Raw genomic sequence first — 230,686 nt, 5'->3', positions numbered from 1 at the left:
TGCTGAGGCGCGCCCTCTATAGGTAAATCCAGACCTTTTTTTATGTTGATCATAGGCACTTGCATTACATTAACGGAAAGAAATTGAAAAATCTTTAGTTACCACGACGCTGGTTGCCTTATATTTATTCAGTATCAAAGAGCCACTTGAACGAATATCGAACAAGCATCGTAGTTGTGTTCTCACATATTTCTGTAATTTTAACATTAATCACCCAGACTATGCGAGTGGAAATACAAAATTTATATGCCTTTCATTGGCTTTATATCGAGCATTGACAGCAGTATAGACTAAAGTAGAGCAATAGAAAGTCCGTCCAGTTCAGCATTGTTGCACTTTCAACGCACAATTTTGATTATTCAAATAACGCCAGTGTTCTTATTAGAAACTGCTCGACCCTATGTTTTATTACTCCCTAATACTGTGAGCGACTTTAACATGCTCTATCTAAAGCTTAAATCACACGTCTCTCTGTTATTTTTCATGTTCTCATTCAATAGGAAATCTACGCCTAAATTAAATGTATAAACAATTCACTTAACTATTTTGGATAAGAGTGTTGAACTAAATAACTCACGTTGCTTATCATCCAATAAAGTTATTTCGTTTAACACCAACTCGCTTTTATGCAGCAATAGTTTTATTAGGCAAACTCTCTTATCCAAAGTTGAGGTTATTTACCACTTTATGAGTGAATTAAACCGTAATAAATTTTTTAGGCTGCCACCCTAACTGCCTCACGGCTTTATTACTACTAAATACTTGTTGCAAACTATAGCCTTCTGTCCATGTTCCATAGTGTTTAATCCACTTCGCCAACGCATACTCTTCAATTTTTTTTGCGCTTCGCTGCGCCAATAATTTATTAATGGGCGCCTTATGCTCTGCAGAGCCTATGTATTCATCACCACTTTGACCCTTCTCAAGCACAAGCCTATATAGTTGCGCTAAGTTTTTTCTTTCTACCAAAGGCCATGTCTGAACCGCACCTCTTGGTAAAGTTGGGTGTCCGCAGCGTTCAATTTCCCATGATAGAATTGGAGGTAAATAATGCGTTTTTTTCACATACTACATTTGCTGGACTAACAACTCGCAAATCTATATTTTTGCACTTTGAAAGGAAGTCGATACTTTCCAGCATCCATTGGTAATCTAACAATGAATTTTTAGGGGTTAGCTCTGTTATAACTTGTTCATGGCTACCGTAAGTCCAGCACCCTGAGGTATAAAGCAAAATAAGTGGTGTTGAACGGTTCGCTGCATGTTTTGCAATCACTTGCATAAATTTATAATCCACGTCTCCCATGTGTTCATCAAAAGTGCAAGCTGTGTGTATCAGCGCATCACATTGGGCTAATTCCTCTAACCAAGTAGATACTTTAATTAACGAGCCCAAAATTGGTTCAGCTCCCATGCTTTTAGACTTGTTGGCGCTATCGGCACTTCTGCAAAGCACTTTTACACAATAACCATGACATAACAGCTCTTCAACAACCGCACTGCCTATGTTGCCGGTTCCACCTGTTATAATAACTGATTTCGTATCTATCATAAGTAACCTCGTTGCTTTTCATTATTGTTACAACAACATAACGGGCTATGATAGCTGTTGCTATAGCCGTTACTAAAGGTCAAAGTTTATGTAGATAAATGAATATAAAACGTCGATTTTAATTGCGATAAGCTATTTTTTATGGATTTTCCGATATTGAATAGGAGTCATATGATGGAACTGGCGGAAATTACGGATTAATACATCATCTGATTGAAAGCCGCATGAAGCAGCGATGAGCTTTAGCGGATCATTAGATGAAATAAGTAAATTTGCTGCAACTAAACACCGCCACTGACGTAAGAAAATTAACGGTGGCAGGCCAGTTGTTCGCTTGAAGCGATTAGTCAACGACGATTTAGAAAGTGCCGCTACTTTTGCAAGCTCTTCAACACTCCAATCTTTGTTTAAATTGCTTTGTATAGCAAGCATCACCGATGCTAAAAACCTATCTTGTAATGCTGTTAACCATCCTAAATCAAATACCTTAGCATCTAGGCCTCGTAGTACTTCTATTAATAACAACTCTAACCACCGAGTTCTTGCCAAATGTCCACCAGGTGTAGAGCACTTATTCTCTTCGTAAAGACAAGATACTATCACTTCTAACTTACTACTTGCGGGCACTTCAATAACCAGAATTTCAGGCAATGCTCCACCGAGTTGCGTGCAGGGCCTATATTGCAAAGGTAAAAATGTAAAACTACCACACATCACAGAGCAAGATTCACCTTGACCACCAATCACCATATTTTCGATATCAGCTCGGGGTTTTCCTAAAAACAACTGCTCAATACTTTGGCACGCCACGGCTGACTCACTCATTATTTTATGTGCACTACCATAGGGCAATAAAAGTAACTGACCTGCGCTCAACTGAACTGCTTCCCCACTAGATAATTCAACCACGCACTGGCCTTTTTTTATAAAGCTAAAACAGCAGCTCGATTGTTGTTGTTCTTCTATACCCCATGGTGCTTTTAGTTTTACATGAGAAAACACCTCACATTTAGGTTTAAGGTGAGAAATAAACAAGCTTAATGGGTCAGCCATTTCCATCTGATAATACTCCGTAACAATAAAGCTTAGGTATTCCTATTTAACTTAAGCTTTGGATAAGGTTATTTACTACGTCAAAACCTTTATCCCAACCTTAATGCAGATCGTTTAATAGATCCTGACCTTCGTCAGGAAGATTATAGACATATGCTGGGTCAATGCCCTCTCATAATTAGTCGCATGGTTGAGCCTATTTCGTCATTGTGAACTTGTTTCAAAACCTCATTACCTTAAACAAATTGCATTTTATTCAAACCTAAGGTGATTTATCATCAAGCATACCGTGTTAGCAACAAAAAACTGAACAGCTAGATAAAATTGATGTAGTTAGGGCGTGTTTATGATACGGCAGAAAAATACTTTTTAAAAGAGGGAGATAAGGTGACCAGCTAGGTTTTTATTGTAAAAAATCGACCACCTTTAGTCTAGCAAAATGAGCACTCTAAGTGCTCATATCACCTTTATAATAAATTATTGATAGCGAGGTTAGGGTTAACCTCTAGATCATAATCTATCTCATCGATGCCAAATCCAAACAAGCGTAAGAATTCGTTGTGATAACCTACGTAATCAGTTAGCTCATCAATGGTTTCAGTTTTAACGCTATCCCAAACTTGCTGCACACGTGCTTGAACATCATCTTCGAGTTCTTTGTAATTTTGAAACAGGTGACCACCGTCATCAAAACGCGGAGTTTCACCATAAAGGTTTTCACGGAACAAACCATTAATTTGTTCAATTGTCCCCTCATAAGTGCCATCAGCTTTCATCACTTTAAACAATGCTGAGATGTATAAAGGCATGATTGGAATCGCCGAACTCGCCTGAGTCACTACAGCATTAAGAGAAGAAACATACGCTTGGCCATTTAAAGCAGCTGTAGACTCTTTAATTGCCACGGTTGCGCGGTCTAAGTCTTCTTTCGCTTTACCTATTGTTGCATGGCCGTAAATGGGCCAAGTAAGCTCTTTACCAATATATGTATAAGCGGTTGTTTTGAAGTCATCAGCAAGCACATCAGCTTGTTTAAGTGCATCAATCCAAAGCTCCCAATCTTCACCACCCATCACTTTGACAGTATTGGCTATTTCATCTTCATTAGCCGCTTCTACCGTCATTTCATCAATTTCGCGTTTTGACGTATTTAAGTTTTTGGTTGTCACATCATTGCCGATTGGCTTTAGCGTCGAAGAAAAAACTTCACCCGTTTTGGGGTCTGTACGACGCGGAGAAGCCAAGCTATAGATCACTAAATCCACTTTGCCCATTTCAGACTTAATAGCCTCAACCGTCTTTGCTTTTATTGCATCAGAGAACGCATCACCATTAATATTCTTTGACCATAAACCAGCGTCATCAGCAGCTTGCTGAAAAGCCGCTGTATTATACCAACCCGCTGACGCAGTTTTACGCTCTGTGCCTTCTTTTTCAAAAAAGATACCTAGCGTTTTCGCCCCAGAACCAAACGCAGCAGTAATGCGAGAAGCCAAGCCATAGCCCGTTGAAGCACCGATAACTAATACATTTTTAGGGCCCTTAGCAATTGGGCCTTGTGCTTTTACGTAGGCTATTTGCTCTTGTACGTGCGCGGCACAACCAGCAGGGTGTGCATTGGTGCAAATAAAACCACGAATTTTTGGTTTAACGACCATAATCAATCCTATAATTTTTCAAAAACTGTCATAGTTTAATGGTTGATCAGACAAATACAGGTCTGATCAGCTAGTTATCTAACTTAGAACCACCCAAGCAATTAGGCGAATCAGGGATTTGCCCTGCCTTTTCGCTATATTCTTCAGGCGTGTAGGCGTGAATTGACAAAGCATGAATGTGATTCGCCAACTCATCTTTTAAGACTTCATTCACATTGCGGTGGCGCTGTAATAAACGCTTACCTGTGAACTCCTCGCTGACGACCACAACTTTAAAGTGAGAGTCTTCGCCGCGAGAATGCATATGGCTTTCATTTACCACATTGAGGTGTTTACAGCGAATTGCTGCAGCTAATTTTTCATGAATTTGCGCTTGCATCGACATGCTAACCCCTTATTTTAAGTTTACTTATGGTCGTCACTATACGCTTTTGTGCGCACTTGACCAACCGTTCTAAAGGTTAAATTAATTCGCCCACCCGTCACCTTTGTTTGTACAGGTAAAGCATGCTGATAATATCGCTGACTATTACCATTCATGACCAAGCAACTACCACTTTCAAGTAATATATCTTGCTGCTCGGCAGTGACTTTATGTTTTATCTTAAATTTACGAACAGCGCCAAGAGAAATGGAAACAATACAAGGTGCAGGCCCAAGCTCCATTTCATCATCACTATGCCAGCCCATTTTATCTTGACCGTCTCGATACCAATTCACCAGTAATGCATTGAATGAATGCCCATAACTTTTTTGCAACCGCTTACGCATCGCCAATAAAGGTGCGGGCCAAGGATTGTTATCTAGCTTTTTATTTGAATAGCTATAAGCAACATCGGTATCAGCAATAAAACATTGTTTACGTGGTATTGGGTGAGACTTTCCATACACCTGTATGCGCGGTTGCTGCCAATCTAATCGCGCACGTAGGTACTCATAAAGCGCAATACTTTTAGATAAACTCATTACCTTAGGATAATAATTAAAACCAGGAGGTAAGAGCGTTTCTGGCTGACGTGATGTCATGATACTATTGACCTATTCTATTCATGTTACACAATACATATGACAACTGATGCGTTATTAGGTGGCCACGAGCTTACATTACACCGTTTTCCTTTAGAGCAAAAAAACCGAAGCCTGCAAGCATGGGATGCGGCCGACGAATACCTCATCGATTATGTCCTTGAACATCATAACCAAGCTGTTCGTATCTTGGTACTCAATGATAACTTTGGTGCTTTGACATGTGCTTTAAAAACCATGGCTCTGAGCGAGCGGCACATAACTAATGTTAATGACTCATACGTTTCTCATCAAGCATGTAAGTATAATTTGGCAAATAACCAAATTGATGATAGCGCAGTGACTTATTTAGATAGCCTCAGCGAATATCCACATGATATTGATTTGGTATTAATTAAAATACCAAAAAATGCAGGTTTTTTAGCACATCAATTGGCGTTACTTAGCAACCTCCCAAGTGAGGTAAAAGTTATTGCAGGCGGCAAAGTAAAAGAGGTACATACCTCTACACTCAAAAGCTTTAACCACTTTTTATGTGAGCCAACAACCAGTTTAGCTGTAAAAAAAGCGCGCCTTATTTTTAGCGAAACAACTTCAAAGCCGGTAGAAAGTAAATTTCCAGTATCTTGGCCACTAGAAAAAACCGAGTTTACTTTAACCAATCATGCCAATGTATTTTCTCGTGATTCATTAGATATTGGCGCACGCTTTTTTATGAATTACCTGCCACAAGGTAAAAAACCGCTCAAAGTAATAGACTTGGGATGTGGTAACGGTGTAATTGGATTAATAAGTTTAGATAAAATGCCCAACGCACACTTCACCTTTGTTGATGAATCAGCAATGGCCGTCGCCAGTGCCAAAGAAAATATCACTCTAAATTTACCTGACGCACTAGAACGATGTCAGTTTGTACAAAACGACTGCCTTAGTGACTTCACCGCTGGTTCAGCTGATTTAGTGTTATGTAACCCTCCATTTCACCAAGCACAAGCAATAACCGATCACATCGCATGGCAAATGTTTGTACAAGCTAAACAAGTGTTGAAAAAAGGAGGAGAGCTTAGAATTATAGGTAACCGCCACCTTGAGTACCAAGATAAGCTCAATCGCTTATTTGGTAACTGTAAAGTCATTGGCAATAATAAAAAATTTACTGTTTTGAGTTCAATGCTAAGAGGTTAAACAATGAAGTTATTGACCACATTATTTATCGTTTTACTTACGGGTTGTGCAAGCGCGCCCAAATCTGTCATTCTCAGCCCTGTTTATTCCTCGGGGAAAATTAGTCAATTCAACGTGCCAATTCAACTGAACGTTGAAGACAATCGAGTGAGCAATTTTACAATTCGGGTATTAGATCAAGAACCTGCGCTTTATTTACCTGACGCTGCACTACCTAAGACGGTTGGAGCGACACTACGCCAAGCATTGCAAACTAATGGCGCGAAAATTAATACTGTGGCACGTAGCCAAGTTATTTTACATATTAACGAGTTTGCAGCCCAAGTCACTGAATCACTCACAAAGCACCAAAGTCATGCTCAGGCAAAATTCAGCGTAGAAGTTATTCAAGGCACACGACGCTTTGAGAAAAGTTATAGTGCTAAAGCGCAACTCAATGGGCCACTCAAACATGAACAAGCTAAAGTTGAAGGGCAACTTAATGACTTGACTGAAATGTTGATCACTCGCATTGTGTCAGATAAAGAATTAATTAAATTTTTGCAGGGATCATAATGAAAAATATCATCGTTTTTTTATCGTGCTTATTGTTTTCTGTATCGGGCTTTACAGCTAACAAAGACGGTCGTTTCACCCAAAAGGATAACCTTTTCCCAAGGGTAAAAATGGTCACTAGCCTTGGTGATATCATCATCGAGCTTGATCGTTCACGTGCGCCCCTAACAGCAAATAACTTCCTGACTTACGTCATAAACGGCGATTACAAAGGCTCTGTATTTCATCGAGTAGAAAGAGACGAAGCCAATGAAACGGATTTTGTGATCCAAGGTGGGGGTTACGACAAAGAGTATGACGGCATGTTTGAACGCGCGCCCATTTTTAATGAAAGTGGTAACGGTTTGAAAAATGATATGTACTCGGTAGCCATGGCCTACCAAGACAACAAACCCCACTCTGGCACCCGTCAATTCTTTTTTAATATGAATGACAATGACCATTTAAACCCTGGTCGAGATTGGGGCTTTGCAGTATTTGGCAGTGTGGTAGAAGGGTATGAAACTTTAGATAAAATAATGCAAGTCGAAACCGGCTATAACGGCAAATTAGGCTATACCTTTATCCCTAAAACACCAGTGATTATTTTTGATGTCAGCATGTTAGAACCACAACCTTTATAATCCCCAAGGAAGTTTATGATCCTCAAGGCAAGTTTACGCGAATATCTGGGATATTATAAAGATAAACGCTTAGTCACTATTTTTATGTTGGGGATCAGTAGTGGCTTCCCCTGGGTACTCATTGGTTCAGTTATGTCGGCTTGGTTAAAAGATGAAGGGCTGAGCCGCAGTATGATTGGCCTATTTGGTATTGTATTTGCGGCCTACACCATTAACTTTTTATGGTCGCCACTACTTGATAGGATCAAGCTCCCAATTATTGGTAAGTTACTTGGACAAAGGCGTAGCTGGATAGCCTTATGTCAAGTAATTACCGCTGGAGCGGCATTATCAATGTCGACCATTATCCTCAAAGAGCAACTATTTTTAGCGGCATTACTGTGTTTTTTAATCGCAATTTCATCAGCAACACATGATATTGCGATAGATGCATTTCGTATTGACTCTTTACCAGAAGAGGAAAGTGAAAAGGCCACGGCAGCAGCGGCGATGGCAACCTCAGGATGGTGGACCGGCTACGCTTTACTAGGCGCAATGCCTTTCTTTTTGGCTGATTTACCTAATTTTGATTGGCCTTACATATATATTATTCTCGCTGGCATTATGTTGGCACTTTTAGTGGTGACACTAATAGCAAAAGAACCTAAGTCCAACAGAGAAGTAGTACAAGCACAGCTTGAACGAGACTATCAAAACAAACTTGCTAACTTAGCGCCTGGTAAAATCAACCAACTGAGTGCATGGTTAGCCGTTACACTAATCGAGCCTTTTAGAAGTTTTTTTAGAAAAAATGGCGTTAAAACCGCGCTAGCATTATTAGCTTTTGTGTTTTTATTCAAAATAGGCGAATCCTTTTTAGCCCGGATGTCTATTGTTTTTTATAAAGAGATTGGTTTCAGTAATAGTCAAATTGCACAGTACTCTAAGTTAGGCACGGGCGTTATTACCATTATCTTTGCCTTTTTAGGCAGCATATTTAACCACCGTTATGGCATCGTCAAAGGTTTATTTGTCAGTGGTGTTGCTATGGCTGCATCTAATTTGATGTTTTCATGGATAGCAATTGCTGGACCAAAAGAATCTCTCTATGCTATCGCTATTATTGTTGATGGCTTTACTCAGGCTTGGTCACTCGTTGCTATGGTTGCTTTCATCTCAATGTTGTGTGATAGAGCGTTTAGTGCCACTCACTACGCATTACTGGCTTCTTTAAGTAGTTTAGGCCGTACGGTACTATCAAGTTACAGTGGCGTGGTGATAGATGATTGGTTTGCCGGCAACTGGGCATTATTTTTTGCTCTAACTGCTGTAATGGTTATTCCATCTTTGGCTTTTTTATTCCTGATCCGCCATAAACTTTATGCGATTGAAGATGCATATCATGGTAGAAATAACTAGGCGATATCTAGATATGTTACTAAAGGGTTATATAAAGTGCTTTGGAGGTAAGATCTAGGTGCAAATCCCTGCACCTTACTGTATCAAAGAGCTTTACTACTCATCTTTTAGCAAGTGAAGTCCCTCATATGGGTCAACCTCAAGTGCTTCACAGTAGCGTAAAAACTCAATCACATCTAAACGACGCTCTTGGTTTTCAATTTTTCCAATAAAAGAATGCGGAGTACCCAAAACCTGTGCAAGGCTGCGCATTGTATGGCCTTTCTCGTGACGCTTAGACTTAAGCCATTTTGTTAGCTTACCGTTTTCTTCAGAGGAAACCGTTTTTCCCATCATATTAAACATCTCCTACTAGATGATTTTAATAAAAAATTTCAAATGAAATGTGCCCGTCTCATTTGAAATACTATATTGTATAGCATAACAACAGAGTTAATAACCCGCTTTGTCCCTATGTACCCAATTAGGTATAGACTATAATTCTTTTAACACCTAATTAAAACTTTATATATTTAAAAATTTTTATTGCAGTGATAAAGCCCCATAACTTTAACAAATATTTTATAAAATGTACCACTTTTAATAATAAATTATTTTCTTTAAAAGTTATGCACTTATGTCTAACATTAACAGATCAACACTAATCTAGGCTGAATATATATGATCAGATTGCTATTTTTATTACCAATTTTACTGTGCTTTGCTTGGTATTGCTTTTTACGCACTAATGGAGTACCCATCAAAAAAGGAAAGAAAGGTTTCTTATATATTTTGGCATTCAGTACTTTTGTACTAGGTTTCTTTGCCCTAATGATTCAAGTCACTCATCAGGCATAAAAAAAGCCACTGTAATAAGTGGCTTTATTCATAAATCGCTGTTACACGCTAAAACTAGCGCCACAGCCACAGGTTGTTGTTGCATTTGGGTTATTCACAAAAAAGCGAGCGCCCTCTAAACCCTCTGTATAATCAACCACACCATCTAGGAGATATTGAATGCTCATTGGGTCAACCACCATGGTCACACCATTTTTTACAATCTCTAAATCGCCTGGATTCGCTTTTTCATCAAAAGTAAAACCATATTGAAAACCAGAGCAGCCACCACCAGTTACATAAACACGCAACTTTAGCTCCGGATTTTCTTCTTCCTCAATCAGTTCTTTTACTCGATTTGCTGCTGCATCACTAAATTGAATAGGTAACTGTTCAGACATTATCACTCGACCCTTGTACATTTTATAGCACGATTATCTAATACCCGAGTATTTTAATCAAGTATAGATATTCACCTATGCACGGCTTATGGTTAAACCAAAAAAACAGAATTAATTATTTACTTAGCAAGGACGCTATGACATTTTTTTGATAAACTTAAGTCCTTATTATGACTTGGAATTCAAACATGTCGCTGGATACTTTAAGGCGTCGACTTGCCAAACCAAAAACGTCAGTTCAATTGTGCCTATTGGGTGTTGTTGCGGGATTATTGGCAGCAATTTTGATTATCCTCTTTCGTCTTACTATCGTACATGTACAAGGGTTGTTTTTACAAACCTCTGAGGACTTTTCTACCCTAGTTGAATATCAACGCGTTATTTTGCCTGTTCTGGGCGCTCTGCTAATTGCTGTATTCGCAGATTTAACCGGCTTTAAACACTATCGTTTAGGGATCCCCTTTGTCATTCACCGAATTAAACACCACTACGGGAAAATGCCAATTTGGAATAGTGCGAATCAGTTTTTTGGCGGCGCAGTCGCATTAATTTGTGGCTTTTCTGTAGGCCGAGAAGGGCCCTCTGTGCATATGGGTGCAACTGGAGCAAGTATTTTAGCTCATCGCCTTCACCTGCCGCTTAATTCAGCCAGAACATTAGCTGGTTGCGGAGTAGCTGCAGGTATTGCTGCTTCATTTAACACACCACTTGCAGCTGTTATTTTTGTTATGGAAGTTGTACTTAGAGAGTATAAAATCCACATTTTTGTGCCAATCATGCTTGCTGCGGTCACCGGAGCCCTTGCCACACAATTTGTTTTTGGCCATGATAGTGAACTTGCCCTAATAAGCATTACACCGTTAAGCTTCTGGCACTACCCGTACCTCATCCTATGCGGTGTAGTTTTAGGCGCTGTCGCTTTTAGCTTTAATCAAAATTTGATGCTCATTATAAAAACCTTTAAGTCAGTAAATATGTTCCCCCGCTTAATGCTAGCTGGACTCATTGCAGGCCTCATAGGCTTCATGGTTCCCGAAGCGATGGGCTCTGGTATGAGTGCTATTCGTCTTGCGGTAGACTCACCTGAAAATATGCAGTTACTTACAACGGTGTTAATTGCAAAATTATTAGCCACCTTGTTTGCAATTGGATTAGGTATTCCTGGTGGGCTCATTGGCCCTGTCATAGGTTTAGGGGTTGTTATGGGCACCCTCATGTCATTCTTTGCACAGTTTATTACTCCGGGATTAGATGTCAGTGGTACCTATGGGGTCCTTGGAATGGCCGGTTTACTAGCAGCAACACTGCATGCACCTCTTGCTGCTTTAACTGCTGTGATGGAGTTAACATCAAACCCTAAAATCATTGTTCCTGCTATGCTGGTTATCTCTGCGGCTTACATCACTGCCCTGCAAGTGTTTGGTAATCGTTCTATTTTCTTACAACAATTAGATTTTCAAGGTCTTCCTTATCAAGTATCTCCTGCTAGTGAAGCGCTACAAAAAGTCGGCATAATGGAAGAAATGGATGAAAACTTTAAATTAATTTATTCAAGCGATAAAGAACAAATAAAAGAAACTCTAGCAGCGGTGAACAGCCAAACGCCTCTGATAGTACATGATAAGGACAATGGTTATCGCCTCGCTGAATATGATTTGAACTTAATGAGCGACCAAAGCATGACGATTTCTTATATCCCTTTGCAAGGACTCAGTAGCCAAGCAACACTTTCAGATGCTTTTGATATTTTAAAGGACAAACGTAGCGGCGCAGTGTATGTTTACAGCCAAAAAGATGATCAGCAAATTATGGGCCTACTTAGGTGGGATCAAATTCGCCATATTTTAACTATTCGTAACAGCTTACTTTAACGAGAACGTCAATGAGCGCACTACTGATTTATAAAGCACTGCATATCTTTTTTATGATTGCCTGGTTTGCTGGGATTTTTTACCTGCCCCGTCTGTTTGTTTATCATGCGATGACCGAAGAAAAACCCTGTAGCGCCATGCTAAAAATTATGGAACGACGTCTACTGTTTTTTGTCACTCCCTTTGCATTGTTCACACTGGTATTTGGCGTACTCACCATTTATGAGTACGGCAGAGAGTGGTTTCGTCATAGTATGTGGCTGCACTATAAATTAACCTTAGTAATTATCCTGTACGCATATCATGGCTACTGCTTTAAGTTACTCAATGACTTTAAGCACGACCGTAATACAAAAAGCCACCGCTTTTACCGATTTTATAATGAGTTCCCGGTCATACTTTTATTAGTCATAGTAATGCTCGCAACACTCAAACCTAATCTATAACTATGTTATAATAGCGCGCCAAATAACCGCGATGTTTTGTGCGCGTTACTAAGGTTGGGTTACCCATTGAGCGTGACCCATTGTTAAGTTGTGATTAGGAACCGCCTCATGTTAAGTTTCCAAGGTGAAAACATTCTTTCTGTCAACCAACTAGACAGAGAAGCAATTGAGCATATTTTTGCCGTTGCCAAAAAAATGGAGCCCTATGCAAAAAAGCACAAACGAACTCGTGTGCTCGAAGGCGCCATCCTAGCAAATTTATTTTTTGAACCCAGCACACGTACCCGAGTTAGCTTTGGAACGGCATTTAACCTACTAGGTGGCATAGTACGAGAGACCACTGGCATGCAAAGTTCTGCGTTGGCAAAAGGTGAGTCTTTGTATGATACTGCTCGGGTAATTTCTGCCTATGCTGATGCAGTTGCTATGCGCCACCCTGATGCGGGGTCTGTTAGTGAATTTGCTACAGGCTCAGATGTACCCGTTATTAATGGCGGTGATGGACCAAATGAGCACCCTACCCAAGCCTTATTAGACCTATTAACCATAGAGCGTGAACTTGCTCGTTTTAAACAAGACATCGATGGCATGCACATTGCCCTTGTTGGTGACTTAAAATATGGCCGAACAGTCCACTCTCTCTCAAAGTTGCTATGTCATTACAAAAACATTCGTTTTAGCATGGTCGCGCCAGATGGCTTACAAATGCCAGATTACATTTTGGACAGCGTTAGTAATGCAGGTCATAAAATTGAACTGGTCTCACAAATGGAAGGTAATCTAGCTGCTGATATTGTTTACCAAACCCGTATTCAAGAAGAGCGCTTTCCATCACAAGAAGAAGCAAACAAATATCGCGGTGGCTTTCGGATAAGTCAAGCCATTTATAACGCCCACTGTAAGCCTAGTTCAGTATTAATGCATCCATTGCCTAGAGACAGCCGTCTTGATGCCAATGAATTAGATAACGATTTAAATAACAACGATAACCTAGCCATATTCCGCCAAGTCCAAAACGGCGTACTTATTCGTATGGCATTGTTTGCATTGACTCTAGGAGTCGAAAACCAAGTTGAAAAGTACGATGCTGATGTGCCTTGGTTTAGCCGCAAACGAAACAGTTAATAGATAGGAATTACCATGACAATTAGCCAAGATTTATTCGCTCGCGCCCAAGCTTCAATCCCTGGTGGTGTGAACTCTCCTGTTCGTGCGTTTAATGGTGTGGGTGGCACGCCGCTATTTATCACTAAAGCACAAGGCCCTTACACCTTTGATGCCGACGGCAATAAATACATTGATTACGTTGGCTCTTGGGGGCCAATGATTTTAGGCCACAATCATCCGCAAATTAAACAAGCCGTATTAGCCGCAGTAGAAAACGGTCTTAGCTATGGCGCGCCAACTGAAACTGAAATTTTAATGGCTGAAAAAGTCAAAGAGCTTATGCCTTCAATTGAAAAAGTACGCATGGTTAGCTCTGGCACTGAAGCAACCATGAGTGCAATTCGCTTAGCGCGAGGTTATACGGGCCGTGATAAAATATTAAAATTTGAAGGCTGCTACCATGGCCATGCCGACTCTTTGTTAGTCAAAGCCGGCTCTGGCGCACTTACAATGGGTGTGCCAAATTCACCAGGCATTCCTGCCGATTTTGCAAAACATACGCTAACAGTATCATTTAATAACTTAGATGAAGTTAAAGCTATATTTGAGCAATATAAAAACGAAATAGCTTGTATTATTGTTGAGCCAGTCGCTGGCAATATGAACTGTATTCCACCAAACGCGGGCTTTTTAGAAGGGTTGCGCAGCGTATGTGACGAACATGATGCAGTGCTAATTTTTGACGAAGTCATGACCGGCTTTAGAGTTGCACTAGGTGGCGCGCAGCAATATTACAATATTACCCCAGACTTAACATGCTTAGGTAAAGTAATTGGTGGTGGTATGCCTGTTGGTGCCTTTGGTGGTAAACAAGAAATCATGGATTACATCGCGCCTGTTGGCCCTGTATATCAAGCGGGTACTTTATCAGGTAATCCAATTGCTATGGCAGCAGGCCTTAAAGCTTTAGAATTACTCAGTGAGCCTGAACTGCATCAACAATTAGAAGCAAAAAGCCAAGCCCTATGTGCCGGGTTGCAACAAGCTGCGGATGAAGCAGGCATTGCACTGACTACAAATTATGCAGGCGGCATGTTCGGGTTTTTCTTTACCAACGCCGACAGTGTAAATAGCTTTCAACAAGCTACCGAGTGTGATTTAGAACGTTTTAAGCAGTTCTTTCACCTAATGCTTGAAGAAGGTGTTTACCTTGCTCCTTCAGCATTTGAAGCTGGCTTTGTGAGTACCATGCATACTCAGCAAGATATTGATCACACTATTTCTGCAGCTAAGCGCGCTTTTGCAAAGTTATAATTGGTAATTCATTGCAGCTGGTACCCTCTGCTGGCTGCACTTTTCAACTTTCCTCACACATCTATTGCTTAGCTTTGAACAAATTTAAAAATATTGAACTAATATTATCTTTTAACAGGTCTATATCACTCTAACTTAAAAAGAATATGAACCCTATGCATGGACTAAAAGCTTTCTGTTCGCCTGCAATACAACTCATGGCAAACCTAAAATACAAAACAAAAATCACTTTAGTGTTTGGTATTCTGCTAGTACCACTTAGCTTAAGTTTATTTTTTCTCACCAATATTTTGTCTCACTCAATCAATATTAGTGCGCAACAACAGCAAGGATTGAATCTTTATCCGCGCTTGCTTGAAAACATGATGCAGATGCAAGAGAGTAATAATCATGCAATTGCTCGAAAATCGAATTATCGGATCAGTGAACAAGACTCAGTTATAGAGCAAGTGTCTATTCAATCGAAGCTGGCCATTGATGATGACCTCACTCGCTCTTATATTAACCGTGCCTTAGTAGAGTCAACACCACGTTTGGTTGAGCAAATAAATATGTTAGCTGAACAAGCCTCTTTAGTTATCAGCCAAGGTCAATTTACACCCGATAGTTTTATTGCCTTATCTAATCTCAATAAAGTACTTCTGACTTTTTATCAGCAGCTTCATACCAAGCTAAATGTCGCAATGAGTAATAATTCACAAACCAAAAGTCAGTTGCAACAACCGATTATGCGCTTACAATCGAGCCTAACTCGTTACCAAAGTAGCATTAAGCAGAATTTGTTAGACCCTGATCAATTACAGCTTTCAAATTCACAATTCAAACAAATTCACCAAACCGTCATAAATGACGTTGCAACACTCATCGCTCAAGCAACTCCTTTGCTGGACCAATTGCTCGCACAGAAGATTTCAAGGCAAACTTGGATAAGAAATGGCGTGGCTATTGCTTCAGCACTGAGTTTACTACTGGCCATTTATCTCATGTTTGGGTTTTATTTTGTTGTTGTAGGCAGTATTTCTAATTTTTCTGATGCAGCATCACTGGCTGCTCAAGGAGATTTACGCGCTAAAGCAACCCCTAATGGCAAAGATGAAATGACCATTATTGTGGCACAATATAACAAAGTGCTCACCGCATTTATTGCACTGCTACAAGAAGTAAGTACCACCAGCGTTGACCTTGACAGCGCAACAGCTAAACTCAGCCAAATTAGCCAAGATACGCGCGGTGATGTCGATCAACAGCAGCATAAAATCAGCACCATTCATGGTGCACTCAGTGAAATGGCTCAGGTTGCTGATTCAGTTGAAAGCTCAGCACAACACGCCACTGAACTAGCAAGCACAGCTGCGATACAAGTAAAGCAAAGTTCAGACAACACCACCGAACTTGCTAATCATATGACCGTATTACAAAAAGAATTTGAAGAGAGTCGTATTGCATTAGACAGACTTGCCCAAGATAGCCAAAACATCAGTAAAGTAAGTGCCGCAATCAGCGAAATTGCCGAACAAACCAACTTATTAGCACTCAATGCCGCTATTGAAGCAGCACGTGCTGGTGAGCAAGGCCGTGGCTTTGCGGTTGTTGCAGATGAAGTACGTACGTTAGCGAAAAGAACACAACAACAAACTGAAGAAATACATACGATAATTAATTCGCTACAAAATGCATCTAACGATACGCAAACAAAAATGCGCAGCAGTGTTGAAAAAATGGAACAAGGGGTGAGTGCTGCAGAGCAAACTAACCAAGTCCTTCAGTTAGCACAACAAAGCATGGTTAACATTGATGAACAAGGTGCTCATATTGCACAACTTGTACAACAGCAAACTCAAGCGACGCAACAAGCTCTTAGTGATGCAGGCGAGATAAATAGCCTTGCAGAGCATACGCTAAGCTCTGCAGTAGCAACTGAAGAAGATGCACACAAACTCGCTACTATGGCTCAACACCTGCAAGCAGCGATGAGTCAATTTAAAACGTAGACTAATCACATGATGGTCGGGGTTTAAACTCACTCGTACGCATAGGTAATTGAATCACTTTTCCGCACCCTGGTGGTGCTTGTTTACCTGTTAATGTATTGACAAATGCCCAACGAATACTCGACGGGCGTTTATCTGCTATCGCTTGTGGGTTAAGAGGCTTTAAGTAACGAATGTAAAGCTCAAGCGCACCACTGGCACCTGTTAACCCCGTAGATTTGTTATCATCTCTACCTAACCATGTGACCGTTACTGTATTGTGGTCAAAGCCTGCAAACCAGCTATCTCTCAAGTCATTACTAGTGCCTGTTTTGCCGGCTAATTGGATTGACGGAAAATGCTGATTTAAGCGTTTTGCAGTGCCTTCTTTAGTCACTTTTTTTAACCCAAACTTGGTCATATAACTGGCCTGTTCACCAAAGCGCTCACGATTTATTACATCTTGCTCATACAATACTTTACCTGTGGCATTGGTCATCGCAGAGATAGTAGTAAGTCGTCTATAAACACCATTTGCAGCTAACGTCGTATACATTTGTGCTACCTCATAACTTGAGAGCTCTAAGGCACCTAGCAGCAATGATGGATATTGATTAATGTGCGACTCAATACCTAATTTCTTCAGTGTCGAAGCGACATTATGTACCCCCACATCAAGCCCTAAGTTTACAGCAGGTATATTAATACTCTTACTAAACGCCTGATAAAGAGGTAATATGCCTCGAAATTTGTGGTCAAAGTTCTCTGGACGCCAAACATCCCCAGATTCATCGGTCACTTGCAGTGGCCCATCTTCAAGTAATGTACCTAAATGATACTGTGGTTTCTCTAATGCGGTTAAATACACTGCTGGTTTAACTAAAGAGCCTATGTTGCGCTTGGTATCTAAAACTCGATTAAAACCACTGTAGCGCACATCTCTGCCTGCGACTAAAGCGGATACCCCACCCTTTTCAACATTCACAGAGATCATCGCGGCTTCTAGGTTATTGGCCTTAAAGCGTCGTTCTAAATAGGGTAGCCCTTTGCTCACCGCTTTTTCCATAGCCGCCTGTTTTTGCAAATCAAAGTAAGTAAATATGCGTACCCCAGCATTAATAATCTCTTGATTGGTCAATAAGCTTTTCAGCTCTCTATCAACCAGCTCTAAGTAACCAGGGTAACTTTGCTGGCGACCTTTATTTAAGGGCTGGATTGTAATTGGTCGCACCAATGATTGACGCAGCTCTTTACTAGAAATATGACCTTGCTCTGCCAGCAGACGTAACACTAAATCTCTGCGCTCTTGCACACGCTCTGGGTAACGCCTTGGATTGTAATAAGAGGGCCCTTTAACCATCGCAACCAACATCGCAATTTGATCAAATTCAAGTTCATCAACGGGCTTGGCAAAATAGAACTCGGCAGCGAGTCCCATTCCATGAACACCTTGGTTATAGGCTTGTCCCATGTACACTTCATTTAGATATGCTTCTAAAATTTCCTCTTTGCTATAACGATAATCTAATATCAAAGCAATAAAGGCTTCATTGATTTTCCTAACCAGTGAACGCTCCCGCGTTAAATAAAAGTTTTTTGCTAATTGTTGGGTTAATGTACTGCCACCTTGCACGGTGCGGCCAGCTTTTAGGTTAGTGTATAAGGCCCGTAAAATAGACCAGCCAGAAACTCCGTGATGATTGTAGAACTCTCTATCTTCAACTACCAGAAGTGCTTGTTTTAGCATATTTGGGAACTTATCTAGCGGTAAAAACTCTCTATCTTGTTTTGACTCGTTGCCAATTCGTGCTATTTGAACAGGCTCCAAACGTGCTTGCTCAATACGTCTGCCACTGTTATCAACAATACTCGCTAAGCGCTTCCCTGCAAAATTTAAGGTAAATATTTGCCCTGACTGCGCGCCATTATAAAACTCAAATGCCCGGCGATGTATTTTAATAGTGCGCCCTTGCAGCACATACTGCCCCGTGCGGCTAATATGATTCACTTGAGAATAGTTAAGACGTTTAAGCTCCCACAGCACCTCTTTTTCTGATAAAAACTGTTCGGGATAAAAATTCATAGCACGCGCGTAAACTTGTACTGGCAGCTGCCACTTACTGCCTTCAAACTGGCGAGTGATTTTTGCGTCAAGGTAAATCACATAAAAACTTACGATAACCAAAAGAGCTAAACACCCTTTATAAAAAAGTCGCCAACAAGCTTGCAGTACACGTTGTTTAAATGCCCCAAAACGAGATTGTGGCACAGCCTTTTTAGCCTTATTATTTTTAGCTGAACTACTTTTTGTACGAGACGTTTTAGGCGAGGTACGAGTGGGCTTTTTCTGTGTTTTGATTGTGTCGTTATTGTTTTTATCTACCATGCCACTGTTTACAAACTTCTAAGTTAAATATGCCAGAGCATAGAGTACCTTAGATTAACTAAGCCTGAAAGAGAGTGCGGGCCAAATCGGCCCGCTCAACAACCACTATTAGAGACAATGTACTCATCAACTATTGGCTACGTACCGAAACAAACTCAGGATAAGCATCTATCCCACAGTCATGCTGGTCCATACCGCTAATTTCTTCTTCTGCACCAACACGAATGCCCACAGTTTTCTTAAGTAACGCCCAAACCAAGTAAGACGCAACAAATACGAACCCAAGGATACATGCAAGACCAATAAACTGATTCACAAAGGTCGCATCAGTATTTGATAACGGCACTAGCATAACACCTAACATTCCACAGGTGCCGTGCACTGAAATAGCCCCAACAGGGTCATCTATTTTAGCTTTGTCTAAAAATACAATACTAAATACCACCAAAGAGCCTCCTAACGCACCCAATAAACAGGCCATTAAAGGCGTTGGTGACGCAGGTTCTGCCGTTATCACAACCAACCCTGCTAATGCGCCATTTAATATCATGGTTAAATCAGCTTTACCCCACAAAGCTTTACATACTAACAATGCCGCTATTGCACCCGTTGCGGCTGCAGCATTGGTATTAAGTAAAATTTGGCTAACTGCTACAGCGTTTGATTTATCGGCTAAAAATAACTGCGAGCCACCATTAAAACCAAACCACCCCATCCAAAGTATAAACGTACCGAGTGTTGCCAATGGCATGTTCGAGCCTGGAATTGGATATATTTCACCATTTTTTACCATACTTTCCTTTTCGAGCGCCTAACAGAATAACCCCAGCTAGTGCTGCTGCTGCACCTGCACCATGCACAATTGCTGAGCCTGCAAAATCCACAAAACCTAATGCAGATAAAAAGCCACCTCCCCATGTCCAATAACCTTCAACAGGATATATAAAGCCAGTTAAAACCACAGTAAAAGCTAAAAATGCCCATAATTTCATACGCTCAGCTACAGCACCAGATACAATTGACATGGCCGTGGCGACAAACACCACTTGGAAAAAAAAGTCTGACTCTAACGCGTGATCCGCATCCGCAGTAGGTGATCCAATTAATGCACCAAAGCTGGGCACTATGCCTCCTTCGGTATTTCCCACATACATGATGTTGTAGCCCACTAACAAGAACATCGTACATGCTATCGCATATAAGGTTATGTTCTTTGTTAAAATTTCGGTGGTGTTTTTGGAACGGACTAAGCCTGCCTCTAGCATGGCAAACCCAGCTGCCATCCACATCACTAGCACGCCAGAAATTAAAAAGTAAAAAGTGTTGAGAGAGAATTTGAGTTCTATTATTGCGTTTTCCATTACATTGGCCCCTTAAATCGCTTCTTCATCTAATTCGCCGGTACGGATCCGCACGATTTGGTCTAAGTCATACACAAAAATTTTGCCATCACCAATTTTACCCGTACTGGCAGCTTTGGTTAGCGTGTCCACAACGCGCTGTGTATTCTCACTGCGTGTTGCGATTTCTAATTTTATTTTTGGAATAAAATCAACTTGATACTCAGCTCCACGGTATAACTCAGTGTGACCTCGTTGACGGCCGAAACCTTTCACATCAACCACAGTCATGCCTTCAACACCCAAATCAGCTAACGCTTCTCGAACTTCATCCAATTTAAATGGTTTTATTATTGCACTTATCATTTTCATTGTTGGCCCCCTTAGGACAGGTTTATCCTGTTAGTTACCCTAATCCAACCTTCGTGCCATAAAATTAAACAAAGTAATTTCATAATGTTACAAAATAAGAACTTAATAAAAAAAACATAAACGCACCACTTGAGTGCATTTATATTCACACTGTTCATAGATGGTGCAACTACTCTAGCACTGCCTTTTTTTACATCAACTACTTGCTTCAAAGTGTTGATATGCGCCAATTATCCCGCTATTTTTGGTATTTGACTCATACCCTTTGAAAGTTGTGCAAAAAACAACTGTAATGTTATAAATTTATTCATTGGGGAAAATCATGAGCCTAAGTAAGTTGCTGACAGTTTGTGTTATTGCAATTAGCCTTAACAGCACAGCAGCGGAACATAGCCGCACCATCGATATTGACAGTAAGGTGGTTAGTAATCATCGTGCGACCATCAACGGCGAACGTATCAACTACAGTGTGACATCTGGCACCCAACCAGTTTGGAATGAAGAGGGTGAATCAACTGCAACGCTATACTACAACTACTATAAAAAAGATAAAGTAGATGATATCAGTAAGCGCCCACTATTAATTTCATTTAACGGTGGACCGGGCTCTGCTTCAGTTTGGATGCATATTGCCTACACAGGACCTCGTATCTTAAAAATAGATGACGAAGGTTACCCTATGCAGCCTTATGGGATGAAAGATAACCCACACTCAGTGCTTGACGTTGCCGATATTGTCTTTGTAAACCCAGTAAAAACGGGCTATTCACGCATTTTACCTAATAAAGACGGGAAAATGCCCAGTGCAGATGAACAAAAGGCGCAGTTTTTTGGTGTGAATGCCGATATAAAATACCTAGCTGATTGGATTAATACCTTCATTACTCGCAATAACCGCTCGTTATCACCTAAGTTTTTAATTGGTGAAAGCTATGGCACAGTACGCGTTTCAGGGCTTGCTAAAGAATTACAACAAGCACATTGGTGGTTTTTAAACGGTGTTGTTTTGGTATCCCCTACTGATATTGGTATCAAACGCGATGGCCCGGTCAAAGCCGCAAACCGTCTACCCTACTTTGCAGCAACTGCGTGGCATCACAAAGCACTACCAACGCAATTACAGCAAAAAGACCTAAACGAAGTACTCGCTGAAGTAGAAGCTTTTACAATTAACCAATACTTACCTGCATTGGCTAAAGGCGCATTCATTTCGCCAAGCGAGCAGCAAGAGATTGCACAGCGAGTTGCACATTATAGTGGCCTGTCTAAAGCATTTGTTATGCGCAGTAATTTAGATGTCAGTAATAATGCATTTTGGAAAGAGCTACTTCGCGATAAAGGCTATATTTTAGGCCGATTAGATTCTCGCTATCTAGGTATCGACAGAAAAGAGACCGGCGATAAACCTGATTATTACCCTGAATTAAGTGCTTGGTTGCATGCATTTACACCTGCTATTAATCATTACCTTCGTGAAGAATTAAATTACAAAACAGATATACAATACAAAATGCTCGCTAATGTATACCCTTGGGATCGCAGTAAAAACAACACTGGTGAACAATTACGTGAAGCGATGGCTGAAAACCCCTATTTAAACGTACTGGTACAAGCCGGCTACTATGATGGTGCAACCAACTACTTTGATGCTAAATATACTATGTGGCAATTGGACCCAAGTGGCAAAATGCGTGACCGTTTAAGCTTCAAAGGGTATCGCTCTGGTCATATGATGTATCTGCGTAAAGAAGACCTAAAGACCTCAAATGATGATTTACGCGAATTTATTAAAGCATCGTTAAAAAGCCAAACACAATCAGCAAAATATTAATCACCTTCAGATTTAGTGCCAATAGCGACGCTATTGGCACTAAAGCATCTATACACATTGTGACTTAGCAAATGCCTTGGTAGTATCGCCCTTTTAACATCTTTAGGGGCGTAAAGATGCAAGGCACTTTAAGCAAGCTAAAAGCACAGCTTACCCAACCAATTCAATATCAATTACCCATTGGCAACGAACTTGTGGATTTGAATAACTACATGGGTAAACAAATCACACTAACTCACACTGGCAATATTTTCTGTTGTAACTGTGGCAAAAAAACCAAAAAAGTTATTCTCAAGGACATTGCTTTGTTTGTATGCGAAAGCTTGCAAGCTGCGATATGTGTATTATGAAGCCAGAGACTTGCCATTTTGACAAAGGCACTTGCCGTGAACCTCAGTGGGGGGAAGAGAATTGTATGATCCCCCACTATGTTTATTTAGCAAACACGTCAGGTTTGAAGGTAGGTATTACACGTCATACACAAATTCCAACTCGATGGATAGATCAAGGTGCTACCCAAGCATTGCCTATTTTTAAAGTACAAACTCGATTGCAATCAGGTTTAGTTGAAGTAGCACTGGCACAATTTATCGCAGATAAAACCAACTGGCGCAATATGCTCAAAGGTGTGGCAAGTGAAGTAGACTTAAAAGCCGCAGCAAAAGAGCTTATTCCACAAATTCAAGAAAAGTTAGACGAATTAGCTGAACTTTTTGGTGCCACGGCCATTGAGTGCCTTGATGAAGAAGTAGTAGACTTGAGCTTTCCAGTTGAACTGTTCCCAAGCAAAATCACTTCTTTTAACTTTGACAAAAACCCTGAAGTAACAGGCGTTTTGCAGGGCATTAAAGGCCAATATCTCATTTTTGATACTGGCGTGATCAACATTCGTAAATTCACTTCCTATGAAGTCACTTTCTCTTGATGATAAAAACGTAGCCAGTCATCACAACATAAAGGTTTACAATACATATAACCTTGAATGGTATTGCAGGCCAGTTTTTGTAAAAACTGGCGCTGCTCTGGCTTTTCAACGCCTTCAGCCACAACCTGCAAGTTCAGCGCCTTTGCCATCGCAATAATCGCCGCTACAATCTCGCTATTACCATATTCGTCTGGAATTTTAGCCACAAAGCTGGCGTCTATCTTTAAGGTATCTATCGGTAATTTAGTCAAGTAACTAAGTGCTGAATAACCTGTACCAAAATCATCTAAGGCAATGGAAACACCTAAGCTTTTTAACTTTTTCAGCTCACTTTTTGCATCGTGCAAATTACTGATGAAGCTACTCTCAGTAAGTTCTAGCTCAACAAAATGCCCACTCAATTGATGCTTTTTCAAGACGCTGGATACTGTCTGTGCCAACTCTCCTTGGCATAAATGCTGCGCCGACACATTAATGGCAATACGCTTAACATCGCTGCCTTGGCGACGCCAAAGCGCCATTTTTTCACACGCTTTATTGATCACCCATTGGTCTAGTTTAATAATTAATCCAAGCTCTTCAGCCAAAGGGATAAACTGGGCTGGTGAAATCATGCCTAAATTTGGATCATTCCAACGTAGTAAACACTCTACACTCGCAACTTTGTTACTCACCAAGCATTGCAGTGGCTGAAAAAACAATTCAAATTCATTATGATCTAAAGCATATTGAAAGCGACTTAACATGGATAAACGCTCAAGTGAGCGTGCATTCATAGATGCTTTATACAGTTGAAATGAGTTACGACCTATTTCTTTAGAGCGATACATAGCCACATCCGCGTGCTTGAGCAATGTTTCACTGTCTTCACCATCTTCTGGATATATAGCAGCGCCGAGTGACGCTGTGGCATTGACGCATATGTCATTCAGTTCAAATGCAACACTCAATTGATTTAGCACTTTATCAGCAAAACCCACAACATCTGAGATATGATTAACTTCTGTGAGCAATACCACAAATTCATCTCCCCCTAGGCGCGCCAACGTATCGCCCTCTTCTAACATTCCTTTTATTCGCTCACTTACCTGCACCAGTAATTCATCGCCCGCACTGTGCCCTAAACTATCATTCACTTCTTTAAAACGGTCTAAATCAATAAATATGACCGCTAGTTTGTGATTGTCACGATGCGCACAGGCCAACGCCATAGATAATCTATCATAAAATAAACGTCGGTTTGGTAAACCCGTCAACTCATCAAAATAGGCCAAACGCACGATTTTCTCTTCAGCATTTTTACGTTCAGTTATATCGCTAAAAATAGCGGCATACAGCATATCATCGCTGTACGGCTCATTGATGGCTATGATAGTTAACCATTCAACATATACTTCACCGCACTTTTTACGGTTAAAGATCTCTCCTTGCCAAACACCTTTAGCTCTTAACTCTGCCCACATCTGATCATAATATTCTTTACCATGAACACCTGAGCTGAGAATACTTGGGCTTTTACCAACCACCTCATAGTCTTGATAACCTGTTAATTCACTAAAAGCGGGGTTAATTTGTAGTATTTCTCCATCTCCACGGGTGATCATAATGCCATCTAACGATGCATCAATAATACGGTTAGCAAGATAGAGGTTTTTCTGCGATTTACGCAGTGCCAAGTCTCGCTGTACAAGTACCTTCTCTAATTCACTACAATAAGCTGTTTCTATTTCGGTTAGCACATTTTTAAGAGGCAATAAACCTATCACCTTCGCTGAGCTAGGGTCTTTAACGACTAAATGGCGAATTGACTTTGCTGTCATTAGTCTATACGCATCAAATAAGCTATCTTTTGGGCTAACTTGTAACAGCGGGTATGTTGCTAATTCCCAACATGGCATACGCCAATCAGGGTTAAGTAGCATGTAGGCAATATCTCGTTGCGTAATTATGCCATATTCCGCCAAGTTACTGTGATACACTAAAACAGCTGTAACACCACGTAAACGCATCACTTCTATTACTTTAGAAACACAATCAGTCGCTTTTAAGATAATAATATTGCGATTGTAATGATCGTCAATAGGGCGAAAATGTAAATAATGATCCAAGCCTTGATTGCGGACAATATCTGATAGCGATACTACACCGACAGGCTGGTTGTGCTGATTCTTTACTAGTAAATGGCGAATACCTAGCTGATGAAACTTTATTGTGGCTTCGCTGAGGGTTTTATCGACTTGTATATCATGCACCGGAGTGGTCATAGAGGACCCTATGATGGTATTTACAAAATCAGGGTTATTAAAATTAAGCTTTACACAGTCTGACTCTGTCCAAATCCCTACTATCTGCTGCTCCTTGGTTACGAAGATTGAACTTACTCTTTGCTTTCGCATTAACCTAACAGCTGCAACTAACGGAGTCTGATGATCACAAGACAATAATTGATTAGAAAAAATATCTTTAATTTGTAATTGGCGGTTATCAGATACCATTACATATAGCCTCGCATTCTTACTAGAATACGCAGTATAATGTTGTACACGTTTTATACTTTGATTAAGAACAAACTATGACAATAAAATATTACCCATTATTGCTGTGCCTAGAAGAAAGTATTGAATATATTCAAAATGAAAATGATCTAAACGATGCAACTTTTTACCTATCGCAATCACAAAAAAGTATAGCGATATGCTTATATAAAACAGGGCAATGCTATGATTTATATGGTAATGAAAAACCGATGTTAAACTTACAGCAGCTCACTGAAAAGGTTCAACAAGCATTGATAGATGATGGCCAATGCTGCGTGCAAAAAGTGCTGCTAGAAACTCCCCAGCAAGCATTTGACTTACTCGCTCATACAGACCATTAAACTTACCCTTCGACCAATGCTTTAATATGGGTAGACACGCTGCGCCCAAGTGCTGACAACGCATAACCGCCTTCTAAAAATGAAATAATCCCCTTTGCTTGTGTGTCTTTTAGCACTTTAATCACTTGTTCAGTTAGCCATTGGTAGTCAGCTTCAACAAATTGTAGACCAGCCATATCGTCTTCAATATGTGCGTCAAACCCAGCGCTGATAAAAATAAGCTCAGCATTAAATTCACGTAATTTAGGTAGCCACTGTTGATTGAATAGTGCGATTAAATCTTCTCCCTTGCTCGCAAGAGGCAATGGAGAGTTAATAATATGCTCGTTATTTTCGATTTCAGTGTTAGGGTAAAACGGATATTGAAACAACGAGCAAAATAAAATATCGCTACGCTGCCTAAAAATATCTTGCGTACCATTACCATGGTGAACATCAATATCTAAAATAGCAATACGCTCAACACCTTGTGTTTTTGCATATTCAACAGCAATCGCTAAGTTATTAAATACACAAAACCCAGATGATGTCTTTTTATTCGCATGATGTCCCGGCGGACGTACACTACAAAATGCGGCGTCAAGGTTGCCTTCTAACACTTCATCTACTGCTAATATGCCAGCCCCTACAGCGCGTTCTATCGCTTTAAATGAATCTGGACATAACCACACATCATCAGCAAATTGTTGAGTACCATGTTGTGGTATCGCTGCGCAAACAGCTTTGATATGTGACGATTCATGAACCAACGCAAAATGCGACATATCAGCTTTTGGTGCCTGCATATGTGAAATAGTAGCATCAACGCCTGAGGATAACAGGCGATCTGTAATAGCATCTAAACGTTCAGGGCATTCTGGGTGATCCATGCCCATCTTGTGCTTTCGACAATGAGGGTGGCTTATCACAGCTGTACGCATAACAATCCCTTATTAAATATTTGTATAAGTGTATCAAGCAAAACATCCGTAAGCAGTGCGACTTTGGTGTTATTTATAATTTAACTTATATAAAAAAGTGGTTACCAGAGACTTTATACCCTTAGATGTTTTTCTTCGCTTGCATACTTTGATATAACAGCCACTCTCGCTGAGCTCGCTCTAAATTATGATCGGCAATATGACTTTGCGCTTGTATTGAAGCAACGTAAGCTGGCGAAAAACGATGCTCTAAAGCACCGTTTAAAACATGTTGCACATACCAATCAAACGGCAAATGATCATCAATAAAAGTGTTAGCAATATAGCTATAAGCTTGTACCATACCGTGTTCTAGGGCTTCAACCTCAAGTGTTGTACGGTCGTAGCGCGCCCCTTCAATAGCATCTAACTTGGTTGTTTCACACTCATCTAAGGCGTACAATACGCCCATAACTACATCGCTATCGCAGCCTGTTTTTTCTATAGTACATTTGGCTGAGCCATCAGTGCTGAGCATATTAAATGTTAACTGATATTGGTATAACTTAGCGACACCTAAGCATTGCGCCTTGGGCAAACGAGCAAGCAGCCTTTGGCTAGACATATTTGAGCCAAACGCAAAATTAGTATAGGGCCTATTACTCATACTCTGTTACACCCTATATTCATAAAACAACACGAACCGCTAACGCTATCAATACAACGCCTATACCTCTATCGAACCAATGCCCTGCACGTTGAAAAAATGCCCGAACACGTGCTTTGCTTAACACGATTGCTAAAAAAGAGAACCAAATCCAAGTAGCCAATGCCATATACAAGCCATAAAATGCTTGCACGCCAGTTGGAGTGGTTGGCGCTATAACCAAAGTAAACAGTGACAAGAAGAACAAGGTTGCTTTAGGGTTGAGCGCATTCACTAAAAAGCCGCGACGCATCGCTTGCAATGCCGTTTCAGCGTGTTGTTTGCATGTTGCCTCTTCACCTTGTGATTGAGACGCAGGTTTAGCACGCAATGCTTGCAACCCCATATAAGCTAAATACGCGCCTGCTGCGTATTTAAGCAAATTAAATAGTGCTGGTGATTGCGATAATACAATCGCAACACCAAGCAAACAGTAGCTAACATGTACTAAAATACCTAATGCTACTCCTCCACTGGTCCACAATGCATTAACACGGCCACGCTGAATGCTTTGTTTTAATACCAGCGCGAAATCAGGTCCGGGACTTGCTACTGCAAAAAAATGAGCCAACGCGATGAGTAAAAATTCATCTAAATATTCAAACACCACTTTGCTCCTTTAACATCAGCAGTGCGGGATTAGGCGCGTCTTTTACATAGCTTTCAATTTGCTTACGTGCTTTCTTATATACACTTTTTAGATGCGGCTTCAGGTGTTTTTTACCATCCACTTGTGGTTTAAAAAAGCAAACTAAGGCATGCATAAAAACAGTTTGCGCTTCAGTTAAGGCTGCCTGACGATTGGCATAAGGGTTATAACATGAGCCACACCCTCCTTTAAACTGATACACCGTGTTGCTCATCATCACGCCAAAACCCATAAAACATGCTAATGCATCGCTAGCAGCTGCGACTTGCGGCTCACCACCTGGTGGCATGATACCTTTTTGATAAATCATCACCGTTGCTAAACTGCCGGCAAAACTGGCAACCAAATCTTGCGGTTGGTTAATTTGATTTGGATTGTACGAAAGCTGTACATCATGCACAGGTTGAACGTTTAACATCGCCTGTTCACCACGCATTGTATCGCTAAAACTAAATACTGGCATACTTTGATGCGCAGGCAAATTAATAGGACTGACCAACTGTAATGGCCATGCTTGCAAACCAGCATACTCACGAACTCGTTTGAATACGGTTTGTGCCATTTGTTCAACACTTGATACTTGATCTGGGAAATACTGCCCTGTAGGTTCAATTATTTTTGTATCAGATAAAAAGTACTGAGCATCAAAGTGCTCACATGCCCAAATAAATGTATCCATTAGCCATGCAACTTCGGAATCATTTAACAAAGGTTTTGATTTAAATAACGCTAGCATAATTACTCAGTTCTCGTTGCCCATTCCCAGGCTTGTGTATTGTATAGTGGTACTGTAGACAACGCATGGTGGTGGCTACCGCTGGTTTCTTTCGTAGAATAAGATAAATACAATAGTGTGCGTGCTTTGGTGTCATAAATACGACGTACTTTTAATGATTTGAATAAAATACTCTTAGAGGTTTTAAATACAATCTCACCATCTTTAGACAAATCTACTTGCTGCATTTGCTGCGCTGTAATTTCGCCAGTTTGACGGCAGGCAATCGACATATCTGAAGGGTCTGAAAAGTCAAAATCTGCTTCAACATGACTAATATGACAAGTAACACCTGTCACGATAGGATCTTGTTGTGCCGATACCACCACATCTTTAGTCGTAAACAAACCTAAGCTCACTTTAGCCGCATCGTCACTACAACCACTCAAAGTCATCACAGCAGCTATCGTTGCCAAAAAAAATCTGTATTTATGCATCTAGTATTTCCATATCAATGGCCTAAAATATACGCCCATTTACGCATATTTGGACCAATAAGTCATCATGCCACATATAATCATTGAACACGCAGAGCACTTACCTATTCCAACTCAGCAATTGATAGAACATATTCATCTCGCAACAGAGCAAACAAAGCTCTTTGATGTCAGCACAATAAAAACTCGTGCTCTTGGTTACACGGCCTTTAAATTACAACCTGGGAAATGTGGTTTTGTACACATTCAAGCACATTTGATTGCAGGGCGCAGTGAAACGCAAAAGCAATTGCTTAGTGATACGCTTTTAAACACATTAAAAGCGATATTTGATAATAACTGGTCACTCAGCGTTCATCCATATGACTTACAGCCTGAGATATACCGAAAAAACTGATCAAAATAACGCAATCACGTATAATGACCATCCACTAAAATTAAAGATAAAACATTATGAAGTTTCCTTGCCGACTAGATAAATTTTTAAGTCACCTAGCCCAATTGCCACGCACCAAAGTCAAAGCGGGTATTAAAAAACGTTATGTGACGGTTAATGGTAAAATAGTAACGAAATTTGATCATTCTATTACTTTGGACGATCTCGTCACTTGGCAAGGTGAACGCCTACAGTACTTGGGTAAGCGCTATTTTATGCTGAACAAACCGGTCGGATATGTCTGTGCTAACAGTGACGAAATGCACACTACCGTATTCGAATTATTGAATGAACCAAACTTAAAAGATTTTCATGTTGCTGGCCGCCTAGATATCGACACCACAGGGCTTGTGCTGATCACCAACGATGGTGATTGGTCTCATCAAATCACCTCTCCTAAAAAGCAAAAATTTAAAACCTATTTAATCGAAACTCAAGCACCGATAACAGAAGAAGCACTTCAACAGCTACGAGATGGTGTGCAGCTACATAACGAAAAGCAACCAACTCAACCCGCTATTGCTGAACAACTTGCCAGCTATAGTTTGCGCTTGTCTATTTGCGAAGGTAAATACCATCAGGTGAAACGTATGCTTGCAGCTGTTGGCAATAAAGTGATTGAATTGCATAGAGAAAAAATTGCTGACATTACACTAGATAACACCTTAAAAAGTGGTGAATATCGCCCTTTAACAGAGCAGGAGATAAGCATAATCAATGCAAGCTAAATATATTTCCTCCTCAGTATGAGGAAATATCATCTCTATTTGTGACCAAATACGCTATATGTTACTTACATGATTTCAATAAACATGATAGATAATAATACTCTATTATCTGAAAGGGGCGTATCGTGCTATCAGGTTTAACATTAAGAATTAAAATAATACTTTTCGCCGCGGCTATTTTCCTCTCACTTTTATTAGTCGCCATTTTAGGATTACAAGCATTACGTCATGCCAGCGAGTCTGACAATATAGCGCGAATTAATCAGCTAATGAAAAGCACTGCAAATATCGTGGCACAGTTTGAAGAATACGTGCAAACAGGCGCTCTAAGCGAAGAAGAGGCAAAAAAGCTGGCAACACAAATGCTCAGAGAAAATAAATACCATGACTCTGAATATGTTTATGTGGTCGACGATAAACTAAACTTTATTGCCACTCCACACGACCCACAGCTTCACGGGACCAGCTTTAACGACTTTAAAGATGCTAATGGTAACAGTATTGGTCGTATGGTTGAGCGGCTGGTAGGGCGTAAAACGAATCAAATTATTACTTACCAATGGGATTCTAGGCGCGAAGGCGAAGTCGTAGACCTCACTTCTGTGGTGCAAAAAACACCTGAGTTTGGCTGGTATGTCGGCACAGGGATCAGCGCCAAAGAAGTAGATGAACGTTACTGGAGTACAGCGCAGTGGTTGCTTAGCCTTTCATTATTTATCGCCGTTGTATTAACTTTTGCACTGGCAAAATTTGGCTTTAGACTCTCAAATAAACTGGGCGGTGAACTTGACGAAGTACTCTCCATAGTTAAGCAAGTTTCTCGTGGCAATTTAAGCTCCCCAATAAATACCAGTAACGCCAAAGACGATAGTATTATCGCGGCCATGAGTTACATGCAAAAAGGTCTACAAGGTGTGGTTGGCGGAATAGCATCAGTCAGTGATGCCCTTAAATCACAAAGCAATGATGGTGAGAAGCGCTCAAATGAACTAGAACAACTCACTCACAGCTTAAGTAGCGAAACGCAAATGGTCGCCTCTGCAATTACCCAGTTAACCGCCTCAGCGCAAACAGTTGTTGAGCATGCTGACCAAACAGCAAACTCAGTTCAAGAAGCTGAAAACCAGGGGCAAAATGCCGACAAACTCACTACGGAAGCTGCCAAAACAATTGTATTATTGGAGCAGCAAATTGACAGTGCAGGTAATAATATTCAGACCTTGGACGAAGAAGTTAGCAATATCGCCAACGTACTGAGTGTGATTCAAAGCATTGCTGAACAAACCAATTTACTCGCCCTTAATGCTGCTATAGAAGCTGCACGTGCAGGTGAACAAGGCAGAGGCTTTGCTGTAGTCGCTGATGAAGTGAGACAGCTTGCACAGCGCACTCAAACTAGCACTGAAGAAATTCATACTATGATTGTTAAACTACAATCTGCTACACAAGAAGCGAAATCGTCGGTTACTGTGTCCATTCACACCAGTGAAAAAACCGTAACCATGTCAAAAGAAGCAGGCGAAGAGCTGCGTAAAGTTGCCAGTTCATTGAGTGAGATATCACAGATGAGTCACCAAATAGCTCATGCAGCAAAAGAGCAGCTTGAGGCTGGGGAAGATACTGCACGGCGTATAGTGACCATTTCTGACACCGCCTCGCAAACTGAGAGTGTATCAGAAAAAGCACATCATGCTACCGATAGCATTAAAGAGTTAACGGTTAAGTTAGAAGCGGAGGTAGCGAAGTTTAGTTGCTAGGGCTTGTTGAACTTTGAGGTATGAGTTTTGTTCAAATCAAAGGCTTTCAGTGCTCGAAACGATCAATACAGCATAATAGCTTATGTCAGTTGCGAGTAAAAAAGTTGTCGAAGCCTTTGCTTGTAGTATTTTCCGAGCAGCGCCCTGCGCTTACACGCCTATAACTACAGATTTAAAAGGGCCTTGTCGCCCTTTATTTTTATTTGCTGTGCAATATTTATCAAGCACAAGCATCACTTGTAGCCAGCTCAGCTTCACAATTTATTGGCAACATCAAGGTTATTTTAGCGCCCCCTAAATCAGAGTCACAAATATTTAATTTACCATTATGGCTATTTAAGATACTGGCAACAATGGATAGGCCTAAACCAATACCCGGTACATTACGACTACTGTCTAAACGCAAAAATGGTTTAAGTACCGCTGCGCGTTTATCCTCAGGGATACCTGCCCCATCATCTTCAACCACAATACATACATAATCGTTATCTAGATAAGTACTTACTCGTATCGTTTGTGAAGCAAACTTACAGGCATTATTCACCAAGTTTTCAACAGCTCTAGACAATAGCTTTTTATCTGCCCCAACGACTATATCGGGTGTTATTTGGCTAACAGCTTTAATATTGGAGTAAATAGGCGCACTTCGGCTAACAATTTTGTGCAGCATTTTATCTAATCTACAAGTTTGTATTTTAGGTTCTCGACGCGCTGCATTGAGCCCTACATATAAAAACCAATCATCTAATAGCTCATCTAAAGCATCTAAGTCTTCATCCATAAATTGAATGGTTTCTTGGTATTCCTCAGTACTTGTGCAACTACGCGTCATATCGAGTGCAAAGCGTAAACGCGCTAGTGGTGTTTTTAAATCATGTGAAATACCGTTTAGCATATGTTGATGCTCTTCGAGTAAATTTTCAATTTTTGTCGCCATGGTATTGAAATGACTAGCAAGTACGCTATAAGGCGCTGGCATTTGCGTTGACACACGTAATGAAAGCTTGCCTTGCCCATAAGTTTCATAGGCGTTAAGTAGCTTTTTGATATATTTTTTATGCATATGAACATAGCAATAAACAAACAAAGCCAGCACCATTAAAATGGTAACAAGTAACGATTGCCAATAAAGTAAATATGCCTGCTTATCAATGTGCATCTTCGACATTTTTAATATTTGCTCATTTCGCAAATAGTAAGCCGTCACTTTGTCTTGCGTCCAACCACTTATTAACTCAATCACGCTGCCATCTCGCGTTAATTGTGCCAAGTCGAGCTCTAAGTCTTGGGTATTTTGTATCGATAATAACTCTAACTCATAACCAAACTGACCAGACCAATAATGCAGTAAATCTTGGTCAATGGGCGCTTGAGCAGCTTGCTTATTAATGACTGAAAAAATACTGTCCACAATGGGTCGCTCTTCTTTTACTCGAATGTCGACATACTTAGTATCGAGTAAAATCACGGCAATAAAAATGCTACAGATAAACGCTGCAGCACAATAGATAAATAAACGTTTAAACATTTGTTCACTCGCGTAATACATACCCCACTCCCCTAACCGTTTTTATGTACTTATAGGGAGGGACATTGTCGTTTATTTTTTTTCGCAATGAAGACAATCGCATATCTATAGAGCGATCATGTCCATCATACTCGATACCTCTGACTGCGGAGATGATACTTGCTCTATCAAGAATCTCCCCAGGATGAGACATTAAATAATACATCAAGCTGAATTCAGCTTCAGTCAGTTCAATAGGGCTATCGTCTAAGTGAAAACTGCGATTACTGGTGTTTAGTGTCAAATCTTGAATTTGAAATACTGACTTTCTACAACTTGGCGCTTGTCCCGCTAAACGGCTCAGTGCTTTCACTTTTGCGACCAAAATATGTGGTCTAACAGGCTTCGTAATGAAATCATGTACGCCTAGCGCAAGCGCATCTGCTTCTAAGTATTCATCATTACTGGCAGTCATCATAATAATCACGCCTGTAAACTCTGGAAGTATTTGTTCTAATACACTAATACCATTAAGCCTTGGCAGCATCATATCTAATAAGATGACATCAAAAAGTTCACCATTTATCTTCTCCAGTGCCACTTGCCCATCAAATGCACAAGTGACTAGATAGCCTTCATGGCGCAGCACATGAGATATCATATGGCTTAACCGCTTATCATCTTCCACCAATAAGATGCGCTTTTTATTTGCCATTGCTTACTCCTTGCAATTATCTAATACTTTAAAGAATTGATTATTTTGTGTTATTTCAGCTGGTTTGGCGTGCGCACGCAAAGTAAGCTGCCCATCTCTCAACTCCATCAAGCGATCTGCTGTATGATAATAGTTATCATCATGAGAAACGATAATGACAACTTTACCTTGTGCTTTTAATGAAGGTACTATTTCTTCGTAAAATACTTTTTTAAATACCGGGTCTTGATCCGCAGCCCACTCGTCAAGCAAGACAATAGGTTTGTGTTCAATGTAAGATTGAATAAGCGCTAAGCGTTTTCTTTGCCCCTGTGAAAGCGAGGTCTTACTCCAGTTACCTTCTATGATTTCTACCGCTTTGTCTAATCTTAATAACGTAACCAACTGCTGCAATAACTGCACATCCTCAGGTGAGTCATTCACTAAAATACGTTTAAAGACCCAAAAGTCCGCTGCAATCAAACTAACGCACTCGCGATAACTTGGCAAATTATCAGCATCAACCGCAATATCACCATAATTCATAACCCCCTGAGTTGGGCTATACAACCCGGCGAGCAACTTAAACAAAGTCGATTTACCACTGCCATTGCCACCAATAATAAATGTAGCCTCACCCGCTTTAAACTCACACTCTACAGGACCAATTTGAAACCCTTTTTCAGCGTTTTCCTGCGATTCATATTGATAAGTAATATTACTCAACTTAAGATTCAAGTTACTACCTAATGCAGCAATTTCAGACTCTTCTTCAACTTCTTCATCGGATAGCTCTAAGCTTTCTATTTTCTTAAATGCGACCTTTGCTTCCATTAAATCAGTAGATGCTTGTGTCACTTGCTCAATCGGCTCAAGAATAAACAATAACGTTAAGATATAGCCCACCACCACGGTTTTCTCTAACCCTAGCGTCATACCTAGGTAATACAAAATCACCCCAAGTATTGCGAACAAAATAAATTGACCCCAATGTTCAAGCATGCCGAATAGAGTTAACGCGCCTCGATTATTTTTTCTAAGTAGCTCTAAGGTACTGCGAATATCTGTTCTCACATAACTTTGGCGTTTTGAATCAAGAGAGAGTTCCTTTTTGCCTTTAACAATGGCTTCATAGTGCTGCATTAGAGTATCGGCACACTCACGAATATTTTGTAAATATTTACGTGATAGTAAAATGATGACCGTAAAGCTCAATCCGGCAAAAGCAATTAAAGCAAACACATACATCAAGGCTGTGAGTGACAAGTAGGCCATATAAGCAATCGCACAAACAATGATGGAAATATTCGCAACCATTTGTGGCAACACCTGAAAAAACTTAATAGCGGTGTCTACATCTTTGCTCAATGTCGCATTCACTTTTGGTAACCCGACCTTTTCCACCCGTTCAAAAGAGGTGCCCAACACTTTATCAACTAAACGGCTATGTATATCACGACTGGCATTAACGACTAAGCGAATTTTAACAAGTTCATTTATAACGCCAAGCCCCAGCAAAACTCCAATAGCAATGAAAAATTCTTGCGCTGAATATTCAATCGTATCAACACCAGAAGTAAGTGAGCTATTAATAATTTGCAGTACATGCATACTAATAACCCCCAGTAAAATCCCCATTGGTAGGGTAAAAGCAAAATACCAAAAGTACTTTTTATAAAGTCGATTTAAGCTTTCCAATTGAATTCTCTCTTATCCTTAAATTAATACATCAGTGCGCACACCTTCAGCATAAACGACTGAGTTGCACGTTAAGATATTTGTACCACAAATTGCAGAAAAACTTAGTAAGGAATAGTAATGGTATGACGTCTATCTACATTTTCTATTTATGGTTTTATACTAAGAAAAACGCCCATAATGGGCGTTTTGGCACTTAAGCAAGAGTAAATCCATCTGCCTCTTGTAAGAATGGAAAACGACTTCTTACCTCTAAGAGCTCTGGTAAATCTAGCTCAATATTCAACACAACTTCCTTATTCGCTGCATACAACAAGGTTTCTCCCAAGGGATCAACCACCATTGAGTCACCGCTGTATGCCACTTCATTTCCATCTACACCAACACGATTAAGTGCAACCACATAACTTTGGTTTTCAATGGCTCTAGCAGGAATAAGGCTCTTCCACTGTAATGAACGCGCTTTTGGCCAATTTGCCACATACAAAGCAACATCATACTGGCAATCCAAATTCCGCGACCACACAGGAAAACGCAAGTCAAAACAAATAAATGGTGCAATACGCCACTGACCTAGCTGAAAAATAGCTCGCTCAGTACCTGCGCTATATTGGGCATCTTCACCAGCAAACTTGAATAAATGGCGTTTATCATAATGAGAGACTTCACCTTTAGGCGTTACCCATAAAAAACGATTAACATATTTATTGTCAACTTGCATCATCATGCTTCCGCATATGACCGCATCATGCTGTTGTGCAATCGACTTCATCCAAGCAACCGTTTCACCATCGGTGCCCTCAGCAATACCTGCGGGCTTCATGTCAAACCCGGTTGAAAACATTTCAGGTAAAACAATTAAATCTCGACCTGAAACAGTTTCTAATTGCTGCTCAATAGCGGCTCTGTTTGCTGCTGCATCTTGCCAAATTAAATCTAATTGCAACATGCTCAACTTTAATTTTTCGCTCATCTTCTCGTTCCACTTAAGCGTCGTACAAATGTTCCATGAATACCTTTGCAGTGATCTCTTCGCTGATTTCTGCTAGCGGATGTTGATCGGCTGGCGATTTAATCAAACCTGATGCAACACAATGATCTAACAAGGTCGTCATTAATTTAATATCCAGTTTAGGGCAACGGATATCAGTCTCTTTTAACAATGCTTGAATACGTGATGTATCATATTTTGCCTGTTCAGACAAATCATCTTCATCACTAACCAATGCCAAAATATCAGTAAAGCTTGAGTGATAAGGTTTGCCATTGAGTAACATGCGATCCTCATGCAATGCTTGAAAATAATCATCGCAAGGCACATTGCGAACTTCATAACCATACTCACGCAGTAGATCAACTATTGCATTGTAAGTAGGTGGATTCGGGTTAACTAAATTGAAAGTTTGCCCCTGAACAGTATGTATATTTTTCACCACTGCTAGAGACGCTTTAGCAACATAATCTACCGGTGTTATATCAAAGTCATCCGTTGAGTGAAAAGTGTAACCCGTTTCAACTAATGCTCTGATCATCTCATAATAGATACCTTTTACCGTCGTTCCAGACAGCGGGTAACGACCATTTTGACTGTCACCCCAAATATTACCAGGGCGAACAATTGCAACTTGTAAGCCCTTTTGTGATAACTCATTCAGCATGACTTCGCTTTCAAATTTAGTTTGCTCATAACCCATATCATCAAAGCACTGGCCATAATCTACTTTATCTTCTTTAAGCACAAACCCTGACTCATATAACTTAGAGCCTACCACCGAAAAGCTTGAGGTATAAAGTAGTGGAATATTTGCTTCCATACATAACTTAGCAACACGCTCTGTACCAGCAACATTCTCTTCACGCAAAGATGGGTATTCAGCAATCAAAGATAATTTAGCGGCGCAGTGAATAACAACTTGAGCTTGAGAAGCCAAAGTAGCGTAATCATCGCTATTGAGGCCTAATAAGTCTTTGCCTATATCACCATAGACAACACTAATACGTGATAATTGATCCCCGACCTTACTGTCAGAGTCATACATATCAACCATCTCCAATATTCTGCTCCGCGCATTATCTAAGTCTTTTTCGCGTGACATGCAATATATTTTTGCACTCGTGGTGGTCAGTAACTCAGTTAAAATACGTCCACCCAATACGCCTGATGCACCAGTCAATAAATAGTTATCTGGTAAAAACGCTGCGTTATTGTTCATGTTAAGTCCTTACTATTGTTCCATTAAATTTCACGTTTTACGCTACATAGCACCAACTCGCATGCCACCATCAATTGTGATCACTGCAGAGTTAAGATAGTTCGTTTTACAAGTTGCTAAAAATTGTACGACTTCTGACACATCATCTGCATTGCCAAAGCGCCCGATTGGCACCGTACGACGAGCAAACTTTGCTTCTTCAGCATCAGGAATACTTTCGTTTTCAAGAAACTGGTCAAACATTTGTGTCTTACAAATACCCGGTGCAACACACGTTACACAGATATTCATAGGCCCAAGTTCCTGTGCCCATGATTCAGATGCTTTAATGAGCCCCGCTTTAGAAGCTGCATAGGCTGCACTACCACCTGACCCCCAAATACCCGCAACCGAGCCAATATTTATGATACGTCCATATTTTTGCCTTACCATGGCTTGGCTAAATATAGTCGTACAATTAAACGCACCGGTTAAGTTCACATCAAACGTCTGCTTTGCCGACACTAAAGAGTCCATTTTTAGACAAAAGGCCTTGTGCAAAATGCCAGCATTGTTAACCAGCACGGTGATAACACTGCTCTGTCTTTGCTGCAATTGGTCATATACCGATTGCACACTTTGGGTGTTGGTCACATCCATGACAAATGTCAATAAACGTTCGTCATCCAAGCTGTGCTTTAATGACGCCAACTTATCTTCATTCAAATCAACTGCTGCTACTGTATAATTTGACGCGAGTAAGGCGCGGCATATCGCCGCTCCAAACCCACCAGCAGCACCTGTAACAACTGCTATTTGCTCTACCATGAGTATCAAAGTCCTTTAGGGAAGGTGATATCAATGATCTGCTTTGCATTAGCCATCGCAGGGTAGATACGCTCTTCAAAGAACGCCACATCATTTTGATTAATCATCAAGTTTGAATACATACGAGATAATGGTGAGAATTGAATACCATAGCGTTTGCATATTTCACGAATGATGATGTCACACATCTTCACCTTTGCGGTGTATCCTTCAGAGCGGTCAACCAATTCATTTTGTGAGTGGAATACCATGCCAGTTGGCATACCTTGCAGTACAAGTGGCATATCTGAAGCATGAGCTGCTTTTACAAAAATGTCCGCCATTTGTGACATAATGCCACCCATACGGTCATAACAACCTGGCTCATTTTCAATCAAATCAAAGGTCGCTTTGATTGCCGCTAAACCCATCGGGTAACCATTGAATGTACCGGCGTGAATGATCTTACCTTTGGTGTAATAATCCATAATATCTTTACGGCCAACAATGGCAGAAATAGGCACCGCGCCACCACCAAGTGCTTTACCAAGCGTAGTAATATGTGGAGTAACACCAAGTAACTTCTGAGCACCACCCAAACCAAAACGCACACCCGTGATTACTTCATCAAAAATCAACAGTACGTTATGCTTCTCACAAGCTGCTTTTGCACGCTCTAAGTACCCATCCTTTGGTAAGATACCGCCACCATTCATACAGATTGGTTCCATCAATACAGCAGCAATTTCATTACCATGCTGCTCTAAAGTGCGCTCTAAGATTTCAGGGTCATTCCAAGGCAACATAAATGTTTGATCTTGTAATGTGTTAGGGAAGCGACCTAACGTGTCCAGCATGTCGCCTTTGAACATTTCTGGTACTGGAAAGTCTTTTGAATCGGCATTAAAACGACCGCCTACGACATTATCCGCATTGCCATTATAGTGGCCATGAAAACGAACAAAGCGAGGTTTACCGGTGTAACCACGTGCTAAACGAATCGCATTTTGTACCGCTTCCGTACCACTTAAACTAAAGCGTACACGCTCAGCAGAAGGAACATTATCAATAAGCTTTTGACACACTTCATACTCAAGGTCAAAGGTATCAACAGACGTCAATTTCTGCATGTTCTCAATCAATATTTGATTGTATTGCTCATTATTGTGGCCAACAAACAAAGCACCGAATTTACAAAATAAATCAAGGTGTTCATTACCATCCATATCCCAAACACGTGACCCCTTTCCTTTAACGAATGGTACTATCAGGGCTCTTTCTGGATCTGCGAAATTATAGTGTGCACCACCTGGTAGTACGTCCCATAACTTTTTAAAGTACTCTTTTGACTCTGTCAGATCTAATTTTTGATTTACTACTGTATTCATTTTCTTTATTTCTCCTTGAATAGAATCTAGCTTGGTTTCTTCCTTCTCAAAGTGCTGCTCAGTGCTTGCACTAAATTGCTGTAATCTGATTGGGAAGGTTCCGTCTTGGCATTGTTCAATACCAGAAACGGATAATGTTTTTGCAATATTGACACGGGTTAAGTATGCAGCGCAGTTAAGTAGATAATTGGCTACGCCCTCAACCGTGCGTTTTGGTGCGTCTTGCAAGTGACTTTCTTGTAGCCAGTCATTGTTTGCCCCCATCGCTGGGCCACACCAAATTTGATAGTCGATACGACGTTGCGCATCTCCGGTAATTGCCCACTTCGATGATTGACCCAAATACCACTGAAATACCAATGCCATTTTTCGTTTTGGATCTTTCTCAGCAGAATCAGCAATACGTTGTAAGTTACGGCTAGCAAAAAAGGCTTTAGTGTCATCCCAAATTTGCATCAGTGGCTTATGAAACATTTGTTTTTCTAGCTGCTGTTGCTCAGCTTCAGGAATTTGTTCCAAAGAATCATAGCGTTTATAAATTTGATACAACTTTTGCGAGCGTACCCCATACATCGTGCCTTTTTTCAAAGTCTGAACTTGAGCACCTAATTCAAACATATCAGCAGAGGGCGATGACACAACATCTGCCGTTGTCGCCCCCGACAGCATCTCACGTACTTGATCTGAAGTACCAGACTCCACACACGCTTGGTTAATAGAGCCAGTCACGACATATGCCGCCCCCATCGCATAGGCAGCAGCAACGGCTTCAGGGCAACCAATACCTCCTGCAGCCCCCACTCGAACAGCTTGCTGGTAGCCATGCTGCTTGTGCATACGAGTTGCTAAACGCAACATTTGCGGGAAGATACATGTTAATGAACCATGATCAGTGTGGCCGCCAGAATCCGCTTCAACCGTAATATCGTCGGCCATCGCTAACTGCTCGCTAAGCTTGGCTTCAGTTTCGGTTAAATGACCACTGGCAACGAGTTTTGCCACTATTTTTCCCGGCGCTGGCGCTAAAAACTTGGTCGCAACTTCAGGGCGAGAAATTTTAGCAATCACTCTTTGCGCTGGCACAACCTGACCATTGATCAGCTGAGCCCCTTTTAAACGGAAGTACACTAAAGCAGCCGTCAAATTAATATATGCTGCTGCTTCAACTACCTTTACACCATTATCTAGGCACAGCTGCACAACTTGCATTTCCCAATCAGGGTCAGCAGGGTTATGTAGCATATTCATGGCAAATGTTTTATCGCCAACCGCTTGTTTAATCTCAGACAAGCTTTGCGCTATGCGCTCTAGGGTTAGTCCACCTGCGCCGAATGAGCCAAGCATACCGGCGTTTGCAAAAGCAGCGACCATCTTCGCCGAGTGAATACCATTGGCCATGGCGCCGCCCATATAGGCATAGTTCAAACCATATGCTCGTCTAAATGATTCACTGCCTAGTTTATTTGGTGTAACAGTAGGAATTACGCCTGCTACTTCACTCAGTGAAATCTGATCTGCCACTAATTGACTTAATGGCATCAGTGTATTTACAGACTGCTTTGACCATACTGCCAAGGGCAAGTCTAGAGTGGCCAAATTGTCTTGGATTTGCGTTAACATCGTCATACAGTTTGTGCTCTCATTGTTAATATCGACTCTAAATCACCTTCGTAACAAACATACATGTCATCACATAAACCTATTACACGGTCTTCATAAAGCACTTCGATAACCGCTGTGATCTCCAAATTAGCGTTATTGGCTGTCAACGGGGTTACGGTGATATCTTTGATTGTCATTCGGTAAAACAAGGTTTCTTGCTGATACTTGACCTCACCACGAAACTTAGCACCTGACGTATGACCTGATTTAGTCACCAACTTAACACCTGCTAATTGCGGTAACTTTAGGTAATACATATAGAAAGAGAACAGTTGCTGACTGCCTTCTACAATAAAGGTTCCCGGCACACATGGGTCATTCTTAAAATGTGCTTTAAAAACCCAGTGATCTGTAGAGATATCCATTTCACCCAGCATCTGCCCTAACTGCCATGCACCACCTTGGGGGTCAAACTGCGATACTCTATCCAACATGCGATGACACGGACCATATAAAGCAATGGCGCTGTTATCACTATATTGTTCACCAAAGCATTGCGATAACTGCCCTGCATTCAATGCCGCAATTTGCGCACTATCAAAACTTTGATACTGACTCAATTTTGCAATGTCGATTGGATTTTGTTGTGGTTTTGCAGTAAAGAACACACCCCTATTGTTCATGCTTTTACCGCTTTGCTTTTGCAAGTCTTCGCGATAGAAAAACCCTGACGCAGCGACTAACGTGAAACAATGGCGCTCATCAGAATCGTAAGGACCCTGCGCGTAACAGTCATATTCGTAATCAATCAGTACGTTGTTACCCATCTTTTTAAATGACGTCATACGTACAACGCCACGTAACACCTCACCGGGTTTAGGAAACGCACCATGGACGGTAGTTTCACTATTTACGGCACGATAAGAATGTTGGCCCTGAAACATTTCATCACAGCCAATTAAGGTAAACGCCACTATCATCGCATGCGATGATTCCAACGATACGAACGAAGGTACTTGGCCTTTAACGACATACCAATCATCTGGTGAAAGGTCGTATTCCCAATGAATTTCACACGGCTTTAACTGACCACGCTGTGCAGTACACGATAAAATACGTGATACAAACATATACGGCCATGATGGCATGCGAGTACGAACCGGATATTGATCCGCCGCAGCGTAATCAGGCCCTAACACGTTTGCAATCAAACCATCCGTCATTTCATGTAACTGTTGCTCGTTAAACAGAGCGCCCGCTGAACGCGTCGACACAGGAATATTTTTCACTTCAGGTGCAAGACGCCCGTAACGAGGGTCAAGTAACACTGATTGAGCCGCTCTTGCACTTGTCACTGGTGACATAACCGGAGCAGGCTCAGAACCTTTATCTGCAACTGTACTTTGTGGCTTCTCAACTGCAAGCAATGATGCTGTTGTTGCAAAGCTGGCACGCATTGCTTGTAAAAATGCACTGTGTGTTTTGGCATTTTGAGCAAGCGCAGATAACACTTTATGCTTGGCTGTTTGACTCGGCACTTGCATATTAGCGAGTTCATTTACTTTCGGCTTTTCAACAACTGATTTTAGTTGCTCATTCGGTGCAGTTCGCGCCGTTTCAGCCTCTACTGATGTCGCTGTACTTACGGGCTCTATCGGTTGCGCCTGCGGTTGAACACTTTGAACCTCTTGAGTCGCATCAGGTGCACTTGTTTGCGCAACTTCAATTGGTGCAAATCGTGCGCGACATGCAGCAAACTCAGCCATAGTGGCATCATTTACTAGCGTTTCAGGTATTGTTTGCTCACCCGCGACCCAAATTGTCTTAAACAAACCTTTGGGTTTCTCACCAGAGAGGTTTGCAAATAGACTCTTAAGCCCTTTATCTTCATACTTATCTGCCGCACCTAAAATCATATGGCTGTATGTTCTATCTAACCCCATGCCACTGATTGCGCCATAGCGTAATTCATCGCTATGTTGAGACTCATGGCGAAGTAACAACCCCGCTTGTTCATTTGATATGAACTGCTGCTGCAACAGTGATGGTACTGCTGGCAAACGTCTACGATAGAGATTTAACGCAGTACTAATTAAGCTGGTGATATAAGAAGCACCGTGTAAGTGACCAACATGTTGTTTAATATTAGACACCGTTACCGGTTGAGTAACATCGCCATAAACAGACAATAGTCCCTGCTTTTCGGCACTATCTTCCGCAGCAATACCACTGGCATGTACCTCTAATAGTCCGACTTGTTGCGCCTCTATGCCTGCACGACTGAGAGCTGATTTTGCAGCCACAGCAATACACTGCTCATCAGGCACAAATTGTGTTCCATTATCAACAGATTGCGCAAAACTTAAGGCGTCAATTGTGGCATAAACACGGTCTTTATCTGTCACATCATTGCTTGATTTGAGCACAACCACACCACCGCCTTCACCGAGCTTCCAACCTTTACTTTCGATTAAAGGTTTACCCGGTTGAGCAATATTGATAGGTGAGCGCTGATTAGCAAACATCACCCCTTCAGCACTACCTCCAAAACTGCCACCACCAACAATCACGGCATCCACTTGCCCTGCTTCTAGCAGTAGCCGTGCAACATCTATGGCTTTGGCAATTGAGTTTTCATGTGACTGCAGCGTAAAAGCAGGACCATTGAGTTTTAACAACGCAGAAATACGACTAGAGACAATATTACCAATGCCCCCTGTCACCCCTTCAACCGTTGGTTCAGGAAACAGCGCATCTTTGGTTAAAGTCTCTAACCGTGCTAACTCTTCGTCTGTCAGCTCAATTTTTGCTTTGGCTAAGCTGTCTTTTAACTGCCATGCCATTTCAGTTCTGGCTTGATAACGTAAGCCATTACAATCATCATCACCTGCAACAATCACCGCAATATTGCGTACTTGTCCATCACGCTCGTAACCTGCATCTAAAAATGCAGCTTCGGCTAATGGCATAAGCGATAAATGTGATAGCAGGTGTAACCCAGCTACATTAGGTGGAATCTTGTAACGTTGGCAATCAAAGATGAAATTATCTAAGAATGCTCCAGTGGGCAGCTCTGTCAAGCCATAACGTGCAAGTAAAGACTCACATTGCTCGATACCAGACCATCGTTTTTGTGGCAGTTTACTAAAGTTATGTTGACCTTGGTCTATCAACTTATCTAAATCTACCAACTCATTAACTTGAGGCAAACATGCACTCAAACCAACTATCGACAAATTTGTTGATGGTGCTGAGGATACCTGCTCAGTTGTAGGCTCTATGGCATCTTCAGAACAGATCACTAAGTGACCATTTACACCGCCAAAACCAAAGGCATTGACACCAGCCACTTTACCCTTGCCTTGTGCAGGCCAATTTATTGCAGAACGCACAACTGAATCGATGGTTAGAATACCTGATTCACTGCCTACAAAGTCTTCAACTCTTTGCGTTGCTGGCACTTGGTCATGCTGCATAGACAGGAGTACTTTGAAGATACTCACCATACTAGATGCAGTTAACGCATGACCAAAGTTTTGCTTGTTAGCGCCAATTTTTGGCAAGTTCTGAGCGCCAAAAAATGTCGCAATGGAGTTGAGTTCAACTTTATCACCTACAGGCGTACCTGTAGCGTGACACTCAACATAGTCGGGGTAGCGACTGGTTTGCGAATAAGCCCGTGATAATGCTAATTGCTGACCTTTACTATCAGGTACCAGCATATGTTTTGCACCGGCATCATTAGATAAACCAATCGCATCAATCACACCATAAATTTTGTCGCCATCTGCTTTGGCATCACTGTAGCGTTTTAAAGCGAGTACACCTACCCCTTCACCCGCTTTTAATCCACCAGAGCGTTTATCAAATGGCAGTGACTCGCCATTTTTATCTGGAAATGCTTTGAGTACATTAAATCCATGATTGATATAAATGTGATCAGCTTGACATGTCGCGCCTGCTAACATGATATCCGCTTCACCTGCCTGCAAATGCTTACATGCAAGGCTTATCGAATAAATGCCCGAAGAACATGCACCATCAATGGTGTATGTTGGCCCTTTTAAGCCCAGTGCTTGCGCTGTAACTACCGCATTATGACTACCGATAAACAAGTTATCCATTGACCAGTCACGACCTTGCCAATACTTACTAAATGCAAAGTCTTCGCGGCCAATCAAAGTTTGCAGATATGGCGTCAAAATCTCATGATACATACCACTTACCAACTGCTTTGCAGCATGCGTTGGCATATTGATATTGCCCAGCACTAAACCGGTGCGAGATACCGCCTTTTCAGCATCAGCAGAGCTCACATCCTTTAGAGCTTGGGCAGCGGCATGTAAAGTCCATTGAAATACCTTATCAAACTGCTTAAGTGTTTGCTCAGCAACTTTGAAACCGTTGAGTTCAATATCAGACTTTCTAACATAGCCATTTTTACTGTAGCCTATCTTATCAATCGTCCCCTTTTCTGGATGCTTGTAGTGCGCAGGAGACACACCAAGCTCTTGCTCAGAGATCTCACTTGTTACATCAGTCCCCTGTTCAAACACTTTCCAGAGTTTTTCAGGAGTGTCGGCTTCAGGGAATATACACCCTAAGCCGACAATGGCTATTTTATCCTTCATGTTCACTCACACCCTTAAGCAGCGCATTTTCTGATTCAGAAATCGACGCTAACTGTGTGTACTTAACCCCAGTGAGTCGATAAGCTAACTCATGACGCGCGTTATAGACTGAAATATCAGAGATCAATGTTTGTTTGTTGCAAGAGACAATGTCAGCAGCCACATAAAAATCGTCATCAAAATTAATATCTCGATGCTTTTCTATATGTTGTACACCCAGTGGTAAACCGACCGTTTGCTTATGATGACGAAGCCATAAATAAGGGACTTGAACAAATACGTCGGCGATAAAACCATTAAACTGTCTAAGTTCATTGAATTGACCTAAACCGACTTGCTCAGTGCTTAAATGACACAATGCCAAGATACTTTTATCATCGTGTTGTACAACTTTATCAATACCTTGCAATGCACGCCCATGGAAAACATAACCTTGTTCGCCATTATGATAAATAGGCAATGGTAAGACTGCCATACCTTGTGTTTTGGCCGCATCAAGCTGCGCCGGACTGGCTTCAGCTTTGGCCACAAGTGCAATACTTGCTTGATAGTGTTTAAGCGCATTGCCGTCTTTAAGTCCTACCACTTCAAGACTAAGTTGCAATTTGCTACCTTGGTGCTTATCAGCAGTAATAACACACTGATAGTCATCACTTTGTTTACCATCAAACACAATGCCTTTTAATACTGCAAAGTCGTTGATTTCGCTTAATGAAAAGCCAGGGTAGAAATTTAAACTCTGCTCAATCATCCAATGTAATGCGAACATCGCAGGTAAAACCGCATGACCACCTACCTGATGGTCAGCCAACCCAGCGGTTGCAGACTCCAACAAAGTACGCGTTACTTTTTGCGGATCATTATATTGCACTGACACTGGCTTTTTATCAGCATGGTATGTTCGACCACCAATGATTACTTGCGTACTACTGCCCGAAGTTACATCTAGCTCAGCAACACATGCAGCAAACCCAGTTGGTTTATCAATCAGTACTAAATTGCGACTTTCATAAGCTTTTTTCAGCACATCATTAACCATGCCGCCATCCCATGGTCCCCAATTTATTGAGCGGACCAAACAACTTGGATATTGACGTTTGATGGTATCTGCAACACGAGACAGTACTTCATTAGACATTGAGTAGTCTGTTTGACCTGCATTGCCAAAGAAGCCAGAGACGGATGAAAACAACAGCACAGTTTCAAGCTTTGCTTTATCCACCAGTGATAAGATGTTTTGCAGACCTAAAATTTTAGTATCAAACACCAAAGCAAAATCATCTAACGACTTGCGCTCAATCTTTTTATCAGCCAAATTACCAGCGCCGTGAATAACACCCGTTATTGTACCAAGCTCTTTTTCTGCGCTGCTAATCACTTGCGCGAGCGCTTCTTTGCTCTGTACATCTGCCGAATAATAACGCGCTGGCGCACCTATTTCAGACAATTTGTCAAGCGTGTGATTAATTTCTTGTGTGCCTTTTACTGAGCGAATTAAAGCATCAACTTTTGCTGGTGTCATCGGCTCAGACTGTGCTTTTAAATGTGCGATAGCTTGTTTTTTCAGCTCAGCATCATCATTCACACCCTGCGCCCACTGTGGCTGCGCTTTCAACTCGCTGCGTCCAAGCAGTACAAACCGACAACGGTAACGTTTTGCAAGCTCTATCACACAGCCTGCGGTTATGCCCTTAGCACCCCCACTGACCAAAATAACAGACTGTTCGTTAAGTACCGGTTGCGCAGCACGTTCTGTTACTGGCGTACGCTCAAGCAATAACTGTAAACGCTGCTCTTTCGTACGCCCTACATGACTTAAAGTGCGGTCAGAGTCAGCAAGCTCTATGGCAAATACATCATTCAACGCTTTTTTAGTCATACCTGCTTGTATGTCTAGGTGACGACAATAAACATTTGACCACTCATAGTTCAAAGATTTAGTTAAGCCACTTAACGCACTATTTAAAGCACCATTTTTAGCGTCTTTACTGGTACCAAATTGACCATCATTTAAAGCCACCGTAAAGAAGTAGGTTGGTACTTTTGTCGCTTCAGTTTGCAGCTTCGGTTGCAGTACCTTTGCCAGCATAAACAAGGCTTTTAAACTAAACACTTGTGCTTGGTCATATAAAGTATCTAACGACTCTTGTTTAAGCGCATCAGCAATATACAACACGCCTGCAATCTTACGCTTCGTTTTTGACTCAACTTCATCTATAAGCGATTGCACCGCTTCTTCTGTACATTGAGTTAAGAAAAAGTCACTCGTCGCATTGGTTTTTTTAGCGCCAACCAACACTTGAACAATATTTTGTTGATGTTGCTTAAAAGTTTCTTCAAACAGCGTCACACTTTTTTTAGTGTTTGCCAGCACTAACCATTGATGGTTTTGCTGCGCCAATATCTCGATTTGGTCAGGCTCTGCAAGCACTTCTACTTTAGCAACGTAACGGCCTACTGAACTTGGGGTCGCTGCAGATTCACTCTGCAGCTGGGACTTTTTTACGGCACCCTCCTGTGTGTCAGTTGACACAAAGAAGCCGATTTGTTGAGTTTTCTTTTTCACATCAGCGTCAGCGACGTAAACTTCTTCAGCGGGGGCTTGCTGTCCAACGGGTTTTGCTTCTTGAGCTGATTCGTTACCTTCACCACCATCAATGGCATTTAGCACTTCTTGTAGTGAATTATGTGCAAATTCAGCGATACGACGGATGGTATTAAGTGCATCAAAGTTAACGTCACCATCAAGGTCATCTTCATCCATACCTGCATCATCTGTTTCTTTGCCCCATAAGCGCTCAAACAAAGCAGCAAAGATTTCAATACGCTTGATAGAGTCAATACCCAAATCAGATTCAAGATCCATATCAGGGTCAATCATATCAGTTGGGTAGCCAGTTTTGTCGCTTACAATCTCAACCAACATATTACAGATGATATCTATATCTAATGATTCAAAATACGAGCGTTGCTCTAGATCAATCTGCCCTGCTTCTGATACAGGTGCTACCTCAGCAGGTGCTGCTGCAACGGGTGCTGAAGCAACGGGTGCTGAAGCAACTGGTGCTGAAGCAACTGGTGCTGAAGCAACCGGCGCTGAAGCAACCGGCGCTGAAGCAACGGGTGCTGCTGCAACTGGCGCTGCTGCAACCGGCGCTGCTGCAACTGGCGCTGCTGCAACCGGCGCTGAAGCAACGGGTGCTGATTGCTCAGGAGCAGGTGTAAAAGCAGCTGCGCTATTTGCATTAACATTTGCAACCTCAGACACAGAAGTTGCAGTGCTTGATGCAACTTCACCCAACAACGCCTGTTGACTGCGGAAATATTGCTCATGATTAACATGATAAAGCGTTTGATTCTTTTCAAGTACCGACAAGGTATGATCAATATGACCCAATACCTGATTAAAGCTGTCGTGGTTTCTAAACTCACTCAACGCATTTTGCTGATGGCTAATAACCGAAGTTAACATATTTAAATATTGCTGTTGATTAGACTGAAACTGGCTGTGAACATCGCTTAATTGCTGTTGAGCTTGTAATTGTCCAGCAACGGCGCTGAACTGTGCGTTTGTGTCGTTTTGAGACATGGTCAATTCCCTTGTGATCTGATTATGATTTAAATTTGAAGAAGTTTGAGTCAAGTTTGTAGCTTGATTAGCCGCCCACTTAACTTCCTGTAATTTTTGCTCTAACTGCTGCTCTAAATCTTGGTTGGCAAGCTGCAATTGTTTAATATCTTGATCTTTTTGCGCAATGCTTTGAGCAAACTTAGCTTCTTTCACAGCTGTTTTTTGCTCAGCATGTTCATCAATGTATGCTTGTAACAATTGGTCATCTGTTTCACGCATTTTTTCAATAGTTGCTCGACGTTTTGGTGTTGCATAATTACCGCCATCTAGCAAAATCGTCATCGCTGACTGCTTACTTGGAAGCGGGGCTCTAACGCGATACTTATCAATGTGCTTAAGTTCCACACCCAAAGACACCATCTGGGCAACCGCTTTATAAAATTGATTCACACTTGCAGACGACGAAGATGGATTTACTGGTACAACATCAAACGGTTTATCACCTAAAATATTTTTAACCAGATTACTGAGTACACCTTTAGGGCCAACTTCTAAGAAAACCCGAATGCCATCGGCATACATTTGCTCGATAAGCTCCACAAACCGCACTGAACTGGTTAATTGTGATGCCAGTGTTTGGCGCATTTCAGTCGATTTTTTGCTATATGGTTTAGCGGTTGTGTTTGCATAAACAGGATGCTTGGGTGATTTGAACGGAATAAACTTAAGCACTTCAGAAAACGAACCTTGTGCTTGTGCTATATACGGCGAATGAAACGCAGCATCAACATTCAGTTGCTGACATTTTAACTGCTTGGCCATCAACGTTTTTGCAGCTTGCTCGGCTTCATCTTGCGCACCAGCAAACACGGTTTGTACTGGCGAATTAAAGTTTGCGACCACTAAGTTCTTATACTCAGCTAACACACTTTTGACTGTCTCTCCGTCAGCTTCAACAGCGTACATCACGCCTTTTTCGTCTTTGCCTTGCAAGGCATTTTTCATCGACAACGCACGTTCAACAGAAGCCAAATATAATTGACTTTCTGACATTGCACCCGACGCCCATAATGCGGTTAGTTCACCATAACTGTGACCTGCAAAACAGGTTACATCCAAGCCCATATTGCATAATGTTTTGTAATATGCAGTAGATACCGCGCCTAAAGCTGGTTGAGTAAACTCTGTTCGACGCAATTTACTATGCAAAGCCTGCTCTTGTTCTTCGCAAAACACTGGAACCGGATAAATTGCAGTCGATAAGTTCTCACCTAGTTTTTTGCGAATTTCAAGATCAGCAACACCCAGAGACTCTCTAAATTCTGGATACTCAATTGCCAAATCGCGCGCCATATTTAAATACTGAGACCCCTGACCTGGAAACAATACGGCAACTTGATTTTTGTTTTCTACAACACCTTTAGGGCGATAAAAAGCGCCCAATGGATGTTCCAATGGCTGTTCAGGCTGCTTTACTATTAACGGTAAAACTTTTTCTAGTAAGGTTGCAGCATGCTGTGCATCACTGGTTACTAAACTCAAGCGAGCGTCACTAGGGGCAACACTAATTGCTTGTTGTTCTAGGTGTTGGCGGAACAAGGCTAAGCCATCTTCAGCACGCCAATCGGTCAACGCTTGTTGCGCAACCTGCTGCAATTGCTCTGGTGTTGACGCGCTTAGCACTACCACTTCTGGTAAAATAGATTGGCGGTAGGCATCTTGATGCTCATCTTGATGCTCTTCTAAAATGATATGGTAGTTAGTACCACCAAAACCAAACCCGCTGGTTGCTGCACAACGTGGCTTTTTCGCATCTCTTTTCACCCAAGGCCTAGCTTCGGCACTAATGTAGAAAGGGTTTTTCTCATCAGCAAAAAACTTATTAGGCGTAGTAACGTTGATCGTAGGTGGTAACACTTTATGGTACAGTGCTTGCGATACTTTAATAAGCGATGCAGCACCGGCAGCACATCGAGCATGGCCAATTTGTGACTTAATACTTCCAACCGCAATTGAGCGAGGGGCAATGTCATAATTACCAAACACCATACCCAAACTACGCAGCTCAGTTTCATCACCGGAAGCCGTTCCTGTACCATGAGCTTCTATCAGCTCAATATCTTCTGGTGAAATTGCAGTTCTGCCGTAACTTCTCTCAAGTGCATAAACTTGACCTTGGTCGCGCGGTGCAAATACACTTTTCGCTTTACCGTCACTTGAAGCTTCAACAGACTTAATGACGGAGTAAATTTTATCGCCATTGGCAATTGCATCACTTAAGCGTTTTAATACAACTAAGCCTACGCCATCACCCAAAAGCATACCATCTGCTTTTTCGTCAAATGGACGACAAATACCCGCTTTAGAAAGCGCTGGGGTTTTTGAAAAGCAAAGAAATGAGAAAATTGAATTTTCTAAATTTACACCACCGGTAAGTACAGCATCGCAACTACCCATGCGAAGTTCGTTTACCGCAGATTTGATTGCAGCATGGCTACTGCCACATGCCGCATCAACCATGTTAGACGTGCCACCAAAGTCAAAGTAGCTCGCAATACGACCACAAGCAACATTGCCCAAAAAGCCAGGAAAACTGTCTTCATTCCAACCAATATAACACTCATTGATTTTTTCAATGACGCTATCAATTACACTTTCAGGAAGACCGCGACTAACCATTGCACTGCGAACCATAGGTGTTTGGTTACGAGCTAACAAAGAAAAAGCCGTATTACCATTACCCGCTCCACCGAGTATCACGCCAACTTTACTTCTATTTAAGTTGCTGTTTTCATTTATCAAGTTAGCGTCTTCAATCGCTTTTTTTGCGACATGCAGTGCAAACAGTTGCGCAGTACTAATTGATTCAATCAATACGGGTGGAATTTTAAACTCAACGGGGTCAAATGCGATAGGTTTAATAAAACCCGCTTTGAACATGTAAGTTTTATCGACTTTACTTGGGTTAGGGTCATAGTAAGCGTCTTTATCCCAGTAGGTCATATTGTCTTTATCATCAACACTGGTCATCGAATCTTTCTTCTGGCAAATATTTGTCCAGAAATCGTAAAGATTGTCAGCATCAGGAAATTGACTTGCCATGCCTACAATGGCGATTGGTTCATCCTCATACGTTTTAGTTTTACTATCCGTACTCGGCTTAGGTTTAGATTTTGTAGGCGACTTCTTGGTGACCATATCACTCGTCCTTTTTAAAAAATTAGTGAAGTCAAATAAATTCCTATTTCGATCACGAAACTGCCTAACCGAGAAAAAACACTCAAGTTATTCGCTAATCAAAATACCACCTAGGAACGACAAATGTTTAACATTTGTTACATATGAAAACACTTTTTGTTTGCGATATGAAGACAGTAAGTATGAATTTTTTTATACAAAAAATAATATCTTTTATTTCTATGAAGTTACATTATGATTATTTTCATTTTTTTTAAAACCCCTCATTACAAATGAATTACACACCTTACACCCACTAAAAACCATGCAAGTTTAAAACAACTAAAACAATCAAAAAATAAAAATAAATAGATTAAAATCAATAAATTAAAAACAAGAAACCATCATTTAAAAACTGAGCAAAATACGTAAATCGGCACACCCACTCAATTTCAGAAAAGTAGCTAATTGCCACAAAAAAACATAAGCCATTGAATAAAATAAATAAATAAACAAAAAACCACCGAAACAGCACTTTCAGGTTACCAAAATAAAAATAAAAGCTTAAAATACATAAAGATATAGAGTTTAAAAATAAAAAAGTAAGTGAAAAATAAGCAAAACCAATATCGAAAATGAGAATTACTCAATAAAAAACATTTATATTTAAAGAAAAAACCTGAAAATAAAATCAAAAAAAATATTCTAACAAGTGAAATTTACAAGCAATAAAAAATCACACTCAAAAACACACCAATAACAAACAAAAAATTAACACCAAGTTAAACAAGTGTAATGTAACGTAAGCGTTCATATAGATAAATGACATTTTAAATTCGGTGTACATGAAAAAAAATATTCATCAATGGCGATACTTTCGGCGACACCTAAGATTTGATTAAAACGACAAAAGGAGTATTAGGCTAGTTGTTCTTTGAGGTATGAATTTGGTTCAAATTAAAGGCTTTGATTACGCAAAATGAGCAATGCAGCATAATAGCTTATGTCAGTTGCGAATGACAAAGTGGTGGAAGCCTTTGGTTGAACTCTTTGAGCGGTGCCATTCGGACATTTTTTCTACGTTATCAGCTGGCTTACGTAGAATAACCATGGGTAAAAGCTCAACCTTGGAAAGTATCCGAACAACTGCTGCAAAAAAAATAGCAACACACAACCTTACAGAACACTTCTTTTTGTGCAGTTCAAGACAAAGCGCACATACACAATGATGGCTATAACGTACTCAACGCATACATACCCAAAGGTGAGCAGTGCGTCACATTTGGCTTACCTAAGTTCAGGTTAGTTATGCTTGGTCAAGCTTCAAAGTCCCTCTATTTTTCAGCCAATTTGACTTTTTACGTTTACCGTTTAGTAAGTTACCCAACGCAGTATAACGAACAAACGCATGGTAACTAAGCAAAGAAAGTATGGATGTAACGAAAATATTTACCATCATTTTACTATAAATAGGCCAATCAACGTCGTATAAAAAATAGCTAACGAGCAGAACTATTGGCAAATGAATTATATATACCCAATATGCGCTGTCTGCTAAATAACGTAGCCAAGGTTGGTAGCCAAAAACCCAACGCTTAAAGAAGCCAAATAACGCAAAACTCCATAGCCACCCCCATAGGCCATAACAATACGCGACAATAAAATTATCAACTTGACTGCCTTGTTGATAAAGAAGGGGCTCTATTAGCACCAAGGTCGTCAGCATCATAAAGCAACCTAATAGCGTATATCGCCCCCAACATCGTTGAAAGTGATTCAGCCATATTCGCCTAAATTTATAAACCATCAGGCCAAAATAAAAATAGGGAACATAGTGTAATAACTGCAAAGTATTTGGCATCAACGCACCTTCAGCAGGGATCATTCCTCTTTCAAAGTGACTATCTATATATGCGATCAGGGCTGCATAAATAAGCAGCATAGCAGGATGACTAACCCAATATCGAAGCTTTTTGAACATCCCGCTGTTTGGCAGAGGTGACCAATAAAATAGGGGGATAAGTATTAGATGACATAGCAATAAATAGTATAAAAACCACAAATGACCTAAATTAAACGGATAATCTTTTGCTTTGGTAATCCAACTTCCATCTATTGCCACACCATGAGATTGCATAAGCTGCAAATACTCAATCTGAATAAAACCAAGTAGATATGAAATAATCGGCCCAAAAATCAGCAACGGAGCACCAATTCTTAACAAGCGCATCCTGATGGTTTCCACAACGCCTTTTCTACCTAATATCGCAGCCATAAAAAACCCCGATAAAATGAAAAACAACGGCATTCTAAAACTATGAATTGAAAAAACCAGCATATCTGCCCACTCACTCAAAGCGGGTTCTCTGAGTTTTTGTGGCGTATCAGAAGCCATTTGCAGCATAGCAACATGAATAACTACACCTAACCACATTATGTAGGCCCGTAAATTATCTAAATAATGAACACGGCTTCGCGCTGTTTTATTAATCATCCTAGATATCTCTTAAGTATTGTCTGCTAAAACATCACGCACAGTTTTACTGGCACATAGTTGTATAACCGCAATACTCGCGCCACTTAATGCAGCCAACAGAATACACAGCATGCTTAAAGCAATTGCGGCTTGATATCGATACTGCTCTATATCTAAAATATTATTAAACACAGCGATAGAAACGACTAAAATTATCGGTACAGCCATCACTAAACTAAACGCTTGTGAGTCAGTTACGTGCCCTACCCCTATTAGGTGTATATGACCAAGAATATGATCTAACCGCGCCATTTGCCCCACCTCTAACCACAACCAAAGAGCAACAAACGCAGCTGAGATATAAGTGCTTCCTATAAGTGAGCTGGTTTCGACATAACCATCTTCATCTGCCAGACCTAAATAGTATTTAACGAAAAATGTAAATAAGGTTGCAACTGCAATCAAACTCCAAGGAAGCAAATGAAAACGAATAATATGATCACTGCTTTGTGCTTCGTTATACGGCTTTTTGCGATGTCGAAATGCTTGTAAGACAGCCTGAGACAGCGGCACCGCCGCATTTATAATGAGCCAACTGGCAAAAATAAACGTGGCGATTATCATCGCCAAAAATAACAGCAATAAGTCAGTAAAGCTCTGCGCACTGGCACTGTAGCAAAGAGCAATAATAAAAGCGGTAACAAGCATAATTAGGAGTTTATACCAAGCCACATACTGCCAAGCAGACGTTGCTAACTTTTTATTTCCTGTATTAGCTATTTCTATATTACGCTTTTGCGCTTGTACCATCACCTGCGATGCTATTTTAGTAAGACCATTTACCGCAACCGTGCAGGCGCATGCAGGTACGAGAATTAAACACAGCAAATACCAAAATACTTGATAAGACTCAAAATATGGCTTAGTCAATATAAAAAGCAACGCTACAGCCGCCACTTCCAAAACACTTAGCATCAACACTCTTAGCAAATAACGCGGGTATTGCGCTTGCACTAATTCAATTAGTTGATTCACTCGTGTGCTCCTATTGACTCTGGCTTTTTCAATGCTAACTGTTGAATCTGACTGTTTAACCACAGCATCACGTCATCAACAAATTGCTCAGAAAAACCATCTTCTTCCCATAGTGACAGTTTGATTAGCCACCATAGCGAGGGAGATAAATGCCCAAATTCACTATTTTTTAATAATGTATGATTGGCATTTTTATATACTTTTAATTTCAATTGCGTCTCGTTGCTTGCAAAAATTTGCTGGTACTGAGTCACATTGTCAGCAACGTTTACATTGCTATCGTGATTACCAAATGCAACGAACAATGGTTGCTTAACGCTCTGTAAATCCTCAAACGCATCGGCACCAATATTTTTCTGCACAAACCCATAACGTTCGGGGCTCATTGCTGACTCAATTCCATCAGGATGCGCCGTGCTTAAAAGCTCAATATAGGCATTGTGATCGTCACCTTGTGAGATCAATTGAGAAACTTGGCGAGCTTGTGCTAATTGCTGGGTCTTTTCTCGCGTTGTAGCACCTTCTTTTTGTAACCGCGCTTGCGTTAAAAACGCACTTTGCTTTAACCAGTTAATCGGCGTTGATACAAATACAGCAAAAGACAACTGCGAAGAGTTTTTAAGCGCTTTGGGCATCACCCATCCAGCTTGAGAAAAACCGATTAAACCAATAGGTACACCTGCCAAGTGGGGAACCTCACGCAACTTAGCAACCGCTTGATGGATTTCATCTGCCCGGTTTTGCATATTTTGCTCAAGCCAGTTTCCGTCTGAGCCACCCACACCCGCTTTATCCCATGAATAGGAAGCGATTCCCTGCTTTGCTAAACGCTGCCAAAGTGGATAATAATACCCAAATGCACTGCGCCCCATTGCACCATCTCCATGAACAAAGATCATCAATGCCCGTGGGGATTGCGTATTCGTTGGTAATATCAAACTGCCTGATCGCACGGTGTTATTAACGTTAAAATCAAGATCTTCATTCTTGTATGGCGCACTATCTAGCATCAATATCAACACCAGAATCAACCCAGCCCCCCCTAAAAAAAGGCTCCACCTGCCATACATTTTTGAAGCAGGCCCATCAACATGTGTGACGTTATTTTCCTGTAACATAGGTGCTCCTTACCTAAAACCCTTTTGAACTTACCTTTTTTCTGGTTGGATATGGTATTAGCTGGTATTTATTACACTTGTGACACTAAAGTGCTCTTTCAAAACAACCATCTAAATATAAATATCACCGCAACGCTTCATCGTACTTAAAATATAAAATAATTCATAAGACAATTTAGATTAGATGGGCGCGCGTTAATTTTCTCTGCCCATCTAAATCTATATTTAGTTACTGCGAACAAACCTCTGCTGAGGCTTGTTTCTGTGATTGACTAAAAGCGAGTAAACAAGCGCCACCAACGCCTAGCAAAACAGCGTATATAATAATGACTGCGGCGATAGTTGTTAGCCAAAAACCACTACTCAGTACTGGTACAAAAAAACCTATTACAAAAAACAATAACCACGGTATAGACCCTGCGCCAAGTATCATTCCAACTAGATCAGAGTATGAAAATTTGCCGACTCCTGATAAAACCATTGGTTGGAGTTTCATGTCTGCTTTTATCGACTCTAAAACTGTGTGGCAACTCCAAAAGCCAACAAATGACACACTAATAAAGCTGTATACAGCGACACTAGACAAGCTCACTTCACCTGCGTCTGCAACATAGCCTATGTAGTACTTACTCATTAACAAACCAAAAACCAATGTTGTAAATACTAACCAAGGTAAAAAATGGTAAGTTATCAAAAAATCAATACTTTTTGGTTCATCCAACTGTTTTGGTGCACGAGCTTGTTGTAAAGTGCCGGCGACTAGTCGTATCGCATACCGCTCAAATAACATCGCACTGCCAATAAAAATGGCAATCCCCATTAAAATTCCAAGCACAACCATCACCACAATGCTCTTAGAACTCAAGTAATATAAAGTCGCACACCCTAATGCAGGCAGCACAGTCAACAAACCCGCAGCAACACTTAAACACTGCCATTGATGAAAGATTGGTTTATCACATAATGTCGATATAGGCACAGCACTCAATTCAGCTTCATGTGTCAATACTGCACGTCTTAGCTTACCCAAAGCGGATGCCGCTTCTGAAAATATGTACATCGGCAGCAAAATTAAGAAAAAGCCATACCAAAAAGTATTTAGTGTCTCAAAGAAGGGCGAGATCAATAGTATCACCGCAAATACAACCAGTACCTCTAATACGCAGGAAAACAACATATCCCACATTGCACTTTCGCGTTGCTTTTTATACCAATCAGTTACGTTATTCTCCATTGGTACTTCCTCCCCCATTAGTTAATTGGGTATGGTTTGTGACCCAGCTCAACACGTCATCAATAAATCCTTCCGTGAAGCCTTCGCTGCCAAGCCAATTCATTTTAACTCCAAACCATATGGAGTCTTTACTTATGCCTGAGAAGTAATTATTTTTAAACAAGGCATGATTGGCATCTTCATAGACTTTGTATTGATATGGCCCCAAAAGGGTATTTTGGTAAGTACTAATACTATTTTGAACATCAACAACAGCATCTGAATCGCCAAATAGTGCCAGTACAGGTTGTTTAACTTGCATCAGCGCGCTACTTGCATCGGCATGCATATTATTAATGACAAATTCATAACGCTCTTTAGTCATAGACTGTGAACCATAGCTTTGTGGTGCGTTTTGAGTAACGAACTGCTTGTATTGTGTATAAGGCACTTTTTGTTTTAAAAGTCCATCTAAAGCAGTGTTATAATCTAGGTTTTGGGTAAGCTCCTCGCCTTCCTGACCAACTGATTTCAAGCGCTGAACAGTTTGGTAATGGCCTTGTTGTTGCCAATTCACCGCGGTTGATACCATGATGGCATATTTAAGTCGCTCATCTTTTGCAAGCACTTGTGGTAACACCCAACCCGCTTGTGAAAAACCAATCACACCAATACGCTGACTATCTAGATTTGGCTGTTGCGCTACCCAATCAATAGCTGCACTTAGCTGCTGCGCGCGCTCAGTCATAGTTTGCCCAAGCCAGTGTCCATCAGACCCCCCCACACCTTGCTTATCCCAAGATAAAGAAGCTACGCCAGCATCAGCAAGCGTTTGCCATAAAGGTGCATAGTAACCATAACTACCACTGGATATTGGCCCATCACCATGAACAAAAATGAGTACGGGCAAAGGAGTGTGACTGTCTCCTTTAGGTAATACGAGCGAGCCATATAAGGCGCTACCTTCGTTATTAATTTCCACGGCTTTTCTGTCATAACCTGAAAGCCAAAATACAACCACAATTAGAGTAATCAATAGCCCTATTGCGCTTTTAATCATCGGATGCATTGATATATTCTCATCAGTTATTTAATTATCATAAACTTCTACGCCCAGCTTCCTTTCACGCTGCTTTAGTATAAATTTCCCCCATTTAAGGTCAATCAGAACATGGGCAATTTAACGCTTTCCTTACAAAGCCTTACTAACACGAGATCACTTACGCACTTTGTACTTCCTGTACTCCCACGTCGCTCACTTGGTCAAGTAAAGCGTAAAATTCATCACGTAGCAGCTGCTCAGCTTGCGGTGTTAAGCATTGATGAGACAAACGTATCCCAAAGCCATTAACCGCATGTTTTTCAATATAAAAATTTATTGCACTTTGTTCCCACTCGCTGTTATCTGGAGGTAGCGGAAAGTCTAATTCTCGGCATAAAGTTATTTGGCATGCATCATTATCAGTTGTTTGAGTTTGTTGAATTTCATTAGTTTGTTCATAAAATGATGGCAACATGTTAACGTTAATTGTTAATGCTTGATGCTGCGCACCATCTCGCATTATTTTCTTATCTTCTTCAATATCGCCAGCCGCTATTGCAGCAAAGTCAAACAGCGCTTGAGGATACAAGCCAGTTTGCTTAGTTAGGGTATGATATAGACCGCTTGCTTGTTTAAATAAGCTCAACCACCATGGTGTCTTATCTAGCTTTTGTTGTGCAACTATCGACAGCGGAATACTCCATGGCACATGCCTATATTGATAAACGGCCAAAGTAGTTTGCTTTACTTGTAAAAATAATTCATTTAAAGACTGCCCTTGTGCTATTTGCATGGGCACTGGCAACGAGGTCAACATAGCGCCATATAAATCACGCGCCCCCTCTATATCTCGGTTTTCCTGCACAGTTGTTAAACAAAGGTGTTGATTGCCCGTCACATGACTCATCACTTTGCCTATTAAAGCCAAAAATACCATCTGCTGGGTTAATTTATACGTTCCACACCAGCGCCCTATCAATCTCAATTGCGATTGGCTTAGAGGAATAAAAACGCCTCGTCGGCTACGGTCTCTGATATCTACAAGTGAGGAAGCAAGATAAGTTGGCTTGATAGATTCTAATTGCTTTGCCCAAAACTCATGCGCTTTAACACTTTGTGCCAATCTAGCTGCTTGCTCCTGCGCAACATAATCAGCTAACGCTAACTTGCTGGCTGTTCGCAATGGCAAACCTTGATTTGCTTTTTGGTATAGTGTTTTTAGCTCAATATCTAATTGATGCAGTGCCGCGCCATCCATTGCAAAATGAGGCGTTACTAACATCAACAAATGCTTTTGGGGAGCCAATTTGACCAAACAAGCTCTCAACAAAGGAGGCTTCACTAAATCAAAATTCGCCGCACAATAGCGTAAATATAATTCCCCCAAAGAGGTTGATTGAGCATCTAAGCACAAGTCACTCAAATCTTCATAAGGGAGATGAAAATATTCATAAGGACATACATATTGTATCGCACACCAATCATTGACCGACGTGCGCAAAATTTCATTATCTTGTAGGAGCGCGTTGATGACCCTCTCAACTAAATCAGGGCGCACTACCCCATCGAACTCATAAGGTAGAAAGTGATTCGCAGTTTCTTTAGTAAGCTGATAGATGTACCAAAAGCTTAGCTGTCCATTCGTTAGCGGTATCGCTTGTCTATTTTTATTAATACGAATATTCATGATACGACTCCTTCACTTGCAAGCGATGAGTGAGCTGCTACCAATTCACTGAGCTTTGCCACTGTTGGCCTTTCCAGCACATCTTTTAAAGATAACTGTGTAGAAAATTGCGCATTAAGCCGGTTAACAATCTTAAGTGCCAATAGTGAGTGCCCATGCAAACTAAAAAAGTCATCATGCAAACCTATCGGAGTGATATAAAAGTAACTTTGCCAAATCTGTGCAATACGCTTTTCAAGGCTCGTTGAGGGCGCTTCAAAAGGCGTATCTAGCTCTGGGCGAGGTATATATTGCGCATTATCGAGCAGTTTCGTTTGTTCAACAAACTGAGCTGATGAGGAACCCTTTAATAACAACTCATCAATGATGACCCGGTGTAATGGTTGCGCTAAAGATTTCAAACTCTGCAACACCTGCTCAGCATTTATCTCGTTACCCGCTAAAACAAAGCTCGAAAAAGTATGTTGCTTACTTTGTTGATGCCAAAACTCTGTGCTGCTCGTCAATGCTGCGGTGCAAGGGCCTTGTAATAGCACCAAAGCGCTCAAGAGTGAATTTTTCGATAACTGAGCAAGCAGCTTTGAGTAACCAGCTCTTTGCGTGACTTGCCCTAGTACATTTTCTGGCTGACTAAATGCGGGCTCTGTGGCTACCAAGTTAATGCATAAATCACTGTTTAATAATTGTCGCTGCTTGTGAAAAGACAGCTTTGACGTGTCCGTATGCCAAGAGCAGTTCACCCCTTCATCTAAGTAGTTTTTAAGCAAAGTGATAATTTGGCTATACACATTACCTTCCACATGCTTTTCAAGCCATTGCTCCCACTCTAACTGTATTGGAAAACCGACTGGCAATACCACATGTATATGTTTACATGTAACAGGTAAGGTTCGGGCTATCGCAACACCGTTGGGCTGTTCAATACCTATATAAACCACTTTGCGATAACTAGGCGCTGTTTTATCTGATGCTATAAAACGAGTATATGATGCTGCAAACAATTGTTTGCGTTTCACTTTAAATTGACTCGCGTCACTATGTATTGCTTGAGCAAACATAGCACTCGATATAACACCATTTTGAAAACGTTTAGCCACGCCTGTCTTGATATCATACTGTAAGGTTTTTGGCGCCATTGTGAGGCTAAGCTCTTGATATCGTTTAGATAAATAGTCAATGATGTAACTTGCTATTTGTATACATCCCTGTCTAGCTTTACTGCTGCTACCCACGTACAGTAGCATCCATTTAGCATTAGATAACGCAACATGGCTATCAAGTGCTTGCCAACTGGTTCGCAGCTCGCGGCTAATAGCAGCGTTTAACCAACCTGACGGCTCAGCACAAAACAAAGATAACCTTGCATCTACCCAAACCAGCATTTTTGGGCTCTGCTTTAACACATACTCTTGAATTTTATTAAAATGTTCAGCCTGTGTTAGATCCGCATAGAGGGTACGCCTGCCTGCTACTTTAAACTGCGGGGCATAATGTACATACCACACATTTTGCTCATTAGCGCTAAAACAGCGTTTTATTTCATTTGCCGCTTTACCTGATGGCATTAACAGCACGGTATGGCTTTGTAGTGCATCATGAGAAGCAACTTTAGACCAGCTTTGCTCTCGCCACTGAATGCTTTTCACTTGATTTAATGGTAGTTTGTAACGCGTTGTTGCGAACGCATAACCGGGTATTGAAGCAGGTGAAAAACGTTGCTCAAAGAAGCGCTCACTATCAATATTACTGCCGTTGCACCAAAGCTGTGCAATTAAGGCGTGTAAATCAGACGCTGGAGTTAGCTGAAAATATTCAGTTGTCGTCAGGTGATGATTATCACAAGCCTCACACAGTGCGTGCCAAAATGCCTCAAACTGCCAATGCTTCGCGGTAACTGGCTCATTTGAGTCATTGCACAGAAGCGTGTAGCGGCTTTGTGTTGATAAGGTTGCTACATCAGGGAGTTGCCGATTAATGAGTAATGCCAATGCTTGATTTGACGTTAACACCCCTGCCCACTGCGCAAGGGTAATGAACAATGGGCCTGAAGCATGTAATTGCTTAAACTCAACCCCCATTTGCGATAGTCGAGATAAAATACTCAACCACGCAGCGTGATTAAATAGTTTTCCTATATCGTTATTTTCTTCTGTTTTTACTCTAAGTTGATGCCATATTGAAGTTGACTTACACAGAAATTCACACTCAAATGATAACTCTGATAAGTGGTGCTTAAACTTGGCGTTTAATACCTCATCATTTTCAAACAAGCGTTCCCAAACAATTAAATCATTTTGCTCGAATGCACGAATACTAAACACCTGCTGTGTATCTACTTTTATGATATTTGCATCACTTAGAGCCTGAAGTGCATGTGTATCTTGTGATGAGCAAATACTTATTGCAAGGCGATAAGGCATCGCTTCTTTAGCGTTTAATAAGGTCCAACTTAGCTGTGGCAAATTGCAGTTGCGCTGCTTATTTAACCACTCTAATAACGTATCTCGATTACGTAAAACCGCTTGAGGGTCCTTCGCACTCATAAACAAGATATGATTATTTTTCTTAACTTGTGGTATTGGAACCGATTCAGCGCGCTGTAATAGCACATGACCATTTGTGCCACCTATACCAAAAATGTTTAAGCCCGCAATTAAAGGCTTTGCTTGTGACCAAGGGGTAACTTCTTTTTGTAAGTAAAACGGACTATTAGCTGAACTTAATTGTTCAAGTGGCTGTTCGCAATTGATAGTGGGTAGTAATTGACGATGATGTAGCATCAAACTCACTTTGACTAAGCTGGCTAGCCCAGAAGCAGCATCTAAATGCCCGATATTGCCCTTTACAGAGCCAAGTGCGCAAAACTGGTTAGCAGTGTTTTGACCATACACCTGCTGTAATGCTCTTAATTCCACTCCATCCCCAAGCTCCGTACCTGTGCCATGGGCTTCAACATAAGACACTTCATGAGCTTGAACATCTGCATTAACCATCGCCTGTATTGCCACTTCAGCTTGACCATTAACAGACGGTGCGGCATAGCCCAGTTTATCCCTACCATCATTATTAAGTGCGCTGCCCCTAATAACCGAATAAATTCTATCGCCATCTGCTAGTGCATCTTCATAGCGTTTGAGCACAATGGCTAAAGCGCCACTGCCTGGCACCATGCCTGTGGCATTATTCGCAAACGGACGGCACAAGCCATCGGGGCTCAGTGGACCACCGGGTGTCGCGGTGTACCCTTCATAATGCGGATAGCCAATGCGACTGGCCACCACCAAAGCGTGTTCACAATCACCACCATTAAGTGCTAAACATGCATAATGCAATAAAACAAATGAGGTCGAACAACCAGTCATTAGAGACAGTGCAGGACCATTTAAGCCAAGCTGATAGGCTAATTTACTGGCAAATAGCTCCTGCGAGTTATGATGGATAAGTTCGTCAACTTCTACTGAACTATCGAGTTTGTCTTTATGACTAATACCATGTGTTAAATAAGCACTGGTTGGCGCACCAGCATAAACACCTATATGAGCTTGGGTACGCTGGTTAATTACTCCTGCATCTTCAAGTGCATGCCAACTTATTTCCATACTTTGTCTAAGTTGAGGGTCCATCATGCATGCTTCGCGCGCCGCCACATCAAAAAAGCCAGCATCAAAGCCATGGACGTTATCTAACACACCACCCAAGTTAGCACTTTGATCAGGGTAACGTTGTTGTTGCATTTTCAGCACATCTTTACCTGCGAGGAGGTTTTCCCAATATTCATCGAGTGAACTTGCTCCTGGCACGCGAGCAGCCATACCAACAATTGCAACCTCTAAACCCGTTACCGTCTCCATGCTTATGCCCTTTTAGATTGTCTGTTTCTGAGCTTGAGCATTCTTGCTCGCGCATCTTGTTTGCTTTTCGACTTGTTGTTATCAGGCTGTGACTGTGTTTGATCGACACCGCTTATGAACTGACAAAAACGCTCAATTGAGGGGTAGTTAATCAAATCTAATGTCGTAATAGAACTCAACGCCAACGTACTCTGTTCACTTAAAGGACGCTGCTCAGGCAGCGCTTTGAGCTTGCTGAGTAAAGGTAAAAACAGTAACGAATGCCCCCCAGCATCAAAAAAGTTGTCTGTATCAGCAACCTGTGTGTTTAGCAGTGTTTGCCAAATTTCTCGTACCCCCTCACGCAATGATGATTCCACCTGCACTTCATTTTTACTTTGTATATCATCGCTTGCTTGCTCTAGAGCGACAGACTCAGCAGATAGCGACGACTCGCCCTGCAAAGCCTCGCCTAAACACTGTGCAATCGCAATCGAGCTATGTGTAAAGTCTTGATGCTGCGCTTGAGTATTCGCGGCCATTTGCGCAAATACCGCCATATATAACTCACCTAATGCAACCACTTGCTCTGAGGTGAGTAAATCATTGTCATAGTCCAGTTGTAATGACACATCATTGGCTTTTAATCCTGACGATAATGTCAAGTGTTGGAAGTGAACGGTTAATGCAAAGTTGGTTCCTTCATGCACTTGATCTGTTTGCAAATTCTTCTCAACGGTTAAGCCAAGTGCCGGACACAACGCTTCATAAACATGAAAGTCCATGTAGTTGAATAGTACATCTTCAAGCAGTGACGTTTCTCGGCCAACCAAACGCTGTACTTCTGATAATGGGAATCGACGATGTGGAATAAGATCACACTCTAGCGCAAAGGTATCTTTGATTAAAGCATGCCAAGAACCATCGATGAGCTGCTGCCTAAACGGTAATGTATTGATAAATAAACCATACTGCTTATCACCACCTTTACCTTCATAACGACCGTTGGTAGGGATCCCGGTTAAAATATCTCGCTGAGCCGTTACTAAACTCATGACTTTAATATGCCCTGCTAGCAGCACACTTTTAAGCGGTACATTGACTTGTTTCATCAAGTTTTTTAAGCCGTTATACACCTTGTCTTCAATACGAAGGTGCACCGCACGCAATTGTTTAGACTCACACATCGCATCGCTTTGTAAAGGCAACGCCAATGGCTCAAAATCGGCCAAATAGTTACGCCAAAACGCAATACTTTGTGGATTGTTAATGGTGGCCTGTTCCGTCGCTACAAAATCGGCATAACGCCAATTCAACTCAGGTAAAGCAGTGGCTGACCTACGCCCCATTTTTTCAGCGTATAGATTGAAAACATCAACAATTAAGGAGTGATAACTCCAACCATCAAAAATTGGATGGCATTCCGTCATGGTAAATTGGAAGCTATTATCGCTTCGGTGCTGGATAAAAAAGCGCAATAGCGTTGGCTGTGTTAAATCAAAAGGTGACGCTTTTTCTTGTTCAATCAGCGCCATAACTTGCGCTTCTTGCTCGGCTTCTGACAATGCTGATATATCGGAAAATACAACAGGTAGCACCGCATGAGCATGCACACATTGAATAGGTTGATAGGCATTATGTAAATCAAACCCCGTGCGTAATATTTCATGATGTGCAACCAGCGCTTGCACAGCCTCATTAAACAACGCTTCATTAAGTGCATGGTCCAAACGAATATGCGAAGTACCTGTACAGTGATAAATGTTAGATTCTGGCGCTAGCATCATGTGATAGAACATACCTGCCTGCATACCGCTTAGCGGATATGCATCAATCATATCATCATTTAGTAACGCCTTTTGTTGGTCACTTATCATGCTAAATGCGGGCACATTTTTCACCACGCCCATCGAATCTGCATCATTGTGATTTAGATAATTAGCCAGCGCTACCAGTGTTTGGGTTTTGAAAATCTGCTCTAAGGGTAAAGCTATCCCTTGTTGCTCTAATAGTTCATTGACTTGTACCGCTCGTAGTGAGTCGCCACCAAGCGCAAAGAAATTATCATTAACACTAATTTTGTCCACATTTAATACTTGCTGCCAAATTTTGGCAATGCCAACCTCTATTGCACTGCTCGGTGCGATAAACTCTTGTGCTAGCGTGCTTCTATCTACTTTAGGCGTTGGTAATGCTCTGCGGTCAATTTTTCCGTTGATGGTCAGTGGAAACGTATCTAAAGGCATAAAAATCGCGGGGATCATATATTCTGGCAATATGCTGGCTAACTGCTCTCTGAGCGCTTGCACTGATAATTGAGTTGCGACCACATAAGCGACTAGTTGCGCACCTTGCTGACCTTCCTCATGGCTGAGCACTAAAGCCTCTTCAATGTCAGTACAGCTTAATAAGGCGTTTTCAATCTCACCTAACTCAATTCTAAAGCCACGAATTTTAACTTGGTGATCCGCACGCCCTTGATAAATAAGATCTCCCTGATTATCCACTTTAACCAAATCACCAGAGCGATAGAGCGTAGTTTGTGTGCTGTTAAATGGATTTTCTAAAAAGCGTTCATTTGTCAGTGCTTCTCGATTATGGTATCCACCAGCCACACCAGCTCCTGATACAAAAAGCTCTCCGGTCATACCAATTGGCACAGGCTGTAGCCATGAGTCTAATACATACATAGACAAGTCAGGGATTGCTTCACCAATTGGGGCGGCTATGCGCCCTGTTAACAACTCAGCCGATAATTCTTGGTACGTCACATGTACTGTGGTTTCGGTAATACCATACATATTGATTAATTTTGGCTGTTGTTCAGAGTATTGCTCAAACCAGCGCGATACCGATGGAATATCTAACGCTTCGCCACCAAAAATAACATACCGTAATTGGTGCGGTTGTCCCACTGCAGCGAACTGCTTAAATGCTGATGGTGTCTGATTAAGCACGGTGATTTTGTATTGCTCAACCCACTTAGCAAACACATCAGGGGCACGGGTGACCTCTTTAGGGATCACTACGAGCTTTGCACCATATAGGAGTGCACCCCACATTTCCCAGACAGAAAAATCAAAGACACTAGAATGAAACAAGCTCCACACATCATGGCTGTTAAACTCAAACCAATGTTCGGTGGCGCTAAACAATCTTAATACATTGCTATGCGTTGTTATCACGCCTTTTGGTTTACCCGTAGAGCCAGACGTGTAAATCATATAGGCTTGATCTGAGGGCAAAATAGTACAGGCTAAATCGCTCATATCAGCCTGCGCGATTTGCTGGGCGTCAGTATCTAAACAAACTTTGGCAATGTCTCTGTGTGTAAATAGCCCAGCACTTTGCTGATTACAAATAACCACATCTACATCTGCATCATCTAAAATATAATCGAGTCGTTGCTGGCCTGCTGATGGGTCAATTGGCACATATGCCGCGCCCGCTTTTAACACAGCTAAAATAGCCACCATGGTATTAACGCTCGGTGATAAACAAATGGCTACTTTAGCGCCTTGTGTCAAGTGCGGTTGCACCATAAGTAAGTGGTGTGCAAGTTGATTAGCGCGCGCGTTTAATTGTTGGTAACTTAATGATTGATTGCCATCTGTGATTGCCTCATTCGTCGCAAACCGTGTCACTATTTGCTCAAACCCAGCACTGATGCTAGTAACTTGTGGCGTGTAATCATTAGCTTTGGCTGCAAACCTTGCCAGCTCAGTCGCTTTATCTTGCTCATTTAACAAAGGAAGCTGATACAAAGGCAATTCAGGCGCTGCAACAATCGCTGTCAATAACTGTGTATATGAGGCTGCAATTCGCTCAATGCTCTGCGTTTCAAATAATTCAGTGCTGTATTCTAGTGCCAAAGATACCGTATCAAGATTATCTTCTATCGACAAAGTCACGTCATATTTACTGGTGTCATTGTGAAGTTGATAACCACTGACGCCTAATTCAGATAGGCCATCATCACTGTGGCTATCATGTCGATAATACGCAAACATTAGCTGGAAAAAAGGAGAAGTATCTAAACTTCTTTCACCGTATATTTCACTCACCAACTTGGCAAACGGCAACTGTTGATGCTCCCAAGCATCTAATACCGTATTTTTAACCTGTGCTAAGTACTCGCTGAAGCTGTGCGTTAAATCACACTGTGTGCGATAAACCACAGTATTAACAAAGTAGCCAATAATTGGCTCAACTTCTGCCATATCACGCCCTGCTACTGGAGAGCCAACAATAATATCTTCTTGGCGCGTATAACGACTAATAAGCACTTTAAAAGCACTGAGATAAATATTAAATGCGCTGGTTTGTTGTTGCTGAGCCAATTCGTTTACTGCAACCGCCAGCTGCGCTGGTAACGAGAGCTCTAATTGCTTGCCTTGGAAGCTAGGCTGAGCTGGGCGTACTTTATCAGCAGGGAATGTACAAGGTGCAACATTAGCCAATTGTTCACGCCAAAATGCAAACTGTTGCTGGAAGTGTTCGTCATCTATTTGCTCGGCTTGCCACTCTGCAAAATCCCCGTATTGTAGTTCGAGTGTATCTAACTGGACAGCTTGCCCCTTGGCTAACTGCTGATAACTTTGCCATAACTGACGCTTGAAAATATCCGCCGACCAGCCATCCGTTATAATATGATGGAATACGAACAGCAACTTATCTTGTTGCGGCCCAACTAAGCGAATAATACGAAATAACGGTGCATTTGATAAACTAAACTTTTCTCTTGTTAAGCGACGCATCACATTTGCTTGTTCATCTACAGCACACTCAACTTCTTCGATCTGCCACTGCAATTGAGGTAAAATGATTTGCCTAACTTCACCTTGTTGAAACTTAAACACCGTACGCAAAGATTCTTGCTGCTCCACAATCAGTGATACTGCTTGGGTTACTAAATCATTACGAATTGATTTTTCTATACAAAACGCCTGACACACGTGGTTATGGCCGGTGCCTGAAAATAGTGTTTCACTGAGCCACATACCTTGCTGGGCCATTGAAACTGGAAAAGAAAGTTGTTCAGTCATTATGTTATCCTCATCAGAGCTGCTCTGAGCGCAAACTTGTTATTATCCTTGTTTCGTCGTTATTGACGCTTTCTTCGTGAACTTACCTGAATACCTGATGTGCTCACTTTTGGTGCTTTATCAATTGCACCTGCCAAAGCTGAAAGTGTTGGCATTCTCATAAATGCCGACAAAGGTACTTTGACTTTAAATTCTCTTTGTACACGAGCCAGTATTTGACTGGCTTTGAGCGAGTGACCACCAAGTTCAAAAAAGCTACAATGCTGCCCAACTTGCTGTACATGTAATTGTTCACGCCATATTGCCGCTAATTTTTTCTCGGTTTGAGTATTGGGGGGTAAAAACTCAGTGTTCGCTGGTGCTAAACAATCGAGTAAGGCTTTACGATTAACCTTGCCGTTGGCAGTGAGCGGCAATTGTTCAATGTGCTGCCATACATCTGGACGCATAAAATCAGGTAATGTTTTTGCCAGCTCAGTTTGTAAGTTGATTTGCAACGACGGCCAGTCAGTTATCGCCGGTTCTGGCACCACAAAAGCAATGATACGAGCCCGTGTATTGGCACTGCCCTCACTTTGATGTAATACCACCGCCACATGCGCGACACCTGCTAGGTTTAGAATATTATGTTCTATATCACTGAGTTCAACGCGGTGCCCTCTAACTTTAACTTGTTCATCAGTGCGACCTAGGTAGTGCAATCGTCCAAGGTAGTCAAAGCTTGCTCTATCGCCAGTTTTATAAAGTATTTCGTTTGCTTTAAAAGGGTGCGCTACAAATCGTTCACTCGTCAATTGTGGTTGGTTAATATAGCCTGCCGCTAACCCTTTCCCACCAATATACAACTCGCCTTGCGCACCAATTGGCAGCAAAGCTAAGTCTTCACCTAATACATAAAGTTGAGTATTTTGAATTGCTCGGCCAATAGCTACATCCGCCGATTGCTCTCCCTCTGGCACCACATAAGTACAGCACCCAACGGTGGCTTCCGTTGGCCCATATTCATTTACAATACGGACCTTGTTAGCTAACCAAGGTTGGCACGTTGCTTGGTGCAACGCTTCGCCGCCAACGACCAAAGTATGAATATTGGCTTTAAAGTCATTACCAAACTCTTGATAAATCAAATCTAAATGGGCTGGCGTTAATTTTGCCAAACAGAATTCACCTGTTTGAATGCCTTGAGCAAGTGCCATTAGCTGGGTTTGTTCATCAAATAGCACTACTTGCGCACCACTTGCTAAAGGCGCTAGCAAACTCGTTATTGTCGCATCAAAACTGATTGAGGTAGTCACGGGCACCTTGCCACCCGCAGGGTAATTATATTCACGTTGACAATGGCTAATATAATTGACCAATGCCTCATGGCTAACAGCCACACCTTTTGGTTGGCCCGTCGACCCCGAAGTATAGATCGCATAACAAGGGGATTGATGCGATAAATGTGGCCATACTTCGGGGCGCGGGAGCGGCTGTTGCACCAGCTCATCAACTTGATAAGCTGAAACATCAATACTGTGTGCCCAAGCAACGTTTGCTTCATTACTGAGTAACATCATTGCTTGGGCTTGTTTGAGCATATATTGCTTACGCTGGATGGGGTAATTTGGCTCTATCGGAATATAAGCCGCGCCAGCGCGCATAATCGCAATAATTGCTACCAATAAATCACTATGAGCGTAATAACAAACCCCCACATAATCACCACAACTTAACCCTTGCGCAAGCAAGGCACTGGCCAGTTGCTCACTGCGTTGTGCTAACTGCTGATACGTAAGCGCTTGGTTTGGTGCATAGACCGCGCATTGTTCTGGGTACTGTGCCACGGCACTGTCAAATAGCGCTAAGAAGTTTGCCATGGGTAATGATTGACTCTGCCCTTGCCACTCATTGAGCAACAATGTTTGCTGATATGCGGGTACGGTGTTAATACTTGCTAATGACTGACTTAATTGCGCACATGATAGCTGGTTTAATACGGTATCTAATTGCGCTACCAACCCTAACAGTTGCTCGCCCCCTTGCTCACTTGGGCTATGGTAGTTGAACTTAACTTTCAACCCTTGATGCTCACTTATCACCAAAGTAAGTGGCATTTCTGTTTTTTCAATCGCAAAATCGAATACAAAGTGGCTAGGGTGCGTTTCATGCGGATAATTTTCAAATACCACTAAAGAATCAAAAAGACGACTGTCAGAGGCAAGCCCAGCGACCACTTTAAGCTCCCCAAGATTAACTGCATGACTTTGCACCTGTCCCATTTGCAGCTGGATACCACTGAGCCAATCCCCCAGCGATGCTTGACCATCATAAGCAATCGGCAATGGTAGCGTTTCGATAAACAAACCAATCGATTGCTGTAACTGCCCCCGCTCAGGTTGGCGCCCGGCATGAGTTACACCATAACACACTCGTGATAACCCTTGCTGGCGCTGTAAAACAAGCGCCCAAGCACCTTGTAATACGGTATTGATAGACACATTCGCTGTGCGTGCTAACCTCTTTAAGGCATTTGTTGCAGGCTCATCAAGCTGTAAAAACTCGCTCATATAATGGCCTACTTCACCATCAGCTTGTTGCATCACCGATAGCGTATCTAATGGCAACTTGGTATGGGCAAAATCAGCTAACTGAGCTTGCCAAAAGGGCTCTACCACTCTCAACTCACGCTTTTGCGCTAATAAGTCATAGTTATTTTGTGGCAAGGGCTTATTATTTAATAAAGCGGTAAATTGTGCTAACAGTAAGCTCACGGACCAGCCATCCAAAATGCCATGATGGTGAACCAGCAGCATTTTTATTTGCTGTGCTTGCTCTATCCAATACACTCGGTGCAGCGGCGCTTGGCTAATCGTAAACCCTTGCGCTTTATCTGCTTCAAGCAACGCATTTAGCTGCTGCTCAGTGTGTATATCAACCGCCTGCCAAACAGCCTCAACCTGTGACTCTATCGCAACAATTGGCTCATCAGCATAACCTGAAATAAAACGCGCCCTGAGCATAGGGTGAGTATTAACTAACTGCTGCCAACACTGCTTGTAGAATGCTTGATCACTTACGGTGGCTTGTGGCAAATCAAAACACAGTTGCTCATGATAAAAATGCGCACTGTCGTGATGTAGACTATGAAACACCATCGCCTGTTGCATGCTGTTGGCTGGGAGCAAATGCTGCACGTTGGTATCATTTTGTAGCTGTTCAAATTGTGCAGCAGTTATTGCCACTTGCGGGTCACAAGCCGTTAAAAATGTATGACTTTGAGTATGTTGTAACAGCACCACCATCGCATTTAAATTTGACTCAAAACAATTAGCCAGCTCTTGGAGGCGCATCGCGCTGTCACCATGCACAGCATGCGACCAGTAGAGCTTAAGGCCATTTTCTGTCGCTTCAACATCTAGTGTTAATGCAAACCCTCGTTGATTTTTTGCACCCACCTGATGCGCAAGTAATAGTGCAGGGTCCAATCCAATAGCAAGCTCATCTGTATTTTGTGATGATTGTCCTAAAAAGTTAAGACATACATGCGCCTTTTCCAAACTGTTAATGTCTATGGCTCGGTCAACACTAGCAAGTTGCTGAGCAGACAATACTTGTTGCCTACTGGCATGGAGCGTGTCTAATAATCGACCGGAGGTTTGTACAAAGAGTGGATTAAAGTGTGTAAACCAACCAACCGTGCGGCTTACATTCACAGCGTCAACGGTGCGTCCATGGCTTTCTCCTGCAATCAATACTTGATCTATCGCAGCCCATTCACGAATAGCTTGCGCAAGTGCCGCGACCAACACAACTTGTTGGGTATTTTGTGCCAATGCACACTCATTTAACTGGGTATATAAGTCAACCTGCAAGGTCTGTGTTAATACCTTTGTGTTGCCAACCAGTAAAGCGCCTTTAAAATCATCGCTGTATAACGGCAAGCGAGACACTTTATTAAGTAAAAGTGACGATGGTTTAGCAATTTGATGAGTATCACACCATGCAGCCCAGTTTACATAACTACTTGTTGCGCTAGCTAACTCAGCAGGCTGTCCAGCTAAGTGCTGTTGATACGCTTGGTTTAAATCTTCAACAAGAATCTGCCAAGAAACATGGTCAACCGCACCATGGTGTATTACCCACAGTAAACGCGGTTGGTTATCAGCTAAGGTAAATAAGCGAGCTGCCCAAGGTCTTTGTGTAGCCAAATCTAAGCTCGATTGTAATGCACCTAACCAATCGTCAAACTCATTATCTGTCAGGTGAATGCTTTCACCTAAGGTAACGTCTGAGATCGGTGCGCCAATTGAGGCATGCCACATCTGCTGTGCCTGTTGTAATTTAAAACGCAACATTCCGTGGTGATTCACCACACTAAGCAGTGCGCTTTGTAATGCCTGTACATTGTAATTTTTTGGTAACGTCAAAATACGCGACTGATTAAGGTGATTTATTTGCGCAGCGTTATATTTAACGGCCCATTTCAAGATAGGTGTTAAGGCAAACTCTCCCTCATGTTGCGTATATTGTTGCTGCGTTTCGTTTACTACAACCGTTGCTAGTTGGGCGATAGTCTGATGGGTGAGCATCATTCTTGGGGTGATTTTAAGCCCTTGCTCTCGCGCCTTAAAAATGATTTGTAAACTAATGATTGAATCGCCACCTAAAGCAAAAAAGTTATCCTCAACAGCAATATCATCTTGCTTTAGCACCGCTTGCCAAATTGAGCGCAGAGTATCAATGACGGGGGAATTACTTTGTGCAACGTCATATGTTTGCACTTTTGGTTCAATGGCACACAGCGCATTTCGATCCACTTTACCATTATGCGTCAAAGGCATTGCTGATAACTCACACAATTGCGCAGGGATCATGTATTGAGGCATTGTTTTGCTCAAATGCTGACGCAATTGTTGTTGGCTTATAGGCTTAGCGCAAACATAATAAAGCGCCAATACCTTATTACCTTTGACATTGGTTTTTATCAATGCAATGGCATCGGTTACAGCCTCAATATCGAGCGTACAGGCTTCTATTTCTGACAATTCAATACGATAGCCGGCAAGTTTCACTTGATTGTCTTTACGCCCTAAGTAAACCAACTGCCCGCCATTGTTATACTTAACTAAATCACCACTTTGGTATATTTTTCGTTTCGCATCATAAGGATGCTGGATAAATTTCTCAGCGCTCATGTCAGGCAAATTCACATAACCATGAGCCAAACCAAAGCCCGCTATAAATAGCTCACCGACCACACCTTGAGGTACTTGATTGCCATCTTTATCAAGTACTAACAGCTCAGTTCCAGAAATTGCAGTACCAATTGGAACCGCTCCACTTTCTTTGCTATGTTGGGGTTCAAATCGATAAATACCACACCCTACCGTTGCTTCTGTTGGGCCATACTCGTTAAACACCTCCATTTTTGTATGCTGCCATGGCTCCAAAGCACCGTAGTGCAGTGCATCCCCACCGATGATCAGAGTTTCAACATTGCCTAAGGCATGTTTAGGTACATGTTGGCGTAATACATCTAAATGCGCGGGTGCTATTTTTACCGCACTGTAGCAACGTTCAGACCAAAGAGTACACAATGACTCCAATGGCGTTGATGGGTCGACAATGTACAATGGGCGTCCTGTTAACCATGGCAAAAATAAGCTTGTTACTGTCGCGTCAAAGCCAACTGAACTATGTAAGATCATACCCCCTTCAGTTTGCTCTGACAGGTATGTTGTTTGTGCAAATTGTAGATACTGGGCCAAGCCTGATAACCCAACTTGCACCCCTTTTGGTTTACCAGTAGAGCCTGAGGTGTAAATAATATATGCAGCCTGTGCATTAGTAGGGGCAGACTGCCAATCCATGCCATAGTGCTGCCAAGGTAGCAAGCTATTATCAACCACCGCCCGAGGTGTATGTTCATCGAACTGACACATTGACTCACATGACTTGTCGGTCAATATCATATCTGGCGACGCATCAGCGATAATATGCGCGATACGCTGCGTAGGATAGCTAGGGTCTACGGGGATATAGCACCACCGAGCTTTAATAGCCGCTATGATGCTTACTACCAACATCGGCGAATGCTGCTGCAATATTAAACAGCGCGGCTGTTTACCATGTATGGTTTCTTGTTCACGCAACCAATTGGCTATTTGATTACTATGTTGCTCTGCTTGTTCATAAGAAAGCTGTATATCACCTTGTGATAACGCTAATTTAGCCCCATGGCGCTTCGCTGCATGGCCTAAGGTTTCAGCTAGCCAAGTAGCAGGCATGGGGTGCTGGTCAATAAAGTCTGGGCGTTGATAAGCTTGCGCCGTAATAGGCACATCGGCCAACGCCACGTTTTGTGTATCAATTTGAGCTAAAGAAGTTAAAAATAGCTGCCATGCGGTTTGCAGTTGTTGCATCTGGTCGTCACTCACACGAGTGCTATCATATTCCCATTTACAATTGGCTGTACTTTCAAGACCTTGTGCCTCAACGAACAAAGTAAGTGGAAACTTTGCCTGTTGACTATCAAAAGCCAACTGTTGTAACTGCACATTAGGTAGCGATTGTTCATTTGACGTTTCTTTATATACAAACATCACCTCAGGGGTTTTACCTGCGCTCCAACCAACTGCATCAACCACGTCATCAAATGGCACTTGACCATGGCGAGTGGCATCTAAAAACCGTTTTCGAGTTTGATTGATTAAATGGTGAATGGTTTTTGTGCCATCACAATGCTGCCTTAATGCCAGCGTATTAAGCCTCAACCCTACATAGTCTTCTTGTGTCGATAGCCCTAAAACAGGCAATAACAAAGTAATATCTTGCTGTGCACCGCAATAGCGATATAAGAACGCATAAAACAAGCCAAACCAGCAGTTAAACTCTGAGCACTGAAGCGCTTTTGTTAAGCTGCGTAACCAACGCTGAGTCGACGCATCAATATGCTGTTGCACAATCGACACATCGGCCATGTTATCAACTTTATTGTTTATAGGCAGATTGAGCTGCGTTTGCGCATCGCGCAGTTGGTTTTGCCAAAAATCAATACTATTTTGCCATGCTGACGATGATCGGTTTTGCTGCTGCCATAATGCGTGTTTAATAATTTGATAATCGACCTCAATTTGTGTGCAGCTTGTTATTACATCGCTGTTTACATCACAAAGCTGCAAATACCTTTTGTGCCAATCATCACGAAAACGCGCCAGTGCTTCTTGGTCTAACATAATGTGATGACAGCCCAATATGACCGCATGATGCAACAGGTGATCGGTCACAAGTACCAGCGTAAGTGGTACGCCCGCCTCTAAATCCCAAACCTGTTGTTGCACTTTTTCAGTGTACTGCTGACAAAAATCATAAAATAAATCGGGCTGTGCTGCATAATCAACTTGCTGAAGCTGCAGCGGGCTATCAACGATGCGTTGCTGCAACCCTGAACTTGAATGCGTAAATTCACAACGTAATCCTGCATGTTCAAATAATGTTAATTCAAGCGCCTTATATAGCTTATCGGTTTGCAGCTCACCAGTAAGAAAATCACAAAACGCCAAGTTATAACTGGTGCTATCAATATCAAGTTGTTGTAAGTAATAAAGCCGCTGCTGCGCGGCACTCATTGGATACCATGTTTGCGCGACGATTTGATGCTCAACAACCTCAGCCTGCGCAGTGGTATTTTGTTGTACTTGAGTAATATACGCAGCTAACTCGCTAACAGTTGGGTATCTAAATAGCTCACTGACTCCTAAGTCCAAAGCAAACGCTTTACTTAACACTCGCATCATAGACACAGCCAATAACGAGTTACCGCCTAAGCTAAAAAAGTTATCTCGAAGTGCAATCCGTTCAACAGCTAAGAAGTCTTGCCACACCGTCGCTATTTGGCTGGCAATTTCATTATCCCCATCAAAGTCGACAGCCTGCTTATTAGTTGTTTGTGGCTCAGGTAACGCTTTAACATTAATCTTGTTATTTGGTAATCGAGGAAAATCAGCCATCGCAACAAAGCGGTCTATTTGCATGAAACTTGGCAAATGCTCCGCTAAATAAGCCCGTAACTGCACTTCATCTAAATCATGTTTTCCGACACTGACATAAGCGACAAGTAACGGCGTAGACTGCACCGTTTTAACGATGACTTTAGCATCAATTATTTGTGCATCTTGGCGTAAAACGGTTTCAATTTCGCTGGGTTCAATACGATAGCCTCGTACTTTGACTTGTTCGTCAATACGCCCTAAAAACTCTAATTGCCCATGTCGATTCAAACGCACCAAATCGCCTGTGCGATACATTTTTGCACCCTGATGAGCACTAAATGGGTCAGGCACAAACTTTTCTGCGGTTAATTCTGGTCGGTTTAAATATCCTTTAGCGACACCGATACCACCTACATAGAGCTCGCCTGGTAACCCCATAGGGCGCAATTGCTGCGCGCTGTCTAAAATCCATGTTTGTACATTAGGTAGTGGATGACCAATATGAACAAGCTCATCATCCCAGTGTAATTCAGCATTACTGGCGCTGACCGATGCTTCCGTTGGACCATAAGAGTTAACAAAACGTCGCCCTTTACCCCATAACCTCAACAAATCAATCGCACACGCTTCACCTGCAGTGATGATCACACTTAAATCTGGATAATCTTGATAGGGCAATGCAGCTAAAGAAGAAGCTGGTAATGTAACATGCGTGATCCGTTGCTCAATCAGCGTGTTTGCTAAATCTGGACCGGGCAAAATCGCCAGTTTATCAGCCATGACCAATACGCCACCCGAGCACAGCGTCATAACTATTTCCCATATCGAAGTATCAAAACTAAACGACGCAAATTGCAGCACTTTACTTCCCGGTTTCATATCCAGAAAGTCCACTTCCCCATATGCTAAGTTGCACACGCCAATGTGCGGCACCTCAACGCCCTTTGGTTTACCTGTAGAGCCTGAGGTATAAATAATGTAAGCAACATCTTGCCCAGTATGTTGTACATCTAACGCGACTTGATTAGTTCGTTTTTCCGATACACTGCGCTCAGTTTGAGTGCCGTACTGATAGATCTCGCCGTCTTCATTAAACACCAAGCAACGTACATTCATCGCCTGATATTGATCGACAACTTGCGCTTCACATAACAAAAACCGCATTTGCGTGTCTTCGATAATAAACTCGCGGCGCTGAGCTGGGTAATCTGGGTCTAATGGCACATACACTGCACCCAATTTTAAGATGGCATAAAACCCAACAACTAACTCAATAGAGCGTGAAATGCTCAAGCCAACTCGTGTGTCAGGGCGAACGCCCAACTGATATAACGCTTGTGCCCACTGCTGTGCACGCGCTTCAAGCTGCTGATAGTTGATTGTTTGTGATTGGTAGGTTACTGCGGTTAAATTAGGGGTTAATAGTACTTGTGCTGAGATCATGCCATCAATGGTATGAGTTTTAGGCATCTCTCCTGCCACACTTGCCATTGTTTTTAGCTTTTGGCACTGGGTATCACTTAACACACTCAGTTGTGATAAGGCCGCTGATGGCTGGGCCACAATATGCTCAAGCAGTTGACAAAAGTGACTGACTAACTGATTAGCTTGAAACTCATCAAATGCCACCGCGCCGTACTCAAAAATACCGCGCAATTGACTCTCATGCAGCCACATATCGGCACTTAAGCTATAACGCGCAATTTGACTGTCTATCCGCTCTAACCCATTACGGGTATACAACACTGGCAAGGTATTTTCGTGATAAGCAAATAAGCTTTGAAAAACTGGGTGAAAACCCAGTGTGCCCTGCAAATTTAAATCACTCACCATATTCGCAAATGGGTACCGGCCATGATGAATAGCTTGTTGAATATTGGCTGCAACTTGGCTTAGCAACTCGCTAAATGATTGCTGCATATCAAAATCAGTGACTATCGGCAGCGGGTTAATATTAAATTGTGCTTGCTGAGCCATCGCTAATTTAAATGGTAAACCGGTGATTACCTGTGACTGACCAGAATACTTGAACAAGAAAACCGTAAAGGCGCTAAACAACACACTATTTAGCGAAACTTGCTGTTGCTGAGCAAGTTGCTGTAATGCTGTTGTTAACTGCTCAGAGAGCTCAAAGCTGCGTAACCCACCACTAAATGGTGCGGTTTTATACTGCATACCAGTGAGATCAAGTTCTGTATTAACATCGCTTAATTGCTGTTGCCAATAAGTCTTGGCAACAGTTTCACTGGCTAACAATTGATGATTATCTTGTTGTTCTGGAGCTTCAATTAGCGGCGTCTGGTGATAAAACGCCAGTAAGTTCTCAAATAACAGAGTAAACCGGTCCGCATCAGCAAGTAAATGGTGTACGCATAATGCTAACTTCCAATGCGTTGGCCCTTGCAGCAACAAAACTTTTACCAACGGTCCCTGCGCTAAGTCAAATGGCACACGCGCCCACTCTTGCAATATATTATCAACCGACTCTTGTTGCTCAATCAGCCTATGGGTCAATACCGGTGAATTTCCTTGCTGCCAGCGCTGTGTATCTAAATCAACAGCTTGTGCCAGCTTATAGTGCGCCTCTAATTGGCAAAGCGCATTGTTCAGCTGTTCAACCTCTGCTTTACCCTCAAAAGTCATCACATAGGGCATATTATAAAGTGGTTGCTGGGCATAAAGTTGCTGTGTAAATACCAATCCTTTTTGCGCAAGTGTTAAAACATCAGGGTCGTACTGCTCATCATTTGGTATCTCTTGTGATACGTGTTCATATTGTTGATATAACGCTAATAAACGTGCAGCCGTTGGCTGACTTGCAAAATCAAAATAAGGTATTGAGACACCTGTTTTCTTTTTCACTTGAGCAAGTACACTGACCAACTGCAAGGATGAACCACCTAGCGCATACGCTGATGTAGAAGCACAAAACTGTACAGGGGCAAAGATAGCTAACCAAAGAGCCTTAATTGGTCCAGCAGCTAAGTGCTCTGGCTGCCACAATGTTGTCGAATCATTTAGCGACGCTTGCTCTAACACCTTAGCATCTGCAAGTGGTAGCTCCCCTTTTGACAACTTAAGCAGCTGCAAACGGTCTGCTTTGCCATTGGGCAACAGGGCAAAGTGAGCATGCTGATAAACCGTTGTTGGGATCATGTAAGCTGGTAACCGCTCACTCAACAAGTCATGTAAAGTATCTAGCTTAAGCTGTTGTGAACTAAGTAAATGGGCACATATCAAATGCGCACCTTGAGCGCTTTGATGGTAAGTCACAATGGCTTTTTCAACCGCGGGCAACTGCTCATAAGCCAGCTCTATTTCAGCAAGTTCAACTCGCTGTCCATTAATTTTAATTTGTTTATCTAAGCGACCCAAAATCACCAAGTCGCCTTGGCTGTTAAGCTCACCTTGATCGCCTGTTTCATATTGTGTGTACTGCTGATTATTCTTGGAAAATGCAATGGCCTGTAAACGCTTTGCACACCAATAACCTGAGGCGCTATATTGCGTCACAATAACCACTTCACCCCGGTTTTTAGGCGCAACAGAATGCGCATCATCAGATTGCTTTAAACTAAAACTACTGTCAGCTATGGGTAAACCTACAGGAATGGTGGCACCTAGTTTTTTTAGCTCTGATAATGGCAACTTAGGCACTTGATAACAAAAACGTGCCAAGGTGGTTTCAGTTGGGCCATATAAATTGTAAAGCTGCAATAACGGTGGTGCTACCTTATAAATATGCGCTGCCAACTCTGGACGCAGCTTTTCTCCTGCCAGCATTAACGCACGTACATGATTAAAACCATTAGCAATATTACGCTCTGGCTGTTGTAACCAAAGCTCAACAATAGCGGGGACTTGGTGTATCAGGCTCACCTGTGAGTGCGCTAAAAATTGCAGTGCTTCCTCTGGGTTGAGTAAAATATGTTGATTGGTAGGGATCACCAAGGTTGCACCACAGCATAGAGGTAGCAATACTTCGCGTAATACGGGGTCAAACCCAACCGACGTTAACATACTGCTTTTATCACTGGGTTTTACTTGCACAAAATCAGCTTGCCAACGAATAAAGTGTGCCAACGACTCGGTGCGACCTAAAATACCTTTAGGCTCTCCTGTTGAGCCAGAGGTGAAGTACAAATAACCTGACTTATGTGCATTACTGTCACTGCTATCACCAAAGGTAGACGTCTGAAGTATATTCTCATTGATAAATAGAGTATTCGCTGTATTAGGTAAAACAGCGGCAGTACTGTGTTCACACAAAATTACATCGGGTTGAGCTTGGCGTAAAATTAACTGTATTCTTTTGGAGGGCCATTTGGGGTCAATCGGAATAAAAATATGCCCAGCTCTTTGTGTCATTAACAAACAAACAACCCATAAAGGCGATTTATCTAGATATACGGCAACGCGCGCGGGCTGCTTAGCAACGGCCATCACACTTAAATGCTCACAAACCGACGTTTGTAAACTCTGTACGCTTTGAGACAATTGCTGGTATGAATAGCTCATCAAGCCATATTCAATAGCAATATTTGAGTTGTACTGCTTGGCAGCCAATGCGAAGTCATGCCATACATTCATTGTTCTAATTCCCTAAACTTTTCAAAGCGCTCAGCGCGGTTGCATCTATTTTTATTGGCATACAATGAACTAAAACAAAGCTATGTTTATTGCTCATTCAACCATTGTGATTCGAACCAGCTACTCAACTGCTTTTAATCACAGAGATATCAATTGTATAAAGCCCAAGATGCTCAAAATAAAAAATAAGCTAACAAACACCCCATTTAATGCCTTGTAAATGTTTAAAATTGTTAAAATCTTTAAAACAACAATTTACATAATAAAAAGCAATAAAAATCAAAGGTGTAGTTAAGTTTTGTTGCATTAAAAAAAACAAAACTAACCAATAAATGTATCCGAAAATAATATGACCAAAATCATAAACCACCAACAAACCTTTGATAAATAAAGAGTTTACCTTTATTGGGTATATATATCATATACTCAGCTGTTTAAAGAAACTACAGCTCCTTACAATCACTTACTGAATTGTATTTTCGCACTCAGTATCTTAGGCCCGGTAAATACAACAGGCACTCATTAACTAAGCTCAGGTTGTTACAGTACCTATATCGTTATTTGAGGCATATGCCTGTGTATTGCATTGAAACAGCACACAGATTTTTCGTTTAATAAGGAAGTCAGTGATGTGAATGAACAGCACTGAGCTGTTCAGCAATTACCTCTGTGAACACAGCTAAGATTTAACAAGGAAAATACGATGAAAATGCATTTATATACACTCACATTAACATCTGCATTGCTGCTAGGTGCGACTAATGCGGCACATGCTGAAGGTAACTTTGGCTTGGGTCTGGGCGCATTTAATGGCTCTACCGTATATAAAAATATTGATACTGAAGTTTATATACTGCCAGTTTTAATGTATGAAGGTGAAAACTTCAGCCTGTCTCCAACTAGAGCAGAGTATCATTTACAGTTTAATAGCAATATGTGGGTAAGTGCGATTGGCGCGCTTAGATTACAAGGGTATGAAGCTGAAGACAACGCCACATTCAAGGGTATGGACGACAGAGATATTGGTATTGATTTAGGTGCAAGTGTAAACTACTACTCAGAAGAAATTGGCTTTTTGTCAGTTGAATGGCTAACTGACGTAAGTGACGCATCTGAAGGAGATGAGGTTTCTGCAATTTGGGCATATCCTATCGAAGGTCAAGCGCTTACAATTACTCCTAGTGTGTTCTGGCGCTGGCAAAGTGAAGATTTAGTTGATTACTACTATGGCGTAACGAGTAAAGAAGCAACAGCAAGCCGTGCAGCTTATAAAGCTGACTCGGCATCCACTTTTGGTGCAGCACTTTCCCTTGACTACAAGCTAACTAAGAGCATTACACTATTTAGTGAAGTTAGCGCATTCTCACTTGATGACGAAATCAAAAATAGTCCACTCGTTGACGACGATAAAGACTACGGTTACGGCGCATCTATCGGTTTTGTGTATAGCTTTTAATATTGCAAATTCCGTGTTTGGAGAAAGCCTTTATCTTTAGGCTTTCCCCATCTCTGTACTCGCCATGAGCATTTAACTATATGCACTAAATCTCGATGTAATTGCATTTTCATCACGTTAATAAACGCTTCTTTTTACCTGTATTTAAAGCATACCTTAACCAAATTCTAACCCAAACTTTCTACCTCAACAGTTGCAAAAGCTATTTACAAAGGCTTACTGACCCGTATTTTTTAAATCCGTATTATGCTCACTTATAACACACATTTTACTCTTGAGTTTATCACATACAAGGAGCGACCATGTTGATTCGAGCAACCGCGTTTACACTCATGCTATCACCAGTAATGGCAGTGGCTAACCCAATCACAACATCTGAAGGCGTACTTGAAGTTGTTGTTAATTCCGCAAAAAATAACGATGGTGAGATACAAGTCGCACTGATGAATAAAGCCGCACAGTTTGACTCGAAAGAGCCGCCTGTGGCCGTCTGCAGACAAATCGTAGATAAGCAAAAAGCACTGTGCAAATTTGAAAAACTGCAACATGGTGAGTACGCTATTTTTGCCTACCATGATGAGAACAAAAACAAAGAATTAGATGAGAACTTCTTAGGTGCTCCCACAGAAAAGCTGGCTATCAGTGGTGTTGATTTAGCGCAAAATCAATCACCGACCTTTGTACAAAGTAAATTCAAGTTTAATAGCCAATTGGCACAAGTATTTATCAACTTACAGTAGTATTGTTTGGAGCTTGCTATGAAGCGTGTATTTTCAAGTTTACGAGTAAGGCAAGCGATTGCCACGACAGTCGCGTTGTTTTTTTTATTAGTGGTGTTAGATGAGCTAGAAAAAGCAGAGCAAGCTAACATCAAAAGACCGACTACAAATAATGCAGGGCCGAGCCTACATGTCGCTTCGGTGGTTAACATTGAGCCAGTAACACAACTTCCCAGTTTAATGCGCTTAGGTTATGTTGAACCACTTAAAATGACTGAAATAACCAGCGATGTATCAGGGCGTATCATCTCTGTAACAGATGCTTTTCGTAAGGGTCAATTGTTAGACAAAAGTAGTGCGCTATTACATGTTGACCCACTACCTTATCGAGTCGCACTTGCCAACGCCCAATCACAGTGGGCGCAAGCAAAAACAGAGCTTAAAAATGCGCAAACTCAATACGACGCCAAAAGCTTGGTTGTTAAATCAGCGCAAAGTCAACTTAAGCTAGCAGAGCTACAAGTTGAACAAGCAAAAGTGGATTTAAACCGTACCGTCATAGCACTACCTTTTGATGGCGAGCTGGTACAAATAAAAGCGAACTTGGGCGAGTATGTAGGACCTGGCAGTTCAGTCGCATCAGCGTTACCCAAAGCAAAACGTGAAATTCGGGTGCCGATAAATATTGAAGAATTTGACGAACTAGATACGCCACTCCTTAATAAGCAACTCACCGTTTACAGTTTAAATAAGCTAAAAACTTGGCAAGGTAAAGTCACGGGTGTAAGTCACTTTAGCGAAAACCAGCAACGCACCTTATATGTGAGTATTGATAGCGAACATAGCAGTCTGCCGATGTTTGGCGAAAATGTGTACGTTCAGCTTCCTCATAAAAACTGGCAAAATACTTATTCAGTTCCAGAGTCAGCACTGACAGAAAAATATGAAATTTGGCTACTTGATGAACATAACAAAACATATCGCCACAAATTAAACGAATTTACTATGAATAACGGTATGGTGTACTTTCCAATGCCAAACCCCCAGTTTAAACGTGTGGTTGAGTTTCCAAGAGGCTACTTAAGTCAAGGGATGGAACTGGCGGTAAAGTCACCAATGACCACTAAGGAGGCGTTATGATCCAGTGGTTTATACGCCATCCCATTGCCTCAAATTTATTAATGATGTTTTTGTTGTTGGGGGGATTGCTAAGCGCCAATAATATGCGTAAAGAAATTGTGCCTAAGTTACCGTCCAATCAGCTTGTTATATCAACTTATTACGAAGGTAAAACTGCAGAGCAAGTTGACCGAGAAATCGGCCAAAAAATTGACCGAGCCCTTGAAGGGATCAGTGGCATAAAGTCGATTAACAGTATTGCCGGGCAAAATAGCCTCACTGTTACCATAGTTAAGCTACTTGACTACGACATGAACCGATTAATGGCAGATGTTAAATCGAGTATAGACAGCATTTATGATTGGCCATTACTTGCCGAGCGACCGCAAATAATACAAGAAACCTTAGTATTTGATGCATTACTGGTACAACTGCATGGCGATACTGACCCAGATAGCTTGATTAAAGTCGGTGAGACCGTTAAGCAAAAATTATTAAGCTACCCTGCTATTCAAAAAATTGAAGAATACGGTGCCCATTCTTATGCCGTGTATATCCAAGTTGACCCCTACAAAATGCGTCAATATGGGCTCAGCTTTGATGATATTTCTACTGCCATAAACCGCCAATCGGTACGTGCCAAAAGTGGTGTACTTAAAACCCCCAATGGTAAATACCTACTGTACTCTGACCATGTTGCAGAAACAGAAAAAATGCTTTCAAGCTTAGTGGTGACAGTTACAGAGCAAGGCCATATTATTTATTTGTCAGACATTGCTGACATTAAAGACGACATCACTGAACATGACTCAAATGTGACATTTAATAACCAAGCGACCATGGGCTTTGCGGTTAAAATGTCAGCCACCAGCGATGTGTTAGAAATTTCAGAACAAACTGAGCTTGCAGTTAAGGAGATTAAAGCCACCTTGCCTAATAACTTAGATATTACAGTGTGGTTTAACGCTGCACACTATGTGCAAGAACGCTTGGATCTACTGCAAACAAATGCAATACAAGGTTTTTTACTCGTTTTTATTATCTTAACGCTGTTTTTAAATATGCGTTTAGCGTTTTGGGTTGCCATGGGCTTGCCAGTGGCGATTGCTGGCACATTTATTGTTTTAGGTGAGCTGGGTTTTCAGTACACCATTAACGAAGTAACCACTTTTGGCTTTATCCTTGTATTGGGGATTTTGGTCGATGATGCAGTTGTGGTTGGCGAGAGTATTTACAGCTATAAAGAAAAACATGGTACTTCTATAGAGTCCACAATTAAAGGCACAGAGCGCGTTGCGATACCGACGATTTTTGGGGTATTAACTACCGTTGCTGCCCTGCTGCCAATGACTCGATTTCCATCAGAAACGGGCCGTTTGTTCGCAGGCTTTGCGTGGGTTGTGATCGTTGCTTTGCTCTTTTCGTTAATTGAATCGAAGCTTATTCTGCCTGCACATTTACGGTCACTAAAATTTGATAATGAAGCAAACTCATTCACCAGAAAACTAACGGTTTACCCGCGTAAATTACTAGACTTATTAGCACATAAAATTTACCGCCCCGTGTTAGACGCCTGCTTAAGGTATCGCTATGTATGTTTATTTGGCTTTCTTAGCATGGTTTTCGGTATTTTAGGTAGCTTGCAAAATGGCACCATTCGCAGCGTGATGTTTCCAGATGTACCCAGTGATTTGATCATACTTGAACTTAATCTTGAACAAAACGTGCCAGTGTCGTTACTGCAAAAAGCAGAAGCACAAGTTAAGGCGGTAAGAGCCAATATCAATGAGCAATATAAACAAACGCATGCACTTGATGGGGATATTATTGAAAAAGCCATGACAGTAACCTTCGAGCAAGGCAACATTGTGGTGTTTGCAGAGCCAATAAGACGTGACCTACGTACCGAGATCAACCTTAGAAAGGTCGCTAATCAATGGCGCAAAGCGCTACTTGATATAGAAGCGCTACAAAGTGTTGAAGTCACCGTATCTTTAGAAGGCACAAGCGCAGGGACTTATATTCGACTCAACCACCCAGATATCAATAAACTGAACGAAATTAGTGAGTTCACAAAGCAGTGGTTAACCCGCCAAGAGGGCGTTAATAACGTACTAGAAGAAAACCTCTCAGCGATGCCGCAACTGGCCTTTACTTTAAAACCTGAGGCACAATTGTTTGGTATTACTCATCGTATGCTTTCAGAGCAATTGGCAACTGCTTATGGTGGCTTAGAGCTTGACCGTTTTTATCGCGACGAACATCGAGTAAAGTTGTATTTGACCTTCCACCAACAAATGCGAGACTCGCGCTCAGACCTTAACTCGCTATACATTTATAATGATAAAGGGCAACCGATTCCCCTCTCGGCAGTAGCTGATGTAGAAACAACCACGGTCAATAATACCCTCACCCGCTTTAATGGTGAGCTAACTCGCTCGTTAAAAATTGATGTTGATAAAAGCGTTATATCACCCGAGCAGCTCTATACGCAGCTGGAAAGAATATATAATAGAAGCGTAAAGTCGCAATACCCAAATGCTGGGCTTAAACGCGCAGGCGAGCTTGAGCAAACCGTTGAGTCAACCAAGGGCTTAGGTGTGGCATTTACCGTAGCTATTGCACTTATTTATGTGCTTTTAGCCATCCCGTTAAAACGCTATGGTCAACCTTTACTGATTGTGTTCTCTGTGCCATTTGGTTTAGTAGGGGCAGTACTTGGGCATGTTTGGTTAGGCCTGAGTGTAAGCCTTTATTCATGGCTGGGTATGTTAACGCTCTCAGGTGTTGTGGTGAACGACAGCCTATTGATTGTGAATCGCTATAACCAGCTTTGTCATGAATTAGAGAGTAAAGTAGACGCCGTACGACAAGCCTGTTTAGACCGCTTTAGAGCGATTTTTTTAACCACAATCACCACCTTTGCAGGGCTTTTACCACTTTTGAATGAAACCTCTGAGCAAGCACAGTACTTGATCCCCGCGGCGGTGTCGTTGGCTTATGGCTTATTATTTGCAACCTTAATTTGTTTAATACTAATGCCCACGTTATTAATTATTTCATCAGATATTAAAGCGTTTGTTACCATGAGAGAGTTCACAATGGCAAAAGCGCATCAAACTCAAAAAGCTAAGGCGTTATAAGTATTAATGCAGGGTTACATAGTGTAACCCTGCATTTGAATATTTAGGCAATACTGCCTAGCTTGCTATCAGCAGACCTTTCAGTACAGGCAGAGACATATTTTCGGTTAACTTAGCTTTTGTGCATATCATCAACGCTTTTGCTCATCATTTTTAAAATAAACTGAGGGAAAAAGCGGCTCATAAACTTCAGTTGATTTGACTGGCCTGGTCTAATTTCATCTTTATTTTTGTTCAAGCCACTGATTAAATCTGCAACCAGTTCAGTAACTGACATGGCGGTACTGCCTTGCATATCTTCGGCACTAAAACCATCTAGCAGCTCTGTTTTTGTGCCCGGAGGTGCTAATTCAAATACTTTAATATCGGTATTTCTCAGTTGCTCACGAAGCGATAAAGTATAAAAGTGCAGCGCTGACTTTGTGGCACTATAAATAGGAGAAACCGGCATAGGCACAAAAGCAAGGGCTGACGAAACATTAACAATGGCTGCATTTGAATTTTGCTTTAATAATGGTAAAAATTTATCGACCATCCAAATTGGCCCTTTCACGTTTATATCAATTTCTTTCACTAAATTTTGCGCACTGTGCGAGTGACTTTGTAAATTCACTTTAAGCATCATGCCAGCATTATTGATTAACATGTTAAGCTTTGGGTGATTTTTCGACACTTCGTCATATAAGATTTGAATATCATCGGGGTTACTCACATCACTTTTTATCGTATGTACCCCGTCTAATTGCGCTTGTGCCTGTTGTAGTTTTTGTTCATTTCGCCCAGTTATAATAACGGTATTACCTAGCTCTAAAAAAGCCCTCGCCATTTCAAGACCAATGCCGCTTGTGCCACCTGTTATTAAAATCGTATTTTCGCTTAACTTCATTGGTAGTTATCTCTAAATGGTTAAATTTATCACCAAAGCATATACCACATTGGTATTTATGCGACATGCATGTTGATGTAGCAAGTCACAATATAATATCAATCGTATTTAACAAAGATGTGTCGGTATTTAGGCGCTACTTCTGCGCTCAGGGCTCTGAGTGTTTTGCAAAATACCCCACCGTTTGTCTTATGGGATAGATTGAAAGCGCAGCAATAGCGATAATGTTACAAGCCCAACCGCCAATACGATAAACTATGCCCAATTCATGGTAATTAAAATAACCTCTGGCAATTAATTCCATAAATAACAGCAATGAATATATAAACTTCGCATACATACAAATACGCGCTGTTCTTGAGAATAAACACCCAAGCAGGCGATGTACCGTATATAAGGCAGCTAAAAAAGCAAATTTTTGCGCAATCATTCCCATATAAAATATTTGGATCAGTTCAACACGTGCCAATTCAAGTGAAAGCAGGTATTGTTCGACTTCACTGCTGACTATATGGAATAATAAAAAAAGTACCGCAGCCATAAAGCAAGAGTGCATTTCGTGTAGTTGCAGTGAGTTAAGAGTGTGGTGGCGAGCAAAAAATAAAGACCAACGATGCTTGGGAAATTGCGTTACTAAAAACCACAATACAATCAGCAATTCATAACCTTTAAAAATCCATCCTAGCTGATATAAAAAATCATTTAGGCTCATTTATACAATACCCTTAGCATCAACACACCCTAACTTTAAAATTGCTCTTTTTGGGTATTAAAATAACCCAAAGTTTGCCTGATGGGGTAAATAGAAAGCGCGGAAATAGCGATAATGTTACATGCCCAGCCGCCGATCACATACACTATGCTTAATTCGTGGTAATCAAAATAGCCACGGGCGATTAATTGCATGAATAACAAAGCCATATGAACAATAGATGTATATAAACAAATACGTGTCGCTTTTGAAAATAAGCAACCTTTTATACGATGCACACAAACAAGCATAAGTTGAAATAAAAAGAAACTCATCATAGATACCAAATAAAACAACCTTATTTTATCACCTAGTTTCGGTATCATATTAAGAATAAATTGATCTAGCTCACTTGCAAAAACATGTACAGTAAAAAAACAGACCGCGGCCATAAAGCAAGAGTGCATTTCGTGTAGTTGCAGTGAATTAAGAGATTGGTGGCGGGCAAAAAATAAAGACCAGCGATGCTTGGGAAATTGCGTTACTACAAACCACAATATAATCAACAATTCATACCCTTTAAAAAATCCATCCTAGCTGATATAAAAAATCATTGAAGCTCATTAATAAACATCCACTTTCTTAGTTCACTCAACTCGAGTAAGTAAAATTAACATAGATTAAGCCTCTCTTTGCGTTTGAAAATAAGCCAATGTTTGCCTGATTGGGTAAATTGAAAGCGCTGCAATAGCGATAATGTTACAAGCCCAACCGCCAATACGATATACCATCCCTAGTTCATGGTAATTAAAATAACCTCGTGCGATTAATTGCATGAATGAAAGTGCTGAAGATAAGAAAATCATATACATACAAATACGTGCAGTTTTTGAAAAAAGGCACCCTCTTAGTCGGTGAAAAACATACATTGTCAGTAGACATATAAAAAAATGTGCTATCACGCCTGTATAAAATACCTTTATTCGATTAATCTGTTTAAACTCTAATGAAAGCAAGTATTGCTCAACCTCCCCACCAAAAGTATGAAACAGCATAAATACCACTGCACTCATAAAGCAAGAGTGCATTTCATGTAATTGCAGTGAATTAAGAGATTGGTGTCGGGAAAAAAATAAAGACCAACGATGCTTGGGAAATTGCGTTACTAAAAACCATAATACAATCAGCAATTCATACCCTTTAAAAACCCACCCTAGCTGATATAAAAAGTCGTTTAGGCTCATTTATACAAAGTCCATATTATTAATCCATCTACACATAAACCATTATTTAAAGACCAAAAGTGAACAAACCTGTTTATGCACAACTTTGATGGCCCATAAGATCGAATCGTGCAACGTGATAGCCACTACGCTTAATCGAACTACAAAAAAATGACAATCTAGAGATTGCCATTTTAGCATGAATGAAATTTTATATGTTTTAACTTGTTACTTAAGAAGCCGCAGCCCGTTTTTGTTTAAAGTAACCTTTAATTGAGCGAACAGGGTAAGTTGCTAGTGCTGCAATAGCAATAAGAGAGCACAACCATGCTCCAACCCTATATATAGGAGTAAGTTCATGATAATCATAATAACCACGCGATATTAACTCCATACCAAGCAACATTATAAAAACTATTTTTGTGTAGGTACAAATACGCGCTGTTGAAGAAAAAGTACAACCTCTAATCAAATGTAAGCAAAACAACATCAACACAAATGAAAAATGAACCACAGCAATGCTGGTATAAAAAAGCTTAATGTGCTCTACCCTCTCCATCTCCAGCGATAGTAAGAACTGCTCAAGTTCAGAGCTTATAAGGTGGAAAACAAGAAAACAAAATGCAGTTAAAAAACACGAATAGAGTTCGTGATGCTGAGTTGAAGCTAGATCTTTTTTAATTCCAAAAAAAAGCTTCCATTTCATTTTTGAAAACTTTTTTAACCAAAATAAAACTATTAAAAACTCAACAGCCTTTAATCCCCAACCTAGATTATATAAAAGTTCATTCATGCTGATCCTTAATTTTGCTTTTGTTTAGCTATTGCAGGTTATATAAGGCATAGACCAATAAGCTCTCTGTACTTGTGGAGGAGATCCACCATCTTGTCCACCAGCAACCAATTTAGCGCGCTCTGTCGACAACTTTTTTAACTTCTTTGATTTAATTTTTAGCTTCATTGAGGTTTTCATTATCCAAGTCCTTACTTTCAGGCATACATCCCTCACCTCATTGCGACAATGTTAACCGAGTGTACACAACTTAGCAACATCAATTTAGGTGCAATTTTAACGCAAAGGTTTGGTTTGTATGAAATTATTAATATTCTCATTCCTGATACAGCATAAAAGCCGCATATCAGTACTCTTATGTTACTGATTAAGCGTGAATTCAACAAATAATTTAGTTACAGTGCGTTATTGATATAATGAATTTATGAGCTTTTATTGTGTTCATCTGACCAATAAGATAGGCTGGCTTGAGTTGTGAGTATTTTATTATTCACCTCTAAACACTTCACGCCATGGTGCAATAACAACAATACGCTACACTACAGTAGAAGTAGTTAACGCGCTGTATGATTAGCTTGTTGTCTTAGGTCATTGTCATGAAATTAAAACACGTACTTACGCTGTCTTTTATCTTTTTGTCTGTACTGCCTTTATTTTTAGCCCTGCAATACCTTAATGAATACACTGCAAAACAACATCGAACCCAAGTTGAAGAAAAGCTTGAAGCTTTATCCTTCATTGCCGAAAAGCGAATTGAAGCAGTTATTGCACGTGTTATTGATAGCAATGCACTCATTGCCAGTCGCACCCAAATGCGACTTAGTTTGGTTAAATGGTTAGAGCTGCGCGATAAACTTGCTTTGCAAAAGGTAACTCAAATAATCAAAGATGCTAAAGGGGGCATGACCCGCCTGCACAACATTAGCATCTATGATACGCAGGGTAATTTAGTGACCTCTACACTTAACCAAAGCTTGTCTACTACATTAGCGCTCCCTATAAAAAAAGCCCTCCCCTTAGTGAAACTCAATCATGCTGATGAACAGTTATTTGTTGCCAGTTTAAACAGGCTAATGCTAGATAATCATGTTATTGGTTATATTGAAACGCAGTTTTATGCAGATTTTGTGATAGAACTTATCCAAGAACGTACGGGATTGGGAAAAAGTGGTGAATGGCTATTCGCTGTACGCAACCAAGATGGCGATGCATTATTTGCAGTGCCACTAAAATACGACTCACAAGCCGCATTTAAACGTACTGTGAGTAAAAGTAACGTGCAAACCCCTATCACACAAGCATTAATGGGTAACGAAGTTATTATGGCCCATGCACCTGATTACACAGGCCAAGCAGTTTTAGCATCAACACGCTATTTACCATCCCTTGATTGGGGGATTGTTGTTAAAATGAATGAAGCTGAAATCAGTGAATCGATTAAAAAAACAAGTATTGTTATATACTTGTTAGAAGGTATTATTTTAGTTTTAGCGATTGCCATTGGCGTGAGTATCTCGGTCTATATTTCTAATCCAATAGAAAAACTCATCTCCCACACTAACAAAGTCGCCAAAGGTAACTTTGACCCCTACACCAACGTGAGTGGGTTGCAAGAGGTCAAAGAGCTCAGCAAGCACTTTAATTATATGATTAGCGCATTAAAAGACTTAAACGACAATCTTAATCAAAAAGTTCTAGCGCGCACGCAAGCGCTTAATAACGCCAACCAAAAACTCAAAGAGCTCAGTATTAAAGACCCTTTAACGGGCTTATTTAACCGACGCCACCTACACGATGTACTTAGTCATGAGTTAAACCGCTCCACGCGATATAAAAGCCCATTAACACTATGTATTATGGATATTGATCATTTTAAAACCGTCAATGATACTTGGGGTCATGATAAAGGTGATGAGGTATTAATCAAAATGGCTAAGTACTTACAAACTACCCTTCGAGACTGCGACACCGTAGCCCGTATCGGAGGAGAAGAGTTTTGTATCATACTGCCATCTACGCGTGTGAGCGCATCAGTGGGGTTATTAGAGCGTATTAGGCAAGATATTTCAGATATTAATTTTGATACGTGCCTCGAGCAATTTACAGTTACCGCCAGCTTTGGCGTAACCCTTTGCGCTGGAAGTAAAAATAATATAGATAACATCCTCAAACAAGCTGATTTAGCCTTGTACAAGGCTAAGTCAAAAGGCAGAAATCGGGTTGAAGTGTACTCACAAAGCGACGATAACAATAGTGTAAACAGTTAACTTTGCAGCTTTGGGTAAACGAGTTACCCAATTAAAGCTATTTTATTCACTCTAGCGAGCTAAATGACTCATGTAGAATTATTACTCAGTCATTTATCTAATGCTATTGGTATTATTGCAAGAGAAAACCACCTTGATACAGAAAAATACCCTTATTAGCATATAAGCGATGTTAGCTTAAAAAGTACTGCCTATATCAACACCCTCATCTATATAGTTAAATTACTTAACCTCAACACGCTGTGAGCGCATTACTACTTCGTCATTTAATTCAATACCAATACCCGGCGCTTCAGATACTTTAAACACACCGTTTTTAGGTTGTGGGTCTTGGATACACAATTCGCGGTTCCACTTTTTAATGGCATAGGTGTGGTGCTCATGAATTAAAAAGTTAGGAATGGCGGTTTCTAAGTGAAGCGATGCTGCTGTAGCAACGGGACCGCCACAAACGTGGGCTTGAATACGCACATCAAAAATATCAGCATAGTCACACACTTTTTTAGCTTCGGTAAAACCACCACACAGGCCAATGTCTGGTTGTAGCACATCAATACTTTGATCTTCTAAATAAGGGCGAACCCCCCAGCGGTTATACAAACGCTCGCCACCGGCAATGGGCACGGCAACTTTATCAGCCACCTTGGCATGTAACGAGTGATTTAGATAATTCACTGGCTCTTCATAATACATGCAATCAAATTCTTCGGCTATTTCGCCAATTTGAATGGCTGAAGTGGCACCGGGTAAGCTGTGGCATTCAAAAATAATATCCACTTCATCACCCACCGCTTCACGAATGGCTTGCATACGCGCGCGATATAGTTTCATCTCAGCACGAGAGATAATTTTAGTGCGGTCATAATAGGTATTGCCGTCTTTATCATACTGAATCGGGTCTACTTTTACCGCGTCATAACCTTCGGCAATCGCCTTAAGTGCAGCCTCTGCGTATTCCTGCGGTTGTACTAAGGCTTTAAACTCGCTGTCCCAATCAAATTGTAATTGCGATGCATAAGTACGTAGTTCAGGGTTAACCTTACCGCCAAGCAATTGATAAACCGGTAAGTTAAGCGCTTTGCCTTTAATATCCCAAAGCGCAGTATCTATGGCACTCATGGCTGCATACACCACAGGCCCCCCGCCTAAGCCCCAAAAGCTCTCACGTAACATACGTGACCATAACAACTCAGTTTGAAACGGGTCGTGGCCAATTAAAAACGCTTCTGCCATTTCTTTTATCATACTGGCTGCCGCGCTATGGCCTAAGTCGTAGGCAAGCCCTGCCTCACCTACACCACTAATACCTTCATCAGTATGAATACGTATAAATACTGGAGTCCAAGCGGGTCTTTCAGGACAGTGAATATCAAATACTTCGACGCGATTAACTTTCATGGTAGATTCCTATTGAGCAAAAGTGGGGTCTAAACGGTATGCTTTTCTAAGCATAGCTGGCCAAGCAAGCTGCCCACCAGTACTGCCGCTATGAACCACGTTAGCTTGATTATAAATGTTATCTATTATGGGCTGAGGTACTTGCACTGCCGGCTGAGCAGACGATTGAATTGCCAATTGAATTTCACAGGCGCGTTGTAAGTCATAAAAGCGCATAAAGGCGTCGCCTACTGTTGGACCTACGGTTAAGCCACCGTGATTAACCAATAGCATATGATTGGTTGTACCTAAGTCATCTTGTAGGCGTTTGCGCTCATCATCATTCACTGCAAGCCCTTCATAGCCATGATAAGACAACGACGGCAACGAGAACATAGAATGCTGGCTCAGTGGCAGAAGGCCGCACTCAAGGCTTGCAACCGCTACCGTTTCTTTGGTATGCAAATGTATAACGCAATGGGCATCTTCTCTTACTTCATGAATGGCACTATGAATGGTAAAGCCCGCTGGGTTTATTTTAAACGGCGTATCATCAAGAATATTACCCGCAAGATCTACCTTTACTAAGTTTGAAGCAGTTACCTCATCAAAACTCAAACCAAACGCGTTAACTAAATAGTGATCCGTGCCGGGTAAACGTGCCGACATATGGGTATAAATTAAATCTCCCCAACGCATATGATCAACTAAGCGATAGCAAGCGGCTAAATCAACACGGAGTTGCCATTCTTGCTCAGACACTTGGCCTTTTAAGTTGAGTGTAGGTAGTTCAAACATAGTGGGTCCTTAAATAAGCCCAATTAGATGTTTAGAAGTCTAAATGACTCTGGGCATTTGTTCAACCAAATAAAAACCACCGACAGGCGGTGGTTTTTTTAATAACTCACGAAGTGATTATTTTACTTTTGATAAATACTCTGCAATGGCATCTATTTCTGCATCAGATACATTAGCAACCATGGCTTTCATTGCCATTGACATGCCGTTGCTACGCGCACCTGATTTAATATCTTTCATTTGCGCTGCTAAATACTCTTTATTTTGACCATTTAACTTAGGGTACATTGCCATAATTGGTGCTTTACCTTCTGCGCCATGACATGTTTGACACATTTTAGCAGTATACAGTGCTTCGCCATCTGCAGCGTTTGCCACATTTGCACTAAGTGCCACCATTGAAAGGCCAACCCCACAAATTATATTTTTTATCTTACTCATAACATTACTCTTTTTATTAATTAACGGATAAGTCTCTTACAGTGTAGACCATTTGTACTCGCTCCACCTATGTAACTAATTAGCAAACGATATCAGTACGTGTAATGAATAAAACTACCAAACTAAATCATCTGGTACTTCGTAATCTGCATACGGGTCATCATCACTCGGTCCGTTGTTATCATCTTCTACATGAAAGACGATATATTTTTCGTCAACTTCGGCAACTTTGCGAGCAGGTTCATCCTGTAGTACATAAAACTGCCCTTCCAGCACACAAATAGCCAACCGCCCTTTTGACAGCGCTTGCTTGGTTTGCTCATTCACATCAAGCTCTTTAACTTTGTTCTGGTAGGTAAAGTTAAAGGTTAGCTCACCGCGTATCTCATCTTGATTGTGGTGCTCAAGAATTTGTTTTACTCGCGCAACTTGCTCTCGCTCTTTTAACTCGGCTTGTTTTGCTTTATTAAGCTCCTCAGCCTTTTGCTGTTGTTCAAGCTTTGTTTGTTCAATATGTTTTTGTAGATCACTGGGATCACTGGTTGCGCCTTTTTTCTTTTTCTTCTTTTGCGCTTTACGCTTTTCTGACTTTGCAACTTTTGATTTATGCTCAGTCGTTAACCCTGCTTTAAGTAGCTGCTCTTGTAATGAACCCATTATGCTGCTCCATGAAATACGAATTGCCATATTCTAACGCAGTGGATTTTTTTAACCATATACAAACCCATCATCTACGGATTTTTTTTGCTCTGCTAGTCACAATAGCAAAGGTTGCTAGGTTGCAATATGATATATCGCAAATAATGACTAACCAATTGATATAAAACTATTCAACATATCTAAATCAGCGCATAATAGCACCGTTCAGTGCGATTATTGTCCAGGAAGGTTCATGCCGTTATTGCAGCTATTAGTGTCATCTGTTTTTATTTTTTTTGTCTTATATGCACCACAGCCTTTACTGACTATTTTTTCTCACAATTATAATGTGTCAGCTGCCACCAGTGGGGCACTGATGTCGATCACCATGTTGCCTTTGGCTGTTGCACCTATTTTTTATGGCTTACTGTTTGCCCGAAAGAACCCACTGACCCTACTCAAAGTTGCCATGCTAATATTAAGTGTCACCAGCTTATTATTTGCATTAGCACCTACCTTTGAATTGTTACTGGTACTACGCTTTATTCAAGGCCTGACCCTACCAGCTGCACTCACTGCAATGACAGGCTTTATTGGGCAACAATATTCAGCCGCGCAATTACAACAAAATATGACTCGCTATATCGGCAGTTCTATTCTAGGTGGATATTTAGGTCGGGTGCTAGCAGCTAACTTTGCAAGTTGGTTTACGTGGCAGAGTTTTTATTTTGTACTGGCCTTGGCCTTACTTATCTTGGCGCTACTGGTTAAACCAAAAAAATGCCAACCACCCATGCGCCAAGCTGAATCTCCAAAAGCCTACTTAAAACCACTGCGAGAGCCGTTGATTGTACGCTTATTCTTAGGCGTATTTTGTATGTTTTTTTGCTTTGCTGCCCTGATGAATTACTTACCGTTTATTTTACAAGATGTATTTGGCATCACTGACAGCAAAACCATTGGCTGGGTTTATACTGGTTACCTTATTGGCGCGATAATATCGATGACAACCCCATACCTTACCCGCTATTTCAACAATTCTTGGCTATGGTTAAGCACCCTTTTTTTGGTGTACTGCACAGCCTTGGTCGTAATGCAGTTACCTATATTAAGCGTATTTTTAATTGCATTTACTTTGTTTTGCGCCTGCATGTTTATGATCCACTCAAGCGCGTCACCACTAGCAAATAAACTCAGTGATGCCCCCCCTACAGTGACTAATGGTGCATATGTCTCGTTTTATTACAGTGGTGGGGCGCTGGGGTCATTTTTACCTGGGCTAATACTACAGCGTTTTGGCTACCACGCCTTTTTTACTAGGGTTATTGTTAGTATGTATAACGGGGCTAATACTGAGTTACAGTGCTTACAAGCAAGAAGCATCTAGATGTTAAAGGTAAGTGGCCTGTGTAGTGCAAAAATTTTAGTTAAGTGATGTTCAGCCTCATTACTCACACGTCCCCCTTAGTTGTACACTACGCTGACGCCAGAATACTTGATTAATCTTATGCCCATCTGCACAATAATTTTTTTCTGCTAATGCATTGTTTAGTAAAATAACTGCACGCTCTTCAAGCATCAATTTAAGCTCTGGAGAATCTTCTATTCGTTGGTGCTTTGCGTATGCTTTAAGATCTGAACGTGATAATGGCTTGCGAGTATCTAACACCATAATTGGAGTAGGTTTAACTGTAACAATATAAACAAATAACTGCTGCCCTGACTCTGATATTTTGGTATGTAATGTTTGCTTTTCGATTTCTAATTTAGGCGGCTCGGGTTTAGATGAGCAAGAGGCCAACATAACAAAACATATACTTGCACATAAAAAATCTTTTCTATTTTTGAACATCTATAACTCTATCAGCGCATAAATTTTAACTAGTCTATCAAAGCCACTGATAAAAATGTGAAAATTTTTTCCCGATAAAGACTTGACGCCATAATTAAAAAGCTTTAAATTTCGACTCGTCCAGATGGAATGTGGGGCTATAGCTCAGCTGGGAGAGCGCCTGCCTTGCACGCAGGAGGTCAGCAGTTCGATCCTGCTTAGCTCCACCACTTTCCGCCTACCTTAAACTAGAGTAACTCCAAAAACACCGCCACTGTGAACTTGTTTCAAAGCCTTGCTAACACCTGTAATAACTTAATGAGATCATGACCTTTGTCATGATGACTATGTAGAGTAAGCCCAAAAAAACCGTCAAGATGACAATATCTCTAGCATAAAAAACGGGCTATTCAGCCCGCTTCAAGTCAAATTAACTACCTAAATAATAGATTAGTCCCGTATTTGACCTTCACCATTAACCAAAAACTTTTCAGTGGTCAGTGATTCAAGACCCATTGGTCCGTACGCATGTAACTTGGTTGTCGCGATGCCTATTTCAGCACCTAACCCTAGTTGCGAGCCATCAGAGAAACGCGATGAAGCATTAACCATAACCACTGAAGCGTCGACACTACGCTGGAACAGCTCTGCACTTTGCATGTCTTGTGTGCAAATAACTTCTGTATGGTGGCTTCCAAATCGGTCAATATGTGCAAGTGCACCGGCAAAATCATCCACAACACGAATTGCGACCTCTAAGCTTAAATACTCTTCACCAAATTGCGTTTCATCAATCACATTAGCGCCTTCAAAATACTGCGCTGCTTGAGTGTCGGCATTAATAACCACTTGTTTGTGTGCGAATGCTTTTTGTAGACGGGGTAAGAAAGTTGATGCCACAGATTTGTGTACCACAATACCTTCTAATGCATTACATACACCTGTGCGTTGAGTTTTACCATTGAGTGCAAGTTTAAGTCCTACATCTAAGTCTGCCGCTTCATCAATATATAAATGGCATACCCCTTTAAAATGCTGAATAACAGGAATGGTGCTATTTTCTGTTACAAAGTTTATTAAACCTTCGCCACCGCGTGGAATGATCAAATCGATATATTGCTTTTGTTGCATCAACTCCATAAGCAATGCACGATCTGGGTCTGGCACAACGCTAATTAGCGCAGTTGGTAAGTTATGCTGTTCAAGCACTTGATGCATCACTTTCGCAATCGCTTGTGAGCTTTGTAATGCTTCTTTACCCCCACGTAAAATTACACCGTTACCCGATTTAAAGCATAATGCGCCTGCATCAGCGGTAACATTTGGGCGAGCTTCGTAGATCATACATACAACACCTAACGGTACGCGCATTTTACTTATTTTTATGCCATTTGGCCTCGCCCCCATGTCACGTGTTAAGCCAACGGGGTCATCAAGCTCAACAATGGTTTTTATGCCATCGGCCATATCAGCAATGCGTTCAGGTGTTAACGTGAGGCGGTCGATCATTGATTCAGATAGCTGGTTATCTCTTGCTTGAGCTAAATCGTGTTCATTTGCGGCTAAAATATCATCATTGTGTGCCACTAATGCTATTGCCATATCGGTTAATACTGCATTTTTTTGCTGTGTATTAAGTAAGGCTAACTGTTTAGCCGCACTTGCGGCTTGTTGTGATAGTTCGGTAATTAAACTCATGAGTTACGATTTCTCCAACATTGCAATATCTTGTCCCGAAATAACCGGCCCTATACTCTCTTGTAAATGGCCATTATCGGATGTTTGTTCTTGTTCGGCGAGAAAATTAAGCAAGCAACTGCTGTAATTTGTTGTTGCTTTAGCTAAGCGCTCACCTTTTTCAGTTCGTACCAGTACGGTATCTCCAACAGAGAACTCGCCCTGAACATGTGATATATTTTCAGCAGCTAAAGGCTCTGCATGGTCTTTAAGATCTTCAGCATAGCCATGCTCTACAATAATCTCACCTTGCTCTGATGCGGTATGTGTCATCCAATGTTGCTGAGCATGCATTGGCTCATCATAAGGTAAGAAGACCGTACCTGGATTTTCACCCGCCAATAGCTTTTCAAAGGTACTTTCTTTAAAGCCATTAACAATGTATGTACTAATACCATGTGACGTAGCTTTTTCGGCGGCTTCAATTTTAGTCTTCATCCCACCTGTACCCACTTGACTGGTCGCACACCCTGCCATAGCATAAATATCTTCTGATATCTCTGATACCTGAGGGATCAAACTCGCATCTTCATGCAAATTAGGGTTTTTGTCATACAACCCATCGACGTCTGAGCACATCAATAACACATCTGCATCTGCAGCTGCGGCAACCATTGCAGAGAGGTTATCGTTGTCGCCTACTTTTAATTCGTCGGTCGTTACTGCATCATTTTCATTAATAATGGGTAAAATACCATGCTCAAGTAAAGTGAATACCGTTTCACGAATACTGTTGTAACGCTCTAAATCTCTTAAGTCACCATGCGTTAAAAGAATTTGTGCCGATGGGAAGTCAAAAAAGCGGTCCCATGTTGCCATCATCTCTGTTTGACCTGCTGCTGCCATCGCTTTTTTAAGTACTACGGACGAGTTTTTTGCATCTTCTGGAAATAGGTGTGATCCCGCGGCAACTGAACCTGAAGAGACAAGGACCACTTCTTTGCCCATCGCACGACAACGTACAATAAACTGAGCAATGGTCAATAAGTAACGCGCACGACAGCCATCTTGGTCTGGTGCAATCAGTGCACTACCTATCTTAATCACTATACGCCGAGAGTTTGAAATGTTCATATTGTTTCCTGCAGTTGCCCTTGCTTAAATTAATTCCACGCAACGCCAAGCAAAGTGCAGACGTGCGAGAGTAAAAACAACCAGAGTTGAACAATACAAATAACAATACAGCTTTCGCGTTAACACATAGGTGCTCAACACTGGCTGTCGCTTTACTAAAAAATTGGATTGTGACATCGTAATTTATCTACAACGTCGAGCCGTTTTCAGCTGGTACATCATGGTTTGATGAAGCTGAAAAGACCTAAGCCGCAATGAATAATTGCGCAAAGAATAGTTAAATTGTTGAAAAGTAATTATGCTTAGCTAAAAATCGAAGCAAACATATTACTAAAAGCTAGTTTGTTATAGTTGCTATAACAAAACCAAAAGAATAATGGCGCCTTGCACCAAACGGTATATAGCATAACGCATGTTTCGCACTTATTTCAACTTAACACAAAAATAAGTGCTTATACTGACCATAAATATAAAAAATACCACTTTATAGGTACATTATAAATGAAATGATCCATTTTTGCGTATAAAGGCTATGGTTTAATTAGAGATTAAGCTTAGTGAAAATTCTAATTCGTAGCCGTCATATAACTGTGGTATAAACCCGCTTAATACACTTTAACTATGTTAACCAACTGGTTAACTGGAGACACTATGTCAGCAATTTACATCGCTGGAATTGCCGTTTTTTCTGTGTTCGCACAATGGCTAGCGTGGGTATTCAAAGTACCTGCTATTTTATTTTTACTACTAATTGGCTTGTTACTTGGCCCTATAACTGGGCAACTAAGCCCTGATGATTTACTCGGTGATTTACTATTTCCAGTGGTGTCGTTATCGGTAGCGGTTATTCTCTTTGAAGGTGCGTTAACGTTACACTTTAGAGAGCTTAAGGGTATTGGCAAGATCGTTCGTAATCTATGCTCTGTTGGGATGTTTGCCACTTTCGTCATTATCGCTTTAAGCAGCTATTTTATTTTAGATCTCGATTGGCGTGTTGCAGCAGTATTAGGAGCCGTGTTAGTTGTTACAGGGCCCACCGTAATTGCCCCTATGCTCAACGCCATGCGCCCTACCAAAGACATAGACCGAGTGTTGCGCTGGGAAGGTATTGTTATTGACCCCATTGGCGCATTGTTTGCTGTTTTGGTTTTTGAGGCTGTCAGCTTTGTAGGTCAAGGCGAAGTGCTAAGCCATACATTAATCGCACTCTTCTCAACATTAGGTGTCGGGATAAGCGTTGGCGTGGTTGCCGGTTGGCTAACCAGTGCATTAATTCGTAAAGAATGGCTCCCCTATGAACTTCATAAATTTGGCATACTTGCACTGGTGCTATTTAGCTTTACGGTCTCCAATCACCTTGCCCATGAGTCGGGCTTACTGGCAGTCACCATTTTTGGCATTTGGCTGGCAAATCAAGATGACTTAGAAATTGACTCTGTGCTTGAGTTTAAAGAAGACCTCTCTATGATCTTAATCTCTAGCTTATTTATTTTGCTTGCAGCGAGATTAAAACTGGAAGACCTGATGCTTTTAGGCGTTGAAACCTTCATCTTTTTAGCTATCGTCTTATTTATTGCACGTCCAATCTGTATCGCATTATCTACCTACAATACAGATCTTCCCTTCAAGTCGCGCGTGTTATTGTCTTGGATTGCACCAAGAGGAATAGTAGCAGCGGCCGTTGGTTCAGTATTTGCGCTAAGTATGGTTGAGTCACAAATCCCTGATGCCAATAAATTAGTACCGCTAATCTTTACGGTGATCATCGTCACCGTCGTTTTGCAAAGTTTAACGGCATCACCGTTGGCAAAACTATTGGGGGTAAAGCAGCCAAGCCCAAGTACTTTACTGATCATTGGTGCTAATCATGTCGCACGTGCCATAGCCAAAGGCTTAAAAGAACAAAATATTGACGTTTATTTATCAGACCCCGCATGGGAAAACTGCAAAATGGCAAGAATGGATGGCCTCCCATGTTATTATGGTAACCCGCAATCAGAACATGCTGAACGATACCTACCGTTAACATCGTTAAAGTCCGTATTAGCACTGTCTCCTAATCGTCATCACAATGCGCTTGGTGTACAGTATTTTTCACACTTACTGAGCGAGCAAAGTGTGTACTCACTTCGCTCCTCTACAAACCATGCTAAAGCAAATAAAGACAGTGCAACATTTTTATCTCGTCAAGTACTTTTTGGTGACGAAGGAAATTATGCAAAATTAAGTAGCTTAATAGCCAAAGGTGGTAAAGTAAGCGCCACACGTTTATCTGAAGAGTTTGACTGGCAACAATATTTAGAAATCAACAAAGAAGCTATTCCACTATTTATCATTACTGATGATAATGATGATGCCCCCCAAATCAGACCATTTGTCACAAACATGAAAAAACCGCCAGAGCAAGGCGAGCGAATAGTTGCCTTACAACCGCCAAAAATGTCGATATTAAAAGAACCAACACAAACTAAAGAACAATCAGGTTCTTTAGGAGAAAAGCTTAATAGTTAAGTTTTAAGTCATCATTAACTGCATCGGTTGATGATGACTTATATAACCTGAGTCCAGGTTATATTGGCAAGCGTGCACGGCGAATAGCACTTTGTGGCATTTTTTCTGCTAAATGGGCAAGTGCTTTCTTTATTTTGTTGTGTAGTTTTTTATCTGCAACAGCAGAGTGAAATAACCAACGATACGCATCTTCATAATCTCTTGGGCTACCGTGCCCGGCATTAAATAAATTCACAAGTCGAATCTGCGCGCTTAAATTGCCTTGAGAAGCAGCCTCACGCAAGTACACCACCGCCATCGCCTTGTCTGCTTGTACCAACTGACCAACATCATAATATCGGCCTAATTGCTCTAAAGCGCTTGATAGACCCTGCTCTGCTGATTGACGCATGTAATAAAGACCTAATTCAACATTAGACTCAACACATACTCCATACGCCAACATATCACCATACAAAAACTGGTATGAAGGCAATGCCATTGTTTCAGCACGTGCTTCTATATCTTGTAAGAGCTGGCAATCATCATCTTTAACACGTTTTAAGTGTAGGTTTTTTTTGATCAATGCTATTAATTCAGCTTCGGTGTATAGTGGCACCGCTTTTAGTTGTCCATTGGCAGACACTGCTGAGCTTGCAATTAATAAGCTAATACAACACACCCTTTTGAACATATCTTATCCAACTTAAATCACATGAAAAATAAAAAGCAAAAAGTACACCAACTATCTACTACTACCCATTTTATTAAAGCATTGCTCATTCTAGCGAGCTAAATATAACACATTAACTGCGTTAAAAATGGCTCATGTAGAATAACGACATACCAAAATTTTGTCTGGTTACTAAGCCATTTTTCCGTCGCTATATTTGATTATTTACTTAATGCAATTGGTATAATAAAAAGTCACCTTGCATTTATCCAAGAAAACCAGCTGATACCATATTATAGGCACAAAAAAAGCTGCAATATGCAGCTTTTTTAGAGAATGGTTGTTTATGCACCAAATGGGTGACGAACAATCATTGTTTCAACACGATCTGGACCAGTCGAAATAATATCAACAGGTACACCGGTGATCTCCTCAATTCGCTTGATATAGTCAATTGCGGCTTGAGGTAACTGCTCAACAGTTGTAGCGCCGAATGTATTCTCGCTCCAACCTGGCATCTCTTCGTACACTGGTGTTACTTTTTCGTAGCCTTCAGCTGCAAGAGGAGTAACGTTGGTCACAGTGCCATCTTCTAACTGGTAGCCCGTACAGATTTTGATAGTTTCAACGCCATCGAGTACATCTAGCTTCGTTAAACAAAACCCTGAAATACTATTGATTTGTACAGCACGACGCATTGCAACTGCATCAAACCAACCTGTGCGACGTAAACGTCCTGTCGTTGCGCCAAACTCATGGCCTTTCTCGCCTAAGTGTTTACCAACAGGGTCTTGCTTATCAATGCCATCATACAACTCAGTAGGAAATGGACCTGAGCCTACGCGTGTTGTGTATGCTTTAACGATACCCAATACATAGTCAAGGTTTAAAGGCCCAAAACCTGCGCCTGTTGCCACGCCACCAGCGGTTGTGTTTGACGAAGTAACATATGGGTATGTACCGTGATCAATATCAAGTAATGTCCCCTGCGCACCTTCAAACAAAATATCGTCGCCCGCTAAGCGAGTTTGATCTAGCAGCTCAGTAACATCTACAACCATAGATTTAAGGATGTCAGCTACAGCCATGGCATCATCAAATGTTTTTTGGAAATCAACCGCATCTACTTTGTAGTAGTTAACCAAAGTAAAGTTATGGTACTCAAGCACTTCTTTGAGCTTAGTAGCAAACTGCTCAGGGTTGAATAAGTCGCCAACACGAAGACCACGACGCGCCACTTTATCTTCGTAAGCTGGGCCAATACCACGACCAGTTGTACCAATTGCCTTTTCACCACGTGCCAATTCACGCGCTTTATCAAGTGCAACATGATAAGGCAGGATTAATGGACATGCTTCACTGATCAATAAACGTTCACGTACTGGCACGCCACGCGCTTCAAGCATACCAATTTCTTTCATCAACGCATCTGGTGCTAACACCACACCATTACCAATGACGCATTTTACGTTGTCACGTAAAACACCTGATGGAATTAGGTGTAATACCGTTTTCTCACCATTGATCACCAAAGTATGGCCTGCATTATGACCACCTTGATAACGCACAACTAAAGAAGCTTTATCTGTTAGTAAGTCAACAACCTTACCCTTACCTTCGTCACCCCATTGGGTGCCTAATACAACGACGTTTTTACCCATTGCAAAATCACTTAGAAAAAATTAGGCGCAGATTTTACCAGAAAACAGGGTGTGAGATCACCCCGTTTTGGCTGTTTTTTCCACATTCACAAAAATAGTATCAAAAATACATGATATAAAACAAAAAAGCTCTGAGATATTTCAGAGCTTTTCAATTTAGTAAAGGTAAATAGTTACTATTTACCTTTAGCACCTTTCATATAATCAAAGAACTCGCTGTCCGGTGATAACACCATCACATCGCCTTTGTTTTGGAAAGTACGCTTATAAGCTTCTAAAGAACGAACAAAACTAAAGAATTCAGGATCCTTATTGTATGCATCAGCATATATTTTTGCTGCAGTTGCATCACCTTGACCACGCACACCACGAGCATTTCGTTCAGCATCTGCAAGCATTACTGTTACGCGTCTATCAACTTCAGCTCGAATCGTTTCAGCTTTCTCTTGACCTTCAGAACGGTGTTCTTTTGCTACTGCGGTACGCTCTGCACGCATACGTTGGTAAATTGAGTTACTGACTTCATTAGGTAAGTTAATTTGCTTTACCCGTACGTCTAATACTTCAATACCCAACTCTTGCGCACTTTCAGATGCTTGTACTAATGCTTCTGCCATCAGTTCACTACGTTCACCTGAAACAATTTCACGAATAGTACGCGAACCAAAATTGGTTCTTAAACCATTGTTTACTTTTTGCTGCAATAGCGTTTCAGCATATTGCTTATCGCCACGAGAACGAAGGTAAAACGCACTAAAATCATTCACTTTCCACTTTACAAACGAGTCAACAATTAAGTCCTTTTTCTCGCTTGTAACAAAACGATCTGGCGCACCGTCTAACGTTTGAATACGCGCATCAAGTTTACGCACTTGGCTAATAAATGGCACCTTGAAGTGCAATCCAGGTGCATAAACAACCGCTTTGTCTTCTTTGTCCTTTTGTACTTTACTAAACATCAATACAATCGCACGCTGTCCTTCGGTCACCACAAACACTGATGAAAAAGACAACAAAACGGCAGCAATTAATATCACAATACTAAAGTTTTTCATTGTGCTTATCTCCCGTTATTAAATCTGTCTTGTGTAAAACGGTCATTACCGCTATTCACTGTGCTATTTTGCGATTGACCTAATGTTTTACGTAACTCATTAATGTCGTTCTTACTTGGTAACTTAATTTGGCTGCCGGAACCGCCTTGCCCCATAATTTTATCTAACGGCAAGTACATCATGTTGTTACCGCCTTTCACATCAACCAATACTTTGGTGCTATTAGTGAGCACTTCTTCCATTGCATCGATGTATAAACGTTGTCGAGTAACTTCTTTAGCAGACTGATATTCAGGAAGTAACTTTTTAAAACGCTCCACTTCACCGCTGGCTTCTAATGCTACACGCTCTCGATAGGCTTCAGCTTCTTGAGTCATACGTGTCACTTGACCACGGGCACGAGGCTCTATCTCACGGGCATAGGCTTCTGCTTCACGTATAAAGCGCTCTTCATCTTCTTGCGCAGCAATTGCATCATCAAACGCATCTTTTACCTCTGATGGCGGACGCGAGTCTTTAAAGTTCACATCGGTAACTAAAATACCTAAATTGTATGGTTCGATGATTTTATTTAATTCATCCCATGTTCTTTGACGAACAAGCTCACGGCCCGTTGTTAAAACTTGGTCCATACGTGAATGACCCACTACATAACGTAACGCACTGTCTAGAGATTGTTGTAAGCTATGATCGGCATCAGTGACACTAAACTTATACAAACGAGGGTCCATAACGCGGTATTGAACTTCAAATTCAACACTCACTACGTTTTCATCCTCAGTTAACATGAAGCCTGATGCTGAAAGTGAGCGAACTGCTTCGATATTTATCGGGATCACTTGCTCAACAAACGTCATTTTCCAACGTAGACCTGGGTCTGCGATTCGCTCAAACTGTCCAAATTGTAAAACGATACCACGTTCAGCCTCTTTGACTGTGTATATACCACTTAAAGCCCAAACAATTATCGCAATCAGTAAGATGAAAGTCATGCCAGCGCCACCTAAGCCACCGCTCCCTCCACCGCCAGATTTACCGCCGAATAAACCACCAAACTTGTTGCTGAATTTACGGAATACTTCGTCTAGATCAGGTGGGCCTTGATCCCGACCACCGCGGTTTTTCCACGGATCGTTATCATTGCCATTATTACCCGGTTCATTCCAGGCCATAGCTATACTCCATTGTTATTAAAGTCAATTAGTGTAAATCTACCAAATATAAGACGTTTCTCATACCCAAATGCGAGCAAAACTGCATTTTTCTATGTAAAAACTATGTATCAATAAACTTTTCTATATCTATACCTTGGTCTTTTTTCAATCGCTCCCAGTCTATTTCTGGTAAACGTACCTGAATAAGCCAATTTCCCTGTTCGTCATAATCTTCTTGTTGCACTGCATTTAAATTAAACAATGCACCTCTTAAACGACCAAATGCAGGGGGAATACATAAAGTATGATGAAAAATTTTCTTCGCTAATAGCTCAGAGATTGCTTGTGACAGCAATGGTATACCAATTCCACTGTGGGCCGATAGCCATACACGAATTGGTTGTCCTTCATCATTTCGATCAATCCTAGGCCTAACATCTTCTAGCAAATCTATTTTGTTATAAACCAACAATTGAGGAATGTCATCTGCATCAATCTCTTTTAAAACAGACTGTACTTCTTCTATATTCTCTTTTCGTCGGTTATCTGCCACATCTACAACATGTATTTGCAAATCGGCTTCGCGTGTTTCTGTTAATGTCGCTTTAAAAGCGGCCACTAAGTCATGTGGTAAATGGCGAATAAACCCGACCGTATCAGCCAAAATTACTGGGCCAATATCATCAATATGGAGCTTTCGCAAAGTTGGATCAAGCGTTGCGAATAATTGATCTGCCGCATAGACATCAGAATTAGTAATTAAATTGAATAATGTTGACTTACCGGCATTGGTATAGCCTACTAATGATACAGTTGGCACATCATTACGAGTACGTGCACGTCGCCCTTGCTCTCGAACAGTCGCCACTTTATCTAAACGTTTGCGAATACTTTTAATACGCTCACGTAACAAACGCCTATCCGTTTCTAACTGAGTTTCACCCGGTCCACGTAAGCCAATACCACCTTTTTGACGCTCTAAGTGAGTCCAGCCTCGAATCAACCGAGTAGAAATATGCCTTAGCTGCGCAAGTTCAACTTGTAGTTTACCTTCATGTGTTCGCGCGCGCTGAGCAAAGATATCAAGAATAAGCGTCGTTCTATCTAACACGCGGCACTGACAAACACGCTCTAAGTTTCTTTCTTGAGAAGGACTGAGTTGATGATTGAATATAACGACATCTGCATTGTGGATTTTGACAGTCTCAGCTATTTCTTCTGCTTTACCCGTGCCGACGAATAGTTTGGCATGTGGCGCTTGGCGGCTGCCTTGCACAACCACCAAACTACTAACACCTGCAGAAGATACTAACATTTCCAGCTCTCGTAAATTTTCACGATCGCCCTCATTTGGAAAGTCAATATGAACTAAGACTGCCTGTTCGCCGGCTTCATAACGGTCAAACAAGCATTACGCTCCTAATATAAATTAAAAATTACCATCATCGGTTTGTTCTGTACCTTCAGCCCCTTGTGCACTTTGGAAGTTTACTGCACGAGCGGGTACCACTGTTGAGATGGCATGCTTGTAAACCATTTGGTTTACCGTGTTCTCTAGCAAAATAACGAACTGGTCAAATGATTGAATTTTACCTTGTAATTTGATGCCGTTAACTAAAAAAATTGAAACAGGAATGCGCTCACGACGTAAGACATTCAAAAAAGGGTCTTGTAACGATTGGCCTTTTGCCATTTTCTTTTCCTTCGTTCTAGGTGTTATTATTAGTTTCGCCTTCAATTAAATCTAAGTAGCTTGATTTAACAGCTACTATTAGCTTAGCGAAGTTAATACACGTTGCAAGTTTTGTTGATCATTGGTCTCTAACCAAGTCACTTGCGGCCACCCTCTTAACCAAGTAAGTTGCCGCTTTGCAAGCTGTCTGGTTGCTGCAATACCTTTGAAAACCATTTGCTCGTAGTCGCAGTCACCAGCTAAATGTTCCCACATTTGTCGATACCCAACACAACGTATTGAGGGAAGGTCAAGGTGTAAGTCTTCTCGCTTATATAGGGTCAAAACTTCATTTTTAAACCCCTGTTCGAGCATAATTTGAAATCTTTTTTCAATACGTTGATGCAACTCCTTTCGATCGCTCGGTGCAATAGCAAACTGATGAAATTGATAAGGTAATGGGGCCTGCTTTTGCTGCTGCAGCTGGGTCATTGTCTTACCACTGATCCGATATACTTCCAACGCTCGATTGATACGTTGCGAGTCATTTTCACTAATTTTTGCAGCAGCTTCTGGGTCAACGTCTGTGAGCTGCTTATGTAACTGAGGCCAACCAAACTCATTTGCCTCAACTTCCAGTTGCGCACGCACCAATGGGTCAGCTTCAGGCAAAGGCGATAGGCCTTCAATCAAACCTTTAAAATACATCATGGTACCACCGACCAAAATAGGCACCTTCCCTTGTTGATGTAACGCATCAATATGACGACGTGCGTCTTTGCGAAAATCAGCAACAGAGTAGCTCTCTAGTGGGTCAATTATATCAATGAGATGATGTGGTGCTAAGGCAAGCTCATCAGCATTGGGCTTTGCCGTGCCTATATCCATTCCTTTATAGACTAGCGCTGAATCAACACTCACAACCTCTGTGTCTAAATGCTGACATAACTCTATCGCTAGGGCTGTTTTTCCTGCAGCCGTTGGCCCCATTAGTGTTATTACAGGTAATTTATTCACTCTAAAACTCTTGTGGTAGTAATTGTAAAAACGTCTTGCTCTGTATTTTAACTGCTTTTTCCTGAATACGCGCCAAACATTTTTGACTTTTTTCTATATATTGTTGAGCCTTAGCAAAATGCTCACTCAAATAATAACGCTTAGGGGTTTGAGCGACTAACCATTCAAGCCACTGTTCCATGTGCTGTAAATCGTTTTTACAAGCATTCAGAACTTCAGAAATAAAAACCCCTACATCAATACTATACAAACTAATTGGTAGTTTTTTTACCATAATATATCGCTCAAACAATTGTATATCAAAGCCAAGCAAGGTTAACCAGGACTCTTGCACCAATAGGTGTGCAAGTTCATCTTTTTCTAAATTCACTCGAACAGGTAATAGCAAAGCTTTACTGGGTAAACTTGCATCCTGCTCTAGCTGACTTGTCCAATAAATTTGCAAGGCATATTTACAATGAGAAACCAAAAGCTGTTGCTGTTTCGATAAAAGTGCAACACCACCTTCAATAACCAGTAGCTTAGTTTGTTGAATAGGTTGCTGATGTTCGATTTGTTGCGTTAATGGGGTATCAAACTCACTCGCTTGCGTATGACTGAGCCCTTGATAAAGCTGATTTACATTATATTGTCGCTGTGTAGGTTCATTTTTGCTTCTTGATGATGCACCTGTCCCAACTCGCCCCTTTAGTTCTTGATCCGCTGAGGGACTCAAAACTTGTGCTGAAGATGCAACGTTAACAAACTCAGAAGGTTGCGACGTCCTGACAGACTGCAATTCACTTCGATATGTTTGATGCTCAACGTCTGATATTTGTGACTCATTTTGTTGCGTTACCAAGTCACCTGTTTGGGGTGTCACTGTTTGTTTAATTGCTTGTACAATAAAATCATGCACCAAGCGCGCTTGGTGAAAACGAACTTCATGCTTTGCTGGGTGAACGTTTACATCGACTTGTCTTGGGTCTATTTCTAAATACACCACAAAACCTGGTACATCTTGCTCGCCTATTACCTCTTCAAAAGCTTGACGGATAGCATGCAAAATTAACTTATCGCGCATCATTCGGCCATTTACATAGGTATATTGAGCGCTACTTGAGCACCCAACAGGTAATACCCAAGCATACAACATCAATCCTTCAGCACCAGACTCTATATATGCAGCTTGCTGTTCAAATACTTTGCCAGCTACTTGCGCCACACGTTTTACGGCCAGCTCTTTACTACTAGCACGATACTGGCGTATCACTTTTTGATTATGTGTTAATGTAATTGCCACATCAAAACGACTCAACGCAATTCGTTTGACCAGCTCATCTATATGACTAAATTCAGTTTTCTCGGTACGTAAGAACTTACGCCGAGCTGGGGTATTAAAAAATAGATCCTTAACTTCGATGGTTGTGCCATCTGGATGCGCGGTAGGTTGTACTTGAACAGCCATATCACGCCCTTCAGCAAACGCTTGCCAAGCCGTTTCCTGCTCAGCAGGTTTTGAGCTAAGCGTTAACCGAGACACAGAACTAATCGACGCGAGTGCCTCACCACGAAAACCCAATGACGCGATACACTCTAAATCATCTAAACTTTTTAATTTACTCGTAGCATGACGAGATAGTGCTAAAGTCAACTCGTCTTTGATTATACCTTTACCATCATCACGAATACGAATAAGTTTATGACCACCACGTTCAATATCAATGTGAATTCGAGTTGCGCCTGCATCAATACTATTTTCTACCAACTCTTTAACAACCGAAGCGGGACGTTCAACTACTTCACCAGCGGCAATTTGGTTAGCGAGCCGTGCGGGTAAAATCTCAATACTCATAACCAATTATGCCTTTGGAATTGTCAGAACTTGACCTATAAACAGCGTATCTTTGGTAAGTTTGTTGGCTCTTTTAAGCGCGGCGATTGATATGCCATATCTATTTGCCAATACACTTAACGACTCACCACTTTTAACAACGTGTTCTGCGGGCTCTTTTAGCCTTGCAAACAAAGAATCATCAGGGGGGTTGCGCTTATAGTAGTTTTTAATCGATTTAAAAATTGCACGAGCAAGCTTTTCTTGGTGATTGCCCGATTTCAATAAACGTTCTTCTTTAGGGTTCGAGATAAACCCTGTTTCAACCAAAATTGATGGTATATCTGGTGATTTAAGAACACCAAAGTTTGCAGATTGTGGGCGCTTCTTATGGAGTTTAGTTACTTTTTTTAGTTCACTGACGACTTCATCAGCAACTTGTAATGCCGTTTTCATCGAGTGATCCATCGACATATCTAATAAAGCTTTTGCCAAATACTTTTCGTTTGCAGTATCTTTAATTAACTCTGCAGCGCCACCTAAAAGTTGTGAGTGTTTTTCTTTATCTTCTAGCCACTTACCTATTTCTGAGTTAGCTCTTCGCAAAGACAACACCCACACTGATGACCCACTAGGGCCTGGGCTGGAAAATGCATCAGCATGAATAGAGACAAAAAAATCAGCTCTTTTCTCTCGTGCTTTATTAGAGCGAGTATGAAGCTTTAAATAGTAATCACCGGTACGAGTTAAGCGCGCTTTCATGCCTTGCTGTTTATCTATTAAACGTGCTAAGCGTTTGGCAATTGGCAAAGTAACATTTTTTTCATATGTGCCAGAGGGGCCAATAGAGCCTGGGTCTTCCCCGCCATGCCCTGCGTCAATAGCAATAATAATATCTCTATCAACCAATCTATCGCGTTTTTTACTGGTACTTTTCTCATTACTGTATAAGCTTGTTTTTTTCGCATATAAATCAATAACAAGCCGGTCTTTTTTAGGTGCAGTGGGTGCTAATGCAAAAATGACAGGTTTAACACTACTGGTAAGCTCAAATACCATACGCGTGGCGTTTCGATTTTTAGCCTTAGAGTAACGCAGCTTTTTAATTAAACGATGTTCAACAGGAATAGCAGGAAGGCTTTTGGCTTTATTTGTATTGTTAAAATCAACAACAAGGCGAAGCGGGTTTTTCAACATAAAATAACTAAAATCTGGCTTTTCAGATAAATCAAACACCACCCGTGTGCTATCAGGTGAAGGCCAAACTCGCACGCTTTGAATATCATTTTTTGCTTGCACAGCAAAGCTAAGCATTATTAAAATAATGCTTAATAATAAAGTTAACACATATCCTGTACTACGCATCTTGTCCTAATTGATTTATGATTATTTGTCCGCGCTCACTGTTTGCAGACAAAGTAATTATTCGTTGTTGACCATCATATGCCATATCAACATCTAAATCTGAGTTCGGAATAAACCCATGCCCTTTTTCTGGCCATTCAATAATACAAATAGCATTGGTGCTGAAATAGTCTCTAATACCCATATACTCAAGTTCTTCAGGATCTCCCAATCGATATAAATCAAAATGATATATTGAGACATCATCAAGATCATAGGGTTCAACTAAAGTGTATGTTGGGCTTTTTACTTTACCAGTGTGCCCCATACCTTGAACTATACCGCGCGATAACGTTGTTTTACCAGCACCTAAGTCGCCATGTAAAAACAACACTGCACCTTCTTTAATATATTTACACAGGCGTGTGCCCATAGCCACCGTTTGTGCCTCATCGGCCAAATGCTGACTAAAAGTATTACTCATGGTTACCCCAATAAATGTCGAATATGCACAAACAAATCGCTAGCAAGCAATCCTCTTTCCCCCTCCTTTGCTGCAATTTGCGCAGCTAAGCCATGAATATACACAGCTAAGCTAGTTGCAGCAAACGGCTTCATGCCTTGAGCAAGTAAAGAGCCAATTATACCAGATAAAACATCCCCCATCCCAGCGCTTGCCATCGCAGCACACCCTGAACGGTTGATATTTATACATTCTTCACTCACAGTCAGTGTTCCCGGCCCTTTAAGTACCAATATAGCTTTATAGGTTTTAGCTAAATGTGAAGCTAATTCAAAACGATTAAACGCATCAATAGCCTCAAGATCACAGAGCAGCCGTTTTGCCTCTGCAAAATGAGGGGTTAATATTGCATTGTCAAAGCGCAACTTAGTTTTAGCCAATAAATTTAAACCATCAGCATCACACACCACGGGTTTTGCAAACCCTAGACTACTTGTAAATATCGCTTGAGCCCACTCATCCTGCCCAAGGCCAGGACCAATTACCATAATATCTGCTTTTGACATCAGTATGGATAACTCAGAAGCATTTTGAATGCCATGCACCATCAACTCATATCGCCCTTGCAAAACGCTTGCAACATTGTCAGGGTGTGTCGCCACCGTCACTAATCCTGCCCCGCTTCGAAGTGCAGCTTCTGATGCCAAACGTATGGCACCTGCCATTCCTTTGTTCCCCCCTACTAAAAGTACATGCCCACACGTATTTTTATAACTATCTAAAGGACGCTTTTCTAACTCTACAAACAGGGCTGTATGATCCATATAAGCGGCGCTTGGAGGAGTAAGTTGATAAAATGCATCTTCGACAGCCAAAGATGCATAAAGTAATTGCCCACAGAACCCTTTAGCTGTGCCAGTTAGTAATCCTTGCTTTAATGCAATGAAAGTGATCGTCACATCGGCACAAAAGGCCCCCTTTGCAACTATACCAGTCGTCCCATTAATACCACTTGGCACATCTATACTCAGGCATTTAGCACGGGTGTTTGCACACTCTTTAAATAAGGCTTGTATGTCATTTGATAAACTCCCTCTAAAACCAGTGCCGAAAACACCATCAACAATGACACAAAAATCACTTATCTTTGGACGTTCCATTACAACCGTAATACTATGCTTACATGCTTCATGGTATGCATCTTTAGCATCCCCGCTTAGTAATGCAGGGTCATATAGACTAAATACACATACGTTACGTCCTGACTGATGTAATAATTTAGCTAACACATATGCATCTCCAGCATTGTTTCCTTTGCCTACTAGCAAGAGTACATGTTGAGCACTGACTTGGTCATATTCAAACCATGAAAATAATGCCTCTCCTGCACGCTGCATAAGATGAGAGAGTTGAGTACCGCTGTTTTGTGCCGCTTGTGCTTCATATTGCTGTACTTGTTGGGCACTATAAGCAACCTGTGGTAAATTAGTGGTGTATTTAGCTTCCAAGATAAACATTCCGTGACAACAAATAGTATTAATTATATTGAACTGACAACAAAAATTAAGCAATGGGGTAAAGAGCTCGGATTTGCCAGTATAGGTATCACCGACATCGACTTATCTAAACATGAAGCTCAATTACAACGTTGGTTAGATAACGACTATCACGGTGACATGTCTTACATGGCTTCGCATGGCATGAAAAGGGCACGACCAGCGGAATTAGTCCCTGGTACACAACGTGTAATTAGCGTTAGAATGGATTATTTACCCACCGATGCCAGCTTTGCACACGCTTTAAAAAATAAAGAAATAGCCTATATTAGCCGCTATGCGCTAGGGCGTGATTACCATAAAGTAATGAGAAGTCGTCTCAAGCAACTAGGGCAGAAAATCGCCGAGCATAGTAAAGAACTTGGCTTTCGTCCGTTTGTAGACTCAGCACCCGTACTAGAGAGGCAACTTGCAGAAAAAGCAGGTCTTGGCTGGCGAGGTAAAAACTCTTTACTGATCCAAAAACAAGCTGGGTCTTGGTTTTTCTTAGGAGAGCTGTTTGTTGATATTCCATTACCTATTGATCAGCCTGACAAGTTTGAAGGATGTGGTAAATGTAATGCCTGCATAACACTTTGTCCTACAGGGGCAATTGTTGAGCCTTACGTAGTTGATGCGCGCAAGTGCATCTCGTATTTAACAATTGAATTGCAAGGTGCGATACCAGAGCAATATCGTTCACTTATTGGCAATCGCATATATGGGTGCGATGATTGTCAACTTGTATGCCCTTGGAATCGCTTTGGACAGCTCACTAAAGAGGCGGATTTTTCTCCACGCACTCAGCTTAAAGATAAAACGCTCATCGAGCTTTTTAACTGGGATGAGAAAACATTCTTAACCGCAACAGAAGGCAATCCAATACGCCGAATTGGTCACCAAAGATGGCTTCGAAATCTCGCTGTTGGCTTAGGAAATGCACCATATAGTGAGCAAATAGTGAACGCATTGAACGCAAGTCTACCAAATTCATCTGAACTTGTTAAAGAGCATATTTTATGGGCTCTGCAACAACAGCATTCTAAACAACCACAAGCATATAGAAAGGCAGCCCGCCTCATTCGAATCATCGAAAAAGGCCTCCCAAGAGATGCTTAGTAAAAAAGCTTAAGGGCTGTTGTTCTTTGAGGTATGAATTTTTTTCAAATCAAAGGCTTTCAATGCTAGGAATGGGCTATGTTGCATAATGGTCTATGTTAATAGCCTATGACAACGCAGTTTCTGTCTTGGGAAAACCCTCGAATGACTGCTGTAAAAACACACAGCAAAAAACAACAACCCCTAGTTTCAAGTATTGCTAAGACAGCTGCCTCAAATACCCTTTACTACACCTTATTACTTCTCATCAACCTTGTTACTTAATGCGGTTAAATCAGACTCAATTTCTGAAAACGCAGCCCTTACTTGAATGAGCGCTTCTTCTCTGGCAACCGACTTTTGAATCGCATTATCTACCTTATTATAGATAAACAACTCCTGATCTTCGTCCAGCCCCATGGTCGGAATACGATGCTCAAACTGTTCTTGCAACCCTTTAAATACGGCCTCATTTTGTTTGCGATTATTATCCAGTAGTAACATAAGCCCTTTAAATTTACTGCTAATCATCGCAATGGCACCGTTAAGGTTTTGTTGCTGTTGACATAGCTCATTGCGAGTTAAAATTGCGAGTAGTTGTTGCTCAGTAACACTGACAATAAAGCAAATATGATCTCGAATTCGGCCATGCTTTTCGCTATCACCTTCAGGCATATTAAGCACCAATACACTAATATAGTCGAAATTCACTAAAATGCGGCTGGTAAACTCATGTAAACGCCCTTTTGATTTTAAAATCTCGAATAACTCAAGCACAATGGGGGAGCACATTCCTGATGTGGCGTGATGAAACTGCTCATCGTTTATTCTAAACTCGATGTTACAACTTAAGCCAAAATTAGACATGCAATTTATCAACGCCTTTGCAAGCGTAGTAACATCATCAATATTAGCAATATTTTCGATGTAATTAACAATTTGTCCCATTTCACTGCTCGTTGCCATCGCGCTAAATGCAGTGGTTGTCGCATCTTCAACTTGTTGCTCTAAAATATCTTTCTCTAATAACATATGCCCAAGTTTAAGCAATTTTGCGGTTAATTCTCCTTGGCCAAAAGGCTTAACGATATAGTCTTCAGCCCCCACAGAATAGCCCTCCATCCGTTCCTCAACCGACCCTCTTGCGGAAACAAACATAACCACAATGTGACTTGTATCAGGATTAGATTTTATCGCGCGACATACCTCGTAGCCGTTCATTTTCGGCATACTTACATCTAATAAAATAACTTGAGGGTTAAACTCCTCAAGCATATCTAAACACTCAGGTCCACTGGCTGCGGTTCTAAGTTCAAAATCTAAATCCTCAAGAATTTCTTCTATAATTTCAAGATTAAATGGTTCATCATCCACAGCTAAAACACGTTGCAATGCCATATATAAACTCCTTGTATCGTTTATTGCCTCTAGTATTTATAGCTCTGGTTTTAGCTTTATGCGAATGCAAACGTTTTACTTTTTGTTCATTGGCAATTCAATATGCATCGTGACACCAGGCCCCTCATTATTCGTGGCATAGATACATCCTTTGTGTAACAGCACGAACTCTTTACAAATAGCCAACCCTAAACCTGTGCCACCGGCACCGCTATTAGTGGTACTGCTTTGCACAAATTTAGAAAAAATTTGGCTAAGTTCATTATCAGGAATACCAACACCTTGATCGCAAATTTCAATAATGACTTTGTCTTGTTGCATGGTTAATTCAATCAATACATCCCCCCCTTTGGGGCTAAACTTAATGGCATTACCCAATAAGTTACGGATCACTTGATTAATTTGCTCCTGATCACAATAAACAAAAAATCGCTCATTATTAGCCATAAACTTAAATTTTATATGCTTTGCAAGGGCTGAACCTGAGACATCATCTATTGATGTTTTTACAATGTGACACAAATCATGGTTATTAGGTTTAAATGGAAATCGTCCGGCATCAAGCTTAGATAAATCTAGCAGATTATTTAGCAATAATAATAAGCGTTCACCGCTAGTTTCAATGCGTGATAAGTACTTTTGCAGCTTATCTACTGGTATCGCATCGGCATTTAATTTATCTAAACCAAACCGTGCAAAACTTAATATTGAATGCATTGGGGTGCGTAATTCATGAGACATATTGGCAAGAAACTCTGACTTACTTATATTAGCAGCCTCAGCAGCCTCTTTCGCTTTTTGTAGTTGCGCGGTTCGCGCTTGAACCTCAGCCTCTAATACTTCTTTAGCTTCTTCTAGTACTTGCTGCTTTTTCTTCAGATGTGCAACGTTTTTTAATATTACTGAAAAAGCCAGCTCGCCATGGTGATCGATTTCATTGAAAGTGCCCATTAATGGAATTTCTATTTCATTGCGGGTAAGTAATAATTCACAGTCAAAGTTACGTCGACCTTTAAGCCCTTTCATTTTCTGTTTTAAATTATCAACCGACTCTTCATCAAAAAGTTTAAATATTGAACTCAATTGCATTTGCTCTTGCGTACAACCAAATAGCTCTTTACAAGCGTCATTGCCCTCTATAATACTGCCATCTCGATTAAATAAGACAATAGAGTCTGGCGTGTGTTTATAAATAACACGTAACAAACTATCTCTTTCAATCAACGCATCAACTGTATCTTGCAACCGCTCCACAAGCTCTTGATTGTGTCGTTGTAACAACTCTGTTTGCCAAAGCTTATGTAGTGCCTTAAGTAAGTCACCATCTTCAAAGGGGCTTATCAAGATATCATCAACACCAACACGAATTGCTTCTAGCATATCAATTTGGTCAGCTTTTTCAGTGTAAAGTAAACACCGAGTACTGTGATTCAATACTTTTAATTGTTCAAATAGCTCAAGCGCACTTTTATCATCTGGTTCGTAGGCTGCAATGAGTAAGTCAATCGTTTGATGCTCCGCCTGTGCAATACCCTCATAACTTGTTGCTGCGGTATACACGTTTAGCTGCGCACCAGAGAGGCTATTCGCTAATTCAGCCAAACGTACCAATGAGTGATCAATCAGTAAAACCGTTGGTAAAACTAATCGACTTTCAGAACCGATTTCAAACACCCGCTCTAATAAGTTAGTAATTTCTTTATTTGAAAAAAAAGGGTAAACCACAATGCCGTTCGGCAAAGCCTTATTAAACTGGCTAAATAAGGCAAGTTGCTGTGCATGATCAGGTTTCGGGGCGAGTAAAATAAGCTTTTCATGATTTCGTAACTTTAATAGTAAGTCTAGAAAAGTAGTAGGGATTCCATTGGCAATCGCAATTGCATCATAATGCTCTAAATCCTCCACTTGAGAGAGCATACGATAGTGAATGTGTTCAACTTCCCCCCCCAGTAATTCGAATAACACTTTTAAGCGCATAGCTAGTACACTATTGCTATCGACAATCAAAACCTTGTTCTTCATTTGCCTACACCGCTTCTTCCTTAACTTGTCTCAAGTGTAGACGATTTTTTCTTCTTAATTGTCAGGTATCATTCATCTAGGTGCTTGCCCATTATGGTCAAGCTATAACGACTGTTATCCATCTTTGCAATGTCGGGTAACTCACCCCATGACTTAAAACCATGGCGTTTAAACAAATTTAAGCTAGGCGTGTTATGGCTAAAAATAAATCCAAGTAAAACCGAAACATCAATAAGCTTGGCATGGAGTTGAGCAAAATCCATCAGTACATTACCCAACCCTTTTCCTCTGGCTTGCTTTGCAATATATATACTTATCTCACAGGTTTGAGAGTAAGCAGGACGACCATAAAAAGATTTAAAACTCAGCCACGCAAGAACCGCTCCTGCTTGCTCATAAACAAATAGTGGCCGATTATCATAGTGGCTATTAAACCACTCTAAGCGCTGCTTTGCGCTTACCATTTCAGTATCTGCAGTCACCATTCTGCTAGCAATCGTTTCATTATATATGTCTGTGATACTTTGCAGGTCTTCAATTTTAGCTATTCTTATTGTCATCGTGTATAAATATCTGATCGCACTAAAGTGTAATGCCGTATCATAAAAGATTATTATCTTAGAGGGAAAGCAGATGCTAAAAAAATTAATACTACAAGTTACGCTGCTCAGTAGCGTTTTAATGACAAGTGCCACATATGCTAAGCAGTGTGATGACTTCACCAACGTTGAACTGCGCAAGTTACGCTCAGAACAAACAATAAATATATGTGAGTTTAAAGATAAACCCTTATTAATTGTAAATACTGCAAGCAATTGTGGTTTTACCGGTCAATTTGAAGGCTTAGAAAAACTGCACCAGACCTATAAAGATAAAGGCTTAGTGATATTGGGATTTCCTTCAGATGATTTTTTCCAAGAAGAGAATGATGAAAAGGATACGGCAAAAGTATGCTTTATAAATTATGGAGTAACTTTTAACATGCTCGCAACCTCTGCTGTACGTGGTGACGATGCAAACCCTATTTTTAAGCATTTAAATGCTCAAACAAGCTCTCCCAAATGGAACTTTTATAAATACTTAGTTTCAGCAGATCGAAAAAGCATCACACGCTTCAACAGTCGAACTAAACCGCTCTCAAAAGAATTAACCAGTGCTATTGAAAAAGCCCTCTAGGCAAATAGTGAGTTTTTAGAATTTTTGTATTAGAATAAAGTCTGAGCAAAAAACAAACATAAGCGAATTAATAATTATGGAGAGCATATGACAGTTGCAAGTGCAAGGCACATTTTAGTTGAAAGCGAAGCAGAGTGCTCAGATTTAAAGTCGCGCATTGCTGAAGGTGAAGATTTCGCAGAGCTCGCAAAACAATACTCAAGCTGCCCTTCTGGTCAAGATGGTGGTGCATTAGGTGAATTTGGACCAGGTATGATGGTGCCAGAATTCGATAAAGTTGTTTTTTCAGCGCCAATTAATGAAGTGCAAGGGCCGGTTCAGACACAGTTTGGGTTTCATTTACTTGAAGTAACAAGTCGCTCAGAGTAAATTAGCTTTAAAGTTCTTAAGGCCGCTTTTTGCGGCCTTTTTTATAGTAAAAAGGAATCATTATGCAGCTATATGGCTCGAATACTTCGCCTTTCGCACGGCGCATCAGAATGTTTGCGGCACTTCATAACTTACCGATTAATTATCAACACATAGACATTTTCAATAAACAAGACAGAGCCACTTTAATCACTCATAATCCAGCTCGAAAAATTCCATTTTTAATTGATAACACGAATACCATCTGTGACTCTGGTGCCATATATCGCTACTTAATAAATCAGTTTCAGTTAACCCATATGAGTTGTTGGCAAGAAAACCAACTTACCAATATAAACGCCTGTAATGATTCTTTGGTTGAGCTACTAATATGCGAGCGTTCTGGCTTTGATACACAAACAGATCAGCTATTTTTTAATCTACAAAGAGAAAGAATAGAGGCTGTATTATCTGATTTAAATGAACAATGCGTGAAAAGTGACTTTTTAAACTGCGACTACTTAAAGATCAGTTTATACTGCCTGCTAGATTGGATTGTATTTAGATCATTGACCGACTTAAGTTCGTTTGCGGCGCTAGTGCAGTTTTATGAAGCACACGCTAACTTACCGGGCAGTACAAGTTCAGATCCTAGAATATAATTGTCATATTAAAAAAGGTACAGACAATGAGCGACATTGAAATAGAATCGGAATTAATAACCTTTGTAGAGCAAGTACGTTCAAATCAACAAGTTTGGGCGCTCGGCGCACAAGATGGTGGCATCGTAGTATGTGAGTCAAATCAATTTGAAGAAACTGACGTGCTATTAATATGGGATAGCGAACAAAAAGCACAAGCACAATGTAAAGATGAGTGGCAAGATTACACACCTGTCGAAATTTCACTTGATGAATTTTTAGATGAGTGGGTTGAAGACTTGAATGAAGATCAAGCGCTTTTTGGCCTAAATTGGAATGATGAAAATGTTTGTGTGGAGATTGAACCTGTCGGCTTAGCTCGCGCGCTCGTAGACTAAGGCTATTAAGGTTCCCTCAATTGCGCGCACATATGCTTGCGCGCTCTCCCCTTTACCACTGGGTGGCATTAAGGGTTCCGCTCCTGCGATTACTGCCCTATCATAACTTTCACTCACATTATGACAACACAATGTAAGCTCAAATCCTAGTGCTGGTTGCTTTGGTTGTGCTCTTATATAGCTTTGCTTAAATTGCGCTTGTGCCAGTGGATGACTTGCAAAACCTAACACAGCTTCACCAGTATCTAACTCACCATAGTCCCCCGCCTCAGTCAAAGCTTGCGTACTAAGACCAAATGCTTGGTAATAGAAATCTAATACTTCTTCTACGTTATCAACGTAAATCACAGTTTTTGCATAGCGCATCATGAACCACTTAAAAATAATTAACCCAAAGTAATACTTAAGATGATGCTATTTAGCTACCTAGAATAAAATCTAGTTCATCTCAGAGCCTCTTTTACTAAGCATAAATTCAAAAGTGGGTAAAACACAATCAATGTAGATTATATTAAAGCGAAAAATTCGCAAAATTGAGTCATAAGCGCAAAAAATCCGTAGACTCTGAGAATCTACGGATTAATTAAAGCGTTGCTAAAACATTTGCTCACTATAGCCGAACAAATACTTAAGCTTTTGTTATTAAGACTTATTGCGGTTTTCTTTGGTGAATGCTCTAAGTTTACGCTTTTGTGATAACGTCATCTTATTCGTACGCCCAGAATAAGGGTTATCGCCTTCACGAAATTCAATTTTAATCGGTGTACCCATGATGTTAAGAGCTTTTCGATAGTAATTCATTAAGTAACGTTTATAGCTATCGGGTAAATCGTGTACCTGATTACCGTGGATCACAATTCTTGGCGGGTTATAGCCACCTGCGTGAGCATACTTTAGTTTTACACGGCGTCCACGCACGAGCGGCGGCTGATGATCAGCTTGCGCCATATCCATAATACGGCGTAGCATCGCAGTACTAATACGCTTAGTCGCTGATTCATAAGCTTCATTTACTGACTCAAACAAATGACCAACACCAGTACCATGTAACGCAGAGATAAAATGTAAACGGGCAAAGTCAATAAAGCCAAGGCGGCGATCTAGTTCCGTTTTGATTCGCTCTTTTACGTAATCATCCAGCCCATCCCACTTGTTTACAGCTATAACTAATGAGCGACCAGAGTTTAATGCAAAACCCAATAAGCTTAAGTCTTGGTCTGATATTCCATCTCTTGCATCAACCACTAACAATACAACGTTTGCATCTTCAATAGCTTTCAAAGTTTTGATCACCGAAAACTTTTCAACCACATCACTGACTTTTTTACGTTTACGTACCCCAGCTGTATCGATAAGTACATATTCACGGTCATTGCGTGTCATTGGGATATAAATAGAATCTCGCGTGGTACCTGGCATATCATAAACAATAACTCTGTCTTCACCAAGAATACGGTTTGTCAGCGTAGACTTACCTACATTTGGCCGGCCAATGATAGCGAGTTTTATCGGCTTATCTTCAAAAGGCGATTTACCATCTTCGTCAACTCCTTCGTCGCCTTCAAGATACAATTCAGCTAACTGCGCGTCATCTTGCTGTAACTCTTCATCTTGCGCTGCAAGTTCAGCAATAACAGGCTGTAATGTAACATCCAATAACTGAGTTACACCTCTCCCATGAGCCGCTGCAATATGATAAACCTGACCAAGTGCTAACTGGTAAAATTCAGCACAACTTGAGTCCGCATCAATACCGTCTGTTTTATTCGCAACTAGGAAACACTTCTTTTGTTGTTTACGTAAGTGTTGCGCGATAGCTTGATCTGCTGCATTCATGCCAGCTCGTGCATCGACCAAAAAAAGCACAATATCAGCTTCTTCAATCGCTAATAGCGATTGCTCGGCCATTTCTGTTTCAATGCCCTCTTCTGAGCCATCAATACCGCCAGTATCGACCACGATAAACTCGTAGCCATCATAATTAGCTTGGCCGTATTTACGATCACGCGTAAGCCCTGGAAAATCAGCTACTAAAGCATCTCTTGTACGCGTTAAGCGGTTAAACAGTGTGGATTTACCCACATTAGGTCGCCCAACAAGAGCGATCACCGGAAGCATAGACTACCTCTTTAATAAACAACAAAAGGCTTCGCAAAGCGAAGCCTTAACATACTTAACTAACATTAAGTGTTACGGAATTTTAATTGCGCTAACTTCACCATCACGGGTGTATACAATTAGCTTGTCATCAGCAACAACAGGTTCAACAAAAAAACCAGAGCTATCAAATGACTCTCGAGCAACCAACTGGCCTGTTTGCTTATCTAACCAATGCAAGTTGCCTTCTTGATCGCCTACAGCAAGATAATTGCCTGCTACAGTCGGTGCGGTTAAATACCAACCACGTAGAGCTGGTTGACTCCAACGCTCAATACCTGAATCTTTATCTAACGCATAGATAACACCGTTACTATCTACTAAATAAAGAACATTTAAATCTAAGCTCAAGTCTCGATAACTACTGTATTCTCGCTTCCACAGCACATTACCACTGCGCACATCTACAGCCGCTAAATTTCCATTATAGCCTATTGCATAAGCTGTTGCGCCACTAACAACCGGCTTGGTATCAACATCTACCAAACGCTCAAACTCAGATGAGCCTTTTGCGATTGCTACATCAGCGCTCCAGGCGCTATAACCGTTTTCAGCAATCAATACAGATAACTTACCGCTTTCTTCACCAAATAATACACCACCATTTGCCGCAGTCGGTGAGCTCAGCCCTCGCAATGTTAAAGCAGGCACTTCTTGATCATGACGCCAACGCTCTTCACCTGTATCGGGGTGTAATGCTAGCAGTTTACCAGAGCCTAAGTTGACATAAACAAGGCCATCTCCCGCTGCCGGTGATGAAAGTGCTTCACCAGGAACTGCTTTACGCCAAAGGATTTCGCCAGACTCTCGATTAATAGCAATGACTTCACCATGCTCTGAACCTATATAAATGTTACCGTAGGCTTGTAAAATACCACCAGAGAGCTTAGCACTGTCGTTATCTTCCCATGGCCAAAATGCAGGGGCTTCACGTACATCTGTTTGCCATAGTGTTGCGCCTGATTCTAGGTTAAGTGCTTTTACCAAACCATAACGCTCTGCAGCAAAAACCGTATTTTTATACACAGTCGGTGTTAAACGTGAGAAATAATGCTCTACACCGCTACCTACATTTTCTTGCCAAACGATTTGTGTTTCAAATTGGTTATTGACCTCTGGCAGCACTAACTCTTCTTCATCATCACTAGATGAACATCCTAACAGCGACGCCATACACAGCGCCAAGGTTGCCATACTGAGCTTATTCATGTTGGCTCCTATGCTGCAGGCTGTGCGGTTGCTAAATCGTCTAACTTAATTTTAAGTAACGTATTGGCACCTTCTGTAGAAGCATCTAAAGCGCCTTGGTACTGACTTTTAGCCTGTGCTTTATCACCCTGAGCTAAAAATATATCACCTTTTATTTCAGAAACTTGTGCTTCAAAGCTCTGTGGCATTGACTGATTTAACGTTGCGAGTGCCTGATCAAATTGCTGTTGTGCCAATTGTACGCGTGCTAAACGGGTTAACGCAGTCGCCTTCAATTCCATGCTCGCGACGTTATCTGCAGCCCATTGTAGCTTTTGTGCCGCTACATCAAGCTGTTGCTTTTCAGTCGCTTCTTTGGCTGCCACAAATGCCGCTAATATAGCGTAGTTTGAATCACTATTTTCTTTAACAAAGCTTTCGCTTGAAGCCAACACATCATCACTTTCAACAAATTGATTGTATGCATTTGACGCAGCTTCTGCACTATCGATTTGACTTTGGTTATAGGCTTTCCAACCATATAAGCCACCCAAACCAATTACAATGCCCAACGCTAAAGACACGCCATTTTCACGGAAAAATCGCTTTATGGCTTCAGCCTGTTGTTCTTCTGTTGAGTAAATTTCCATTATAACCTCTTATACTGTCAGTGCTTGTAAAAGGATTTTCACCTCATCAAGCGTCACTGTTACTTGTTCTTTTTGTTCTCGCAGATATTTAACGGTGACTGTGCCTTGCGCTAATTCTTCTTCACCGAAGATCAACGCAACGACAGCATCACTTTTATCTGCGCGTTTTAATTGCTTTTTAAAATTACCACCACCGGCATGCACCATAACACGCAAGCCCGATACTTCATTGCGTAACTGTTCAGCGATAACAGGAGCTTGAATACTCGCCTCATCACCCATTGCGGCAACATAAACGTCAGCATTGCGACGTATATCTCCAACACATTCAAGTTCTTGTAACATTAATACCAATCGCTCAAGACCCATGGCAAAACCAACTGCTGGAGTTGCTTTACCACCAAGTTGTTCTACCAAACCGTCATAACGACCACCAGCACACACCGTGCCTTGCGCGCCCAAACTATCCGTAACCCATTCAAAAACCGTACGATTATAATAATCTAAGCCACGAACCAACTTTTCATTAACCCGGTATTCGACGCCAGCTGCATCTAAACGTTCACATAAATTTTTAAAATGAGCTTGAGATTCATCATCCAAGTGCTCAGAAAGTTTTGGCGCTTGCTCTAAAACAGCTTGCACATCAGGGTTTTTACTATCTAGAACACGCAGTGGGTTAGAGTGCATGCGACGCTTACTATCTTCATCTAACTGCTCGATATGCGACTCTAAGAATGCGACTAAGGCATCTCGATATTGTGCTCGAGCTTCATTCGAGCCCAAAGAATTTAGCTCTAAACGCACATACTGGCTAATACCAAACGTTTTCCATAAACGCGCCGTTAGTAAAATGACTTCAGCATCGATATCAGCACTGGCTATACCAAATGTTTCTACACCAAACTGATGAAACTGACGGTAACGACCTTTTTGTGGACGCTCATGCCGAAACATTGGCCCCATATACCAAAAGCGTTGCTCTTGGTTATACAATAAACCGCTTTGATTACCAGCCCGTACGCATACAGCGGTACCTTCAGGGCGTAAAGTGAGACTATCACCACTGCGGTCTTCAAAAGTGTACATTTCTTTTTCAACGATGTCGGTTACTTCACCGATCGAGCGTTTAAATAAATCAGTAGACTCAACAATAGGAAAACGGATCTCTTGATAACCATAAGACGCCACCGTTTTGCGCAATGTATCTTCTACTTTCTGCCACACTTGCGTTGTACCAGGTAGGCAGTCGTTCATACCACGAACTGCTTGAATTTGTTTTGCCACTGAAATTCCTAAATAAATCTGTTTTTTATCAATGCGATCGCCGCAAAGTATCTGACTTGCGTAAAAAATGAATCGCTCATTATACCCAAACCGACTGAAAATGCGACCTACGACGAAGACTGACCCATTGCTAACATAAGAATGCTATTTGAGTAATACCTTTGAACTTACTCAACAATCTTAATATCTATTTCTGGTTGCTGTTCTTTTTTGGCAACGAAATCTCGCACTTGCGACTCTAGTTGCTCAACAATATTATCGTTATCAATGCGCAACTTTTGACGTTCACCGTTGATATATAAACCCGAACGGCGATTTGCACCTGCAAGGCCTATATCACTGATAAGTGCCTCTCCAGGGCCATTAACAACGCAGCCAATGACAGATACTGAGATAGGTGTGATGATGTCTTCAAGTCGCTCTTCAAGCTGGTTCATCGTATTAACTACATCAAACTCTTGACGTGAGCAACTCGGGCAGGCGATAAAGTTTATACCGCGAGAACGAATACGTAGCGACTTTAAGATATCAAAACCTACCTTGATTTCTTGTACAGGGTCTGCAGCCAATGAAACTCGTAATGTATCACCAATTCCTTCAGCTAGCAGCATACCTAATCCGACAGCAGACTTTACTGAACCCGATCTAAAACCACCCGCTTCAGTGATCCCTAAGTGCAGAGGTTGATCAATTTCTTTTGCCAATAAACGATAAGCCCCCACTGCTAAAAACACGTCAGAAGCCTTCACTGACACTTTAAACTGGTCAAAGTTAAGGCGCTGCAATATTTCAACATGACGCATTGCTGACTCAAGCAATGCCTCTGGTGTTGGTTCTCCATACTTTTCTTGTAAGTCACGTTCCAAAGAACCACCGTTTACCCCAATTCGAATTGGAATGTTACGCTCAGATGCTGCATCAACCACCGCCCTAATTCGATCTTCAGAACCAATATTACCAGGATTGATACGCAAGCAGTCTGCACCATATTGTGCTACTTTTAACGCAATACGATAATCAAAATGAATATCTGTAACCAGTGGGACATCTACTTGCTCTTTAATGCTTTTGAATGCTTCAGCCGCATCCATTGTTGGTACAGATACTCGCACAATGTCCGCTCCTGCCTCTTCAATTGCACGAATTTGCGCAACTGTAGCATCAATATCAAGCGTATTTGTATTTGTCATTGATTGCACTGCAATCGGTGCCCCGTCTCCGATAGGAACATGCCCTACATTAATGCGGGTAGATTTTCTGCGCTTTATTGGAGATTCTGAAAACATAGAAGGTTACTCTGCTAACGGTAATTTAAATTTTGCTAAACGATTGCGAGGAAGAGCGGATAAGTCAACCAATTGACCATCCAGTTCTACATCAACGACTTGATGTTTACCCAACACCACTGAAAAAGGCGCTTTTCCCTGTACTGTCATGGTATAACCGGCTTTTTTAACCCCAAATGCAATTCGCTGCTCGGTCGCATCAAAAATCTCAACCCAGCTATCATCACTAAAACGCATAATGATAGTACTTAAAGATGCATCTTTTTTATTTGCCATAGGTTGGGAGGGTAATTTCTCTGCTTGTGGCTGTTCAGCCACTTGCACAATAGCAGAATGGTCATCCAAAAGTGTTGTTTGAGGGCTTACTTGTGTGTTGTCTTTATCTAATATGTTTGCGGTGTTAACAGCAGAACTTTGCGCAGCTGTATCAGGGATTTCTTTAACAGTTTCAACATTTTGTTCAATTACAGTTTGCTGCTCAACTGATTTAGATACTGTTCTTTGAGGAGCTGTTTGTCCATTGCTGTCTGTTAGGTTACCGCTAGTTTGCCAATACCAAATGCCTGAAGAGCCCAGTACTATCGCTAAAATTAAGTAGCTAAAAATCATTAAACGATTGTCACTGGCTTCTTTTTCCGTACGACGAGAAAAGCTTTGCATTTTCTTAGTTGGTTCTGGAGCTTTAGGCGCATCCATAAGCTCAAGTAAGTGATATGCATCTAAACCAAGTAAACCGCTATAACTTTTGATATAACCACGAACAAAAGTCACAGGCCCTAAGTCTTGATATTCATCTTGTTCTAACTTCGTTATTTGCAACGTTGTTAACTTCAAACGCTGCGCCACATCTTCAATACTTAATTCAGCAGCTACTCTAGCTGTATGAAGCGATTGCCCTATGGTAGGCGTTTGTTCTTCCATTTCGATGTTTTCTTGTTTCATAAAACGTAACTATCAGGGTCCACTATCAGTAATCCATGACCTTCTTTTAAGGCCACATCCGGTGTTAAATCATTCCATCGCATTAAATTATCGATCAGCAATCCATGTTGAGTCGCTATTTTGAACAAAGTATCACCCGCTTTTATGGCATGTATGATGGTAGGGTTATTGAGATAAATAGTTTGACCAGCCACCACTTTATCTGATTCGCTTAAATTATTCCAACGCAGTAAATCTACCAGCTTAATATCATATTTCACTGATAAACTAAATATATTCTCGCCCACTCCCATTATATGGAACGGCACATCAGGGGCGCGTATTTTTTCATTTATCAACTGCATGCTGTGCGTATTTAATTTAGAAAAATTACGTGTTTTCACAACAGTTCCAGAGTTAGGTTCAAATCGCACATCATTTGGATTAGGCTCATAAAAACGAACAACACCCGTTGTTGTATTATTGCTTGTAAGAGCGCTTGTCGTCGATACCTCATGAACCTGCTCTGTTGCCTCCAAAGCAGCCTCTTCAACCTGTTCGCTCGCTATAGTAGTTTCATTGCCTGAATGCGCAGTGAACTTAGCCTTATTACTACGTAAAGACTGGCTACTACTGGGCACACTCTGCGCACCTAAATCATTTACTATTTTACGCTTAATTTTTATCTTTGGTTGATGTGACACACGCGATGGTGATTTCTGCGTTATTTTTTTTAGTTGAGCAATACGATACTGCTCTTTTAACCGAACAAACTCGCTGTTTTTTGTGTTTTCATTCAACAAAGCTCTTGCTTGAGACGACTCAGGGTAAGTTTGAATTAATAGGTCTGCAATTTCTTGCGCCTTTTGTAAATGCCCCATACTAACATGTACTAAATATTGTAACTGCATACTGCGCGGCGAAATAAACCCTTTCTCCGAATAGTTCTCTAATACACCTTTAGCTTGGTGCAAGTCACTTTTGGCATAAAACAAGGCTGCTAAGCCAATCAAAGCTGACTGGCTACGACCATCATGTGCGATGGCGCTATTTAAATAATCTTCAGCTGTAGAGAAGTTATCTTGTTTAATTTCGCATAACGCTAAGTTTTCGTAACTGCGAGATACACCTAAGTAACTCGGTACGTCTATGGCCTTAAAGAACTGCTCACTCGCAACTTTATATTTGCCAATTCGGCACAAAAATGTGCCGTAATTATTTAACGTATTTGGATCATCGGGGTCAAGGTGCAATGCTTTTTGATAAGCTTTTTCTGCTCGCTCCTCTTCACCGACCAACTCATAATAATAGGCTAAGGAGTAATGACCTTGAGGTAACTCAGGTGCTAATCTTAATGCTTTTTCTAAATTATACTTGGCTTGGCTGTTATTGCCTGCTCTTAAATATTGCAGTGCCAATGTAATACGAGTTTTTGCCGCTTCTTGATTATTAACTTCATTTCTGACATTTGGTTTATTGCGGGTAACAGAGCTTGTCTCAGTCACACACCCAGCTAAAAAACTCACAGCGACAAAAGAAATAAAACAAGCACGCATGCACAACCCTTTATGTAATAACATTGAGTCCTTATACTACCTAAAAGTCCTTATGATTCATCTATTTTTTACCATAAGAACGTATTTAAAGTGCAATCTGCTATGTTATTACAGCACTAACCCAGCATTAGCTTGGGTTGACCTGCACTGCAATGGCATTATCGTCACGTTGCTGCTTTTTAGCCAGACGCTTTGTTCTATCCACAACATCGCCTACTAACTGGCCACATGCCGCATCAATATCGTCTCCACGTGTGCGGCGCACAATACAGGTTAAACCTGCCGCTTGCAGCACTTTTGAGAACCTGTCTATGCGACTGTTACTAGAACGGCCATACTCGTTACCAGGAAACGGGTTAAATGGAATAAGGTTAATCTTAGATGGTGTGCCTTTTAACACTTTTACCAATTCATGCGCATGATCAGTGCTGTCGTTCACACCTTGCAACATGACATACTCTATGGTGACATCTTTGTTCGCTTTTGAGCCATCGATATAACGACGACATGCTGCCAAGAATTCTTCAATTGGGTATTTTTTGTTAATTGGTACAAGTACATCACGCAAGTCATTATTTGGCGCATGCAAAGAGATAGCCAAGGCCACATCAATTTTTTCTTTCAGAATATCAAGCGCAGGTACTACGCCCGAGGTACTCAACGTGACGCGACGTTTTGACAAGCCAAATGCCCAATCATCCATCATCAATTCCATCGCAGGAACAACGTTGTTGAGGTTTAAAAGCGGCTCACCCATGCCCATCATAACAACATTAGTTACTGGACGCTTAGTGCTATCACCATCGTGTAGACCAATGTCTTTGGCAACACGCCAGACCTGACCAATGATCTCAGACACTTTTAAGTTACGGTTAAAGCCTTGCTGTGCTGTTGAGCAAAAAGTACATTCCAGCGCACAGCCTACTTGTGACGACACACATAATGTTGCACGGTCTTTTTCTGGGATCCAAACAGTCTCGACTTCTTGACCGCCATCAAGTAATAATGCGTACTTTATGGTGCCATCACTGGCAACCTGCTTCACTGAAATCTCAGGCGCTACAATTTCACATTCCGCCGCTAACTTAGCTTTGAGCTTTTTATTAACGTTACTCATTTGCTCAAAGTCGTCGATACCAAAATGATAGATCCATTTCATCACTTGATCAGCACGAAACGGCTTTTCACCGTAAGAAGCAAATAACTCACGCATTCCTTCTCGGTTTAAATCAAGTAAATTAATCTTTTTTTCAGTACTGGCCATGAAACAACCTCAATTCAGGTGACGGTATAACAATAGTAAGCTAGCCGCGGATTGTACAAAAAATACACAGCAATAACAATCTTAACTCTCGTGTTTTGCTAAATGCTCAAAGTGCTATTCACTAAACCTTTAGCAAAACAAAACAGGGAAGAAAAAGGGCCCAAAAGCCCTTATTTCATGCACACTCTCGAAATTAACGAGTACGTGGGCAAAGCTCTTCTTCAGCGAAGAAGTAAGCAATTTCGCGCGCAGCTGATTCAGGTGCATCTGAACCGTGTACCGCGTTTTCATCAATGCTGTCTGCATAGTCAGCACGTAAAGTACCAGCTAGTGCTTCTGCAGGGTTAGTTGCACCCATGATTTCACGGTTTTTAAGTACTGCGTTCTCACCTTCAAGTACCTGAACCATTACAGGGCCAGATGTCATGAAAGAAACTAAAGCACCAAAGAAAGGACGCTCTTTGTGCTCAGCGTAGAAGCCTTCAGCTTTCTCTTGAGAAAGGTGAACCATCTTAGAAGCAACGATCTTAAGACCAGCTGATTCGAAACGGTTATAGATTGCACCAATGTGGTTTTTAGCTACCGCATCAGGCTTGATAATTGAAAAAGTACGCTCTAAAGCCATCTTCTTTGCTCCAAAATAGTTTGTGATTATTGACGGGCGCGAATTATACGCGTTTTAGCTGCAAAAACCTACTACATTTGCTTGTTAAGTTGCAAGGTTTATACGCCAGCGAAGATGATCTCTAGCAAAACAATTTATGATCTACATCAAAACCGCTATTTAGCATTTTACTTATACTGCGCCGTTTTTAGATTTTGAGTCAATTTTGACCCCAACAGCTGGCTTGCACCCAGTTCAATGATGAGGTTTTACCATGTTTATACCTGAGCTCCTTTCGCCTGCGGGTAGTTTAAAGAATATGCGTTACGCTTTTGCGTACGGTGCTGATGCTGTTTATGCTGGACAACCTCGCTATAGTTTACGCGTACGTAACAATGAATTTGATTTAGACAATCTCGCGCTAGGTATCAATGAAGCCCACCAACAAAATAAAAGGCTCTATGTAGTATCGAATATTGCGCCACACAATAAAAAAGTAAATACATATTTGCGAGATATTGAGCCTGTGATTGCCATGCGACCGGATGCATTGATCATGTCAGATCCTGGCTTAATTATGTTGGTGCGAGATAAATGGCCTGATATGCCCATACACTTATCTGTACAAGCCAATGCAGTAAATTTTGCAAGCGTACAGTTTTGGGCTAAACAAGGGATTGAACGAGTGATCTTATCTCGTGAGTTGTCATTGGAAGAAATTGCTGAAATTCGTGCACTGTGCCCAGAAACTGAATTAGAAGTATTTGTGCATGGTGCGCTGTGTATGGCCTATTCTGGTCGCTGTTTGCTGTCGGGTTATATCAATAAACGCGATCCAAACCAAGGTACTTGTACCAATGCCTGTCGTTGGGAATATGACGTTAAGTTAGGCAAAGAAACGCAAACGGGCGACATAGTTCATAAAATCGACCCAAAATCAGTGATCCCTACTTTGGGTGAAGGCCAACCTTCTTCAGAAGTATTTATGCTTGAAGAACCTGGCCGCCCCGGCGAATATATGCCGACTTTTGAAGATGAACACGGCACTTATATCATGAACTCCAAAGATTTGCGTGCCGTACAATATGTAGAGCAGCTCACAAAAATGGGTGTGCATAGTTTAAAAATAGAAGGCCGTACCAAATCATTTTATTATGTCGCGCGCACAGCTCAAGTGTATCGTAAAGCCATTGATGACGCAGTCGCTGGCAAACCATTTGATCCTAGCCTGATGCGTACGCTAGAAAACCTAGCACACCGTGGTTACACCGAAGGCTTTTTAAAACGCCATGCACACCAAGATTATCAAAACTATGAATACGGCCACTCAGTCTCTGACAAGCAACAGTTTGTAGGAGAAATACTCGGGCGTCATGATAATGGCTTGGTAGAAATTGATGTTAAAAATAAATTCTGTACCGGTCACAGTTTAGAACTCATGACACCACAAGGTAATATTGCGTTTAACCTTGAGCACATGGAGAACAAAAAAGGTGAACGTATTGACGATGCAAAAGGCTCTGGTCATATCGTAAAAATTCCTTTGCCTGAAGATATCAACCTTGATCATGCAATACTTTTGCGCAACCTAGATCATAATCAAAATACGCGCAATCCATTTAAAAAGGCCTAACCATGGCCCTGATGATTAACAACAAATGCATCAACTGCGACATGTGCGATCCAGAATGCCCCAATCAAGCAATTTATTTTGGTAAGAAAATCTACGAGATAGACCCAGATAAATGTACTGAATGTGTAGGTCATTATGATAAGCCGACATGTATTAGTGTCTGCCCAATTGACTGTATTAAGCCAGACCCAAACCACAAGGAAGACTTAGACACATTGGCTGAAAAGTATTTACGTTTGACCAGACAAATCTAACCCATAAAGCTGAACTAACTTTGTTACAAGCTAGCTCAGCTTTTCCGGTAGTGTTTAAGCAAAAGCACTTACACCTACAGGTTTGAGTTAGAACTTATACTCAATACCTAAACCTAGGTAATCACGCTCAACTTGATTGTCACCGTCAAACGTTGAGTAGAAGCCATATAATTTTGTGACTTTGTTAAGCTTATGGTCGATGCCAATTGATACACCATCTAGCTTGTCACCTTGATCAAAATCGATGACTTGGTACTGTGCTTTGAGTGTATTTGCACCAAAGCTGTATGCAGCGTTTAGCATATAACCATCCGCTTCTTCTGAACCATCCACTTTTTCTTGGGTTTGGAACATGGCACCGAGTTTAAAGTCAGCAACTTTACCTTGCACGGCAAAACGAACGGCGTCACGTCCATTCACTTCACTATCGATTGCAACGGCTGCATAAATAGCACTTTTATTTAACTTACTATCACCGTAAGTCAATGCAGTTGAGTAGCCGTTTTCACCGTCTTTGTTATCTTCAGCAATAAAAGTCCCCAGAAACTTAAAGCCATTAAAGCTGGTAGATTTGTACGAAATTGAGTTACCTAGACGGTTTTCGCCTTTAAATAGGTTTTTAATATCACCTTCTAAATCATTAAATAGGTCAAGTTTGCCTTGAGATTGTTTATAAGCCGTATCATTTCTACCAATCACAACCTCACCAAAATTGCCTTTAATACCAACATATTGGTTACGCGCGGTGATATTATCTTTACCATTTTTTGAGTCGGCGTCAGACACATCCACCTGAAACTCTAGTTTATAGATAACCTCTAAACCACCTTCTAACTTTTCTGCGCCTTTAAAGCCAAGACGCGACGCATTACTTTTTATTTCAGTGGCAGAGCCTTCACCATCATCACTAGATTGCAGTGAAACGTTCGCCTTACCATACACTGACACATCCGCGTAGGCATTTAATGAAAGTGCACTCAATACAGAGAACAAAAGTGCAGAATTAGTTAGTTTCATGTGTATTTCCTCAATATCGCAACACGTAAGTTTTTTAAACATGCGCAGTGTGCCAGCGCTTAATGACAAAAATATTACACTCAAGTAATTTAAGTAATAAAAAAGACTTAAAAGTGAAATCTTTTAGAAGCATTTAAAAATAAGCCTTTAAATATAATACCTTAAAAACATTACCCAAAATAAAAACATGTCACAAATAAAACATTAAAATGACATCATGCAAGTGATTCGAGTAATTTTGTAATGGTTTCTATCTGCTCTTTTTGCTCGTTATCTTTGTGGTATGCAATAAATATTTCTCTTGATACCTGTTCAACACAGTTTATATGAAACAACTTACCCTGCTCTATCATGTCATGTGCTAATGCGTGTGGAATAAAAGCGCTGCCGCCACATTGCATGATTAAATCAAGTGCAATTCGTCCTGTACTGGTTCTAAAATAAGGAGGGGTGCTACCAGAGAACTGTTTGGCATGCCAAAGTGAAAAAGCCGTTCCCCAATCCACATATACATACTGGTTATTAAAAAATGCCAAGGCATCTTCACATTCAAACGTACTGACTGGAATAATAGCCAGATCACGAATCGACTTTACAACCAATTCATCGACTTTGGGGGGATCAAACAACACAGCTAAGTCCAAAGTACGTTCAAGCAACAACCTAGTACTTTCTTGCTGCGCTTTCACTTCTGCCACCAACGAAACCCCGGGCATAGCGGCAACTATATTATTAATACCAAATTGCAAAAATGCATCCCAAATATTAGGGGTACCAGATAACGCTAATTGCTTATGCATATTGCTTGCTAAAGCCACATCTACTTTGGCTCGCTGCATTCCTGTTAATATCATGGTTGCATGGGGTAATAAGCGCTCTCCTGGGGCCGTTAACTGGATATTATTGCGCTGTCGAATAAATAAATTAACCCCTAAACTCTGCTCTAGTTGGCGAATTCTAAAACTGACAGCGGACTGAGTAATATATAAATTTTCAGCCGCACGACCAAAATGGCGGGTTTTAACCACTTCTACAAAAGTCTTTAAAAGATCTATGTCCACTTTTGCTCCTTACGATAAAAAAAATTGTTTAAAAAAAGCACAATCTTGTTCCATACTCCATCCAATATCAATGTGAGGATTGAGTTATGGATCAGAATCTAATCAACTTACGTAACGCTTTTGTAAGCTCCCGCGCCTTTTACGATGACGCAAACTTTCCCAGAGGCTTTAGCCGAAGCGGACACTTTACACTCTTAGAAGCACAGGTCCTAGAGCAACATGGCGTGCTTCTTAAAAGCTTATACAATAAACAAAGCGAACCACAAAATAGTTTTCAACTTCAGTTTGTTAATGTGATGGAGCAAGGAATACCTTCGAGCAATATTATTGAGCGTACTTGGACCAAGTATCTCAAACTCACAACCTGTAAGAATAAGTTTCATACCTTGTTTGGCCGCTCAAGATCAGTACCTGATTCATATGCTCCTCAATATAGTAGCGCTGATGACGATCTTTAATACCTAAGGGTGTCAATTCTAGGCACCCATATTTCTTCATTTCACTTATCCCATAGCGTATCGTATATGTTCAGAATGGTCTAAACTTAACAAGCTAACTACTTTGTAGGATTGCATTTGTTAGCAGATCAGTTTAAAACTTACATGTGCGAAGAATTATAACAAGGCGGGAATAGTGACCCATCGAATACTTATTATTGAAGATACTCCTGCAATTGCGCGCGTGCAAAAACACATTGCCATTTCATGTGGCTATGAAGCTCACGTAGCACAATCACTTGAACAAGCAGAAGCACTAATCAATAAACATCAGTACTTTTGCGCAGTTGTAGACTTTATTTTACCTGATGCACCAAATGGTGAAGCAATACCCGTCACCATCGAAGCCGAAATTCCCACCATTGTTATGACTGGAAATATTGACAATCAGACAAGGGAAACGGTAGATAAGTACCCTATTATTGACTATATAACAAAAGAGAATAAACAAGCTTACCACTATCTAAAAAAGCAACTAGCTCGCTTACCTCGTAATGAAGATGTCAAAGTGCTTGTAGTTGAAGACTCTCGCCACGCCAGAATGTACATCAGTAGCCTACTCTACAGACATAAATACCAAGTGTTAGAAGCTGTTGATGGTGTTGATGCCCTAGAAGTATTACAGCAAAACCCAGATGTTTCGGTCATTATCGCTGACAATGAGATGCCAAGAATGAATGGCGACGAACTATGCGCTGAAATTCGTCGTTTATACAGCAATGAGGATAAAGTGATCATTGGCGTGTCAGGTTCAAACTCTCCTCATTTGTCAGCCCGATTTTTAAAAAGCGGTGCTAATGATTATTTACGAAAACCATTTAATGCGGAAGAGTTTTATTGTCGGTTGAGTTTAAACGTCGATATGCTTGATCACATTGCAACCATTAGACTTCAAGCAAATACCGACTACTTGACCAAACTGCCAAATCGTAGGTACTTTTTTGGACAAGCAAATCAAGCACAAAAAATACGCACGGTAAAACAACAAATTAGCCAAGTGGCAATGATAGATATCGATCATTTTAAGCGTATAAATGATGACCATGGCCATGATGCAGGCGATGATGTACTGGTAGCCATCGCAAAAACTTTTGATAAATTTTTTGCCAATGAGCTAGTCGCACGCTTAGGAGGCGAAGAGTTTGTTATTTATTTTCTACATAACAGTTCTGAAGAAAACCTTGAGTCTCTGAAGAAGTTTAGACAATATATAGAGCTCAATAGCTCGTCTTTTACTCCCCATAAGATACCCTTTACCATTTCCATTGGACTTGTATCTAAGCATGAAGCAAAAATTGATGAGTTATTAAAAGAAGCCGACAAAAAACTATATGAGGCAAAAGAACTAGGCAGGAACAAAGTCGTTTCCTAGCTACTTTTACCTATCAGCACTTTGCATATTAGCTTTGCTGCGGTGCTTTTTTCTGCTTACGCGCTTTGCGTGCCCATTGGTAAGAGTCCCAACTAAACAATGCCAGTGCCCCCCAAATAAATGCAAAAGTAACAATACGCTGTGCAGAGAACTCTTCACCATAAAACACGACCGCTAGCACAAACATCAAGCTAGGACCAATATATTGAAAAAAGCCTAAGGTTGAGTATGGTATGCGCTTAGCTGCGGCGGTAAAACATAATAATGGTAACGTCGTAACAATACCGGCACTAATTAGCAGGATATTAACTGCATTACTATTTACTGTTAAATCTGAGGTAGCTGTCGGTGAAGCAAAAAACCAATAAGCGGCTGCAAATGGTAATAAAATAGCGGCCTCTAGCAGCAAACCAGGCAAAGATTCAACGGGTACTTTTTTACGAATTAAGCCATATATCGCAAAAGAGCACGCCAATGCAAAAGCAACAACAGGGAAAGAGCCAAAACTCACCACTTGAATCACTACCCCAACAACCGCTAAACCGACAGCAACTAATTGCCACTTTCTCAGTCGTTCAGCTAAAAAGAGCATACCCAACAAAACATTCAATAACGGATTAATATAATAACCAAGGCTCGCATCCAGCATATGCCCATTATTCACAGCCCAAATGAATAGTCCCCAATTAAAGCCCAGAAGACAAGCACTGATACACAACATAATCATTAGTTTTGGTTTCTTAACAATATGTTGTACTTTATGCCACTGCTTTAGCAACACAATGATGATAGCAATAAACAACGCAGACCATATTACGCGATGAACCAAAATCTCCACTGCACCAATAAAGTCAATTTGCTTAAAATAAATAGGTGCTAAGCCCCACATTAAGAACGCTAAAATCGCAAAATAATAGCCTTTTTGCGTTGCACTTTGTTGGCTCATATCATCCCCTCAATAATTAAGGGCGCATTATACCTGTTTTACATATCCTTATTAGTCAATTTAAGGTAAGAGTTTTGTTAATACGATAAAGTGCATTAGAGAAAGAGACTGAATAACTTTAAAGTAAAAAGCACTAAAGCCCCTTAAGTTATTAAGTCGTGTTTATCGTTGAGGTATTAGCTTTGTTTAACATTAAACTAAGTTCAATTACCCCACTAAATATGTCCCTGTCCCAAAAGCAATTTGTAAATTTTGCTCATTATGTAACTCCATTCGACAGACACATACTTTGTTACCAGATCGGATCAATGTTGCGCTGGCAATAAAACTCTCACCTCGCCCTGGGCGTAAAAAATCAGTACGAATATCGATTGTGCCCAATGTGGCTAACTTATGAGGTACATTGCATAGTTCCTCGTCTGGTAGCTTGTTGATAATAGAGGCAGCAGCGAGCATACCTCCCACATTATCTAGTACAGCTGAAATAACTCCACCATGTAAAATCTTTTGTGTTGGGTTACCTATAAATTCATCTTTCCATGGCAGCTCAATCATTGCACACTTCGCATTTAACGTGTGTATTGAAATTCCTAATAATCGATTAAACGGCATTTGTTCAACAAAAATGTTGCCCACTTGATTAATTAATAATGATCTATCCATACTTTGCTCACAAAACTCATCAGACCAGTAAAAGTTATGCTTTAATCGCATATTTTGCAAGCGCTAAAAGTTACAGACAAGTGAAGTAAAAACCTCTAAAATGCTCGGCGATGGAAAACCTAGCGCTTAGTTCAAAACAAACCAATACACACACTGTGCTCAAAGAAATCTTTGGCTACAGTGAGTTCCGTGATGGCCAAAATGCCGTGATCAACGCGGTGCTTGAAGCAAAAGACGCCTTAGTATTGCTCCCTACAGGCGGCGGGAAATCACTTTGTTATCAAATTCCCGCATTAACCTTACCTGGACTCACCGTGGTGATATCACCACTCATTTCGTTAATGCAAGATCAAGTTGCACAGCTACAGGCACTAGATATAAAGGCTGAATTTGTCAATAACAGCCTTACTTTTGAGCAACAGCAAAATATTTATCAGCGTCTGCACCAAGGTGATATAAAGTTACTTTACGTGGCCCCTGAAAAAGTGCTTCAGTACGAATTTAAAGAGCGTTTGAGGCATTTGAACATTAGCTTATTTGCGATTGATGAAGCCCATTGTGTGTCTCATTGGGGTCATGACTTTAGGCCACATTACTGTCGTTTAAGCGAACTAAAACAACACTTTCCTGTTGTTCCAATGATGGCACTAACTGCCACCGCAGATACAGCTACTCGCAGAGACATTGTTCTACAGCTTGGTCTAAACCAGCCGTACATTCATACAGGCAGCTTTGACAGGCCAAATATTCGCTACACCATCGAAGAAAAATTTAAACCTCTTTCACAACTAATGCGCTACCTTAAAACTCAAAAAGGACAAAGTGGCATTATTTATTGTACTAGCCGCAAGCGCGTAGATGATATATCGCAAAAGCTTGCCGATGCGGGTTTTAATGCAGCAGCCTATCATGCAGGAATGAGTAACGAGCAACGCCAGTTTGTACAAACTGCGTTTTCCAGAGATGATATTCATATTGTTGTCGCAACCGTTGCTTTTGGCATGGGTATAAACAAATCAAATGTGCGTTTTGTATTGCATTACGATATCCCAAAAAGTATTGAGGCCTACTACCAAGAAACTGGACGTGCTGGCAGAGATGGACTGGCAGCAGAAGCCATTATGTACTTTGACCCTGCTGATATTGGTCGTGTTAAACGCTTTTTTGAAGATATTGAAGATGAGCACCGACGCCGTGTAGAAGAACAACGCTTTAATGCCATGGCCAGTTTTGCCGAAGCGCAAACTTGTCGTCGGCAAATTTTACTCAATTATTTTAGTGAATATCAAAGAGAACCATGTGGTAACTGTGATATTTGCCTTAACCCACCAAAGCGTTTTGATGGCACATTAGTAGCGCAACAAGCGCTATCTTGCGTCTATCGTGCAGAGCAACGTTTTGGGTTGGGATATATTGTTGATGTGCTACGTGGTGCCAATACGAGTCGTATCCGCGATAACCAGCACCACGCGTTAAGTACTTATGGTATCGGAAAACAACATAGTAATGAGTACTGGCTCAGTGTTCTTCGCCAGCTCATTCACCACGGTTTGCTAAATCAAGACATTACTCAAGGTGCAAGCTTACACCTCACTGAAGCTGCAAGAGCCGTATTAAAAGGTGAATATTCATTACAGTTAGCTGAGCCAAGACTGCAAGCCAAGCACATTTATCAAGATAAACTGGCGCAATTTAATTATGATAAAAAGCTGTTTGCTAAACTACGTAGTTTGCGAAAACAGCTAGCAGATGAAGATGATGTGCCACCATATGTGGTATTTAACGACAAAACACTCGCAGAAATGGCACAGATTATGCCGACCAACGATAGCGAGTTTTTAAAAGTTTCAGGCGTAGGATTTACCAAACTAAGTAAATATGGTGCACCATTTATGCAACTAATCCGCAACTACCTTGCTGCAAGCTAATCATTAGAGAGTATATATGAGCAACATTGAACTTGATTCAGAACACCAAGTTTTAATTATCACGCCAAGTTGCCTGCCTGCTGCTGATGAATTTGAGCTTTGGGGAGAAATATTTTTACATAATCCAAAGCATATCCAAATGCTCGAATTCTCTCAAGGCGTTGACCGTCACCAATGGCGCTTTAGCTATACACAACACAATTTTAATTTAAACTTTGAACACTACAGCGATAGTATTTGGATTGCGCCTGAAGGTGCTGACTCACTCTCCAGCTTAATTAATTTAGCACAATTATTTCTATCAAATTCTTAATTATCAAATAGACTTACAGATAAAGGTTTAGCTATAGTAACAAATTCATAAGACTAAATAACTCTTTGGGAGCTGCAAATGAAAGCACTGACATGCAATCTATTTATTGTCATTATCAGCACCCTTACAAGCACCTATACCTGTGCGAATAATATCCGTGAAATAACACAGAGCTGCTCTAATCAGCGACCTGCCGAGGCACTTAATAACAACTTGAATAGGCAATTAGATAAAGCGCCTAAGTTACCCGATGAAGGTGATGCTAAACGTATAACACGCATTAGCTTTCACCAACTTAATGTATTTGATACCAGTTTACCCGAAGAGAATAACGCTTTATTTCGCTTCGCCAATCGTGCGCATATCACCACCAAACCAGAAGTGTTACGTAGCATTTTACTATTTAAAGAAGGCGAATCGTACTCCCAAAAAAGACTGGTTGAGTCTGAGCGTTTACTAAGAAATCAGAGCTTTTTGTATGATGCTCGTGTATTTGCCGAAGAAAACTGCCATGGCGACATAGAAGTAAGCGTGGTAACCCGTGACCTGTGGACTTTGTTACCTGAATTAAGCTTTAGCCGCAGTGGTGGCGAAAACTCATCTCGAATAGGTTTTAGAGAAACAAATTTATTAGGCTGGGGTAAGCGCTTATCTCTTACACAAACAAAAGACAAAGACCGCTCTGGTTACTTGTTTGTATACGACGACCCGCACATTTTATCAACACGCTATCGCGGTCGAATTGAGTATGCCGACAACAGTGATGGTAAACGTCACTATATCGGTGTGCATTACCCTTTCTTTTCCACAGAGACGCCATATAGTTACGGCATTTCAGATTTCAACAATCGCCGAATTGAGTCTTTATACCAAGCAGGCGAAGAAGTCTCTGAATATGAGCATTATAGTAAAATATCAGACGTATATCTTGGTGCGGCTAAGCAGTTTGCAAATGACTGGACACAACGCTTAAGTATTGGCTTTCGAAATCATGAGGATACCTTTAAGGCAACTAATGCTTCGCGCCTGCCAATAGCCCAAAATAGAAGGCTCACTTATCCATATATTCAAGCGCACTGGTTTGAAGATAACTATATAAAGGTTAGAAATTTTGACTCTATCTATCGTACCGAGGATCTGAATTTAGGGTGGAATATCAACGCCTCTATTGGCTATTCTGACAATCAACTTAGTGATGATCAAAACCATTTTATTTATAATTTTACCGTAGAAAAAGCCCACTATACTTCAAAACGTAGCCTCTGGCGCAGCGCTTTAGCACTCAATGGGCAATGGAATAGCGAACAAAACCGTGCCCGCAACATGATTTCTCAAGCGAGTTTTGAATACTACTTTAATAGCAGTTTATACCAATCTTGGTATGCCAAAGTACAGCTGAGATTTGCAAAAAACCTCACTGAAGATCTGCAATTAACACTTGGAGGTGAAACAGGCCTGCGAGGTTATCCAATAAAATACCAACATGGTAGTAAAAGTGTGTTAGTTAATTTAGAAAAACGCTATTACTGGGAGTATGACCTATTACAACTGTTTAAAGTTGGTGGCGCGGTATTTTTTGATATCGGCCGCGTACGCGGCAATACCTTAGTCGATAGCGACCCTAATTATCTCAAAAATGTGGGGATGGGTCTTCGTCTAGCTCCAAGTAGAGCCAATGCTGGGTTAGTGCTTCACCTCGATGTTGCAGCACCACTAAATGGACCCAATAACATTGATGGCGTACAATGGTTGTTTACTGTTAAGAATCGCTTTTAAGAACCTCAACGCTATGATATAAACATGCCAACCCATGCTATGAGATAAACTACCTTGCTTTACCTTACAGATATACTGAGCGAACAATATCGTGTTGTCATCACTATTTTTGTCGTGCTACTTTTTCCTATTCTATTTAAATTAAGCAGACGCCTGTTAGATAAAGTCACACAAGGGAAAATCGACACCCATCGCCAACTTAGAGCTGAATTATTACTAAAGATGATCACCGCAATGCTGCTATTGTGTTTATTGCTGGTGTTTTGGGGAATAGAACTCAAAGGCTTACTCGTGCTTGGTTCCTCCCTGTTTGCCATGCTTGGTGTTGCATTATTTGCAGGTTGGTCTTTGTTAAGTAATCTCACCTCATTTTTATTAATGTTTATACAAAACTATTGTCGCGTTGGTAACTGGGTACGCATTATTGATGGCGCAAACCATGTTGAAGGCTGTATCGTTGAGATGGGGCTGATGAATGTCGTGCTAAGAAATTTAGAGGGGCATCGCGTTATTTATCCTAATAACTTGTTTGTCACTCGCCCAGTATTAGTATTGTGTGATGAGCCAAAAAAACCTAAAACTCCCACAACAAAGCGAGTTTTAGGTCCAAAATAATAAATAGTGATGAGTAAAACAGTTAATTATTTAACTCAACACTATTGTCATTAGAATAGTTATTTTCACTTAACTCATCAATAAACGACTCTACTTGCTGCCCAACAATGCTATTTGCATGAGCAAAGTACGCTAAATGAAATACCGCATCACCTTCATTAACTAATGGCATTGTTTGTTGACCAATGACAATGCCACTTCTCGGGGCAAGCAACGCAAGTTCATTATTACCTAGTGGGTTATCAATGTAAGCAAGCACTTGGCCTTTACTTACTCGCTCTCCTAAATTAACTTGCGCACGCACAATACCATCAACTTCAGCCCTAACCCAACTAGTAGAGGCAGCAATCACTGCCTCAGGACCTTTTTTACGTCGCCGCCCTTTTAGCATTCTCAATTTTTTGAGTACATTTTCCACACCTTGCAAGCCCGCAGCTATCGCCAGCGGATCAAAACGCAGCGCTTCACCCGCCTCATACGTAATAACAGGAATATTGCGACTGCTTGCTTCGCTGCGCAATGAACCATTACGCAAAGAAGCATCGATGACTACAGGCGTACCAAACGCATGCGCAATTTCAGCAGTTGCGGGGCATGACAAGTTAGCTCGAATTTGTGGTAAGTTTGACCTGTGAATTGCTCCGGTGTGCAAATCTATAATATGCGTACATAAACTTGCCACTTGAGAGAAAAACATATGTGCCATTCTCGCCCCTAATGAACCACGAACAGAACCTGGAAAGCAGCGATTCAAGTCACGTCTATCGGGCAAATAACGTGACTTTTGCACAAAACCAAACACGTTTACTACAGGCACTGCGATTAAAGTGCCTTTGAGTTCTTGTACATCAACTTTAGCCAGCAATTGACGAACCACTTCAACGCCATTAAGCTCATCACCATGAATAGCGGCACAAACCAATACCACGGGACCCGCCTCTAAACCATTAACCACTTCAATCGGAATAGTCAACGGCGTGTGGGTATATAGCTTTGCTATCTCTAATGACAACGTTTTTCGCTCACCCACCCCAATAGTTGTATCTAATAGAGTAAAAGGTCTGTTTATTTTAGCCTTTGCCACGAGTTGCGGTCCTTTTTGAAGCTGCGTTCTTTTCAATAAACTCAATGATCATACCAGCAATATCTTTGCCGGTGGCTTTCTCAATACCTTCAAGTCCTGGAGAAGAGTTTACTTCCATCACCAATGGACCACGACTTGAACGCAGTAAATCAACCCCGGCCACATTAAGGCCCATTGCTTTAGCGGCCGCCACGGCTGTTTTGCGCTCTTCTGGTGTGATGCGTACTAAACTCGCACTGCCTCCTCGGTGCAAGTTAGAGCGAAACTCTCCTTCTTGCGCTTGACGCTTCATTGCAGCGATAACCTTATCACCGATAACAAAGCAACGAATATCCGCACCGCCCGCTTCTTTAATATACTCTTGCACCATAATATTGGCTTTGAGTCCCATAAACGCTTCGATAACACTTTCTGCGGCTTTACGTGTTTCAGCCAATACCACGCCAATACCTTGTGTGCCCTCAAGCAACTTAATTACCACAGGGGCTCCGCCAACCATCTCAAGTAAGTCTTTAACATCATCAGGTTTATTTGCAAACCCAGTTGTTGGCATGCCGACCCCTTTGCGAGATAATAATTGTAATGATCTTAATTTATCTCTAGAGCGTGAAATAGCAACAGATTCGTTCAGTGGATATACGCCCATCATTTCGAACTGGCGTAAGACCGAGCAACCATAAAAAGTAACTGATGCACCAATACGCGGGATCACCGCTTCAACATTAACTACTTTATCACCTTTAAAATGTACTTCTGGCTCTTGAGAGTTAATATTCATGTAACAGCGCAGCGCGTCTAATACTAAAATTTCGTGCCCGCGCTGTGTTGCCGCTTCAATTAAGCGACGCGTTGAGTAAAGTTGTTTGTTGCGTGATAAAATCGCTATCTTCATTGTTATTCCATTTCTTTAGTTAAGTACGAAGCGCTTGGGTCAACAACAATCCGTCCTGCCATCGCTGTGCGTCCTAATAACATTCTAAATTTCATGTTATCGCGGTTTGTCAGTGTTAATTCAATCGGCCAACTTTGCCCGCCAATTGTTACATTACTCTCTATAACATAGCGCATTTCTTTATGACCACCAGAGTCTGTAACTTGCCTTTCATCTTTTATTGGTGCTTCACAACAAATTTCTATATCTGCACGCTCTTGCTCTGGATGCAACCAAAACCTCACCCATGCTTGACCATGATTATCATACGTTTCAACTTTAAAAGCATGTAAACAAGAGGTACGTGCCCCTGTATCAACTTTGGCTTTAATACGCATAATCCCCAGCTCAGGCAAGGATAACCACTCACGCCAACCAACATGTATCATGTTCGACATATTCGCTCCTTAAAAAGCTGTGTTATACAGCAATATTCAGCATATAACAGTGAATCTTATTTATCCAAACAATTAAAAAATTACATTGAAGTATCAAGCATTTTGTACAACCATGATGAAAACACCTAAAAGGAAGATAAAGATGAATTCGGGTTTAGTTCATGCGGTACAATTAGATGGCTTAGGTGGCGCACAAACACTGTCTGATCTTGATAAAGTGACCCAATTACAATCACAAGACAAACTAATTTGGTTGCACTTTGATTATAGTCATGACGAAACAATTGAGTGGTTAAAGAGTCAGCACTTTATTGAGGAGTGGGAGTGGCAGGCAATGACAATGGATGCTACTCGCCCTCGTGTGGCACCTGCTGAAAGTGGCTTGTTGCTTTTTTTGCGTGGTGTAAATTTAAACCCTCAACAAAGCCCTGAAGATATGGTTTCTATACGCTGTTTTGTGAATGAGCACATCTTAATAACCTGTAGAAAACGTCAATTAATGTCAGCGCAAGATATACTCGCGTCTCTAAAAGCCGGGAAAGGCCCAAAGAACATCGCCGACTTATTAAGTACTTTGGTACAACGTCTCACTGCTAGGATGCAAGATGTGATCTACCAAATTGATGAGCAGCTAGACGCCTTTGAAGATACTTTAGATAATCAAGAGGAACATATTGATGCTAATTTACTCTCTACAACCCGTCGACAAACTATTGCACTAAAACGTTATTTAAAACCACAAAAAGTAGCCATTAGCGAATTGTTAGAATATCAGCCTGATTGGCTGAACGATACTGCAGCGCGAAAGTTAAACGAGGCCGATAATGCACTAAGTCGTTATGTTGAGGAGTTAGAGTCAGCCATTGAACGTGCCCAGGTTATTCAACACAGTTTATCAAACCAACTGAGTGAACAGTTAAATCAGCGTATGTATGTGATGTCAGTGGTAGCGGCATTGTTTTTGCCATTAGGGTTTTTAACTGGCCTTCTGGGCGTTAACATTGGCGGGATACCCGGTACAGAGTCACCTTATGCATTTGCACTATTTGTAACTACATTATGCTTATTAACGGGCAGCATCGGCTATTATTTTAGAAGAAAGCACTGGTTATAAATGGCAATTATATTTAATAGGCACTGGCGCTCTCGGCGGGGATCGAACCTGCAACTTAGCTTCCGGAGAGCTACGTGATATCCATTTCACCACGAGAGCGCGTCAGTGGCGATAATGATAATGGTATAGTAAAAAAAATACTAGCATTTGTGTGCTATATGGTTAATAAACCACCTGAAATTCAAAAAAATACTATACAAAACACAAAAAACACGATATTTAACTATGCTTATTGATACAGATGCTTAAAATGAGTACTGTAATCGGCTATGGCAATGCAACTGTCGCACTACTTTAACTAAAAAGCGTCGCTGCAATTTTATACCCCAAGAGGATTTTTAATTATGACCCCGATGACCACAGAGCAAGTCGCTGAATTTTTAGGTGTTAAGGTAGAGCGTGTAAAACGACTTGCCAGAGAAAACCTGCTAGTTGCAAAAGACCAAGACCCTCAAGGTCAACCAATTTTTGATAAATCAGATGTTGAAAAGTATAAAGAGTTAGCTCAACGTTTGGGTGGTATCTGAGACACCCATTGAGTTAATTGATGTCGCAAAGGAATTACCAAATCTGGGTAACCTCTGTGTTCGTACCACTGAATGCTCAAAAGTAAATAGCCAATCTGATACGCTGCAAGTTTATTGTAAGCGTATCTGGGCACTGGCTGACTCTGTAACTCAAAATAACGTGCCAGCATCGCGTTGCGCTGTTCTTCTGTAAGTTTAAAACTACTACTTAACGCTGCCAAATCAAAATAAATATCATTGTAGGCCGCATATTCAAAATCTATAATTTTAATATTTTGCTGATTATAAATGATGTTTTCTAACACCAGATCGTTATGACACAGCCCTATTGAAATAGGTAAAACTTCTAATGTAGTTATACACCAAGCTAATGCGTTTTTTATAGGCGATGCTAGGTTGTTGTCTAATGCTTTAAGCAGTGTAACCATACACAATGTAGGTAAGTGCACACTGGGCTTAAAGTGGTGAATAAACTGCACAGTTTTAATTAAATTATCACCTAATTGAGCCGGTGAATCCTTTCCTGGAATAAAAGAAAACACCGCAATACGTTGAGTTTCACACCAAGCGTGTACCTCAGACGTAAGATCATTATATTTTGCTAGCTGCTGCTGCGTTTGTAATGTAGCCACAGGTAAGTCGGTCCGATAGCTTTTTAACAGCAAAAAGCCAATAGAGGAATCAATCCAATAGTTATCATTGCTCAACCCCTTATTTAATGGCTTAAGTTGATAGACAACAATCTCTGGCAGCAGTTTACATAACTTTGCGTAAGCCTTTTTATTATCTAATTTACAACTGAGCAAGCGTTTTTCCCTTTTTACCTCGTAGCTTTCATACCAATATTTATAACCAACAAATGCCATCAGCGTGTACAAAACAGCTAAAGCGAGTGTTGGGTAATAGCCTTTTATAAAATATAAATACATCGGCGCGACATTAATAACAATCCAATAAAGCCAGTTTTCAAGCACCTTTTTTACCACTAAGTAGGTCACAACAACCGCAAAGCACAACGTAAAACTCTCAAAATAACTAAGTACAATATAACTAGAATAAATACTTGCAGTTGCTCCCAAAAGCAAAGCTGCGAGTGAGGTAAGCACAATAATACAGATATGCACCCTCATAGACCAAGATGAGATGGGTAATGGCAGGTTTTTCGCACCTTGACGCCATGACCACATACCAATAACGGCCATAATCACATAATAAAAATTCAGTAGTGATTCAACCCATAACTGACCTTGCCAATACATAAGGGCATACATTAATGCACTCACAAACCCTGCGTACCAGCACCATGAGTTTTCTCTCACCGCCAAAAGTACATATACACAACCTAATAGCACAGCGATATATTCCCAATACACAAGGGTTGTTAACTCACTTAAATACGATTGTGTTGAATCTAGCATCAAAGAGACAAGTCACCACAAATAAATTTACACACAAACACGATTTTCCCATACTGTTCAAAAGAACGTTTCATATGTTTTTGCAACAAATCCATCACTACATCATAATCACCAAAAACCTGTGTAGACATGCTATTAGATTGAACTTTCAGTTCTGGGTGCTGATTAAGTCGCTCAATAAAATCTTTAATGAACGGTATATACTCTTCATGCAAAGGATACTTGCTTATTTCTACAGATAATTTCATTTAGACTCACTCATTGTCATAACCTACAAAACACACCGAACAAATCGCTTTGCAGGTTCATGAATTATGCGATGTATTTAAATTTTTACTCTCATCAATTAAGGTACGAGGGGTGTAATTTATCCAGTCTTGTTGATAAATTATTTTCCCTTGCTCATTAAATTGTAGTTTGATTAAAAAACGCCACGGCCCCAATTCCATACCAGAATATGAAAAACGGTGAAACTGCCCAGTAAAAATAACCACACGCTGTTGTGTATCTATAATTTTTTGCGAAACGCAAAACAATGCTTTACCTTCAAGCACTTCAACTTTGTTATTTGGCCAATCATAAAACTTTGCAATGGCTTTTTTATCAGCGGCAACATGTCCATAAATCATATCCTCAAGTTGAGCGTTAGGCGCATAAAATGTAAGCAAATGCTCAAAATCTTGACGTTTTTGAAACACCTCAATGTATTGTGCAACAATCGTTGCCAATGGTATTGTTTGAGGTGTTGCCTTACAACCACTCAATACGACAACACAAAATATTAATATTAAGCAGCTTTTCATTATGCGCACTCGATTTATCTGTCCATACTTGTAGGTAGATTGTTTACGTGCCAACAACCGCTAAGGGTTTAGCAAACTGCCATGCACCACGGGTAAAATCAGGAATATCTACAACAGCGCTGCGATTTGCAACAGAGTGAGCTGATAAAGGAGAGATCACTGACCATGCCGCGCCATCGTAAACATCCTGATCAAGCGGCTCACCATGGCGTAAACAGTAGATCATGCGCCAAAACATCAAAAAGTCCATACCACCATGTCCCCCATTGCGTCGCGCTTCACTTCCCATTTGCAACCAAAGCGGGTGATCATACTTTTTATACCAACTTTGCATGTCATAATCCCATTCATGAAAACTCTTCTCGCTACCTTTTTCCAAAGCGATACGATTAGGGAACCCGGCAAATACACCGTTAGTACCTTGAATTAGATTATGCCTAGAGTAAGGTCTAGGTGTTGTTGTGTCATGCTGCACCATAATACTACGCCCAAGCACAGTTTTAATCATGGTGGTGTTCATATCACCCGCTATATAGTTTGCTTGATTACGTTGGTGCTGCGGATCAAATTCTTGTTTAGCATAAGCTGCACGCCCTAAAGCTGGTGAACTCATAGAAGTTAAATAGTCAAAGCGGTCACCCCGGTTTATATTCATATACTGAGATACAGGGCCAAGTCCATGAGTTGGATATAAATTACCATTGCGCTTACTATGCCAATCGGTTCGCCAAGAACCGGTCTTATGATCAACTTCTTTCATCTGCCAGCGCAATTCGTGAATATATGCAGCTTCGCCATGTAATAGTTCACCAAAGACACCTTGGCGGACCATATTCAGCACCATTAATTCATCGCGCCCATAGTTAACATTTTCCATCATCATACAATGGCGCTGAGTACGTTCCGCCGTATTTACAATATCCCACATCTGTTCAACCGTCAGGGCCAAAGGCACCTCAACAAATGCGTGTTTATTGCTATTCATGGTATCTATAGCCATCGGCGCATGCCACTTCCAAGGCGTAGAGATAATCACAATATCAATATCATCTCGCGCTAACATATCTTGATATGCCAATTCAGTGCCTGAGTACATGCTAGGCTTTTCTAGCCCTTGCTCTGTCAAATAATTAACGGCCCTGTTGAGTACCTCATCATGGGTATCACAGATAGCCATAATGCGCGTGCCCTCTAACTGGCTCATACGCTTTACATGCCCATAACCACGTTGACCTACACCAATAAAGCCAACTCGCACAACCTCTAGTTTTTCACTCACCAACCCCATAACCGACTTGCCTTGGCGTGCTGGTGTAACTATATTAGGTCCATTCAAAGCACAACCAGATAGTGTCGTCGCCATTGCTGTAGCGCCTACCATGCCAGCCGCCTTAAGAAAGTCGCGACGATTCATTTTTGTCATTATGATTGTTCCTTAAAAGATACTTCATCTTGCAAGCTACCTTATCCTTACAATAATACAAAATGAATGCGACTAAATATCACTCAGTGTATTTAGCTACAAGCAAAGTCAAAGACTGAAAAAAGACTACATAAAGAATAAATGTACAATACTGCGGTTCTATAAAAAAGATAAAATCAACGATAAAATCGCATCAAAATGAGTAAGTTACTTTTATGTTGTGGACTGTGGTTTGGTAACATTGGTATCATTAAAAAAGGCGCTTCAGCGCCTTAATATATTCTAATTAATACTTTGCCAAAATGCGTGTAAGTAATGGCTCTTTAGCTAACACATCTTGATATAGTTTAAACTGGTTCCGAGCACGTTGCAGATTATGATCAGCGCGGTGTATCGCAAAATAGTTATCACCATCTAGGTAATCTGTTAAAAAGCGTAAGCCAATCATAAATGGCATCACTTTAGCGCCCAATAAAAAGCTTTGCTTCTCTTGCTCCGTTAACGTATCAGCTAAAGGTTCTACATAGCCTTTAACGATAGCACAGAAAATTTCCTCTCTAACAATCACATTGTCTAAATTAAGAGAGTCTTCCGCTTCTGGAGAGCAAAATGTTCGCACCATATCACCAAAATCAAACAACCAATAACCAGGCATACACGTATCCATATCAATCACGGCTTTACTTTGATTGGTTTTACTACAAAACAACATATTGTTGATTTTAGTATCATTATGGCATGGTCTCAGTGGAATAGATTTAAGTATTGTTTGTAATTCATCTGCCAATGAAAATTGTGATTGGCAAAAAACAATCTCAGCTGCACACTTTGCAGCTCTACCATGGGAGTCTTTTGCAAGCGTCTGCTTAAAGGTATCAATGCGCTTAGCTAAATTGTGAAAGTCGGGGATCACATGATGTAGCTGGCGCGCTTCAAAATCCTCTAGCGCTTTTGCAAACAAGCCAAATGCATTCGCTGCGGCTTGTGCTTTATCAGCAGAGTCAACAATATCTTCACTGTAACTGCCGCCAATGAACTCTAATGCGCGCCATACACCATCATTTAGATTTACCAAGTAATTATTTTCTAATGTAGGCAAATGCTTAATTATATTTAAGCGGTATTCGCCATTATTTGCTTTTTCTGTTAGATGTTGCTCAATGGCGCGTGCATTTTCCACCAAATGCTCAGGATTTGGAAATACATCAGTATTAAGCTTTTGCACTACAACAGCTCGTTTATCACCTTTAAGCAACATTGTGGTATTAATATGGCCATTACCAATTGGGTTCATCACAGGTTGCACACTTTCGAGTCCAAATTGCTGTGATAACTGTGCTGCAACTGCACTTTTTTCCATACTAACCTCATTGACTAATGGCGTACAATTTTGCAAAGCTGCGCTCTCATTATTAACGTTGTTCATTTATTTTTCCTGCCACCGCAGCTAACTCTTCTTTAAACGTAACGCCATACCAATGCTCTTGTGCTGAATAAACAGTTAAATCTAGCTTTTTTGATGCGATACATTGTTCTATACAATTTGGTAAATAATACTCTTTTTTGACAACGTTGTCATAAACTCTTAGAAACTCTAAAAAACCCAATTCTAATTGCGAAAATAGAGTAGGCGTTACTCCCCAAAAAGTCATTGAGGCAAGCATGTTTGATGGCAAGTATTCCACTTTTCCATCGCACTCCCCTATGATCCCATCTGCTGTTTGTAGAATATTTTCATACTCTTTAACACTAACAAGTTTATCACCTTCTAGTGTACATACTCCCCTGTTAACCCCACCCAATGACGACAATGTATGAGCCAAAGGATAAGCAACCATCGCCATTTCATCTGGATATTGAGTAAAATGTTTGACCATTTGTATATAAGCTTGTTGACCGTAATAGTCATCGGCCGTGATCACAATTGCAGGCCCATTAATATATGCCTTGGCACTTAATAGTGCATGTCCTGTACCCCAAGGCTTTTCTCTTTTGTTAAGCACACTGACAAATTCAGGTGGTACATCAGCAATATCTTGTTCCACTAATTGCACCTGTAATTCACTCGGTAACCGTGGCAAAATCACCTGCTCAATGGTTTGCCTTACAAGCTTATTAATCACCAATACCACACTACGAACGCCAGCGGCAAAAGCATCTTCAATACTAAGTTCCATGATGGTACGGCCAATCATAGGCAATTGGGTTATTTGCTTGCTACCACCAAAACGGCTACCCAAACCAGCAGCTAAAACTACCAACACCGGTGTGCTTAATTGCTGTTGCATTCGCTTGCTCCTTGCAAAAGAGGTAAAAAGTAATCAGGCGCGAAAGTGTAACGCTCTTTGCAACTAATGAAAAGTCATTGCAAAAATTGAGTTAATCAAACTTTTGGCATAGGTATTTAATCTCTGAATATTCATCAAGCCCTTGATGCCCTCCTTCGCGACCTAGCCCCGAATGCTTTACACCACCAAATGGCGCAACTGGATTTGACACCATGCCTTCATTAATACCAATCATGCCATACTCTAACGCCAAACTAACACGATGTATTTGCGATACATCTTGTGAATAAAAATAAGCAGCTAACCCTTCATTTACGCCATTCGCAATAGCCAATGCGTTTGATTCATCAACAAATGACATTACACATACCACAGGCGCAAACACTTCGTGTTGCGCAATCTCCATATCCGGTCTAATCCCAGTTAATACTATGGGTGACATAAATTGACCATTAAGTTCAGTACCTTGATAAGCAATTGTTGCCCCTTTGGTAACAGCATCATTGACCAATTTCAGTGCTTTTTGCTTAGCTTCAAGGGTGATCAATGGGCCAATATCTACGCCTTCGCTTAACCCATCCCCTACGATGAGTTTTTTAACATTGTCAATAAGGCAAGTTATGAGCTTTTTCTCACAACTTTGCTGTACCAAAATCCGATTCGCCGCCACACATGTTTGCCCAGCATTTCTAAACTTAGCTGCCATTAATCCTGTTATTGCATTTTCTAAATTGGCTGACTCAAAAATAATAAAAGGGGCATTGCCACCAAGCTCCATAGAAGTGCGTTTGATTGTTCCTGCACATTGGCGCAATAGCACAGCCCCCACTTGAGTTGAACCAGTGAAGGTCAACTTACGAATAATTGGGTTTTCGCACAAAGGTTTAATTAACCCAGCTGAGTCTGAGGTGAGCAAAACTTGAAATGCGCCTTTTTGCATTCCTGCTAGTAAGGCAAGTTTAGCCAACATAAGTGCGCTCAAAGGCGTTTGCTCTGAAGGCTTTAAAATAAAACTACACCCAGCAGCATAAGCTGGGGCTACTTTGCGGGTGATCATCGCCAACGGAAAATTCCAAGGCGTTATACCCAACACCACACCAACACCTTGCTTTATGGTGGTTAGCTGATGTTGCACATCATTACTGGGGATCACCTCTCCATAGCTGCGCTTAGCTTGCTCAGCAAACCATTGGATAAACCCAGCCGCATAATCAACTTCACCTAGCGCTTCTTTAAGTGGCTTACCTTGCTCTTGCGTTAATAGCTTTGCCAGTTGCGGTTTATGCTCCATAACTAACTCATACCAACGTTGCAGTATATGGCTTCTTTGCGATGTACTGCTCGCTTTGAGTTTATTAAATGTATTCGTGGCATAGTTCAGAGCTTGTTCTACTCCTTGATCATCCACTTCACTTACATAAGACACTTGCTCACCCGTTGACGGGTTTATGACCGAGAAACCTTGCATCCCTTCATAAGGGCTCCCTGCAATAAGTGAATGCTCCGATTGTGCCAATAAGTTCATATCTCGCCCCATAAAAAAACCGTAGTGTATACTACGGTTTAGCTCTAATCATAGACAAAGACAAGAATAGTTTGAGGTATAACTATGGCCTTTGTTTGTTAATAAGCAACACCAATTCTTTGATACTGGTACTGAGCTTCTTCAACTTCGTCAATGAGTGCTTTTGCATAGTCTTGGACAGATATTTTACTATTACCCTCATTATCAACAAGCAACTGCTCGCCACCAATGCGATAAAACCCAGTACGCTCGCCTGGGAATATTTGTGCCGCAGGGCTAACAAATACCCAATTTAATGTGCTTTTACTGTCTTGAAATACCTTTAATGCTTGCCCCTGTGCAATGGCTTCATCTTTGTATTCTTTTGGAAATTCAGGCTGTGATAGTAATAGCTCACCATTTTCTAACACTAAACTACCAGCGCCCCCTACCCAAATTAATCGTTTTATACCTATTTGTGGCAACTCATGTAACAGCGCTGCTGCGGTATTAGCCACAATTTCATGATTGCCAAGTGCTCTGCCGCTAATGGCACTAATCACCACCTCGGCACCAGACAAAGCATGCTCGAAGCTTCTGTTTGTGAGTAAATCTAGTTCACGGGCCTTGAGGTTTTTATGCTCTAGCATGGGCGCTTGACGGCTGACAGCAATCACATGATGACCACGATCTAAGGCTTCTTTTACAACTGTTGAACCAATCCAACCTGTCGCACCGATCACTGCAATTTTCATATATTTCTCCACGTTTTTAACTCTATTTTTAAAAGTGAAGCCATTATGTATGCAACATTATTTGTAATAAACATCAATTTATGCAATTAATTAGATCTTATTTTGAAACAATAATAAAAGCTTATGGACAAATTTAGCGCGCTGAAAAGTTTTGTTGAAGTGGCGAACACTGGTAGCTATACCCAAGCAGCTGAACAGTTGAACTTAAGTCGAGTTAAAGTCACTCGACACATAAAATTGCTAGAAGACTGGCTCAAAGTACGTTTATTAAATCGCACTACACGACGAGTAAGTTTAACTGCACCAGGACAGGAGCTGTTGATAAAGTGTGAGCACATTCTCAATGAAATGACCCATTTAGAAAGTGTTGCACACACTCATAATACAGAATTAGTTGGTGATATTCGCATTGCTACACCGATTGGGCTTGGCCAAAACATGCTCTATGACACATTGTCTGAATTTACCCAGCGCTATCCAAAAGTGACCGTACAATTGGTCATGTCAGATAGTAATGCACAATTGGTTGAGGAGCATATTGATGTGGCATTACGCTATACCAGCCAGCCCGATAACACCTTAATCGCTCGCAAATTAATGCGCATTGATAGTGTACTATGCTGCTCTTCTCGCTACATAGAACAACATGGTTTACTCACTACACCAGCACAACTATTAGCACACAATTGTTTAATTCATTTTCCGCAAAACACATGGTCATTTATAGAACACAATCAACTAAGCTCAATTAAGGTACAAGGAAATATAAAGGCCAATGATGTAACCGTTTTGCTCAAGGCATGTATTGATGGGTTAGGTATCGCATATTTGCCATGTGATTTGGCCAATAAATATTTAATATCTGGGGAGTTGTCACAGTTATTGCCTAACATCATATTACCAAGTATGTCACTTTGGGCTGTCTACTTATCTAGAAGCTATCAAAGACCTGCCGTACGTGCATTTATCGATCATCTAGCACAACAATGGCAAACCGATATTAGTGCACCAAAGTAATAATTGGTATTATTGGGTAAACTCACTTACGGCAGCGGAAGTTAAATTAATAAGTTCTTTTGTCAATAATCGCTTACTGATACTCTGCTATGGAGTTATCAGCCAACAAATTGTAAATACACATACATGAAGTTAAGTTTTGCAACATTCCAATTTGATCCCCAGCAACAGTTATTGCTAAACAATGGCAATATTGTTCAACTTAATGATAAAGCACTGAGGCTTTTAGCGCTTTTTTTAAGTAAACCAAAAGATGTGATCAGCAAAGCTGAAATTTTAGATTCTGTTTGGCCTGATAGCGTCGTTTCTGACCAAGTTGTATTTCAAAACATCAGCCAACTTCGTGCTCTATTGGGTAATAATGCCATTAAAACGTTCAGTAAAAAAGGCTACCAATGGCAGCTTCCAATCATACGACTAACAAATAATGAGGCATCTCAAAACCAAGTATCAGAAACCTCTGCCATAGCAAATCATAAACCCATTAAAACAAAACTCAAGCCTGAGCAATCTTATTTTAGACCAAGCATATTTCCTGTTTTAATCACAATTATAGTCACCTCAATACTTGCTCTGAGCATATTATTTTTCACTCAACTACAATCAAAAAGTAGCTTATTGGCACACTCTAAGCGTGATCAAGTGGTCGCATTGACAATAAAGAATACGCAATGGCAGTTATCAAATAAACCAACTAATTTATCGACACACATACTATTTAACTCTCCTTTTGATACTTGGAAAACAACAGCTGTAAATCAGGATAACTGGTTATTAGCAACTCGCGTTTACCCTTTAGATACAGGTGTTGCATTACGGTTTCATATACAAGGAGCTAAGAGAGGCTGGAGTGATTATATCGAAAGCGACAATCTCAATCAGGCTTATCAACAGCTGGAAGTGTTACTCTCACAACTGGCAAAAACTGCCTACTTTAGTGAACAAGAAGACACTGTCGCATTAACATTGTTACCGATTCAAGATGATACTCATGCCAACATGACCTTGGTAGAGTTACAACGTGCAAAGCTTTTTTTCAAACTCAATGAGTTAGATGCTGCTGAAGCGTCCGTAAACTTACAACTAAGCCAATTTAATTCTGCTCTACGTGCAGGCTTGCTGCATTTATTAAAAACACAAATAAACCTATGGGATCAGCGTTGGCTAGAAGCCCAAGTCAATGCAGATAAAGCAATTGAGTACTTTCAAAAGCTCACACTACAACAACTGGAATCTCAGGCACTAATAGAGCTAGCTTGGCTTAATTTAGTCAATCAAGAGTTTCGACAAGGTATTCAAATACTCAATAGAGCGGCAAGTAAGGCTAGGCTCGCTAGTGAGCCGGTTTTAGAAGTCAATGCCCGACTAACTCAGTCATTCTTTGCTGCGAAGTCAGGGCAAACCGAACTCATGCATGCACAGTTAGACTTAGCAAAAGAACTGCTACAACTGCATACATTAGTTGGTTCGCACCAAGTGCCCGTATTTGTTCATTTAGCTTGGATTGCAAATTCAAACACCAATGCTTTGCCCCACTATTTGAAAGTGCTAGCACAGCCGTTCTCTGCAGACTATGAAGATGACTTCTACTTTGCAGCAGCACAAGTGCGCAGTATATACCTTGAACAGCAAAACTACACTCAAGCGACAACTGCTATTTCACCTTGGCAAAGACCTACTTTTCAAACACTTAGCCATGCACACATAGCTCTAGCCCAGCAACAATGGCAACAGAGCTTAGACTATTCTCAACATGCCTTTTCGCAGGCTTTAACATCAAATCAAAAAGTAGATGCATTAGATGCCGCATTATTGATACTTGAGCTAAATAACAAACATCACTTCCATATTAATATTGAGAAGTACGCACACTTTATCAAGCAAAAAGCCACCCGCCGATGGCTTAGCCAAAATAAATATAAATTAGAAGCCGTTAATTTTTAGAAGGTAAAAACTCTAGCCACCCTAGTGACCAGTAATCAAATCCTTCACGCTTTACGCTAATTTGTAACTGGTGGCGACCTTGTTCAAGATACACTTCATGTCGATTGGCTGTCTTTTCATCAATATTTGAGTCAAACTCTACTTCACCGACCAAATTATCTCCTTGCCAAAGTTTAAAGAACGTCCCGTTTTGATAGGTGCTGCCTTTATAATTTAAGGTATACCAACCAGTTTTTTTCACATTGATCTTGAAGTTAGCGAGAATATTCGGCTGTTCATATAAATGACTTACCGTAGTAATGTAAAAACGCTCTGGTTTTTCTTTTGTAGCAGCTTGATGACGCGCCCATACATTGGTTAATGTAGCTACTGAACGCATATCAAAACGCCCTGGAATAGTCACAAGCTCAGGGTTATAATGAACGGCGGCTATACTCGGCAAGCTTGCTAATTTATTCGTTTTTGCAATCACACGAAAACTGCCACCATGATTGCTTAAGGTCACATTGTTTGAAAATCTGGTATGTGGGACACTGGTCACTTTCTCATAATGTTCTTTATAGTAGCCACCAAGCAAATGTGCATTGGGTAATATTGAACGATAGATGTCATACCCAATGACTCTACCATCATAATGTGGCTGCCAACGCAATTCAAAAGCATTATCTTGTAAGTTTACTAAGTGCACATTTTTCGGTGCTGATGGGATCATAGCTCTTGTTGCTAATCGCATATGCTGCGCCTTTTTAAGCGCTTGCTTAAACCCCTCAGTTGACTCGTGTTGCACATCACTTTGAGTCGTTCTAGCAAGTCGAAACCCCATCATTGCACCTGGTGACCATCCAGCTCTTTTATAGCGGCCTCTGTCATATGCTGGTTGGGGTGGATAATGCCATGTGCTGCCGCGTTGCGAAATGTATTCACATTGATTTATATCCATATTTTGTTCTGCACGCGCCTGATACCCATCATAGTAACAACTTCCTAATAGCTGCGATGTATTACTATCCATGTCATGTAAACCAAATCCGTTGGGGCGATATAGACCAACTATAGAAATATACGGCTCACCATCATTACAATTAGCATGGCCGATGAAACCAACGTAGCTTGCACCAAACTGCTCATTTGGGAAATATTCACCAGATTGGTCAGCGAAGTTGCCAAACATACATGCTTGATCAGCATCATCACCCCAGTGATAGCGACTGGTCGAATTGGCTTTAAGCGCATATTCAAACTCTTGCTCTGTCGGCAAGCGATAACCCCCTCGAGTTTTATCATTTAACCAATCAACATAAGCATTTGCGAGTTTAGGGGTTATACACGTTACGGGTTGATATTCACTTTTTAAATAACGATGATTGTCCCAACTAGCCGTGCCTACACTTGTCGGTCCTGATAACCAGTTTTTATCTAATTTATCATCACAATCATTTGTTATTGGAAAGTGAGTATCTTGGATGAACAATCTAAACTCAGCTACTGTGACGGGGTGCTTAGCCAACTGAAAAGCAGACACTTTTACTGAATGCGCAGGTTGTGCTGCCTTATCCCCACTATTTGTTCCCATCACAAACTCACCAGCGGGAATATTAACCATCCAAGGATGAATGAGATTTTTGCCATGTGCAAAAGGTACAATACCCAAAGTTAATACTAAGACACTTAAAGAAATTTTATTATTAATCATAGCCACCTCTTAATTTGAATTGTCATCAGATTAAAAGGGAAAGAGTAGTCAAACCTATTTTTATTCTAATACTTAGCTATTGTTTTCCTATCGAAAAAATAATCAAAAATATCAATAACATAAAAACTTAAGCAGCGATTTCACTGTGCAGTTGTGCTAATAAGGTCGGCCAAACGCACTCTGTGTGGTGGTTAATCTTACAAATAAGTGATTGGCTATATTAGGTCATGTTTATCTTTGCTTTTGTTTTTCAGCAGTGAGCTTAAGCAAAGGCTTCCACTACGATTAAAGTTGACGAAAAACGGTTTAAAACCGCCCTATTGCAGCCTGATATTACCAAGGGCTATAACACGCTGCTGAATTGATAAGGTAATAGGAGCGGGTATCCATAAGGCTAGAGAGGATAACCACTCTCAATTAAAAGCCTAATATATGGTAGCAATGAACTTTGAATTGCAGCAACCATAGCCTTGCGATTGAAAAGAGTTCACATATGGTATTACATACTAAAAAGCCACGCTAACCCGTGGCTTTTAAATTAGATATGATTGTAAATAAATTAATGCTCTTCGTTCACAATATTCAAATTATACTTAGGAATTTCCACAACTAAATCTTCATCCGAGATCACTGCTTGGCAACCTAAACGAGATTCAGCTTCAAGGCCCCATGCTTTATCAAGCATATCGTCTTCTAGCTCATCACTTTCTTCGAGCGAGTCAAACCCTTCACGAACAACAATATGGCAAGTGGTACACGCACATGATTTTTCACATGCATGTGGAATGCTAATGCCATTTTTAAGTGCGGCGTCTAATACCGTTTGTCCTTTAGGCGCTTCAATAGCAGCCCCTTCAGGACAAAGCTCTTCATGTGGTAAAAAGATGATTTGTGGCATATTAAACCTCGTCTACAGACTGCCCTTGCAGTGCTTGTTTAATTGATATATCCATACGACGTGACGCAAACTCACTACTGGCAGCGTCGACTCTTTCGATGGCATTTTTTATTTCGTCTGGCGATTGCGCTTGTTCTTTCACACTGGCAAGCAACGTCATTTGCTCTCGTAACTGAGCCAGCTCTTGCTCATTTAACAGCGCACTGTCAGTTGCCAATGAAACCTCTAAGGCTTCAAGCACACGTAGCGCTTCTACTTGCTGCTCTTTGAGCATTCGCGCTTGTATGTCTTCTTTGGCATTGCTCATTGATTCTTTTAACATCTGCGCCACTTGGTCGTCAGATAAACCAAACGAGGGTTTAACTTGAATATCAGCTTGCACACCCGTAGACTTTTCCATCGCTGACACACTCAATAAACCATCTGCATCTACTTTAAAAGTAACTCGAATATGGGCTGCACCCGCTGCCATTGGTGGAATACCTTTAAGGCTAAATTTAGCCAGTGAACGACAATCATCCACCAGTTCACGTTCACCTTGTAACACATGTAAAGACATCGCCGTTTGACCATCTTTAAACGTGGTAAATTCTTGCGCTTTAGCAACAGGAATTGTGGTGTTACGTGGAATAATCTTTTCAACCAATCCACCCATCGTCTCCAAACCAAGCGACAATGGCAGAACATCGAGCAATAACATATCAGAATCGGGCTTATTGCCAACTAATATATCTGCCTGAATTGCGGCACCAATTGCCACAACACGGTCTGGGTCAATTGAGGTAAGAGGCTGTTTCGCAAAAAAAGCTTCAACTTGCTCACGAATAACCGGCATACGGGTTGAACCACCCACCATCACAATTTGCAAAATTTCTTCATTACTGACGCCTGCATCTTTTACAGCACGACGACATGCTCTAAGTGTGGTTTTAACCAACGGCATAACAAGTTGTGCAAACTCATCACGCGAAATAGTCACAGTGTGGCTTTGCTCGCGTAGCTCTAGTTTAACATTCACGCTCTCGTAGCTGCTTAGCGCCTCTTTACACGCCTTTGCTTTGTTAATAAATAACCGTAATTCATGGGCATTTAAGTCGTGGATATTTGTTTGTGATTTAAAAACATCAACTAATACAGAGTCAAAGTCATCACCGCCTAAGCTTGAATCTCCTCCAGTTGCAAGTACTTCAAATACACCTTGATGTAAACGCAAGATAGAAATATCAAAAGTGCCACCACCTAAATCATATACCGCGATGATACCTTCTTGACCGGAGTCTAAGCCATAAGCAACCGCTGCGGCAGTTGGCTCGTTCAACAAACGCAGTACTTTTAAACCAGCCAAATCTGCAGCATCTTTAGTACTTTGGCGCTGTGCATCATCAAAATAAGCAGGCACAGTGATCACCGCACCTTGCAAATCATCATCATCACCAAGGCTTTGTTCTGCACGTATACGTAGGGTTTTTAAAATTTCTGCAGACGCTTGTACGGGGCTAATAGGACCTGCTACCGTGTTAATTGCTAGACCACTGTCAGTTTTAACAAACTCATAAGGCAATTGACCGTAGCGTTGCTCAATTTCTTGCTGCGTTTTACCTAAAAAGCGTTTAACAGAAATTAGTGTATTGGTTGGGTCTTGTGCTGACGTTTGCTGTGCTTGTGCACCTACTTCTATGGCGTTTTGATGATAACGTACAACCGATGGCAACATCACAGTGCCATCTAGAGCCGCTAAGGTTTTAGCTTCGCCACTTTGTACCGTAGCAACTAATGAGTTAGTTGTGCCAAGGTCAATACCAATTGCCAGCTTATGTTCATGTGGTGCCGCGCTCTGCCCCGGCTCAGCGATTTGCAATAATGCCATAATGCTCTTTCACGTTTGGACTCGCTTTAGTAAGCGGTCGGGAGAATTAATCAAATAAACTGTCTTCAATACGCGCCAATTCGTCACGCAATTTGTATACAAATTTTAGCTTACGAATATTGTCTGCGGCTTGATGTAAATCGTGTTCGCTATCACTGCTTAACAGCTCAGCCAACTGTTGACTAAACTCTGCATCAAGCGTCTTAACTTGCTGCTCGAATTGCTCAATTGCACCTTCTACATCATTGCTTTGAGGTAGCTCTTCCAGTGCTTCTCGCAGTTCCATCTGCTGCATCAAAAACATCGGATCTTGCAGTGTTTGTTGCTCAGCTCGAATATCAATACCGCGCTCACCTAACATATATTCTGCACGTTTAACTGGGTGTTTTAGTACTGCCAATGCATCGTTGATCTCTGCGGTTTTTTGTACGGCTAATAGTTTTTCTCGCTCGCCTTTGCCTGCAAAACGGTCGGGATGCACAACACGCTGTAGCTCTAGGTACTGCTGATTTACTTTTATTAGGTCAACATTGTAATCAACGGGAACATCAAACAACTCAAAATAGCGCATGTCTTTAAAATACCTAAGGTTTGCGCCTTACGCGCATTGCAAATATACGACAAAGCCCTACCAAGGCAGGGCTTTGAAAATCAACCGGTCCGGTTGTTAAACCGTAAAGCTTTCGCCACAACCACATTCGTCTTTTTGATTAGGATTAATAAATTTAAACCCTTCATTAAGACCTTCTTTGGTGTAGTCAAGCTCGGTACCGTCAATATAAACTAAACTTTTAGCATCAATAATGACTTTAACGCCATTATGTTCAAATACTTCATCGCCTTCGTCTAGCTTATCAACAAACTCAAGTACATATGCAAGACCTGAACAGCCTGTGGTTTTAATGCCAACGCGTAAACCTAAGCCTTTGCCTCGATTATCTAAAAAAGACTGAACTCGGTTTGCCGCTGCGTCTGTCAATGTCACTGCCATGGTTCGTTACTCTTACTTCGTTTGTTTACTTTTATAGTCTGCAATTGCTGCTTGAATCGCGTCTTCTGCTAAAATAGAGCAGTGGATCTTAACCGGTGGCAACTCTAATTCAGCACTGATATCGGTGTTTTTAATCGTTGCAGCCTCATCGAGGCTTTTTCCTTTGACCCACTCAGTAACCAAAGATGACGATGCAATTGCACTACCACAACCATAAGTCTTAAATTTAGCGTCTTCAATAATACCTTGATCAGAAACTTTGATCTGTAGCTTCATTACGTCACCACATGCTGGTGCGCCTACCATACCGGTTGCAACACTCGGGTCATTTTTATCTAACGCCCCAACGTTACGTGGATTTTCTACGTGGTCTATTACTTTTTCACTGTAAGCCATAACTATTTCCTCACTATGTGCTCATAACACTTGGCTACAAGCAGAAACTTGCTTAATGATGTGCCCATTCAACGCTATCTAAGTCAATGCCTTCTTGATGCATTTCCCAAAGCGGTGACATTTCACGTAAACGGCCAATTGATTCTTTTATTAAGTTAACGGTGTAATCAATTTCTTCTTCGGTTGTAAAGCGACCGATGCTAAAGCGGATTGAGCTGTGCGCCAATTCATCATTGCGCCCTAACGCTCGCAATACATAAGACGGTTCCAAGCTTGCTGACGTACAAGCTGAGCCTGATGAAACAGCAATATCTTTGACTGCCATCAACAATGATTCGCCTTCAACAAAATTAAAGCTGATATTCACAATGCCGGGTACAGACTGCTCAATGGCACCATTGAAATAAACTTCGTCCATTGACATAACGCCATCAATCAAGCGTTGGCGAAGCGCACTGATATGTGCATGGTCTTTATCAAAATCTTCTTTGGCAATACGAAACGCAGCACCCATACCTACTAATTGATGTGTTGCTAGGGTACCAGAGCGCATGCCGCGTTCATGGCCTCCGCCGTGCATTTGCGCTTCTAAGCGCGCACGAGGTTTACGACGCACATACAAAGCACCAACACCTTTAGGGCCATATGCTTTGTGACCAGAAAATGACATAAAGTCAACTTTAAGTACTTGTAAATCAATCTTCACTTTACCAGCACTTTGCGCGCCATCTACGTGGAACATAATCTTACGTTCACGACACATATCACCAATGGTCGCAATATCTTGAACTACACCCAGCTCGTTATTTACATGCATTACACTGACTAAGATAGTGTCATCGCGCATCGCTGCTTCAAGCTTTTTCAAATCCAGTAAACCGTTGTCTTCAACGTCCATATAAGTCACTTCAAAACCTTGACGTTCAAGCTCTCGCGTGGTGTCTAGCACAGCTTTGTGCTCGGTTTTAACGGTGATAATGTGCTTGCCTTTCTTTTTATAGAAATTTGCCGCACCTTTAATTGCTAAATTATTTGATTCTGTTGCGCCAGATGTAAATACGATTTCACGCGGGTCTGCGTTAATTAAATCAGCGATATCATTACGTGCTTGGTCAACGACTTCTTCAGCTTGCCAGCCAAAGCGGTGCGAGCGTGAAGCTGGGTTACCAAAATTGCCATCCATAGTCAGACATTGCATCATTTGCTCTGCAACACGCTGATCAACCGGAGTGGTTGCTGCATAATCTAGATAAATCGGTAATTTCATTTGTTTCTCCGCTTCACGTCAACCTTAAAGTTGACAGCTCACTTGAATATTGTCTAATTGCTTCATCGCACTGTTAACCCCTTTATCCTGACGCGAAGCAACTGTTTGCACATCAGAATTGGCGACTAACTCGGCAAGGGAAATATTGTTTAAAAAATCTTCGATGCGCAGACTTAAATCTGACCAAAGCGTATGGGTTAAACAACGCATACCACTTTGACAGCCGCCCCCTTCTCCGTGGCAACGCGTCGCGTCAACTGACTCATCAACTGCGTTGATGACGTCTCCCACAGAGATGCTCTGCACATCACGGCCCATTAAGTAGCCGCCACCCGGACCACGAACAGACTTGACGAGTCCATGTTTACGTAATCGAGCAAATAATTGTTCAAGGTAAGATAAAGATATTTCCTGACGCTCTGAAATATCTGCCAGTGGCACCGGACCTACTTCGGCATGCAGAGCAACGTCTAACATTGCTGTTACCGCATATCTGCCTTTTGATGTCAGTTTCATGGTACCCCCTAGCGCCCTATCAAGGCACAAATTTTAAATACTTGACTAAAATAGTCAAGTATTACTATTCGGTAATACGACTAAAGCCACTCAATACCCGAGTAAATCACTCAAGTATTAAAGCCATTGTAATTACCTGAGTAATTTAGTCAAGTATTATTCCGCTTTGTTTTTACGCATCCGTTATGCAAGGTAAAATGCGGTAGGACTGATTTAACTAAACTATTTGTTGCGAGTAGATTTATTAATCGACGTTAATATACCGCGCAAAATATTAAGCTCTTGATCTTCAGGTCTAGCACGGTTAAATAAACGCTTAAGCTTAGTCATTACCATGCCAGGGTGTTGTTTAATAATGAAACCAGTGTCGTTTAAGGTGCTCTCTAGATGTTCATAAAACAAAGCCACTTGCTTTGCACTTGGGTACACAGCATCATCTTCGTCAGGCTGCTTTTCTTGTCCGTCTAAAAATGCCATGCGTGTTTCATAGGTCAATGTTTGTACTGCCATCGCCAAATTCAGTGAGCTATATTCAGGATTGGCAGGAATGCAGACATGATAGTTACACAACTGTAGCTCTTCGTTAGTCAAGCCACTATTTTCTCGACCAAAGACTAATGCTACAGGTCCGGTCGCCGAACCTTCAACCAATTTTTTAGCACACTGGCGTGGGTCAACCATCGGCCATGACAACGTACGAGAGCGCGCGCTGGTGCCAATGGTTAAAGCACACTCTGCAATGGCATCTGATAATTCGCTAACAATCGTGGCATTACCTAGCACATCCGTTGCACCTGCAGCCAAAGCGCTGGCATGGCTGTCTACTTCACATGCAGGGTTTACTAGATACAATTTAGATAAGCCCATGGTTTTCATCGCCCGTGCCACAGAGCCAATATTACCAGAGTGAGATGTGTTTACTAACACAATGCGAATGTCTTCTAATGCCATTGATAAACTCGCCTGAAAAAATAATGGCGAAGTTTACCACAGCAATACTGAGTCGCCATAGTAAAAAGCGCACTAATTCTAACCGGAATTGGTACTAACCGGCATGTGACAGTTACAACCTCTTCTTTTTGATCTTACAGCCTCCTCTATTTGCGTATTTATGCGTTGGATTTTCTTGTAATCACCCGTTGTTACTTACGCTAACTCGCGAAGCATACAAAAATGGCTGCGCTATTAAATTAAATTTCCTACTCATTTTGGCTTTCTATATTTTTGACACCCTGTACCTCTAACTGTAATTAACTAATTCCTTTCTCAGAACAATGCAGTACAAAAAAACAGCTACTTTATTTAACTATAGCTGTTTACTTTGCGGTAAAAATCGCTAGAATACGCCGGCTATATACGAATATGTTCTTTTACAACCCAAAGGTAATGCTATGCATCCAATGTTAAACATTGCGGTACGCGCTGCGCGTAATGCAGGTAAAGTGATCTTACGTGCATGTGAAGATTTATCAAAAGTCGAAGCCCAACAAAAAGGCACTAACGACTTCGTTACAAACGTAGACAAAGACGCTGAAGCCGTCATCCGTGATACTATTTTAAAGGCTTTCCCTGAGCACTCACTAGTGGGTGAAGAACTCGGTGTAATTGAAGGCAAAGATGCTGATTACCAATGGGTTATCGATCCACTCGATGGCACAACTAACTTCATCAAGGGCATTCCTCATTTTGCTGTTTCTATCGCCCTAAAAGTTAAAGGCCGCGTTGAACAGGCCGTTATTTATGATCCAATTCGTAGTGAGCTTTTCACCGCGTCTCGTGGTCAAGGTGCACAGTTAAACTCTAAACGCATTCGTGTAACAAAAAGTACTGAAATTGCGGGTTCAGTGCTTGGCACTGGTTTCCCATTTAAGCAAAAGCACCACATTGATGCCTACACTGAAGCATTCAAAGCATTATTTGTACACACGGCAGATATTCGCCGTGCAGGTTCTGCTGCGCTTGATATGGCCTATGTTGCAGCAGGACGTATGGACGGTTTCTTTGAAATTGGTCTTAAGCCTTGGGACACAGCAGCAGGCGAGCTGTTAGTTAAAGAAGCGGGTGGCATGGTTATGGACTTCGCCGGTGGCGCAGGTTACAACCAAAGCGGAAATGTCATTTGTGGTGCACCTAAACTTTGCCAATTAATAGTTAAAGAAATACGCCCAGTACTGACTGAGTCATTACTTCGCTAATACAATTTTAGCATGCTATTTTACTAAAAAAGGAGCCTTGGCTCCTTTTTTGTTGCTAGAGGCTTATATGATGGACTCCTGCAAATGTCAAAAAAATAGCTAGAATAGCCCCAAATTCTTCACAAAACCAACTTGTACCAATTGTATTAAATAAATGATCAAATATTGCGATAGATAAGTGACTTAGTAACCAAGCAAAAATTTCGGTATTCTACATCTGTAATCTTTAACGCAGTTAATGAATCATTTAACTCGTTAGAATGATTAATGTTTTAATAAAACTGATATTAACCTCTCTAGTTGGTCAAATATTTACCTAACAATTGATACCCATTCACTCTATATTTGACGCCAGTGGAGAAGCCGGCGATGCTTGCACTGTTGATTTATCAAAATAAGGGTTTTGTAACTCAATCACTTTTGTATCTTGATTAAAAGGCAACAGTGCTAACACATCAGCAAAGTAACGTTCAAACAAAGCATCAAACTCTCCTGATACTTGCAGTTTAGCTAGTCCAACAGTCAATGCTTTTGCCAAGTCTGGCTTACTTTTACTAACAAAAAAATAAAATGCACTGGGGTAATATAGGTAAATACTCGGTAAAATAACCAAATTTTCACTATTTTGACTTGCCAGCTCGGCACCTACCTCGATGAATGAACGCGGAAAGTAATCTAAGCGACCGCGTGATACCATCGCAAACATTGCTTGGTAATTAGCCATCGGCCTAACCGATAAATTATTATGCCCCAATATCTTTGTATCTGGCCAATCATGGCCTTGTACTGCGGTCAATTTTGATAACGCTTGCAATGAGTCAATGCCAGCAAACTGAGGAAGTTGTGCTTTATTTACCAATAAGGCGCGCTTACCAATAAAGCCTTTAAACAACGGAAATGGAATGGCGGTTGCTAATTGCTCTCGCACTGGGCTGGTCATACTCCAATGTAAATCGACTTCGCCGTCACCGAGTGCAAGCATAGTACGTTGCTGATGTGGGTGTACTTTTACATGCTCAATTTGCGCATCAAAATTTGCTGCTTTAAGCGCCAAATCTAGCAATTCGTATAGGTATAGATCTCTGTCATACAAAGTACGTTGTTCTTTTGCGACATAAATAACTTGCGCCGCTGCCAATGACCCCGCCCAACTACACAATAGGCACAGTAATACGAATTTACGCATATATCTGTCCAAACTTGTTTTTGTTAACGCTACACCCAGTCGAGTTTTTACTCAAGCCTTTATGAGTTATTTTATTACCTGTTGTTCAAGCCACTTGATATATCAGCCATCTATTAGGCGGAACATTCCGTTTGCTTCTCATTTAAGCGTACCACTGACACACTGGGACGACGCCGATTACAAATAAAAAGATAACTATTGCGATAACGCTTAGCTTCTTTTTTTGCATCCGTCGCTAAAGCGGCCACTTGATGGCTGTTTTTGCAGCAGGTGAGATCTGGCCTAACCAAACCGATAGATAATGTTAAAAGCGGCACGAATTGCTTTTGACCTTCTCGATTTGTTGCCCAATAACCACCTGACTTTACATGCTCAGGTGTAAAAAAGGCTTTTGATTGTTGCTCAAAATCACTGATGATGCGATGGCATAGCTGCTCAGCATCATCGCCATCAAAAACCACCATAAAGTCATCACCACCAATATGCCCGACAAAACACGGGCTTTGCTCACACACTTTAACAGTGACCTCTGCCAATAACTTAATCACACTATCACCGCTGGCATAGCCATATAAATCATTAAACTGTTTAAAGTGGTTTAAGTCGACGTAAGCCAATGAAAACTCCGATTGCTTACGCAACCGTGCTTCGATGGCTTCATTTATAGCCACATTGCCAGGGAGCATAGTCAAAGGGTTAGCATGTTGGGCATGGCGAATCTTTTCTTCTGTGATGTGCTTTAAGATATCCCGAAGCGGCGCCAGACCTAAATACTTACCATTGCGGGTAATAATAATATGACGACGAATATCAAATTCTTGTTCAGTGATTTGCTGACTTACCACATCTAATTGTGCATTTTCATCCACTATCAAAGGTTGCTTATCCATCAACTCCAGCACTGATTTTTTAGCATATAGCGCATGGCCATAAGGCGCAGCAAATACCTCGGTAAGTTGATCACGGTGTAATAAACCAATGGGCTGACGGTCATCATTGACCACCGCAAGACTCATTAACTGTTTGTCGGCTTCAAAGTTTTTGTGTGCGTCTTTACATTGAGTACATTGATGAATTGCATTTTGCGCCATAGCAAGCCAGCCAATAGAAATTGAGTTTTCTATGGTGCTCACTTGCGATTGTAAATTTAATGCCAACCATTGGCTGGCTTCAAGGTCAATGATAGGCTCGCTTTGGGGGTATGCAAGTAAATATCCCTGAGCATTAACAATACCGAGTTTCTCTAACAAACATAGCTCTTCAACACGTTCTATGCCTTCTGCAATCACGGATGTTCCCGTTGCTTTAGCCAGTTCAATAATAGACTTCAAAAACTCACGCTTCACAATACTTTGGTCACAGTAATCGATAAAGTAGCGGTCTACTTTTACATACTCAGGGCATAACTCTGACCATTGCCTTAAACCTGAGTACCCAGCGCCTAAATCGTCAATGGCAATATTAAAGCCTAACTGACGATAATGCTCGATAGTCTTAAGTAATAAAAAGCCATCATCCACTTTATCTTGCTCTGTAACCTCAATCACCACACGGTTTGCTGTTAAACCATACTTTTCAACTAAATGGCGTGTTTCGCCTCGCGGGTGACTTGGGTCAAGCAATGCACTTGGACTCACATTTAAAAACAACTTGCCGGGTAACTGCAATAATACAAAACGCTCAATGGCCCGCTCTCGGCACAATAGTTCCAACTCAGACAGTTTGTTGTAAGCCCCCGCAGCTTGAAATAGTTGCTCAGGCATTTCCAAGCACTCAACTCCACGACTTAGCGCCTCAAACCCGAGCACCTCTTGCTTGCTGATATCGTAAATAGGCTGGAATAAAATAGTCACAGTGCCGTGCTCTAATATATTATGTAGTACTTTCTTTTCTAGCTCAGCAACTTTACTCACACCCATAACCAACAAACTATTGACCAAATAATAACCCAGCAAACTAACAAGAATTCATGACAGTTTTGTGGCGTTTTGAGGAATTATCCCAATAAAAATTAGCCTATTCACTTCAGTAAATAGCGTTTAATAACGCCAAAGCGCAAACAACTCAACTGTGTAGCCATGCTGTCGATATTGAAATACTAAAAAATGAATTTTATTCACCAATTATGAAAAAGCACCACTTAACGGTGAATTTAAATCACGCTTAAAATTAACAAATTCATTCAACCTTTAAACTCCCTTAATACAGAGTAATTAATGAAGATTTACTTCACCTGAAAATTATCGTAGCATTTGTAATACTTTCGATGCTGAAGTTTATTATGTTTAAGCAAATTTCCACTTTATTAGTTGCACTTGCAATAATGACTGCCCTAACGGGGCAGGTATTTGCTGTTGCCACTATGACGTGTGAAATGTCAGCAAGTAACCACCAGAAAATGATGACAATGGATCACAGCCAGATGCAAAACATGGCCGACTGTTGTGATACCCAATGTACCTGCCCAGCCAGCGCCTGTGTATCACTCATCTTTTTAAATTATGAGCACTTAAATAAGCTGGAACATCAGCTTACAGAGCCCAGACTCACCTCGTTATCGCAAACACCACAAAGCATTATTACATCTCTTTATCGTCCACCGATTTTTGCCTAACACGGGATAAGTGCGCCCAAAAAAGGCGTATCTCGTTCATATTTAGATTTAAAACATCCAACTCAGTATATTAAACCCAGTTTAGGTTAGTAAAACCATGACACATCCATTTTTTAAAACGGTGGTAATTAGTTTATTTTTACCTCTATTTTTACCTCTATATAGCACAGCTCACACACAACCTGTGGTATCACTCAATGATGCTATTTCCTTAGCACAACACAATGACGCATGGCAGCATCAAAACCGTTTAAAACAAACTGCTATTGAAAATAAAAGCATTGCTGCTAGTACATTCGCCGACCCAAAAGTGTCATTTGGTGTAATGAACCTTCCCGCCGATGGTGGGCACTTTGCTCAAGAGGGCATGGCTCAATTCAAAGTAGCCGTATCGCAAATGCTGCCAAGAGGTGATAGCTTAGCGATAAAATCAGCACAATTAAAACTCTCTGCCAAGCAACTTCCATTACAACGAGAAGAACGTAATGCCAAGTTAAAGCGCCTCATCTCGCAGTTATGGTTAGACGCCTACCTTGCTAAGCGTACCATCGCTTTAATCAACCAAGACAGGGGGCTTTTTGAGCAAATGGCACAAATTGCTAAAGCCAATTACGCCAGTGCTATAGGTAAAACAAGACAGCAAGATGTGATCCGTGCACAACTTGAAATTATACAACTTGAAGACCGTTTAACAGTTGAGCAACAACAATTAGACACCACCTTGGCACAGTTAAATGAATGGCTACAGTTATTCGATACCAATCAGCTCAACAACCTAAATAGCATGGCTTTTGCTGCGGTTACCATCGCGTTGCCCACAGAACTGCCCAACATAACCTTAGAACATGCTCCACTGCTAAAGCCTCAGCATTATGAGCGCGCCAAAGCCGTTAAATTACTGCTTAATCACCCTGCCTTACTCGCCATTGACATTTCACATCAAGCATCACAAAAAGCCATTCAACTGAGTGAACAGCAATATCAGCCACAGTGGGGCATCAATGCCAGCTATGGTTATCGCGACGATATGCCATCAGGTGATAGCCGTGCTGACTTGTTTTCTATTGGTGTTAGTTTTGATTTACCTTTATTTACACATAACAAGCAAGACAGACAAGTCGCAGCAACTATTGCTGAGTCTGAGGCGATTAAAACGCAAAAATATTTAACGGCTAAACAGATGCTTATCGAAGTCGAAAAAGAGCTCGCGCAACTAAAACGTTTATCGCAAAGGCAAGCTTTATATAACCAGCAATTGCTTGAACAAACTCATCATCAAGCTGAGGCTGCTCTAACTGCTTACACTAATGATGATGGCGACTTTTCAGAGGTAGTACGAGCACGGATCACTGAACTTAACGCTAAGATTGCGGCATTAAAAATCGACGTAAATACACTCAAGTCTGTGACAAAAATCAATTATTTATTAACCCAATCTAGTGCTGCTACAACACAGTACCAAGGAACTCAATAATGTTGGCAAATAAAAAAAGCCTTAGTGCTCTAATTGCAGGCGTAGCCCTTGGCGCTGTGATAACTACTATCGTCATGTCCTCGCGACTAAACTATAATTCAACAACTCAAAGCACCAATTCAGATGAAAAAAAACCGCTGTACTGGGTTGCCCCAATGGATGCAAATTACCGCCGAGATCAACCCGGTAAATCGCCCATGGGCATGGACTTAGTGCCTGTTTATGAAAAAAGTGCCACAACTGAACACGGCCCTGGCCTTGTTAAAATTGCGCCCCATGTGGTGAATAATTTAGGGGTAAGAACCGCACAGGTTGAATTTAAAGCCTTGCACACACAAATATCCACCGTTGGCTATGTGCAATATGATGAAGATAAACTACTGCATATTCACCCTAGAGTAGATGGTTGGATTGAAAAGCTATATATCAAAGCCGTCGGTAATCCGGTTAAAAAAGGTCAACCACTTTATACGCTCTACTCACCGCAACTAGTTAATGCCCAAGAAGAACTATTGATTGCTCTTAAACGCAACAACAGCTCACTAATCGATGCCGCAAAAGCGCGCTTAACTGCACTGCAGTTAACGGAGTCATTTATTCACAAGTTAGAGCAAAGTAAAAAAGTACATCAAACCATCACCTTTTATTCTCCCCAGTCAGGGGTGATCGATGGCTTAAAAATACGAGAAGGATATTACGTTAAACCCGGCAATACCCTAATGAGTATTGCCAAGCTCGATCAAGTTTGGGTAGAAGCTGAAGTATTTGAGCGTGATACTGCGTTAATTAAACAAGGTTTGCCTGTATCTATGACCTTAGACTACCTGCCGGGCAAAACTTGGCAAGGCATGGTCGATTACGTTTACCCCGTTCTTAATAGTAAAACCCGAACGCTGCGCGTGCGACTCAAATTCGATAACCCTAATTTTGAACTCAAACCCAATATGTTCGCCCAAGTGACCATTAATGCCAATGTAGACAAGCCTGTTATTTTAGTGCCTAAAGAGTCTGTGATCCGAACCGGTAAGCAAAATAGAGTGGTATTGGCACTTGGCGGTGGTCAATTTAAATCCATTGCAGTAACGATTGGGCGCGTAAGCGAAACTTACATTGAAGTTTTAAAAGGGCTAACCCAAGACGATACAGTTGTGACCTCTGCACAATTCTTAATTGACTCCGAATCAAGTAAAAACTCTGATTTTAATCGTATGAGCCAAAGTGCAAAGCTCAACGCCGTTTGGGTGCAAGGTGAAGTAAATCAAGTTATCGCCAATGAGCGGGTGGTTAATATTACACACGAACCAGTTGCTGCTTGGGATTGGTCCACCATGACCATGGACTTTGATGTAGCTAACAAAGTGGATATCAACACGCTTAAAGCCAGCCAAACACTGCATTTTGAAGTCACAAAAACACCGAATAATCGCTATGAAATAACCACCATCCATATTATATCTGAGCCTATAAATAACGTTGCCAGCGCCACCGTCAATGGGGTTATTAACGCGATTAATGTTACTACTCGTACACTTAACATCAGCCGAGGACCAATTGAAAAATGGCATCGCCCAGCCGCTACAATGGACTTTATAATTGCGAATAATATTGATTTAGAAAAATTTAAAATAGCCGATAACATTACTTTTACTTTTGAGGTTAGGGATGACTTAGTGGTAGTAGACATTGCGCCTAAAGCGCATGATAACAACGATGTGCCAAGCACACATATGAATCATGAATAAGGAGCATCAACATGATTGAAGCTATTATTAGATGGTCCATAAGTAACCGCTTGTTTGTCTTACTGATCACTGTGTTCATCACCTTTGCTGGGGTGTTTTCTCTCAAGAATACGCCCGTTGATGCCATTCCTGACCTATCCGATGTACAAGTCATTATAAAAACCAGTTACCCAGGCCAAGCGCCCCAAGTGGTGCAAGATCAAGTCACCTTCCCGCTGACTACCGCTATGCTGTCAGTTCCGGGAGCACAAACGGTGCGCGGGTACTCATTTTTTGGTGACTCTTACGTTTATATTATTTTTGATGACAACACTGATTTATACTGGGCTCGCTCTCGCGTGTTGGAGTATTTAAGCCAAGTATCCGCAAGTCTACCCGATAGCGCTAAGCCGCAATTGGGGCCTGATGCCACTGGTGTGGGCTGGGTATATATTTACGCCTTAACAGATAAAACAGGCAAACATGACTTAAGCCAACTGAGAAGCCTACAAGATTGGTTTTTAAAGTATGAGCTACAAACAGTGTCTGGGGTGTCTGAGGTAGCAGCCGTGGGCGGAATGGTTAAGCAATACCAAGTACAGGTTGACCCCGACAAACTGCGCGCCTACAACATACCATTAACGCATATTCAAACAGCACTTAAACGGGGCAACCAAGAAACAGGGGCCTCGGTGGTTGAAATGGCAGAAGCCGAATACATGGTTACCGCTACGGGGTATATCCGGTCAGTCAGCGACATTGAACAAATCCCTTTAGGTGTTAACGAACAAGGCACACCTCTAACCATTGGTGATGTTGCCAACGTTAATTTAGGTCCGCAAATGCGCCGAGGTATTGCTGAGCTAAATGGCGAGGGCGAAGTTGTTGGCGGGGTTGTAGTTATGCGCTTTGGCGAAAATGCACAAACCACTATTGAAGGCGTTAAAGCCAAGCTTAGCTCGCTAAAAAATTCATTACCTGAAGGCGTTGAAATAGTCACCGTATACGACCGCTCAAAGCTTATCGAAAGCGCTGTAGACAATTTATGGAGCAAATTACTCCAAGAACTTGCCGTAGTTGCACTTGTGTGTGTGGTTTTTTTGTTTCATTTGCGCTCGTCTATTGTTGCGGTGTTCACCCTACCACTGGGTATTTTAGTTGCGTTTATCGTTATGTACTTACAAGGCGTCAACGCCAATATTATGTCATTAGGTGGTATTGCTATTGCTATTGGCGCGATGACCGATGGTGCCATTGTGATGATTGAAAACATGCACAAGCATATGGAGAAAACCCCACTGACCGATGAGAACCGCTGGCACATTGTGGCAAAATCAGCCACCGAAGTCGGCCCTGCCTTATTTTTTAGTTTGCTGATCATTACTGTGTCTTTTTTACCTGTGTTTATTTTAGAGGCGCAAGAAGGGCGGATGTTTGCCCCACTGGCTTATACCAAAACCTATGCTATGGCTGCGGCTGCAGGCCTTGCCATTACACTCGTACCGGTACTGATGGGTTACTTTATTCGCGGTAAAGTAATATCTGAGCAAAAAAACCCACTTAACCGCGTATTGATAGCACTGTATATGCCTGTGCTAAAAAAAGTAATGGCGTTTCCAAAGCTCACTATTGTGCTGGCAATTGCGATCACAATGGCAGGCTTTTACCCGGTTAATAAAATTGGCAGCGAGTTTATTCCCCCTCTCGATGAGGGTGATTTAATGTATATGCCCACCACGTACCCGGGTATTTCGATTGGTAAAGCCCGTGAGTTACTACAACAAACCGATAAGCTTATTCGCACCGTACCAGAGGTAGAGAACGTGTTTGGTAAAGTTGGCCGCGCAGAAACCGCCACCGACCCCGCTCCACTGACCATGATTGAAACCTTTATTCAATTAAAGCCCAAGTCACAATGGCGAGCTGGCGTGACCACCGAAACCCTAAAGGCTGAACTCAACGAGCTAGTCACCTTCCCCGGCTTAACCAATGCATGGGTAATGCCTATAAAAACCCGTATTGATATGTTGGCAACCGGCATTAAAACCCCTGTTGGTATTAAAGTCGCGGGGGCAGATTTAGCGGTTATTCAAGACATAGGCCAGCAAATTGAGCGTATTTTACCAGATGTTGCAGGCACTGCGTCGGTGTACTCCGAGCGGGTTGCTGGTGGTAGATATATTAAAGTGGATATTTCTCGGCAAAAAGCCAGCCGCTTTGGTTTAAACATTGCTGATGTGCAACAAGTTGTAGCCACGGCCATTGGTGGCATGAATGTCACGCAAACCATTGAAGGCCAAGAGCGCTACCCCGTTAACTTACGTTATCCACAAGATTATCGTGATTCACCAGAGCAACTTGCGCGTCTGCCCGTAGTAACGCCCTTAGGCGAGCGCATTGCCCTTGGTGACGTTGCCCGCGTATACATTGAAACAGGCCCACCCGGTATAAAAAGCGAAAATGCTCGCATCAACGGTTGGACCTTTATCGACATTGAAGGCGTGGATGTGGGCAGCTATGTCGCCAATGCAAAAACACACTTAGCAAACCAGTTAGATTTACCCGCAGGCTACTCAGTAACTTGGGCAGGTCAGTATGAGTATATGGAGCGAGCCAAAGCCAAACTAAATTACATATTACCGCTTACGCTAGCCATTATTGTGATTTTATTATACCTCAACTTTAGGGCGTTCAAAGAGGTTGCCATTATTATTATTACATTACCTATGGCCATGGTAGGTGGTTTATGGTTAATGTATTTAGAAGGCTTTAACTTTTCTGTTGCGGTGGGTGTAGGATTTATTGCCCTTGCGGGTGTTGCGGTAGAAATCGGTGTTATTATGTTGGTTTATTTAAATCAAGCTCTCACTGATTTAAAAGAAAAAGCTCAGCAAGAAGGCCAAGTAATTACGCTTGAACGTTACCAAGAGGCGTTACTGCACGGTGCAGGCCTTCGCGTAAGGCCTGTTATGATGACTGTTGCCACTATCATCATCGGTTTACTGCCCATTTTATATGGTAGCGGCACAGGTTCAGAGATAATGAGCAGAATTTCCGCCCCTATGGTGGGTGGTATGAGCAGCGCAGTATTGCTGACCTTAATCGTACTGCCCGCTATTTACAGTTTGGTAAAATACACCGATATTGTGCAATTTAATAAAGGCGTTAATCACGTTGATAAGAACAATTAGAAAAGCCCATAAATGGTTAATGGCCTTTATTGGCATACAATTTTTAATTTGGTCACTCAGTGGGTTATATATGGTGAGTATGGATATTCACTTTATTCATGGCGAGTCGCTGCAAGCGCAAACCAAGCGACCCATAGCACTTGCACAGGTTAACTATTCACTCAGCAATTTGCTGAGTGAATACCCTGATGCCACACAAGTTGAGCTAACCCAATTGTTAGGTAAGCCAATTTATCGTTTTGTTGATAGAAATCAGCGTAAATACATGCTGAATGCTCAAACAGGCGCGCCACTGCCGTTGATAGATAAAGACCGCGCTTTATTAATCGCCAAACACAACATGCGTGGTAACAATAGCATCGCTTCAGTGCAGTTAATTGATGATACAAGCACACTCCCTAGCGAGCTTTCAGCACGTCATTTACCGGTGTGGCAAGTGGTGTTTGAACATTACTCATCACCCACTTTTTATATCAGCCAACACTTTGGCAATATCGTGACTAAACGACATTTTTTTTGGCGGATGTTCGATTGGATGTGGCGCTTGCATATTATGGATTATGATGACGGCGAAAATGTAGCCAACTGGTTTTTGCTATTCATTGCCTTGCTTAGTGTCTCAGCGGCCCTACTTGGCTTGATGCTTACTTACCAACGCGTAGTCAAGCCCAATAGTACAGGAGCCAACTAAGTTATGTTTAAACTAAACAAAACCTTACATAAATGGCTCTCGTTATTTGTGGGCCTACAACTACTTATTTGGCTTATTACAGGTTTGTATTTTAACTTAATGGACCATAAAAAAGGCGCGGGTAATGCTAACTTACGAGCTGTAAATCATGTTGGCAAGGTACTACACACCAACTTAACACCTTGGCAAAGCCTTGCTATAAAACCTGCACAAAGCATTAAACTACTGTGGATTTTGGGCCAGCCTTATTATCAAATTATTGAACAAGCCGGTGCCCATCGTTATCAAACCAAAGTTGTTTATTTATTAGATGCACAAACAGGAACTCCCGCACCTTTAAACGAAACACTGGCACGCACCATCGCGCTTAAGTCTTTCAAAGGAGCTGTTAACATTACCGAGGCGCGTTTACTTGAGCCACCCATTGCTGCGCTACCTAAAGAGCAAAACCCGCTTTGGCAAGTAATCCTAAATGATGCCAACAATACCCATATATACATTGAGCACAGCTCTGGCCAAGTTATCGCCCATGTTAATGATGATAGGCGACTGCGCGACTTAGCATTTAAATTGCATTTTATGGATTATATGAACACAGGCGGGTTTAATCATTGGTTGATCATTATATTTGCCATTGCCACCTTGGTACTCTCATTGACTGGCGCTACATGGTTAATCGAGCGCTTTAAAGCTGGGCAACTGAACCTCATTTTTAAGCACCATAAAAAGAGTGTAACGGTCACAGAACTGACCAGTCAGCAAACCCATACTCTTGCTTTAGAAGCAAAAAGCAGTTTATTTGATGCCTTAATTGCATCTGGCATTCAATTGCCTTCAAGTTGTGGTGGCGGGGGGACCTGCGGCTTATGCAAAGTACGCTGCAAATCAGTGGTTAATGCGACGAGTGCAGATAAAGCGCGGCTATCAGATGCAAAGCTTGAGCAAGGCTACCGACTGGCTTGTGAGCACAATGCTGGCGAAGTAACCAACATTGAGGTGCGCGCTAAGGGATCTTAATTACCCCGACTCTGGTTAAGCAAATTTGTCCAATAAAGCTATTTTGGATTATAAAATTGAAATCTATTCATCTGTTAATGATAACTATATCCCCCTAAAGCCTTGATGGATGCTACACTAAGCCGCGCTTTTGCCTCCCACCAATAAGGACCGCCCTCAATGAGAGCTAGCCTCCGCAGCAGAATGATTGAAGTATGTGATAGTAAAATAGCCTACAAAGGCGACAACGTGGGGTTATCTTTTTACGCGTTTTTTGCCAATAAAAACAGCGACCCTGAATTACTTATGGAAGCAGCCACTTGGTGGATAAAAACCCACCAACTTGACCACTTTGAAAAAGCCGTAAAAATCAAAAAAATGGTCGAAGATATGTAAAACCATATTATTCAAGTATCGGCATGCAACGTTACTATTGCACTCATTCGCCCAAAACACGTTGCATCAACTGTGCTTTAGTAGGCAGTTCAATTGCTAATGCTTGCTCTATCTCTGCGTGCGTTAATATCCGACGATGATGAGAAGAGGCATAAACCGACACCTCTAGCTCCAGCTGTTGTAGTTTATCGGTCAATATTTTAAGACGGTGGTATGTATCCCCATGTGGCCAATTACTTGGAGAGTCAAAGCCACTTTGCCAACTGCTACCAAACATATCTTCGCTAAACAATAACTTATGTTCAGGCAAATACAGCACCAAATTATGACTTGCATGGCTATTTGGTACATCAATTAATATCACCTTGTTATTTGCAAGCGCATGCATATTGGTTGCCGCTGTTAGTCGCTGTGCCTCTAATGGCGCTGTTAAATGCGCTTGTAACGCACTTATATCACTTGGATGCACAATAAGGTCAGCACCGTGTGCAATCACGTCTTCTAATCCCATCATGTGATCGCTATGGTGGTGCGTGACCACATGCTGCGCTATAGGCTTGTTTAACCCAGTATGGGTTTTTAATAAAGCCAGATTTTTTTGCCATGCTTTATCATTGGCGTGCATTTGCCATGCGCCTGCTGAAATAAAATACTCCCCTGCATCTACAAATAATGTGTACCCCCAACCTTGGCCGATAAAATACACGCCTTTGGCTAGTTGCAAAAAAGTATGCTTTGATACATCAACAGGGACGTCTTTAGGCTTAACTTTATACGCTTTGGGCAAGCTAAACACTTGGCTTTTTAATGAATTAAAAGAGAGTTCTCTCAAATAGGCTTGATAAATAGGCCCTTCACTGCTGCTCATAAATAATTGTTGAGCCCATACAAAACCTTGTTGCTGTTGGTGGTTTAAAAAATCAAAGCTGCGTAATTGCCCGCCACGCTCTGTAAGCATCCGACTCAAGTAGCCAGTTTGTTGATTAAGGTAGACAATATATTGTTGCTCAGAGCCTTCATGTACGGTTAATACATCGTGCGCCGCGCCTTGAATATAAGCCGTATCGGTCCATTTACTGGCGGCTCTATCTTGATAGAGTTTGCGAATAATAAGCGGATCTAACTGCTCACTCACTGTAAAATCAGTATTTTCAAACGTTATATTACTGGCTGGTTGATACTGCTTTAGCGCATGGTCAATCACATATCCTTTATCAGCCACAAATAAGCGCTCTATAACACTTGGCATATTACTACCGTGACTACCTACCAACCGAGTAGTTACTTGCTTAAATGCTTTGTGCTGCTTGGTAAAATCAATCAACAGCATACGCTGTTGTTCATTAACATAGCTTACAGTTTCGCCCTGTAAGGCATGGCTACTTTGCCATTGAGAGTATTGGTTAGCTTGCTCTCGTGCACTGATACTTTGCAGCGTCAGCAACGCATCGCCACCATAAGCTGCAACGGCATGGCTAATAATTCGCTGCTCTTTTTGCGCTGCTACACCTACATTACACACCACTAACAGTGCACAACTGCTAACAACCTGCTTTAACGTTTTAATTAATGTTTGCATACTTCAACCCATTACTTGATGTTTTTACTGCAAGCATTAAATGCAATCGCGTACTTTTAACACCACAATGGCAAGCTTATAAAATACTGATGGTTTGCTGATTGATTTTAATTTATTGTTTTTTATGCTTATTTAAAATAATCGTATAAACCAAAAGCGTATTTTCAAGCTAGACAGCTTAGTTAATAGCCCATAAACTGAAGCCAGATGTATTTGAGTAACCAGCCAATGACGCACAGCCATATTTTTTTTATTAATGAATTTAAAATTGACCTGTCGCGGTGCGTGATCAGGCATGATGAACATTACCATGTAGATTTTGATATCCCATGTAAGGAATTGAATTGATGAAAAAAGTAATAGTCCTTGGTGGATATGGAAATTTTGGTAAAAGGATTGTTGAGAACCTTACCAGTATTGAAGATATAACCGTACTCATTGCAGGTCGAAACTTAAGTAAGTCGTCTGCACTAGTCGCAAATCTAGAAAATACTTCAGCCGCTAAGTTAGAGCCATTAGTCATTGATATTTTCGCTGATGATTTTAATGATCAGTTAGCTACACTGTCTCCTTACCTTGTTATTCATACAAGTGGTCCTTTTCAGGGGCAAGATTATCGCGTGCCCAAAGCATGCATTGCATGTGGCGCTCACTATATTGATTTAGCTGATGATAGAAGATTTGTTTGTGATATTGCTGAGTTAGACATCGAAGCAAAAGATAAGGGGGTATTAATCGTAAGTGGTGCTAGTTCCGTGCCAGGCTTGTCTTCAGCTGTTATTGAGCGCTATCAAAATCAATTTAGTACCATTGACTCTATTAATTTAGCGATTGCTCCGGGGAATAAAGCAGAACGCGGGTTAGCAACAGTTGAAGCAATTCTATCTTACACAGGACACCCCCTGAATGTATTTAAAGATGGACGTTGGCAAGATGTTTATGGCTGGATGGACTCTAAAATAAATGACTTTGGTGGCTTTGTTGGTAAACGGCACTTAGCGAATGTAGATGTCCCCGATTTAGAGCTATTTCCTAGCCGATATGACGTAACGCAGCAAGTTAGCTTTCAAGCTGGCTTAGAGCTGCCACTTCTGCATAAAACGATGGTGGGCATGGCCTATTTATCAAAAGTTGGTTTTATAAAAAATTGGGCACCGTTATCAAAAGCAATTGTTAGGACCAGTAATGTGTTTCTTCCTTTTGGCAGTGATAAAGGGGCTATGGAAGTGCTGATTAGTGGTAAGGGTAATGATGGTAATGATGGTAATGCGAAAAAAATAAAGTGGACCTTGTATGCACCAAAGGGCAACGGCCCTTATATTCCAACGCTTTCCACTATTATTTTAGCAAGAAAGATTTTGAGTAATGATAAGCAACGCTCTCAACAGGCAACCGGCGCTCAACCGTGTGTAGGTATGTTTGAATTAAGTGAATTCGATACTTACTTTGATGCGTTAGATATTCACTATGAAGAACAATTGTTTTCTGAAGTAGTAAGGAAGAAAGGATGATGGAATACTATTTAGTCCTTAAACTGCTCCACATTCTAGCTGCTGTTGTTGTAACTGGCACTGGCGCTGGTATTGCCTTTTTTATGTTTATGGCCAATAGATCTAACAATCCACAAGCAATTTATATAACGGCCAAGCATGTAATTTTAGGCGATTGGATTTTCACTACACCAGCTGTTATTACCCAAATAATAACAGGGATACTTTTGATGAACATGCAAGGATATTCATTTTCAGCGCCATGGTTTTATTGGGTTGTAGGACTGTTTTCTTTCATTGGAATTTGTTGGTTACCTGTACTTCGTATTCAATACAAATTACGTGGGTTAGCTAAGATATCTGTCGATTCAAATCAAGTTGCGCCTGAATTTAAGTCATTAATGAAAATCTGGACGCTGCTGGGTATTCCAGCTTTTACAGCAATAATAGCTATTTTCTGGTTAATGGTCTTCAAACCATTCCCTGTTACTTAGAGGCTAACTATGAAACAAGATGGCCAAGAAAAATTATATAAACCTGCGATTTATTCACTGGCCTTTTTATGGGTTTTTACAGGGCTAACTTCAATTTATTTTTCTCCTGAGATTGGTTATGAGATTCTAGCAAGCGCCAATATCACAGGTTCTATGGCAGACTTTTCCGTTTATGCTGGAGGTGCTTTAGATATTGTACTTGGGCTTTGGCTTCTAAGCTCAGTAAAAACAAAGTTATGCTGCATTGTGCAAGTAGCAGTGATAGCGCTCTATACGATAATTTTAACCATTATCGATGCGAGTTTTTGGTTACATCCATTTGGGCCGATAACCAAGAATATACCTATTGTTGTTCTGATTGGTTACGTTTACATCGCCAATGTTGACAGTGGTTTAATACACCCTCAATAAGAACCTGACAACTAAATAATTAGTTTAAATCAAAAATAGGAGGCCAACTTTGTCATCATTACAAATAGCAAGATTCATTATTTCCTTTAGTTGGTTATATCATGGGATTTTTCCAAAACTTGTTCATATTGCACCATTAGAAAAAACCATGACTGCCAGCATTGGTTTATCGAACGAGCTTTCTTATTTAGTTACTAAGTCAGCGGGTGTTGGAGAAGTTGCTTTCGGAGTTTTATTCTTCATTTTTTATCGTAATAAAACGGTAATTTCATTAAATATTATTGGACTTTCTGGCTTATTATGTTTTGTCGCAATATTGCAGCCACAACTTCTTATTGAAGCATTTAACCCAGTTACCACCAATATTGCTCTAATTGGTTTTAGTTTGATTTTACTTATCGAGCTAAAGAAAGAAATAAAAAAAGAGCACAAAAAGGAGAAGGTATGACTGTCAAAAAGTATCCTCCTAACGTTGATATAAATGACTGTGTGATTATATTTGATGGTATCTGCAAGCTTTGTAATGCTTGGAGGCCTTGTTGATCAAATAACGCTCTTATGATCAATTTCTCATTTTTAATTCTGTTGCTGATATTTGGCCACGTCCGTATTTTAGAAACACTAGAATAAGATGGCATTGCTTTGAACATCGTTCTTGCTCGCTCATATAGCTATTATCTTGCTCTATAATTATACTGGTTTGTTGATTCCAAGGTTATTTCGCTATTCTTTTTATCCAAACAGTTATAGAAGTTACAATATAGAAAGGCTTCATACTCTAATGGTGATCTATCACCATTAGAGTATGAACAAAGTTCCTTAAGAAAAGTGTCCTGATGTAGTTGCGCAGAACATATTGTTTAAAAAATTCCTTAAGGACAAGCTTTATTGTCTATGGGCAAACTTTATTGTTCCAACACAACACTAAACCTCTTGCCCCGCGGCAAAGCCGCAGCTCCATGCGTATTGGAAGTTATACCCGCCTAACCAACCAGTTACATCGGTAACTTCGCCGATAAAATATAGGCCTTTTTGCTTTTTGGCTTCAAAGGTTTTTGAGCTGAGTTCATCAGTATCAACACCGCCGAGCGTCACTTCGGCGGTGCGGTAGCCTTCGGTTCCGTTGGGTTTTATTTGCCAATGGTGTAGGTAGTTGGCAATGGCGTCTATTTCACTGTGGGTGAGCTGGTTCAGGGCTTTATCTGGAATGGCTTGCTCCGTAATCAATACCTCGATAAAACGCTTGGGTAAAATAGTCCCTAAGGCGTTTTTAAGCGATTTACTACCGTTGTCGCTGCGCCATTGGTGAAGGGTGTCATTTAGACTTTGCTCTGGTAATAAATTAATGGTCACAACCTGCCCTGCGCGCCAAAATGATGATATTTGTAAAATTGCTGGGCCCGAGAGGCCTCTGTGAGTAAACAAAATGTTTTCTTTAAATTCAGTGCCACACTCACTACTTACTTCACATAGAACACTCACCCCAGATAAACCATCAAAGCGTATTTTGTCATGTTCGTGCAGGGTAAATGGCACTAATGCAGCCATAGTTGGTAATAATTTTAATCCAAATTGCTCGGCAATTTTGTAACCAATTGGGGTTGCGCCAAGCTTAGGCATAGTCAGGCCACCAGCAGCAACCACGAGCGACTCGCACTCAAAGATTTGCTCTGAAGTAGTGACAATATATCCCCCTTGCTCTTTGGCTTGTACGTTACTTACTTCGTTGCGTAAAAATAACTGTACACCTGCCCAGTCACACTCTGTTGTAAGTATATCAACAATATCTTGTGCGCTGTTATCACAAAATAGCTGTCCCAAAGTTTTGTGGTGATAAGCCAAACCATGACGATCGACTAGTTCAATAAAGTCGTGCTGGGTATAACGACTTAAACATGACTTTACAAAGTGTGGATTACCACACAGATAATTACTCGGTGAGGCACCTTCATTAGTAAAATTGCAGCGCCCACCGCCACTTATCAAAATTTTTCGGCCTGGTTTTTTACCCATATCAAGCACTGCAACCGAGCGACCTCGGTACCCTGCTTGCGCCGCACACATTAGCCCTGCGGCACCCGCACCAATAATTACTACATCAAACTGTGACATGTTTTACTCAAACAACCATCTTATGAATGCATTATACCTAGATTATTTATCAAGTCAGAACAACTCATTACATCAAATAGTTACCGCGCCCACATTGAACAAAAAACAAACACATAAAATAGCTGTAAAGCAAACTGCAATTGAACATTTTTTTACCAAAACAGTAAAAAGGTAGTTACATTTACATTTATTTACATAACAAATTAATATTTCATACCTTTGTAAAAGTGTAGAGCAAAAGCTTAAAAAACAACCGCTTAATGTAATTTAATTATCATATAGCCATCTGCTTATAACCAATTTACCAATGTAAATAACAAAACAGTTCTTTTAAAAAGTTAACCATAACTTTACGTTCTGTAACGTTCCCCTTGCACTTACGCAGAGGAAATTTAATAAAACAACAACATGTTAGGGAATCTCAAATGACAACAACAAAGCAATTCAAATTAGGTGCATTGTCCATTGCAATGACCACACTGTTCACGGCACACACAACCTTTGCTAATACTGACTTGTCAGCTCAGGGTAATATCAACTTTGCGCAAACTTCGACTAAGTTACAACACCAAGGTAAACTTGGTACGCAATTCATCATTAAGTATAAAAATAACAACCAATCAATCATGGCAGCTCACGCAGACTCTGGTGCAACAGTGTCACAAGCGGCAATGAACAAACAAGCACAAAGCTTTGTACAAGGTTTTACAAGTAAAAAGTCAAATGTAAATACACACTATGTTCGCCCAATGGCGCTAAGTAATCACCATGTTATGCGCGTTGATAGAAAGCTGTCTCCAAGCGAAGCAAATGCATTTATGCAAGAGGTTGCAGCATCTGGTAACGTTGAATACATTGAAATTGACCAAATGTTACAACCATTTGCTACGCCTAATGACCCACGTTATAACGACCAATGGCACTACTACGAAGCAAATGGTGGTTTAAACCTACCTACGGCTTGGGATAGTGCAACGGGTACAGGTGTAACGGTAGCGGTACTTGATACAGGTTACCGCCCACACATAGACCTGAACGCAAATATTTTGCCAGGATATGACATGATTTCAAACGCTTTAGTTGCCAATGATGGTGACTTGCGTGACAACGATGCAAGAGACCCTGGTGATGCAACAACTCGTGGCGAATGCGGCACTGACAGTAGTGGCAACCCTGTACCTAGCTCAAATAGAGACTCTAGTTGGCACGGCACACACGTTGCGGGTACTGTTGCTGCAGTAACCAATAACGGTGAGGGTGTAGCTGGTGTAGCATACGATGCGAAAGTAGTTCCTGTACGTGTACTTGGTAAATGTGGTGGTTTAACTTCAGACATTGCTGATGGCATCATTTGGGCATCTGGTGGGTCTGTGTCTGGCACTACTGCAAATGCAAACCCTGCTGATGTGATTAACATGAGTTTAGGTGGTGGTGGTAACTGTAGTGCCACAACACAAAATGCAATTAACCAAGCACGTAACAATGGTTCAGTGATTGTTATTGCAGCGGGTAACGATAACGACAACGCAAATAACTACAATCCAGGCAACTGTAATGGTGTGGTAAACGTTGCATCAGTTAACCGCAGTGGTGGTCGCGCTTACTATTCAAACTTTGGTACATCTATTGACGTTGCAGCACCAGGCGGCGCGCAAAGCTTTGCTAATGATTCACAGGGTGTGTTATCTACGCACAACTCTGGTAGCACAGGCCCAGTTGCAGATAGCTATCACTACTCACAAGGCACATCAATGGCTGCCCCTCACGTTGCAGGTGTAGCGGCACTAATCAAGCAAGCTAAACCCACAGCAACACCAGATGAAATTGAAACTATTTTAAAAGACACAACCCGTAGCTTCCCTGCAACATGTAATAGCTGTGGTACTGGTATTGTTGATGCTGCTGCGGCTGTGCAAGCTGCAACGGGTGTTATTATTGACCCTGTAGAAGAAGCACTTGAAGATGGTGTTGCTAAAACAGGCCTAAGTGGAGCCAAAAATAGCGAAACGTTCTACTACATTGATGTACCTGCAGGTGCTAGCAAACTTGATGTTACCATGAACGGTGGTAGCGGTGATGCAGATTTATACTTACAAGCAGGCGCAAAGCCAACTACAAGCAGCTATGTTTGTCGCTCTTGGGAGTCGGGTAACACTGAAACCTGTACCATTGATAACCCAACAGCGGGTAAATACTGGGTGATGCTACAAGCCTATTCAACATACTCACAAGTTAACCTGCAAGCAGATATTACCTCAGGCTCTAACCCAACACCGCCACAACCAGGTGGGGCAACTGAAAGTAACCTTTCAAGCACAAGCGGTCAGTGGCTTCATTACACTATTGATGTGCCAGCAGGTATGACGAACTTCACTGTTACAACATCGGGTGGCTCAGGCGACGCTGACTTGTATGTAAAACAAGGGTCACAACCAACGTCTTCAAGCTATGAGTGTCGTTCTTGGAACAATGGCAACTCTGAAGTATGTACATTTACCAACCCAACAGCGGGTAAATGGCACTTAAGCTTAAATGCGTATAGCAGCTTCTCTGGGTTAACACTGAACGCGCAGTACAACCCATAAATATTGAAGTTTCCCCAACACTCTAACTAAGTGTCTACATTAAAAATAAGACGCTTAGTTAGGCAAAAAAAAATCGGTCACACCATATGGCATGACCGATTTTTTATTTCAATCCCCCTGTACCCTAACAATACTTTTTTAATACGTAAGTAATTCTTGGAGCTATTCATACCTATTGATAAATTATTTTTTACGATTATGCTTATCTCTATCATTTGTTAGCGCTTCCTTGATCACCATTATTAATGCCATAACCACAGGAGATGTCATTCCAACAATCGCCGTAAAGGCTTCCATTTCTAGAAAATAACCCGAAATACACGTCACGAGTACCAATACAACCGTGGTAGGCATTATCCATTTACCTAATAACATCAGTACAGTATCTTGTACCGAAGTAATATGCTTCGGTTGCTGTTTAGGCTTTTCTTCAGGTTTAGGATCTTCATCACCACAGGGGGGTGATGTACCGGTAAAATTTTTTTTCATCAAAATTACTCCATTGACTGTAAAATTTTAGGAGGGAGGAGGCTTGCGCCTCCATTATTTAGTCGCTACAAAGCCATAACAGCTTGCAGGAGAGGAAGGGAGGTAAGGAAGACGTTAAATTAATGCAACCAGTAACTTGGGTTATGCACCGCTGACTTTAAATCTGAATGTATTGCTTGATTAGGGGTTAACAGGTCAAAGTAAATCGTGCTTAAACGCAGCCATTTGGCCAAGGAAGTATGCTCTAGCTGATTAATATGCAACAACGTTTGGTCGCACATTTGGCCGCTGATGGGTAAAACAAAATGCTGCTGCAATTGGCTAAGCAATACATCAACATACCCATTGATCGATGCTTTAAATAGCAAATTAGCGATATCTTGGCGAATGACCTCATCACCCCTTAACTGCAGCCAAATTTCTTCACAGTATTGCTGTTTAAATAACGTATATAGTTCAGGTTGAGAAAACCCAGCGGCTTTCATTGTTTGCCAACATGATAATTGGTCTAGCGCAACACAAAAAGCGTCTTTTTTTGGGCCGCTCAATGTCATCACCGTTTTAAATGCTTGCGCATAACTTGCCATCATCTACCTCATTTGGGACTTTTTTAGATGACGTAAAAGCACGTAAAACGTGATTTTAAATACGGCTTAAGTTACCTCTTTTTTCAATAAAAATAAGAGAGATAAAATCACTGATCATAGAAGACAGTTCTGACTGGCTATTGTTATGATCATGACACAAAGCTCTAGAGCCACCATGAGTAAGAAAATGACTGTACCCCTCATCGTCAAAATATAATGCCTGCACTTGAGAGCTCAATTGCGCGGTTTTATAACGGCATGCAATATGGTGACTGCCTGAGGGCGCGAAAAACACCATTTGGCTGTCGTCGGCACCAAATGTTCCATCACTTTGCAAGCTGCCACTAAATGTAAAAGTAACCTCATAAATTAAATCAATCACAGTGTTATTAGTTTCTAGCTGCGCTGTTTTTGTGACTATATCGCTGGCATAACCATGACTTGCCAGCTCAGTTTTTGCACCACCTAACTGTGCTAATACTATTTGCGTAAACAGTTCATCAAGGTATCGCTTTCTATCGTATTCGCTCACTAACCGAGTATTATCAGCTTTTGCTTTAGCTACCTCATAAAGTTGTAATCTATGCTGATGGGCAAGGATCAATTCATGGGTGTTACCTTCATTATATGTGTGCATAAAAATCCTCTGTAACTTGTTATTAAAAACCATATTTCCATTCAATGTGGAGTAACGCTTGGTCCAACCAAGGTAATTGCACCATACCTAACCCCCAAGGCAGTTTCGACATTAAAACGTCTTGCGGCATAGTTACAACATTAATATGACAACCCGATTCGGTTTGCTCCACCGTCCCTTCGCGGGTAATAAACATGCGTACAAACTCATCAACCGGCATGCCTTTTAATATCTGCCAACGACTCACTAGTGCCTGTAGCATGTAGTCAATTGCCATCATGGTTGGTTCATTCAGCTCAATAAGCTGATCTACTTGAGTGTCCAGTGGTAACCCCAGTAAAGCATTCACGGTTAAGCTCTCTTCAATTAGCGGGTCTACATTTGCGATGTAACACAACACTGCATGTGCTTGCAGGTGCGCGTCATCATTTTTAAACTGCCCTTCATTTTCATGCCCACTGTCATACACAAGGTCAAGCTTGGTAAACAAAGTGGGCAAAAAAGGCCATAAAATCACTAAACCCACATCAAAAGACTCTGGGTTATTTTGCTGCTCACTGATGACCTGTAATTGCGCAAGTTGTGATTGAACTTGTGCAATCATGTTTTGAACAATCTCTTTACTGGCTTTTAAACGGGTTGTTCTGGCAAGCTTTGCCAACTGACTTTGGCTTTGCTCAATCGCTTGTTTGAGCTCAAAATTTTGTGGTGTTGAATGCGTATGAATTTGCTGTGTTAGATGTGCTAGAAGCTGTTGCGCGTCATCAATGTGCTCAACCGTTACTAAAGCATTAAAGAATGTTTTTGATTTACTCGATGATGAAAAGTGTGTTTGCTTATTTAAAGGAGCTTGTTCGAGCGCAGCATAATCGATAGATGATTGAACATGCTGCGCTATTTCATACCCTTTACTTGTATCAGTATCAATTTCACCATGAGTGCCTTGGGCTTGCCTTAATTCATTACTTTCTTCGTCTTGATTATGGCTGTCAAAAGTATTACTGAGCACACTAAAATCATGCGGATGAACTAAATTTCCACCGCTTTTAGTTACCGTATTGTGAGTCGAATCGTGCCGTGATTGCGGTATTTCTTTGGTATCACAATTTATGCTTGCCAATACGTCATCACGACCGTTTTCACTGGCCTGCGTATCGGATAATGTAGCACGATGTAATTGATCATTGGTTTTACTCACACTGCGGGAAACTGACACGCCATAATCATGCCTTATTACAGTCAAATCTTGCTCTGCATGTCCGCTAACAGCTTGCGTATCTGCGCGATTATACCTATTTGATAAGCTTGCTTCACCCACTTCTGAGGTTTGAGTTACATTATGAATTTCATCTGCCATTGGCTGTAACTGGTTTAGTGGCTGCGCAACAGTGGTGTGCTTATAGCCTTGATTTGTCATGTTTAAGGAAGCAACCTTGGCCGCCTTAACAGGTTTTAGCCAAATGCTGTCCAGCTCTGAAATTTGCTTGGTTGCATGGTTAACCAAAGGCATAAGCCAAGCGTCCAAGCCTGTGTCAATACGCTCTATAAGTGGTAGTTTTTGAACCAGCTCTTTTTTAATCAAATCGAGTGATTGCACATGCTGGGTAATTAACTGTTGCAGTTGCCTACCTTGCGCCCCTTGCTCTGCTGCTCCAAGTAAACTATTTAGCTCATTAACAAGCCACACTTGCTGCTTTAAAACAAACCCATAAATACGCTGTACTGATGGCAGATAACAAAGTTGCAATTCACGCCCAAACGCGGCCATATGAGCAACTCGATTACAGCATTGCCAAATTAATGAGCTGCAGTTACTCGCAGTGGTTTGCTTTGGTGACAATGCTTGCTCTTGCTCAAAGCATTGCATCATATCGTCCAAACCACACGTAAATTGCTCATAAAGCTTATCTAAACGCTCACTCACCGCTTTTTCGAACTGCGCTTCATCAATAGCCAGTGCGATAGTGGGTGCGAATGATTTATCTAAGCAAGCATATTGACATTGTTTGAGCAATGTATCGATCACCCTATTCAGTAGGGGTCTACTCACAATACCACTTTGCAATTGCAACCATAAACTTGACCCCGTTTGAATCGGTAAGCTTTTTAACTGCTCAATTACGCTCACCAGTATCCTCTGCTCATCCGCAGCTAAAACCTGAGTTTGTTGAGGCTGCGCGAGCCAAGACTTTGTCCGCTTTAAAGCAGCGACAAGCTCACTGTCGTTAACCTTTACAGCAAACTCACTTAATTGTTTATTGGTTACCACACGCTGATATTGCAGGCTCCATTGGCTTGCATCATCAAGCCATCTTTGCAATGCTCGCTCTGATATTGCTTGCGCTGCTTGCCATTTAAGCGGTAGTTCTAGTAACAAAACGGGTACATCGGGTAATCTACTTAATAAACTATAAAGTTTTAATAAGCTTCTTTTGTTGCCATTGACACTGCTAATCATGTGACTTTGAGTGCGTAATTTTGCTGCTAATTTTACTATTTTTTCAAGGGTACTGTGCGGCGCTTGCTTATAGCGTAAAGCATCGCCAAATGCTTGTGTTACCTGATCCAATTTAGAGGCTAAGTTGACGCTCAACTGGGTTTGATTTACGCGGATTGTTTGCAGCGCCAACCACGCTTTTAGCTGCTGCTTGGGTAACATATGAGAATTGGCAAGTATCTGTAATAACAACAATACCTGTTTTAAAATTTGCTGTTGTTGTGCTCCTATCGCGGTTATTTTGGTCGCTGGCTTTAGCTGCATATCTGTACTTTGAGCAAACTCAGTATGGCCTACCAAGTCAATTGCTAAATCTGCCTTTTGTGCCACTGTGCTTACAATTCGATGTAAATCGCTCAATGCTTTTTGATTACATTGATTTTTGTTTAGCGCACACCACATACTGAGCATTTGTGCGTGTTTAGACGTTTTTAAAACGATAATGGTTTGCTGTAATAACCGCTCACTAAATCCATTATGTGCAATAAATAACTCATGTAAAGTGAGTAGCAACGTGCGGTGTTGCTGTAATTCAGCGTGCCCTGTGGTTAGGGTCATAAACTCTAACAAGCTAATAAATCGCTCACATTGCGCGGCACTTAAACAAGTTAACAGTTGAGTGACTCTCTGTTGCTCGTGCACCTCATAAAGCGGTGCCACCAGCAACGGTAATAGCGTTTTATCTTGGTAACATAACTGTACCAACCTATGCCTAAGCTGCACCGAGTTAGGCTGTAATTGTAGTTTCTCTAGTGGGTTGAACGATGTTTCAAGCGCTTCTTTTAACTGCCGCTTTAGCTCAAGCCGAAGTGTTGCTTTGGTCACCCCCCTCTGTGGCTTTTGTTTACTCAATATGGTGAGCAAGTTCAGTAAAATGCTATTATAGCGAGTTACCCCTTGGCGATGTATTGCAGCTTGCTGAAGGGAGTTCTCTTTGCCGTATTGCTGCACCGCGTTTTTTAGCTGCTTGGTAATACTGTCGCTCAGCTGAGGATAAACATACTGTTTAAACGCAGCAAATGGGTCAAGCATCACAAACTGCCAGTCAATTTCGGTTAAATCAAGATCTATGTCAGGTAACTTAATTGCATCTAAGGGTAAATTAGGCTCATCTAACTCAGGCCAATCCATTTGTGTTAGCCCCAGTATCAACCAATCTGAAAATTGATTTTGCACATCTTCCAAACTGCTGCCTGAGGCACGCAAAGCAGATGGAGGGGCCTGTATATCGGCCCCTAGCTGTTTAATGGTTAGCTTCATAATTAAATGTGATCATTGCGCCAAGGTTGAGCACCACACATCACAGGGCCGTCTATATACAAGCCATGCCACCAGTAATCTTGGTGAGTATGCTCATCATGACTTGTATCACATCCAGCACTGTAAATATGATGCCCTACCTCTGCTTCAGCACGGTTACCTCGCCAGTAGCCCTGTGCCATTAAGTTTTGACATTTATAAGCACCACCACCATAAAGCACCGCGGTATTGGAACGCGCTACCACTTGGCTGTCATCACAATACGCAACCCCTGCGCCAGATTCAGCGCGGCATAATGACACAGTGAGCGTTGACTCTTTAACACCAAACACCCCACCACCTTGGCGTGCGGCTGAACAATGTTTAATATTGCCCGCTTCTACTGCGCTGACTTCAGACTCACCGTAAATTGCCCCACCATCACCACTTACGTGGTGGTTTTCAATCACACAGTTGAGTTTGGCACTTTGTACATAACGCAGGTGGAACGCACCACCATTTCCTTCAAACAACCCGCCATTAAGGAGTGAACCATCAAAGGTGAAGCCTCTCATTTCAACGCTTTTAACCAGCGCATCACTTTGCCCATGAATTAAAAAGCGACACCCTGCATGCTCTTTCACAATGCGAGTTTCTCGTTCATTAAAGCCAATAATGCTCACGTTTGAGCCAATACGCACTTGCTGCTTCAATTTGTAGGCACGGTTCATTTGTGGATGACTGGTATGCGGTAAGAGTAAAATAGTCACATTGCAGAGTATTTCTCGACTCATAACATCATCAAACTCTTGCTGGTTTTGTACCAACAATACTTTATTACTTTCAGCCCATGACCAGCAGTGTGCATCTACATAAGCTTTTATCGCGGCCTGTGTTGCCAACATCTCGTTGGATGACATCTCGCCGCCAAGCTCAACATCAGTTGAAATACTATCAACGAGTTGAGTGTCACCCAGTTGCATCGTTGTCGCGCTAAATGCACCACTAACCTTACAATCGCTTTGTATACTGGCGTCTTCTGCAAAAGTTAGCCCGCTATCAACGGTCAATGTATTGCGAACCCGTACATCTCCCTCTATATCAAGTTTGCACTCTGGAGTTTGCGTACCAACCCCGACATGACCCTCAGGGGTTATGTGCAACGCATCAGTGCTATTTGCTTGAATACTCAATGGGGCAGAAGCTGTATTCGACTCAACATGAATAACATGTTCACCAGAGACTGATAGAGAAGGTGCCGCTATGTTACTTTCTGTGTACAACGGACTATGTAAATTAACTTCACCATGCACAGTTACAGCATTGTTAAACGTAGATGCAGGCGTGATAGTAACCTGTGATCCTACTTCTAAGCCGTCAATATTAAGTCCGCCTTGCAGCGTTGTTTGCTTAGCAACAGTTAACGTATCACGTAGTGACGTATGCTTATGTACCGAAAGCTCATCGTTTAACCTAACCGAGTCTTGAAAGGTGCTGTCGCTTTTTACTTCAACATGACGGTTAAAAGTGGCTTGTCCTTCAACCAATAAAGTGTCTTTTAAATGCACATCGTCATTAACGGTTAAATCGGAGCGAAGTTCCACATCACCAAATATTTTTGCGCCATCAAAACACTCAACTCGACCTGACCCCCGAAGTTTACCATTGAGAATAATATCCCCTTGGATCAAAGCATTACCTGCAACATCCAGTGCCTCTCTTGGGCTATCGGTTTGCACACCCAGCTTACCGTCTTCAATCACCACCGGCTTTTCACCTTGGTGGTACACGGCAAAAGCCTTTGCAAAGTGATTTTGATCAATGGCCACTTGCGCGATACCCGCAGGCATGCCTGTTGGCGCTTCATCGCTCACGCTACTAAAAGGTAAACCAAAGCGCGCCTCACCGGCGAGTTCCGAGTTACCATGCACATTAATATTGCTTCTAAAGCTGGCATATTCATCTACATGCAAACTTTCATCAATTTCTAATCGACCCTTTATCTCTACATCTTTTCTAAATTGACTGTCTTCTGCCACATCAAGTGCATAATCTGGCCGCTCGACGCCTACTCCTAATCGACCGTCATTAAACACTAACCCCGTTTGGCCTCCCTGCCTTTCAATATACAGTCCTCGTTTTCCTTGCTCTTGAATATGCACTCGTGCCTGGGCAGGTTTATCAGATAGATTTAAGTCGCCATCTATCTCTACATGAGTATCAAATTGTGCTAACCCTTCAACTAATAGCGCATTATCAGTTTCGGTTTGCGCAACTATTAAGCCACCCATCGCACTCGCACGGCCATTCACAGTAAGTGTATTATCAACCGTTGTTGAACCATTGGCATTTAAAGGGCCAGTAAAGGTCGCAATGCCATCTGTTACCGTTAAGTTATTATAAAAATCAACGGTATCTGTTACAGATAAAGTGCCACTCAGATTGCTAGAACCTTGCACAAATAAGGCGTCTTTTGGTAGTTGCGCGCTGTTATTGGTTACGCTAAGCGACAAACCATCATCAATTTGGCCCGCACCAGCAACGGTTAGTTTTTTGCTTAGTTTAGTGTCGCCTTGCACCTCAAGCGCAAACTCTTCACCTACAAACTCTTCCCCCATTATCTGCACTTGCCCAGCAACACAGGCTTGACCTGTTAGCGCAAAGTTCACATCAGACTCTGGTAGTGGCTGATTGATAGCAAGTTGACCAGCTGCAATATAAGTGGCTGAGTCTGTTGTACCATGCTGCACTTTGACTGCCGCCTGTTCGCCCAATTGGGTAATATTTACTTGCGAGTTGGTCGTGCTTAATAATGGATTACCATCAATGCTCACAGTTAATTGACCATGAACATCCGTATTGCCAAAAATATCAGCATCGCCATGCACATTAAATGGTGTGGCAAAATTACTGCTGCCCACAGTCACATTCATATCATTGACGCTGAAAATGGCTTCGCCATTATTGTTTAGCACATTCATGTCACTAGCAAAATCTACAGAGCTTGCAAACAGCGCGTCAGCTCCTACATGCAAAGGCTTTATGGGGTTAGCCTCAAACAGGCCTAATTTATCCATTTTGCTGGTGATAATAGGTGTAACCGCTTGACCATTAAAGTGACTTATCTCTACACCTGAGGCGTTGCTTGGATTACTTAATACAGCAAGCTTAGCGTTGCTTTCCCAGTTCGGTTGCTCATTATTTGAGGCAATATTAAGTTGGCTATAAACCTGCGCTGATCCGATATTCGCTTGTTGCGTGATCTCAACATTTGGCGCCGTTACAGTGCCTTTAACATTGACAGGCACTGGAGCCATCTCACTCCCCACCTGAACACTTTGTTTTTTCACGCGCAGTAATGGATTTTCTTCGTAATCTTTTATCAACAGCGCAGATTCTTCTTCTGTTGCTGTTTTAATTACTAACTTACCACTTGGTATAGTACTTTGCTCACCAATGTTCACACCTTGTGAGATATGCGCACTTTGGCCATGTAAGGCAGTGTCTGTGCTAATATCAGCGCTTGCCGTAATATCTGTAAATTGTGCTGAGCCTTTAACCGTTAGCGTTGTATTGAGCAATGCGCCTGCGGCCGTATCTTGCTCTGTTATTCCAGTTTGAGTGTCACCTACCCAAAGTTTATTGGTGGTGGTTTTTTGCGCAATGGTGGCGTGCGTATTCACCGTTAAGTCACTAACAGTCGTTGCACCTGCCACTAAATCTTGCGTTATGGTTGCCGAGTTTGCGCTAACGTGATTGCTCGTAGTGACATTCGTTGCCGTTATATCACTTTCCACGTGCAAGTCATCTTTAATGCTAGTCTTTTGATAGACGGTCACTTTTGACTCGTTTTGCAATGGCGCATCACTTATCTTAATAAACTGTGCTGCACTGGTTCCTACATTCAGTAATGAAGTGTTAACGCTACCTTGCACATCTAGCTTAGCCGAGGCGTTGGTTTTGCCAATCGCTAAGTTACCTTCAACCGCTAAACTTTTATCCACACTAGGCAGCGTTTCGCCGCCAATAGCCATCGACTCAGAAACACTCACATTCCCTGCAAAGTGACTTTTATCTTGACCATTGAGCTTAACGTAATATGCGTCTTGAATATCACCAAAAAGGGCATCATCAGCGACATGAAAGCTGGCAGCAACCTCCGTTGTGCCCACGCCGACCTTACCTTCGGAGTTAATAAAAAATGGCGTTGTATCGTTGTTATAATCATCAACTCGCAGTAATGCATCCATATCGCTACTGCTTTTAGATATATGTAGTTTAGCCTGTGTACTTTGCGCATCTATGCCAACACCTAATGTGTCACGCGCTTCAACATGCCCGGTAAATACCGCATTTTGGCCTGCAAGCATACCGTTAAGCGTCGCTGTACCTGCAACCACCAAGGTATTTGCACTGGCATTGGCAAGTGTTGATGATGCTGATGCTGCTAAATGTGCAGTATTAGTTGTGTCTGTCACATAAAGTGATTGCGCAAGGTGCGCCTCACCCGATACCGTCACTTTAGGATTATTATTTTCATCAAGCTCAGCGCGCAAAATTTCTGCATCGCTATTTTTAACCAGCAATGCATCCGCATTGAGTTGTGCGGTATCTACTTGCTCGGTCGCATTGAGCGTATTTGCTTGTACCGTGCCCGCAATTTGTAATTTCTCATCCGTTTTAGAAAGCAAAAACACGCCATCAAATACTTGCATGCTGTCGCTATTTAAATTCAACGTTTGCGCTTGGCCATTTGTCATACTTAATTCATCAGCAGATAAATTAAGTTGCTCATCCGTGTGTATGTCTGAGCGCACAGTAACAGGTGCCGATATGTCTAACTCGCTTTGACCATCAACTTCAACAACTTGAATAGGGTCATCGACCTGATTAAAGCCTGAGCGGATCATGGCTTCAAAATCATCCCCCGTCGGGGTTTTTAAATCATCAAATTTATCTATTAACGATTGTCGACTTTCTTTTTCGACCACGGTGGTTGATTGTGCAGAATGCGCAGCTTCTTGCTCGTTAAATGTGTTCATTAGTTATTCCTTGATTAAATACGATTTGGCTTGCTGTGGGCAACGATAAACTTAGACTGCTCAGTTGAGCGGGAATTAATGGTTGAAATAGACACCGGATACAAAGGCTTTAGATAGGCCAATGGCGAGTAACCAATTGTCAGCCTTTTATCTTGTTGGACATGGTCAGAAATACTGGGCCGACAAATTTCATCAATATAATGTTGAGCACTGAGGTAAAAAATATCGTCTGCGCTAAAGTCAGTGGGAAAATACGTAACATACGCATCAATATTGGTGTTAACACTACGATAAATATCACTACTGGTTTGACCATCAATAACAAACTCATCCACAGAGTCATCATCGCAATACACCAATAAAATCTCGACCATGGTCTCTTTCACTTCATCCCATAGGCCCAGTTTGTCTGCTTGGTGGGTAAGAATAACCGTTGACAGAGGCCATATCGGTCCGGAGTTAGGCTCTAACGGTATAGGCGATGTAAAAAACTGACCTAACAATTTACTTAGCTGCTGTTCAATTGCAGTTACGGATGCATTTGAAAGCTCAAAACGCTCGCGTTGGGTTTGCGAAAAGTAGTTAAGCCAACCATAGTAAAGGCGCTCAAATAAGCTCATGCTTTCTCTATCTAGCCATAGGCAGTGAACAGGCATATGCAAAGGGGTCAACTCACGAATTTTACGCTCGGCAAATTGGCGAAACTCAACGCAGGCAAACCGTGTTGTCCAATCTGGCAGCATAAAATACAGACTATTACTCAATTGTGCGCGCTCCAAAGCACTAAAATGCTCACTTTGCAGCAAACTGCCTTCCACCAGATAAAAGCTTTCGCGGTTATGTGTTGCCAACGGCATATGGGCAGGATGAGATAAACCAAGGCGGCGCATAATTCCTTTAGCCATTGCACTACATTGACTTAGCTGTACATCGGCTGATAAATAATCATAACCACGGCAACGGTTTTGTCCTAGGTGACTAATCTCACTGAGTAAACGACATTTATCTATGTATTGACGCAGCAATACCAAACGTTCAAGCAGTGGCTCTGCTGGGCTTGGATCGGCCTCATTACTTAAGCTTGGCGCGTAAAACGAAAATACAGCTTGGTATTTTAATAAATTGCTATCGACCGGGCGCTCGGCAAAACGTGCTAGTAAATGATCAACGCTTTGGTTTAACCGAGTTAACTGCGCAATAGAAAAGTCATTTTCAAGGCTACGCTGCATTCCTCTTTGCCAGTACGATAATCCATCGGTATTGAGCAAATGCTCAATACCACTAATATTCGTCAATGCCTGACTCAATTGCGAGTGTGGTAAAGCGCACGCCTGCTGCCAAAACAAATCAACTTGCTGAGCATTGAGCGACTCACTGGCTAACATGCTATCTAGTAGCTTACCTAATCCTTCAAACAACGAGATAGGTGGCAGCGATAGAATGTCAGGTAAAACATCCAGCTGCTTGTGTTGATCAGCCAATATTTGATCAAATAACTGTAAGTAGCCCTTAAATTGCAATAACTGCGCTTTTTGCGCACTGTCTATATCTGCATCTAAGGTTTGCTCGGCAATTGCAAATACTTTTGGCAGTTCATGTTGTAATGAACGATAGTCACTCAGAGCCAAGTATTGTGCTGACTCAAACTTGGGTAACATCACTGAACTTGCCAGCTCTGGCGGGTGATTTAGTACCTGCAACCCTTGACGTATGGCTGCTTTATCTTGCTCTGTCAATTGATAAGGCTGTCCATCAATCAGCAAGCTTAAATCATCAAAGAAATGCTCTTCATCAAAGCCTAGTTGCGCAATATTTACTCTCTGCGCGCTGTCATCACTACCAAATTGAATTTGCCAAAACTCGTAGCCGTCTTGCGCATTGTAATTACCATCGGCACTATCTTGTTGGCTTGAAAATCGAAACGCATTTACTCGCTCAATGCTTTCATGGCCGTGTAATGCACTTAAAATGTTTGAGCTAAACAAACTGACGCTATAGGCTGACTTGTGCAAGTCTTCATCCAACACAAAACCATGTTGTAATTTGGGCCCTTGATAAATTTGCTCAACACTCATACCTTGGCGTAACAGTTGCTGCGCTGAATGCTTAGGTATGTCAGGTGAGATCTCGCGACCAATTAAAATGTATAACTCTGTTAATAAGGCGACTAAATTGTCAACAAGCTGCAATGATAAGGTCATGCCAACAGTCACTTTACTGATATCATAAAATGTAATATCACCAAGCCTGTGGTTAACACATCGCGCTAGGCTAAACGCTTGATTAACTAGCGCCGTTACGTTTGACTTTTTGTCATCATCAGGCGCATATAACAACACCTGAAAATCTAAAACGGTGGTGCTTGAGCCTGCAACTTGATGCGACATCACATGCACATTTTTAACATCGAGTAAGTCTAAAATAAGACGCCGATAGTCATCCTCTGTCACACAGTGACTAAACAGCACTTGCTCGGGCTCGTAAAATTTAACACTGCCCTCGCTGTGCGGCTGTGCTAATAGTTCAGGGACTGGATAGTCCAGTTTATAACTGAGATCAGACAACACATACACTAACACTTCTAATACCGTTACACCTGGGTCAAAACGGTTGTGATCGGTCCAAGTTGAGGGTGCAAATTGTTGTATTTTTGTCATGCCTTGCTGACGCAGCTTCTCTAAATTTTGCCCCGTATTACTAGGCGCAGCATTTGAGATCTGCAAAGCTTGATTGTCCATAACATTCCTGAATTTGTGGTATGAATAATTACAAGACGCACGCCACCAACAACTGTGAAAAGTATTTTCAGTTATTTTTGAGCTTGCTCTTTTGATAATTAACTAAGTGAGGTGTAGGACTTACTGAACAACAAAGTCCAGTTCAATCTCCCACTTGCCAATGCCTTCAAATACATCACCTAAAGTATTAGCAAGGGATATTTTATGATTGCGTGCTGGCACTAAAATATCGTGCGGGTTATCAGCGCTAATCACGCTGTATTGTTTTGCTGTTTGACCTTTTTTAGTGGCGCGAATGACTTGGATCATATCCACCGCAGGGTGGGTTTCTAATACTTGCGCAATGGGTGCTAAGTAAATAGTACGCTCTAGTGGCTTATCTAACTTATTCCATGGTGTCAGTGCATCCACGACCATATCATTGAGTTCAATAACGGTACTTTGAATGTCGTATAACGGGTCAATTTTTACGATTAATTCGAGCTGCACTTCAACATAGTTGGGGTCATCAATTTTAACCGTTAAATTAGGCACAGACAACGCATTTACTTGCTCCCGAATTTGTCGCTTTAAATAACGTGGTACTTTAGGTTGTAGCACCGACACATCATGATTAAGCGGTACAACTACCAATGATAAACCAGACGAATTAACCACAGGTCGTACTGAGTGCAACTGCGAGAAGGCCTGTAACACAAAATGTTCATAATCCCAACCGCTGAGTAATCGTTGACGATGATGCAAACGTTCACTAATACGCCGGTCAAATTGCTCTGTCGTTTCTGCAACTTTGGCACCAAAGGAAGCAAACGGCTGCATTATTGTATCAACGCTTGGATTGGGCAGTACCAATTTGCTGATTGATTCACTGGCTAATGGCTGCTCAAAATGAGATGCATCATTATCTTGACTGGTTAGGCTAACCTTCAACCCTTGCGTAAATACACCCTTAAGCTTGGAATAAATCGGAAAAGTATGACTATCAAAGCTAGTTGGTGCTTCTGTACGGCCATGGCTTAATTTTGCGCGTATCCACAATTTGCCATCATGGTTGAATGAGCCACTTTGGCTCAACTGAGGCAAATAAAACACCACCAAACCCGAATCAAGCAAATCATAAGTGCTATCTCTGAGCACTCGTCCCTCCTGTGATTCACCTTGGGAATCTTCGCGCTTAAAGCGATGCCATGAACCCGCATTAAAATACTCCCATACAAAAGCGGGGTTATCGCCCATGTTGTAACCATCAACGGGGTCAACCTGATAGTACATACGAACCTGTCCCGGCGTACTCACTTGGCTAAGTGCCATATATAAATAACCAAATTCTTCTATTTTAGGTAATAAAGACAACAAACTTTGCTGGGTTAATTGCTCTGTTGGCCGCCCGACAGGCGCAATATGCTCAACATAAATATCATTGCCCACCCTTTGTGCGGGTGAAGTAATACTTTCACTGTGATAACGCAAAGTTAAACTATCAAGTACAGGAGTATAGGGGGCATTTACCAGCACAGGGTTATCTGATCCAGCATTTTTATAGGCAAACAACTCAATGACTTTGGTGTAATCTTTATGAGCAAAATCTTGCTCTGATAAAGCTAGAGTATAGTACTTAGGCCATTTACTGGCAGTTGTTTCATTAAGGGGTAATAACTGAACATCACGCATTGAATTATTATCATTATGCGTAAAAGTGAGTGTGTTAATCGCGATGTTATTATGTACATCAGGTAGAGTATCGTCGCCTTCATTATAAAACAGCTCAAGACTAATTTGCGCATCACTGCCTGCATCTGAGCGAGTGATATTTACCACCGTATCTGGCCAAGTTAAGCAATTACAATCAGTTGAAAATAAAGCATCCACCGATAAGGCAATGCCTTCGCAAGGTTGCTCAGCCCCACACAAGGCGCTGCTATCAAAATAGCGTTCATCCAAATTATACTGTTCACTGTAGTAATAACTGTATGCACGATAATAGTCATTAAAACTATTTGGTCTATCTAACCAAGCAAACTCTACACTGGCATGAGTAATGTTTTTAGTCACTAGTTCGGGGTGAGTAAAGTGCACTTTGGAGGCTAATCTTGGCGCAATACCAAACGGCTCAAATGGTTTTGAAGTATCTAAATCTACCTCTGCATTATTCGCAATCACGCCAGCTAAACCACTCACTTGCGTCGTTAAACTCATTTGCGTGATAGTAAAGCTATTAAAGCGTGCAAATACACTGGACTCATCGCTGTATAGCTGTTGATAATACTCACTTTTAAGCACCAAAGAAATAAACGGCAAGGCATTATCTGCGCCAATAGGCATACCCTCCAACGCCGTTATGGCAGGAAATAAGTTATCGAAAGTGAGCTGCAGTTGTTGCTCAACAACATTTAACTGAGTCACGTCAACAGCCAATAACCCGTCACTGGTCGAGATGTAAAAATCAAACCAAGTTAACCAGTTGAGCAACTGTGCTTGCTCACCAAAATCTAAGCTGACGATACGCGTACCACCGCTTAAAAATAAATCTTGTGAGGCAATTTTAAACCCTACCTCAACAGTTGATGAGGTCAGCTCATCAAGTCCTTGTCCAAAAGTAGCTTCGCTTTGCTCAAGTACAATACCTTGTTCACTATCAAGTAATACCTGCTGATTTAAACCAAGTTGCTCAGAAGCCTTAATTTTATTCACGCTGGCAACATAATCCACCGCGGCCTTGTTAATCGTCACTACTTCATCTGTGCTGTAAACAAGCGGGGAGCCTTGAGTATCTTTACCACCATCAAATTGTGTGCCTGCGGGTAAAGTTAATGCGTCAACATTATTCAATGACACCACTACATGCGCACTGTCTGCGCTTGCGGGTAATGGCTCAAAGCGCAGTACCTCACGATAAAAATGGTCTAAATGCCGTGCGACAAACTGATTAAACTGTGCATTACTGTGTTGCAATAAATCAATAAAAGTGAGCAACAGCGCCATGTCTGGACGGCTCGCTAACTGTTTAATCTGCTCATCGGCACTACCTTGTTCAACAAGCTGAGCAAGACCTGCTAGCTTTTGCGGTTCAGGCAGTAAATTTTCCCACGTACCACTGGCAGATAATGTGCGCTCATCAATGTAATTTACTTGTTTGGCCAGCACCGATAAGTACTTTAACCAAGCTTCTACCGTACGTGGTTCGATATTAAAAAAAGAGCGAGATAACGATTTGATATGTCGCCCAAGTTGACTACGCCCCATTTCACTTGGGTTAACCGCATTGAGCGTTGCAACGGAGGAGTTGTTGTTAGACTTCACAGCCATGATAGTGCCTTGATAGATAAAAGGTTTGATAAGAGCAAAACAAAGAATCAGCTTGCTCACAAAAGGTGACTTAAGTGAGCAACTAAACTGACTGCTCAGTTAAGTAGAATGGAAACACCATATTGCTGCGGCTATTGGTTTGCCGCACGACGTAGTTCAACTGAACTAGCAACACCCCGTCGTACAATTCACCGCTATCAAATTCGATGCTTTCTAGGGTGATACGCGGCTCATGATTGAGCAATACGGTAGCAATCTCCTGCCTTAGTTGCGCTAAACTTTGTTCATTTGCATCAGCGAATGAATAGCTGGCAAGACCAGAACCCACATCTGGCCACAAAGGTCGCTCTCCCACCAAAGTGTTTAAAGTTAGATGAATCGCTTGCTTGAGTAAGGTTTCACCACTGTCCATAACGGGCCCTGAGGCTGGGTTTCTAAACTGCACGGGAAACCCCCAGCCAGTGCCTAGAAAAGCTTGATTTAACATTGCTACTCCTTGTTTTGTTGACCTCAGTTTGAGGCTATTTCACATCGACGCCTTTGCCCTCTAAGGTAATGCTATCTGAGGTTTTTACATTAATGGCTTTTGCCACTTCTAAAGTGGATTTATCTTTACTTTCAATCATCAATGATTCCCCAGCAACTAGGGAGGTCATATCTTTTTGGGTTAATTTAAAGCCCTCTTTAGCATCAAAAGTAATCGTATGATCGGCGCTACCTTGTAACGTAAGTAACGGTTCTTTTAGGGTAAATTGCAGTGCTAGAGCTTGCTCTTTAAAAAACAATCCTCGTTGCTCATTTTTATCGTCATATTCAAACGGCGGTTTAGCTTTGGGGTTATGGCACGCGCCTAAAATAACAGGGTGTCGACTATCGCCCCCGATAAATCCCACCATGACTTCTGTATCTACATCTGGGGGTAAAAACAACCCCTCTTCTGTACCAGCAAAAGGGCTGCTTAAGCGAGCCCAAATTGGTTTGTCGCCACTGGCACTGGGTAGTAAAACAGGAATACGTAGCAACGCTTGTGCATCGGCTTTAAATGCCGTCACTTTACCCACCAACATGGGGGTATAGCGAGGTTGTGCATAGTCTGACCAAACGCTTAAAGTTAAAGGAAGGCCAAGGATAAATTCACTAAACCAGCCATCACTTGATAGATGGTGATGAATTTCGCTCACTACGTAATCCCCGCCATATTGCTTGCCAATACCAGAGAGCGTTAACGCGTCCAGTAATTTAACTTTGGTTGGGGCTTTTTGCGCCGACATATCAACGCGAATATATCCTTGGTACATATCGAGTAGCCGATAATATTGCTCAGCACTGGCCTTGGCTGCTAGCTCTAATTTATCAATGGGCGCTTGCGCTAAACGTAAAGTATCGGGTAAACCAAGTGCAGTATCCGCATCGCTGTGAGTTTTAAATTTAGCCGCAGGCGCAGCAGGATCGGCGTTGTCGTTGAGCTTTTGCTCTTTAATATCCCAACTACTGAATTGGTGTTTTTTAAGGTATGAACTCACATCACAGTTTAAAGAAAAATCAACACAGCCATCCATGGCAACATTAAATTCATGGGCCGTGGGGGTATGTTTTGCTAAATCTATTACTTGATTTTTACCATCATTAAAAAATGCAAAGCCGTTGCATAACACTCGGCGCATAAACACCGACCATGGCTTTTCATCAACCACTAAAAACTGTTGATGCTCTATTTTACTCGCTGCAATGGTCCCTGCAGCGGCACCGTAGGTACTCAGCAAGTCACTGAGAATATCGCTGTCTTTGGTTTTTTCATCATAGAGTTTGCTCATAGCATTTTGGCACAGCTTTATCGCATCGGCTCGCGCCTCTATGCGCATATAAGGTTGCCGTTCAAACCCGATACCTTGCGCGGTAATAATGCCGCTAAATAGCACGCCTTGTTCACCATCACCAAAACCCGCTTTTAACTCAATGGCTTTACCCATCGTAAATAACTCTTCGTCTGTTTTAACAAAGGTTTCTTTGGCCATATCACCGTCTTCTATGACTAAACAAAGCTGCGCAATTTGATTCACGCCATTTTTTTACAGTCGCCTCTCGCACAGCAACCTTATCGCTGACTTTATTACCCTCAACAGTAATGGTATATCGCAAGTCCATGTTAGCGCTCCAAAGGCGGGTAAACGATTTGTGCGCCTACCTCTGCACGGCGAATAGATGGCAAACGATTGACCATAGCTACCTGATGTGCAAATTGCGAACTGCCGTAGATTTGTGCACTTTGCAATAGCACAGAACTACTCGCTTGGTGTTGGATAACATGGGTTAAATCAGGTGAACTTTTACCTGATTTGAGTTTAATTTCTTTTTCGGATAAACATTCCACCACACAACAATGCACCTTAGCTTTTAAGCGACGCCCTTTATTATCGACCAACTCTGTTTCTACTTTGGTGGTACATAACATGCCATCAAATGTGCCGCTGGGCCCATGATTAAGCGTCATGTTTAATGGCTGAATCGTGACGTATGTAGGCTCATGCGTATCACTTTGAACCGCCGTGCCATACTTGAGCAAAGTTTGAATGTTTTTTTCAGTTTCTATCTCCCCTTGCAGCTTTGCCAGCAACTCGGTGGGTAAATCAATAATGGTGTCGTCAAGTAAAAAGGTCACTGACAGTTTAGAAGGCGAAGACTTTTGGTATTGGCTTGCACCGCTTTCAGCACCTATGGTTTGCGACTTTTGAATATCGTTGGCATAACTAGTTTGCAACGACTTTACATCGTATGCGAGCGTCATCTCGGCCAATTGATTACCAGAGCCTCGCTCTACTTTGCTATAAAAGGTCACTTTACATAGCGGAGACCCTGCCGCATTTGCGCCAATACCTATCATTTTTATGGCCTTTTTTGTTTAGTAAATTGCTGAAATTGTTTATCGATGTAGCGTTTTAAAGACTTTTCTAATTGCGCAACTTGCCCATCGCTTGCCACCGCACTGGTGGCTGAATTAGAGTTTTGAGCCTGCGTATCATCAACATCCGATTCATTTTGCTCAGATAAACTTGCTTTGACCCGAATGGCATCACATTGAATTTCCATCAGTACACCTTGTCTTTAATGTGTTAAGTAAAAGGAATAGGCACCGTCACCAAGTTTTGATAACTAAAAGAAATAGACTCGATGAGCACATCATTACGCGTCGCATCTAAACTGTCCCACTCCCAACTTTCCATAAATGCACGAGTAACGAGCCATGCTTTTGTTGGTAAGTTATTGTCATTCAGTAAGGTGATTAAAATGTCATTACGAACCGCAAATTGATGCCACTGCGGCAAGCTAATAAAGTTTGTTAGCTCCAAAGTACTACCGGTGCGCAGCACCCCACGCTTCAAGGTTAAGGTTCGTGTTTGTTTGTTACTGCCCACCGTTGCCCGATTACCGTCATACTCAATACTGCGATTAACTTTAAGGCCACTGATCTCCTTAAAGAAAATATCTATAGGATTAGGTATGGCTGCTGATGTGATCAAAGCAGCAAAGCGATACCCCACCATAGGTGTTGTAAGTTCTTGAATCATAGTAATGTCCAAAAAGGGCACACATGTGCCCAAGACAAGGAGAATAAAAATTAGTGGAATTCGATCTTAATGTCGTCTGCCATCATTTCTAACGATTCAACACTGGCTTCGTTTGAACCACCATTGATACTCGGCGCAGTAAGCTTTTTAGGGAAAGCATTAATGACCTTCCAAGTAACTAATGGCTGCGAGCGGTCTTCGTTAGTTAAAGAAATCGTAATGTCTTTTTTATCAACCAAATTTAAGCTGATAGACGAGATCCAATCATAGAACTGGCTCTTTTGACGCACTAAACCACGTTTAAGGGTGATGTTCACATCTGCTGGTTGCCCAGGCATATGCTTTTTACCGTAGCCATCTTTATAAGTGATGGTTTCAACGCCAATGTCTAAACCTGATACTTCAGAGAACGGAATGCTCTCTTCGCCAAAGCTCACGACAAATCGATACACCGGGATCGGATATTCTGCTGCGATGTCTGCTGCTGTAGTAGCCATAAAAACTCCAAAAAATAATAATTCCTGTGGCTTAAGCGGGTAAGCCACTTTGATAACAATAAAATAAGAAAAGATTGGTTGAGAAACCCAGTAAACGTATAAATCAGAGCCTCAACCAATCTAGGTTGGGTTCGTTAGCCCTCTAGGCTCTTATGTGAGAAGGTCAATACAATGAATTCTGCAGGGCGTACTGCAGCTAAGCCGATTTCGATATTCATAATGCCGTTGTTGATGTCATCCTCAGTCATAGTTTGTCCTAGGCCGACGTTGACAAAGAAAGCTTGATCAGGAGACTCACCAAAAAATGCACCTTGACGCCATAAGTTTTCAAGGTAACTTTCAATCATGGTTTTAAGCTTTAACCAAGTAAATGGCGTGTTTGGCTCAAATACGGCAAATTGCGTGGCTTTTTGAATCGACTCTTCAACCATATTAAATAGGCGGCGAACGGAGACATAACGCCATTCGTTGTCGTTACCAGCAAGTGTACGTGCGCCCCACACTAAAGTGCCTTTACCCACAAAAGTACGAATTGCATTGATTGATTTACCCGAAGTGGCATCTACGTTGAGGTTTTCTTGCTCTGTGCTGTCTATCGCAAGCGTTGGCGCAAGTACCTGAGATAAAGCGATGTTAGCCGGCGCTTTCCATACGCCACGGTCTTTGTCGGTTTTTGCAATCACGCCTGCAATGGCAGGTGAAGGAGGAAGCACAAGGTAATTTTTTGCAAGTGCCGCTTTAGCTTGGTTATAAATTTGTGCGTTATAATCAGGATTAGTATCTACATCTTCACCCAGTGTAGCTAACGTCACATCTTTATAAGTTATAGCACTAGTTACAGGGTCAGTTGACGCCATCACTTTAACTTTCACGCTTGCTTCATCATAACTACGTGCCATAGTCGTCGTTAAGTATGGATAGTAAGAGGCACCATATTTTAAGCCCTGCGTGACTTTAGCGCGCAAGCGCTCAGAGTCATGGCCGATGGCTGTTTTTCCATCAGGTGTTTCTTGCATTTGCACATCAACCAGTGCAAAGCGGTCCATACGTTTTTCGGCATGTTTAAGGGCTTTATTTTGCACCTCATAGTGGCCGACCTCATCTAGACCAATGGCTTCAGGCGATGAAATAAGAGTAACTTCATCGACTTTGTTTAACAGCTCAATACCAGCGCTATAAGCCTCTTTTGACGCCATCGTGCCAGCTGCACCAATTGATACCACATAACATGCACCACCACCATTGGCAAAAAAGTGGCTCACTGCTTGGTGCAAAAAGAACATAGCGCCATCAAGTTTGGCAGCTGTGGTGTCTGTAGCGTCGACATTGGTAATATCATATCCTGTAGAGCTTGGCATTAACGTGAAGCTCTCTTTATATGGGCCGCCAAAGTTTGCTTCAAATTGCACCATGCTGGTAATACGCACTGGCTTATTTAAGAAGTTAGCCGCATCACCGGCTTCATTTAGCTTAGTCGTGTGACCAATAAATGCTGGAATAGCCGTTGCCACCTCAGCAACTGACGGCGGTAGAATTGATTTTTCTCTAACGTAGACGTCAGGGGTTTTATATTGAGACATAGTATTTCCTTTAGTTAATAGAACGCATTCTTAAACGCCGAAATGGCAAGAATTTTGGATTGAGCACCAAGCAAGTCTTTTATCAATGCCTACCCACCAAATAAAAATGGATAAACGGCTGGCGGGCCCTACTTAGTGCTCAAAAGACTTTATGGGTGACCCCACGGCTCCGCCTCATCAGTCACAACTGATGGTGAGTTTTTTTCAAATTGTGCAATGAAGACGAAGCGCTAAGAGATATGTGAAAAATAAAATGTAAAACAAACTTAAATAAAATTTTTTAACCGTGCTATCGAGCTACACCTTGTAGTTTTTCAACCGTTCGTAAACCCGCTAACCCCAGCATAGCTAACGTTAGCTCCATCATGGCATCAAGCGGTAATTGTGGCGTGCCCACCTCTGGCCACAACCATTGCAATATGGGGTTAATCACAAAAGCAAATAAAAAGCCTAACCCACACACCCACATTAAAAAAGGCCGCGCACCCGCCACCCATAAACTGCGGTGCGATGCTTGTACCTGGTTAATTTTGCTTTGTACAAGGTTGGGTTGCTGCGCCACGCGTTGTTTGAGGATTTCTAAATTTAGCGCTTCTTCGTCGCTGGTAAATAGCTCATCGAGTATTGACCCAATTGCATTGATAGGTTCTTGTGCCTTGGAAGAAAATAAAGCCGATAACAACCCCATTACGACCTCCTGTTAAAGTTAAATAAGCTGGCATAGTGTTAAAACGCGCTTTAGGCAACCGTAAGCTTGGTTTGCCCTGCATCGGTAAACTCGATCGTGATATTAATCATCGGTGCAGGGTCGGGCACGCCTTGTGGGTTTTGCGCGGGCTTTGATACTTGCAACAGCGCCATTATTTGTGTGTCTTTAGTAACAAGCGCGGTCTTAGATTTTCCCTTAACCGTTAAATTGGGCTTGCCTGAAATTGCTTTACCCATGGCAATACCACCCTTAAAAGCAGCGTTATCGTAATTTGATTGAAATTTTTGCAACCACTGCTTTACATCATCTTCAGTAAGTACGGCTTTTTTACCTTGAGACAACTTATTCTTAGTCGCGGTGGGAATTTTATCGCTGGTTTTAACCAATTGCTGCGCACCATTAACTGTAATTTTAATAGCGGCACCGTCTACACATACAAGCGGCATACTGATCCTTTATAACAAAATACGGGCTGGTAACTTACAGACGTTTAAATATGATATGTGTGAAAAATAACCACTGCATTCATAACCGCAATATCAAAAAATTCACTTTAAAAGGAACAAATGTAGGCTTATTGTATATATTCACAATTTAAATACATTTAATTAAACAAGGGTTTAAAAATGAAACAATTCGCACTGGTAATTGCATTAGGATTTATAAGCTACCATACTGCCGCCTCACACATAGTGTATGACACGGATGGCAACGCAAGCCGTGTTACTTACTACAGCAATGCGCCAATTGATGCTATGGTAACGCAATCAAGTTCAGCTTATGACTTAATCATTTACACGCCGCATTTCACTAACCCCACTCCCTGCCACAGTGCCGCCGTTTACGATCAAAATACCGATGTGTTAATTAATGTGCTGTCTGTAAATTACAAAACATTATCAGGTCAAATCCCTGCAGGGCATGAGCACAAAGCCAAATACGTTCAAGCCAACTGTACCGATGAACAAGGCAACAGCAAAACTCTTAGACATAACATTGCACCAGCTCCTAAAGTAACTTTAACCAGTCAATTGAGTGTAGGTAATTGGCAATATTCAGATGGTTTTAACCCAGGTTACTATGACAGCGTTGTCTATCAAGCTTTGATAAACATTGATAACGGAGAGAAAAATGGTAATTGTTTATCTGGCTCGCTAGTCGGGCAAACACCTACCTTGCTTAATGAACGCCATCGTTTTGGTTTTTATAGTGATGTGATAAGTGTAAACGGAGAAGCAAAATATAACGCACGCGCTGGTGTTCTGGTCAATGAAATATTATGTAAAAGCACTGGCGGCACAACCCGTGTAGTAGAAGTTTGGAATATTAGTGAACAACAACAAAACCGTGAGGTAACAGTTGAAGTATTTTAAGCACTCAACCAAGACTTGAAATACTCCAATAATAACAATTCTTATCAAGCGGCTTACTATAACGATGAATTAAGCCGCTTTTATTTTGCTATTACCAAAACGTCTAAAAGAGATATTAAACCGAGGCCCTGTCGTGCTATCACCTTTGACAAGCGCGTGCTCATATATATCTTGAAAGCCTTTACCCATAATCAATAAAGAACCACTTTCTAAAGTAACGCTATGCTGTTCATCATGGTTAGTTTGCGAGCGAATTAAAAACTCGCGCTGCGCACCCAAACTGATTGAAGCAATTACATCAGTGGAGCCAAAAGCAGGTAAGTCACTGTGAAAGCCTAAACTTTCTTCCCCATCTTGGTAGTACAGGCACACCGCCACGGCTAACTCGCAACCCGTAAGTTTAACAATTTCCTGACGCAGCTGCTCAAGCAATTCAAAGCTGGTTGCTTGTCTGCCATGATGTAATGCAAAACCCCCAGATTCGGCCAATTGCGTGTCTAAAAAAATCATTCGCCATGGCAAGATTTGCTTTTGTGATCCATCGGGAAAGTCTATCACCTCAGGCTCTGATAGATCATAATTGTCCATCAGAAACTCAAACAAAGCCTTACTTTGCGATGGCGACATAAATTGTGAGTAATAATGCGCATCACACGTTAGTGGTAATTTCATGACCTATTCCTTTAACAAACTCTGAATGTCAGTAGCAGCATACCAGTATTTTGAATAAATGGGATTTTAAGGCTCGATTTAAGCTGGTTAGAGATAGCTTCTAAGCACCTGCTATCAAAACCACATCGCGCGCTATATTACCCAAAACCTGTCAGTTTTTATGCAAAAAAGCTAAAGTAACCTAGATAAACTTACTTCCTTATTTAAATTAGCTATTCACCGTTGTTTTATTTTCATTGTAAATATAGGATGATAAGTTCAATTGTTAATAATAAAGTAATTCAAGGAAGTTCTATGACTCAATACGACGAATATAAAGTAATTCATGTAGTTGAAGGTGGCTGTGGTACGTTACTACTGGGTTCAAGCGGCCTGCCACTCAAAAAGCTAGAAGCAACTCTTAACCATGAAGCCCAAGATGGTTGGCAACTTGTATTCCAAGTAATAGAAAATAAACGCTTTTTGCTGTTTTGGAGCCGCGAAGCCGTTATTTTAACACTCGGACGAAAACGTGCTTAAGCATTTGGCCCTCTGTGCCATTCGCACATATCAAGCCAATGGCGGAGCCAAAGCACATTTTAATTTATCTTGTAACTTTACCCCGTCATGCTCGGAGTATACGCATCAAGCCATTAGTAAATATGGCCTATGTAAGGGCTTATGGTGGGGGTTTAAGCGCATTCGCCGTTGCAATGACCCTGACTGTATTGATGTAAAGTCTGACCCTCTACCTTAGGACAAATAATAATGGATGATACAAGTTTAAGAGCCAGAGAAGAGGCGCTACGTGACGACGTTTCGTCATTATCAAAAGACGCTCGCAAACGCTATTACCAGCTTGAACAAAAGCTTGTCAAAGACCCAGATACGTATGCCGTGTTAAATTACTTTTTTGCCGCAGGATTACACCACTTCTACCTCGGAAAATTGCTTCGTGGTTTTATAAATTTGATACTCATGCTGATAGGCTTAGCGACCTTTGCTATTGGTGGCTGGGTTCTCATAGTATTGGTTTTTTTAATTGAACTACCGCAGCTATTTAGAAGCCAGAAAATAGTCAGCAAGCATAATATTAAAGTAATGGAAGACGTTATTCATGAACTCAAGCCTAGAGACTAGAATTAACGCACAGCAGCAAAAACAATGGTTATGGATAATAGTCAGTGCCTTAGTGGTGGTATTATTTGCAGGCTACCAATTTTACACCCAATCAATTCCTTATCTGGCTGAGAAAATCGCCGCCGCCATTCCCAAATCGATTTATCAAGCCATAGATGAAAATAGCCTGACCACATTAGATGATTCAGAGCTTAAGAATACCAAGCTAAGCGAGGTAAAACAGCAAGAATTCAAACTACTATTTGATAAATTAGTCAAAGATAAAGCAGATAGTGAACGTGAGTTTAAGTTAAAATTTCGCAATTGGAATGACCAAGCAAATGCCATGGCACTAGCTAATGGTACTATTGTGATAACCGACGCGATGGTTAATCTCGCTACTGATCAGCAAGAACTAAGCGCCGTGTTGCTGCATGAAATTGGCCATGTTGAACACAACCATGTGATGGAATCGCTTGTGAGTTCATCGATTGTGTACGTGAGTTTATCTTTTTTGCTCGGAGACATTTCTGCCGTCTCAAATATCGCACTACAAGGCACGGTAGTAGGTATACACAACAGCTATTCAAGACATGCAGAGCTTGAAGCAGACAAATATGCTTTAACTAAACTCAATGCGCTATACGGCAGCGACCAAGCAATCAAATCCGTCTTATCAAAACTAAAAAAAGAGCATAACAGTGAGTTCAGCTGGTTAAGCACACACCCAAGTTTTGAAGAGCGTATAAAGCAGCTCAAACGAGATTAAAATATCACGCGCTGATCCTCCACCTTATAGTTACTCCTCCGTCCAAAGTTTAAAGGGAGCATTAACCGCTCCCTTAATTTATTTAAAAATTAAGCAGGATGCTCTACCATTGTATTTTAGTAAGCTAATAGCCCCCACCTAAGCATGCAAACAATAACTCGAAGGTTAAACTTCGTCTGCAGGCATTACTTTCATATCAACAGACTGAATGTTTTCCGTTCGCGCTTCACCAAACCGAATACTTGACCCAGGCATTAATAATACCTCCTCCTCTTGAGGATACTTCGAGAACGGTGCGATATCTTTACCACCTCTACCACTTAGTGCAAGTTCAACTAAGACAGGTCTTTTATTATCTGACGCACCAGACTTTTTCGCAAAACCTGCTGCTCTGCTCCTATCACGGCTATAACTAGCAAAGGTATTATTTTTCAATGTACTATTTTGCGTATAGGTGCCATATACATTAAACATACTATTTACCTCCCAGTCACCACGGTAAACTGTAGCGCCATTAACCGCAGGTAAATTAGATAACCCTTCAACCGTCATATTTGCTTGTAGTAGTAATTCTGGGTAAATATCTTCGACAAGTTTATCAAGCCATGGACTGAGCACATCTTTACGTAAAGCACGTTTACCTTCATCGTTCATTGCCATATTTGTTGGCTTCAACAAATTAATATTAGCCATTTGCGGGGTTAATATATCAATCCACTCAACGGGGAGGTTTGCTTGGACGGCATCAATCACAGCATCTAACTTGCCACGAATGATATATTTTGATGTTACTGCATTAAGGCCAAAGCCAGGGCTAGACATAACTGCGTTAAGCAAAGAGTGAAGACTACTGGTATACCCGGTGATTGCTATCGCGTGAGCTTTACTCACATTGGGATGCGCAGCTGCCTCTTTAGCATGCTTTTTAACACCAAGGTCAGCAACATCTGGAGTAGGTGACTTTAAATGCTCTTTTGAAGTATCATGTTGCTGAGCAAGACGGCTATATATAACCTCATGCGGGAACATCCGATCATCCGCAACATTCGCTCTCAACTCTGTCGTATTAAGCGGTGCAACCTGCATATACATTCGAATAACATCATTCATGCGAACCGCTTCATCATCAGGTTTAACGCCTGCAATATGTGACCCGCGTAAAATCTCATATAATGTATGATCATAAGAGGTCAGCATCCAACCTAGTATAGCCAAGCGAAAATCAACTAAGCTGCTCCCTGTACTTAACCACTCAAATGTTTTCAACATTCGTGTTGTAGTACCTGACAACCCAGCAACAAGCGGCATTCTCATTTGTTCATGGAACTTTTGATACCAACCATTATCAGGGCTAATTTCATAATACACATGACCTTCATACCAAGGCAGCTGACGATTTGTTGTGTTATTTCGTCTAAAATCGGCCTCCGACGTACCGAATACGCGACTAACAAAACCTCTGTCGTCCTGTGGAAAAGCGTATGCTAGTTCGCGATCTGATAAAGGCGTACCTAAATCAGCATAATTTTTTGGTGTATGGCGTAGGTTATCTCTGGACAAATCACTTCTTTTTTTACGATCTGATTGACTTTGTCCTAGCTCCACAGAGTCCGCAATGGATGATTGATAACTTAAGTGCCCTAAGCCATAAATATCTCTATCAAAGTTATGTGATTTCTCGTCATCAGCTTTATCTTTATTTCTGTATGTTTCACCACTTCTTAACCACTCAACTTGACTACCTTCATGCCACTGTCTTTGCTCTTGTAACGCAGCGGCATTTAAATTGAGATCCGTTGCAACTTTGGCATTGCCATTAAACACTATATCTTGAACTATAGCTTTAAAACCTTTATTAACGCTTTCTCCAAATCCAGCAGTAAAATAAGCTGCGTTGTAAAATGCCGTCATACGTTCTCGTAGGTTGCCATTATTAAGTACATTCAGCATTTGAGCTGTATTTATATTTAACCCAACTTGGCCCGCACTATGTATATCGTCTTTTAGAAAAGCTCGTCTGACTACCTCATCGACAGTATCAGCATCATCAGCGCGATAATAATTATCGATGACTGTATGTAACTTATTTATACCTGCAGTTAATGCTGCACTTGCATTGGCGTGATTATATGCGTACCCACCTAAACGCTTTTCATATGCCTCAGCTTCTGTAAACCATTCGGGGCTTGCGAGAACTTTATGATATCCACTTTCAAAAGGGCGTTCGTCTCGCTCTAATCTCTGTATTACACCGCTAGAATTACGACTAGTACTCTTCCTTTGTACTGTGTGACGCCGTTTATTCGCTTGGTTGCGAGCCTTACTTTTGAACTTTCTCTGTGTGGTAACACTGCGAAGAACACTCGACTCACTTTCCTTTCGCTGCCCATTATTGATAATTCCAATATTGGAGTAATCTATCGCGCTCACTTTACTTTCTTTCGCTTTGTGAGTTTGTTTATACATATGTTTATCCTATCGATTGCTTTTGCCCTGTAACATAAGTGAAAGGCTAATAAGAGAAGGTCATGAAGATGCGATAAGGCATCGGTTTAGGTGGATGTGGTGGTGTAATACAACACCCCTTTTGATGGGAAGAGCTCTAACAAACTTGCAAGAGCCACTTACTAAATATTGGAACCACTTGATGTTAACAAAGCGTTCGGCTGATAGATCCAAGCCAGCAAAGGGGTTGGTATGAATCAGTAGGCTCTGATTGGATGGGTTTATCGATCACTTGATTTAATCATTCGCCTAGCACGTGAGCCACTAAAAGGTTGGTCATTAAGTTGAACCACAGTTTCTGTTATTATTCGATAGCCACGCTGCTGGCACCAAGTATTTTGTGGAGCGAACGCTTGGGGTAAGGCTACTTACCTAGAACCAGATGGGTGGCTGGTGCGGATAATTACTCCAGCCCCGCCAGCGTAGACTGCCCACCTTATTTATCTTGTTACTTAATAGTATCTACTATTACTGCAGGAATCTTGGTATAACCGGCCTCAACAGATGCTTCAATTCTGTTTCGTCCATCCATGGGCTCATATTTCCCCTCCCCTTTTGGCACCACTTTTATTGGTGGTAAAAAACCTCCATTAATTGCTTTTCTTATACTTTCCATCTTCTCAGGCTGGATATTACCCATGTGCATATATGATATATTTGATATATTTATTAACATATGCTCCTCTGTTGTTTTGTAGTGCTCAAGACCTTCTTCCTCCGCATATAAAGGAACCCATTTTTTATTTTCTAAATCATAATATTCTCCATCCCACATAACTGTGGTAGGGTTTGATACGTTTGAAGTGTCGTATAAATTTTCCCCATATTCTTCCGTTAATTTTTCATTTATTGTAAGTTGCAATCCAGGAAACGCCTTGTCTATCCACACACCTTCTACTTTTTCTGGATACCTTTGTACTATTTGTTGATTTCCATTTACTGCTTTTTGATTCGCTATATCTTTTATTTTTCTTTGCGAAATAGCTTCTGGTCGATTATCTACAAACCCGAAACCTTGCTTCACGTTACGTTTCTTTTGAGCAACAGAATTAGCAACCTGCCTAATTTTATTCTCTTTAGGCTTCTCTACTTGTGCATACATTTCTCAAACCTTTTAAATTTATTTTTAATGGTTGTTATTGGCTGTTTTCAATTGCCTATAACAATTAGGCTAAAGGACGTTTTAATGGCTTTTAGGTTTTGTTATAGGTTTTTAAACGTTAATTTTATTTGTTAATAGAAGTGGTTTCGATGTACTCCATATTGCTTTCATAAAATACAACCAACTCTGATCGTCCTTTTCCATGATCTGCCCAAGCGCCATAAATATTAGGAAACAATCGAACCCAGTCACGATCGTCTGGTGCAAATGGGCTTTGGGGTCATGAGCTTTGGGGTCAGGTCCTGAGATATAGCTGAGATATGGCTGAGATATGGCTGAGATATGGTTGAACCCTGAGATACAAATATTTAATATAAATGTTGGGCATACATTTCTGCGTTATCTACCCTTACGCTGTGAACGGATGCACCTCCCACCTGCGGTCTCAAATCCATATCAATGAATTCCGGAGCCGGATTACGGCAGTACACATGATTTTTCAAAGCAGGGTCAACGTTACCCTGATGACTGTATGAAAAACCAGCGTTATACACAGGAGTCACAGTATAAGTATACACTGTGCCTGGGTTAGCATTGATTATTCCCGCAATAGTATTTTCCTCAGCAAGCATATCGTAGCCGTTTGTTTTAGCAGTCATTGTAACCAGATTATTCTGAGTGCCAACACCGCCAAATTGCTTTCCAATTAAATGCCCTCTTTCATGATGGTGCGGCTTGGTTTGCCCATGACTATTAGGATTATTAACAGCGTCTGCATCAAGGCACCAACCTGGTAAATTGTATTGACCAGGTGACTGCCCTGCTGCTAGTGGCGCTTGAACGTCAACAGACGAGGCGTTAGGTGCATTGTAATTGGGATTGGTTATAACTCTTTGTATCGGGCAATTTTGTAAACTTTCTCCAAGCGAATTATTGTCATTTCTCCTTGCCTGAAAAGGTCTCACCTGATTCACCTTGGGACTGTTACCTACCACCTCTTTTAGCTTCTTTTGCGCAACAGCTTCAGGTCGATTATCAACAAACCCAAACCCTTGCCTCATACCATTTGTCTTCTGAGCAGCAGAGTTAGCTACCGCTCTACTTCTATTCTCTTTCTGCTTTTCTACTTGTGCATACATATATCAAACCTTTTTAATTTTATTTAGTGATTGCAGTAGGCTCTTTTCAATTGCCTATAACAACCCAAGTAAAAGCTAATGGTTTTTATCTTGACTATCTCATTATCATTTTATTGCTCATTAGCACCCGCTCTTTATTTAAAAAAGTGCAAGCTATTGCGCCGCAGCTTTTTCATTGCTACAAATCGTCAATTTCACCTAATAGTGATGAAGTTTTATTAAATCCCTTTATTGTCATATGTGTGTATATCCGTGATTTTAAAACTAGAATGCACTAAAGCGTGTCCTAGTAGCGCTAATGTATATTTCAAATCTGTACCCGCTCTAATAGATGGGTAAGTCGTCGGTTTAGATATGAAAAGACAGTAAATCTAAAGTGTTAGACGTTGCATTACTACCTGATGTCCTCTAACGAGTTCTCTGATGCTTTTCGCGGATAGATTAATTGGTGTTTTCTTTTAAGGAAAAGTACTCAAAAAAGAAGGGTCAAATCACTTGCTTCACAATACTTAACATAGACCCAAAAATCACATACTCTCAGCCCTTGCGCCTATCACATCGGCTTCATGTTCAAGTTTTGGGTCATCATTCACCGCTTGTCCTGCAAACTGGGTAGTGGCTTGTACTCGGCCTTGCATTTGTTGGCCAATGTGTGCCAGTTCGTGACCTAGGTGTCGGTCTTGACCGGGGCTGATGTGTACTTCGCTGCCTTGAGCATAGGCGTGGGCGTTAAGTTGCGCGGGCTTGGATGAGTTGGTATGCACGTTTACATGGCTTAAATCAACGCCCATCATGCTGCCTACGTTATCTTTTAAGCGTGCTTCTCTGCTCATGCTTTGGCGTTGAATGGGGAGAGTTTCATGCTCTTGCTGTTCATTGTTAAGTGACTGATACATATTGATTCCTTGCTAGAAAGTGGTGTTAGGGGGTTGATTGCCATTCGTTTAGAGATCCTGAGCTGCGTCAGGGTGACAAAATAGCGTCTATTTGTAGTGGCAAAGTAAATTTGTGTGCTTTCGTCATTCTGAACTTATTTCAGAATCTCGTTGCATTGAGGCATTCGCGGTTCTGTTAAAAATGCAATTTGGGTGTAGCACTAATAAGTAAAAAATATGCGCTGTTAACGCATTTTAATAATGTAACGAATGGGTTGAATGGGGTTGTCCACCAACGCTGCTAAGTTTGGTGTGCCGTTTAGGCCGTCGCAGGCTAAAAAACCGTCGGGTATTTGTGCGCCGCAGTAAAGTAAAATGCTACCAATCGGTAAGCTCACTGATTGGGTATTTCCATAAGCAGTATTTTGGCTTGCGGGTGCGTTATACGCTTGGCTTGTTGGTGTTGTGGCACTTGAAGTAGGGGCACCAAGTAGCTGCCCCTCAACAACTAAATCACCTTGAATACACACACTTTGTTGAAAAACAGTGTTGGCTTGATGGTGTTCCGGCAGTGAAAAGGTCAGTATTTGCCCCGCTGCCGACGACTGTTTGATAATGCCATCATCGCTTTGAATAAGCGCCGCATCTAAAAACTCAGCAAATTGCGCCTGAGTGGGTTTTGCCCCAGTAATAAAATAGCGCTTTAGCCGTTCACGTAGTGTGGTAAACATAGGTTATGGATAATTAAGGATTGGACACAATGACACGTTCTTGCCATATGTCACTCGAGAGGCTAAGAATACTGTGTTTTTGTACTAAGTCGTTTTCTACGAGCTTAAGCACAACAACAGCAACATCACCTAAATAGCGTTTTAAAGCAGGGTCTAGATCGTACGTTTTAAAACCAGAACCATCATCAAAAATGGTGATTGGATAAATACCGCGTTCGGGGCCATTTTTAACCAAAAAGTAATCACCTACGTAAAACTCTGTTACGCCAAACATGGCTGGATCAATCGGGCTCGTTGGCAAGTCATCACTTGCAGCAACAACACGACCAGCATAGCCCAGTACATCAGCAATATCCTCTAAACGATGTAAGTCTGTTGATTGCATATCAAGGTATTGATTCATATCAGCACGCACTTGGTAAATAGCACTGTTGAGTAAATTTAAGCTTTTAGCTTTGTTACTATCACGAGCACTAAGTTCTTCTAGTTTTTGTATAACATTTACAAAATTATTCATAGGGTTTTCCTTTAGGAGGGTTTTCTAGTTGAAGTGGCAGGTTGCTTGCTAAAACGATAAACCTGCGAAGAGATAAATATCGAAATGATAATTACTGAGGTGGTATTTTATTAGCAGGAATATTAATGACCTGCATCACATTACCTTGCTGAGCATGAGTGAGTGTAAAAGTGCCATTGATGTAGCTAAGAGCTATATTATTTGTATCTGCAATTGCAAATAACTGCTCATGATTCAATACAAGTATTTGGCCTTTGTTAAATACGGGGTCAATAGTTTCTTCAGACAGGTCTAACAAGGTAAAATAATTTTTATAATTGCCATTTTCTAGGGTGCTAAAAACTACTGCTACTTTGTCATTACCAATATAGTCAATAAAACAATCAATAATGTTGATTTCACTTTGTATTCCAGCAATTAAAAACTCTATTATAGTCGGATCAGACGTAAAGAAATTATCCTCAGAATTATAAGAAATTGAAATAGAACCAGCACCTCCATTTATGAGTATAATGCGGCTACTAGGTTGGCGAATAAATATACCATTATACTCATTCTCAGTTATGCTCTGCTGTGATTCTGGAATTAAAGTACTGTTAGGAACACGGTAAGTAACAGTGTTTGTTAGTACCCTAAACGCTGACCCATCATTAACAAACATAGTTTGTACATCACTAAAATCTAGTTCATCAAAATTGGCCTGTGGGTCCATACGAATAATCACAGACCCTTTGGATTCTAAACCACTATCTAACTCTAATAAAACATATAAATACACTGGGTCACTATAAATGTCTTTGATAGTAAATGTGCTCGCCATTTTTTCTATATTATGACTACTTGAAGGCTCTGATAAATTAAAAGGTGCATTAATATGTGTAAATTCATGACTATAAAAGTTAAGCGCATTATCAACAAGGTCAATCGCATACAGCTTATCTTTGAAATTATACAAATATAAGTCTTGACTTGGTTGAGTAAAAGCAAGTAATCCTGAACTGCCAAAATTAAGGTCCCATAAACCTAACTTCTCTCGCATTACATATTTATTCGCATTATACGATACTGTAAAGTAGCGATAGTCTTGTAGCTGCGCAACTCCATACTTTCCCATATGAGAAAGTGGCTTTAGATCTCTAAAACCATATTTATCAACAAAATTAAATGGCACTTCCATTTCTCTCAGGTGTGCTTTGAGTGAACGGGAAAACCACTCATCAAAGTTCCAGCTATCGCCTTTTTCTGACATTACATTTGAATTGATTTGCCCCAAAATAAGCTGAGATGCGTCTAGGTTGGTTAACTGTGAACCATCACCTGTAAATACGCCCGCTTGAATATAGGAATCTGTAACAGCGCCTTCTTGGGTTAAATCTATTTGCGAAGGTAAGTGTTCGTTAGCAAGGTTAGTCACCTGTGCACCATCACCTATCAACATGCCATTGATTTCACCGGCTTGAATGCTTGAATCAGTCACCATGCCACTTTGGGTTAAATCAATGTGTGATGGTAAATGCTCGTTGGCAAGATTAGTAACTT

At 41.3% G+C, this 230,686-nt stretch carries 178 protein-coding genes, 2 tRNA genes and 5 pseudogenes (1 of these 185 cut by a window edge); 58 read left to right on the top strand and 127 right to left on the bottom strand.

Annotated features, from left to right (window positions below; translation table 11 throughout):
• From SANK73390_RS15000 to SANK73390_RS14970, 7 genes are all read right to left on the bottom strand, one after another.
• Nucleotides 1-53 carry the start of a Na(+)-translocating NADH-quinone reductase subunit A gene (locus SANK73390_RS15000; protein ID WP_261591699.1) on the bottom strand. It extends 1,291 nt beyond the left edge of the window, so 53 of the gene's 1,344 nt are visible here — the first part of the coding sequence; it begins with the start codon at nt 51-53; its stop codon lies off the left edge, out of view.
• 643 nt (nt 54-696) lie between these two features.
• On the bottom strand, nt 697-1,065 hold the full coding sequence (locus tag SANK73390_RS14995) for a hypothetical protein (protein WP_462766886.1): 369 nt from the start codon (nt 1,063-1,065) through the stop codon (nt 697-699).
• Complete coding sequence (locus tag SANK73390_RS14990; protein WP_462766885.1) at nt 1,019-1,552, bottom strand: NAD(P)H-binding protein; 534 nt, start codon at nt 1,550-1,552, stop codon at nt 1,019-1,021. Before SANK73390_RS14990 ends, SANK73390_RS14995 begins: the two co-directional genes overlap by 47 nt.
• A 132-nt stretch (nt 1,553-1,684) precedes the next feature.
• Complete coding sequence (locus tag SANK73390_RS14985; protein ID WP_462766884.1) at nt 1,685-2,605, bottom strand: cupin domain-containing protein; 921 nt, start codon at nt 2,603-2,605, stop codon at nt 1,685-1,687.
• 467 nt (nt 2,606-3,072) lie between these two features.
• Complete coding sequence (gene fabV / locus SANK73390_RS14980) at nt 3,073-4,263, bottom strand: enoyl-ACP reductase FabV (protein ID WP_462766883.1); 1,191 nt, start codon at nt 4,261-4,263, stop codon at nt 3,073-3,075.
• Between the two features lie 70 nt (nt 4,264-4,333).
• Entirely contained in the window at nt 4,334-4,648 is a 315-nt protein-coding gene (locus tag SANK73390_RS14975) for a BolA family protein (protein ID WP_462766882.1), read from the bottom strand.
• Between the two features lie 20 nt (nt 4,649-4,668).
• Complete coding sequence (locus SANK73390_RS14970) at nt 4,669-5,289, bottom strand: alpha-ketoglutarate-dependent dioxygenase AlkB family protein (protein ID WP_462766880.1); 621 nt, start codon at nt 5,287-5,289, stop codon at nt 4,669-4,671.
• 39 nt (nt 5,290-5,328) lie between these two features.
• On the opposite strand from SANK73390_RS14970, the gene SANK73390_RS14965 reads away from it, so the two are divergent.
• The 4 genes from SANK73390_RS14965 to SANK73390_RS14950 are packed head-to-tail and all read left to right on the top strand — an operon-like array spanning nt 5,329 to nt 9,050.
• A complete protein-coding gene (locus SANK73390_RS14965; protein ID WP_462766879.1) occupies nt 5,329-6,474 on the top strand; it encodes a methyltransferase in 1,146 nt (381 codons plus the stop codon).
• Between the two features lie 3 nt (nt 6,475-6,477).
• Entirely contained in the window at nt 6,478-7,029 is a 552-nt protein-coding gene (locus SANK73390_RS14960) for a YajG family lipoprotein (RefSeq protein WP_462766878.1), read from the top strand.
• Nucleotides 7,029-7,652 carry a peptidylprolyl isomerase gene (locus SANK73390_RS14955; RefSeq protein ID WP_462766876.1) on the top strand — a complete coding sequence of 208 codons (624 nt, stop codon included), beginning with the start codon at nt 7,029-7,031 and terminating at the stop codon, nt 7,650-7,652. The genes SANK73390_RS14960 and SANK73390_RS14955 overlap by 1 nt, the downstream gene beginning before the upstream one ends.
• A 15-nt stretch (nt 7,653-7,667) precedes the next feature.
• The gene (locus SANK73390_RS14950) at nt 7,668-9,050 is read left to right on the top strand and encodes an AmpG family muropeptide MFS transporter (RefSeq protein ID WP_462766874.1); all 1,383 of its coding nucleotides are present in this window, start codon (nt 7,668-7,670) and stop codon (nt 9,048-9,050) included.
• A gap of 96 nt (nt 9,051-9,146) precedes the next feature.
• On the opposite strand, the gene SANK73390_RS14945 is transcribed toward SANK73390_RS14950, so the two are convergent.
• Nucleotides 9,147-9,386, bottom strand: a complete 240-nt coding sequence (locus SANK73390_RS14945; protein ID WP_462766873.1) for a helix-turn-helix domain-containing protein — start codon at nt 9,384-9,386, stop codon at nt 9,147-9,149.
• Nucleotides 9,387-9,928: 542 nt separating this feature from the next.
• The gene (gene erpA, locus SANK73390_RS14940; RefSeq protein WP_261591687.1) at nt 9,929-10,267 is read right to left on the bottom strand and encodes an iron-sulfur cluster insertion protein ErpA; all 339 of its coding nucleotides are present in this window, start codon (nt 10,265-10,267) and stop codon (nt 9,929-9,931) included.
• Nucleotides 10,268-10,455: 188 nt separating this feature from the next.
• Between erpA and SANK73390_RS14935 the strand changes: the two genes are divergently transcribed.
• From SANK73390_RS14935 to SANK73390_RS14915, 5 genes are all read left to right on the top strand, one after another.
• Nucleotides 10,456-12,138 (top strand): chloride channel protein, encoded by a 1,683-nt coding sequence (locus SANK73390_RS14935; protein WP_462766870.1) that lies wholly within the window; start codon nt 10,456-10,458, stop codon nt 12,136-12,138.
• 11 nt (nt 12,139-12,149) lie between these two features.
• A complete protein-coding gene (locus tag SANK73390_RS14930) occupies nt 12,150-12,584 on the top strand; it encodes a CopD family protein (protein WP_462766869.1) in 435 nt (144 codons plus the stop codon).
• A 108-nt stretch (nt 12,585-12,692) separates the two neighbouring features.
• Nucleotides 12,693-13,709, top strand: coding sequence for an aspartate carbamoyltransferase (locus SANK73390_RS14925; protein ID WP_261591684.1), 1,017 nt, complete (start codon nt 12,693-12,695; stop codon nt 13,707-13,709).
• A 15-nt stretch (nt 13,710-13,724) separates the two neighbouring features.
• Nucleotides 13,725-15,005, top strand: a complete 1,281-nt coding sequence (gene hemL / locus SANK73390_RS14920) for a glutamate-1-semialdehyde 2,1-aminomutase (RefSeq protein ID WP_462766867.1) — start codon at nt 13,725-13,727, stop codon at nt 15,003-15,005.
• Between the two features lie 155 nt (nt 15,006-15,160).
• Entirely contained in the window at nt 15,161-16,996 is a 1,836-nt protein-coding gene (locus SANK73390_RS14915) for a methyl-accepting chemotaxis protein (RefSeq protein ID WP_462766865.1), read from the top strand.
• Nucleotide 16,997: 1 nt separating this feature from the next.
• Here the strand turns inward: SANK73390_RS14915 and mrcB are convergent, their stop codons facing one another.
• The 3 genes and pseudogenes from mrcB to SANK73390_RS14900 all read right to left on the bottom strand — a co-directional run bounded on the left by mrcB (nt 16,998) and on the right by SANK73390_RS14900 (nt 21,073).
• The gene (mrcB, locus tag SANK73390_RS14910) at nt 16,998-19,361 is read right to left on the bottom strand and encodes a penicillin-binding protein 1B (RefSeq protein WP_462766864.1); all 2,364 of its coding nucleotides are present in this window, start codon (nt 19,359-19,361) and stop codon (nt 16,998-17,000) included.
• A gap of 130 nt (nt 19,362-19,491) precedes the next feature.
• Nucleotides 19,492-20,722, bottom strand: a pseudogene (locus tag SANK73390_RS14905) (ammonium transporter).
• Between the two features lie 12 nt (nt 20,723-20,734).
• The gene (locus SANK73390_RS14900; protein ID WP_261591678.1) at nt 20,735-21,073 is read right to left on the bottom strand and encodes a P-II family nitrogen regulator; all 339 of its coding nucleotides are present in this window, start codon (nt 21,071-21,073) and stop codon (nt 20,735-20,737) included.
• Nucleotides 21,074-21,395: 322 nt separating this feature from the next.
• Between SANK73390_RS14900 and SANK73390_RS14895 the strand changes: the two genes are divergently transcribed.
• Together SANK73390_RS14895 and SANK73390_RS14890 are read left to right on the top strand one after the other, a co-directional pair.
• Nucleotides 21,396-22,904, top strand: coding sequence for a S10 family peptidase (locus SANK73390_RS14895; RefSeq protein ID WP_462766862.1), 1,509 nt, complete (start codon nt 21,396-21,398; stop codon nt 22,902-22,904).
• A gap of 116 nt (nt 22,905-23,020) precedes the next feature.
• Nucleotides 23,021-23,829 (top strand): annotated as a pseudogene (locus SANK73390_RS14890) (DUF2797 domain-containing protein).
• Here SANK73390_RS14890 and SANK73390_RS14885 read toward each other — a convergent pair.
• Entirely contained in the window at nt 23,808-26,324 is a 2,517-nt protein-coding gene (locus SANK73390_RS14885; RefSeq protein WP_462766861.1) for an EAL domain-containing protein, read from the bottom strand. The pseudogene SANK73390_RS14890 and the gene SANK73390_RS14885 sit on opposite strands and share 22 nt — an antisense overlap.
• Before the next feature lie 77 nt (nt 26,325-26,401).
• On the opposite strand from SANK73390_RS14885, the gene SANK73390_RS14880 reads away from it, so the two are divergent.
• Entirely contained in the window at nt 26,402-26,707 is a 306-nt protein-coding gene (locus SANK73390_RS14880; protein WP_261591670.1) for a hypothetical protein, read from the top strand.
• 2 nt (nt 26,708-26,709) lie between these two features.
• Here the strand turns inward: SANK73390_RS14880 and SANK73390_RS14875 are convergent, their stop codons facing one another.
• From SANK73390_RS14875 to SANK73390_RS14855, 5 genes are all read right to left on the bottom strand, one after another.
• Complete coding sequence (locus SANK73390_RS14875) at nt 26,710-27,627, bottom strand: histone deacetylase family protein (protein WP_462766860.1); 918 nt, start codon at nt 27,625-27,627, stop codon at nt 26,710-26,712.
• 121 nt (nt 27,628-27,748) lie between these two features.
• Nucleotides 27,749-28,273: a gamma-glutamylcyclotransferase family protein gene (locus SANK73390_RS14870; protein WP_462766859.1), complete on the bottom strand. Its 525-nt coding sequence runs from the start codon at nt 28,271-28,273 to the stop codon at nt 27,749-27,751.
• A 19-nt stretch (nt 28,274-28,292) separates the two neighbouring features.
• Nucleotides 28,293-28,919: a LysE family translocator gene (locus SANK73390_RS14865; protein ID WP_462766858.1), complete on the bottom strand. Its 627-nt coding sequence runs from the start codon at nt 28,917-28,919 to the stop codon at nt 28,293-28,295.
• Complete coding sequence (locus SANK73390_RS14860; protein WP_261591664.1) at nt 28,912-29,697, bottom strand: hypothetical protein; 786 nt, start codon at nt 29,695-29,697, stop codon at nt 28,912-28,914. The genes SANK73390_RS14865 and SANK73390_RS14860 overlap by 8 nt, the downstream gene beginning before the upstream one ends.
• Nucleotides 29,698-29,699: 2 nt before the next feature.
• Nucleotides 29,700-30,173: a CreA family protein gene (locus tag SANK73390_RS14855; protein WP_462766856.1), complete on the bottom strand. Its 474-nt coding sequence runs from the start codon at nt 30,171-30,173 to the stop codon at nt 29,700-29,702.
• Nucleotides 30,174-30,240: 67 nt separating this feature from the next.
• Between SANK73390_RS14855 and SANK73390_RS14850 the strand changes: the two genes are divergently transcribed.
• The 3 genes from SANK73390_RS14850 to SANK73390_RS14840 all read left to right on the top strand — a co-directional run bounded on the left by SANK73390_RS14850 (nt 30,241) and on the right by SANK73390_RS14840 (nt 33,094).
• Entirely contained in the window at nt 30,241-30,570 is a 330-nt protein-coding gene (locus SANK73390_RS14850; protein ID WP_261591662.1) for a 5-carboxymethyl-2-hydroxymuconate Delta-isomerase, read from the top strand.
• Nucleotides 30,571-30,626: 56 nt separating this feature from the next.
• Complete coding sequence (gene rsuA / locus SANK73390_RS14845; RefSeq protein ID WP_462766854.1) at nt 30,627-31,337, top strand: 16S rRNA pseudouridine(516) synthase RsuA; 711 nt, start codon at nt 30,627-30,629, stop codon at nt 31,335-31,337.
• Between the two features lie 125 nt (nt 31,338-31,462).
• On the top strand, nt 31,463-33,094 hold the full coding sequence (locus SANK73390_RS14840; protein ID WP_261591660.1) for a methyl-accepting chemotaxis protein: 1,632 nt from the start codon (nt 31,463-31,465) through the stop codon (nt 33,092-33,094).
• A gap of 220 nt (nt 33,095-33,314) precedes the next feature.
• Here the strand turns inward: SANK73390_RS14840 and SANK73390_RS14835 are convergent, their stop codons facing one another.
• From SANK73390_RS14835 to SANK73390_RS14750, 18 genes are all read right to left on the bottom strand, one after another.
• Nucleotides 33,315-34,643 carry an ATP-binding protein gene (locus tag SANK73390_RS14835; protein ID WP_462766851.1) on the bottom strand — a complete coding sequence of 443 codons (1,329 nt, stop codon included), beginning with the start codon at nt 34,641-34,643 and terminating at the stop codon, nt 33,315-33,317.
• The gene (locus tag SANK73390_RS14830; protein ID WP_261591658.1) at nt 34,627-35,316 is read right to left on the bottom strand and encodes a response regulator transcription factor; all 690 of its coding nucleotides are present in this window, start codon (nt 35,314-35,316) and stop codon (nt 34,627-34,629) included. Before SANK73390_RS14830 ends, SANK73390_RS14835 begins: the two co-directional genes overlap by 17 nt.
• A 3-nt stretch (nt 35,317-35,319) precedes the next feature.
• Nucleotides 35,320-36,993, bottom strand: coding sequence for a cyclic peptide export ABC transporter (locus SANK73390_RS14825; protein WP_462766849.1), 1,674 nt, complete (start codon nt 36,991-36,993; stop codon nt 35,320-35,322).
• 196 nt (nt 36,994-37,189) lie between these two features.
• Nucleotides 37,190-37,966: an amidohydrolase gene (locus SANK73390_RS14820; protein WP_462766848.1), complete on the bottom strand. Its 777-nt coding sequence runs from the start codon at nt 37,964-37,966 to the stop codon at nt 37,190-37,192.
• Nucleotides 37,967-37,979: 13 nt separating this feature from the next.
• On the bottom strand, nt 37,980-39,206 hold the full coding sequence (locus SANK73390_RS14815) for a thioester reductase domain-containing protein (RefSeq protein WP_261591655.1): 1,227 nt from the start codon (nt 39,204-39,206) through the stop codon (nt 37,980-37,982).
• 42 nt (nt 39,207-39,248) lie between these two features.
• Entirely contained in the window at nt 39,249-40,013 is a 765-nt protein-coding gene (locus tag SANK73390_RS14810; RefSeq protein ID WP_261591652.1) for an SDR family NAD(P)-dependent oxidoreductase, read from the bottom strand.
• A gap of 5 nt (nt 40,014-40,018) precedes the next feature.
• The gene (locus SANK73390_RS14805) at nt 40,019-43,006 is read right to left on the bottom strand and encodes a PfaD family polyunsaturated fatty acid/polyketide biosynthesis protein (RefSeq protein ID WP_462766846.1); all 2,988 of its coding nucleotides are present in this window, start codon (nt 43,004-43,006) and stop codon (nt 40,019-40,021) included.
• A complete protein-coding gene (locus tag SANK73390_RS14800; RefSeq protein ID WP_462766844.1) occupies nt 43,003-47,613 on the bottom strand; it encodes a hotdog fold thioesterase in 4,611 nt (1,536 codons plus the stop codon). Before SANK73390_RS14800 ends, SANK73390_RS14805 begins: the two co-directional genes overlap by 4 nt.
• On the bottom strand, nt 47,603-54,382 hold the full coding sequence (locus SANK73390_RS14795; protein ID WP_462766843.1) for an SDR family NAD(P)-dependent oxidoreductase: 6,780 nt from the start codon (nt 54,380-54,382) through the stop codon (nt 47,603-47,605). Before SANK73390_RS14795 ends, SANK73390_RS14800 begins: the two co-directional genes overlap by 11 nt.
• A 1,285-nt stretch (nt 54,383-55,667) precedes the next feature.
• The gene (locus tag SANK73390_RS14790; protein WP_462766842.1) at nt 55,668-56,855 is read right to left on the bottom strand and encodes an acyltransferase family protein; all 1,188 of its coding nucleotides are present in this window, start codon (nt 56,853-56,855) and stop codon (nt 55,668-55,670) included.
• A 12-nt stretch (nt 56,856-56,867) separates the two neighbouring features.
• Nucleotides 56,868-57,872 (bottom strand): hypothetical protein, encoded by a 1,005-nt coding sequence (locus SANK73390_RS14785; protein ID WP_462766840.1) that lies wholly within the window; start codon nt 57,870-57,872, stop codon nt 56,868-56,870.
• A complete protein-coding gene (locus SANK73390_RS14780) occupies nt 57,869-58,990 on the bottom strand; it encodes an alpha/beta hydrolase family protein (RefSeq protein ID WP_462766838.1) in 1,122 nt (373 codons plus the stop codon). The genes SANK73390_RS14785 and SANK73390_RS14780 overlap by 4 nt, the downstream gene beginning before the upstream one ends.
• A 229-nt stretch (nt 58,991-59,219) precedes the next feature.
• Nucleotides 59,220-60,224: a hypothetical protein gene (locus SANK73390_RS14775; protein WP_462766836.1), complete on the bottom strand. Its 1,005-nt coding sequence runs from the start codon at nt 60,222-60,224 to the stop codon at nt 59,220-59,222.
• Nucleotides 60,214-61,272: an alpha/beta hydrolase family protein gene (locus SANK73390_RS14770; protein WP_462766834.1), complete on the bottom strand. Its 1,059-nt coding sequence runs from the start codon at nt 61,270-61,272 to the stop codon at nt 60,214-60,216. Before SANK73390_RS14770 ends, SANK73390_RS14775 begins: the two co-directional genes overlap by 11 nt.
• Nucleotides 61,273-61,423: 151 nt before the next feature.
• Nucleotides 61,424-62,932, bottom strand: coding sequence for a condensation domain-containing protein (locus SANK73390_RS14765; protein ID WP_462766832.1), 1,509 nt, complete (start codon nt 62,930-62,932; stop codon nt 61,424-61,426).
• On the bottom strand, nt 62,929-66,783 hold the full coding sequence (locus SANK73390_RS14760) for a beta-ketoacyl synthase N-terminal-like domain-containing protein (protein ID WP_462766830.1): 3,855 nt from the start codon (nt 66,781-66,783) through the stop codon (nt 62,929-62,931). Before SANK73390_RS14760 ends, SANK73390_RS14765 begins: the two co-directional genes overlap by 4 nt.
• 2 nt (nt 66,784-66,785) lie before the next feature.
• Nucleotides 66,786-71,807 carry a non-ribosomal peptide synthetase gene (locus tag SANK73390_RS14755; protein ID WP_462766829.1) on the bottom strand — a complete coding sequence of 1,674 codons (5,022 nt, stop codon included), beginning with the start codon at nt 71,805-71,807 and terminating at the stop codon, nt 66,786-66,788.
• Between the two features lie 59 nt (nt 71,808-71,866).
• Nucleotides 71,867-84,370 carry an amino acid adenylation domain-containing protein gene (locus SANK73390_RS14750; RefSeq protein WP_462766827.1) on the bottom strand — a complete coding sequence of 4,168 codons (12,504 nt, stop codon included), beginning with the start codon at nt 84,368-84,370 and terminating at the stop codon, nt 71,867-71,869.
• A 703-nt stretch (nt 84,371-85,073) separates the two neighbouring features.
• Here SANK73390_RS14750 and SANK73390_RS14745 point away from each other — a divergent pair.
• From SANK73390_RS14745 to SANK73390_RS14730, 4 genes are all read left to right on the top strand, one after another.
• Entirely contained in the window at nt 85,074-85,826 is a 753-nt protein-coding gene (locus tag SANK73390_RS14745) for a MipA/OmpV family protein (protein WP_462766825.1), read from the top strand.
• Nucleotides 85,827-86,128: 302 nt separating this feature from the next.
• Nucleotides 86,129-86,566, top strand: coding sequence for a DUF2141 domain-containing protein (locus SANK73390_RS14740; RefSeq protein ID WP_462766823.1), 438 nt, complete (start codon nt 86,129-86,131; stop codon nt 86,564-86,566).
• 18 nt (nt 86,567-86,584) lie between these two features.
• Nucleotides 86,585-87,685, top strand: coding sequence for an efflux RND transporter periplasmic adaptor subunit (locus SANK73390_RS14735; RefSeq protein ID WP_261591636.1), 1,101 nt, complete (start codon nt 86,585-86,587; stop codon nt 87,683-87,685).
• Nucleotides 87,682-90,807 carry an efflux RND transporter permease subunit gene (locus tag SANK73390_RS14730; protein ID WP_462766821.1) on the top strand — a complete coding sequence of 1,042 codons (3,126 nt, stop codon included), beginning with the start codon at nt 87,682-87,684 and terminating at the stop codon, nt 90,805-90,807. Before SANK73390_RS14735 ends, SANK73390_RS14730 begins: the two co-directional genes overlap by 4 nt.
• Before the next feature lie 112 nt (nt 90,808-90,919).
• On the opposite strand, the gene SANK73390_RS14725 is transcribed toward SANK73390_RS14730, so the two are convergent.
• From SANK73390_RS14725 to SANK73390_RS14700, 6 genes are all read right to left on the bottom strand, one after another.
• Nucleotides 90,920-91,693: an SDR family oxidoreductase gene (locus tag SANK73390_RS14725; RefSeq protein WP_462766819.1), complete on the bottom strand. Its 774-nt coding sequence runs from the start codon at nt 91,691-91,693 to the stop codon at nt 90,920-90,922.
• Between the two features lie 148 nt (nt 91,694-91,841).
• Nucleotides 91,842-92,405, bottom strand: a complete 564-nt coding sequence (locus tag SANK73390_RS14720; protein ID WP_462766817.1) for a hypothetical protein — start codon at nt 92,403-92,405, stop codon at nt 91,842-91,844.
• A gap of 35 nt (nt 92,406-92,440) precedes the next feature.
• A complete protein-coding gene (locus SANK73390_RS14715; RefSeq protein ID WP_462766816.1) occupies nt 92,441-92,953 on the bottom strand; it encodes a hypothetical protein in 513 nt (170 codons plus the stop codon).
• A gap of 111 nt (nt 92,954-93,064) precedes the next feature.
• Nucleotides 93,065-93,628 carry a hypothetical protein gene (locus tag SANK73390_RS14710; RefSeq protein WP_462766814.1) on the bottom strand — a complete coding sequence of 188 codons (564 nt, stop codon included), beginning with the start codon at nt 93,626-93,628 and terminating at the stop codon, nt 93,065-93,067.
• Between the two features lie 211 nt (nt 93,629-93,839).
• A complete protein-coding gene (locus tag SANK73390_RS14705) occupies nt 93,840-94,400 on the bottom strand; it encodes a hypothetical protein (protein ID WP_462766813.1) in 561 nt (186 codons plus the stop codon).
• A 24-nt stretch (nt 94,401-94,424) separates the two neighbouring features.
• Nucleotides 94,425-94,580 carry a hypothetical protein gene (locus SANK73390_RS14700; RefSeq protein WP_462766812.1) on the bottom strand — a complete coding sequence of 52 codons (156 nt, stop codon included), beginning with the start codon at nt 94,578-94,580 and terminating at the stop codon, nt 94,425-94,427.
• 416 nt (nt 94,581-94,996) lie between these two features.
• Between SANK73390_RS14700 and SANK73390_RS14695 the strand changes: the two genes are divergently transcribed.
• Complete coding sequence (locus tag SANK73390_RS14695) at nt 94,997-96,667, top strand: diguanylate cyclase (RefSeq protein ID WP_462766811.1); 1,671 nt, start codon at nt 94,997-94,999, stop codon at nt 96,665-96,667.
• A gap of 222 nt (nt 96,668-96,889) precedes the next feature.
• Here SANK73390_RS14695 and SANK73390_RS14690 read toward each other — a convergent pair whose 3' ends face one another.
• The 4 genes from SANK73390_RS14690 to SANK73390_RS14675 all read right to left on the bottom strand — a co-directional run bounded on the left by SANK73390_RS14690 (nt 96,890) and on the right by SANK73390_RS14675 (nt 99,940).
• On the bottom strand, nt 96,890-98,065 hold the full coding sequence (locus tag SANK73390_RS14690; protein WP_261591627.1) for a mandelate racemase/muconate lactonizing enzyme family protein: 1,176 nt from the start codon (nt 98,063-98,065) through the stop codon (nt 96,890-96,892).
• A 9-nt stretch (nt 98,066-98,074) separates the two neighbouring features.
• Nucleotides 98,075-98,842 carry a class II aldolase/adducin family protein gene (locus tag SANK73390_RS14685; protein WP_462766809.1) on the bottom strand — a complete coding sequence of 256 codons (768 nt, stop codon included), beginning with the start codon at nt 98,840-98,842 and terminating at the stop codon, nt 98,075-98,077.
• A gap of 117 nt (nt 98,843-98,959) precedes the next feature.
• Nucleotides 98,960-99,283 (bottom strand): c-type cytochrome, encoded by a 324-nt coding sequence (locus tag SANK73390_RS14680; RefSeq protein WP_261591625.1) that lies wholly within the window; start codon nt 99,281-99,283, stop codon nt 98,960-98,962.
• Between the two features lie 114 nt (nt 99,284-99,397).
• Nucleotides 99,398-99,940 carry a DUF2058 domain-containing protein gene (locus SANK73390_RS14675; RefSeq protein WP_261591624.1) on the bottom strand — a complete coding sequence of 181 codons (543 nt, stop codon included), beginning with the start codon at nt 99,938-99,940 and terminating at the stop codon, nt 99,398-99,400.
• Nucleotides 99,941-100,175: 235 nt separating this feature from the next.
• Here SANK73390_RS14675 and SANK73390_RS14670 point away from each other — a divergent pair.
• Nucleotides 100,176-101,316 (top strand): annotated as a pseudogene (locus SANK73390_RS14670) (MFS transporter).
• 53 nt (nt 101,317-101,369) lie between these two features.
• Here the strand turns inward: SANK73390_RS14670 and SANK73390_RS14665 are convergent.
• Nucleotides 101,370-101,774 carry a hypothetical protein gene (locus SANK73390_RS14665; RefSeq protein ID WP_462766807.1) on the bottom strand — a complete coding sequence of 135 codons (405 nt, stop codon included), beginning with the start codon at nt 101,772-101,774 and terminating at the stop codon, nt 101,370-101,372.
• Between the two features lie 133 nt (nt 101,775-101,907).
• Between SANK73390_RS14665 and SANK73390_RS14660 the strand changes: the two genes are divergently transcribed.
• A tRNA-Ala gene (locus SANK73390_RS14660) sits at nt 101,908-101,983 on the top strand.
• Nucleotides 101,984-102,203: 220 nt separating this feature from the next.
• Here SANK73390_RS14660 and SANK73390_RS14655 read toward each other — a convergent pair.
• Both SANK73390_RS14655 and proB read right to left on the bottom strand, forming a co-directional pair.
• The gene (locus SANK73390_RS14655) at nt 102,204-103,451 is read right to left on the bottom strand and encodes a glutamate-5-semialdehyde dehydrogenase (RefSeq protein ID WP_462766805.1); all 1,248 of its coding nucleotides are present in this window, start codon (nt 103,449-103,451) and stop codon (nt 102,204-102,206) included.
• Nucleotides 103,452-103,454: 3 nt separating this feature from the next.
• Nucleotides 103,455-104,564: a glutamate 5-kinase gene (gene proB / locus SANK73390_RS14650; protein ID WP_261591620.1), complete on the bottom strand. Its 1,110-nt coding sequence runs from the start codon at nt 104,562-104,564 to the stop codon at nt 103,455-103,457.
• Nucleotides 104,565-105,215: 651 nt separating this feature from the next.
• Here proB and SANK73390_RS14645 point away from each other — a divergent pair.
• Nucleotides 105,216-107,075, top strand: coding sequence for a cation:proton antiporter (locus SANK73390_RS14645; RefSeq protein WP_462766803.1), 1,860 nt, complete (start codon nt 105,216-105,218; stop codon nt 107,073-107,075).
• Nucleotides 107,076-107,133: 58 nt separating this feature from the next.
• Here SANK73390_RS14645 and SANK73390_RS14640 read toward each other — a convergent pair whose 3' ends face one another.
• The 11 genes from SANK73390_RS14640 to SANK73390_RS14590 all read right to left on the bottom strand — a co-directional run bounded on the left by SANK73390_RS14640 (nt 107,134) and on the right by SANK73390_RS14590 (nt 119,423).
• Nucleotides 107,134-107,748, bottom strand: a complete 615-nt coding sequence (locus tag SANK73390_RS14640; protein WP_462766801.1) for a tetratricopeptide repeat protein — start codon at nt 107,746-107,748, stop codon at nt 107,134-107,136.
• Between the two features lie 323 nt (nt 107,749-108,071).
• On the bottom strand, nt 108,072-109,388 hold the full coding sequence (locus SANK73390_RS14635; RefSeq protein WP_261591617.1) for an adenylosuccinate synthase: 1,317 nt from the start codon (nt 109,386-109,388) through the stop codon (nt 108,072-108,074).
• 176 nt (nt 109,389-109,564) lie between these two features.
• Nucleotides 109,565-110,443: a protease modulator HflC gene (hflC, locus tag SANK73390_RS14630; protein ID WP_261591616.1), complete on the bottom strand. Its 879-nt coding sequence runs from the start codon at nt 110,441-110,443 to the stop codon at nt 109,565-109,567.
• A 5-nt stretch (nt 110,444-110,448) separates the two neighbouring features.
• On the bottom strand, nt 110,449-111,615 hold the full coding sequence (gene hflK, locus SANK73390_RS14625; protein WP_261625609.1) for an FtsH protease activity modulator HflK: 1,167 nt from the start codon (nt 111,613-111,615) through the stop codon (nt 110,449-110,451).
• 103 nt (nt 111,616-111,718) lie between these two features.
• Complete coding sequence (gene hflX, locus SANK73390_RS14620; RefSeq protein ID WP_462766798.1) at nt 111,719-113,005, bottom strand: ribosome rescue GTPase HflX; 1,287 nt, start codon at nt 113,003-113,005, stop codon at nt 111,719-111,721.
• Between the two features lie 21 nt (nt 113,006-113,026).
• The gene (gene hfq, locus SANK73390_RS14615) at nt 113,027-113,290 is read right to left on the bottom strand and encodes an RNA chaperone Hfq (protein ID WP_261591613.1); all 264 of its coding nucleotides are present in this window, start codon (nt 113,288-113,290) and stop codon (nt 113,027-113,029) included.
• A 78-nt stretch (nt 113,291-113,368) separates the two neighbouring features.
• Nucleotides 113,369-114,286 (bottom strand): tRNA (adenosine(37)-N6)-dimethylallyltransferase MiaA, encoded by a 918-nt coding sequence (gene miaA, locus SANK73390_RS14610; RefSeq protein ID WP_462766796.1) that lies wholly within the window; start codon nt 114,284-114,286, stop codon nt 113,369-113,371.
• A gap of 1 nt (nt 114,287) precedes the next feature.
• The gene (gene mutL, locus SANK73390_RS14605; RefSeq protein WP_462766794.1) at nt 114,288-116,120 is read right to left on the bottom strand and encodes a DNA mismatch repair endonuclease MutL; all 1,833 of its coding nucleotides are present in this window, start codon (nt 116,118-116,120) and stop codon (nt 114,288-114,290) included.
• A 6-nt stretch (nt 116,121-116,126) separates the two neighbouring features.
• Nucleotides 116,127-117,464, bottom strand: coding sequence for an N-acetylmuramoyl-L-alanine amidase (locus SANK73390_RS14600; RefSeq protein ID WP_462766792.1), 1,338 nt, complete (start codon nt 117,462-117,464; stop codon nt 116,127-116,129).
• The gene (tsaE, locus tag SANK73390_RS14595) at nt 117,457-117,927 is read right to left on the bottom strand and encodes a tRNA (adenosine(37)-N6)-threonylcarbamoyltransferase complex ATPase subunit type 1 TsaE (protein WP_261591610.1); all 471 of its coding nucleotides are present in this window, start codon (nt 117,925-117,927) and stop codon (nt 117,457-117,459) included. Before tsaE ends, SANK73390_RS14600 begins: the two co-directional genes overlap by 8 nt.
• Nucleotides 117,928-117,929: 2 nt before the next feature.
• A complete protein-coding gene (locus tag SANK73390_RS14590) occupies nt 117,930-119,423 on the bottom strand; it encodes an NAD(P)H-hydrate dehydratase (RefSeq protein WP_462766790.1) in 1,494 nt (497 codons plus the stop codon).
• Between the two features lie 3 nt (nt 119,424-119,426).
• On the opposite strand from SANK73390_RS14590, the gene queG reads away from it, so the two are divergent.
• On the top strand, nt 119,427-120,560 hold the full coding sequence (queG, locus tag SANK73390_RS14585) for a tRNA epoxyqueuosine(34) reductase QueG (protein ID WP_462766788.1): 1,134 nt from the start codon (nt 119,427-119,429) through the stop codon (nt 120,558-120,560).
• A gap of 237 nt (nt 120,561-120,797) precedes the next feature.
• On the opposite strand, the gene SANK73390_RS14580 is transcribed toward queG, so the two are convergent.
• The 3 genes from SANK73390_RS14580 to SANK73390_RS14570 form a co-directional block, all read right to left on the bottom strand.
• Nucleotides 120,798-121,937: a response regulator gene (locus SANK73390_RS14580; RefSeq protein WP_462766787.1), complete on the bottom strand. Its 1,140-nt coding sequence runs from the start codon at nt 121,935-121,937 to the stop codon at nt 120,798-120,800.
• Nucleotides 121,938-122,012: 75 nt separating this feature from the next.
• Nucleotides 122,013-123,959 (bottom strand): sensor histidine kinase, encoded by a 1,947-nt coding sequence (locus SANK73390_RS14575; RefSeq protein WP_462766785.1) that lies wholly within the window; start codon nt 123,957-123,959, stop codon nt 122,013-122,015.
• Nucleotides 123,960-124,027: 68 nt separating this feature from the next.
• A complete protein-coding gene (locus tag SANK73390_RS14570; protein ID WP_462766783.1) occupies nt 124,028-124,519 on the bottom strand; it encodes an N-acetyltransferase family protein in 492 nt (163 codons plus the stop codon).
• A 73-nt stretch (nt 124,520-124,592) separates the two neighbouring features.
• Here SANK73390_RS14570 and SANK73390_RS14565 point away from each other — a divergent pair, with 73 nt between their 5' ends.
• The 4 genes from SANK73390_RS14565 (at nt 124,593) to SANK73390_RS14550 (ending at nt 126,522) form a co-directional block, all read left to right on the top strand.
• On the top strand, nt 124,593-125,135 hold the full coding sequence (locus tag SANK73390_RS14565) for a glutathione peroxidase (protein WP_261591604.1): 543 nt from the start codon (nt 124,593-124,595) through the stop codon (nt 125,133-125,135).
• An 87-nt stretch (nt 125,136-125,222) separates the two neighbouring features.
• Complete coding sequence (locus SANK73390_RS14560; protein WP_261591603.1) at nt 125,223-125,504, top strand: peptidylprolyl isomerase; 282 nt, start codon at nt 125,223-125,225, stop codon at nt 125,502-125,504.
• Between the two features lie 62 nt (nt 125,505-125,566).
• Entirely contained in the window at nt 125,567-126,145 is a 579-nt protein-coding gene (locus tag SANK73390_RS14555; RefSeq protein ID WP_462766781.1) for a glutathione S-transferase family protein, read from the top strand.
• 26 nt (nt 126,146-126,171) lie between these two features.
• Nucleotides 126,172-126,522: a DUF2750 domain-containing protein gene (locus SANK73390_RS14550; RefSeq protein WP_261591601.1), complete on the top strand. Its 351-nt coding sequence runs from the start codon at nt 126,172-126,174 to the stop codon at nt 126,520-126,522.
• Here SANK73390_RS14550 and SANK73390_RS14545 read toward each other — a convergent pair.
• The 10 genes from SANK73390_RS14545 to ndk all read right to left on the bottom strand — a co-directional run bounded on the left by SANK73390_RS14545 (nt 126,499) and on the right by ndk (nt 137,456).
• Nucleotides 126,499-126,888, bottom strand: a complete 390-nt coding sequence (locus SANK73390_RS14545) for a VOC family protein (protein WP_462766955.1) — start codon at nt 126,886-126,888, stop codon at nt 126,499-126,501. The genes SANK73390_RS14550 and SANK73390_RS14545 overlap by 24 nt on opposite strands.
• A gap of 276 nt (nt 126,889-127,164) precedes the next feature.
• A complete protein-coding gene (gene der / locus SANK73390_RS14540) occupies nt 127,165-128,640 on the bottom strand; it encodes a ribosome biogenesis GTPase Der (RefSeq protein WP_261591600.1) in 1,476 nt (491 codons plus the stop codon).
• Nucleotides 128,641-128,712: 72 nt separating this feature from the next.
• Nucleotides 128,713-129,888, bottom strand: coding sequence for an outer membrane protein assembly factor BamB (bamB, locus tag SANK73390_RS14535; protein ID WP_462766779.1), 1,176 nt, complete (start codon nt 129,886-129,888; stop codon nt 128,713-128,715).
• A gap of 8 nt (nt 129,889-129,896) precedes the next feature.
• Nucleotides 129,897-130,517 (bottom strand): YfgM family protein, encoded by a 621-nt coding sequence (locus SANK73390_RS14530; protein WP_462766777.1) that lies wholly within the window; start codon nt 130,515-130,517, stop codon nt 129,897-129,899.
• Between the two features lie 9 nt (nt 130,518-130,526).
• Nucleotides 130,527-131,804, bottom strand: coding sequence for a histidine--tRNA ligase (gene hisS / locus SANK73390_RS14525; protein WP_462766775.1), 1,278 nt, complete (start codon nt 131,802-131,804; stop codon nt 130,527-130,529).
• A gap of 167 nt (nt 131,805-131,971) precedes the next feature.
• The gene (gene ispG / locus SANK73390_RS14520; protein WP_462766773.1) at nt 131,972-133,090 is read right to left on the bottom strand and encodes a flavodoxin-dependent (E)-4-hydroxy-3-methylbut-2-enyl-diphosphate synthase; all 1,119 of its coding nucleotides are present in this window, start codon (nt 133,088-133,090) and stop codon (nt 131,972-131,974) included.
• Between the two features lie 6 nt (nt 133,091-133,096).
• Nucleotides 133,097-134,032: a RodZ domain-containing protein gene (locus tag SANK73390_RS14515; RefSeq protein ID WP_462766771.1), complete on the bottom strand. Its 936-nt coding sequence runs from the start codon at nt 134,030-134,032 to the stop codon at nt 133,097-133,099.
• Nucleotides 134,029-135,567 (bottom strand): type IV pilus biogenesis/stability protein PilW, encoded by a 1,539-nt coding sequence (gene pilW, locus SANK73390_RS14510; RefSeq protein ID WP_462766769.1) that lies wholly within the window; start codon nt 135,565-135,567, stop codon nt 134,029-134,031. Before pilW ends, SANK73390_RS14515 begins: the two co-directional genes overlap by 4 nt.
• A 127-nt stretch (nt 135,568-135,694) precedes the next feature.
• Nucleotides 135,695-136,831, bottom strand: a complete 1,137-nt coding sequence (gene rlmN / locus SANK73390_RS14505) for a dual-specificity RNA methyltransferase RlmN (protein ID WP_462766767.1) — start codon at nt 136,829-136,831, stop codon at nt 135,695-135,697.
• Nucleotides 136,832-137,024: 193 nt separating this feature from the next.
• Entirely contained in the window at nt 137,025-137,456 is a 432-nt protein-coding gene (gene ndk, locus SANK73390_RS14500; RefSeq protein WP_010364190.1) for a nucleoside-diphosphate kinase, read from the bottom strand.
• Nucleotides 137,457-137,709: 253 nt separating this feature from the next.
• Between ndk and trhP the strand changes: the two genes are divergently transcribed.
• Together trhP and SANK73390_RS14490 are read left to right on the top strand one after the other, a co-directional pair.
• Nucleotides 137,710-139,068 (top strand): prephenate-dependent tRNA uridine(34) hydroxylase TrhP, encoded by a 1,359-nt coding sequence (trhP, locus tag SANK73390_RS14495; RefSeq protein WP_462766766.1) that lies wholly within the window; start codon nt 137,710-137,712, stop codon nt 139,066-139,068.
• Nucleotides 139,069-139,070: 2 nt separating this feature from the next.
• Nucleotides 139,071-139,322 (top strand): YfhL family 4Fe-4S dicluster ferredoxin, encoded by a 252-nt coding sequence (locus SANK73390_RS14490; RefSeq protein WP_462766764.1) that lies wholly within the window; start codon nt 139,071-139,073, stop codon nt 139,320-139,322.
• 87 nt (nt 139,323-139,409) lie between these two features.
• On the opposite strand, the gene SANK73390_RS14485 is transcribed toward SANK73390_RS14490, so the two are convergent.
• Together SANK73390_RS14485 and SANK73390_RS14480 are read right to left on the bottom strand one after the other, a co-directional pair.
• Nucleotides 139,410-140,339, bottom strand: coding sequence for a porin (locus SANK73390_RS14485; RefSeq protein ID WP_462766762.1), 930 nt, complete (start codon nt 140,337-140,339; stop codon nt 139,410-139,412).
• Nucleotides 140,340-140,554: 215 nt separating this feature from the next.
• The gene (locus SANK73390_RS14480) at nt 140,555-141,400 is read right to left on the bottom strand and encodes a LysR family transcriptional regulator (RefSeq protein ID WP_261591587.1); all 846 of its coding nucleotides are present in this window, start codon (nt 141,398-141,400) and stop codon (nt 140,555-140,557) included.
• Between the two features lie 86 nt (nt 141,401-141,486).
• Here SANK73390_RS14480 and SANK73390_RS14475 point away from each other — a divergent pair, with 86 nt between their 5' ends.
• The gene (locus SANK73390_RS14475; RefSeq protein ID WP_462766761.1) at nt 141,487-141,858 is read left to right on the top strand and encodes a MaoP family protein; all 372 of its coding nucleotides are present in this window, start codon (nt 141,487-141,489) and stop codon (nt 141,856-141,858) included.
• Nucleotides 141,859-142,033: 175 nt separating this feature from the next.
• Nucleotides 142,034-143,269: a GGDEF domain-containing response regulator gene (locus SANK73390_RS14470; RefSeq protein ID WP_462766760.1), complete on the top strand. Its 1,236-nt coding sequence runs from the start codon at nt 142,034-142,036 to the stop codon at nt 143,267-143,269.
• Between the two features lie 28 nt (nt 143,270-143,297).
• On the opposite strand, the gene rarD is transcribed toward SANK73390_RS14470, so the two are convergent.
• Both rarD and SANK73390_RS14460 read right to left on the bottom strand, forming a co-directional pair.
• Nucleotides 143,298-144,215, bottom strand: coding sequence for an EamA family transporter RarD (gene rarD / locus SANK73390_RS14465; protein ID WP_462766759.1), 918 nt, complete (start codon nt 144,213-144,215; stop codon nt 143,298-143,300).
• Between the two features lie 207 nt (nt 144,216-144,422).
• Nucleotides 144,423-144,878, bottom strand: coding sequence for a thioesterase family protein (locus tag SANK73390_RS14460; RefSeq protein WP_261591582.1), 456 nt, complete (start codon nt 144,876-144,878; stop codon nt 144,423-144,425).
• 110 nt (nt 144,879-144,988) lie between these two features.
• On the opposite strand from SANK73390_RS14460, the gene recQ reads away from it, so the two are divergent.
• The 4 genes from recQ (at nt 144,989) to SANK73390_RS14440 (ending at nt 149,510) form a co-directional block, all read left to right on the top strand.
• Nucleotides 144,989-146,806 (top strand): DNA helicase RecQ, encoded by a 1,818-nt coding sequence (recQ, locus tag SANK73390_RS14455; RefSeq protein WP_462766758.1) that lies wholly within the window; start codon nt 144,989-144,991, stop codon nt 146,804-146,806.
• A gap of 16 nt (nt 146,807-146,822) precedes the next feature.
• The gene (locus SANK73390_RS14450; protein ID WP_462766757.1) at nt 146,823-147,119 is read left to right on the top strand and encodes a DUF3630 family protein; all 297 of its coding nucleotides are present in this window, start codon (nt 146,823-146,825) and stop codon (nt 147,117-147,119) included.
• A 78-nt stretch (nt 147,120-147,197) separates the two neighbouring features.
• Nucleotides 147,198-148,895, top strand: a complete 1,698-nt coding sequence (locus tag SANK73390_RS14445) for a BamA/TamA family outer membrane protein (RefSeq protein WP_462766756.1) — start codon at nt 147,198-147,200, stop codon at nt 148,893-148,895.
• A 72-nt stretch (nt 148,896-148,967) separates the two neighbouring features.
• Entirely contained in the window at nt 148,968-149,510 is a 543-nt protein-coding gene (locus SANK73390_RS14440) for a mechanosensitive ion channel domain-containing protein (protein ID WP_462766953.1), read from the top strand.
• A gap of 22 nt (nt 149,511-149,532) precedes the next feature.
• On the opposite strand, the gene SANK73390_RS14435 is transcribed toward SANK73390_RS14440, so the two are convergent.
• From SANK73390_RS14435 to SANK73390_RS14425, 3 genes are read right to left on the bottom strand one after another with little or no spacing between them, the layout of a single operon-like run.
• Nucleotides 149,533-150,594: a succinylglutamate desuccinylase/aspartoacylase family protein gene (locus SANK73390_RS14435; RefSeq protein ID WP_462766754.1), complete on the bottom strand. Its 1,062-nt coding sequence runs from the start codon at nt 150,592-150,594 to the stop codon at nt 149,533-149,535.
• Nucleotides 150,581-151,486 (bottom strand): 30S ribosomal protein S6--L-glutamate ligase, encoded by a 906-nt coding sequence (gene rimK, locus SANK73390_RS14430; protein WP_462766752.1) that lies wholly within the window; start codon nt 151,484-151,486, stop codon nt 150,581-150,583. The genes SANK73390_RS14435 and rimK overlap by 14 nt, the downstream gene beginning before the upstream one ends.
• Before the next feature lie 2 nt (nt 151,487-151,488).
• Nucleotides 151,489-151,923, bottom strand: a complete 435-nt coding sequence (locus tag SANK73390_RS14425) for an ATP-dependent zinc protease family protein (protein ID WP_261591577.1) — start codon at nt 151,921-151,923, stop codon at nt 151,489-151,491.
• Nucleotides 151,924-152,065: 142 nt separating this feature from the next.
• Here SANK73390_RS14425 and SANK73390_RS14420 point away from each other — a divergent pair, with 142 nt between their 5' ends.
• A complete protein-coding gene (locus SANK73390_RS14420; RefSeq protein ID WP_261591576.1) occupies nt 152,066-153,037 on the top strand; it encodes a zinc transporter ZntB in 972 nt (323 codons plus the stop codon).
• Nucleotides 153,038-153,061: 24 nt separating this feature from the next.
• On the opposite strand, the gene SANK73390_RS14415 is transcribed toward SANK73390_RS14420, so the two are convergent.
• A tRNA-Arg gene (locus tag SANK73390_RS14415) sits at nt 153,062-153,136 on the bottom strand.
• Nucleotides 153,137-153,381: 245 nt separating this feature from the next.
• On the opposite strand from SANK73390_RS14415, the gene SANK73390_RS14410 reads away from it, so the two are divergent.
• Nucleotides 153,382-153,564, top strand: coding sequence for a helix-turn-helix domain-containing protein (locus SANK73390_RS14410; RefSeq protein ID WP_261591575.1), 183 nt, complete (start codon nt 153,382-153,384; stop codon nt 153,562-153,564).
• On the opposite strand, the pseudogene SANK73390_RS14405 reads toward SANK73390_RS14410, so the two are convergent.
• From SANK73390_RS14405 to SANK73390_RS14365, 9 genes and pseudogenes are all read right to left on the bottom strand, one after another.
• A pseudogene (locus SANK73390_RS14405) lies at nt 153,543-154,280 on the bottom strand (phosphotransferase family protein); the annotation flags it as partial. The gene SANK73390_RS14410 and the pseudogene SANK73390_RS14405 overlap by 22 nt on opposite strands.
• A gap of 87 nt (nt 154,281-154,367) precedes the next feature.
• A pseudogene (pnuC, locus tag SANK73390_RS14400) lies at nt 154,368-154,982 on the bottom strand (nicotinamide riboside transporter PnuC); the annotation flags it as partial.
• On the bottom strand, nt 154,982-155,230 hold the full coding sequence (locus SANK73390_RS14395; RefSeq protein ID WP_261591572.1) for a YkoF family thiamine/hydroxymethylpyrimidine-binding protein: 249 nt from the start codon (nt 155,228-155,230) through the stop codon (nt 154,982-154,984). The pseudogene pnuC and the gene SANK73390_RS14395, both read right to left, overlap by 1 nt.
• Before the next feature lie 57 nt (nt 155,231-155,287).
• Nucleotides 155,288-155,746, bottom strand: a complete 459-nt coding sequence (locus SANK73390_RS14390) for a nuclear transport factor 2 family protein (protein WP_462766750.1) — start codon at nt 155,744-155,746, stop codon at nt 155,288-155,290.
• Between the two features lie 82 nt (nt 155,747-155,828).
• Nucleotides 155,829-157,208 carry a Gfo/Idh/MocA family oxidoreductase gene (locus SANK73390_RS14385; protein ID WP_462766748.1) on the bottom strand — a complete coding sequence of 460 codons (1,380 nt, stop codon included), beginning with the start codon at nt 157,206-157,208 and terminating at the stop codon, nt 155,829-155,831.
• A gap of 286 nt (nt 157,209-157,494) precedes the next feature.
• Nucleotides 157,495-158,568: a phosphotransferase enzyme family protein gene (locus tag SANK73390_RS14380; protein ID WP_462766951.1), complete on the bottom strand. Its 1,074-nt coding sequence runs from the start codon at nt 158,566-158,568 to the stop codon at nt 157,495-157,497.
• Nucleotides 158,569-158,620: 52 nt separating this feature from the next.
• On the bottom strand, nt 158,621-159,496 hold the full coding sequence (locus SANK73390_RS14375; protein ID WP_462766746.1) for an NTP transferase domain-containing protein: 876 nt from the start codon (nt 159,494-159,496) through the stop codon (nt 158,621-158,623).
• 91 nt (nt 159,497-159,587) lie between these two features.
• The gene (locus SANK73390_RS14370; RefSeq protein WP_462766744.1) at nt 159,588-161,021 is read right to left on the bottom strand and encodes an NAD-dependent succinate-semialdehyde dehydrogenase; all 1,434 of its coding nucleotides are present in this window, start codon (nt 161,019-161,021) and stop codon (nt 159,588-159,590) included.
• A 98-nt stretch (nt 161,022-161,119) separates the two neighbouring features.
• Complete coding sequence (locus SANK73390_RS14365) at nt 161,120-161,755, bottom strand: NAD(P)-dependent oxidoreductase (protein ID WP_462766742.1); 636 nt, start codon at nt 161,753-161,755, stop codon at nt 161,120-161,122.
• Nucleotides 161,756-161,878: 123 nt separating this feature from the next.
• Between SANK73390_RS14365 and SANK73390_RS14360 the strand changes: the two genes are divergently transcribed.
• Together SANK73390_RS14360 and SANK73390_RS14355 are read left to right on the top strand one after the other, a co-directional pair.
• Nucleotides 161,879-162,772 (top strand): LysR family transcriptional regulator, encoded by an 894-nt coding sequence (locus SANK73390_RS14360; protein ID WP_462766740.1) that lies wholly within the window; start codon nt 161,879-161,881, stop codon nt 162,770-162,772.
• A 126-nt stretch (nt 162,773-162,898) separates the two neighbouring features.
• Nucleotides 162,899-164,716, top strand: coding sequence for a winged helix-turn-helix domain-containing protein (locus tag SANK73390_RS14355; protein ID WP_462766739.1), 1,818 nt, complete (start codon nt 162,899-162,901; stop codon nt 164,714-164,716).
• Here SANK73390_RS14355 and SANK73390_RS14350 read toward each other — a convergent pair.
• The 9 genes from SANK73390_RS14350 to trmJ all read right to left on the bottom strand — a co-directional run bounded on the left by SANK73390_RS14350 (nt 164,706) and on the right by trmJ (nt 173,295).
• Nucleotides 164,706-166,409, bottom strand: a complete 1,704-nt coding sequence (locus SANK73390_RS14350; protein ID WP_462766738.1) for an SUMF1/EgtB/PvdO family nonheme iron enzyme — start codon at nt 166,407-166,409, stop codon at nt 164,706-164,708. The two genes, SANK73390_RS14355 and SANK73390_RS14350, sit on opposite strands and share 11 nt — an antisense overlap.
• Nucleotides 166,410-166,968: 559 nt before the next feature.
• Nucleotides 166,969-167,307 (bottom strand): ISC system 2Fe-2S type ferredoxin, encoded by a 339-nt coding sequence (fdx, locus tag SANK73390_RS14345; protein WP_261591563.1) that lies wholly within the window; start codon nt 167,305-167,307, stop codon nt 166,969-166,971.
• A 1-nt stretch (nt 167,308) separates the two neighbouring features.
• On the bottom strand, nt 167,309-169,174 hold the full coding sequence (gene hscA, locus SANK73390_RS14340) for a Fe-S protein assembly chaperone HscA (RefSeq protein ID WP_462766736.1): 1,866 nt from the start codon (nt 169,172-169,174) through the stop codon (nt 167,309-167,311).
• Nucleotides 169,175-169,220: 46 nt separating this feature from the next.
• Nucleotides 169,221-169,745 (bottom strand): co-chaperone HscB, encoded by a 525-nt coding sequence (gene hscB / locus SANK73390_RS14335; RefSeq protein ID WP_462766734.1) that lies wholly within the window; start codon nt 169,743-169,745, stop codon nt 169,221-169,223.
• A gap of 96 nt (nt 169,746-169,841) precedes the next feature.
• Nucleotides 169,842-170,165: an iron-sulfur cluster assembly protein IscA gene (gene iscA, locus SANK73390_RS14330; RefSeq protein WP_261591560.1), complete on the bottom strand. Its 324-nt coding sequence runs from the start codon at nt 170,163-170,165 to the stop codon at nt 169,842-169,844.
• A gap of 12 nt (nt 170,166-170,177) precedes the next feature.
• Complete coding sequence (iscU, locus tag SANK73390_RS14325; protein WP_261591559.1) at nt 170,178-170,561, bottom strand: Fe-S cluster assembly scaffold IscU; 384 nt, start codon at nt 170,559-170,561, stop codon at nt 170,178-170,180.
• A gap of 52 nt (nt 170,562-170,613) precedes the next feature.
• Entirely contained in the window at nt 170,614-171,828 is a 1,215-nt protein-coding gene (locus SANK73390_RS14320; protein WP_261591558.1) for an IscS subfamily cysteine desulfurase, read from the bottom strand.
• A 24-nt stretch (nt 171,829-171,852) separates the two neighbouring features.
• Entirely contained in the window at nt 171,853-172,344 is a 492-nt protein-coding gene (gene iscR, locus SANK73390_RS14315; protein ID WP_261591557.1) for a Fe-S cluster assembly transcriptional regulator IscR, read from the bottom strand.
• Nucleotides 172,345-172,566: 222 nt separating this feature from the next.
• Complete coding sequence (gene trmJ / locus SANK73390_RS14310) at nt 172,567-173,295, bottom strand: tRNA (cytosine(32)/uridine(32)-2'-O)-methyltransferase TrmJ (protein ID WP_261591556.1); 729 nt, start codon at nt 173,293-173,295, stop codon at nt 172,567-172,569.
• Nucleotides 173,296-173,735: 440 nt separating this feature from the next.
• Here trmJ and suhB point away from each other — a divergent pair, with 440 nt between their 5' ends.
• Nucleotides 173,736-174,539, top strand: coding sequence for an inositol-1-monophosphatase (gene suhB, locus SANK73390_RS14305; protein ID WP_261591554.1), 804 nt, complete (start codon nt 173,736-173,738; stop codon nt 174,537-174,539).
• 334 nt (nt 174,540-174,873) lie between these two features.
• Here the strand turns inward: suhB and SANK73390_RS14300 are convergent, their stop codons facing one another.
• Together SANK73390_RS14300 and SANK73390_RS14295 are read right to left on the bottom strand one after the other, a co-directional pair.
• Nucleotides 174,874-175,725 (bottom strand): substrate-binding periplasmic protein, encoded by an 852-nt coding sequence (locus SANK73390_RS14300; RefSeq protein WP_462766733.1) that lies wholly within the window; start codon nt 175,723-175,725, stop codon nt 174,874-174,876.
• A 113-nt stretch (nt 175,726-175,838) separates the two neighbouring features.
• Nucleotides 175,839-177,638, bottom strand: coding sequence for an EAL domain-containing protein (locus tag SANK73390_RS14295; RefSeq protein WP_462766732.1), 1,800 nt, complete (start codon nt 177,636-177,638; stop codon nt 175,839-175,841).
• A gap of 368 nt (nt 177,639-178,006) precedes the next feature.
• On the opposite strand from SANK73390_RS14295, the gene SANK73390_RS14290 reads away from it, so the two are divergent.
• From SANK73390_RS14290 to SANK73390_RS14260, 7 genes are all read left to right on the top strand, one after another.
• Nucleotides 178,007-178,339 (top strand): hypothetical protein, encoded by a 333-nt coding sequence (locus tag SANK73390_RS14290; protein WP_462766731.1) that lies wholly within the window; start codon nt 178,007-178,009, stop codon nt 178,337-178,339.
• 97 nt (nt 178,340-178,436) lie between these two features.
• The gene (locus SANK73390_RS14285; protein WP_462766730.1) at nt 178,437-179,813 is read left to right on the top strand and encodes a TolC family protein; all 1,377 of its coding nucleotides are present in this window, start codon (nt 178,437-178,439) and stop codon (nt 179,811-179,813) included.
• Nucleotides 179,813-181,555 carry an efflux RND transporter periplasmic adaptor subunit gene (locus SANK73390_RS14280; RefSeq protein WP_462766729.1) on the top strand — a complete coding sequence of 581 codons (1,743 nt, stop codon included), beginning with the start codon at nt 179,813-179,815 and terminating at the stop codon, nt 181,553-181,555. The genes SANK73390_RS14285 and SANK73390_RS14280 overlap by 1 nt, the downstream gene beginning before the upstream one ends.
• 11 nt (nt 181,556-181,566) lie before the next feature.
• Nucleotides 181,567-184,725, top strand: a complete 3,159-nt coding sequence (locus SANK73390_RS14275) for an efflux RND transporter permease subunit (RefSeq protein WP_462766728.1) — start codon at nt 181,567-181,569, stop codon at nt 184,723-184,725.
• Nucleotides 184,709-185,416, top strand: a complete 708-nt coding sequence (locus tag SANK73390_RS14270) for a PepSY domain-containing protein (RefSeq protein ID WP_462766727.1) — start codon at nt 184,709-184,711, stop codon at nt 185,414-185,416. Before SANK73390_RS14275 ends, SANK73390_RS14270 begins: the two co-directional genes overlap by 17 nt.
• Before the next feature lie 3 nt (nt 185,417-185,419).
• On the top strand, nt 185,420-186,433 hold the full coding sequence (locus tag SANK73390_RS14265) for a 2Fe-2S iron-sulfur cluster-binding protein (protein WP_462766726.1): 1,014 nt from the start codon (nt 185,420-185,422) through the stop codon (nt 186,431-186,433).
• Between the two features lie 159 nt (nt 186,434-186,592).
• Nucleotides 186,593-186,808, top strand: coding sequence for a DUF6500 family protein (locus tag SANK73390_RS14260; protein WP_261591545.1), 216 nt, complete (start codon nt 186,593-186,595; stop codon nt 186,806-186,808).
• Nucleotides 186,809-186,851: 43 nt separating this feature from the next.
• On the opposite strand, the gene SANK73390_RS14255 is transcribed toward SANK73390_RS14260, so the two are convergent.
• A complete protein-coding gene (locus SANK73390_RS14255) occupies nt 186,852-188,387 on the bottom strand; it encodes a hypothetical protein (protein ID WP_462766725.1) in 1,536 nt (511 codons plus the stop codon).
• Nucleotides 188,388-188,734: 347 nt separating this feature from the next.
• Here SANK73390_RS14255 and SANK73390_RS14250 point away from each other — a divergent pair, with 347 nt between their 5' ends.
• The 4 genes from SANK73390_RS14250 to SANK73390_RS14235 are packed head-to-tail and all read left to right on the top strand — an operon-like array spanning nt 188,735 to nt 191,230.
• Nucleotides 188,735-189,898 carry a saccharopine dehydrogenase family protein gene (locus SANK73390_RS14250; RefSeq protein ID WP_462766724.1) on the top strand — a complete coding sequence of 388 codons (1,164 nt, stop codon included), beginning with the start codon at nt 188,735-188,737 and terminating at the stop codon, nt 189,896-189,898.
• Nucleotides 189,895-190,371: a DUF2269 family protein gene (locus tag SANK73390_RS14245; protein WP_462766722.1), complete on the top strand. Its 477-nt coding sequence runs from the start codon at nt 189,895-189,897 to the stop codon at nt 190,369-190,371. The genes SANK73390_RS14250 and SANK73390_RS14245 overlap by 4 nt, the downstream gene beginning before the upstream one ends.
• 9 nt (nt 190,372-190,380) lie before the next feature.
• Complete coding sequence (locus SANK73390_RS14240; protein ID WP_462766721.1) at nt 190,381-190,782, top strand: DoxX-like family protein; 402 nt, start codon at nt 190,381-190,383, stop codon at nt 190,780-190,782.
• Between the two features lie 49 nt (nt 190,783-190,831).
• Entirely contained in the window at nt 190,832-191,230 is a 399-nt protein-coding gene (locus SANK73390_RS14235) for a DoxX-like family protein (protein WP_462766720.1), read from the top strand.
• 476 nt (nt 191,231-191,706) lie between these two features.
• Here the strand turns inward: SANK73390_RS14235 and SANK73390_RS14230 are convergent, their stop codons facing one another.
• Nucleotides 191,707-192,894, bottom strand: a complete 1,188-nt coding sequence (locus SANK73390_RS14230; protein ID WP_462766719.1) for a BaiN/RdsA family NAD(P)/FAD-dependent oxidoreductase — start codon at nt 192,892-192,894, stop codon at nt 191,707-191,709.
• Between the two features lie 425 nt (nt 192,895-193,319).
• On the opposite strand from SANK73390_RS14230, the gene SANK73390_RS14225 reads away from it, so the two are divergent.
• Complete coding sequence (locus SANK73390_RS14225; protein ID WP_462766717.1) at nt 193,320-195,479, top strand: S8 family peptidase; 2,160 nt, start codon at nt 193,320-193,322, stop codon at nt 195,477-195,479.
• Nucleotides 195,480-195,662: 183 nt separating this feature from the next.
• Here the strand turns inward: SANK73390_RS14225 and SANK73390_RS14220 are convergent, their stop codons facing one another.
• The 16 genes from SANK73390_RS14220 to SANK73390_RS14145 all read right to left on the bottom strand — a co-directional run bounded on the left by SANK73390_RS14220 (nt 195,663) and on the right by SANK73390_RS14145 (nt 218,812).
• Entirely contained in the window at nt 195,663-195,971 is a 309-nt protein-coding gene (locus SANK73390_RS14220) for a hypothetical protein (protein WP_462766715.1), read from the bottom strand.
• A 116-nt stretch (nt 195,972-196,087) separates the two neighbouring features.
• Nucleotides 196,088-196,558 (bottom strand): hypothetical protein, encoded by a 471-nt coding sequence (locus tag SANK73390_RS14215; RefSeq protein ID WP_462766714.1) that lies wholly within the window; start codon nt 196,556-196,558, stop codon nt 196,088-196,090.
• Between the two features lie 52 nt (nt 196,559-196,610).
• A complete protein-coding gene (locus tag SANK73390_RS14210; RefSeq protein ID WP_462766712.1) occupies nt 196,611-197,192 on the bottom strand; it encodes a hypothetical protein in 582 nt (193 codons plus the stop codon).
• A 22-nt stretch (nt 197,193-197,214) separates the two neighbouring features.
• Complete coding sequence (locus SANK73390_RS14205) at nt 197,215-200,949, bottom strand: contractile injection system tape measure protein (RefSeq protein WP_462766711.1); 3,735 nt, start codon at nt 200,947-200,949, stop codon at nt 197,215-197,217.
• Between the two features lie 2 nt (nt 200,950-200,951).
• A complete protein-coding gene (locus SANK73390_RS14200) occupies nt 200,952-205,970 on the bottom strand; it encodes an autotransporter outer membrane beta-barrel domain-containing protein (protein WP_462766709.1) in 5,019 nt (1,672 codons plus the stop codon).
• Between the two features lie 14 nt (nt 205,971-205,984).
• Nucleotides 205,985-208,708: a hypothetical protein gene (locus tag SANK73390_RS14195; RefSeq protein WP_462766708.1), complete on the bottom strand. Its 2,724-nt coding sequence runs from the start codon at nt 208,706-208,708 to the stop codon at nt 205,985-205,987.
• A gap of 120 nt (nt 208,709-208,828) precedes the next feature.
• On the bottom strand, nt 208,829-212,014 hold the full coding sequence (locus SANK73390_RS14190; protein WP_462766707.1) for a hypothetical protein: 3,186 nt from the start codon (nt 212,012-212,014) through the stop codon (nt 208,829-208,831).
• 82 nt (nt 212,015-212,096) lie between these two features.
• Nucleotides 212,097-212,501, bottom strand: a complete 405-nt coding sequence (locus tag SANK73390_RS14185) for a GPW/gp25 family protein (protein ID WP_261592123.1) — start codon at nt 212,499-212,501, stop codon at nt 212,097-212,099.
• 34 nt (nt 212,502-212,535) lie between these two features.
• Entirely contained in the window at nt 212,536-214,074 is a 1,539-nt protein-coding gene (locus SANK73390_RS14180; RefSeq protein WP_462766706.1) for a phage baseplate assembly protein V, read from the bottom strand.
• 86 nt (nt 214,075-214,160) lie between these two features.
• Nucleotides 214,161-214,895 carry a CIS tube protein gene (locus SANK73390_RS14175; protein ID WP_462766705.1) on the bottom strand — a complete coding sequence of 245 codons (735 nt, stop codon included), beginning with the start codon at nt 214,893-214,895 and terminating at the stop codon, nt 214,161-214,163.
• A 2-nt stretch (nt 214,896-214,897) separates the two neighbouring features.
• On the bottom strand, nt 214,898-215,101 hold the full coding sequence (locus SANK73390_RS14170) for a hypothetical protein (RefSeq protein ID WP_462766704.1): 204 nt from the start codon (nt 215,099-215,101) through the stop codon (nt 214,898-214,900).
• A gap of 23 nt (nt 215,102-215,124) precedes the next feature.
• Nucleotides 215,125-215,580 (bottom strand): phage tail protein, encoded by a 456-nt coding sequence (locus tag SANK73390_RS14165; protein WP_261592119.1) that lies wholly within the window; start codon nt 215,578-215,580, stop codon nt 215,125-215,127.
• Nucleotides 215,581-215,630: 50 nt separating this feature from the next.
• The gene (locus tag SANK73390_RS14160) at nt 215,631-216,077 is read right to left on the bottom strand and encodes a phage tail protein (protein WP_119860781.1); all 447 of its coding nucleotides are present in this window, start codon (nt 216,075-216,077) and stop codon (nt 215,631-215,633) included.
• Between the two features lie 134 nt (nt 216,078-216,211).
• Nucleotides 216,212-217,657 carry a phage tail sheath family protein gene (locus SANK73390_RS14155; RefSeq protein WP_462766703.1) on the bottom strand — a complete coding sequence of 482 codons (1,446 nt, stop codon included), beginning with the start codon at nt 217,655-217,657 and terminating at the stop codon, nt 216,212-216,214.
• A 289-nt stretch (nt 217,658-217,946) separates the two neighbouring features.
• Complete coding sequence (locus SANK73390_RS14150) at nt 217,947-218,345, bottom strand: 3TM-type holin (protein ID WP_462766702.1); 399 nt, start codon at nt 218,343-218,345, stop codon at nt 217,947-217,949.
• Nucleotides 218,346-218,395: 50 nt separating this feature from the next.
• Nucleotides 218,396-218,812: a hypothetical protein gene (locus SANK73390_RS14145; RefSeq protein ID WP_462766701.1), complete on the bottom strand. Its 417-nt coding sequence runs from the start codon at nt 218,810-218,812 to the stop codon at nt 218,396-218,398.
• 180 nt (nt 218,813-218,992) lie between these two features.
• On the opposite strand from SANK73390_RS14145, the gene SANK73390_RS14140 reads away from it, so the two are divergent.
• The gene (locus SANK73390_RS14140; protein WP_462766699.1) at nt 218,993-219,739 is read left to right on the top strand and encodes a hypothetical protein; all 747 of its coding nucleotides are present in this window, start codon (nt 218,993-218,995) and stop codon (nt 219,737-219,739) included.
• A 69-nt stretch (nt 219,740-219,808) separates the two neighbouring features.
• Here SANK73390_RS14140 and SANK73390_RS14135 read toward each other — a convergent pair whose 3' ends face one another.
• Nucleotides 219,809-220,411, bottom strand: coding sequence for an alpha-ketoglutarate-dependent dioxygenase AlkB (locus tag SANK73390_RS14135; protein ID WP_462766697.1), 603 nt, complete (start codon nt 220,409-220,411; stop codon nt 219,809-219,811).
• Between the two features lie 294 nt (nt 220,412-220,705).
• Here SANK73390_RS14135 and SANK73390_RS14130 point away from each other — a divergent pair, with 294 nt between their 5' ends.
• Genes SANK73390_RS14130 through SANK73390_RS14115 form a run of 4 tightly spaced genes read left to right on the top strand, consistent with a single transcriptional unit; the run spans nt 220,706 to nt 222,278 of the window.
• A complete protein-coding gene (locus SANK73390_RS14130) occupies nt 220,706-220,930 on the top strand; it encodes a DUF4177 domain-containing protein (RefSeq protein ID WP_261592113.1) in 225 nt (74 codons plus the stop codon).
• The gene (gene yidD / locus SANK73390_RS14125) at nt 220,923-221,147 is read left to right on the top strand and encodes a membrane protein insertion efficiency factor YidD (protein WP_462766695.1); all 225 of its coding nucleotides are present in this window, start codon (nt 220,923-220,925) and stop codon (nt 221,145-221,147) included. The genes SANK73390_RS14130 and yidD overlap by 8 nt, the downstream gene beginning before the upstream one ends.
• Before the next feature lie 11 nt (nt 221,148-221,158).
• Entirely contained in the window at nt 221,159-221,530 is a 372-nt protein-coding gene (locus tag SANK73390_RS14120) for a TM2 domain-containing protein (protein WP_462766693.1), read from the top strand.
• A complete protein-coding gene (locus tag SANK73390_RS14115) occupies nt 221,508-222,278 on the top strand; it encodes a M48 family metallopeptidase (protein ID WP_462766691.1) in 771 nt (256 codons plus the stop codon). The genes SANK73390_RS14120 and SANK73390_RS14115 overlap by 23 nt, the downstream gene beginning before the upstream one ends.
• Nucleotides 222,279-222,443: 165 nt before the next feature.
• Here SANK73390_RS14115 and SANK73390_RS14110 read toward each other — a convergent pair whose 3' ends face one another.
• From SANK73390_RS14110 to SANK73390_RS14080, 7 genes are all read right to left on the bottom strand, one after another.
• A complete protein-coding gene (locus SANK73390_RS14110) occupies nt 222,444-224,744 on the bottom strand; it encodes an ADP-ribosyltransferase family protein (protein WP_462766689.1) in 2,301 nt (766 codons plus the stop codon).
• 487 nt (nt 224,745-225,231) lie between these two features.
• Nucleotides 225,232-225,885 carry a ParB N-terminal domain-containing protein gene (locus tag SANK73390_RS14105; RefSeq protein ID WP_462766687.1) on the bottom strand — a complete coding sequence of 218 codons (654 nt, stop codon included), beginning with the start codon at nt 225,883-225,885 and terminating at the stop codon, nt 225,232-225,234.
• Nucleotides 225,886-226,253: 368 nt separating this feature from the next.
• Nucleotides 226,254-227,024 carry a DNA/RNA non-specific endonuclease gene (locus SANK73390_RS14100; RefSeq protein WP_462766685.1) on the bottom strand — a complete coding sequence of 257 codons (771 nt, stop codon included), beginning with the start codon at nt 227,022-227,024 and terminating at the stop codon, nt 226,254-226,256.
• Nucleotides 227,025-227,551: 527 nt separating this feature from the next.
• Nucleotides 227,552-227,920, bottom strand: coding sequence for an eCIS core domain-containing protein (locus SANK73390_RS14095; RefSeq protein WP_462766683.1), 369 nt, complete (start codon nt 227,918-227,920; stop codon nt 227,552-227,554).
• Between the two features lie 224 nt (nt 227,921-228,144).
• A complete protein-coding gene (locus SANK73390_RS14090) occupies nt 228,145-228,630 on the bottom strand; it encodes a hypothetical protein (RefSeq protein WP_462766681.1) in 486 nt (161 codons plus the stop codon).
• 13 nt (nt 228,631-228,643) lie between these two features.
• A complete protein-coding gene (locus SANK73390_RS14085; protein ID WP_462766680.1) occupies nt 228,644-229,147 on the bottom strand; it encodes a hypothetical protein in 504 nt (167 codons plus the stop codon).
• A 91-nt stretch (nt 229,148-229,238) separates the two neighbouring features.
• Nucleotides 229,239-230,686, bottom strand: a 1,448-nt coding sequence (locus SANK73390_RS14080) for a hypothetical protein (protein WP_462766678.1), incomplete at its 5' end; no start/stop codon positions are given.

The organism is Pseudoalteromonas sp. SANK 73390 (assembly GCF_054966645.1).
This window is presented reverse-complemented; position numbering and strand designations above follow the sequence as displayed.

Excerpts from the sequence above, each read along its gene's own strand:
- SANK73390_RS14990 (WP_462766885.1), bottom strand. The coding sequence starts at position 1,552 with ATGATAGATACGAAATCAGTTATTATAACAGGTGGAACCGGCAACATA.
- SANK73390_RS14985 (WP_462766884.1), bottom strand. The coding sequence starts at position 2,605 with ATGGCTGACCCATTAAGCTTGTTTATTTCTCACCTTAAACCTAAATGT.
- fabV (WP_462766883.1), bottom strand. The coding sequence starts at position 4,263 with ATGGTCGTTAAACCAAAAATTCGTGGTTTTATTTGCACCAATGCACAC.
- SANK73390_RS14975 (WP_462766882.1), bottom strand. The coding sequence starts at position 4,648 with ATGTCGATGCAAGCGCAAATTCATGAAAAATTAGCTGCAGCAATTCGC.
- SANK73390_RS14970 (WP_462766880.1), bottom strand. The coding sequence starts at position 5,289 with ATGACATCACGTCAGCCAGAAACGCTCTTACCTCCTGGTTTTAATTAT.
- SANK73390_RS14965 (WP_462766879.1), top strand. The coding sequence starts at position 5,329 with ATGACAACTGATGCGTTATTAGGTGGCCACGAGCTTACATTACACCGT.
- SANK73390_RS14960 (WP_462766878.1), top strand. The coding sequence starts at position 6,478 with ATGAAGTTATTGACCACATTATTTATCGTTTTACTTACGGGTTGTGCA.
- SANK73390_RS14955 (WP_462766876.1), top strand. The coding sequence starts at position 7,029 with ATGAAAAATATCATCGTTTTTTTATCGTGCTTATTGTTTTCTGTATCG.
- SANK73390_RS14950 (WP_462766874.1), top strand. The coding sequence starts at position 7,668 with ATGATCCTCAAGGCAAGTTTACGCGAATATCTGGGATATTATAAAGAT.
- SANK73390_RS14945 (WP_462766873.1), bottom strand. The coding sequence starts at position 9,386 with ATGATGGGAAAAACGGTTTCCTCTGAAGAAAACGGTAAGCTAACAAAA.
- erpA (WP_261591687.1), bottom strand. The coding sequence starts at position 10,267 with ATGTCTGAACAGTTACCTATTCAATTTAGTGATGCAGCAGCAAATCGA.
- SANK73390_RS14935 (WP_462766870.1), top strand. The coding sequence starts at position 10,456 with ATGTCGCTGGATACTTTAAGGCGTCGACTTGCCAAACCAAAAACGTCA.
- SANK73390_RS14930 (WP_462766869.1), top strand. The coding sequence starts at position 12,150 with ATGAGCGCACTACTGATTTATAAAGCACTGCATATCTTTTTTATGATT.
- SANK73390_RS14925 (WP_261591684.1), top strand. The coding sequence starts at position 12,693 with ATGTTAAGTTTCCAAGGTGAAAACATTCTTTCTGTCAACCAACTAGAC.
- hemL (WP_462766867.1), top strand. The coding sequence starts at position 13,725 with ATGACAATTAGCCAAGATTTATTCGCTCGCGCCCAAGCTTCAATCCCT.
- SANK73390_RS14915 (WP_462766865.1), top strand. The coding sequence starts at position 15,161 with ATGCATGGACTAAAAGCTTTCTGTTCGCCTGCAATACAACTCATGGCA.
- mrcB (WP_462766864.1), bottom strand. The coding sequence starts at position 19,361 with ATGGTAGATAAAAACAATAACGACACAATCAAAACACAGAAAAAGCCC.
- SANK73390_RS14900 (WP_261591678.1), bottom strand. The coding sequence starts at position 21,073 with ATGAAAATGATAAGTGCAATAATAAAACCATTTAAATTGGATGAAGTT.
- SANK73390_RS14895 (WP_462766862.1), top strand. The coding sequence starts at position 21,396 with ATGAGCCTAAGTAAGTTGCTGACAGTTTGTGTTATTGCAATTAGCCTT.
- SANK73390_RS14885 (WP_462766861.1), bottom strand. The coding sequence starts at position 26,324 with ATGGTATCTGATAACCGCCAATTACAAATTAAAGATATTTTTTCTAAT.
- SANK73390_RS14880 (WP_261591670.1), top strand. The coding sequence starts at position 26,402 with ATGACAATAAAATATTACCCATTATTGCTGTGCCTAGAAGAAAGTATT.
- SANK73390_RS14875 (WP_462766860.1), bottom strand. The coding sequence starts at position 27,627 with ATGCGTACAGCTGTGATAAGCCACCCTCATTGTCGAAAGCACAAGATG.
- SANK73390_RS14870 (WP_462766859.1), bottom strand. The coding sequence starts at position 28,273 with ATGAGTAATAGGCCCTATACTAATTTTGCGTTTGGCTCAAATATGTCT.
- SANK73390_RS14860 (WP_261591664.1), bottom strand. The coding sequence starts at position 29,697 with ATGCTAGCGTTATTTAAATCAAAACCTTTGTTAAATGATTCCGAAGTT.
- SANK73390_RS14855 (WP_462766856.1), bottom strand. The coding sequence starts at position 30,173 with ATGCATAAATACAGATTTTTTTTGGCAACGATAGCTGCTGTGATGACT.
- SANK73390_RS14850 (WP_261591662.1), top strand. The coding sequence starts at position 30,241 with ATGCCACATATAATCATTGAACACGCAGAGCACTTACCTATTCCAACT.
- rsuA (WP_462766854.1), top strand. The coding sequence starts at position 30,627 with ATGAAGTTTCCTTGCCGACTAGATAAATTTTTAAGTCACCTAGCCCAA.
- SANK73390_RS14835 (WP_462766851.1), bottom strand. The coding sequence starts at position 34,643 with ATGTATTACGCGAGTGAACAAATGTTTAAACGTTTATTTATCTATTGT.
- SANK73390_RS14830 (WP_261591658.1), bottom strand. The coding sequence starts at position 35,316 with ATGGCAAATAAAAAGCGCATCTTATTGGTGGAAGATGATAAGCGGTTA.
- SANK73390_RS14820 (WP_462766848.1), bottom strand. The coding sequence starts at position 37,966 with ATGAGCGAAAAATTAAAGTTGAGCATGTTGCAATTAGATTTAATTTGG.
- SANK73390_RS14815 (WP_261591655.1), bottom strand. The coding sequence starts at position 39,206 with ATGAACAATAACGCAGCGTTTTTACCAGATAACTATTTATTGACTGGT.
- SANK73390_RS14810 (WP_261591652.1), bottom strand. The coding sequence starts at position 40,013 with ATGGTAGAGCAAATAGCAGTTGTTACAGGTGCTGCTGGTGGGTTTGGA.
- SANK73390_RS14805 (WP_462766846.1), bottom strand. The coding sequence starts at position 43,006 with ATGACGATGTTAACGCAAATCCAAGACAATTTGGCCACTCTAGACTTG.
- SANK73390_RS14800 (WP_462766844.1), bottom strand. The coding sequence starts at position 47,613 with ATGAAGGATAAAATAGCCATTGTCGGCTTAGGGTGTATATTCCCTGAA.
- SANK73390_RS14795 (WP_462766843.1), bottom strand. The coding sequence starts at position 54,382 with ATGGTCACCAAGAAGTCGCCTACAAAATCTAAACCTAAGCCGAGTACG.
- SANK73390_RS14790 (WP_462766842.1), bottom strand. The coding sequence starts at position 56,855 with ATGATTAATAAAACAGCGCGAAGCCGTGTTCATTATTTAGATAATTTA.
- SANK73390_RS14780 (WP_462766838.1), bottom strand. The coding sequence starts at position 58,990 with ATGTTACAGGAAAATAACGTCACACATGTTGATGGGCCTGCTTCAAAA.
- SANK73390_RS14775 (WP_462766836.1), bottom strand. The coding sequence starts at position 60,224 with ATGGAGAATAACGTAACTGATTGGTATAAAAAGCAACGCGAAAGTGCA.
- SANK73390_RS14770 (WP_462766834.1), bottom strand. The coding sequence starts at position 61,272 with ATGCATCCGATGATTAAAAGCGCAATAGGGCTATTGATTACTCTAATT.
- SANK73390_RS14765 (WP_462766832.1), bottom strand. The coding sequence starts at position 62,932 with ATGAATATTCGTATTAATAAAAATAGACAAGCGATACCGCTAACGAAT.
- SANK73390_RS14760 (WP_462766830.1), bottom strand. The coding sequence starts at position 66,783 with ATGGAGACGGTAACGGGTTTAGAGGTTGCAATTGTTGGTATGGCTGCT.
- SANK73390_RS14755 (WP_462766829.1), bottom strand. The coding sequence starts at position 71,807 with ATGACTGAACAACTTTCTTTTCCAGTTTCAATGGCCCAGCAAGGTATG.
- SANK73390_RS14750 (WP_462766827.1), bottom strand. The coding sequence starts at position 84,370 with ATGAATGTATGGCATGACTTCGCATTGGCTGCCAAGCAGTACAACTCA.
- SANK73390_RS14745 (WP_462766825.1), top strand. The coding sequence starts at position 85,074 with ATGAAAATGCATTTATATACACTCACATTAACATCTGCATTGCTGCTA.
- SANK73390_RS14740 (WP_462766823.1), top strand. The coding sequence starts at position 86,129 with ATGTTGATTCGAGCAACCGCGTTTACACTCATGCTATCACCAGTAATG.
- SANK73390_RS14735 (WP_261591636.1), top strand. The coding sequence starts at position 86,585 with ATGAAGCGTGTATTTTCAAGTTTACGAGTAAGGCAAGCGATTGCCACG.
- SANK73390_RS14730 (WP_462766821.1), top strand. The coding sequence starts at position 87,682 with ATGATCCAGTGGTTTATACGCCATCCCATTGCCTCAAATTTATTAATG.
- SANK73390_RS14725 (WP_462766819.1), bottom strand. The coding sequence starts at position 91,693 with ATGAAGTTAAGCGAAAATACGATTTTAATAACAGGTGGCACAAGCGGC.
- SANK73390_RS14720 (WP_462766817.1), bottom strand. The coding sequence starts at position 92,405 with ATGAGCCTAAATGATTTTTTATATCAGCTAGGATGGATTTTTAAAGGT.
- SANK73390_RS14710 (WP_462766814.1), bottom strand. The coding sequence starts at position 93,628 with ATGAGCCTAAACGACTTTTTATATCAGCTAGGGTGGGTTTTTAAAGGG.
- SANK73390_RS14705 (WP_462766813.1), bottom strand. The coding sequence starts at position 94,400 with ATGAATGAACTTTTATATAATCTAGGTTGGGGATTAAAGGCTGTTGAG.
- SANK73390_RS14700 (WP_462766812.1), bottom strand. The coding sequence starts at position 94,580 with ATGAAAACCTCAATGAAGCTAAAAATTAAATCAAAGAAGTTAAAAAAG.
- SANK73390_RS14695 (WP_462766811.1), top strand. The coding sequence starts at position 94,997 with ATGAAATTAAAACACGTACTTACGCTGTCTTTTATCTTTTTGTCTGTA.
- SANK73390_RS14690 (WP_261591627.1), bottom strand. The coding sequence starts at position 98,065 with ATGAAAGTTAATCGCGTCGAAGTATTTGATATTCACTGTCCTGAAAGA.
- SANK73390_RS14685 (WP_462766809.1), bottom strand. The coding sequence starts at position 98,842 with ATGTTTGAACTACCTACACTCAACTTAAAAGGCCAAGTGTCTGAGCAA.
- SANK73390_RS14680 (WP_261591625.1), bottom strand. The coding sequence starts at position 99,283 with ATGAGTAAGATAAAAAATATAATTTGTGGGGTTGGCCTTTCAATGGTG.
- SANK73390_RS14675 (WP_261591624.1), bottom strand. The coding sequence starts at position 99,940 with ATGGGTTCATTACAAGAGCAGCTACTTAAAGCAGGGTTAACGACTGAG.
- SANK73390_RS14665 (WP_462766807.1), bottom strand. The coding sequence starts at position 101,774 with ATGTTCAAAAATAGAAAAGATTTTTTATGTGCAAGTATATGTTTTGTT.
- SANK73390_RS14655 (WP_462766805.1), bottom strand. The coding sequence starts at position 103,451 with ATGAGTTTAATTACCGAACTATCACAACAAGCCGCAAGTGCGGCTAAA.
- proB (WP_261591620.1), bottom strand. The coding sequence starts at position 104,564 with ATGAACATTTCAAACTCTCGGCGTATAGTGATTAAGATAGGTAGTGCA.
- SANK73390_RS14645 (WP_462766803.1), top strand. The coding sequence starts at position 105,216 with ATGTCAGCAATTTACATCGCTGGAATTGCCGTTTTTTCTGTGTTCGCA.
- SANK73390_RS14640 (WP_462766801.1), bottom strand. The coding sequence starts at position 107,748 with ATGTTCAAAAGGGTGTGTTGTATTAGCTTATTAATTGCAAGCTCAGCA.
- SANK73390_RS14635 (WP_261591617.1), bottom strand. The coding sequence starts at position 109,388 with ATGGGTAAAAACGTCGTTGTATTAGGCACCCAATGGGGTGACGAAGGT.
- hflC (WP_261591616.1), bottom strand. The coding sequence starts at position 110,443 with ATGAAAAACTTTAGTATTGTGATATTAATTGCTGCCGTTTTGTTGTCT.
- hflK (WP_261625609.1), bottom strand. The coding sequence starts at position 111,615 with ATGGCCTGGAATGAACCGGGTAATAATGGCAATGATAACGATCCGTGG.
- hfq (WP_261591613.1), bottom strand. The coding sequence starts at position 113,290 with ATGGCAAAAGGCCAATCGTTACAAGACCCTTTTTTGAATGTCTTACGT.
- mutL (WP_462766794.1), bottom strand. The coding sequence starts at position 116,120 with ATGAGTATTGAGATTTTACCCGCACGGCTCGCTAACCAAATTGCCGCT.
- SANK73390_RS14600 (WP_462766792.1), bottom strand. The coding sequence starts at position 117,464 with ATGCGTAGTACAGGATATGTGTTAACTTTATTATTAAGCATTATTTTA.
- tsaE (WP_261591610.1), bottom strand. The coding sequence starts at position 117,927 with ATGAGTAATACTTTTAGTCAGCATTTGGCCGATGAGGCACAAACGGTG.
- SANK73390_RS14590 (WP_462766790.1), bottom strand. The coding sequence starts at position 119,423 with ATGTTTATCTTGGAAGCTAAATACACCACTAATTTACCACAGGTTGCT.
- SANK73390_RS14580 (WP_462766787.1), bottom strand. The coding sequence starts at position 121,937 with ATGGCATTGCAACGTGTTTTAGCTGTGGATGATGAACCATTTAATCTT.
- SANK73390_RS14575 (WP_462766785.1), bottom strand. The coding sequence starts at position 123,959 with ATGAAGAACAAGGTTTTGATTGTCGATAGCAATAGTGTACTAGCTATG.
- SANK73390_RS14570 (WP_462766783.1), bottom strand. The coding sequence starts at position 124,519 with ATGACAATAAGAATAGCTAAAATTGAAGACCTGCAAAGTATCACAGAC.
- SANK73390_RS14565 (WP_261591604.1), top strand. The coding sequence starts at position 124,593 with ATGCTAAAAAAATTAATACTACAAGTTACGCTGCTCAGTAGCGTTTTA.
- SANK73390_RS14560 (WP_261591603.1), top strand. The coding sequence starts at position 125,223 with ATGACAGTTGCAAGTGCAAGGCACATTTTAGTTGAAAGCGAAGCAGAG.
- SANK73390_RS14555 (WP_462766781.1), top strand. The coding sequence starts at position 125,567 with ATGCAGCTATATGGCTCGAATACTTCGCCTTTCGCACGGCGCATCAGA.
- SANK73390_RS14550 (WP_261591601.1), top strand. The coding sequence starts at position 126,172 with ATGAGCGACATTGAAATAGAATCGGAATTAATAACCTTTGTAGAGCAA.
- SANK73390_RS14545 (WP_462766955.1), bottom strand. The coding sequence starts at position 126,888 with ATGCGCTATGCAAAAACTGTGATTTACGTTGATAACGTAGAAGAAGTA.
- der (WP_261591600.1), bottom strand. The coding sequence starts at position 128,640 with ATGCTTCCGGTGATCGCTCTTGTTGGGCGACCTAATGTGGGTAAATCC.
- bamB (WP_462766779.1), bottom strand. The coding sequence starts at position 129,888 with ATGAATAAGCTCAGTATGGCAACCTTGGCGCTGTGTATGGCGTCGCTG.
- SANK73390_RS14530 (WP_462766777.1), bottom strand. The coding sequence starts at position 130,517 with ATGGAAATTTACTCAACAGAAGAACAACAGGCTGAAGCCATAAAGCGA.
- ispG (WP_462766773.1), bottom strand. The coding sequence starts at position 133,090 with ATGTTTTCAGAATCTCCAATAAAGCGCAGAAAATCTACCCGCATTAAT.
- SANK73390_RS14515 (WP_462766771.1), bottom strand. The coding sequence starts at position 134,032 with ATGAAACAAGAAAACATCGAAATGGAAGAACAAACGCCTACCATAGGG.
- pilW (WP_462766769.1), bottom strand. The coding sequence starts at position 135,567 with ATGCGTGCTTGTTTTATTTCTTTTGTCGCTGTGAGTTTTTTAGCTGGG.
- rlmN (WP_462766767.1), bottom strand. The coding sequence starts at position 136,831 with ATGGCCAGTACTGAAAAAAAGATTAATTTACTTGATTTAAACCGAGAA.
- ndk (WP_010364190.1), bottom strand. The coding sequence starts at position 137,456 with ATGGCTTTAGAGCGTACTTTTTCAATTATCAAGCCTGATGCGGTAGCT.
- trhP (WP_462766766.1), top strand. The coding sequence starts at position 137,710 with ATGTTTATACCTGAGCTCCTTTCGCCTGCGGGTAGTTTAAAGAATATG.
- SANK73390_RS14490 (WP_462766764.1), top strand. The coding sequence starts at position 139,071 with ATGGCCCTGATGATTAACAACAAATGCATCAACTGCGACATGTGCGAT.
- SANK73390_RS14485 (WP_462766762.1), bottom strand. The coding sequence starts at position 140,339 with ATGAAACTAACTAATTCTGCACTTTTGTTCTCTGTATTGAGTGCACTT.
- SANK73390_RS14475 (WP_462766761.1), top strand. The coding sequence starts at position 141,487 with ATGGATCAGAATCTAATCAACTTACGTAACGCTTTTGTAAGCTCCCGC.
- rarD (WP_462766759.1), bottom strand. The coding sequence starts at position 144,215 with ATGAGCCAACAAAGTGCAACGCAAAAAGGCTATTATTTTGCGATTTTA.
- SANK73390_RS14460 (WP_261591582.1), bottom strand. The coding sequence starts at position 144,878 with ATGGATAGATCATTATTAATTAATCAAGTGGGCAACATTTTTGTTGAA.
- recQ (WP_462766758.1), top strand. The coding sequence starts at position 144,989 with ATGGAAAACCTAGCGCTTAGTTCAAAACAAACCAATACACACACTGTG.
- SANK73390_RS14450 (WP_462766757.1), top strand. The coding sequence starts at position 146,823 with ATGAGCAACATTGAACTTGATTCAGAACACCAAGTTTTAATTATCACG.
- SANK73390_RS14445 (WP_462766756.1), top strand. The coding sequence starts at position 147,198 with ATGAAAGCACTGACATGCAATCTATTTATTGTCATTATCAGCACCCTT.
- rimK (WP_462766752.1), bottom strand. The coding sequence starts at position 151,486 with ATGAAGATAGCGATTTTATCACGCAACAAACAACTTTACTCAACGCGT.
- SANK73390_RS14425 (WP_261591577.1), bottom strand. The coding sequence starts at position 151,923 with ATGTCGAACATGATACATGTTGGTTGGCGTGAGTGGTTATCCTTGCCT.
- SANK73390_RS14420 (WP_261591576.1), top strand. The coding sequence starts at position 152,066 with ATGAATTCGGGTTTAGTTCATGCGGTACAATTAGATGGCTTAGGTGGC.
- SANK73390_RS14410 (WP_261591575.1), top strand. The coding sequence starts at position 153,382 with ATGACCCCGATGACCACAGAGCAAGTCGCTGAATTTTTAGGTGTTAAG.
- SANK73390_RS14395 (WP_261591572.1), bottom strand. The coding sequence starts at position 155,230 with ATGAAATTATCTGTAGAAATAAGCAAGTATCCTTTGCATGAAGAGTAT.
- SANK73390_RS14385 (WP_462766748.1), bottom strand. The coding sequence starts at position 157,208 with ATGACAAAAATGAATCGTCGCGACTTTCTTAAGGCGGCTGGCATGGTA.
- SANK73390_RS14380 (WP_462766951.1), bottom strand. The coding sequence starts at position 158,568 with ATGGAAAAAAGTGCAGTTGCAGCACAGTTATCACAGCAATTTGGACTC.
- SANK73390_RS14375 (WP_462766746.1), bottom strand. The coding sequence starts at position 159,496 with ATGCAACAGCAATTAAGCACACCGGTGTTGGTAGTTTTAGCTGCTGGT.
- SANK73390_RS14370 (WP_462766744.1), bottom strand. The coding sequence starts at position 161,021 with ATGAACTTATTGGCACAATCGGAGCATTCACTTATTGCAGGGAGCCCT.
- SANK73390_RS14365 (WP_462766742.1), bottom strand. The coding sequence starts at position 161,755 with ATGAAAATTGCAGTGATCGGTGCGACAGGTTGGATTGGTTCAACAGTT.
- SANK73390_RS14360 (WP_462766740.1), top strand. The coding sequence starts at position 161,879 with ATGGACAAATTTAGCGCGCTGAAAAGTTTTGTTGAAGTGGCGAACACT.
- SANK73390_RS14355 (WP_462766739.1), top strand. The coding sequence starts at position 162,899 with ATGAAGTTAAGTTTTGCAACATTCCAATTTGATCCCCAGCAACAGTTA.
- SANK73390_RS14350 (WP_462766738.1), bottom strand. The coding sequence starts at position 166,409 with ATGATTAATAATAAAATTTCTTTAAGTGTCTTAGTATTAACTTTGGGT.
- fdx (WP_261591563.1), bottom strand. The coding sequence starts at position 167,307 with ATGCCACAAATCATCTTTTTACCACATGAAGAGCTTTGTCCTGAAGGG.
- hscA (WP_462766736.1), bottom strand. The coding sequence starts at position 169,174 with ATGGCATTATTGCAAATCGCTGAGCCGGGGCAGAGCGCGGCACCACAT.
- hscB (WP_462766734.1), bottom strand. The coding sequence starts at position 169,745 with ATGCGCTATTTTGAGTTGTTTGATGTTCCCGTTGATTACAATGTTGAC.
- iscA (WP_261591560.1), bottom strand. The coding sequence starts at position 170,165 with ATGGCAGTGACATTGACAGACGCAGCGGCAAACCGAGTTCAGTCTTTT.
- iscU (WP_261591559.1), bottom strand. The coding sequence starts at position 170,561 with ATGGCTTACAGTGAAAAAGTAATAGACCACGTAGAAAATCCACGTAAC.
- SANK73390_RS14320 (WP_261591558.1), bottom strand. The coding sequence starts at position 171,828 with ATGAAATTACCGATTTATCTAGATTATGCAGCAACCACTCCGGTTGAT.
- iscR (WP_261591557.1), bottom strand. The coding sequence starts at position 172,344 with ATGAAACTGACATCAAAAGGCAGATATGCGGTAACAGCAATGTTAGAC.
- trmJ (WP_261591556.1), bottom strand. The coding sequence starts at position 173,295 with ATGGCATTAGAAGACATTCGCATTGTGTTAGTAAACACATCTCACTCT.
- suhB (WP_261591554.1), top strand. The coding sequence starts at position 173,736 with ATGCATCCAATGTTAAACATTGCGGTACGCGCTGCGCGTAATGCAGGT.
- SANK73390_RS14300 (WP_462766733.1), bottom strand. The coding sequence starts at position 175,725 with ATGCGTAAATTCGTATTACTGTGCCTATTGTGTAGTTGGGCGGGGTCA.
- SANK73390_RS14290 (WP_462766731.1), top strand. The coding sequence starts at position 178,007 with ATGTTTAAGCAAATTTCCACTTTATTAGTTGCACTTGCAATAATGACT.
- SANK73390_RS14285 (WP_462766730.1), top strand. The coding sequence starts at position 178,437 with ATGACACATCCATTTTTTAAAACGGTGGTAATTAGTTTATTTTTACCT.
- SANK73390_RS14280 (WP_462766729.1), top strand. The coding sequence starts at position 179,813 with ATGTTGGCAAATAAAAAAAGCCTTAGTGCTCTAATTGCAGGCGTAGCC.
- SANK73390_RS14275 (WP_462766728.1), top strand. The coding sequence starts at position 181,567 with ATGATTGAAGCTATTATTAGATGGTCCATAAGTAACCGCTTGTTTGTC.
- SANK73390_RS14265 (WP_462766726.1), top strand. The coding sequence starts at position 185,420 with ATGTTTAAACTAAACAAAACCTTACATAAATGGCTCTCGTTATTTGTG.
- SANK73390_RS14260 (WP_261591545.1), top strand. The coding sequence starts at position 186,593 with ATGAGAGCTAGCCTCCGCAGCAGAATGATTGAAGTATGTGATAGTAAA.
- SANK73390_RS14255 (WP_462766725.1), bottom strand. The coding sequence starts at position 188,387 with ATGCAAACATTAATTAAAACGTTAAAGCAGGTTGTTAGCAGTTGTGCA.
- SANK73390_RS14250 (WP_462766724.1), top strand. The coding sequence starts at position 188,735 with ATGAAAAAAGTAATAGTCCTTGGTGGATATGGAAATTTTGGTAAAAGG.
- SANK73390_RS14245 (WP_462766722.1), top strand. The coding sequence starts at position 189,895 with ATGATGGAATACTATTTAGTCCTTAAACTGCTCCACATTCTAGCTGCT.
- SANK73390_RS14240 (WP_462766721.1), top strand. The coding sequence starts at position 190,381 with ATGAAACAAGATGGCCAAGAAAAATTATATAAACCTGCGATTTATTCA.
- SANK73390_RS14230 (WP_462766719.1), bottom strand. The coding sequence starts at position 192,894 with ATGTCACAGTTTGATGTAGTAATTATTGGTGCGGGTGCCGCAGGGCTA.
- SANK73390_RS14225 (WP_462766717.1), top strand. The coding sequence starts at position 193,320 with ATGACAACAACAAAGCAATTCAAATTAGGTGCATTGTCCATTGCAATG.
- SANK73390_RS14215 (WP_462766714.1), bottom strand. The coding sequence starts at position 196,558 with ATGATGGCAAGTTATGCGCAAGCATTTAAAACGGTGATGACATTGAGC.
- SANK73390_RS14210 (WP_462766712.1), bottom strand. The coding sequence starts at position 197,192 with ATGCACACATATAATGAAGGTAACACCCATGAATTGATCCTTGCCCAT.
- SANK73390_RS14205 (WP_462766711.1), bottom strand. The coding sequence starts at position 200,949 with ATGAAGCTAACCATTAAACAGCTAGGGGCCGATATACAGGCCCCTCCA.
- SANK73390_RS14200 (WP_462766709.1), bottom strand. The coding sequence starts at position 205,970 with ATGAACACATTTAACGAGCAAGAAGCTGCGCATTCTGCACAATCAACC.
- SANK73390_RS14195 (WP_462766708.1), bottom strand. The coding sequence starts at position 208,708 with ATGGACAATCAAGCTTTGCAGATCTCAAATGCTGCGCCTAGTAATACG.
- SANK73390_RS14190 (WP_462766707.1), bottom strand. The coding sequence starts at position 212,014 with ATGGCTGTGAAGTCTAACAACAACTCCTCCGTTGCAACGCTCAATGCG.
- SANK73390_RS14185 (WP_261592123.1), bottom strand. The coding sequence starts at position 212,501 with ATGTTAAATCAAGCTTTTCTAGGCACTGGCTGGGGGTTTCCCGTGCAG.
- SANK73390_RS14175 (WP_462766705.1), bottom strand. The coding sequence starts at position 214,895 with ATGATAGGTATTGGCGCAAATGCGGCAGGGTCTCCGCTATGTAAAGTG.
- SANK73390_RS14170 (WP_462766704.1), bottom strand. The coding sequence starts at position 215,101 with ATGGAAATTCAATGTGATGCCATTCGGGTCAAAGCAAGTTTATCTGAG.
- SANK73390_RS14165 (WP_261592119.1), bottom strand. The coding sequence starts at position 215,580 with ATGATTCAAGAACTTACAACACCTATGGTGGGGTATCGCTTTGCTGCT.
- SANK73390_RS14160 (WP_119860781.1), bottom strand. The coding sequence starts at position 216,077 with ATGGCTACTACAGCAGCAGACATCGCAGCAGAATATCCGATCCCGGTG.
- SANK73390_RS14155 (WP_462766703.1), bottom strand. The coding sequence starts at position 217,657 with ATGTCTCAATATAAAACCCCTGACGTCTACGTTAGAGAAAAATCAATT.
- SANK73390_RS14150 (WP_462766702.1), bottom strand. The coding sequence starts at position 218,345 with ATGGGGTTGTTATCGGCTTTATTTTCTTCCAAGGCACAAGAACCTATC.
- SANK73390_RS14145 (WP_462766701.1), bottom strand. The coding sequence starts at position 218,812 with ATGCCGCTTGTATGTGTAGACGGTGCCGCTATTAAAATTACAGTTAAT.
- SANK73390_RS14140 (WP_462766699.1), top strand. The coding sequence starts at position 218,993 with ATGAAACAATTCGCACTGGTAATTGCATTAGGATTTATAAGCTACCAT.
- SANK73390_RS14135 (WP_462766697.1), bottom strand. The coding sequence starts at position 220,411 with ATGAAATTACCACTAACGTGTGATGCGCATTATTACTCACAATTTATG.
- SANK73390_RS14130 (WP_261592113.1), top strand. The coding sequence starts at position 220,706 with ATGACTCAATACGACGAATATAAAGTAATTCATGTAGTTGAAGGTGGC.
- SANK73390_RS14120 (WP_462766693.1), top strand. The coding sequence starts at position 221,159 with ATGGATGATACAAGTTTAAGAGCCAGAGAAGAGGCGCTACGTGACGAC.
- SANK73390_RS14115 (WP_462766691.1), top strand. The coding sequence starts at position 221,508 with ATGAACTCAAGCCTAGAGACTAGAATTAACGCACAGCAGCAAAAACAA.
- SANK73390_RS14110 (WP_462766689.1), bottom strand. The coding sequence starts at position 224,744 with ATGTATAAACAAACTCACAAAGCGAAAGAAAGTAAAGTGAGCGCGATA.
- SANK73390_RS14105 (WP_462766687.1), bottom strand. The coding sequence starts at position 225,885 with ATGTATGCACAAGTAGAGAAGCCTAAAGAGAATAAAATTAGGCAGGTT.
- SANK73390_RS14100 (WP_462766685.1), bottom strand. The coding sequence starts at position 227,024 with ATGTATGCACAAGTAGAAAAGCAGAAAGAGAATAGAAGTAGAGCGGTA.
- SANK73390_RS14095 (WP_462766683.1), bottom strand. The coding sequence starts at position 227,920 with ATGTATCAGTCACTTAACAATGAACAGCAAGAGCATGAAACTCTCCCC.
- SANK73390_RS14090 (WP_462766681.1), bottom strand. The coding sequence starts at position 228,630 with ATGTTTACCACACTACGTGAACGGCTAAAGCGCTATTTTATTACTGGG.
- SANK73390_RS14085 (WP_462766680.1), bottom strand. The coding sequence starts at position 229,147 with ATGAATAATTTTGTAAATGTTATACAAAAACTAGAAGAACTTAGTGCT.